Raw genomic sequence first — 224,179 nt, forward strand, 5'->3', positions numbered from 1 at the left:
TTTTCCACCACGCCAGGGTTCTTGCTGAACGCGCTGCCAGCCCACTTCTCGGCCACGCGGCGGGCCACGGTGTCGCCCGAGCTGCCAGCGGGGAAGCCGAAATACACCTTCACTTGGTCTACCTGCGCATGGGCGGCAAAGGGATGCAGGGCGCCCAGCGCGGCGCTGGCGCCAAAGGCCTGGACGAGTTGTCGGCGGGTGATGGTCATGGTGTTGTCTCCTGGTGTGACGGGGTAGAACTCAAACAAGAAAAACGGGGCTTTTTCATACCCTCTGGTTATCTAGCGTATGGCAAGCGGCGAATAGCGGATAGCGACGCATTTCCTGAGGCGCTCAAAACTGGCGCTGCGCAGGCCAGTGCCACCGTGGAACTGGCTTTGCCAGGCCACGGGTGGCGTCCCCCTCCCGCAGGAGAGGGGGAAGGCGCGAAGCGACTCAGGGGGTGCATTACCGTGGTGCCATGCGAAGGGCGCCGTCAAGGCGAATCACTTCGCCATTCAGGTGCCCGTTGGTCACGATGTGGCAGGCCAGCTCGGCAAACTCCTCGGGCTTGCCCAGGCGTGGCGGGAAGGGGATGCTGGCCGCCAGCGACTGCTGCACGGCCTCGGGCAGTTCCTTCATCAGCGGTGTGGCAAACAGGCCGGGCGCCACGGTGCACACGCGGATCGCGTGCTGCGCCAGGTCGCGCGCCATGGGCAGCGTCATTCCCGCCAGGCCCGCCTTCGATGCGCTGTAGGCCTGCTGGCCCACCTGGCCGTCAAAGGCGGCGACCGAGGCGGTGAACATCATCACGCCGCGCTCGCCGTTGTCCAGCGCGTCCAGCTTGCTGCAGGCGGCTGCAAACAGGCGGCTCACGTTGTACGTGCCGATCAGGTTGATGTTGACCACGCGCACAAAGTCTTCGAGCGGCGCGGCGCTGCCGTCGCGCTGCACCACGCGCTTGGCGCTGCCGATGCCGGCCACGTTCATCAGGATGCGCGCGGGGCCGTGGGCGGCAGCGGCCTTGTCGATGGCGGCCTGCACGCTGGCGGGGTCGGTGATGTCGCAGGGGCAGGCTACGCCGCCAATGTCTGCGGCGACTTTTTCAGCCAGCTCGGCATTGCGGTCCAGCACCGCGACCTTGGCGCCCTGGGCGGCTAGTGCGCGTGCGGTGGCTTCGCCGAGGCCCGATGCGCCGCCGGTCACGAGGGCGGCTTGTCCTTGAATCTGCATGGTGGTGTCCTTGTGTGGTCAGTTCAGATGGGTTCAGTTCAACGCTGGGGCACGAGCGTGAACGGCAGGCTGCCGTCGTGCAGCGCGTTCACCAGGTCGGCGCGGTGCTTGAGCACGGCGCGCTGGTTGATGGAGCCCTTGTCGGTGATCTCGCCCTTGTCCAGCGAAGGCGGCTCGGCCATCAGGTGCATGCGCGCCACGCGGGTGGCGCTGCCGGTGGCCTGCGCGGCCAGCTGGTTGATGACCTGTTGAAAGTGTTGCTGCACGGGGGCGCTTTCCAGCACCTGCTGCAGGCTGGCATCGCCCGGCAGGCCCGCGAGCGTGCGGATGTGGGCCGTGGGTATCAAGAGCGCGCCCACCTCTTTGAGGTTGATGCCGGTGATGACCGCATCCTGCACATAGGGTGCGCAGGCGGCGATGATCTTTGCGCGCATGGGGCCCACGCTCACAAAGGTGCCGGTGCTGAGCTTGAAGTCTTCGGCAATGCGGCCGTCGAACTTCAGGCCCTTGTTCAGGTCGGTCTCGTCGATCCACTTCACGGCGTCGCCCGAGCAGTAGAAGCCTTCGTCGTCGAAGGCCTCCTGCGTGGCTTCGGCATTGCGCCAGTAGCCAGGCGTGATGTTGGGGCCGCGATAGCGCACTTCGATCTTGCCGTCGATGGGCACGAGCTTGAGTTCCAGCCCTGGAGTGGGCACGCCGATGTCGCCCGCCTGCACGTTGGGGCTGTTCACGGCCACGCAGAAGGGGCAGCCTTCGGTCATGCCCAGGCCCGTGTTCATCACGATGCGCTCGCCCACCTCTTGCTCGGCCACCTCAAAGAGGGCATCCCAGATGGGCTGCGACAGCGCGGCGGCGGCAAAGAAGAACATCTGCACGCGGCTGAGCAGGTTCTTGCGCAGCTGCGCGTCGGTCTTCATGGTGTGCGCCAGCACCTCGAAGCCCGTGGGCACGTTGAAGTACACCGTGGGCGCGATCTCGCGCAGGTTGCGGATGGTCTCGGCCATGCCCGCAGGCGTGGGCTTGCCTTCGTCCAGGTACAGCGTGCCGCCGTTGTAGATGACGATGCCGAAGTTGTGGTTGCCGCCAAAGGTGTGGTTCCACGGCAGCCAGTCCACCAGCACCAGGTCTTGCTCGGTCAGCACGGGCATGGACTGGTTCATCTGCTGCAGGTTGGCCGCCCACATGCCGTGCGTGACGATCACGGCCTTGGGCGCCTTGGTGGAGCCCGAGGTGAACATGAACTTGGCGATGCTGTCGCCGGTGATGGCGGCGTGCGCTGCATCCACAGCGGGCGTGGCCTCGGTGCCCAGTAGCGTGCTGAACGGCGTGGTATTGCGGCCGGGCAGCGTGCCCTCGATCAGCGCCACTTCCACATCGGCGCCCACCGTGGCGTTGATGGCAGCGGCAAAGCGCTCGCCGCTGCTGGCAAACACCAGGCCAGGCGTGAGGGTGTCGATGGCGTGGCGCAGCTTGTCGTAGTCCTTGCTCACGGTGGAGTAGGCGGCCGACACGGTGCACTGCGGCACACCGGCCACCAGGCAGCCCAGGGACAGCAGGGCGTGCTCCAGGTCGTTTTCGCTCTGCATGACCACGGGGCGGTCGGCGCTCAGGCCGCGGTCCAGCAGCGCCTGCGCAATGCGGCGGGCGCCATCCCAGGCTTCGCGGTAGCTGATGTGGCGCCAGTCACCCAGGCTGCCGTCGGCGTTCTTCACGCGCTGGGCCATCCAGGTGCGGTCGGGGGTGGTCTGCGCCCAGTGGGCCAGGCGGTCGGTCAGCCGCACGGGGTGGGGCTGCAGGTCTTGCGTGGCGCGCACATAGACCACGCCGTTGTCGCCCTGGCGGGTGGTGACCTCGGTCACGCCAAAGCGCAGGGGCCGGTAGCGGGGGGAGGGGAGGTTTGCCGTCATGGAAGCGGGTCTCGGTGCGGTTGCGGGCGCCAGGCGGCGGGCGTCAGGCCTTCTTGACCTTGGCGGCCTTGCCGTCCAGGAAGGCGCGCACGCGGGCCTTGGCCTCGGGCGCGCTCTGGGCGATGGCGGCCATCATGGCCTCGGCCATCAGGCCCTGGTCGGCGGGCTGTTCGGCAATGCGGGGCAGCGCGTGCATCAGGGCGTAGTTGGTCAGCGGGGCGTTTTGCGCAATGCGCTGGGCCAGCTCGAAGGCCTTGTCAAACGCCGTGCCGGTGGGCACGAGGTATTGCGCAAAGCCCACCTTCTCGCCGTCCACCGCGTTGTAGACACGGCCGGTCATCATCATGTCGGTCATGCGGGCCGTGCCGATCAGGCGCGGGATGCGCACCGCGCCGCCGCCGCCCACAAAGATGCCGCGCGAGCCTTCGGGCAGCGCGTAGAACGTGGTCTCGTCGGCCACGCGGATGTGGCAGGCGCTGGCCAGCTCCAGCCCACCGCCCACCACGGCGCCATGCAGCGCGGCGATGACGGGCACGGGACCGAACTGCACGCGGTCCAGCGCCGCATGCCACATGCGCGAGTGCTGCAGGCCCTGGCCCGCGTCGCGCTCTTTCAGCTCCGACAGGTCCAGGCCCGAGCAGAAGTGCTCGCCCTCGCCGTCGATCACGGCAGCGCCCACGCTGGCGGGCAGGTTGTCCATCACATCGCGCAGCGCCAGGATCAGGCCGTCGTTCAGCGCGTTGCGCTTGGCGGGGCGGGTGAGCCGGATGACCGCGATTTCCTCGCGTTCGCCACGGATTTCTAGGGAGATGTCGGAGGTCTTGGTCATGGTGGTGTGGGTGAGTTGGAGAAATTATGGTTATTAAAAATAACTAAAACAAGGCCATTCAGTCGCTCTTTGGTAGGTGGTTTCCCTAGCTTTTCGGGATGTCCATTTGGTTATGATAAATAACTAAAATGCAGCGCAACGCCGCCAAGGACCTGCCATGAACGCCTTCATCCCCTACGGTATCTACTGGTCGTCGCCCTTTGCCAAGTGGCAGGGCACGCTGGCCAACCTCAATGCGCTGCCGCTGGCCGCCGCCGTGGGCAAGCAGGCGCTCACCGCGCGGGGCTACGACCTGTCAGCGGTGGACCTGGCCATCCTGGGCATCACCAACCCACAAAAGGGCAGCTTCTACGGCCTGCCCTGGGTCACCGGCATGATGGGCATCGACCGCGTGGCGGGCCCCACGGTGCAGCAGGCCTGCGCCACCAGCGTGCGCGCGCTGCAGATGGCCGCACAAGAGGTGGCCTGCGGCACAGCCACCAGCGCGCTCTTGGTGATGGCCGACCGCCAGTCCAACGGCCCGGTGGTGTACTACCCGGATTCGAGCGGCACCGGTGGCTACGGCATCACCGAACACTGGGTGCCCGACAACATGGGCCACGACCCGTACGCCAAGAACCCCATGCTGCAGACCGGCGAGAACGTGGCCGCGCGCTATGGCATCACCACCGAAGAGCAGCACGCCCTCAAGCTGCACCGCTACCACCAGTACCAGGTGGCACTGGCCAACGACCGCGCGTTCCAGAAGCGCTACATGGCCGATGTGCCGGTCACCGACTCCAAATTCCGCAAGCAGACCGGCACGCTGAGCACCGACGAAGGCATCTTCCCCACCACGGCCGAGGGCCTGGCCAAGCTCAAGCCCGTGAAGGAGGGCGGCACGGTGACGTTCGGCGGCCAGACGCACCCGGCCGACGGCAACGCGGGCGCCATCGTCACCACGCGCGAACGCGCGCGCGCCGTAGCCACCGACCCGGGTATTGAAGTCGAGATCCTGGGCTTTGGCATGGCGCGCGTGGAGGCGGGCTTCATGCCCATGGCGCCGTCACCCGCTGCGTTCAACGCCCTCAAAAATGCAGGCCTGTCCATCAGCGATGTGACGGCCATCAAGACGCACAACCCCTTTGCCGTGAACGACATCGCCCTGGCGCGCGACACCGGCTTTGCCTGGGAGCGCATGAACAACTACGGCAGCTCCATCATCTGGGGCCACCCGCAGGCGCCCACCGGCATGCGCGCCATCATCGAACTGATTGAAGAGCTGGTGCTGCGCGGCGGTGGCGTGGGCCTGTTCACCGGTTGCGCCGCGGGCGACACCGGCTATGCCACCGTGCTGCGCGTGACCGACAGCAAAACCACTTCCAAGGCCTGACCATGACGACCGCTTCGACAAGCTCTTTCTCTGCCCCCTTGAACGCCTGGCTGGTGGACGGCGTGCGCACGCCCATGGTGGACTACTGTGGCCCGCTGGGCCATGTGTCCCCTACCGATATGGGCATCAAGGTCGCGCGCGCCGTGCTGGCGCGCAGCGGCGTACCAGCGGCCGATGTGGGCTCGGTCATCACCGGATCGATGGCGCAGGCCGATTTCGACGCGTTTGTGCTGCCGCGCCACATTGGCCTGTACGCGGGCGTTCCCTTGGACGTGCCCTCTATCCTGGTTCAGCGCATCTGCGGCACCGGCTTTGAGCTGTTCCGCCAGGCCGCCGACCAGATCGCGCTGGGCTACACCGACGTGGCACTGGTGGTGGGCACCGAGTCCATGACGCGCAACCCGATTGCCGCCTACACGCACCGCACCGGCTTCAAGCTGGGCGCGCCCGTGGAGTTCAAGGACTTCCTGATGGAAGCGCTGATCGACACCGCAGGCCCCGTCACCATGATCGAGACGGCCGAGAACCTAGCCAAAAAGTACGGCATCACGCGCGAGGACGTGGACGCCTACGCCTCGCAGTCCTTCGCCCGCGCACTCAAGGCGCAGGAAAACGGCTTCCTGGCGGGCGAGATCGTGCCCGTGGTCAGCGAAAAGTTTGAACTGGAAGGCTACGCCACGCGCGGCATCACGCTGCCGCGCAAGGTGGCGCAGCTCGACCGCGACACGCACCCGCGCCCATCGCCGGTCGAAGCGCTGGCCGCGCTGCGCACCGTGTACCCCGGCGGTGTGCAGACAGCGGGCAACAGCTCGGCCCTGGTCGATGGTGCCGTGGGCGCGGTGGTGGCCAGCGATGCCTATGTGCAGCAGCGTGGCCTGAAGCCCCTGGCGCGCCTGCGCGGCGTGGCGGCGGTGGGCGTGGCGCCCGAGTACATGGGCATCGGCCCGGCCCCGGCCATCCGCGCGCTGCTGGCGCGCACCGGCCTCACGCTGGAGGACATTGGCCTGTTCGAGATCAACGAAGCCCAGGGCGCGCAGACCCTGGCCGTGGGGCGCGAACTGGGGCTCGATCTGAACAAGCTCAACGTGAACGGCGGCGCGATTGCGCTGGGCCACCCGTTGGCCGCCACGGGTGTGCGCCTGACGGTGACGCTGGCGCGCGAGCTGCGCCGCCGTGGCCTGCGCTACGGCATCTCCAGCGCCTGCGTGGGCGGTGGGCAGGGCATTGCACTGCTCATCGAAAACACTGACGCGTAACCCAGTCTTCACACCCATTTGCAAGAGCACAGCACCATGAAAATCATCACCGCAGCCCAGGCCGGGGCACTGATTCCCGATAACGCCACCATCTTCCTGGGCGGCTTGGCCGTCTCCAGTCTGCCCGAGGAAGTGCTCAAGGGCGTAGAAAAGAACTTTCTGGAAACCGGCCACCCGAAGAGCGTGACCACCTGGGCCTGCGGCGCGATTGGCAACAGCAAGGACGCGGGCATGGTCCACTTTGCCCACCCCGGCATGATCAAGCGCACGGTGGCAGGCCACTTCGGCCAGACCGGCGCCGAGATGATGAAGATGGTGTTTGACGGCGAAGTGGAGGCCTACAACTTCCCGCAGGGCAGCCTGTCGCACCTCACCCGCCACATCGCCAGCCGCAGCCCCGGGCTGCTGACCAAGGTGGGCCTGGGCACCTTTGTGGACCCGCGCATCGAAGGCGGCAAGCTCAACAGCAAGTCCACAGAAGACCTGGTCAAACTGGTGGAGTTCAACGGCGAGGAATGGCTGTTCTACCCCGCGCCCAAGATCGATGTCGCCATCATTCGCGGCACCGTGGCCGATGAAAACGGCAACCTCACGCTGGACAAGGAAGGCGTGCTGCTGGAGCAGATCAACATCGCCCACGCGGCCAAGGCCTGCGGCGGCATCGTGATTGCGCAGGTGGAGCGCATCGTGAAGGCGGGCAGCCTGCACCCCAAGTCGGTCAAGGTGCCTGGCGTGTCGGTGGACTACGTGGTGGTGAGCCAGCCCGAGAACCACATGCAGACCATCACCACGCAGTTCAACCCCGCACTGTGCGGCGACGTGCGCGTGCCGGTGAACTCGCTCGAACCCATGCCGCTCGATGAGCGCAAGGTGATCGCGCGTCGCTCGGCGCTGGAGCTGCTGCCTGGCGCTATCACCAACCTGGGCATCGGCATCCCGGCGGGTGTGCCCTCGGTGGCGGCGGAAGAGGGTGTTTCGGACCAGTTCACGTTGAGTGTGGAAAGTGGCATCACCGGCGGCATCCCCGCACAGCTGGGTGACTTTGGCACGGCCTACAACGCCGACGCGATCATCGAGCAGTCGCTGCAGTTCGACTTTTATGACGGCGGCGGGCTGGATGCCAGCTTTTTGGGCCTGGCGCAGGCCGATAACCAGGGCAACGTGAACGTGAGCAAGTTCAACGGCCGCCCCGTGGGCTGCGGCGGGTTTGTGAACATCACGCGCGCCACCAAGAACCTGGTGTTCTGCGGCACCTTCACGGCCGGGGGCCTGGAGGTGAAGGTGGGCGATGGGCAGCTCACCATCGTCAAGGAAGGCCGCTCGCGCAAGTTCATCGAGAAGGTCGAGCAGATCACCTTCAACGGCCTGGACGCAGCCCAGCGCGAGCAGAACGTGCTGTTCGTCACCGAGCGCGCCGTGTTCCACCTGACCACCGAGGGGCTGGAGCTGGTCGAGATCGCCCCCGGCATTGACCTGGAGCGCGATGTGCTGGCGCACATGGGCTTCAAGCCCATCCTGCGCGATGTGAAGACCATGGACCCGGGGCTGTTCCGCGAGACCTGGGGCGGGCTCGCTGCTGCCATGGCGGCGAAGTCAGCCAAGTCAGTACAACCCGCGTAACAGGCCGGGCGGCGCAAGCGGTTCGGCAAGACACGCCAGCGCCCGCAGCGGGGCAAAAAAAGGGGGCGCTCATGGCGCCCCTTTTTGTTTTTTCTTCTGCCTTCTGTCCGGTCTTCTCAGGCCCCGTCCTGGCTGTAAACCTTCTGCAGCAGGCGGATCAGCGTCTTGCGCTCGGCGGCCGTGAGGCCTGCGGTGGCATCCACCTCCAGCTGCGCGGCGGTCTGCTCGGCCTGGGCGGTCAGCTCCACGCCCGCGGGCGTCAGGTGCAGGCCCATGGCACGGCCATCGCTCGGGTGGGGGCGGCGCTCGATCAGGCCGCGCCGCTCCAGCGCCGCAATCAGGCCCACCAGGTTGGGCGGCAACACGCCCAGCGTCACGCACAGTTGGCGCGAGGTCACGCCCGGGTTGTGCGCCACCAGTGACAGCACCGAAAAATCCACCACCTTGAGGCGGTACACCGCCATGCGCTCCATGAACACCTCGATCACGGCCAGCGACGCGCGCCGTGCGTTGTAGCCCACCAGGGTGCGCAGAAAACCGGTGTCCACCGACTCGGGGGCGGGCGTGGCGGAGGCGGAGGCCGTGGTGGCAGGGGTCTTTTTGGAGGTGCGGGGGCTGGGCATGGAGCGATTGTGGCGGCGCGGGGTGTGGATGGGTGCAAGAGAGCCGGAAATTTGATTCAAATCAGCCGTTCCCGCCTGTCTGTATTGCCTGTTTAGCTATAAAAACAATAGTAAATGGTGCGGGGAGACCCGCACGGCAGGTCTCTGCCACGCCGTCACGCGGGGTGGCGCAGCACGCGGCGGTACTGCACGGCCTCGGCCACATGGCCCACCTCGGTGTCGGTGGCGCCTGCCAGGTCGGCAATGGTGCGGGCCACCTTGAGCGCGCGGTGGGTGCTGCGCGCCGACCAGCCCAGGCGGGCCGCAGCGGTGTTCAGGAACTTGGCGGCGGCGTCCTGCAGCTGCAGGTGGGTGTCGATCTCCTGGCCCTGCAGCGCCTGGTTGGCCTTGCCCTGGCGGGACAGCGCGCGCTGGCGGGCCTGCTCCACCCGCGTGCGGATGGCGGCGGTGGATTCGCCTGCGGGGGCCTGCACCAGCTGCTCGGCTGGCAGGGCGGGCACTTCCACATGCAGGTCGATGCGGTCCAGCAGCGGGCCGCTGAGCTTGGCCTGGTAGCGGTTCACCTGGTCGGGCGTGCAGCGGCAGGCGCGTTGTGTGGAGCCCAGAAACCCGCAGGGGCAGGGGTTCATGGCCGCAATCATCTGAAAGCGCGCTGGAAACTCCGCGCGCTGCGCCGCGCGGGCGATGGTGATGTGGCCGGTTTCCAGCGGCTCGCGCAAGGCCTCCAGCGCGGCCCTGGGGAACTCAGGAAGCTCATCCAAAAATAGAACGCCCTGGTGCGCCAGGGAGATTTCGCCCGGGCGCGGGGGCGAGCCGCCGCCCACCAGCGCCACCGCGCTGGCCGTGTGGTGCGGCTGGCCGGTTGGCCGCTGGCCCCAGGCCTCGGGGCGAAAGCGCCCGGCCAGGCTGGCGATGGCGGCGCTCTCCAGCGCCTCTTCCACCGTCATCGTGGGCAGCAGGCCCGCAAAACGCTGCGCCAGCATCGACTTGCCCGAGCCCGGTGGCCCAGCCATCAGCAGGCTGTGGCCACCTGCCGCGGCAATCTCCAGAGCACGCTTGGCGGCCGCCTGGCCTTTGACATCGGCCATGTCGGGGCCGGTGGTGCGGGTGGCCATGGGGGTGGCGGCCAGGCGGGTCCAGCCGTCGTTGGCAACGTCGGCATCGCCGCCTGCCACGCTGCCCGGGGGCAGAAAGGCGCGCACCACGTCCAGCAGGTGGCGCGCGCGCACCACCTGGGCGGCGGGCACCAGGGCGGCCTCTTCGGCGCTGCCGGGGGGCAGCACCAGCTGGGTGTCGATCTGCTGCGTCTGCAGCGCCAGGCTGGTGGCCAGGGCGCCGCGCACGGGGCGCAGCTCGCCTGACAGCGACAGCTCGCCCGCAAACTCGTAGCCCGCCAGGCGGCTGGCGTCCACCTGCCCGCTGGCGGCGAGGATGCCCAGGGCAATCGGCAAGTCGAAGCGGCCAGAATCCTTGGGCAGGTCGGCAGGCGCCAGGTTCACGGTAATGCGCTTGTTGCTGGGGAACTCCAGCCCCGCGTTCTGCAGCGCCGAGCGCACCCGCTCGCGGGCTTCCTTCACTTCCACCTCGGCCAGCCCCACCAGGGTGAAACTGGGCAGGCCGTTGGCCAGATGCACTTCCACGGTGACTGAAGGCGCCAACATCCCCAGAAGGGCGCGGCTTTGCACCAAAGCAAGACTCATGAAGCGGTTTCTCCCCAGATGGGTGCGTTTTCGGGTGTTTTGGCGCGGGGTGGTGGGTTCTTGCACCAGATGGGTGCGACGTGCCCGGCGCGATCCCCACCACTGTACTGGGGATTGTTGTAACCCAACGCAACCGCACCCGGTCCGCACGCGCAGGGCCTGCGGAGGCAATGGCACGGTCCGTGCTTAAAGCGCTTGTCCCTACTTTGTCCAACCGGAGGAAACATGACCCGCGCCATCATCAAGACCCTGAGCGTTGCCCTTGTTGCAACCCTTCCCATGCTGGCCAGCGCCCAGCTCACCGCCAACGTCAGCCTGACCACGAACTACAAGTTCCGTGGCCAGGACCAGGACACGTCCAAGGCCAAGGCCGTCAAGCCTGCCCTGCAAGGCGGTTTTGACTACACCTTCGGCGAATCCGGCTGGTACGTGGGCAACTGGAACTCCAGCGTGGACTGGCTGTCCGGCAACTCGCTCGAATCCGACCTGTACGGCGGCTACAAGTTCAAGGCCGGCGGCGTGGACCTGGACGTGGGCCTGCTGACCTACATCTACCCCGGCAACAGCGCGGGCAACACCACCGAAGTCTATGGCGCTGCCACCCTCGGCCCCGTGACGGCCAAGTACTCGCACACCCTGTCCAAGGACTACTTTGCCTACGCAGGTCCTGGCATGAAGGGCCGCAACACCGGCTACCTGAACCTGGCGTTTGCCCAGGAAGTGGCGCCCAGCACCACGCTGAAGGCATCGGTCGGTTTCACCCGCTTTGGTGGTGACATCACCGCCCCCAACTTCATGGACTACAGCCTGGGCGGCTCGTACGACTTCGGCGGCGGCGTGTCCCTCGGCGCTGCCGTGGTCGGCGCCACCAAGAAGGCCTTCTACGGCCCGGTCAACAAGTCGCGCGTGATCGTCACGCTCACCAAAACCCTGTAAGTCTCAATGGGCGCCGGTGGCGCCCATTCCGGAGGATCTGAAAATGAAAATGGTGACAGCCATCATCAAGCCCTTCAAGCTCGACGAAGTGCGCGAAGCGCTCTCCGACATCGGCGTGCAAGGCATCACGGTGACCGAAGTCAAAGGCTTTGGCCGCCAGAAGGGCCACACCGAGCTGTACCGCGGTGCAGAGTACGTGGTGGACTTTTTGCCCAAGGTCAAGATCGAAGCCGCCATCGCGGACGACCTGGTGGACCGCGTGATCGAGTCCATCGAAAGCGCCGCGCGCACCGGCAAGATCGGTGACGGCAAGATTTTTGTGACCCACCTGGAGCAGGTGGTGCGCATCCGCACCGGCGAAACCGGCAAGGAAGCCCTGTAAGGGCCCGGTCGCAACAGACACAAGAGAAGAAATGCCATGAAAAAACTGCTTGCTTCCTTCATCCTGGGGCTGGGTCTGCTGACCATGGGCAATCTGTCCCTGGCCCAGGCGCCTGCCGCCGAACCAGCGGCCGCCACCGCCGCTGCCCCGGCTGCCGATGCCGCTGCGCCTGCAGCTGCTCCGGCCGCTGCTGCTCCCGCTGCAGCCGAAGCGGCTCCAGCCGCTGCTGCAGCCCCCGTGCCCAAGATCGACTCCGGCGATACCGCCTGGATGCTGACCTCCACGTTGCTCGTGATCCTGATGACCATCCCCGGCCTGGCGCTGTTCTACGGCGGCCTGGGCCGCAGCAAGAACATGCTGTCGGTGCTGATGCAGGTCTTCGTGGTGTTCTCGCTGATCTCGCTGCTGTGGGCCATCTATGGTTACAGCCTGGCGTTCTCGGGCGAGGGCAAGTTCTTCGGCGGCTTCGACAAGATCTTCCTCAAGGGCGTGACCCAGGAGACCTTTGGTGCGCTGACCACGATTCCTGAGTACGTGTTCTTCGCGTTCCAGGGCACGTTTGCCGCCATCACCGTGGCGCTGATCGTGGGCTCGTTCGCCGAGCGCATCAAGTTCGCTGCCGTGCTGATCTTCTCGGTGCTGTGGTTCACCTTCAGCTACGTGCCCATGGCCCACATCGTGTGGGGCGGCGGCCTGCTGGGTGCTGACGGTGCTCTGGACTTTGCAGGCGGCACCGTGGTGCACATCAACGCCGGTATCGCTGGCCTGGTGGGCGCGTACATGGTGGGCAAGCGCATCGGCTTCGGCAAGGAAGCCATGACGCCCCACAGCCTGACACTGACCATGGTCGGCGCCTCGCTGCTGTGGGTGGGCTGGTTCGGCTTCAACGCTGGCTCTGCCGGTGCTGCCAACGCCAACGCTGGCCTGGCCTTCGTGAACACCGTGCTGGCCACTGCCGCCGCCACGCTGTCGTGGATTGCTGGTGAAGCACTGCACAAGGGCAAGGCCTCGATGCTGGGTGCTGCCTCCGGTGCGGTGGCTGGCCTGGTGGCCGTGACGCCTGCTGCAGGCTTCGTGGGCCCCATGGGTTCCATCGTGATGGGCCTGATCGCTGGTGTGGTCTGCCTGTGGGGTGTGGGTGGCCTCAAGCGCATGCTGAACGTGGACGACGCGTTTGACGTGTTCGGCGTGCACGGCGTGGGCGGCATCCTGGGTGCCATCCTGACCGGTGTGTTCGCTTCGCAAGGCCTGGGTGGCACGGGCGGCCTGACGCCTGACACCTTCGCCATGGGCGCTCAAGTGTGGGTGCAGGTCAAGAGCGTGCTGTTCACCATCGTCTGGTCCGGTGTCGTGGCTTTCATCGCCTACAAGATCGCCGACCTGCTCGTGGGCCTGCGTGTCTCGGAAGAAGCCGAACGCGAAGGTCTGGACATCACCTCGCACGGCGAAACGGCGTACAACCGCTGATCGCTCTGCGCCCCACGCGCTGCGGTGTCTGGTGGCACCGTGGCGTGGTAGCAAGAAAAACAAGCAAGTTACTCCTCTCGGTTCTTTGGCCCGCCGACCACCGGCGGGCCTTTTTCGCATCGGCAGGGGGCTTGCTGAAAATGGTGGGGCAGGGGCCTTGCGCCCCGCGCCCGCACCCCCACCAGGCCGCTGTCCTTCACAAGCGCTGTTCAAAAAATTCACGCACCCCGCCTGCCGTGCCGCACACCGCTGCCGCTACGATGCGCGGATGGACTTTTCCCTTGCCCCGATTGCCGAGCGCGTGCGTGCCGCTGCGGCCGACCAGACCCCGCTGCGCATCCGTGGCGGGGGCACCAAGGACTTCCACGGCCTGGCCCTGCATGGCGAGGTGCTGGACACCCGGGGCCTGCGCGGCATCGTGAACTACGAGCCCAGCGAGCTGGTCGTGACCGTGCGCGCGGGCACCCCGCTGGCCGAGCTGGAGGCCCTGCTGGCCGAGCGCGGCCAGTGCCTGCCGTTTGAACCCCCGCATTTCGCCAAGACCCCTGCAGACGGCGCCACCGTGGGTGGCATGGTGGCGGCGGGCCTGTCGGGCCCGGCCCGCGCCAGCGTGGGCGCCGTGCGCGACTACCTGCTGGGCGTGACGGTGCTCAACGGCAAGGGCGAGCTGCTGACCTTTGGCGGCCAGGTCATGAAAAACGTGGCGGGGTACGACGTGTCGCGCCTCATGGCCGGAGCCTGGGGCACGCTGGGCTTGCTCACCGAGGTGAGCCTCAAGGTGCTGCCCGTGGCGCCTGGCGAGGCCACGCTGCGGTTCGAGGGCATCAACCAGGCCGACGCCCTGCGCAAGCTGCACGCCTGGGGCGGCCAGCCGCTGCCCCTCAACGCCAGCTGCTGGGTGCAAGACGGTGGAGTGGGCACCCTGTATGTGCGCCTGCGCGGCGCCGTGGCGGCGGTGGAGGCCGCGTGCAAGACCATGGGCGGCGTGCGCATGGGCGACAACGCCGCCGTGGCCGCCGATTGGGCCGCCTGCCGTGAACAGACCCTGCCCTGGTTCGCCGATCGCGCCCAGCGCCCCGACCACGCGCTGTGGCGCCTGTCCGTGCCCGCCACGGCCCCGGCGCTGGCCCTGCCAGAGGGCGCCGAGCCGCTGGTGGAATGGCATGGCGCACTGCGCTGGGTACAGGCCCCCGAGTCGGCGGGCGAGGCCCTGCGCGCCGCCGCCCACGCGGTGGGTGGAAATGCTTCTGTTTTCGTAGCTGCAAGCACAGGTGGGACAGGCGCAAAGGGCCTTTTTGACCTCAAATCCACAGCGCTGGAACAGATCCACGCCCGCCTCAAGCACAGCTTCGACCCGGCGGGCATCTTCAACCCCGGCCGCGTGGCGCGGGCCTGGTAGGCGCTGCAGCCCGGTTGGCTCCCCGCGCACGCACCCATGCGACGCCTTCTCCATCTCACCGGACACCGGCGCACGGTGGCCAGCAACCAGGTGCTGGGCCTGCTGCTGGCCTTCAATGCCGGTGCAGTGAACGCGGGGGGCTTTCTGGTCGTGCACATCTACACCTCGCACATGACGGGCTTCCTGTCGTCGCTGGCCGACAACCTGGTGCTGGGCCAGATGAAGCTGGTGCTGGGTGCCATTGGTGCGCTGTGGGCCTTCATGTCCGGCGCGGGCACCACGGCCATCATGATCAACTGGGCGCGCCAGCGCAGGCTGCGCAGCACCTTTGCGTTGCCCCTGCTGCTGGTGGCTGTGCTCATGCTGCTGTTTGGCCTGGTGGGCGCCATCACCCTCAACTGGCCCACGCCGTTTGCGGTGCCGCTCACGGTGCTGCTGCTGTCTTTCATCATGGGCCTGCAGAACGCCACGGTGACCAAGATGTCCTCGTCCCAGATCCGCACCACCCACATGACCGGCGTGGTGACCGACCTGGGCATCGAGATGGGCAAGATGCTTTACTGGAACCGCACCGGCACCGCGCCCGAGTCGCAGGTGCGCGCCAACCAGGCCCGGGTGCGGCTGTTTGCCGGGCTGCTGGGCATGTTCCTGGTGGGCGGCATTGCGGGTGCGGCGGGCTTCAAGCATGTGGGCTTTGTGTTTGTGGTGCCGCTGGCGCTGGTGCTGCTGGCCCTGTCGCTGCCGCCGCTGTGGGCCGACCGGGCGCGGCTGCGCCAGCCGTTGCGCAAGCCCCAGGCGCTGGATGTGCCCCTGGATCCGCCCCTGGACCCACCGCCCGCGCGCTGAACCGCTACCGATTTTTTCTGTTCCTTCGCCCAGGCATGCACTATGCAAACCCAGCTCTCCCCTGAATACCGCGCCCGCGCCGATGGCCTGGAGGCCGAATCCATCCTGCGTAAGTGCGTGCACTGCGGCTTCTGCACCGCCACCTGCCCCACCTACCAGTTGCTGGGCGACGAGCTGGACGGCCCGCGCGGCCGCATCTACCTCATCAAGCAGGTGCTCGAAGGCGCCGAGCCCACGCGCAAGACCCAGATGCACCTGGACCGGTGCCTCACCTGCCGCAACTGCGAAAGCACCTGCCCGAGCGGCGTGCAGTACGGCCACCTGGTGGACATCGGCCGCAAGATCGTCGATGAAAAAGTGCCCCGCCCCGTGGGCGAAAAAGCCCTGCGCTGGGCGCTGAAGGAGGGCCTGCCATCGCCCCTGTTCGCCCCCGCCATGAAGGCCGGGCAAATGGTGCGTGACCTGCTGCCCGAGGCGCTCAAGGCCAAGGTGCCCGCACCGCAGGACGCAGGCGCCTGGCCCACGCGCGAACATGCGCGCAAGGTGCTCATGCTGGCGGGCTGCGTGCAACCGGCCATGATGCCCAACATCAACACGGCCACCGCCCGCGTGCTCGACGCCGTGGGCATCCAGACCGTGATCGCATCCAAGGCCGGCTGCTGCGGTGCCGTCAAGTTCCACCTCAACGACCAGGCCGGCGGCATGGCCGAGATGCGCGCCAACATCGACGCCTGGTGGCCGCTGGTCGAAGCGGGTGGGGTCGAGGCCATCGTCATGAACGCCTCGGGCTGCGGCGTCACCGTCAAGGAATACGGCCACATCCTGAAGGACGATGCGGCCTATGCCGCCAAGGCCGAGCGCATCAGCGCCCTCACGCGCGACCTGTCGGAGTTGCTGCCTGCCCTGCTGCCCGAGCTGGCCGCCAAGCTGCAGGGCCGTGTGAACCAGCCGGACACCCTGTACGCCTACCATCCCCCTTGCACGCTGCAGCACGGCCAGAAGCTGCGCGGCGGGGTGGAGGCGCACCTGAACCAGCTGGGCTTCCAGCTGCGCACCGCGCGCAACGACGCCCACCTTTGCTGTGGCTCGGCCGGAACGTACTCGGTGCTCAACCCCGACCTGTCGTACCAGCTGCGCGACCGCAAGCTCGGCGTGCTGGCCGAGGCCTTCGGCGAGCAGCCGCCCGACGTGATCCTCTCGGCCAACATCGGCTGCATCACCCATCTGCAAAGCGGCACGGGGACGGCGGTGCGGCACTGGGTGGAGGTGCTGGACGAGGCGCTGGCGGGTCATTGACCGCGCGGCCCAGGGGTTGATCTTGCGACCAGCCGCTACCATGGCGCCCCAACCAGCCTAGAAAGGGGAGGCCATGCGCTTCGAGGGGACGCTCACCCAGTGGAACGACGACCGGGGTTTTGGCTTCATCACGCCCACCCCGGCAGGCCAGGATGTGTTTGTGCACATCTCGGCGTTTGCGCGCGACGGCCTGCGGCCGCGACTGCATGAAGCGCTGAGTTTTGAAATCTCGCTGAACAAGGACGGGAAGAAGCAGGCGGTTCTGGTGCGTCGTGACCGGCTCGCCCCCGCCTTGTCTACTGCTGCCCCGCCCCGGGCGCGCCGCGACATCGGCCGCGAATCCTCTGAACCCCGGGGGCTGCCCACACGCATCGTTGTCTTTGTGGTGGCCTGCGCGCTGCTGGCGGCGGCCTACTGGCACTTTGATCGGCGCACGCAGCGGGCTGCTGCGGCCCGGGCCGAAGCGGCGGCGCAGACTCTGGAGGCGCCGCAGCAGCGCGCCCCCGCTGCCCCGGCGCAACCGTTGACATCCTCGTATCGCTGTGACGGCCGCCAGCACTGCTCGCAGATGACATCGTGCTCCGAAGCCAAGTTCTTCCTGCAGAACTGCCCCGGCACCAAGATGGACGGGAACGGCGACGGGGTTCCCTGCGAGCAGCAGTGGTGCACCCATCCGCTGGCAAAGTAGCGTGCCCACCAAGGCCGTTTTGGTGCTCGCAACCCCAACACTGGCATGATCGAGGGTTTTGTTGCCCTCCATTTGCCCCCGAACCGCATTGCCATGACCGACTCCGCGTCCGCACAAGAACAACCCCACGCAGCCCCTGCCAGCGCCCCGGCCGCGCCTGTGGTGGCCGAGGCTGCCGTTGCCGTGGCAACCCCTGAGTCCGTGGCAGCGCCTGCTGCCGAAGCCGGTGCGCCCCAGCCGCAGCGCAAGGGCGGGTCCCGCCGTGGCGGCCGCAACCGCCGCAAGCCCGAGGGGCGCCAGGCGCCTGAAGGGGCGGCCGAAGGTTCCTCCCAAGCCGCTGCGCCCGGCGCAGCCCCGCGCGCACCCCAGCGCGTGCACCCAGCGCTGGAGCAACTCGCAGCGCTGTACCCGCATCTGTTTGGCGCGGTGTTCCGCCCGCTCAAGCGCGGCATCTTCCAGGACATCCTGGCTTCACACCCCGACCTGTTCGAGCGCGAGGCGCTCAAGGTGGCGCTGGGCCTGCACACCCGCTCCACGCGCTATCTGCAAAGCGTGGCGGCGGGTGACAAGCGGCACGATCTGCAAGGCCAGCCAGTGGAAACCATGGCACCCGAGCATGTGCACCACGCGCTGCTGGAGGTCTACCGCCGCAAGAAGGCCCGTGCCACCGAAGACCTGCTGCCCAAGCTGCGCAACCGCATGATGGCGGCTTTCGAGGCCTCGGGCCTCACGCGCGAGGCCTACACCGAGCTGGTGCAGGGCCGCGACGAGGCGGCCAACTCCATCCTTGAAGAAGCCTTTGCCGAATGGGCTGCCCGCAACGCCAAGGACGAAGCCCTGCTGCGTGCTTTTGAAGCCAGCGGCCAGACGCTGGAGGCCTTTGCCGACATGTACGGCCTGGTGGCGCGCACCGTGGGCCAGCAGTTGGAGCGTGCACGCCGCCTGGCAGCCGCGCGGGTTCAGGCTCCCGTGGCTGCAGTGTCTGCAGCCCAAAGCGACTAAGGCTCAAGCGACCGAGGTCGGCTCAGCCTAAAATTTCCCTCGCGACCCGGTTCATGGGTTGCCGTAAGCGTTTACGTCAATCAACGTGCCTACCAACGCCGGCCCTGCCGGGGTGGTGGCCCCCAGCCCGCAGATGCTGCAGGGTGGGGGTGGCACCTTGCTTGACCGGTGTGCTTTCTGGAACTGCAATGAACCAACCTTCTTCGCTCCCCCCGTCTTCCCGCAAGACCTTTCTCGGGCTGCCCAAGCTGCCCGCACGCTCGGCGGCCTGGGTGATGCCGCTGCTGCTGTCACTGCTCATGACCTTCATCGTGTCGCTGATCAGCACGGTGCGTGTGGCCGGCTTCTCGCTAGACTTCTTGCGCCTGTGGCTGAGTGCCTGGGCGCTGTCCTGGGTCGTGGCCTTCCCCACACTGCTTCTGGTGCTGCCCGTGGTGCGCCGCGCCACAGCCGCCATCGTCGAGACGCCGAACTGACCTGTGGCGGGGCGGGTGCCTGGTGCCTGCCAGCCCTCGCCACTGCGCCCACCCTCGGATCACCAGGGGTGGGCGCAGGCTACTGACATCAGGCTGTCAGCAGCAGGCACGCACCATGCCTCTCTCGCGCTGCGCCCTCGGGCCAGCGCATTGATTCCATCCAACGACCCAGAGAGAGGACCTGCCATGACCGCCACCATCACCTTTCCCGCACCCACCAGCGTCCAGATCCCCGCGTTCAGCGTGGCGGGCATCAGCGTGCGCACGCGCAACAGCGAAGAAATGAACCCCGCCATCGCGCGCCTGGGTGGCCTGTGGAACCGCTTTTTCAGCCAGAGTTGGGGGCGCCAGCTGCCCAGCCGGGGCGACGACGGCCGCATCTTTGGCGTGTACAGCGCCTACGAGTCCAACGAACACGGCGCCTTCGACGTGACGGCCGGTGTGGCCGTGGCCGAACCGCACCTGGCACAGGCCGTGCCGGGCGCGCACCGCGTGGACATCGAAGCGGGCGACTACCTGGTGTTCACCGGCGAGGGCGACATGCCGCAGATGGTGATCGACACCTGGATGCGCATCTGGCACTACTTTGCCGACAATCCGCAGGTGCAGCGCCGCTTTGGCACCGACTTCGAGGCCTATGAAGGGCCCGACAAGGTGTCCATCCATGTGGGTGTTGTGCTATAAATAATATAGCTATTAACGCTTGATGGACAGGCGCAGAAGCCTAAAAACACTCATATTCCCAGCCCATGCGCCGCGCAGACCGCCTGTTCCAGATCGTCCAGCTCATCCGGGGGCGGCGCCTGTCCACGGCCGCTTTCCTGGCCGAGCGGCTTGAAGTCTCTCCCCGCACCATCTACCGCGACGTGGCGGACCTCCAGCACCAGGGCGTGCCCATTGAGGGCGAAGCCGGTGTGGGCTACCGCCTGGGCGCGGGCTTCGAGCTGCCGCCGTTGATGTTCAGCCAGGGCGAGGCCAATGCGCTGGTGGCTGCCGCGCGGCTGGCCCAGGCCTGGCTCGACCCCGGGCTGGCGCGCGAGGTGGAGGGCGCGCTGGGCAAGATTTTGTCGGTGCTGCCCCCGGCCGCCCGGGTGGCGGCCGAGGCGCAGGCGCTGTATGCGCCGTCTGTGGGGCTGGACCCGCGCGTGCAGGCCACGCTGCAGGCGCTGCGCGAGGCGGTGCACAGCCGGCATATGGTGCATATCGACTACGCCGACGTGCACGGCCGCCCCAGCCTGCGCCGCCTGCGGCCGCTGGGCTGCTTTTACTGGGGCAAGGTCTGGACGCTGTCGGCCTGGTGCGAGCTGCGCAATGACTTCCGGGGCTTTCGCATCGACCGCATCGTGGACCTGGTGGTGCTCGAAGAGCAGTTCCGCCAGGAGCCCGGCAAGACCCTGGCCGACATGCTGCGCAAGGTGGAGGCCGAGATGGCCGCCAGCCCGCCCGAGTGGGGGGCCGCACAAACGCCGGGGCTCAATGCGTGAGAACAGTTTCTGACAGGCTTGCCGCCCTTGGCCCTCAGCCCGCGCGGGGTGCCAACCCGTCCCGGTAGCGCCGGCTGCAGGGCACGGTGCTGCCATCCTTCATCACCAGTCGCGCGTCGCCGCTGTCCAGGGGCTCGATCACGGCGATAGCATCCAGGTTGACGGCGTAGCTGCGGTGCACGCGCACGAAACGCGTGGGGTCGAGCTGGGCCAGAAAGTCGGTGAGCGTGGAGCGCAGCAGGTAGTCATGCCCATGCACATGCAGTCCGACGTAGTTGGCCTCGGCCTGTAGCCAGGCGATGTCGCCCGCGGCGATCAGGAACTCGCGGCGCAGCTTGCGCACCAGGAAGCGTTCGGGGCGCTGTGGGGGCTGTGATGGGGGTTCGAGCGGATCGGCTGGCGCGGGTGCATCCTGGGTCGGGGCCTGCTCCTGGAGCGCAGGTGGCGCTGGCGGTTCGGGTGCATCCAGCACGCGGGCCTCGCCTTGCAGGCGCAGCAGCAAGAAGCGGTAGCTGACCAGTGCACACACCGTGAGCGTGTAACTGCGCACGTCCTTCAGGTATTCATACCCCCACTGCGCCCACCAGCCGGGCGGCTGGTAGCGTTCGCCCAGTGCCGCGTAGCCTGCATGGCGCAGCGCCCACATGCCCACCAGGTGCACGGTGCAGTACACCACGCTGGCCAGCACATGCCAGGGCAGATGGCGCCGCAGTGTGCCCCAGCGCAGCACAAAGCGCTGCTCGAAAGCCACCACGGCCGGGATCAGCGCCGCCACCACCAGCGCGCTCGTCAGCTCCCACAGCAGCGGCTCCCACGCCGCCACGGCCCGGCCAGCGCCGCGCAGGTCGATCCAGCTCACCACGGTGTTGAAGGCCGCCTGCACCAGCAGCACGGCGGCCCAGAAGCCGATTTCCGCGCGCCGCCGCAGGGCACGGTCGTGGGGATAGCGGTTGATCCAGGCGGACACGGGGGCGGTCATGGGGCCAAGTGTAGGCAGGGCGGGACCGGAGTGGCCCCGGGGCGGTTGCGTTTCGTCCCTGGTAACCACCGCTGGTCCCAAAGGCGCCCCGGCCCATCCCCCGGGCGGGCGGCACGCAGGGGCGCAGCCGCAGCATCAGGCCCTGTGTCCCCCTTGTCTTTGTTGTGCCATGTCCACGCCTTCCAGTGCTTCCACCCCCGCCCGCCGCCACGACATCGACGCCCTGCGCGCGCTGGCCTTTGCCCTCGTCATCCTGTACCACGTGGCCATGTACTACGTGGCCGACTGGCACTGGCACCTCAAAAGCCCGCACGCCGCCGAATGGCTGCAGGCCCCCATGCGCGCGCTGAACCTGTGGCGCATGGACCTGGTGTTCCTGGTCTCGGGCCTGGCCTTCGGGCTGGTGCGGCGGGGGCAGACGGTGCCCGGCCTCATTCGCCTGCGCAGCCTGCGCCTGCTGCTGCCCCTGGCCTTTGGCATGGCCGTGGTCGTGCCCTACCAGGCCTATGCCCAGGGGGTGGCCAACGGCCTGGTGGCGCCGGGGTTTGGCGCCTTTTTGCTGCGCTACCACCCCGGCAGCCACTGGCCCGCCGGGGCGTTCGACGGCTGGGAGGTGGGCATCACCTGGAACCACCTCTGGTACCTGGCCTACCTGTGGTCCTACACCCTGGTGCTGGCACTGCTGCTGCCCCTGGCCGAATCCGCCCCGGGCCGCCGCCTGCGCGCAGCCTTCACCGGCCTGCGTGGCGGGGCGCTGCTGGTGCTGCCCGTGCTGCCGTTGGCGCTGTATTCGGTGCTGCTGTGGCCTCATTTCCCGCCCACCCACAATCTGATCCACGACGGGTGGCTGCACGCTGTGTATTTCACGGTGTTTGTCTACGGCTATTGGATCGGGCTGGATGCGGGCCTGTGGGCCGAGCTGGTGCGCCTGCGCTGGCGCACGGTGGGCCTGGCGCTGGGCTTGCTGGTGCTGTACCTCACGCTGCTGGCCCTTGCGCAGCAGCACGGCATGCGATGGGCCCGCCTGCCCCTGCGGGTGCTGGCCGACGGCTATCTGTGGACGGCGCTGCTGGCCATCCTGGGCTGGGCCCACCACCGCCTCAACCGGCCCTGGCGATGGCTGCCCTGGGCGAATGCGTCGGTGTATCCCTGGTATGTGCTGCACCAGACGGTCATCATCGTGCTGGTGGTCTGGCTGGCGCCTGCCCGGCTGGGGCCAGTGGTGGAGCCGGTGGTGTTGGTGGTTGGCACGGTGGCGCTGTGCGGGGGGCTGACGGCAGGGGTGCAGCGTGTGGGGTGGCTGCGGCCGTTGTTTGGGCTGGCCCGCACAATGCGGGCATGAGCCTCTTCCCAGCCTCCTGGACACTGCGCTCCGCCACCCCGCAAGACACCCCCCACATCGCGCCGCTGTGGCGCGACGCCTGGGCCAGCGCCAACCCGGCCGTGCCCACAGTGGCGCCGCTGGCGCATTGGGCGGCGCGGGTGGATGCAGAGTTCGGCCCGCCTTGCACCACCCTGTTGGTGGAGCACGGGGACGCCATGGTGGCCTTCATGGTGCTGGAACTGGAACGCTCGGATCTGCCGAAGCTGTCCCAGGGCCATCTGCACCAGCTCTTTGTGGCCCCCGGGGCGCAGGGCCGGGGCCTGGGGGCGGCGTTGGTGCAACAGATTGGCGAGCAGTTATGCCCCCAGGGATGGACCTTGCATGTCGCTACCACCAATGTGCGGGCGCGGCGGTTCTATGTGCGCTGCGGCTTGGTCGAAGAGATGGTGGACCACCACCCCGGCACGGGCCGCGAGCGGGTGTTGTGCCGCTGGCTGCCGCCCTCAGCCTTGCGCTAGCGCCGCCTCAATATCCCCTGCCAGCTTCTTCGGCGCATCCTGCGGCGCGTAGCGGCGGATCACGCGGCCGTCCTTGCCGACCAGGAACTTGGTGAAGTTCCACTTGATGGCCTTGCTGCCCAGCAGGCCTGGGGCCTCGGCGGTGAGCCATTGGTACAGGGGCGAGGCGTTGGCTCCGTTCACGTCGATCTTGGCCATCATCGGAAAGCTCACGCCGTAGTTGAGCTGGCAGAAGCTGGCGATCTCGTCGTTGCTGCCGGGGTCCTGGCTGCCGAACTGGTTGCAGGGGAAACCCAGCACGACGAGGCCCTTGTCGGCGTATTGCTTGTGAAGCTCTTCGAGCCCGCCGAACTGGGGGGTGAAACCGCAGGCGCTGGCGGTGTTCACGATGAGCAGCACTTTGTCCTTGTACTGCGACAAGGGCACGGCCTGGCCGTTCATTTGCTGGGCTTCAAAGTCGTAGATGCTGGTGGGCATGCGGAATCTCCGGGTGGGAATGACGGGCCATCGTAGCCCCAGCCGCCCACGCCTGCGCGCGTGCGGGTCAATCCATCAATGGGTGCCCGCAGCGCCCGGCCGGCGGAACTGCAGCGCGGCCAGCAGCGATGCCAGCAGGATCAGCGCGCCGCCCAGCACGGTGCGCGTGTTCAGCGTGGATGCGCCCAGCAGCGCCGAAGACACGCTGGCAAACATCACCTCCGACAGCATCACCAGCGCCGTGGTGCCTGCCGCCAGCCGCGCAGCGCCAAACTGCAGCGCCCAGTTGCCCAGCAGCAGCACGCCCGCCAGCAGCAGCCCGGTGACGATCCAGGTGGCATTGGCGGCCGGGAAGGCATCCACCACGCCCACTTGCCGCCCGACGGTGGCCACGGCCAGCGCCATGAGCATGCAGCCGCCAAACATCGAGAACATGCGCGCGGGTCCGGGCACGGCGTGCAGGCGGCGCAGCGTGACGTTGGTCAGCGCAAACATGAAGCCGCCCAGCAGCGCCAGCCCGTCGGCCAGGCTCAGGTTCTGCAGCAGGCGCGATGCGGGCGCGCCCTCGGGCAGCAGCACCAGCACCACGCCGCAGAAAGCCAGCGCCAGGCGCAGCAGCGCCGTGCCCGTGGGGCGCTCGCCCAGCACCTTCCAGGCCAGCAGCACAGCCCAGGCGGGCATCAGATAGAACAGCAGGATCACGCGCACCACGTCGCCAATGGTCACGGCCCAGTTGAAGGCCACGTTGTTCAGTCCCGAGGCCAGCGCCAGCAGCCACAACTGCGGATGCGCGCGCACCTGCTGCAAGATGCCGGGGCGCCAGGCCAGCAGCGCCAGCAGCACCACCGCATACATGCAGGCCGTGGCCCACAGCGGGTGCAGCCCCGCCTGGTGCATGTGCTGAAACGGCCACCACGCCAGCCCCCAGACAAAGGCGTTGAACAACAGGGCGGCAAAGGGCAAAGGCGATTGCATTGAAGAAAAAATGGCCGCTACCGCGCGCTAGATAAGCGCTGGTAGCTATGAAAATAATAGTAATCTGCGTGGCGCCAGAAACTGGCACGTCGCACTCGCCAGTGCACCCGTGGAGCTGGCTTCGCCAGGCCACCGGGTGCGTCCCCCTCCGGGGGACGCGGCGCAGCCGCTCAGGGGGCTTCTCAGTGATGCGTATCGTGCCGCGCAATGTGCAGCAGATGCTCCACCTCTTCGCGGTGCGTGACGCAGTTGTTCTGGTGCCAGCGCCGGATGAGCCACATCACGCCCGCAACCACCAGCCCGAAGGCTGTGATGGCGCCAAACACCGAGAGCCCGAACTTGAGCGAAAGGCTGTAGAACGCGCCCAGCGCCAGGATGCAGGCCTGCTCGTTGAAGTTCTGCACGGCGATCGAGCGGCCCGCGCCCATGAGGTTGTGGCCCCGGTGCTGCAGCAGCGCGTTCATGGGCACGACCAGGTAGCCGCCCAGCCCGCCCAGAATGATGAGGAAGGGAATGGCCACCCAGATGTTGTTGATGAACACCATCAGGATCAGCAGCAGGCCCATGGCAATGCCCAGCGGGATGACCTTGGTGGCCATGTCCAGGCGCATGCGCATCGAGGCCACCACCGCGCCCACGGCGGTGCCGATGGCCACCACGCCCGTGAGGGCCGAGGCCTGCGTGGTGTTGTAGCCCAGCGCCACGGCGGCCCAGGCCAGCACGATGAACTTGAGGTTGCCGCCCGCGCCCCAGAACAGCGTGGTGGTGGACAGCGAGATCTGGCCCAGCTTGTCGCGCCACAGGCGGCTGTTGCAGGCCCAGAAGTCGGGCAGCAGGCTCAGCGTGTTGGCGAACACGCTGCGCGAAGGGTCGGCGCGCATCGGGCGCATTTCTACGCCCGTGTGCGGGATGCGGGTGTTGAACCAGGCGGCCACTGCATAGACCGCGATCAGTGCGGCAATGGCCGACTCAGCAGGCGTGTCCACGCCGGTGTCAATGAACGGAATGTCGATGCCCAGCAGCATGCCCGACAGGTGCTGGCCCACAAGCTGGCCGCCGAACAGCACGCCCAGAATGATCGATGCGATGGTGAGCCCCTCGATCCAGCCGTTGGCCTTGACCAGCTGCGATGCGGGCAGCAGCTCAGTAAGGATGCCGTACTTGGCGGGCGAGTAGGCCGCAGCGCCCAGGCCGACCACCGCGTAGGCAATCAGCGGGTGCGAACCGAACAGCATCATCAGACAGCCCACCACCTTGATGGCGTTGCTCACGAACATCACCTTGCCTTTGGGCAAAGCATCGGCAAAGGCGCCCACAAAGGGCGCGAGCACCACATAGAACAGCGCAAACATGGGCACCAGGGCGGCGCGCTGCCATTCCGGGGCGCCCTCTGAGCGCAGGAGTTCCACGGCGGCCACGAAAAGTGCGTTGTCGGCCAGCGAGCTGAAAAACTGCGCCGACATGATGGTGTAAAAACCGCGCTTCATCGAATGGCTGGTGGGTGCATCAGTTGGGCTGATGCACTGTTAATTGTGAGTAACCGTAGCAGGAGACAGGCGGTTATATCACGCGGATAAACGGCTGCAGTGCCAGAATCCTGCAGGTATTCCCCGGTAGATTCCCCCTCCCCACTGGTCCTTTGCCATGCCCCGTCCCATCACCGCCACCATCCACACCGCCGCTTTGCGCAACAACCTCGCGCGCGTGCGCCAGTCGGTGCCCGACGCCAAGGTCTGGGCCGTGGTCAAGGCCAATGCCTATGGGCATGGCATCGAACGCGTGTTCGAAGGCCTGCGCGGCGCCGACGGCTTTGCGCTGCTGGACCTGGCCGAGGCCGAGCGCGTGCGCCACCTGGGCTGGCGCGGGCCCATCCTGCTGCTGGAAGGCGTGTTCGAGCCGCGCGACCTGGAACTGTGCTCGCGCCTGGGGCTGTGGCACGCGGTGCACTGCGACGAGCAGATCGACATGCTGGCTGCCCACAAGACGCAGGTGCCGCACCGGGTGTTCCTCAAGATGAATTCGGGCATGAACCGCCTGGGCTTCACGCCCGAGCGCTACCGCACGGCCTGGGCGCGGCTCAACGCGCTGCCGCAGGTGGACGAGATTTCGTTCATGACCCACTTCAGCGACGCCGACGGCCCGCGCGGCATTGCGCACCAGATGGCGGCCTTCAACGCCGCCGCGCAGGACCTGCCCGGCGAGCGCAGCCTGAGCAACAGCGCCGCCACGCTGCGCCACGCGCAGGATGCGGGCGTGCGCGCCGACTGGGTGCGTGCGGGCATCGTGGTGTACGGCAGCGCCCCCGACTTCCCCGAGCACAACGCCAGCCACTGGGGGTTGCAACCCACCATGACGCTGTCCACCCGCCTCATCGCCACGCAGCAGCTGCAGGCGGGCGACACCGTGGGTTACGGATCGCGCTTCACGGCTGACGGCCCGCTCACCATCGGCATCGCCGCCTGTGGCTACGCCGACGGCTACCCGCGCCACTGCGACACCGGCACGCCGGTGCTGGTGAACGGCGTGCGCACGCGCCTGGTGGGGCGGGTGAGCATGGACATGGTGACCGTGGACCTCACGCCGCTGCAGCAAGCGGGGGTGGACGTGGGCTTTGGCAGCGAGGTCACGCTCTGGGGCCGGGCCAGCAACGGTGGGGTGTTGTCCATCGACGAAGTGGCGCAGGCCGCCGGCACGGTGGGTTACGAGCTGATGTGCGCCCTGGCGCAGCGTGTGCCGGTGGTGGTGGACGGCGCGGCCTGAACCGAAGGCCTTCCTCTCTGCTCCAGCGCTTCGCGCAGAAGTTCACGCCGCAGGGGGCAGGCTATGCGCAGGGTGGCCGCAAACTGGTGTGAAATGGCGCCGTCTGTTTGCCACCGCGCGCAGCGCGCTCCTTCCATGGCCACACCCCGCAGCAATTCCTCCGGCTCCAAGAAAAAAAGCAGCTCCACCTGGCGCTCGGTGCGCATGCCACACCACGGCGCGGTGGCGCGTACCCTGCAGCAGCGCTACAGCCTGCGCTGGCATGGGTTGCTGATCGGCAGCTTCACGCTGCTGCTGATGTGGGCCACCTCGCACCTGCAGATGGTGCTGGGCGTGGATTCACTGGCGCTCCGGTACCTGGTCACACTGTCGGTGGGTTATATCGGCTATCTGCTGGTGCTGCGCGTGTGGGCGGCCCGGCTGGTGCGGCGGGATGGGCCGTCGGGCGATGGCAGTGTGGACCTGCCCGACATCTCCTGGCCCAGTGGCAATGGCCCCTCGGGGGGTGGCCAGGTGCCCCTGCCGCGCGCGGGCGGCGGAGACTTTGGCGGCGGTGGCGCATCGGGGGACTTTGGCGGCGGGTGGACGCAAGGCCTGTCCAGCGGGGGCTCCAGCAGCGACTCCGGCGTGCTGGGCGACATTGCCGGGGGCGCGGCCGATGCACTGGGCAGCGCCGATGAGGGCGCGGTGGTGGTCGTGCCCGTGGTGGCCATCTTTCTCATCGGCGCGGCGCTGATTTTTGGCGCGGGCTCGCTCGCCATGCTGTTCTTTGGCTGGGATGTGCTGCTCACGGTGGCGGTGGAGATTGCCTTCTCGGTGGCCACGGCCCGCGCCGCTGTGGGGGTGGAGCGCGAGGGCTGGCTCAGCGCCGCCGTGCGGCTGACCTGGAAGCCCCTGCTGGGCGCGCTGGTCTGCGCCGTGCTGCTGGGCGCCACCATCGACCACTTCCTGCCCCATGTGCATTCGCTGCCCGAGGCGCTGCGCGTGATCCAGGGACGGTGATTTGCTCTTGTTTTGATAGCTAAAAGGGCATATTGAACGGGCGCCAGGGGCGAAAACTCCTCAAAGTGCCTGAAACCCCCTGCGGCGCCCCTATCGGGTGGACCGGCCCGTGCCGTGGCCGCAATCCTCGCCAGTTTCCAGGGGCGGCAGCGCATCCAGGTTGGCCCGCACCCGCGCCAGCAGGGCCAGCAGCTGCGCCTGGGTGGCGTCGTCGCAGCCCGCCAGCACCTGGGCCGACAGGGTCTGCCGCGCGGCCTGCAGCGCCTGGTACAGCGCCTGGCCCTCGGCGCTGAGCGTGAGGCACAGGCTACGCCGGTCCTCGGCGTGGGGCTGGCGCTCCAGCCAGCCCTTGTCCTGCAGCAGGCCCAGCATGCGCGCCACCTGGGCCTTGTCGGCGCCGCTGTGGCGCACCAGTTCTTTCTGCGTGGCGCCGGGGTGGCGGCCAATGAAGTTCAGCGCGCGCACTTCGTTAAAGGTCAGGTCCGGGTGCACGGAGGTCATGGCGCGCACCATGCGCGCCCGGTAGGCGTGCATCAGGTCGTGCAGTGCTTCAAACACATCGGGGCGGGCGCGTGGGGGCATGGCGTGGCTATCAGTTGACAAAGTCAACTGAATGGCGGATGATTTGGTTGATTAAATCAACATTTTACGCCATGAACGCACCTCTGCCCCTGGCCGCCACGGCCCCCTCCCTCGTCATCGAGCGCATTCGCCACCCCTTGCAGGGCCGCCACCTCCAGGTGGTGCGCCGCACCCAGGTCAGCCCCGGTTTTGTACGGCTGACCTTGGCCGGCCCCGAGCTGGTGGGGTTTGTGAGCGCCGGGTTTGACGACCACCTCAAACTCATCCTTCCTGCGCCCGGGCAAGACCGCCCCACCTTGCCCACGCTGCAGGACGGTCGCCCCGTGTTTGACGGCCCGCGCCCCACGCTGCGCGACTACACCCCCGCGCGCTTTGACGCCGCCGCGGGCGAGCTGGACATTGAAGTCGCCCTGCACGACGCCGGCCCCGCCACCGACTGGGCCGCCAGCGCATCCGTGGGCCAATGGGTGGGCATTGCCGGGCCGCGCGGCAGCATGGTGGTGCCCACGGGCTTTGACTGGCACTGGCTGCTGGGCGACGAAACCGCGCTGCCCGCCATCGCCCGCCGCGTGGCCGAGCTGCCCGCCAGCGCGGTGGCCACGGTGCGCATCCAGCTGAACAACCCGGCCGACCAGCGGGTGTTGACCAGCGCGGCGCAGGTAGATCTGCAGTGGGTGAACGCACTGCCTGCCGCCGTCGAAGCCCTGGCGCTGCCGCCCGGCGCGGGCTTTGTCTGGGCCGCTGGCGAACACAGCGACATGGCCGCCGTGCGCCGCGCCGTGCTGGCCAAGCCGGGTGTGGACCCGAAGCGCATGCGCATCTCTGCTTACTGGAAACGCGGGGCAGCGGACCACCACGAGGACCTGGCGAGCGCCTCGTAGTCGGCGCTCGCAACTTTTCTCTCAGCGCAGCAGCGTCAGCGCCGCCGCCTTCTGCACCGCCTGCGTCACGTGCTGCAGCGCCTGCACATTCAGGCGCCAGCACTGCCAGTACAGCGGCACATCCACGGGCTTGTTCGCAATCAGCTCGACCAGGGTGCCGGTCTTCAGGTCGTCCTCCACCAGCGCGTCGGGCGTCATGCCCCAGCCCAGGCTGGCGCGGGTGGCTTTGACGAACGCATGGGCCTCGGGCAGCCAGTGCACGGGCGGGGCCAGTTTGCGGCGCGTGATGCGGCCCACAAAACGCGCCTGCAGCGCATCCTTGCGGTTGAACACCAGCATGGGCGCCTGCGCCAGCGTGGTTGCGTTCACCCCCTGCGCAAAGTGGCGCTGCATGAAGGCCGGACTGGCCAGCGCGCGGTAGCGCAGGGTGCCCAGGGGCAGCACCTGGCAGCCCTGCACGGGCTGCGGGTCGGCCGTCACCGCAGCCATCACGCGGCCCTCGCGCAGCAGGTTGGCCGAATGGTCCTGGTCTTCCACATGGATGTCGAAGGTGATGGCTTGCCCCTCGGCCGCCTGCGCCATGGCGTGGGGGAACCAGGTGGCCAGCGAGTCGGCGTTCACCCCAATCGCCAGCCGCGTGCTGCTGTGCTGCCCGCCGCCGATGGTGGCCAGGGCGTCGGCCTCGCTCAGCGCCACCTCGCGCGCGTGGCGGTACAGCGCCTGCCCGGCCTCGGTGGGCGTGCAGGGCGTGGCGCGGCGCACCAGCACCTGGCCCACGCGCTCTTCCAGTAGCTTGATGCGCTGCGACACCGCCGAGCGCGTGACATGCAGCACGGCCGCCGCGCGCTCAAAGCTGCCCTCGTCGATCACCGTGGCAAAGGCATTGAGCTGGGCGGAGTCGAGTTGCATAGGTGGTTAGCCATTCTGACGGATCGTTAAAAAGTATAGCTGGCATCAACGCCTTGCCTTGGCCAGAATCCGTGCCCATGGTCTCCACTGCCTTCGTCCACGGTTTCACCTCCACCGCCATGCTCATCATGGCCATCGGCGCGCAGAACGCGTTTGTGCTGCGCCAGGGCCTGCGGCGCGAGCATGTGCTGCCCGTGGTGCTGGTGTGTGCGTTGTCGGACGCGGTGCTGCTGCAGGTGGGCGTGTGGGGCATGGGCGGCGTGCTGCTGGCGCGGCCCGAATGGGCGCAGTTCATGCGCTGGGCGGGTGCCTTGTTTTTGCTGGTCTACGCCGCACAGACCGCCGCGCGCGCCTTGCGCCCCGGCCAGTTGCTGGTGGCCACCAGCGGCCCCGGCGCCAGCCTGCGCACCACCCTGGCTACGGTGGTGGCGCTCACCTGGCTCAACCCGCATGTGTACCTGGACACCGTGGTGCTGCTGGGCACCATGGCCACGCCCTACCCGGCCTGGGGCCGAGCGCTGTTTGCCGCAGGCGGCTCGCTGGCCAGCGCGCTGTGGTTCTTGCTGATTGGCCTGGGCGCCCGCTGGCTGGCGCCGCTGTTTGCCACCCCGGCGGCGTGGCGGGTGCTGGATGGGGTGACGGCGACCACCATGCTGTTGCTGGCGGGGGTGATGGCTCTAAGCTAAGAACAATAAGTTCGTTCCCATGCAGCGTTGCTTGGGGGATAGTGCGGTCATTCAGCATTTTTTGGCGTTTTGCCTATCCTCCCGTCCATGCGCTTCAAACACCTTCTCCTGGCCGCCGCCATTGTTGCGGCCCTGCCTCTGGCCGCACAAGCCAAGACCTTTCGCTGGTCCCGCTCGGTGGACATCTCCACCTGGGACATCCACACCCAGAACGTGGGTGTGAACAACACCATGCACGGCGCGGTGTACGACACGCTGGTGGAATACAACAGCAAGACCTTCAAGCCCGAGCCGTCGCTGGCCACCGAGTGGAAGCTCATCAAGCCCACGCAGCTGCGCCTGACCTTGCGCAAGGGTGTGAAGTTCAGCGACGGCAGCGAGTTCACCGCCGACGACGCCAAGTTCTCGCTGGAGCGGGCCAAGGCCAAAAGCTCCAACTTTGCCGTCTACACGCAGGGCATCGACCGCGTGGAAAAGGTCGATGCCTACACCATCGACATCCATTCCGACCTGCCCAACCCCGTGCTGGTGAACCAGCTCACCGAGCTGCGCATCATGAGCAAGGCCTGGGCCGAAAAGAACAAGTCGGTGGAGCCCAAGGACATCAAGACCAAGGACGAAACCTATGCCCACCGCAATGCGCTGGGCACCGGCCCCTACCAGCTCAAGCAGTGGACGCCCGACCAGCGCGTGGTGCTGGAGCCCAATCCGCACTGGTGGGGCAAGGGCAAGTACCCCACCAACCTGACCGAGATCATCTACACCCCCATCAAGGCCGACGCCACGCGCACGGCGGCGCTGCTGTCGGGTGAGGTGGACTTTGTGATCGACCCCAGCCTGCAAGACCTGGCGCGCATCAAGCAGACGCCTAACCTGCAGGTGCTGGAAGGGCCGGAGTACCGCACCATCTTCCTGGGCCTGGACCAGTTCCGCGACGAGCTGCCCGGCTCGGACGTGAAGGGCAAGAACCCGCTCAAGGACCTGCGTGTGCGTAAGGCGCTGTACCAGGCCATCGACATCCAGTCCATCCAGCGCGTGGTGCTGCGCGGGCTGGCCCAGCCCACGGGCACGCTGATTGCCAACCAGGTGAATGGCTGGACCAAGAAGGCCGATGTGCGCTACCCCTATGACCCCAAGGCCGCGCAAAAGCTGCTGGCCGATGCGGGCTACCCCAACGGGTTTGAGGTGGACTTTGCCTGCAGCGCGGGCCGCTACATCAACGACGAGCAGTTGTGCCAGGCCATCACCTCGCACTGGGCCAAGGTGGGCGTGAAGGCCAAGCTGCGTTCGCTGCCGTTTGCTACCTACTTCCCGATGATCCAGCGCAACGAAGCCAGCATCTACCTGCTGGGCTGGGGCGTGCCCACGTTTGACGCGTTCTACAGCCTGCAGTCGCTGGTGCGTTCGCCCGGCGCGGGCGGGGACGGCAACTTCAATCTGGGCCGTTTTTCCGACCCGCAGATCGATGCCCTGGTCGAGCGCGTGAAGAAGGAAACGGACACTGCGACGCGCAACGGCCTGATCGAGCAGGCGCTGATCAAGGAGCACGAGCTGGTGTCGCACATCCCGCTGTACAACCAGGTGATCCCGTGGGCGGGTACCAAGAAGGTGGAGATCATTCACCGCGCCGACAACCGCATCGACTGGCGGTATCTGAAGGTGAACTGATCCCGGTTGCCAACTAAAAGCCCCGGTGCTCAGAAGGCACCGGGGCTTTTTTGCGTCCGCAGGCGGCGTATCAGGCCATTGCGCGCTGCACGGCCGGGCGCTGCAGCATGCGCTGCGTGTGCGCGAACACCTTCGGGAACTGGGTTATGTCCACGCCATCGCTGTGCAGCCAGGTGCCGATGGTGAACAGGTAGCCGTCGGCCACCGTGTACTGCTCGCCCATCACCCACGGGCCCTGGTCCGCGTTCGGCAGGTAGTGGCTTTCGATGAGGTTGAAACAGTCGGTCATGTTCTGCGGCACCTTGCGCTGCATGGCTGCCTGGGCCTCGGGCTCGTCCGCCCAGCGGCTGGCGCGGGGGCGGTGGGCATGGGCGATGTGCACGGTGGACGCGAGGTAGCTGTGGAACTCCTGCAAACGCGCAAAGCCATGCGCGTCGGCGGGCGCCAGGCGCGCCTCGGGAAAACTCTGCGCCACATAGGCCAGCAGCGCGGGCGTTTCGGTCAGGGTGCCTTGCGGTGTGGCCAGCGCGGGCACGCGGCCCTTGGGGTTGACGGCCAGGTATTCGGGCGTGCGTTGCTGGCCTGCGGCGAAGTCCACGCGCACCAGGTTGTAAGCGGCGCCCGCTTCTTCCAAAGCGATGCGTACGGCCTGCGCGCAGGTGCCGGGGGTGTAGTACAGCGTGAGTGTGGTCATGGATGATTTGCTATTAAATGTGTAGCTAATGGGGTAATAGGGGTGCGCGCAGACGGCCTTTTTGGGGCTTGAGTTTTTCAGTACAGGCCGCGCGTGCGCGCCATCAGGCGCACCAGGCCCAGCAGCGCGTCGGTGTGGGGGGTGGGCACGGCGGTGATCTGGCCCAGCTCGCGCACGGCGCCCACCAGGGCGTCGATCTCCATGGGCTTGCCCGCTTCCACGTCCTGCAGCATCGAGGTCTTGAACGCGCCCAGCTTGCGCGTGACGGCGTGGCGGTCTTCGGGCTGCTGGTCAATCGGCAGGCCCAGCTGGTCGCCGATGGCCTTGGCTTCGAGCATGACGTGCGAGACAAATCCACGCACCAGGTCGTCGTCCAGGATGCGGTCGGTGGTGGCGCCGGTCAGGGCGCTGATGGGGTTCATGGTGAGGTTGCCCCAGAGCTTGAACCAGATGTCCTTCTGGATGCAGTCGCTCACCTCGACGTCGATGCCACCACGCTGCAAGGTGTCGGCCAGGGCCTGCAGGCGCGCACTGCGCTGGCCGCCGGGTTCGCCGACGATGAGGCGGTTGCCAAAGTGTTGCTTGACGAAACCCGGTGCCTCCAGCGAGCAGCTGGTGTGCACCACGCTGCCCACCACATGGCGCGTGGGGATGGCGCTGGCGATCACGCCGCCCGCGTCCACCGACGCGAGCGCACGGCCCTGCGCGGCGCCGCCAAAACCATCCAGAAACCACCAGGGCACGCCGTTCATGGCCGTGAGCACGATGGTGTCCGGCCCGATCAGCGGGGCCATGGCGCGCGCCACATCTGGCAGGCCGGGCGCTTTCACGGCCACCACCACCAGGTCCTGCACGCCGAGGGCCGCCGGGTCGGCCGCTGCCTTCACCGCCACCTGGGCCACCGTGCCGTCGGGGCGCCGCAGGCGCAGGCCGTCGGCCTGCAAGGCTGCGAGCGTGGCGCCGCGTGCGACCAGGCTCACTGGGCTGCCCGCCTGCGCCAGGGCCATGCCGAGCCAGCCGCCAATGGCGCCTGCGCCGTAGATACATGCTTTCATGCTTGTCGATCCTTGCTTGTTCTGTGGGTTGTTCTGATGACGGGGGTCAGTAGCCAGCGGGCCGGGGTGCGGCGGCTTCCGCGCCGGTGCGAAACCGCGCCAGCAGAGTCTGTGCAGCGCTGGTCAGCAGCATGGTGTCCACCCCCACGGCCACAAACAGCGCACCGGCTGCCAGCCACTGGCGCGCCTGGGCCTCGTTGGTGGCCAGGATCCCCGGTGCCTTGCCCGCGCGCAGGATGCGCGCTATGCCGTCGTGGATGGCGGCCTGCACCTCGGGGTGCCCCGGGTTGCCCGGGTGGCCCATCGATGCCGACAGGTCGGCTGGGCCGATGAACACACCGTCCACGCCGGGCGTCGCGGCAATTGCATCGAGGTTGGCCATGGCTTCCACCGTCTCGGCCTGCACCAGCAGGCAGATTTGCTGGTTGGCCTCGTGCACATAGCGGGGGTAAGCCTGCCAGCGCGACGAGCGCGCCAGGGCGCTGCCCATGCCGCGCACGCCCTCGGGCGCGTAGCGCGTGGCGCGCACGAGTTGCTGCGCTTGCTCGGGCGTGTCCACCATGGGCACCAGCAGGGTTTGTGCGCCGATGTCCAAATACTGCTTGATGAGGGCGGTGTCGCCCACCGGCACCCGTGCGACGGCGTGGGGTGCGCGTGCGCCGGGTGGCAGCGCGCTGCTGGCGCTGGCGATGGCCTGCAGCTGGTGCAGGATGGAGCGCAGGTCGTTCGGCGCATGTTCGCCATCGACCAGCAGCCAGTCGTAGCCGGTGCCCGCAAGGATTTCTGCGGTGTAGGCATTGGCCAGGCCCAGCCACAGGCCGATTTGTGCTTCGCCCTGGGCCAGGGCCTGCTTGAAGGAGTTGGTGGGTGTGTGCATGGCGTGCATTCTTGCCGATGCCGAAGGACAGAGTGGCCAGCCCGCCATCGTAGGGGCGCGGCGCCTGGGGTCTATAGGTGCTTGGTAGGGTGGGCGCCGACTCCTGGGCCTGCGCCGCTATAGTCGGCCACCCGCGCCTGTGCCCACCGACCATCCCCTTTCCATGGCCAAAGACAAAACCATCTTCACTTGCACCGAATGCGGCGGCACCAGCCCGCGCTGGCTGGGCAAATGCCCGTCCTGCGGCGCCTGGAACACGCTGATCGAGCAGGTGGCAGAGGCCGGTCCGGGCAAGAACCGCCTGAGCGCGCCGCAAGGCTACGCCGGCCTGGCCCACGCGCAGCCCGTGATGCCGCTGGCCGCCATTGAGGCCCAGGACGTGGCGCGCACGGCGAGCGGCATCGACGAGCTGGACCGCGTGCTGGGCGGCGGCATCGTGGAAGGGGGCGTGGTGCTCATCGGTGGGGACCCGGGCATTGGCAAATCGACCCTGCTGCTGCAGGCGATGGATGCGCTGCAGCGCGCTGGCCTGCCCACGCTGTACGTGACGGGCGAGGAAAGTGGCGCGCAGGTGGCGCTGCGTTCGCGGCGCCTGGGCATCGAGGGCAGCCAGGTGCAGTTGCTGGCCGAGATCCAGCTTGAAAAGATTTTGGCGACGGTCGAGGCCACGCAGCCGGCCGTGGTCGTCATCGACTCCATCCAGACCACCTATTCCGACCAGCTCACCAGCGCACCGGGCTCGGTCGCCCAGGTGCGCGAGTGCGCGGCGCACCTCACGCGCATGGCCAAGGGCACGGGCATCGCCGTGATTCTGGTGGGCCATGTGACCAAAGAGGGCGCGCTGGCCGGGCCGCGTGTGCTGGAGCACATGGTGGACACGGTGCTGTACTTCGAAGGCGACACCCACAGCCAGTTCCGCCTGGTGCGCGCCATCAAGAACCGCTTTGGCGCCGTCAACGAGATTGGCGTGTTCGCGATGACCGAAAAAGGCCTCAAGGGCGTGAGCAACCCGAGCGCCATCTTCCTGAGCCAACACAGTGAGCCGGTGCCCGGCAGCTGCGTGATGGTCACGCTGGAAGGCACGCGCCCCATGCTGGTCGAGATCCAGGCGCTGGTGGACAGCGGCGGCCCGAGTCCACGCCGCCTGTCGGTGGGCCTGGACAAGGACCGCCTGGCCATGTTGCTGGCCGTGCTGCACCGCCATGCGGGCGTGGCCTGCATGGATCAGGACGTGTTTGTGAACGCCGTGGGCGGTGTGCGCATCAGCGAGCCTGCGGCCGATTTGGCGGTGATGCTGTCCATCACCAGCAGCCTGCGGGGCAAGGCACTGCCGCGCGGCTTCCTGGCCTTTGGCGAGGTGGGCCTGGCCGGTGAGGTGCGGCCTGCACCGCGCGGGCAGGAGCGCCTGAAAGAAGCCGCCAAGCTCGGCTTTTCTGTGGCCGTGGTGCCCAAGGCCAACGCGCCGAAGAAGCCCATCGAGGGGCTCACCATCCATGCCGTAGAGCGGGTGGAAGAGGCCATGAACGTCGTGCGCGGGCTGTAAGCAATGCCCACAGCCGCACACCATTGAGGCCGTAAGACAATCTCAGCCTATGAATTTGCGCAATATCCTGGTGCCCTTGGGGGCGGTGGCCCTGATCGGCTTTGGTTTTTATGCCTACGGCTGGGCCGGTGTGGCGGCGGTGGTGGGCGGGCTGGTCATGTGGGCCCTGCTGCACTTCACGCGGCTGGTGAATGTGATGAAAAAGGCCGCCAAGCGGCCCATCGGCTATGTCGGCAGCGCCGTGATGCTCAATGCACGGCTGGCCGAGGGGGTGAACCTGATGCACGTGGTGGCCATGACGCAGGCGCTGGGCGAGCTGCGGTCTGCCGAAGGCGCAGACCCGGAAATCTACCGCTGGACCGACGGCACCCGCTCGCACGTGACCTGTGAATTTTGCCAGGGCAAGCTGGTGAAGTGGACGCTGGAGCGGCCGGAGGCAGATGCCGATGCCCCGCCCCCGGCGGGATGACACTCCACCCCTGAACCTGCGGGTTTGCTGCACTGCACCCTCGGGTGGCGGTTCCCGGCGGGCTGGGGGCCCGTAAAATCCCGGTTTTGCGACCCACAGCAACCAAAGGATTCCCATGAGCCCCGTAGTTCCCTCGATGGCCGACCGTGACGGCAAGATCTGGATGGACGGCCAGATGGTCGATTGGCGCGACGCCAAGATCCATGTGCTGACCCACACCCTGCACTACGGCTGCGGCGCCTTCGAAGGCGTTCGCGCCTATAACACCCCCAACGGCACGGCGATCTTCCGCCTCGAAGAGCACACCGACCGCCTGTTCAACAGCGCCAAGATCCTGCGCATGAAGATCCCGTTCACCAAGGAAGAAGTGAACGAGGCCCAAAAGGCCGTGGTGCGCGAAAACAAGCTCGAATCCTGCTATCTGCGCCCATTGACCTGGATCGGCTCGCAAAAGCTGGGTGTCTCGCCCAAGGGCAACCAGATTCACCTGATGGTCGCTGCCTGGGCCTGGGGCGCCTACCTGGGCGAAGAAGGCCTCAAGCGCGGCATCCGCGTCAAGACCAGCAGCTACACCCGCCACCACGTCAACATCACCATGACGCAGGCCAAGGCGGTGAGCAACTACACCAACTCCATCCTGGCCAACATGGAAGCCACGGACGACGGCTACGACGAAGCCCTGCTGCTCGATAGCAGCGGTTTTGTGTCCGAAGGCGCTGGCGAGAACATTTTTGTGATCAAGAACGGCGTGATCTACACGCCCGACCTGTCGGCCGGTGCCCTGAATGGCATCACCCGCAACACGGTGTTCCACATCGCCAAGGACCTGGGCCTCGATATCGTGCAAAAGCGCATCACGCGCGACGAGGTCTACATCGCCGACGAGGCCTTCTTCACTGGCACGGCCGCTGAAGTCACGCCCATCCGCGAACTTGACCGCATCGAACTGGGCAGCGGATCGCGCGGCCCGATCACCGAAAAAATCCAGAGCGCCTTCTTCGACATCGTCGGCGGCCGCAATCCCCAATACGCCCACTGGCTCACCAAGGTCTGATGAACATGTCGCAAGCTTCCGTAGAACTCCTGGCCAAAGACCTGAATGCACAAGGCGGTGTCTTCTGCCCCAGCCCCAAGGCCGATATGAAGCTGTGGAACAGCCACCCCAAGGTGTACCTGGACGTGGCCCGCACCGGCGAGGCCAAGTGCCCCTATTGCGGCACCGTCTATCGCCTGAAAGCGGGCGAGCATGTCCACGCTGGCCACTGATTGATTGATGCCAGTTGCCACCGGCGGTGCATCGGCGCCGCCTACGTTGACCGTGGCGGTGCTGACCCACAACGAGGCGCACCGCATTGAGGCCTGCCTGAAGAGCGCCGCGTTCGCTGACCAGCTTCTGGTGGTGGACAGCGGCAGCACGGACAACACCGTGGCCCTTGCCCAGGGCCTGGGCGCCGAAGTCCACAGCCACCCCGACTGGCAGGGTTTTGCCGTGCAGCGCAACCGCCTGCTCGCGCATTCACGCGGCGACTATGTGTTTTTTCTGGACGCCGACGAGGTGATGACGCCTGCGTTCGCGCAGGAGCTGCAGGCCATCGTGCGTTCGGGCGAGCAGGCCGTGTGGAGCATCCGCTGGCGCATGGTGGCCTATGGGCACGAACTGAAGTATTTCCGCTCGCAGTCGCAGATCGAGCGCCTGTTTGTGCGCGCGCTGGTGAAGGAATTCACCGGCGTTGTGCACGAGCAGGCCGAACTGCAGCCCCTGCCTGGCGGCGGGGCGGTGCCGCGCCGTTTGATCCGGGCGCGGCTGCTGCATTACTCCCGCACCACGGTGCGGGGCAGCCTGGAAAAGCTCACGCAGTACGTGATGCTGGGCGCCGCCAAACGTGCCGAGAAGGGCCAGCGGGGCGGCGTGCTGCGCGGGCTGGCCTCGGGGCTCTCCATGTTCCTGCGCTTGTATGTGTTCCGCCTGGGTTTTTTGTGTGGCGGGGCCGGGTTTCTGTATTGCCTGTTTGTGGCGCTGGAGGGCTTCTTCCGGTATGCCGCCCTGCACTATGACCGTGACAGCCTGACCGACAAGGTGATTCGTTGATGAGTGCACAACGCTGGTGGGGGCGCAGCGCAAGCATCGGTGCCTTCATGGTTCCGGGTTTGGCGCTGTGTGTGCCCTCGGGGTATTCGTATGGCGCGGTCCTGCTGTTGCTGGCCGCGCTGGCCAGCGCCCCCGTGTGGTGGCGCCGCCCCGCGCCCCGCGCCGCCTGGTGGCTGACGGCTGCGTTTTCCTGCATGGCCGCGCTGTGGATGCTGGACGTGGGCGCCGCCTGGGGCTGGGGCAGCATGGACCGCCCGGTCAAGTACCTGCTGGCCCTGCCTTGCATCTTTTATCTGATGACCTTCCAGCCCCGCGCCGCCTGGCTGTGGATGGGCATTGCGGTGGGGGCTGTGGGCAGCGGGCTGGTGGGGCTCTATCAGACCTTTGTCATGGGCCTGCCGCGCGCCAACGGTTTCACCAACGCCATCCAGTATGGCAACCTGAGCATGCTGCTGGCGGTGATGAGTGGCCTGCTGCTGGTGGCGCAGTGGCGGCGCTGGGTGCTGTGGCAGCGCCTGCTGCTGGTCAGCGCCATCGCGCTGGGGGTGGTGGGCTCCGTTCTGTCGCAGTCGCGCGGTGGCTGGCTGGCCCTGGCGCTGCTGCTGCCGGTGTGTGCCTGGCTGCTGGTGCACACCACGGGGCAGCGCCGGGTGTATTGGGGCCTGTGTGCGTTGGTGGTGGCGGCTGCAGCGCTGTCGCAGGTGCCGGCCGTGGAGCTGCGGGTGGACGAAGCCCGCCAGGAAGTGCAAACCTACCAGCAGCATGGCGATGGCCGCAGCTCGGTGGGCCAGCGCCTGGCGCATTGGGGCCTGGCCTGGCAGATGGGCTGGGACCGCCCCCTCACCGGCTGGGGCCGGGCGGGGTATACCGAAGAAAAGGCCCGGCGCGTGGCGGCCGGGCAAGCGCACCCCGTGGTGCTCGAATTCGGCCACGCACACAACGAAATCCTGGACCTGTTTGCCAAACGCGGCCTGCCCGGCGTGCTGCTGCTCATGGCCTTTTATGGCATTCCGCTGGCCATGTTTTGGCCCACCGCGCAGCGCATCCGCGATGCCAAGGGCAAGATGGACCGCGAGTCGCTGTCGCTGTGCCTGGTGGGCGTGCTGCTACCGCTGTCCTACATCGGCTTTGGCCTCACGCAGGTGTTCCTGGCCCACAACAGCGGCAACATGTTCTACCTGTTCATGTGCCCGCTGGTGCTGGCCGCGCTGCACCAGCGGCGCGCGCGCCTGGGCTGCCCCCGTCCTCTGTGAAATGAAGAAAACCCCCCCTGAGTCCCTCCGGGCCTTCCCCCCGCTCTCGCATTGCTGCGCAACGCGGGCAGGGGGACGCAGCCCTCGCTGCGGGGCGGCCCTTGCTCGGCTGCCCTGGCCGGGGTCGCGCCAGTCTCATGGGCTCTGGGTCTTGTGCAGCGCCCTGGAAAATCGAGACGAGAGGCCTTTTTGATGCACATCCTGCTGGTCAACAACTCCCCCATCCCCGTCTATGGCTACGGTGGCACCGAGCGTGTGATCTGGGACCTGGGCAAGACGCTGGTGCAGCAAGGCCACCGCGTGAGCTATCTGGTGCCCGAGGGCTCGACCTGCGACTTTGGCCAGGTGCTGCCCATCCGGCCCGACGAACCCTGGGAGGGCCAGATCCCGGCCGACGTGGACATCACGCATTTCCAGTTCAACCCGCGCACCGAGCTGACCAAGCCTTACCTGGTGACCGAACACGGCAACGCGCGCAAGCCCAAGCCGCTGCCGCGCAACACGGTGTTTCTCTCGCGCGACCACGCCGCGCGCTATGGCTCCAGCGAGTTTGTCTACAACGGCCTGGACTGGAGCGGCTACGGCCCGGTGGACTTTGCGCGCCCGCGCCCGCACTACCACTTCCTGGGCAAGGCGGCCTGGGGCGTGAAGAACGTGCGCGGTGCCATCAAGGTGGCCAAGTTGGCGGGTGTGGAGCTGGACGTGCTGGGGGGCGACCGCATCAACTTCAAGCGTGGCTTTCGCTGGACGCTGTCGCGCAAGATCCATTTCCACGGCATGGTGGGTGGCACGCAGAAGACGGGGCTGCTCAATGCCTCGCGCGGGCTGATCTTTCCGGTGCGCTGGCACGAGCCCTTTGGCCTGGCCATCATCGAAAGCCTGTACTTTGGCTGCCCCGTGTTCGCCACGCCCTACGGTGCGCTGCCCGAGCTGGTGCCGGTGCACTGCGGCGTGTTGTCAGACCAGGCCTCGGTGCTTGCCGAGGCAGTGCGCGGCAACCGCTTCGACCCCCGCGCCTGCCACCAGCATGTGGTCGAGCACTTTGGCGCCGGGCGCATGGCACGCAACTACCTGCGCATGTACGAACGGGTGCTGGCGGGCGAGACCCTGAATGCGCAGGCGCCGGTCATCCAAGGTCCGGCGCGCGAGCTGCCCTGGAAGAACTGACGGGGCAGCCCCTGAGTTTTGACAAAAGTAGCCGTTTGCGCGCACTGCATAAGCGCAAATTGCTATCGAAAATATAGCAAGCATCAGTTGGTGGCTGCCTGCAGCTCCTGCGCCAGCACCGCCACCAGCGCGGCCGCAGGCATGGGCCGCACCTGGGCCACGCCCTGGCCTGCCCACAGCGACAGATGGTCGGCCCGGCCCGCCTGGGCCGCCGCGCGGCGCAGTGCGCCTGTCAGCGCGTTCTGCACGGGGTAGGGCGGCACGCTGCGCTCATCGGCCCGGAGGGCATCCATCATGGTGTTGACGATGCCCCGCGCCGGGCGGCCCGAGAAGATGCGCGTGGTGCGGGTGTCTGTGGGCCCGGCCTGCGTCAGCGCCTGGCGGTAGGCGGGGCCGATGGCCGATTCGGGGCAGGTCAGAAACGCCGTGCCCATCTGCACCGCCTGGGCGCCCAGGGCCAGTGCGCCCGCAATGCCACGCCCGTCCATGATGCCGCCCGCCGCGATCACGGGGATGGATGGCGGCAGTGCGTCCACACATTGGCGCACCAGCGTCAGCGTGCCCAGCATGCTGGCCTCGAAGTCGTCCACCGACGGCCCGCCCGCTGGCGGCGACTCGTGGCCGGGTGACAAGAACGTGCCCCGGTGCCCGCCCGATTCCATGCCCGAGGCGCAGACCGCATCCGCCCCCACGGCGGCCCAGGCGCGGGCCTCGGCCACGGTGGTGGCGGTGCCGATCACCGTGCTGCCCACGGCCTGCAGCCGCGCCACCTGCGCGGCCGAGAGGATGCCGAAGGTGAAGCTGGCCACCGCCGGGCGCGCCGCCACCAGGGCATCGAACTGCGCGCCGAAGTCCTCACACCACTGCGCAGGCCGCTCGGGCACCAAGCCAAACTCGGCATAGAACGGCGCCAGGCGCTGCAGCGCAGCCGCCACCGTGGCTTCGTCGGGTGTGGGCGTGGCCTGCACAAACAGGTTCATGCCAAAGGGCCGGTCGGTGCGGCGGCGCACCTCGGCAGCGGCTTCGGCCATGGCGGCGGGCGAGCGCATGCCGCAGCCCAGCATGCCCAGGCCCCCGGCTTGGGACACGGCGGTCGCGAGCGCAGGCGTGTCGGAGCCCGTCATGGGGCCCTGGACGATGGGCAGCGCAAGGCCCAGGCGGGCGGTGAAGGGGGAAGAAGGCATGGGCAACTCCTGTGGAGAGGGGGTCAGGCGATGGAAGGGACCGGGTGGAGCGCGCTGGCCGACAGGGCCGCCAGCAACGCTGCCAGCGCGGGCGACTGGTAGCCGCGCCGGTGCACCAGCACGGTGTCGCAGGTGGCCAGGGGCACCAGGCGCAGGGCAGGCGGCTCGCGCATCAGGTCGATCACGGCCTGGGGCACCACCCCCGCACAGCGCCCGGCCGCCACGCAGGCCAGGATGGCGTGGTACGAGGCCAGCTCCAGTACACGCGGCGGGTTGCCGTCCCTTTGTTGCAGGAAGGCCTCGCCCATGCGGCGGTAGGTGCAGCCAGTGCTGAAGGCGGCCAGGGTGTCCAGTTGCAGGTCCTGGGGGGTGTGCACGGGCGGGTGGTCGGCGGGCAGGGCCAGCAGCAGGGCTTCGGCAAACACGGCGGTGTGTTCCACCGGCGCATCGGCGTCGATGCCCGGCGGCGGCCAGGCCACCAGCGCGCAGTCGATCTGGTGGGCCAGCACCTGCTCCACCAGCTGGCGCGAGGGCGCGGTGGACAGCTCCAGCACCAGCCCCGGCCACTGCGCATGCAGCTGCGCCAGCGGCTGCGGCAGGCGCGCGGCGGCCGTGCTTTCCATCGCGCCCAGGCGCAGGCGGCCGCCGGGCTCATGGGGGTGCACCGACTGGCGGGCTTCTTCGGCCAGCGCCAGCAGGCGGTCGGCATAGCCGCGCAGCGATTCGCCTGCAGGCGTGGGCACCATGCGTTTGCCCTCGCGCAGGAACAGCGTGGCGCCCAGTTGTTCTTCGAGCTGCTGCACGCGCGTGGTCACGTTGGACTGCACCCGGCCCAGCCGCTCAGCGGCACGGGTCACGCTGCCTTCCTGCGCTACGGCGCGGAAGATCTCCAGGGCGGTGAGGTCCATGATTATTCTCTTTGTGAGATGATTTGAAGAAAATATATCTCAAAAAAGAATCATATGCCGAAGCCCGCTCCCCTGGAATCCCCCACCGCACCGCCCCTGTCCGAGCGCCCGCTGGCCGTGGCGCTGGCGGGCATGGCGGCGCTGGCCGTGGCCATGGGCATCGGGCGGTTTGCCTTCACGCCGCTGCTGCCCATGATGCTGCACGACGGTGTGGTCACGCTGGCGGGCGGCAGCTGGCTGGCCACGGCCAACTACCTGGGCTACCTGATCGGTGCGCTGGCCTGCATGGCGCTGCCCTGGGTGGCGCCGCGCGCGCGGCAGCGGTGGCATGCGGCGCGGCTGGCGCGCTGGGGGCTGGCCGCCACGGTGCTGCTCACGCTGGGCATGGCGCTGCCGTTGCCGGGCACTTGGCCAACGCTGCGGTTTGCGGCGGGCGTGGCGAGCGCGCTGGTGTTCCTCAATGTTTCGGTGTGGTGCATGGTGCGGCTGGTGGCGCTGGGTCGGGCGCCGCTGGGCGGGCTGATCTTTTGCGGGCCCGGGCTGGGCATTGTGCTCACCGGCCTGTCGGCCAGTGCCATGGTGGCCCTGGGCTGGCCCGCCGCTGCCGGGTGGGCGGTGTTCGGTGTGTTGAGTGTGGGCCTGTGCGCCGCCATCTGGCCGGTGCTGCAGGGCCTGGCCCTGCCTGCCCCGGCAGCGGCCGCGCACGCACCGGGCCTGGTCCTGCCGGGCCAGGGCCCGCTGGCGCGCACGGGGCTCACGCTGGCCTATGGGCTGGCGGGGCTGGGCTACATCGTCACTGCCACCTTCCTGCCCGTGATCGCGCGTGCCGCGCTGCCGGCAGGGTCACCCTGGCCCGACCTGTTCTGGCCGCTGTTTGGCGCGGGCGTGGCGCTGGGGGCGCTGCTGTCCACGCGCACACCTGCCGCGTGGGACCGGCGCTGGCTGCTGATGGCCGCCTACGTTGTGCAGGCCGGGGCCATTGCGCTCAGTTTGGTGTGGCCGGGGCCTCTGGGGTTTGCGCTGGGCAGCCTGTTGCTGGGCCTGCCGTTCACGGCTATCACGTTCTACGCCTTGCAGGAGGCGCGGCGCGTGTGGCCCGCAGCGGGCGACAGCTTCCCCGGCCTGCTCACCGCTGCCTACGGCATCGGCCAGATCGTGGGCCCGCCCATGGTGGCGTGGATGCTGCACCACGCATCCACGCAGGGTCAGGGGTTTGTGCAGGGGCTGGCCGTGGCGGCGGCCGCGTTGGTGCTGGGCGCGGTGGTGTATGCGGCCATGGCCTGGCGCTGGCCATTGTCCTCGGGGCGCTGAACGCGCCCCGAGGGGGCCGGGTCAGTGGGGGACGAGGTTGGTGGTGGCTTTTGTCGGCGCCAGCGGCAGGGTCAGCACAAAACAGGCGCCGTGCTCGCCATCGGGCCGGTCCTGGCAGTGCACGGTGCCCTGGTGGCGCCCGGCGATCGAGCGCACCAATGACAGCCCCAGGCCCACACCACCCGCGCGCTCGCTGGCGCCCGGCAGGCGGTAGAAGGGCTCGAAGATGCGCTCGCGTTGGCTGGGCGGCACGCCCGGCCCGTGGTCACACACATGCACCTCAGCGCGGCCCTGGCGGCGGTGCACCACCACCGTGATCTCGCCGTTGCTGTAGCGGCGTGCGTTTTCCAGCAGGTTGCGGATGGCCCGGCGCAACAGCTTGGCCACGCCGCGCACTTCCAGCGAATCGGGGCTGGCGCTCACGTCCAGGTCGGCATCCACGCGGGCACATTCTTCGGCGGCCAGGCCGATCAGGTCCACCAGCTCCACGGTGCCCACGTCCGCCTCGCGTGCGTCGAGGCGGCTGGCCAGCAGGATCTCGTCCACCAGCTGGTCCAGCTCGGCGATGTTGCGCAGGATCTCTTCGCGGAAGGCGGGCGATGGCTGCTGGCCACCCATCAGCTCCAGCCCCATGCGGATGCGGGTCAGGGGCGAGCGCAGCTCGTGCGAGGCATTGGCCAGCAGCGACTTGTGCGACTTGACCAGGGTTTCTACACGCTCTGCCGCGGCGTTGAACTGGCGCGCCAGGTCGGCCACCTCGTCCTGCCCTTGCTCGGGCACCCGCACCGACAGGTCGCCCTCGCCAAACGTCTTTACGCTGCGCTGCAGCGCTTCCAGCCGCTGCGTGAGGCGGCGGATGATGGGGTACACGCCCACCGCCACCGCCAGGCCCACAATGCCCAGCAGCCACAAAAAGCCGAAGGGCGGCCGGGTCCAGAAAGCGGCCTCGTCCTGTCCGGGGCCACCCCGGCCGCCATTGCGGCCCATGCGGGGCTGGCGCGGCGCCATCTGCAGGGTGAAGATCTGGCCGTTTTCTGCCTCGATGTGGAATTCCACTACTTCGCCCGGCTCGGACGGCTGGCGCGTGGCCATGCCGCGCAACACCAGGTTGCCCGCCGGATCGCGCACCGCCATCTCGCGCGAAGGCGGCACAAACGGCTGGTTGTTCTGGGCCTTTTGCTCTTCGGCAATGCGCCAGGCCCAGCCCACGGTGAGCGTCAGCACCGCCATGCCGCCGACCACGGCGAGCCAGATGCGCAGATAAAGACGGCGGGAGAAGGGGTTGGACAGGGACATGCGTGGGGCTACAGCGCAGGCAGCGGGGCTGTGTCAGCGATCAATCTTGCTGCTTGGCAAACACATACCCGACGCCCCGCACCGTGAGGATGCGGCGCGGGTTCTTGGCGTCCTGCTCGATGGCTGCGCGGATGCGCCCCATGTGGACGTCGATGCTGCGGTCAAACGCCTCCAGCTCGCGGCCGCGCACGGCCTCCATGATCTGGTCGCGCGTGAGCACGCGGCCCGCGCGTTCGGCCAGCGCCACGAGCAGGTCGAACTGGTACGAGGTCAGGTCGGCCAGCTCGCCCGCCACCGTGACGGTGCGCGCGTCGCGGTCGATCTCCAGCGTGCCAAAACGCAGCACCTGCGTGGCCGCTGCTGCGCTGCCGCCATCGGTGCGGCGGCGCAGGATGGCGCGGATGCGGGCAAGAAGCTCGCGCGGTTCAAAAGGTTTGGGCAGGTAGTCGTCGGCACCCAGCTCCAGGCCGATGATGCGGTCCATGGGGTCGCCCTTGGCCGTGAGCATGAGCACCGGCACCTGGGCCGCATGGCCCTGCAACGAGCGGATGCGGCGGCACACCTCCAGCCCGTCCATGTCGGGCAGCATCAGGTCGAGGATCACCAGATCGGGCAGCGGCCCGGCATCCGGCCCCTGCAGCCGCGCGAGGCCACTTTTGCCATCCGCGCAGTGCGTGACCTGCAGGCCCGACTGGCCCAGGTACTCGCCCACCATCTGTGCGAGGCGGGCATCGTCTTCGATCATCAGCAGTTGCGAACTCATGGGGGCAGTGTAGTGGGGGGCTCAGACAGGGTTCATGCTCATGTACAGGCGTCTCCCCGTGTTGAAGCCTCCGTAAAGTTGAGGTAAACCGCCCCCTGATGCAGGGTTTGTTTTGCTATAAATAATATAGCTATCACCGTATAGCCATCAGGCGGAAGGCTCGGGTTTTATCTTGGACGCCAGCCACACCAGCACCAGCACCGGCAGCCCCAGCAGCGCCGTCGATGTGAAGAAGTGGGCGTAGCCAAATGCATCCACATAGTCGCCTGAGAAGCCCGCCACAAACTTCGGCAGCAGCAGCATCATGGAGCTGAACAGCGCGTACTGCGTGGCCGAGTAGCTCACGTTGGTCAGGCTCGACAGGTAGGCGATGAAAGCCGCCGACGCGATGCCGCTGGCCAGGTTGTCGGCCGAGACCACGGCGATCAGTGCTGTTACGTCGTGCCCGTGGCCCGCGAGCCAGGCAAACAGCAGGTTGCTGGCCGCGCTCAGGATGGCGCCCAGCATCAGGATGCGCATCACGCCAAAGCGCATCGACAGCACGCCGCCCACAAACGCGCCCACCAGCGTCATGACCACGCCGTAGACCTTGGTCACGGCGGCCACCTCGTCCTTGGTGAAGCCCATGTCCACGTAGAACGGATTGGCCATGATGCCCATCACCACGTCGCTGATGCGGTAGACGGCGATGAGCGCCAAGATGAGCGCCGCATGCCAGCCGTAGCGGCGCAGAAAGTCGGCAAAGGGCTCCACCAGCGCACCCTGGATCCATTCGGCAGCGTTCTTGGCAGGGGGCAGGGCCACCGGGGCGGGCTCGCGCGAGAACAATACGGTGACCACGCCCACGGCCATCGATGCCGCCATCACCAGATAGGCGGTTTGCCAGGCGCCGTTTTGGTAGGCCGCCGCGCCTTGCAGCACGGTCTGGCCGACGGCGGGCGCGACCTCGGCGCGTGCCGCAATCCACAGCACCCCCGCACCGGCCCAGATCATCGCCAGCCGGTAGCCGGTCTGGTACGACGCTGCCAGCGCCGCCTGGTGGTTGGCGTCGGCGGATTCGATGCGGAAGGCATCGAGCGCAATGTCCTGCGTGGCTGAGCCAAAGGCCACGGCCAGCGCGCACCACACGATGGGCCCCAGCGTGTGGCGCGGGTCGGCCAGCGCCATGCCCACCAGGCCCGCCACCACCACCAGCTGCGCCAGCAGCAGCCAGCTGCGCCGCCGCCCCAGCAGCGGCGTGAGCAGCGGGATGGGCATGCGGTCCACCAGCGGCGCCCACACCCACTTGAAGCCATAGGCCAGGCCCACCCAGCTCAGGTAACCGATGGTGCTGCGGTCGATGCCCGCCTCACGCAGGCGAAAGCTCAGCGTGCCCAGCACCAGCAGCAGGGGCAGCCCGGCCGCAAAACCCAGCGTGAGCATGCGCAGGCTGGCGGGCTCCAGGTACACGCGCAGGGTTTGCAGCCAGGGGGTGCGGGCGGTTGTCTCGGGGGGGATGTGGGGAGGGGTGGAAGTGGAGGTGTCTGACATGGGCGCCCGGAGGTTTTGTCTATCATCGCCGACGAGCCTTGTCGTCCAGCCCCACGGCCTCCATCTGGGCGGCAGACGTTGCTGCAAACCACAGGGCAGGTCAACGCCGCCTATTATTCCCAGGACTTGCGCAAATCGGGATGCAAGAGCCACCTTGGCGTGGCTGAATCCGCGTGCATGAGGCCTGTTTTGCGTCCGTCGTTATTCCTTCAGGTGATCCTGGTATGTGCCTCTTTTGCCCCGCCCCTTCCGTTGCGCCTTCATCCCCCTGGTCTGCCCGCCGTGGCTTTCTGCTGGCCGCAGGCGCGGCCGTGGCCGGGCCCGTGATGGCGCAGGTGGACGTGGGCTCGTCCTCCAGCCTGCGCAAGCTGGTGCCCGCCGAAACGCTGGAGCAGTCTGCCGCCCAGCAGTACCGCCAGATGCTGGAGCAGGCCCGCGCCAAGCGCGCCCTCGCCCCCGACAACCACCCGCAGCTGCAGCGCCTGCACGCTATCGCCAAGCGGTTGATCCCGTTCACCACACCGTGGAACGACCGCGCCAAACAGTGGCGCTGGGAGGTCAACCTGATTGGCAGCCAGCAGATCAACGCGTTTTGTATGCCCGGCGGCAAGATCGCCTTCTACACCGGCATCCTCGACCAGCTCAAGCTCACCGACGACGAGGCCGCGATGATCATGGGCCACGAAATGGCCCACGCGCTGCGCGAGCATGCCCGCGAGCGCATCGCCAAGACCCAGGGCACCAACCTGGCGCTGCGCCTGGGCTCGCAGCTGCTGGGCCTGGGCGACCTGGGCCAGGCGGCGGCCGGGCTGGGCGGGCAGTTGCTCACGCTGCAGTTCAGCCGCTCGGACGAGAGCGAGGCCGACCTGGTGGGCCTGGAGCTGGCTGCACGTGGCGGCTTCCAGCCCGCCGCCGCCGTGAGCCTGTGGCAGAAGATGGGCAACGCCACCGGCAGCAAGCAGGGCGGGCTCGCGTTTTTGTCCACCCACCCCTCGGGCCCCGCGCGCATCAAGGAGCTGGAGCAGAACGTGCCCAAGGTGCAGGGGCTGTACGAGGCGGCAAAACGTGGCTGACGCGCAGCGCAGGCTTCGCTAAATTGATAGCAGAAAGCGCTTGAAGGACGCGCGGTAGGCCGCAAAAAGACCAGTATTCACGGCGTCACGGCTCAGGTGCCGCCCACGTAGGGGTTGCTCTTGCGCTCGCGGCCAAACGTGCTCTCCGGCCCGTGCCCGGGGATGAACACCGTTTGGTCTCCCATGGGCCACAGCCGCTGCGTGATGCTGTCGATCAGATCCTGGTGGTTGCCCATCGGGAAATCCGTGCGGCCGATGCTGCCCGCAAACAGCACGTCGCCCACAAAGGCCCGGTCGATCTGCGGCGCATGGAACACCACATGCCCCGGCGTGTGCCCGGGGCAGTGGCGCACGGCCAGCGTCTCGTTGCCAATCTGCACGGTGTCCCCGTCGTGCAGCCAGCGCGTGGGCGTGAAGTGCTGCGCAGGCGGAAAACCAAACATCGCGCTCTGCTGCGGCAGCCCGTCAATCCAGAACTGGTCGCCCGGGTGCGGCCCCACGATGGGCAGCCCCAGCTGCTGCGCCAGCTCGCCCGTGCCCCCCGCATGGTCGATGTGCGCATGCGTGAGCCAGATCTGCGACAGCGTGAGGCCCAGGCGTTGCACCTCGGCCAGCAGCACCTCCAAGTCGCCCCCGGGGTCGATCACAGCGGCCTGCTGCGTGGCATCGCACCAGACGAGGGAGCAGTTCTGCTGAAACGGGGTAACTGGGACGGTGAGGTAGCGGAGCATGCGGGGCGGTGGCAACGGTGTTTGACAACGGGCAGAAAAGGGCGTGGAAACCGGCAGAACGTCGCCAGCCGGATTCCGACACACTGTCTGGGAATGGACAGATTGTTCTACATAAGGTGTCGCCTTGTACGAGCGAGGTAGCGATTTCTGGTGCTCCCCGGAGCATCGCAAAACCTACAGGGGCGTCGTTGTCGCTTTCTCTGCGAAAAGCGCTGTTGGGATACCGATTCGTTGAGTTTTCACCTATGGCACAGGCTGTGTGCCGCCGTTTTTCGTCTGCTTGTAGGTCGGCTGCTATGGCCGCCGAAATCAGCCGCACTTAGCGACCAGTCGCTCAAGCATCGGTTCTACGAGATGCTTTCCTTGCAGTTGCTCTCGCCATCGCAATGGAATTGCGTCCTCACCGTAGAGCAGTCCTGCCCATCCTCCCGCGACGCAAGCGGTGGTGTCAGTGTCGTTACCAAAGCTGATCGCGCACCGTACACAATCCTCAAAATTGCGAGTGCGAAGGACGGCCGCTACTGATGACCAAAGGCAGTCGACCACATATCCACTTCCGTTTGGAGCGTCTAGCCGCCCATCCAGCAAAATCCGAAGCTCATTTCGCTCAGCTTTCACCGTCGTTTGTTCAAGGCACTCCTGTGCCTCGTCAAGTGCCCTCACGAACGTTAAACCTTGAAGGAGACGAACGGATATCAGTGTCGCCAAGGAGCACGCGAGCAAAGATCTTGTGTGCCCGTGTGTGGGGAGACTTTGTCTTCTCGCGCGCTTAATGAGAGCACTATCGTCGTCTGCCGGAAGCAGCGCCACAGGAAGCACCCGCATGAGCGACCCATTCCCGTTGTTCCGCTCTTCTTTGGGGCCGCTCTGATTTGGGGGAACACCTCGCGTGAGGCGAGCCAACGCTTCCTGCGTCTGGATTCCAATGTCGAACACTCGGCCATCCGGTGTCAATTCACCTGACGAATACCAAGACTGCAAGCCATCAGCAAACCTGGCCTCAAGGGCGGCATCCCCATCAAGAAGAACCTTTAGTAGATGAAGCGCTTGTGCGCCGTCGTCACTCCAGGTGCCCTCAGGAACTCCCAGGTGAGCGCGGCGAAATCCGACGGGAGGAGCCATCTCGATGAGGCCAATTTCTGGTAACTCTGCTGCGCTAGTAAATTCGTAGGGCACACCCAGCGCGTCACCAACAAGCAGGCCATATATTGAGCCGCGAAGTCGAGACTCCGTAGATAGGACATCAGAACGGTTTACTTGCATTTGTCGTGAATAGCAGCTTTGCGATTCGGTCGGTTTTGCTACCGAGCAGCTGCTCCTAGCCTAGAGCTGACCCCCTACGAATTGTCGCGTTGGGCAGCCCCCCAGCGCCTCCATCGCACATTCTCCCCTCTCAATCCATCTCCGCGGGCCGCCCCAGCAACCGGTTCACGGCGGTGCGCAGGCCTTCGAGCGAGGTGGTGTTGAGCACGAACACCACAAACCCCTCGATCTGGCTGCTGAGCAGCTCAAAGCGGATGTGCAGGAAGACCACCAGGTGGTTCTGGATGCGGGTGCCCAGGATGGTGCGGCTGTCGCCCACGTCGATGCTGGGCGGGCTGAGCTGGAATTCGTTGCCCAGCAGGTCGGACAGGGCGGCGATGCAGGCGTTGAGCATGACGTTGCCCACCTCGGTCATTGCGTCCTGCTCGATGGCGCTGAGGTCCTCGCCGGGCATGCTCTGGCCTGCGACGATGCGCACGATCTCCAGGCTCTTGTGGCCGGGGAAGATCAGCAGGGCATCGCCGTTGAAGGTGCCGCGAAATGGCTGGCGCACGCCATACATGGTGCTGCCTGCAGCCCCCAGCTGCTGGGCGGCCTCGCTCACGGTGAAGATGCTTACGTGGGGCACCGACAGCAGCACTTCGTCGTGCATCAGGGCGCCCATGGCGGCAGCGGCCTTACCTACACCGATATTGAAGATCTCGCTGAGTGCGTCGATTTGTTCGGCATCTAGCTGCACCGTCATGTCAGGCTCCTGCCAGTGCCGCGAGCTGAGTGGCTGCGCTGGCGGTGATGGGCTTGGCGATGAACACCATGCCAGCGTCCTCGATGCGCGCCTGCACGGCAGTCTGTACGTTGGCTGTGAGGATGGCAATCGGTACGGCGGGCAGGATCTCGCGCAGCGCCAGTGCGGCATCCAGGCCGTTCATGCCGGCCATGTTGAAGTCCATGGACACGAGGTCCACGGGGTTCCCGCGCACGAGTTGCAGGGCTTCTTCGCCGCTGCTGGCATGCACGATGGTCCATTGGGGGTGGGCCTGCAGGATCAGGCCCTGCAGGATGAGGCGCGACATGCGGCTGTCGTCAACGATCAATAGGCGCAGGCTCATGGTGTATGGGGCAGGCTTTGGGGTCAAGATTGTCCGATAGCGGCTTCGTAGGCAAGCACTTTGTTGCGGCCTGTGGCCTTGGCGCGATACAGCGCTTGGTCGGCATCTACGAGCAGGGGGTCGATGCCGCTGTGGTGTGGCGCCATTTCGGCCACGCCGATCGAGATGGTGAACGCGAGTGGCTGGCCCTGGGGCGAGGCCAGGCTCATCTGGGCCATAGCGCTGCGGATGCGTTCGGCCACCACCGTGGCGCTGTCGGCCGTGGCGTGGGGCAGCAGGGCGGCAAATTCTTCGCCCCCCAGGCGGCCCAGCAGGTCGGCATCGCGCAGGGCATGGCCAATGGCTTCGGCGCATGCGCGGATGGCCACGTCGCCCGTCTGGTGGCCGTGCCGGTCGTTGATGTGCTTGAAGTGGTCGATGTCGATCATGAGCACGGCACAGGGCTGGCCATGGCGGCGGCAGTGGTCGAACAGGGCCGTGCTGCGTTCAAGAAACGCTCTGCGGTTGAGCAGCCCGCTGAGCGCATCGCGTGTGGCCAGCTCGCGCAGCTGGGTCTCCAGGGCCTTGTGGGTGCTGATGTCGAAGCCCCACAGCAGGTGGGCCAGCTGGCCTTCCACTTCGATCAGGCGGGCCGAGAGCGAACTCCAGCTGGGGTTGTGTTCGCCAATGAGGGCTTCCATGGCATCGACCTGGCCGTAGCGGTCCATCGCCTGGGTGAAGCGCTCGCGGGTCTCGGGGTCGTGCAGCAGATCGGGCAGGAACAGGGTTTCGGGTGGCGCCTTGAGTCCCAGGCGGGCGGTCAGCGGGCGGTTGATGAAGTGCACGCGGCCGCTTTCAACCTCGGCCAGCACCACGTCGCTGGGGCTGGTGTTCAGGATGAAGCTCAGCAGTGCGCGGCCCTCTTCAATCTTGCGGGTGCGGCTGGCCACCCGCACTTCAAGCTGCCGGTTGGCCAGCACCAGCTGGCGTGATGCGGCGCGGGCCAAGCCTGCATCGCGCACCAGCTTGCCAATCAGCAGCGCCGTGCCCAGCAGCAGCCCGCCCAGCACGGTGCTGAGCACCAGAAAGCGCTCGGAAAGTTGCTGGCGGGCGTGGCTGGCCTCCTGGGCGCTGAAAAGGTGGACGGTGGCCACTACCTTGCGCAGGCGGTCCAGCAGCGCGTCCGACTGGCGCACGATGTCGGCCGATATTGCTCCGACCGCCTTGGCGTTGCCGTTGCCCTGGGCGATCAGCGAGGCCAGCTGGGTGGACCAGCGCTCGACCTGCGGGCGCAGGTTGTCCAGGTCCTGGGCGACTTCTGGGAGCGCGTTTTGCAGGCGGGTGCTGACATGGGGGCCCCGGCCGGAGGTGTCAAGGGTGCTGAACAGCACCTCCAGGCGTTCCTGCAGGTCCTGCGGGCTGGCCTCGCGCGCGCGCACCTTGCGGGCAAGCAGGCTCACCCGCGCCAGTTCGTTGTGGACGCTGGAGACGTACCACAGGTCGTTTTGCTGGTGGGGCTGCGCCAGCACATGGGTCTGGCGCAGGGTCCACCACAGGGTGGCGGCCGTGGCCAGCGCCATGGTGGCCACCATGGCCAGCAGCCAGAAGGTGGCATGTGGGTGGGGCTGGCCGGGGCTGTCCCCACTGGCCGTCAGGCGGGGCAGGGGTTTACCGGAGGGTGACTGCATGGACCTGCCAGATGGTGCGGTTGATGTAGTCCTGCCCCTGCAGCTGGGGGTGGGTGCCAAACGGGTAGATCAGGATCAGCGGCCCTTTGTCGCGGATGCCCATGCGCTCGCCATCGCGGCTGTACGCCAGGATGGGGTCGTAGCGCTCCAGGTCATGCCAGGGGATTTCTATGGCGTAGTCGTTCAGGGCCGTCAGCAGTATCTGGCTGTGTTCCCCTCCGCCCAGCCGCTCGACCAGCTGGCGCAGCGAGATGCCTCTCCAGCGGTGCTCTCCCGCCAGGCCCAGCGCTGCGGGGAGCGTGGTGGTGATTTCCCTGGCGGGCAGCTGCTCCAGGCCCTTGAGGTCGCAGGCCTGGGGGGCTCGGCCCTGGGCGGGGTGCAGCTGCAGCACGCGACGGCTTTCGGGGGCTTTGCACACCGGGCCCGCGTGCGCCCACTGCGGGCCGCAGAGGGCCATCAGGAAAATCAAGGCGGCGCCTGCATGTGGCAGGGCGGCTGGGGCTCTGAACATCATCACAACTTTCACGTCTTCCGTTTCCGCCGATGCAAGGTGCCGGGGCTGGTGCGGGTCTTTCATCGGAGCCTCGGCGGCAGGGCCGGGGCGGACACAGGGAGACTATGCAGGGGAAAGCACGAATTTCGGCAGGGCCAAAAAGGAAAATAGCCACAAATGGCGTTCCTTGACAATTGTTGACGTTGCTTGCGGTGCTTTTGGGGTGCTGATGCCCTGCGGGAGAGGGGGCGACTCCGCCGGGTAGTGGGAGAGGTTGCGGTTGCTCGCATGCTCCCACCCGGCCCCAGGGGGTGCAACCCCCGCTTACCCGTACTTCATGGGGCAGATTTGCTCTGGGGCAAGGGGGCCACCGGCGGCGCCACACCCACGGCCCAGGCCCTGTGTGCCGCTACAGGTTGGTGGCTGCCACCACCTCGGACATGTCGGTCAGTCCCTGCAGCACCTTGTCGATGCCGTCCTGGCGCAGGGTGCGCATGCCCGCCGCCAGCGCCGAATGGCGGATGTCCGAGGCCGGAGCCCGGTGGCGGATGTGCTGGCGGATGGTTTCGTCGCTCATCATCAGCTCGTGGATGCCCAGCCGCCCGTGGTAGCCGTGGTTGTCGCATTGCTTGCAGCCCACATGGCGCCACAGGCGCAGCTCGCCCTCGGGCCCGCCGTATTGCTGGCGCCAGCGTGCAATCTGCGCCTGGCGGGCTTCGGGTGTGTTGGTGGTGCCGCTGTCCAGGTACTGCGATGCCAGGCCCATCAGCGTGTCCATGTCGGCCACCTGGGGCGCACGGCAGGTCGTGCACAGGCGGCGCACCAGCCGCTGGGCCAGGATGGCGAGCAGCGAATCCGAGAAGTTGAACGGATCCAGGCCGATTTCGAGCAGGCGCGCGATGCTCTCGGGCGCTGAATTGGTGTGCAGGGTGGACAGCACCAGGTGGCCGGTGAGCGAGGCCTCGATGGCGATGCGCGCAGTCTCTTCGTCGCGCATCTCGCCGATCATGATCACGTCGGGGTCGGCGCGCAAAAAAGTGCGCATGGCGGCAGCAAAGGTCCAGCCGATGCGCGGGTTCACCTGCACCTGGCGCAGGCCCTCCTGGGTGATCTCGATGGGGTCTTCGGCCGTCCAGATCTTGCGGCCTGCGGTGTTGATGTCGCGCACCACCGAGTGCAGCGTGGTCGTCTTGCCGCAGCCCGTGGGCCCACACACCAGCACCAGGCCATAGCTTTTTTGAACTGCAGCGCGCAGCGCCAGCAGGTTGGGCGGGCTCAGTCCGATGTTTTCCAGCGGCAGTGGCTTGGCGCCTGCCAGCAGGCGCAGCACCACGTCCTCCAGCCCGCGCGAGGTGGGCACTGTGACCACACGCAGCTCCACCGGCGGGCCGCCAAAGCGGGCAAAGTCGATCTTGCCGTCCTGCGGTTTGCGGTGCTCGGAGATGTCCATGCTGGCCATGATCTTGATGCGCGCCACCATGGCAAAGCGGTACCGCGCGGGCAGCTCCAGGTAGGGCACCAGATCGCCGTCGATGCGCAGGCGCACGCGCACATTGCGCGGGGCGGGCTCGGTCTCGATGTGGATGTCCGAGGCGCGGTGGTTGATGGCTTCGTCGATCACCGAATTGATGAGCCGCACCAGGGTGTTGTCCGACTCGCTGATCACGTCGGCCTGCTCCGCATCGGTGTCGGGCGCGGCGCTGCTCAGGTTGGTCAGCAGCTCCTGCGAGGTGGCCCGCGCGCCCGCGTTGGCGTTGCCCGGCGCTGCGTATGTGGTGCGGTAGGCCTTGTGGATGGCCGGCATCAGCGTGCCCGGCGCAGCCTGCAGCGGGATCAGGCGCCGCTGGGTCAGAAAGCGCATCTCGTCCACCAGCACCCGGTCCCAGGGGTCGGCCATGAGCAGCACCAGCGCGTCCTCGCGCGCAATCAGCGGCAGCACGGACTCGCGCTCAGCCACGGCACGGGGGATCAGGGCCAGGGCCGAGGCCTCAGGGGTGATGTCGCCGGGGTGCACCGTGTATTCGCCCAGCCAGGTGGCGATGACGCTGCGCAATTGCTCTTGAGTCAGGGCTCCCCGGTCCACTAGGATCTGGCCAATGGGGCGGTGCTGGCCCTGGCTGCGCTCGGCCTGCTGCGCCTGCAGGCCCTCGGACAGCGCCGGGGTGGCCAGCAGCCCGGCATGCACCAGCGCCTCGCCCAGGTGCCGCGCCTTCCCGACCGTGGGGTGGGGGGTGGATATCTGCTTCCACAAAGCCTCTGCATTCGGTGGCCGAAAACTGTGGGCGGGTGGGGGGGCGGAGGCAGCGGCGTCGGTCATCGGGTCAGCAGGGGCAGGGCCGGGTCATAGGCGGAATTCGTAGTCCACAGTGATTGGTGCGTGGTCGGAGAACTTCTCGCCCTTGTAGATGGATTCGGTGCGCGCCAGCGCTGCCAGCGTTGGGGTGGCCAGGTGGTAGTCCAGCCGCCAACCCACGTTGTTGGCATAGGCCTGGCCGCGGTTGCTCCACCAGGTGTAGGCGATGTCGGTGGCGGTAGGTTGTAACTGACGGTAAACGTCTATGATGCCGCCGCCTTCATCAGTTGTGTGCAACAACTTTGTCATCCAGGCGCGCTCTTCGGGCAAAAAACCACTGTTTTTCTGGTTGCTGCGCCAGTTTTTGAGGTCTATTTGCTGGTGCGCAATGTTGATGTCACCGCACAGGATGAATTCGCGTTCGGCCTTCAGGCGCATGAGGTGGGGGTGGAACTCGGCCAGAAAGCGGAACTTGGCCAGCTGACGGTCTTCGCCCGAGGAGCCGCTGGGGAAATAGGCACTGATGATGGACAGCTTGCGCGCGGGCGTGTCAAAGCGCAGCTCCACATAGCGGCCTTCTGCATCAAACTCTTCAGATCCATAGCCAACCACTATGTCGGAAGGCTCGTGCCGGGTGTACACCCCTACACCGGAGTAGCCCTTCTTCTGGGCGAAGTGGAAGTGGCCCTGCAGGTCGGCCAGCCGTTCAAACCGGTTGGCCATGTCGGGCGCCTGCGCCTTGACTTCCTGCACACAAATACAATCCGGCCGCGTGGCTGCCATCCAGCTTTCCACGCCTTTGCTGGTGGCCGAGCGGATGCCATTGAGATTGAGGCTGGTTAATTTGAACAAGGATTTCCCCATGGTGGATGTTGGCGCGCAAACCTCAGAGCAGGGCCAGCTGGCGCAGGATTTTGTCCGTTTTGCCGTTGAATCGGGCGTGCTGCGGTTTGGTGAATTCAAGACCAAGGCCGGGCGCCTGAGCCCCTATTTCTTCAATGCCGGTCTGTTTGACGACGGCCGCAAGATCGGCCGTCTCGCAGAATTCTATGCAAAAGCCCTGCTGGCCAGCGGCATCGAATTCGACATGGTGTTTGGCCCTGCGTACAAGGGCATTCCTCTGGCCGCCACCGTGGCCGTGGAGCTGGCGCGCCTGGGCCGCAACGTGCCCTTTGCCTACAACCGCAAGGAGGCCAAGGACCACGGCGAAGGCGGTACCCTTGTGGGCGCGCCCCTCAAAGGTCGGGTGCTCATCGTGGACGATGTGATGTCCGCCGGCACCGCCGCCCGGGAGTCCATTGCCATCATCAAGGCGGCAGGCGCCACGCCCCATGCCGTTGCCATTGCGCTGGACCGCCAGGAAAAAGCCACCGAGAATGGCCAGGACGTAGACCACAGCGCCGTGCAGTACGTGCGCAACCAGCTGGGCATGCAGGTGTGCGCCATCGCGCGTCTGGCAGACTTATTGCTCTATCTGGAGCAAAACGGGGAAGACGCAATGCGCTCCCACCATGAAAAGGTGCTGGCCTACCGCCAGCGGTATGGTGTCAACGAGGGGTAGACAACTTTGAGCGGCAGCAAATCGGCGTGGATCATGGGCGGGGTTCTGCTGGCCACTCTGGCCGCCGATTTGGTGTGGGCGCAGACAGGAGGCATCTACACCTGTGTAGACCGCAATGGCAGACGCCTGACTGCCGACCGCCCCATCCCCGAATGCCTGGACCGTGAGCAGCGCGAACTGAGCCCCTCCGGCACTGTGCGCCGGCAGATCGGCCCCTCCCTCACCGAACAGGAGCGCAGTGCCCAGGAGGCCCAGCAGCGCAAAGAGGCCGAGGCCCGCGCCCGCGAAGTGGAGGAGCGCCGCCGCGAGCGCGTGCTCACCACACGCTACCCCGACAAGGCGGCCCACGATGTGGAGCGCGCGGCGGCCATCCAGATGGTTGATGACGTCACTGCCATCGCAGAAAAACGCATTGCCGAACTCAAGCACCAGCACAAGGCGTTTGAGGCGGAGATGGAGTTCTACAAACGCGACCCGAACAAGGCCCCCATGGCGCTGCGCCGCAAGATCGCAGAGAACGAAGACAGCATGGCCGAGCAGCAGCGCTTCATCGCCGGGCAGGACCAGGAGAAGCGGCGCGTGCACCAGCGCTTTGACACCGAACTGGCCCAGCTTCGCAAGCTGTGGGAATCCCAACGCCTGCCGGCTACGGCCTCTGGCGCTGCGGCAGACACGCCCGCTGCCACCCGATAGACACGGGCCATTGTCAGGCTTGAAAAGAACAAAGGGGCCGCGAGGCCCCTTTGTTTTGGTCGTTGCTATTTTCAGGCCATCAAGCCATCAGCCTGCGAGCTTGGCGCGCAGCAGCTCGTTCACCTGCGTGGGGTTTGCCTTGCCCTTGCTGGCCTTCATGATCTGGCCGACCAGCGCATTGAAGGCCTTGTCCTTGCCCGCACGGAACTGGGCCACGTTGTCGGCGTTGGCGGCAATCACTTCATCGATGATTTTTTCGAGCGCGCCGGAGTCGTTCATAGGCGTCAGATCTTTTGCTTTCACCAATGCGTCGATTTGTTCGACCAAGTTGTCGAAAGATTGGAACTCTGCTTCCAAAAGCGCTTTGAACAATGCTTTGGGATTGGAAACCTTTTGATTGAATACATAGTGCACGTGCATGCCCAAAAGCCCTGGGCCAATCGGCGACTGTGTGATGTCCAAACCTCGTGAGTTCAGTGTGGCGCTCAGCTCACCCATCATCCAGTTTGCGACCATTTTGGCGAGCGGTTTTTCTTGCTCCTTGGGGCCAGCCAGTTTCACCGCATCTTCAAAGTAAGACGCCATAGACTGACTCTGCGTGAGCGTGTTGGCGTCGTACTCGGGCAAGCCATAGTCCGCAACAAAACGTGCGGCCATGGCGCGAGGCAATTCGGCCATCTGCGCGCGCTGCTCCTCGATCCATCGCTCCGAAATGTGTAGCGGAGGCAGGTCCGGATCAGGGAAGTAGCGGTAGTCCGCTGCATCTTCCTTGGTGCGCATCGCACGCGTTTCGCCCGTGTCGGGGTCGAACAGCACCGTGGCCTGCTGGATCGCATGACCGTCTTCGATCTGCTCGATCTGCCAGCGGATCTCGTAGTCGATGGCCTGCTGCATGAACTTGAAGCTGTTCAGGTTCTTGATCTCGCGGCGCGTGCCCAGCGGCTGGCCAGGCTTGCGCACCGACACGTTGGCGTCGCAGCGGAAGCTGCCTTCCTGCATGTTGCCGTCGCAGATGCCGATCCAGGTGACGATCTTGTGCAGCTCCTTGGCGTAGGCCACGGCTTCTTCGGACGAGCTCATGTCGGGCTCGGTCACGATCTCCAGCAGGGGCGTGCCGGCGCGGTTCAGGTCGATGCCCGACTGGCCGATGAAGTCCTCATGCAGCGATTTGCCTGCGTCTTCTTCGAGGTGGGCGCGCACCAGGCGCACGGTCTTCTTTTCATCGCCCAGAAAGAACGACACCTCGCCGCCCTGCACCACCGGGATCTCGAACTGGCTGATCTGGTAGCCCTTGGGCAGGTCGGGGTAGAAGTAGTTCTTGCGCGCAAAAATGCTCTTCTCGGCAATGTGGGAGCCGAGGGCCAGTCCTAATTTGATAGCGCAGGCCACGGCCTCGCGGTTCATCACGGGCAGGGTGCCGGGCAAGGCCAGGTCCACGGCGCAGGCCTGGGTGTTGGGCTCGGCGCCAAACGCGGTGGCGGCGCGGCTGAAGATCTTGCTCTGGGTGGCGAGCTGGGTGTGGGTTTCGAAGCCGATGACGACTTCGTAGCCATGGATCAATTTGGCGGTCATGTCAGAAGCCCTCCGGACGGCGGAGGTGGAAGTCGGTGGCTTGCTGCAGGCGGTGCGCAGCGTTCAGAAGGCGGGCCTCCTGGAAGTAGTTGCCCAGCAGCTGCAAGCCCACGGGCATGCCGCCTTCGCCAAAACCGGCGGGCACGCTCATGCCGGGCAGGCCAGCCAGCGAGCCGGGCAGCGTGAAGATGTCGGCCAAGTAGTCGGCCAGCGGGTCGCTGCCGTGCTCGCCCAGCTTCCAGGCCACGGTGGGGGCCACGGGGCCGGCGATGACGTCGCATTCCTTGAACGCGTTCTGAAAATCGTCGGCGATCATGCGGCGGATCTTTTGCGCCTGCAGGTAATACGCATCGTAGTAGCCGTGGCTCAGCACATAGGCGCCGATCATGATGCGGCGCTTGACCTCGTCGCCAAAACCTTCGGCACGGGTCTTCTTGTACATGTCCACCAGATCGGTGTAGTCCTTGGCGCGGTGGCCGAACTTCACGCCGTCAAAGCGGGAAAGGTTGGACGACGCCTCGGCCGGAGCAATGATGTAGTAGACCGGGATGGACAGCTGCGTGCGCGGCAGGCTGATGGGCACGAGCTTGGCGCCAAGTTTTTCGTATTCTTTGAGGGCACCATTCACGGCAGCGCGCACATCGGGCGCCAGGCCTTCGCCAAAGAACTCGGCGGGGATGCCGATGCGCAGGCCGTCGATGCTGTCGTTCAGCTTGGCGCTGAAGTTCTCGGCGGGCACATCCAGGCTGGTGGAGTCGCGGTCCGGGTCCGGGCCGCACATGGCGGACAGCAGCAGTGCGCAGTCTTCGGCCGAGCGGGCCATGGGGCCGGCCTGGTCGAGGCTGGAGGCGAAAGCGATCATCCCGTAACGGCTGGCGCGGCCATAGGTCGGCTTGATGCCGGTGATGCCGCAGAACGAGGCGGGCTGGCGGATGGAGCCGCCCGTGTCGGTGCCAGTGACGGCCGGGGCCAGGCGCGCGGCCACAGCCACGGCGCTGCCGCCGGACGAGCCGCCCGGGATGCGGTCGGTGGCCCAGGGGTTGCGCACCGGGGCCGGGGCGTCAAAGCCCACGGGGGTCACGGCCGAATTCTCGTTGGCCGAGCCCATGGCGAACTCGTCGCAATTCAGCTTGCCCAGGGTCACGGCGCCCGCGTCGGCCAGCTTGGTGACCACTGTGGCGTCAAAGGGCGACTGGTAGCCCGCGAGCATCTTGGAGCCCGCAGTGCTGGGGAAGCCCTTGGTGACAAAGATGTCCTTGTGCGCAATTGGCACGCCCGCCAGGGGGCCTGCGGTGCCTGCGGCAATCGCGGCGTCCTGGGCGCGGGCCTGGGCCAGGGTGATGTCGGGGTTCACGGCCACGTAGGCGCCCAGGTTCTGGTGGGCCTGCGCGCGGGCGAGGAAATGCTGGGCGGCCTCGACGGCCGAGACGCGGCGCTCGCGCAGCTCGGTGGCCAGTTGGGCCACGCCCAGGTCATGCAATGCGGTGGAAGTCATGCGGCGAAAGTCAGTTCTTACTTACTCGATCACTTTGGGCACGAGGAACAGGCCTCGCTCGACGGCGGGAGCGCTTTGCTGGTTGGCTTCGCGCTGGTTGGGCTCGCTGGCCACGTCCTCGCGCAGGCGCAGCTGCACGTCCTGGATGGCGGCCACGGGGTGGGCCAGGGGCGTGACGCCCGAGGTATCCACAGCCCGCATCTGTTCCACGATGTCAAAGAAGCCGTTGAGCTGAGTGAGCATGCGCTCACTTTCGGAAGTTGTCAGCTCAAGCCGCGCCAAGTTGGCAATGCGGCCGATGTCCTGGGGGGTCAGTGCCATAGGGAGGAAAATCTAAAGAAACCAGACGTAAAGCTGTGATCCGGCCCGCGCCAGAGGGAGTTATTCACAGGGGATGGGGTATTATCCCGGCTTTGCCGCAAAGCTCCCGGAATGGGAGTCAATTGCGTGAAAAAAGCCAATAAACACCCCCTGAAATACCTGGCGATGGCAGGCCGACGCGCATGCCGTGCCCGAGAGGACTTTTGAATGTTCGGAGCTTTCCGTCGGTACTTCTCCACCGACCTTGCCATTGACCTTGGCACAGCCAACACCCTCATCTTCGCCCGCGACAAAGGCATCGTCCTCGACGAACCCTCTGTGGTCGCCATCCGCCACGAAGGCGGTCCCCACGGCAAGAAAGTCATCCAGGCCGTAGGCCACGAGGCCAAGGCCATGCTGGGCAAGGTGCCCGGCAATATCGAAGCCATCCGCCCGATGAAGGACGGCGTGATCGCTGACTTCGTGATCACCGAGCAGATGATCAAGCAGTTCATCAAGATGGTGCACCCGCGCACGCTGTTCACCCCCAGCCCGCGCATCATCATCTGCGTGCCCTGCGGCTCCACCCAGGTCGAGCGCCGTGCCATCAAGGACGCGGCCGAGGCTGCAGGCGCCACGGCGGTATACCTGATTGAAGAACCCATGGCGGCCGGTATCGGCGCCGGCCTGCCCGTCTCGGAAGCCAGCGGCTCCATGGTCGTGGACATCGGCGGCGGTACCACCGAAGTCGGCGTGATCTCGCTGGGCGGCATGGTCTACAAGGGCAGTGTGCGCGTGGGCGGCGACAAGTTCGACGAAGCCATCATCAGCTACATCCGCCGCAACTACGGCATGCTGATCGGTGAGCCCACCGCTGAATCCATCAAGAAGAACATCGGCTCGGCCTTCCCTGGCTCCGAAGTGCGCGAGATGGAAGTCAAGGGCCGCAACCTGTCCGAAGGCGTACCGCGCAGCTTCACCATCTCCAGCAATGAAGTGCTGGAAGCCCTGACCGACCCGCTGAACCAGATCGTCTCGGCCGTGAAGAACGCGCTGGAACAAACCCCTCCCGAGCTGGGCGCCGACATTGCCGACCGCGGCATGATGCTCACCGGTGGCGGCGCGCTGCTGCGCGACCTGGACCGCCTGCTGGCCGAAGAAACCGGCCTGCCCGTGCTGGTGGCCGAAGACCCGCTGACCTGCGTGGTGCGCGGCTGCGGCATTGCCCTGGAGCGCATGGACCGCCTGGGCAGCATCTTTACCAGCGAGTAATTCGGGGATGCCTGTCATGCCACAGGCACGCAACCACTTCACTGATCGCATGCGCCGCACATGCCACTGGGTACTTTAGAGCGCAGCGCTCCCCCTTTCTTCAAACAGGGCCCTTCGGCCCTGTCGCGTTTGGCCGTGTTCAGCGCGCTGGCGCTGTTCCTCATGGTGGCAGACGCGCGCTTTCACCTTACCGATCCGCTGCGCAAGGTGGTGGCCACCGTGCTCTACCCGGTGCAGTGGCTCATGCTCAAGCCGGTCGAGTTTGCGAGCCAGGGGGCTGGCTACTTCCAGTCGCTGCAGACCGCGCAGCAGGACCTGGACACCGCGCGCAAGAAGATGACCGAGATGGGCCAGCGTGCCAACCAGGCCGATCAGCTGGCGCTGGAAAACGGCCGCCTGCGCAAGCTGATGGAGCTGCGCGACCGGCTGCAGACCCCGGCCCAGGCGGCCGAGGTGATCTATGACACCGCCGACCCCTACACGCGCCGTGTGGTGCTGGACCGGGGGCAGGTGGGCGGCGTGGAGCTGGGCGCCCCGGTGATGGACGAGGCCGGGGTGCTGGGCCAGGTCACTCGCGTGTTCCCCCTGGTGAGCGAGGTCACCCTGCTGGTGGACCGCGACCAGGCGATCCCTGTTTTGAACATCCGCACCGGCGTGCGTGGCGTGGCCTATGGCGACCCTGTGGCAGGGCACGGCGGTGGCATGGAGCTGCGTTTCATGCCCGCCAATGCCGACATCCGCGAAGACGACCTGCTGACCACCAGCGGCGTGGACGGCCTCTACCCCCCGGGCCTGCCTGTGGCGCGGGTGGTGCGGGTGGAGCGCCGGGCTGATTCCGCGTTTGCCCGCATCTACTGCGCGCCCCTGGCCCAGGTGCAGGGCGCACGCCACGTGGTGGTGCTCAAGCCGCTGGCCGAACACGAACTACCCCGCCCCGAACCCGCGCACCCGGCTCCGGCGAACAAACGCGGAGGCCGCAAGTGAACCACCGCACCCCCAGCCCCAAGACGAAAGGACACGCGCCATGATCATGCCGCGCGGTGAGCCCCTGCTGATGCCGGTGAACCCGGTGTTCATGTGGTTCAGCCTGGTCGCGGGCCTGGCCATCAACATGCTGCCCCTGGGCCGCATTGTCTGGACGCCCGACCTGCTCATGGTGCTGCTCGTCTTCTGGGGCGTGCACCAGCCGCTGCGCATTGGCATGGGGGCGGCCTTTGTGCTGGGCCTGTGCATGGACGTGAGCCAGTCGGCGCTGCTGGGCCAGCATGCGCTGTCGTACACCGTGCTGTCCTTTGGCGCCATTGCCATCCACCGCCGCCTGCTGTGGTTCAGCGTGCCCTCGCAGGCGCTGCAGGTGTTCCCGCTGTTTGCCCTGGCCCATGCGGTCGAGCTGTTGCTGCGCATGGCCGCCGGGGGTATCTTTCCGGGGTTGTGGAGCCTGCTGGCGCCGCTGATCGAGGCGCTGCTCTGGCCCCTGGCCAGCTGGGTGCTGCTGGCGCCCCAGCGCCGCCCGCCCGACAGCGATCAGAACCGGCCGTTGTGAGCATGAAGCAACACCACCCTGAGGCCCTGCGGGCCTTCCCCCCGCTCTCGCATTGCTGCGCAATGCGGGCAGGGGGACGCAGCCAGCGCACGCGAGCGAAGCGCCGCATATGCGGCTTGGCGGCCCTTGCGCGGCTGCCCTCGCCTGCGCTGCGCCAGTTGCATGGGCTGTGGGTGGCGCGTAGCAGCGTGGACAACTGACATGACCGAACTGCGCAGCAGCGAAGCCGACGCATCGCGTTTTCGCCTGCGGGCCGTGGTGGTGGGCCTGGTGGTGTTTGCCGCGTTCTGCCTGGTGGTGGCCCGGCTGATCTTTCTGCAGGTGATCCGCCACGACGACCTTGCGGCCCAGGCCGAGAGCAACCGCACGGCAGTCGCGCCCATCGTGCCCAACCGGGGGCTCATTCTGGACCGCAATGGGGTGGTGCTGGCCACCAACTACTCGGCCTACACGCTGGAGATCACGCCCTCGCGTGCGGGTGTGCTGGATGAAACCATCGACGCGCTGTCCAAGGTGGTGGACATCCAGGCCCGGGACCGCCGGCGCTTCAAGCGGCTCATGGACGAGTCGCGCAACTTTGAATCCCTGCCCATCCGCACCCGCCTGACCGACCAGGAGGTGGCGCGTTTCACCGCCCAGCGCTACCGTTTTCCGGGCGTGGACATCAAGGCGCGGCTGTTCCGCAACTACCCGCTGGGCGACGTGGCCAGCCATGCGATTGGCTACATCGGCCGCATCAACCAGACCGAGAAGGCGCGCATCCAGGACTCGGAGGACGAGGCCAACTACCGGGGCACGGAATACATCGGCAAGCTGGGCGTGGAGCAAAGCTTCGAGGCGGCGCTGCACGGCGTGACTGGCTTCGAGCAGATGGAAACCTCGGCGGGCGGGCGGGCCGTCCGCAAGCTGTCCAGCCACGCGGCCACGCCGGGCGACAGCGTGATGTTGTCCATCGACATCAAGCTGCAAAAACTCATCGAGGAGCTGTATGGCAGCCGCCGGGGCGCACTGGTGGCCATCGATCCGCGCAACGGCGAAATCCTGGCGCTGGTGAGCAAGCCCACCTTCGATCCCAACCTGTTTGTGGAAGGCATCGACGCCGAAAACTGGGCCGCGCTCAACGAGTCCATCGACAAGCCGCTTCTCAACCGCGCCCTGCGCGGCACCTACCCGCCGGGCTCCACCTACAAGCCCTTCATGGCGCTGGCAGCGCTGCAGCTGAACAAGCGCTCGCCCAGCCTGGTGGTCAACGATCCCGGGTTCTATACCTTTGGCGGCCACACCTTCCGCAGCCATGAAGGCGGGCTGGGCGGTGTGGACATGCACCGCGCGATCCAGCAGTCGAGCAACACCTACTTCTATTCGCTGGCCGTGGACATGGGCGTGGACGCCATCCACGACTTCATGAAGCCGCTGGGTTTTGGCCAGTCCACGGGCATCGACCTGAACGGCGAAGTGCGGGGCACCCTGCCCAGCACCGAGTGGAAGCGCAACGCCTACAAACGCCCCGAGATGAAGCGCTGGTTCCCGGGCGAAACCGTGTCGCTGGGCATCGGCCAGGGCTACAACAACTTCACCATGCTGCAGTTGGCGCTGGCCCAGGCCACGATGGCCAATGGGGGCACCCGCTACCGCCCGCACCTGGCCAAAGCGGTGAAGAACTCGGTCACGGGGGCTGTCACCGAAATCATTCAGCCGCCCGGCGAGAACCTGGGCTATGCCCCCAAGAACGTGGAGATCGTGCGCAATGCCATGGTGGCCGTGAACAAGGGCGGCACCGGCACCCGCGTGTTCGCCGGAGCCCTGTACACCGCAGGCGGCAAGACCGGCACGGCACAGGCGGTGAGCCTGGGCCAGAACGTGAAGTACAACGCCAAGGCGCTGGAAGAGCACCAGCGCGACCACTCGCTGTTTGCCGCCTTCGCCCCGGCCGAGAACCCGACCATTGCCGTGGCTGCGATTGTGGAGAACGCCGGTTTTGGCGCGGCCCATGCGGCGCCCATCGTGCGGCGCGTGTTTGACTACTGGCTGCAAGGCGAATACCCCAGCGAGGAAGACATCGCCGCCGTGCAAAAGGGCCTGGCCGCAGCCCCCATCGGCAAGCCGCGCAAGGCGGCCGAGGTGGCATTGCCCCTGCCCTGATGGCCGGGCAGCACCAAGGCCTGCCCCCGTCTGCCCCCGCAGCCGATCGCACACATCTTCTAACAGGCTGCGCGCCGCATCTGCGGCAGAATCCGCCCGCCCCCGCTGGATGACCGTGAACCTGATGCTGGTTCCGCCCCGGGGCTGCGCCTGATCGCCACGCACCGGAGACAACCACCATGCAACGCCAACGCCGCCGTGCCCTGGGGGCCCTTCCTGTTCTGCTGCTCACTGCGTGTGGAGGCGGCGGTGGTGGCGAGGATGCCCCGGCCAGCCCGTCCCCCGCCCCCTCTCCGGCGCCGTCCCCTTCGCCCTCTCCTTCACCATCCCCCCTGCCGCCACCGCCCACTGGCAGCGTGGCCTATGGCAACCTGTCGCGCGCAAGCCTGGGGGCTGGGGCGGCGCTCAACGGCGCCATTCCTTTCCCGGCCGACAACCCCTGGAACACCGACATCAGCGGTGCAGAGGTGGACCCAGCCTCCGAGCGTCTGATTGCCAGCATCGGTGCCGACAAGGGCCTGTACCGCGACTTCGGCTCCGGCCTGTGGGAGGGCGCGCCCATTGGTATCCCCTACCAGGTGGTCTCGGGCCAGCAGGCCCGGGTGGCCATCGAGTACCAGGCCTACGGGGACGAAAGCGACCCCGGCCCGTTCCCCGTCCCCCTGGACGCGCCCGTGGAAGGCGCGCCGGGGCAAAGCGGCGACCGCCATGTGCTGGTGATCGACCGCGACAACCAGCGGCTGTATGAGCTGGGGCGGGCCTTTGTGCGCAGCGACCGCTGGGTGGCCGATGTGGGTGCCGTGTTCCATCTCGACAACAACGCCGTGCGGCCCACCGCCAAACCTGGCTGGACCAGCGCCGACGCCGCCGGGCTGCCCATCTTCCCTGGGCTGGTGCGGTACGACGAGGCATCGTTGGGCGCGGGCGGCATCCGCCATGCGCTGCGCTTCACGGCGGCGCGCACACGCCGCGCATTTGTGCCGCCGGCCACGCACTACGCGTCGTCCAACACCGATCCCAACCTGCCGCCCATGGGCATGCGCGTGCGCCTGAAGGCGGGTTATGCCATCCCCGCCAGCTTCAGCCCCGAAGCGCAGGCCATCCTTGCGGCGCTCAAGACCTACGGCATGTTCCTGGCCGACAACGGCTCGGACTGGTACTTGAGCGGCGCCCCCGATGCGCGCTGGAACAACGACCGCCTGCGTGCCGAGCTGGCCTTGGTCAAGGGGCGCGACCTGGAGGTGGTGAAGATGAGCGGGCTGGTCACGCAGGTCTAGCGCGACCCGTGCGTGAACGATCCTTGTCTTATTGGTTGCTACTGTTTATATAGCTATAAAGGCAATAGGGTCGCGCGCAGAGGCTGATTTTTCTTTGAATGTGGGGCTCAGGCAGGCTGCGCCCGCGCTGGCGACGGGAGCTGGCTGAACACTAGCGCCGCCACGATGAGCGCCGCACCCGCCAGGCCCGCCCAGCCCAGTTGCTCGCCCAGCAGAAACCAGGCCGTGAGCGCGGCAAACACCGGCTCCAGCCCGAACACGATGGCGCTGCGCATGGCGTCCACCCGCTGCTGGCCCCAGGCCTGCAGCGTGACCACCACCACACTGGCCAGCAAGCCCAGGTAGAGCAGGGCGACCCAGGCATCGGTGGGCAGGTGGGCGGTGGACTGCAGCCAGCCCATGCCCCCGTCGCGGCCCAGCAGCAGCAGGGTGGAGGCCACGGCCATCACCGTGGCCTGCGCGGCCGCCATGCGCGTGGCACGCAGGGGCCGTGCGGCCGTGCGGCGCGCACATTCCTCCAGCGCCAGGATGTAGAGCGCGTAGAACACGGTGCTGGCCAGCGTGAGCGTATCGCCCAGGTTCCAGGGCTCGTTCTCGTGGAACATCAGGGTCATGCCCGCCAGGGCCATGCAGCAGGCCACCCACAGCTGCCAGCCATAGCGGCGGCCCAGCGCCGCCATCGCGATCAGCGGCACCACCAGCACATTCAGGCCGGTCACAAACGCATTGCGGTTGCTGCTGGTGCGTGCCAGTCCCTCGATCTGCAGCCAAAACGCCAAGAACAGCAGTGCGCCCAAGGCGCAGCCCCATAGGCGCTCGTGGCGCAGCATGCCCCACCACAGGGGCGCCAGCACCACCAGTGCGATCACAAAACGCAGCCAGATGATCTGCAGCGCATCGAGCTGGGTGGACAGCAGCTTCATGGCGGGGAAGGTGGTGCCCCACACCACGGTCACTGCCAGCAGGGCCAGCAGGCCAAGACGTTCGGATTTCATGGAGAGGAAAAGACGCAATGCGGCAAAGAAAAAAGGCTGGCCGGTTGCCCGGCCAGCCTGCTTCGGCAAAGACGAAGGCTTAGTTGAAGAGATAGCGTGCCTGCAGGTTCAGGCGCAGCATGTCACCCTGCTGGCCGTCAAACGTGGTGCGGCGGCCGCCAATCAGCTCGCCGCCCAGTTCCACGTTCTTGATCGGCAGGTAGTACATGCCGGCATGCCATTGGTACAGCTTGTGGTTGCCTTCGGCGCCGTAGGCGTTCACGTAGGCGTCGCCCAGGTGGTTGCGCGAGCGCACCATGCCCAGCGACACCGTGCCGCGCAGCTGTTCGCTGAACACGTTGGACAGGCCCAGCACCACGCCGTGCGACTTGTCGAGGCGCACCGTGCCGCCGTCCAGCACCGGGTAGTTGGTGCCCACCAGGTAGGCGCCGTCGCCGTCGCCGTCCAGGCGCGTGTACTGCGCCATCAGCGTGGTCGTGCCGGTGATCTTGTAGCCCGCGCCCAGGCCAAAGCCGGTGCCGCGCTTGGACACACCGGAGACGCGCTGTTCGTGCGACATCAGGCGGGCGTTCACGTTGCCCCAGTCGTAGGCCTTGTCTACGCGGGCCACGAGGTTGGGGCTGCGTGCGCCGTCGGTGGGCTCTTCCACTGCGAACTGGAACTTGGCGAGGCTGGGGTTGTTGTAGGTGTAGCGGATCTGCGTGGGGCGGCGGAAGGTGGCGCCGGGCGGGCCGTTGAAGTCCACCGTCTCGGGCAGGTTGTCCGTGTCCATGAAGGTGGACCAGGTCTGGCCGATCAGCCAGCCTGCGTATTCGCCGTAGGCGTGGCGCAGGCGCAGGCGGTTGCGGTTGCACTCGGCGCCGCAGTAGGCGTAGAAGTCGGCTTCGATCTTGGTGTTGAAGGTGCCCACTGCGGTGGGTGTGGAGGTCTCGAAACCAAAACGCGAGGTCTGTGCGGTCAGGCTGGTCTTGCCGTTGCGCGTGTCGCCCAGGGGCTGTTCCATCAGGTTGGTGAAGTGGTCGCCAGGGGCCGTGCCCTTGAAGTCCTTGACCATGTTGGCTTCGGCAAAGCCATAGATGCGGATCGAGGTCTCGCTGCCGGGCAGGCGGAAGCTGCCGGGGATGTCGCCCAGGACCACGGCGTCCTTCTGCTTGAGTTCGACGGCGTCGATGCGGTCGTTCCAGGCCGACGCGGAGGCGGCGGGCGCTGCTGCCGGTGCCTGGGCCTTGAGCGCGTTCAGCTCGGCGCGCAGGGCCTTCAGCTCATTGCGCATGTCTTCGAAATCCTTGGCGGTCTGCGCAAAGGCTGCGGGTGGCAGGCTGCACAGGCCGGCGGCCATCAGGGCGAGGAACGTGTGGTTCAGTTTCATGGTCACTCCGGTAGGGGTTGTTGGCTTTTTTGTGGATGTCGCAAGGACCTGGATCTCAGGTGCTCATGCGGCCAATGAAGGTGCGGATGCGGTCACTGCCGGGGTTGTTGAAGAACTCGGCGGGTGGGGCGTCATGGGCGATGCGGCCCTGGTCAAAGAACATCACGCGGTCGGACACCTCGCGCGCAAAGCCCATTTCGTGGGTCACCACGATCATGGTCATGCCGCCACGGGCCAGTTCGCGCATCACGTCCAGCACCTCCTGCACCATCTCGGGGTCGAGGGCCGAGGTGGGTTCGTCGAACAGCATCACCTTGGGCTGCATGGCCAGCGCGCGCGCAATGGCCACGCGCTGCTGCTGGCCACCCGACAGCTGCCAGGGGTACTTGTGCGCATGGTCCTGCATGCCCACGCGGCGCAGCAGGGCCAGGGCCTGCTCGTTGGCCTGCGCGCGTGGTGTGTGGCGAATGCGGCGCGGCGCCAGCGTCACGTTGTCCAGCACGCTCATGTGGCCGAACAGGTTGAACTGCTGGAACACCATGCCGACCTCGCTGCGCTGCTTTTGCAGCAGGTGCTGGTCGTCGCCCACGGGCTCGCCGCCGATGGTGATGGTGCCGCTGTCGTGGGGCTCCAGCCGGTTGATCGCGCGCAGCAAGGTGCTCTTGCCCGAGCCCGAGGCGCCGATGATCACGGTGACCTCGCCGGTGTTGAAGGTGGTCGATACGTCCTTTAGCACCTGGTGGGCGCCAAACGACTTGCACACCCGGTCCACGACGATGAAAGGAGTGGCTTGGCCCGTCGTCATTGATTGCGGCCTTCCACGTCGAAACGGTATTCCACCGCGTTCGAGATCTGCGTGACCAGCGTGGTCAGCAGCAGGTAGGTGATAGCCACGGTGGACAGTGTGGCGATGGGCTGGAAGGTGGCCGACTGGATGCGGTTGCCCACGTTGGTCAGCTCCACCACGCCAATCGCATAGGCCAGCGACGAGTCCTTGAGCAGCGCGACAAAGTTGCTCACCAGCGGTGGCAACGAAATCTTGAACGCCTGCGGAAACACCACGTCCAGAAAGACATGCATGCGGCCCAGGCCCAAGGCCTTGGCGGCTTCGGTCTGGCCACGGGGCACGGCCAGCAGGCCGGCGCGGATGGCCTCGGCGTTGTAGGCACCCACGTTCAGGCCCAGGGCCAGCACGGCGGCAGCAAAGTCCGGCAGGTTCAGGCCCGGCACCAGCACCGGCAGCGCGAAGTACACGAACAGGATCTGTACCAGCAGTGGCGTGCCGCGGATGACCCAGATGTAGAAGCTGGCTGCCCAGCGCACAGCGGCCCAGCGTGCGGTGCGGGCCAGGGCCGCACCGGTGCCCAGCACCAGGCCGACGCTTCCGCTGATCAGCGTGAGCCACAGCGTGGTGCGCGCGCCATCAGAAAAAGCCTGGGCGTTGGAGCCAATGGGCTCGGGCAGGAAGGAGAGCAACTGGCCCAGCAGCGCCAGCGCCAGCACCATCAGGACGACGGCGGAGACGAGCGTGGCGTTGCTGCGCTGCTGGCGAGACCAGCGCTGTGGCCAAAGGGCAGTGAGCATGAAGAAAAACCCTGGGTGTGCTTACTGGCAGCGCACGTCTTCGTTGAAATACTTCTTGGACAGCGCGGCGTAGCTGCCATCGGCCATGACTTCGGCCAGGGCCTTGTTCCAGCCACCGGCCAGCGAGCTGTTGCCCTTGGCCACGGCGGCGGCGATACGCTCGATGAACAGCATGTCGCCCAGCTTGAAGCCCGCGCCGGGGTTCTTCTCGGCCACGGCCTTGGCCACGAAGCGGTCGGTCACCCAGGCGTCCACGCGGCGCGAGTTCAGGGCGCTGCGCGCGTCCACGTCGGTGGGGAAGTTCTTCATTTCCTTGATGGACGAGACCTTCTGCACGTTTTCGAGGTAGCTGGTGCCGGTCTGCACGGCCACGATCTTGCCGGCCAGGTCCTTGGCGCTCTTGATGGCGGGGTCCATGGCGATGATCATGCCGCCCGAGCAGTAGTGGGGCTCGGTGAAGGTCACGGCCTTGGCGCGCTCTTCAGTGATGCCGTGCGAGGCAATCACCAGGTCCCAGCGGTCCTGGCGCAGGCCGGTGAGCAGAGCGTCGAAGCCCAGCGTCTTCCACTGGATGGTCAGGCCCATCTTCTTGGCTACGAGTTCGGCCACTTCCACTTCAAAGCCGGTCAGCGTGGTGCCGTTGAAGAAATTGAACGGGGCGAACTGGCCTTCGGTGGCGATGAGGATCTTGCCGTCCTTCTTCACCTCGTCCAGTGTCCGGGCCTGGGCGGCAAATGCGGCGCAGAGCGCGAGGGCGGTGGCGACAGCCTTGAACAATTTCATGGGATGGGTCCTGTACGGGGTATTTCAGGTACAAAAAATCCGGCATGCGGGTAAGCAGGCCGGAGGCTCGGGGATTGCGGACGGAGTCATCGCCAATGGCGAAGCCAGCCGTCATCAAATGGACACGATTATAAAGTTGTGAATTTTTTCCTTGACACTGCGGACAACCCCCAGCGGGCGCTTGTGTGCCTATTCACAACAGGTTTAGACGGAGCTCCCGAACTTTCGGGAGCGGTTTTCGGGCCCGGCGTTAGCGCAAGAATGCGTCGTAGCCCGTCTTCAGGATCAGCGTGCTCACCACCAGGATGAAGATGCCGCGCACAAAGCCGGTGCCGTGCTTGAGCGCCATGTGGGTGCCCAGCAGGCTGCCCACCACATTGGCCACGGCCAGCATTACGGCAAAGTGCCACCACACATGGCCCTTGGCCGCAAACAGCACGATGGCGGCGATGTTGGTGGCGCAGTTGAGCAGCTTGGCCGAGGCCGAGGCGTTGAGGAAGTCGTAGCCCAGCAGCCGCACGAACAGGAACACAAAGAAGCTGCCGGTGCCCGGGCCGAAGAAACCGTCATAAAAACCGATGAGCACGCCGATCAGCCCGGCCACCAGCACCTCGGCGCGGCCCGCAAAACGCGGCGTGTGGTGCCGGCCCAGCTCCTTTTTGGCCAGGGTGTAGACCAGCACGGTCAGCAGCACCAGAGGCAGCAGCTTGCGCAGGAAGTCGGCCGAGATCACCGTGACGGCCCAGGCGCCCGCAAACGACCCGGCGAAACCGGCCGCCGCAGCAGGCAGCATGGCCTGCCAGCGGATCTGCACCCGGCGGCTGTATTGCCAGGTGGCCATGGCCGTGCCCCACACCGAGGCCGCCTTGTTGGTGCCCAGCAGCGTGGCCGGTGGCGCCCCCGGAAACGCTGCAAACAACGCGGGCACCATCACCAGCCCTCCGCCCCCCACGATCGCATCCACAAAGCCTGCGAGCAGCGAGGCCAGGGTCATCAAAATCCATTCCATGGCGCTATTTTCGCACCTGGAGTGCTATCAATTCAGGACTGAACTTGTGCGCTGGGCGCCCGGGGTCACTTTTCGAACGGGCAAGAAAAAGGCGCTGGGATCGCCAGCGCCTGGAAAGTGATGCACCTCGTTGGGTGCTTTGAATTTGGTTGTTGGTAGAAAGAGTGTCTCCTCGGGCCCCTCGCTTGGCACACCGAAGCGCGCTTTCGAGTGCCATGACTGTAACGGCTGCACCCCGCTGGTGCATTGGGGGTTTCCCGCCCCCCGTTGTTGGGCACCGGGCGGCTTGCCGCAGGGGGCTGTGCCCCGATTCGGTGGGATGGGGCTGGCATGGCTCGTGCAATGCGTTCGTAACAAATTGCGTAAGGGAGCGTGCATGCATGCAGTCAACCACCGGGTCGTTGCGGTCGTGTCGTTGTGTCTGGGGCTCTGTACCTGCGCCCTGGCGCAGGGCGTGCCGGAGGCCCCCGCTGTGACGGCGCCCCTCACCCGCCCCGCCCTGGTGGCCCAGGACACGGTGAATGCCGCCCACACCGGCTGGATGATGACCTCCACCGCCCTGGTGCTGCTCATGACGCTGCCGGGCATCGCGCTGTTCTATGCGGGCATGGTGCGCAAGAAGAATGTGCTCAACACCATGGCCAGCGTGGTGGCGATTGCGGCGCTGGTCAGCCTGCTGTGGTTTGTGGCGGGGTATTCCCTTGCCTTCACGCCCGGCAATGCCTGGCTGGGGGGCTGGGAGCGTGCGGGGTTTGCGGGGCTGGACTTTGACCTCGCAGGCGGCAAGCTCGCGGTGAGCCATGTAGCGCCCCACATCCCCGAATCGGTGTACGCCATGTTCCAGCTCACGTTTGCCATCATCACCGCCGCGCTGTTGGTGGGCGCGCTGGTGGAGCGCATGCGGTTTGCCGCCATGCTGGTGTTCGTCGGCCTGTGGACCCTGGTGGTCTATGCCCCGGTGGCGCACTGGGTGTGGGAGCCGGGTGGCTGGCTGGCGCAGATGGGGGCGCTCGACTTTGCGGGCGGCTCGGTGGTGCATGTGAATGCGGGTGTGGCCGGGCTGGTGTGCGCGTGGTTCCTGGGCCGCCGCACGGGCTATGGCCGCGAGCCCTTCGAGCCCTACAGCCTGGGGCTCACCATGGCGGGCGCGGGCCTGTTGTGGGTGGGCTGGTTTGGCTTCAACGCGGGCTCGGCCGTGGCGGCCGATGGCCGTGCCGGGCTGGCCATGGCAGTGACGCACCTGGCCGCTGCGGCCGGGGCGCTGGCGTGGATGCTGGGCGAGTGGGTGGTGCGCGGGCGCCCGTCGCTGCTGGGGCTGTGCTCCGGGCTGGTGGCGGGCCTGGTAGCCATCACTCCCGCTGCCGGTTTTGTCACGCTGCGCTCGGCCGTCGTGATTGGCCTGGTGGCCGGGCTGGCCTGCTACTGGGGCGCCACGGGGCTCAAGCGCCTGCTGCGGGTGGACGACTCGCTCGATGTGTTTGGCGTGCATGGCATTGGCGGCATCGTTGGCTCGCTGCTCACGGGCGTGCTGGCCAGCCGCACGGTGGGTGGTGTGCCAGGCAGCTTGCTCACCCAGGCCATTGGTGTGGGCGCCGTGATGGCCTACAGCCTGGTGGTGACGGCCGCGCTGCTGTGGCTCGTCAACTTTGCGATGGGCCTGCGGGTGGACGAGCAGAGCGAGCAGACCGGGCTCGACATCGCCCAGCACCGCGAGCACCTAGGGGGTTGACCCACAGCGCCCTGGATGACTGAAATGCCATAAGGAGCCGACCATGCCCGATTCCGACAAGCTTGCCATTGCCGCCCATCTGCACGTGCTGCTGCGCCGCAAGACGGGGCGCGTGACCGACACCGAATGGATGGCGGCCAATGCCGAGTACGCGCTGGAGATCGTGCGTTTTGCCCGCCTGCGTGCGCAGGAGGACAACGCGCCCGAGCTGGCCGAATGGGCCGACCGGCTGGACCACGCCGTGCACCAGGAGCCTGTGTCTGCAGCGCGCAGGCCGTTGCTGGACGTGGCCGCGCAGGTGGTGCGCCAGCGCATGGCGCCACCGGCTCCCCCGCCACCTCCACCACCCCCGCCCGAAGTGCCGCGCTACGTGGGCGGTATCCGCTGACCGGGCCTGCGCGATCCCCCGGGCGTCAGGCCCGCCGCGCGGCGATGATCCACTCGGCCGCCTTCTCCGCCATCATCAGCGTGGGCGAGTTGGTGTTGCCGCTGGTGATGGTGGGCATGGCGCCCGCATCCACCACGCGCAGGCCTGCCACCACACCGCCGCGCCCGTCACGCACGCGCAGTTGGGCGTCCAGCACGGCCATCGGGTCGCCGTCGCGGCCCATCTTGGTGGTGCCCACGGGGTGGAAGATGGTGGTGGCAATGTCGCCTGCCAGGCGTGCCAGGTCTGCGTCACTTTCAAACTGCACGCCCGGCTTCCACTCCTGCGGCTGGTACTTGGCCAGCGCGGGCTGGGCCACGATGCGGCGCGTGACGCGCAGGCTGTCGGCCGCCACCTGGCGGTCTTCGGCCGTGCTGAGGTAGTTGGGCGCGATGGCGGGGGCGGTCTTGAAATCGGCGTTCTTGATGTTCACCGTGCCCCGGCTGGTGGGGTTGAGGTTGCACACGCTGGCGGTGAACGCCGGGAAGCTGTGCAGCGGCTCGCCAAACGCATCGAGCGACAAGGGCTGCACGTGGTACTCGATGTTGGGGTAGGGCTGGTCGGGGCTGCTGCGGGTGAACGCGCCCAGCTGCGAAGGCGCCATGCTCATGGGCCCGCTGCGTTTGAGCGCGTATTCAAGCCCGATCTTGGCCTTGCCCACCAGCGAGTTGGCCATGGTGTTGAGCGTCTGCACGCCCTGCACCTTGAACACCGCGCGGATCTGCAGGTGGTCCTGCAGGTTGGCGCCCACACCGGGCAGGTCCACCGCCACATCGATGCCGTGCTGACGCAGCAGCGCGGCGGGGCCGATGCCCGACAGCTGCAGCAGCTGGGGCGAGTTGACGGCGCCCGCGCTCAGGATCACCTCGCCCGTGGTGCGGGCGGTGACCATCTCGTTGCCATCCCACACCAGCACGCCGGTGCAGCGCTGGCTGCCGTCGGGCTGGGTTTCGAGGATGAGCTTGGATGCCTGCGCGCTGGTCCACATCTCGAAGTTGGGGCGGCCATAGCAGGTGGGCCGCAAAAAGGCCTTGGCGGTGTTCCAGCGCCAGCCGCTTTTCTGGTTGACCTCGAAGTAGCCCACGCCCTCGTTGCTGCCGCTGTTGAAGTCGTCGGTGGCCGGGATGCCCGCTTGTTGTGCCGCGTGCGAAAAGGCATCCAGCACGTCCCAGCGCAGGCGCTGTTTCTCGACGCGCCACTCGCCCGTGCTGCCGGTGGCCTTGTTGCCGTGCAGGCGCTTGAAATTTTCGTTCACGGCCCCGGGCTGGTCCAGCCGCCAGTGGTCCTCGTGGCGGCGGAAGTAGGGCAGGGCGTTGTCCCAGCGCCAGCTGGCGTCGCCCGTCAGCTCGGCCCACTGGTCGTAGTCGCGCGCCTGGCCGCGCATGTAGATCATGCCGTTGATGCTGCTGCAGCCGCCCAGGGTCTTGCCGCGCGGGTAGCGCAGGGTGCGGCCGTTCAGGCCCGCGTCGGGTTCGGTGTTGTAGAGCCAGTCGGTGCGCGGGTTGCCGATGCAGTACAGGTAGCCCACGGGGATGTGGATCCAGTGGTAGTCGTCCTTGCGGCCCGCTTCGATCAGCAGCACGCGGTGGCGGCCGTCGGCGCTCAGGCGGTTGGCGAGCAAGGCACCGGCCGTGCCCCCGCCGATGATGATGGTGTCAAACGTGGTGTCGCTCATGGGTGGGATCGCGGGGCAAAGAACAAGGGTGGTAACGGTGGGCCATTGTGCGGAACGCTCGGGCCCTGTCGATAGGGTGTGTGTGGATTGCTACATATTTGGTAGCTGCTTGGGTTTGCTGGTAGCGCGCAGGAGCCTGTTTTGATAATAATTACATGCCACCAAGGGCCGCCTGTGCTTGCGATCCGGGGGCTGGTGGGGGCGGGCCGTGCACGGTCCGCTACCATGCACGCTCTTCCTTTCTGCTTCTTGACTTCCACTTCCTTCTGGTTGCCTTGGCAGCCCGACCCATGACCGACCACATCCCGTGCATTGTTCGCGCCGACACGCCCCAGGGGCCTTACGCGCAGCTGCGTGGGCGCTGGGGTGCGGCCGAGCTGGGCTCCGAGGCGCAGTGGGAGGCCGTGTCCGCACAGTTGCGCGATTGCCCCGCGGCCCCCACCCTGGGCTGGGACCTGCGCGAACTGCAGTGGCTGGACCATGTGGGCGCCCAGCTGCTCTGGAACCACTGGCAACACGCCTGGCCCGCGCAGCTGGCCTGCACCGAGGGCCAGCGCACCATGCTCTCGCGCGTGGCTGGTTTCACCACCATTGCCCCCCCGCCCGAGCCCTGGCGCCTGGGCGACCAGATCGACCACCTGGGCGTGCTGGTGCTGCATGGCGTGGACCACGCGCGCCACCTGCTGGAGATGGTGGGCCAGCTGGTGCTGGACCTGGTGCGCTTGGCGCGCGCGCCGCGCAAGGGGCCGTGGCGCGATGTGTCCGGCCACCTGTACCGCATGGGGGCCACGGCCCTGCCCATCACGGCGCTGGTGGGGTTTTTGATTGGTGTGGTGCTGGCCTATCTGATGAGCCTGCAGCTGCGGCAGTTTGGCGCCGAGTCGTTCATCGTCAACATCCTGGGCATCTCCCTCATCCGCGAGCTGGGGCCCATGCTCGCGGCCATCCTGGTGGCGGGCCGCTCGGGCTCGGCCATCACCGCGCAGATTGGCGTGATGCGCGTGACCGAGGAGCTGGACGCCATGCGCGTGATGGGCATCCCCCACGGCTTTCGGCTGGTGATGCCGCGCACCTTGGCGCTGGCGCTGGCCATGCCGCTTATCAGCGTGTGGACCACGCTGGCCGCGCTGGCCGGGGGCATGCTGGCGGCCGATATCTCGATGGGCATCTCGCCGTCCTACTTTGTGCAGGCTTTGCCCGCCGCCGTGAAGATCGGCAACCTCGGCCTGGCCATGGCCAAGTCGGTGGTGTTTGGCGCCTTCATCGCGCTCATCGGCTGCCACTGGGGCCTGCGCGTCAAGCCCAACACGCAGAGCCTGGGCGAAGGCACGACGGCGTCGGTGGTGTCGTCCATCACCATGGTGATCATCGTGGACGCGCTGTTTGCGGTGGCTTTCAAGAACATCGGCATATGACCAGGAAGCCCCCCCTGAGCCGCTTCGCGTCTTCCCCCCGATGGGGGGACGCCACCCGTGGCCTGGCAAAGCCAGCTCCACGGTGGCACTGGCATGGGGGCGCGTCAGTATCTTGCGTCACGGGTCTGTTGAAAGATGGGAAGGGCAGCCATGACTGAGCGCGTCGCCCAACCCGAACACATCGCCGTCGCGCCGGGCGAGCCGCCCATTGTGGATGTGCGCGGCCTGTGGACCACCTTTGGCAAAGGCAGCGAGGCCTTCACCGTGCACCAGGACCTGAACTTCGCTGTGCAGCGCGGCGAGATGCTGTCGCTGGTGGGGGGCTCGGGCACGGGCAAGACCGTGCTGCTGCGCCAGATCCTCGGACTGGCCCGGCCCACGCGGGGGCAGGTCACGGTGCTGGGCCGCCCGGCCTCCGAGATGGGGCGCGAGGGCGCGGCCAGCCGCGTAGGCATGCTGTTCCAGCATGGCGCACTGTTCTCGGCCTTCAACGTGCTCGACAACGTGGCCTTTGCGCTGCGCGAACAGGGCACGTTGCCCGACGACCTGGTGCGCGACGCGGCCCTGGTCAAGCTGCAGATGGTGGGCCTCAAGCCAGAACACGCCACGCGCATGCCGGCCGACCTGTCGGGTGGCATGGTCAAGCGCGTGTCGCTGGCGCGTGCGCTCATCATGGACCCGCCGCTGCTGCTGCTCGATGAGCCCACCGCCGGGCTGGACCCGAGCAGCTCCGACGACTTCTGCGCCCTGCTACGCGAGCTGCGTGCGGCGCTGGGGCTCACGGTGGTGATGGTCACGCACGACCTGGACACCCTGTTTGCTCTCAGCACCCGCGTGGCCGTGCTGGCCGACAAGAAGGTCATTGTCACCGGGCCACCCCATGAGGTGGCGCACTTCAAGCACCCGTTCATCGAACATTTCTTCCTGGGCGAACGTGGCCAGCGCGCCATGGCCCCGGTGCAACCCGTGGAGCCCGCCACTGCGCCCACGCCCGCAAAGGAACCCCGCTGATGGAAAACAAGTCCCACGCCCTCGCCGCCGGCATCTTTGTGCTGGTGGTCGCCGCCATGCTGGCGGGCCTGGCCGTCTGGCTCACGCGCGACAACGCCAGCTACGAGCAGTTCGAACTCTCCACCCGCGACGGTGTGAGCGGCCTGCAGCCGCAGGCTGCCGTGCGCTACAAAGGCGTGGCCGTGGGCAAGGTCACGCGCATCGGGTTTGACCCGCAGGTCACCGGCAACGTGCTCATCCGCATCGCCGTCAACGAACAGGCGCCCATCAGCCCCACCACCTTTGCCGTGCTGGGCTACCAGGGCGTCACCGGCCTGGCCCACATCCTGCTGGACGATGCCGAGAAGCCCTACCCCGAGCTGCCCCCCGGCCCCAGCGGCCTGCCGCGCCTGCCGCTCAAGCCCTCGCCATTTGGCAAGCTGGCCGAGCAGGCCCCGGCCATCCTCACCCAGGTGGAAGAAGCCACGCGCCGCATCAACCAGCTGCTCTCCGACAACAACCAGCAGAAGCTCACCGAGGCGTTGTCGAACATCGGCCAGGCGGCGGGCAGCGTCAACACCCTCACGCAGCGGCTCGACGCCACCGTGACCCAGCGCCTGGACCCGGCCCTGGCCGCACTGCCACCCCTGGCCAGCGACGCGCGCCAGACTCTGCAATCGCTGCAGCAGGCGGGCGCCGGTGTGTCGGCCCTGGCGGCAGACCTGGGCAAGACCACCCAGCGCCTCAACGCCGAAGGTGGCGCCATTGACCAGATCACCATCGGAACCCAGTCGCTCGCCCGCGCGGCCGACCAGTTCAGCAGCAGCACCCTGCCGCGCGTGAACCGCGCCGCCGACGACACCGGTCGCGCCGCGCGCCAGCTGGGGCGTGCAGCCGGGGGCATCACCGACAACCCGCAGCTGTTCATCTACGGCTCGGGCCGCATCCCGCCCGGGCCGGGTGAGGCCGGATTTGCGCCTTGACATGAAGTACCCCCTGAGTCGCCTTCGGCGCCTTCCACCTCCCTCGCTGCGCGGGAGGGGAACGCACCCAGTGGCCTGGCGAAGCCAGCTCCACGGGTGCACTGGGATATGCCCCGCCAGTTGCACGCAATGCCGGGCAAGGCAGAGGTGAGTCGGATCACGGAGGAATGGATGGTTACTATGAAAAACATAGCTAAAAAATCATATGCAGCAGGCGCAGGCGGCATTTTTTGCTTGATTCTGGCGGGCTGCTCGGCCTTGCCCGCCCCGCCCGCCCGACCCGCGCTGTACGACTTTGGCCCGGGCGCCGTGGCCCCGGCGCCCACCGACCGCCGTGCGCCCTTGCCGCCACTGGCCCTGGCCGACGTGGAGAGCACCGGCCTGCCCGAGGGCAGCAACGCCGTGCTCTACCGCCTAGCCTATGCCGACGGCCAGCAGCTGCGCCCCTACAGCCAGGCGCGCTGGAGCCAGCCACCCGCCCAGCTGGTGCAGCAGCGCCTGCGCGAGCAGCTGGGCCAGCGCCGCGCCATCCTGAAAGCCGACGACGGCGCCGCCCAGGCCCGCGACCCGGCCCAGGGCGGCAAGCTGCCGCTGGTGCTGCGCGTGGAGCTGGAGGAATTCAGCCACCTGTTCACCAGCCCCACCGACAGCAGCGGCGTGGTGCGCCTGCGCGCCACGGTGGTCGAACTGACACCGGCGGGCGAATCCCTGCGTGGCCAACGCGTATTCATCGCCCAGCAACCCGCCCGCTCGGCCGACGCTGCGGGTGGGGTGGCGGCACTGGCCGACGCCTCGGGCCGCGTGGCGCAGGAGCTGGCGGCGTGGGTGGAACAGGTGGGGCGGTAGGCTGGGAATTCAGCCGGGCGGCTTCGCCGAAGAGGGGGCGGGAGGCTGGTGCGGTCCGCCCTCGATCCCCGTCACCACCCGTGCATAGCGCGCAAAGCTCCAGTACGCCCAGGCCCAGTCCAGCAGCACGACCAGGCGGTTGCGGAAGCCGATCAAAAAGTACACGTGTGCAAACAGCCAGAACAGCCACGCAAAGTAGCCTGAGAACCGCACCGGCCCGGCGGGCGAGGTGAGGTCCACCACGGCCGAGTTGCGGCCGATGGTGGCTAGGTTGCCGTAGTCGCGGTAGCGGAACGGCTGGGTGGGCTGCCCGGCCAGGCGGCGCAGGATGTTGGCTGCGGTGGCACGTCCCATCTGCTTGGCGCCGGGCGATACGCCAGGCACGGCCATGGGCTCGTGGCCGTGCATGTGACTCTTGGCGGCTGCCAAGTCGCCGATCACGCTGATCTCGGGATGGCCGGGCAGGCCCAGGTCGGGCGCAACCACCACGCGGCCTGCGCGGTCGGTGGGGGCGCCAGTGGCTTCGGCCAGGTGGCGGCCCAGGGGGGAGGCAGCCACGCCCGCAGCCCAGACAATGCATTTGCTATTTATTTGATAGCTATTGGGGTTTGATGGTTGCGCGGAGGAGGCTGATTCGACCCTCAAACCTTGCGCATCGATGGCCGTGACGCGGGCGCCCAGGCGCACGTCCACGCCCAGCTTTTCGAGTTGTTCCTTGGCGCACTGGCTTAAGCGTTCGGGCATGGCCTGCAGCACGCGGGTGCCGCCTTCGAGCAGGATGATTTTGGCGCTGGCCGGGTCGATGTGGCGGAACTCGCCGGGCAGCGTGTGGCGCGCGATCTCGGCCAGGGTGCCCGCCATCTCCACGCCCGTGGGGCCAGCGCCCACGACCACAAAGTTGAGCCAGTCGGCGCGGCGCACGGGATCGGTTTCTTTCTCGGCGGCCTCGAAGGCCAGCAGCACGCGGCGGCGGATCTCGAAGGCGTCGTCCAGGGTCTTGAGGCCGGGCGCATAGGCCGCCCAGTCGTCGCGGCCAAAGTAGCTGTGGGTGGCGCCTGCGGCGACGATGAGGTGGTCGTAGGGGAGGTGGCCGCCGTCTGCCAGGTGCACGCTGCGCCGGGCCACGTCGATGCGCGTGACTTCGCCCAGCAAGGTGGTGACATTGCGCTGCTGGCGAAACAGGTGCCGGATGGGCGCTGCGATTGCCGGGGCCGACAGCCCGGCAGTGGCCACCTGGTAGAGCAGGGGCTGGAAGAGGTGGTGGTTGGTCTTGTCTACCAGGGTCACGTCCACGGCGGCACCGCGCAGCGCACGGGCCGCTTCGAGGCCACCAAAGCCGCAGCCGATGATGACAACACGGGGGCGGGGCGAGGGAGCGGAGGAGGTGGTCATGCCTCCATTATTGGGGCTTGCAGCTTCCGGGCGGCCTGTGGAATTGGCACCGCCTCGAACGAGGGCCGCCCCCTGGCGCGCGCCCTGAGCGGCGCAGCCGCTCAGGGCGTGTTTCGCATCAGGTCATGAAGCCCAGGTTGGTCGGGTAGTCGGCCCCGCCAAAGTGGCTGAGGTTGGGCAGCACGCCCGCCAGTTCGCTGTTGCTCACGCCAAACCAGCTGGCCAGCGTGGCGGCGTACTGGTCCACCGAGGTGCTGGGCAGCAGGCGGCCCTGGCCCACGTGCCACTGGTCGTTGGCATCGGTGGTGTTGGTGTTGCTCACCGGTGGCGCCTTGCCGTAGAAGGCCTTGCCTTTGACCGCGCCGCCCACCATGAGGTGGTGGCCGCCCCAGCCGTGGTCCGAGCCGTCGCCGTTGGAGCTGAGCGTGCGGCCGAAGTCCGAGGCGGTAAAGGCGGTGACCTTGTCGGCCACGCCCAACTCGACGGTGGCGTTGTAGAACGCGGTCATGGCTTCGCTCACGCGCTGCATCAGCACGGGCTGCTGGGCAATGAGGTTGTCGTGCAGATCGAAACCGCCCAGCGAGACCATGAACACCTGGCGCTTGCTGCCCAGTGCCGAGCGCGCTCCGATGAGGCGCGCCACCATCTTCATCTGGTTGGCCAGCGAGTTGTTGTTAGGGAAGGTCGTGGCCAGGGTGACGGCCGACAGGCCGCTGGTGATCTGGCTTTCGGCCGTGACCGCGCGGGTGGTGACCCGGGTGTATTCGTTTTCAAGCGTCTGCGTGCTGCCTTGCTGGATGAGCGACGTGAGGGCTGTGCGCACGGCCGAGGAGCCGTAGACGTTGTTCTTCACGCCGTTGATGGCCACGGCGCCGTTGGTGCTGACCTGGTACTGCAGGGCCGAGTCGCCCGACAGGAACACCGCATTGCCCGTGACCGAGATGCAGGTGAACAGCGAGTTGCCGTTGGACGACAGCGCCAGGTCGCCAATATTGCCGCCCCAGCCCACGGTGGAGCCCTCCGGCGAGGACGACTGCCACACCGACTGCTGGTCGTTGTGCGAGAACAGCTTGGGGGGCACGGGGTAGGTGGCGCGGTCAGCACTGTTGTACTGCGCGCGTGTCAGCGGCACCACCAATGGGCCCACGTTGAGTTGCACGGCCGCCTTGCCGCTGTTGAACAGGCCTGCGAGCCCCGTCATGGCCGGGTGCAGCGCATATTGGCGGTTGCCGGGCAGGGCGGTGGTGGGCGTCAGCAGGGTGGGGGTGAGGTCAGCCTTGGCCAGCGCAATGCCGCCCGCTGTCTGGCCGGAGCCGCCGCCCCGGATGGTGCTGTAGCGGTTGTAGCTGTCGTCGTCGTAGGTGACCACGGTGTTGGCGTAGTCGTTGCCGCCGTACAGGAAGACGCAGACCAGGGCCTTGTAGTCGGTGGCCGTGAAGGCCGCCGCCTCGCCCATGGCGGCCAGGTTCAGTGCAAAGGGCAGGGCAGTGCCCGCCAGGCCCAGCTGGGTGGAGCGGCGCAGGAACGCGCGGCGGGTGTGAAGTTCGGGTTGAAGCAGGTGCATGGCGGGGCTTACTTTTGAACGAGGTATTCGGCCGAAGCCATCACCAGGAAGACGGCGGCTGCGACGCGGTCGAGCTTGGCGTTGTCCGTGCTGGCCGCCGTGACGGGGGTGGCCTTCAGGGCGTCCGAGATCAGCTTGACCGTGGCGGCCGAGAGCTGGCCCGCACACATCAGCAAGTTGATGCGCGCCACCAGAGCATCGGCATCGGCCACGATGGCCAGTTCGTTGGCGTAAGTGGCCTTGATGTCGTAACCATTGTTGGATGTGCTGGCGTTGTTGGGCAGCTCCGGGGCGTTCACAAAAATGCCGCTGCGGATCACACCTTGCATGTAGTTGAGGTAGCCGCCCACGCTGCTTTCGTTGACCAGCTGGAACTCGGGCGCCACGGCCCCGGTGGTCGCCAGCGCTGTGGATGGGGGCACATAGCCCGGGCGGAAGAAGTTGAACACCGAGGGTGAACGCAGCGGGCTCTGCCCCAGGCGCGAACCCGGGTCGGTCAGGTCGCCTATCTTCCAGCTACCCTGGGCCGAGTTCAGCCCGAAGGTGCGGCCCCATTGCACAAGGCGCAGCATGGGTTCGCGCAGCTTGCCGAAGCCGGGTTGGGTAAGCCCGGTGGGGGAGCGCGCTTCATCGTCCAGCAAGATGGCCTGGACAACGGCCCGCATGTCGCCGCGCACGCCCGCGCCGTTGTTGTTGAAGGCCGCCGTCACGCGCGCCACGTAGGCGGGTGAAGGGTTGCTGGTCACCAGGCGCTGGATGAGCTGCTTGCCGATGAATGGGCCCACGTTGGGGTGGTTGAACAGCGTATCCAGCGCCGTCTTGAGCGCGGCAGCCCCGGGCGTATTGGCTGGCACGGTGGTGCCGAGGAAGGTGGCGGCCAGGGTGGAATGGCGCGACGCATTGAGCGCCATGGGCAGACGTGCAAAGGTGGTGTTGGACACCACCCGCGAGGTGCCTGGCACGGTGGTGGGCACGTTCTGCGTCTGGTCGTAGTCGTAGCCGGTGAACACCCGTGCGAGGTTGGTCACATCGTCCATCGTGTAGCTGTCGATGGGCTTGCCCGCGCCGTCCTTCTTGGTCGTCCCATCAGGGTTGAGCGCCACCAGCCCAATGGACATCAGCTGCATGATTTCGCGGGCGTAGTTCTCGTCCGGCTGGCGACCGGTGGCCGCGTTTTCCTTCTGGTTGCCCCGGGTGTTGAGGTAGTACCCCATGGCCGCGTTCAGTGTGACGTCTTCGAGGATGGAGCGGTAGTTGCCAAACGCGTTGTTGACCAACTGGTCCCAGTACCAGGCCATGGCATGGCAGCGCCAGGTAATGTCCACCCCCGTGAGCGACACCACGCAGATCTCGGACAGCGCCAGGGCCACCCGCTTGCGCAGGCCGTCGGGGGAGGTCATGAGCTGCTTCCAGATCATGTAATCCGCCGGGTAGGAGTTGTCGTAGTAGGCCGTATCGTCGCTGATGGCGGCATAACCGCGCTGGTTCAGCCAGTCCCAGCCGGTCTGGCTGGCGGGCGCGCTGAACTGGGTGCGTAGCCAGTCAGCGTAGGTGGTGGCGCGCAGGGCCGCAATCTCTGCGGTGGAGGCCGAGAACTGCGCCTGCAGAAGGAAGCGGGCTGCTTCTTGGTCGGTGGCGGCGGCGGGGGATGCGGAGTTGCCGGGCCCTGGTGCGGGTGTTGGGGCTGGCGCAGGGGTCGGTGCCGGGCTGGGCGCTGAGGTCCCGGGCGCAGGTGCGGGGCTGGGGGACGGAGTGCCAGGGGTGTCGCCCGTGCTATCTCCACTGCCCCCACCGCAGGCGGCCAGTGCAGCCGTGGCGGTGAACAGTGCCGTCAATACGGGCGCGTGCCCTCGGCCCGCGACGGTGGGTTGCACCTGGGGGGCTGATGCGCCTTCTGCGTCCTCTGCAACCAGGGTGGCCAGAGGTTCCTCGTATGTGTTTTTCATGGTGATCGTGGTGAAACGCGCGCTGTCCAAATGGCGCAACCTCCACTTAATCACAGGGCAGACAGCGGCCGGGAACACAAGTGTTACGAAGAGAAACGGTTCCTTGGGCGTATGCGGAAGCCCAGGGCGCGGAGTGATGGGCAATTGCAACACTTTGTGGCCTGGCGAGGCCCCGGCAGGGCGTTCGGCCCTTTGTCAGCCCTTTGCCAGCCCTTTGCCAGCCCTTGCAGCACGCGGCACTGCGCCCGGGTCGTCGGCCCTGTCCTTCAGCCCCGTAGGCCGACGCCCACGCGCACCGCTTGGCATGGACTACGGGCCTCCGACGCATTCGTTTTTACAGTGAACCCATCGCCCCACGCAATGTTTCCACGCATTCCGGGTGGATGGCCAGGGCGAAGTTTTTGAAGGATGCAACCATGAATGAAGACACCATCAAGGGCAATTGGAAGCAGTTCAAGGGCAAGATGATCGAGCAGTGGGGCAAGCTCACCAACGACGATTTGGACGTCATCGATGGCAAGCGCGAGCAGTTCCTGGGCAAGCTGCAGGAACGCCAGGGGCTGGCCCGTGAAGCGGCCGAAAAGCAGCTCAAGGAATGGCAGGAACGCCATCCGGGCTTCCACTTCAACGATTGATGGGCCGGGGCTGCACACCCCGTGCTGTGCTGCCCGCCCATCGCAGCAGCAGGCAGGCCCTGCTGCCCGCCTCCCCCCCTTTTTTTGCACCACCCTGATGCAGAGGAGAACTCCATGCAATTCCAATCCGCACGCACGCTGATTGCCGCCGTGGCCGCCGGTCTGGTGGCCACATCTGCCTTTGCCATGACCCCGGCCGAACACAAGGCCGCCAAGGACAGCATTGAAGCCGCCTACAAGGCCGACAAGCAAAAATGCGATGCCTTGAGCGCCAACGCCAAGGACATCTGCCAGAAGGAAGCCAAGGGCAAGGACAAAGTGGCCAAGGCCGAGCTGGACGCCCAGTACAAGCCCAGCCCCAGAAACACCCAGAAAGTCGCCGAAGCCCGCGCTGACGCTGCCTACGAAGTCGCCAAGGAAAAGTGCGACGACCTCAAGGGCAATGAAAAGGATGTCTGCGAAAAAGATGCCAAGGCCGCCCATGTGAAGGCCAAGGAAGACGCCAAGGTGGCCGCTGTGCAGGCCAAGCCAGCGGACAACCCGGCAGAGAAGGCCGCCGCCGTGGCTGAAGCCCGCAAGGAAGCCAACGCAGAAAAGAACGACGCCAACTACCAGGCGGCCAAGGAGCGCTGCGATGCGCTGTCTGGCAATGCCAAGTCGGCCTGTGTGGATGACATCAAGCGCATGTACGGCAAGAGCTGATCGCGGTCCCCGCACAATTTCTCGCACAAGCCCCGCCCTGGCGGGGCTTTTTAACGTGTGCAGGCGGGATTGCCTGACTTGCATCAATACAGGGTGGCAGGGCGGGTTCTAAGCTGGGCTTTCCCATTTTTACCCCCGTTGTTTTTTGCCGGATGGCAGAGGGATAGACACCCATGGCCCAACTCGAATGGTCGGACGCGCTGAACCTGGATCTGCCCTTGATGGACGACACCCACCGGGAGTTCGTCGATCTGCTGGCCGCCGTGGAGCAGGCCGAGGACGCGCAATTGCAACTGGCGTGGCAGGCGCTGGTGGAGCACACCGACCAGCACTTCGGCCAGGAAGACGCCTGGATGGCCTCCACCCGGTTTGCCTCGGGCAATTGCCACAGCATGCAGCACCGCGTGGTGTTGCAGGTGATGCGTGAGGGCGCAGCCCGTGCCGCACAGGGCGACCTGAAGGTGCTGCGCGTGATGGCCAGCGAGCTGGCCTTGTGGTTCCCCCAGCATGCGCAGAGCATGGATGCCGCTTTGGCGTTGCACCTGCGCCGCGTGGGTTTCGACCCTGCCACCGGCGTGGTGCATGCACCGCAGGCGCTGCCCGGTGAACTGATCCAGGGCTGTGGCGGTGCCACCTGCTCCGACGCGGGCGAGGCGCCCGCAGGGGGCCGCGAAGACGCCCCCAACCGGCAAACCGCTGCGGCCTGAAGACCGGGAGAGCAGGCCACAGGGCTGTAGCTACTGCCGCACCAGGAAACTCAGCCCTTACGCACCACCCCGTCGGCCCGCCCCGGCGCGGCATGCCGTGTGCGGCCGCAAGCGTGCTTCTACCCGTGCGCGGGCGTCACTTGTGTGGCATGCTGCCTTTCTTCAAGGCAAGTGTGGGCGGCATGGCCGCTTTGCTCCATGGCCGCAACCTCCTCCCCCGAAGCACCGGTCGATGACACCGAGCGCCTGCTGGCCCTGCATCGCTACGGAATTCTCGACACCCCCATGGAGCCAGCCTACGACGAGCTGGCCGACATCGCAGGCCATGTGTGTGATGCGCCCGTGGCCCTGGTGAGTTTTGTGGACCGCGACCGCCAGTGGTTCAAGTCCGCGCAGGGGCTGCCTGAGCGGGAGACTCCGCTGGACCAATCGGTGTGCCGCTACGCCATCCGGCAGCCGGGTGTGTTCATCGTGCCCGACCTGGCCCAGGATGTGCGGTTTGCGCACTACGGCATCGTCACCCAGAAACACCCGCTGCGTTTTTACGCTGGCGCCCCGCTGGTCACCCCCGACGGCTACGCCCTGGGCACCCTCTGTGTGCTGGACCACCGCCCGCGCCAGCTCTCGCAGCGTGTGCAGGACCTGCTCAGTGCCCTGGCGCGCCAGGTGGTCCGGCTGCTGGAGCTGCAACGTGCCAACGACCGCCAGGGCCAGATGCTGACCGAGCTGGACGCCGCGCGCCAGCAGATGGCGGTGTTGGCCCACACCGACGTGCTGACCGGGCTGGCCAACCGCCGGTCCTTCACCGACCGCCTGCGGCAGGAGCTGGCCCTGCTGCAGCGGGGTCGTGAGCCCACCTGCCTGCTGATGATGGACCTGGACCACTTCAAGCGCATCAATGACGTGCATGGCCACCATGTGGGGGACCAGGCGCTGCAGCTGTTTGCCTCCTTGTGCCGCGATGTGTTCCGCGCGGCCGACGTACTGGGTCGCTGGGGAGGGGAAGAGTTCATGGCCCTGCTGCCTGCCACCGGGGTGGAGCAGGCCCAGGCCGTGGCGCAGCGTGTGCACGCCGCGCTGGCCCAGCAGCCCCTGCCCGGGATCGAACCGCCGCATCGGTTGTCCGTCAGCATGGGGTTGACGCTGTTGGACCCGCTGCGCCCGCTCGACGTGACCCTGCGCCTGCTCGATTCCGCGCTGTACACCGCCAAGCGCGAAGGTCGCAGCCGCACGGTGGTGGTCTAGCAAAGTTCTGATGCTCTGCTTTTGATAGCTGGTGGTGCAATATGGGTGCGCGCAAAGGCCGTATTTCTTTGTGTTTTTGGCTTTGAAGATGTGAAAAAACCCGGCATGCCTATGCGGGCATGCCGGGTTTGGCCACCGGCTCAGTACCGGGGGCTGCGCGGCAGCAGCAGCGCCGCCATGCGCCAGGTCAGATCACGCAGCGCACGGCGCAAGGCGGGCGATGGCGCTGTTGCAACACCGGCCACGCCGGTCGCCTCGCAGGGGCTGAAGGCCGCCTCCAGCACCTGCTGCTTGGCGCTGAGCAGCGCCACCCGGTCCCGGGCGCGCAGCGCGTTCATCAACTGGTCGCGGTGGCGCTGCACACGTGCGGCTTCGGCCGCCGTCAGTGTCTGCGTGCAGGGGGCTGTGCCCCCCGGGCTGTGGACCAGATGCAAGGCCCAGGGGCCGGCAGCCGGCGGCAGACCAGGTGGGGGGCATGTGGGTCCGGGTGTCATGCAGCCTCCGTGCGCGGGGCCATAGGACGGGCCGTTGCGGTGGGCGCGGCAGGCGTGGGCGGCACCGACGGCGTGGACGGAGGCTTGGGAGGCATAGGGCGGCCCGGTGTGCCGCCGCCTTGCGACAGCCCGTACCAGTTCACCTTGCGCGTCAGCACCATCACCGCCGCCAGCACCAGGAAGAGTGCAATCGCCCCCACCACCAGCGCCGTCTGCTCCAGCTGCAGCAGCACGTACAGCAGGCCATACAGCAGCGCAATGCCCGCCCCCAGCGGTACCCCGCGCGTGAGCCCGCCCAGCATGTGGCTGGCGTAATAGGCCAGCAGCAGCACACACGCACTGGCGGCCACCGCGTACGAGATGCCAAACGGCAGGTGCTCCGACAGGCTCACCAGCAGCAAGAAGAAGCTGCACAGCGCGCTGCCCACCAGCAGGTACTGCACCGGGTGCACGCGCAGCTTCTTCATCAGCTCGAACAGGCCCACGGCCACGAAGGTGAGGGCGATGAACAGCACGCCGTACTTGGTGGCGCGGTCCGACAGGGAATAGGGGTTCACCGGGTCGATGAAGGCCACGCTGAAGCTGTCGGCGCAGTCGCCCGGCGTGGCCCCGCTGTGTGCATAGTCGCTGCCCTCATCTGCGCCCAGGCAGATGCGCTTGCCGCTGGCAATGTCGGCCTGCGCCGTGGTGGCCAGCGACGACAGGCGCCACTGGGCCGAGAAGCCGGTCTTCTTGACCTCGCGCTCCGACGGCAGAAAGCGCCCGGCAAACGACGGGTGGGGCCAGCTGCTGGTCATCAGCACCTCGGTGTTGCCGCCCAGTGGCACGATGGCTAGGCGCTCGGTGCCCACCAGTTCCAGGTCCAAGGTGGCCGTGAGGCCGTCGGCCTTGCCGCGCACGGATTCGGGCAGCATCGCATGCAGGCCCCGGCTGTAGGTGGGGTGGAAGGTGCCGGGCTTGAGGGCCAGCGCCTGGCTGCCCATCGTGAACTGCGCGGTGCGGATGCCGCGCGCATCGCCAACGGCCATCATCACGATGGGCGCGCCGCAGTGCATGCGCGAATTCTTCATGCTGCTCTGCGGCAGCAGGCTGGCCAGCGAACCCCATTGCGCCGTCACGTTGGCCTTGAGGTTGTAGGTGTTCACCTTGTGCAGGCCGCGTGCGCGTTCTTCCATCGCGGCGCCGGTGGTGAGCTTGAGCTGCTCGGGCATGGCGGTCAGGATGAACTCGCGGCGCTTTTCGACCATGCGGCGCTCGTCACCCTTGCCGACTTCTTCATCCCAGCTCTCCACGCAGGCGCTGTGGATCATGGGGCCCATCAGCGTCTGCGGTCCGGCCAGGCTCTCGGCCACGCTTTGCGCGGTGATGCTGCGGTAGCGCAGCCGGTCGCGCACCACGTCTTCGATCAGGCCCAGGCCAAAGAGCAGCAACACGGTGATGGCGGTCAGCGCCGCCAGCTTGGTGAACAAGGGGTGTTTGAACAAAAGATCCTCCACAAGTGACTGTTGTGGAGGCAGTGTTGTGGCGCGCTGTGAGGGCGCTATGAAGTTTGTGAGGCGGGTGTGAAGTGGCGCTATGCGCTGCATGACCTGCCATGTCATCGACAGCCACTTGCCTGGGGCCTACAAACGGCGCATTGCAGTGAAGGAGTTCTACATGCGCTATGGGATTCCGGTCGTGTTGGTTGTGGTGGCAGTGATCCACGCGCTACCGCTGGTGGGTGTTCTTGGTGCGGACAAACTGGTGCAGCTGTACGGCATTTCAGTGCGGGATACGGGCGTGGAACTGTTGTTGCGCCACCGTGCCGTGCTCTTCGGGTTGCTGGCCGCCTTCTTGGGATATGCCGCATTGCGCCCCGAACTGCATCGGCTGGCCCTGGTGGCGGGGTTGGTGAGTGTGGTGTCGTTCCTGCTGCTGTCGTGGGTGCAGCCGAACAGCACGCTCAGTGCTTCGTTGGTGACGGTCGTTTGGGTGGACCTGGTGGCATTGGCCTTGCTAGTCGTGGCGCTGGCATTGCACCTGTTCCCTCCACGCTAACCGGCGGGAAACTCCAGCGTCACCCGCAACCCCGGGGAGGTATTGCGTGTCGCCATGCGCCCCCCATGCAGCGCCATCACGCGCTGCACAATCGCCAGCCCCAGGCCCGATCCGCTGCGCTCGCCGCCCGGCCTGGCGGTGGTGAAAAAGCGCTCGCCCAGTCGCGGCAGCGCGTAGTCGGGCACGCCGGGGCCGCTGTCTTGCACGGCCACCGTGGCGCCGTCCAGCTCTACCCGCACCGTGCTGCCGGCGGGCGCAAAGTCGATGGCGTTGTCCAGCAGGTTGGTCAGCGCCAGCGTCACCAGTTCGGCCTCCCACGGGCCGCTGGTGCCGTGCCCTTTCAGGGCCAGGGCGATGCCGCGCTGCCCCGCGCGGGCGCGGGTCTGGGCAATGGCGGCCTCGGCGCAGTCGTGCAGCGCCACGGGCGCGCGGCCTTCGGCGTGCTGGCGCTGCTCCAGCTTGGACAGCTCCAGCAGCCGGTCGATGATGCGCTGCAGGCGCTCGCTCTGCTGCACCACCTGGGTCGCAAACTCGGCGCGGTCGGCGGCGGGCAGCTCGTCCTGCAGCAGTTCGCCCGCGCCCCGGATGGCGGCCACGGGGCTTTTGAGTTCGTGCGTGAGTGCGCGCACATAGCCCTCGATGTAATCACGCCCCTCCAGCCGCGCGCGCATGCGGTCCATGGCGCGGGCCAGGTCGCCCAGCTCGCCGGGCACCTCGGGCACGGCCAGGGCCGTGGGGGGCGGAAGGCTCGGATCGTGGCGCTCGCCATCGGCAGGGCCCTGCACGCTCAGGGCGTAGTCGCGCAGGCGGCGCACGTTCCACACCATCCACAGCGTCACCGCCACGCCCACAGCGGCCGACAGCGCCAGCAGCAACAGCCCGCCCATGAACACCTTGCGCTCGGCCCGGTCGATGAAGCGCTGCACCGTGCGCGTGGGCTTGGCCACGGTCAGCACGCCTGCGATCTGGCTGTTCACATAGATGGGCGCGGCCACATGCATCACGCCGCTGGTGTCGTCGTCCTCCACGTCGCGCGTAGAGCGCGCGCCGTACTCGCCGCGCAGCGTGCGCGCCACATCGCGCCATTGCGAATAATCGGCACCGATGGCACGGTTTTCCGAGTCGAACAGCACGCGCCCCGTGGTGTCGGTCACGTAGATGCGGTAGTCGAGCGACTGCTTGGAAAAGCCCCAGATCGCCGCATCGATGGGCCGCGTGGCGTAGCGCCGCACATGCTGGGCAAACGGGCTGGTGCTGCTGTTGTGGGCCTCCGCCGCCAGCCGCCCGGCGGCCAGGTCTTCACTGGCCAGCTCGGCCAGGATGTTGGCCGTGTCCACCATCATGTCCTCCATCACCTCCCGCACGCTGGGCTTGATCTCGGCCATGAACACGCGCAGCACAAAGAACGCAGCGATGCCGTTGATGAGGAAGAAGGCGAACAGCAGGCGGATGCCGAGGCGCATGGTGCGTTACTTCAAAAACAATAGCTGCCAGCGCTTTTCAAAGGGGCGCTGGCAGCTAATTTGGCTTCAGATGTCCAGGCAGTAACCCATGCCCCGGTGCGTGCTGATGTACTCGCGCGCTGGGTCCACTTCGCGCAGCTTGGCGCGCAGGGTCTTGATGTGGGTGTCCACCGTGCGGTCGGTGCTTTCGCTGTCGTCGCCCCAGGCGGCGGCCAGCAGGGCGTCGCGGGAGTGGATGCGGCCTGCGCCGCGCAGCAGGTGGGATAGGAGGCGGTATTCGCGCCGGGTTAGTGGCAGGGCCTGGCCCCGCAGGCTGATGCGCTGGCCCGTCTCGTCGTCGTGGAACAGCGCGGTGGCCGAGGCGGCAGGCGCCGCCGGGTGGCCGTTGCCATTGCCGTTCCCGTGGCCTGCGCGGCGCAGCAGCGCCTTCACGCGGGCGGCCAGTTCGCGGGGGCTGAAGGGTTTGGTCAGGTAGTCGTCGGCGCCCAGCTCCAGGCCCAGCACGCGGTCGATCTCTTCGCCATGGGCGCTGAGCATCAGCACAGGCAGGGCAGCGGTAGTCGGCGCATTGCGCACATCGCGCAGCAGATCCAGCCCGCTGCCATCGGGCAGGCCCACGTCCAGCACCAGCAGGTCAAAACGTGCGCGCTGCAGCTGCTGGCGCGCGTCGTGCACCAGCAGGCTGTGCGTCACTGCCAGGCCGTCGCGCTCCAGCGCATAGGCCACGGTGCGGGCGATGGCGGGGTCGTCTTCGAGCAGCAGCAGGCGGGCAGACATGGGCGGTCAGCGCGCGATCAACACTGGGAAAATCTTGCCCAGCCCGTCCGCCATCACCTCTACCGCCAGCGCAGCCAGGATCAGGCCCATGAGCCGGGTCATCACGTTGATGCCTGTCTTGCCCAGCACGCGCGCAATCGGGTCGGCCAGCGAAAAACAAACTGCCGTGGCCAGCGCGATGACCACGCCGTAGCCCACCAGCGTGGCGGTCTGCCACACGCCCTGGGCTCGGTCGGCATAGATCACCACGGTGGACATGCTGGCCGGGCCGGTGAGCAGCGGGATGGTGAGCGGCACCACGGCAATGCTGCTGCCTGCGGCGGCTTTCTCTGCCCCTTCTTCGTACTCGTTGGTGCTGGGCTTGGCCTCGGCGGGCTGGGCGTTGAGCATGTTCATCGCGCTGATGAGCAGCAGCATGCCGCCACCCACCTGAAAGCTCTGCAGCGAGATGTTGAAGAAGTCCAGGATCTGCAGGCCCAGCAGCGCACAGGCCGCAATCACGCAAAAAACGCTGAAGCTGGCCACCTGGATGGTCCGCCGCCGCTGCGCGTACGAAAAGCCCTGGGTGTAGTGGATGAAGAACGGGACGATGGCCAGCGGGTTCACGATGGCCAGCAAAGTAATGAGGGGTTTCAAGTCCATATCAGTTCTCCATTCTGCTGCGTGCTCATAGCCGTTGAAACTGTCACGGCAAAGGCCAGTGCCCCCGCGCAAGGGCCGCCCCGCCGCGCCGGGGGGCGTTCCCCTCCCGCATCGCGCAGCGAAGCGAGAGAGGGGGAAGGCGCGAAGCGACTCAGGGGGTGCTTCACTACCTGCCTCCGGATACGTCGAGTAGGGACATGGTGGTGTACGGCGAAGCATCCGACATCAGCCACACGATGGCCTCGGCCACCTCTTCGGCCGTGCCGCCGCGTTGCATGGGCACCTGGTGGGACAGGTCGCGCACGCGGTCGGGCAGGCCGCCGCTGGCGTGGATGTCGGTTTCGATGAGGCCGGGGCGCACGGCGTTCACGCGGATGCCTTCGGCCGCCACCTCGCGCGCCAGGCCGATGGTGAAGGTGTCGATGGCGCCCTTGGCCGCTGCGTAGTCCACATACTGGTGGGCCGAGCCCAGCCGGGATGCGGCGCTGGAGACGTTGACGATGCTGCCACCCGCGCCGCCGTGTTTCGTGCTCATGCGGCGCACGGCCTCGCGGGCGCAGACAAAGCTGCCGATCACGTTGACGTCGAACATGCGGCGCAGGCGCGCCACGCTCATTTCGTCCACCCGCTGGGTGGTGTCCACCACGCCCGCGTTGTTCACCAGCGCGGTGATGCGGCCCAGTTGTGCGTCGATGGTGGTGAACATGGCCAGCACCTGGGCCTCGTCGGCCACATCGGCCTGCACGGCCAGGGCGGTGCCGCCTGCGGCGCGGATCTGCTGCACCACCGCATCGGCGGCGGCCTGGTTGCCCTGGTAGTTCACCGCCACCGCCCAGCCCTGGCGCGCGGCCCGCAGCGCGGTGGCAGCGCCAATGCCTCGGCTGGCGCCGGTGATTAAGGCGATCTTGTCCATGAAATCGGGGTCTCCTGCAAGAATGGCGCATTGGAACAGGTTCTCGGGGGATCGGGCAGAGCCCGATGTGCCGGGGGCGCAACGTGTGGACCCCTTTTTTCTTCAAGGAGATAGCAGCATGGGACAGTTTGTGGATATGACTTCCAGCGATGGCCTGGTGTTTCCGGCCTGGGTGGCCCAGCCTGACGCGGCCCCGCGCGGCGCCGTGGTGGTGCTGCAGGAGATTTTTGGCGTCAACTCCCACATCCGCGCCGTGGCCGACCGCTTTGCAGCGCGCGGCTACCTGGCGGTGGCGCCTTCGACCTTCCACCGCGTGCAGCAGAACGTGGAGCTGGGCTACACCGGCGACGACATGCAGGCCGGCATGGGCCTCAAAGCCGCGGTGGAGGCCCTGCCAGCCCCCGGCGTGATGCCCGACATCCAGGCCGCCATCGACTACGCCGCCGCGCAAAGCGGGCGCAAGGTGGGCATCGTGGGCTTTTGCTGGGGTGGGCTGCTCACCTGGCGCGCGGCCTGCACGCTCACCGGCCTGTCGGCCGCCGTGCCTTACTACGGCGGTGGCATGACCAGCCCCGACGAAGCCGCGCGCCAACCCCGCGTGCCCGTGCTGGCCCACTTTGGCGAGCGCGACCACTGGATTCCTGTAGACAGCGTGCAGGCCTTTGCCCGCGCCCAGCCGGGTGCCGAGGTGCACATCTACGCGGCTGACCATGGCTTCAACTGCGACCAGCGCGGCAGCTACGACGAGCCCGCCGCCATGACCGCGCGCGATCGCACCCTGGCGTTCTTCGACAAACACCTGGCCTGAGAAAACCCACAACGCACAAACGGGGGGCTGCCATGGAAAATTTGAAGCTTTTTAGGCCCCTTGCGCCTGTCCACCAAGCACTGATAGCTATGCTTTTGATAGCTATTGGCGCTGCAGCCCACGCCGCCGACTACACCGGCCCCCTGCTCGACGCCCACCTGCACTACAACGAGGAAGCCTGGGACGGCAAAACGGGCCCCCACCCGCCCGCCGATGTGCTGGCGCGCATGAAGGCCAGCGGCGTGCGCGCCATCGTGGCCAATTCGCGGCCCAACACCGGCTCTCTCACCCTGGCGGGCCTGCCGCAGACCCGCGAGGCGGGCGTGACCGTGGTGCCCTTTGTGCGGCTGTACCGCAACCGCGCCGACTACACCGGCTGGTTTGCCGACGAGAGCATCTACACGATGGTGCAGACCGAGCTGGCGCGCGGCACGGCGGCGGGGCCGTACCGGGGCATTGGCGAGTTCCACCTGTACGACAGCGCCAATGCCAACGGCCCCGTGGCCAAAAAGCTCATGGCCCTGGCCGAGCAGCGAGACCTGGTGGTGCTGGCCCATGTGGACGATGTGGCCATCGACCTGCTGATGGCCAATACCCCGTCCAAAGGCCAGAAGGCGCGCCTGATCTGGGCCCACACCGGCATTGGCGGTGCGCCGGTGGAGCGGGTGGATGCGCTCATGGCCCGCTACCCGGGCCTGGTGGGCGAACTCTCGTACCGCCCCGGCCTGGTGTGTGACGACAATCAGCTGTGCCCCGCCTGGCGCGCGCTGCTGCTCAAGTACCCTACGCGTTTCGTGATCGGCTCGGACACCTGGGTCAACCAGCGCTGGCAGCACTACGAAAGCCTGATGCAGGGCTACCGCCAGTGGCTGGGCGGCCTGCCCGCCGATGTGGCGCGCAAGGTGGCGTGGGACAACGCGGCGGGGCTGTTTGGGGTGGCCCGGCCATAGGGCGCTGGAAGGGATGACCCTTCCTTCCTGTTTTTGGGTGACGCCCGTCGATACGGGCGCTGACCCCAGCCAGGGATGCCGAGCAAGGGCCGCCCCGCAGCGAGGGCATCGTCCCCCTTCCCGAAGCGCGCAGCGATTCGAGAGAAGGGGGAAGCGGCGCAGCCGCTCAGGGGGAAGTCACCGAGTTCTGGCCAGATACCGTTTGCGCCAGAACAGCAGCACCAGCGACAGCGCGATGAGCACCATCGACCCCAGCGCCCACCAGAACCCATCGGCCTTGTGGATCAGTGGCAGGAACTCGAAGTTCATGCCAAAAATACCCGCGATCAGGTTCAGCGGCAGGAACACGGCGGTGAGCGCCGTGAGCGTGCGCATGATGTCGTTGGTGCGGTTGCTCTGCACGCTGAAGTGCATCTGTACGGCGGTTTCGGTGCTTTGCTCCAGGCGCCGCACGTGGTGCACCACGCGCTCGATGTGCTCCAGCACATCGCGGCTGCGCACTTTGAGCAGGTCCAGTTCGCGCAGGCCGGCGGGCGTGTCGGGCAGGGCCCAGGTTTCCAGGGCGTCGATCCAGTCCTGCACAGCGGTGCGCTGGTCTTCGCAGATTTCGTCCAGCCCGTGCAGGGCCAGGCGGGCTTCGAGCAGCGAGCCCCAGTTCACGTAGCGCGCGCGGGGCTTGAGCAGCTCGGTCTGCCAGTGGTCGAGCTGGCGCGTGAGTTCGCGGCGCAGGTCCAGGTAGCCGTCCACCATCTGGTTGACCACGCGCAGCATCAAATCGGCCGGGCTGGTGGGCACGCGGGCGCCGGGCACGGGGCTGCTGCGGCCTTCGCTTGGGCTGGCGGGCAGGGCGGCCAGCAGGCGGGCGGCATAGGCGTCGCGCACCGCGCAGTCGGTGGGGTGCACGGTCAGCAACAACTGGTCGAACACGGCAAAACCCACCGGGCTGGTGTCGATGCGGCGCAGCACGGGCGGGCCGCTGCGCTTGAGCGGCGCACTGGCCGGGCCGTCACCCCCGGGGGCCGGGTCGGCGGCTTCGCCCTGCGCAGTGGCCAGGCGGCGGAACACCAGCAGGTCGTACTGCGAGGTGTAGTCGTAGTGCGAGGGCAGCTGGGCGTTGAGCAGGTCGGACACATGCAGGTCCACCAGCTGCAGCCCCACCAGGGCCTGCAGGCTGGCCTGGACCTCGGCCAGCTGCGCCTGGAAGGCCGGGCGTGCGCAGGCAATCCAGACAAAACCCTGGGCGGGCATCTGCGTGGGCAGCGCGGCCAGCTCCTGCACGCCGCCGCTGTGGATGTGAAAGATTCGCATGAACAACCGGGCCCCGGGTTTGTGCTCAAAAATGGCGTCTGCGCGCGCTGGGTAAGCGCTGGCAGCTATTATTTTTGAAGTTTCCGGGCGACGTCGCGGGCAAAGTAGGTCAGCACGCCATCGGCGCCTGCGCGCTTGAAGGCCAGCAGGCTTTCCATCATCACGGCATCGTGGTCCAGCCAGCCGTTGGCCGCAGCGGCCTTGATCATGGCGTACTCGCCACTCACCTGGTAGGCGAAGGTGGGCACCTTGAACTCGTCTTTGACGCGGCGCACGATGTCCAGGTAGGGCATGCCGGGCTTCACCATCACCATGTCGGCGCCTTCGGCGATGTCGATGGCCACTTCGCGCAGGGCCTCGTCGCTGTTGCCGGGATCCATCTGGTAGACGTTCTTGTCGGCCTTGCCTAAAGCGCCGCGCGTGCCCACCGCGTCGCGGAAGGGTCCGTAGAAGGCGCTGGCGTATTTGGCGCTGTAGGCCATGATGCGGGTGTGGATGTGGCCCTGTACCTCCAGCGCCTCGCGGATGGCGCCGATGCGACCGTCCATCATGTCGCTGGGTGCGACGATGTCCACGCCCGCCTCGGCATGCGTGAGCGCCTGGCCGGTGAGGATCTCCACCGTCTCGTCATTGATGATGTAGCCGGTCTCGTCCAGCACGCCGTCCTGGCCGTGGCTGGTGTAGGGGTCCAGCGCCACGTCGGTCATCACGCCCAGGTCGGGAAATTCCTTCTTCAGTGCCCGCACCACGCGCGGGATCAGGCCGTCGGGGTTCAGGGCTTCCTTGCCGTCCGGCGTCTTGAGCGACGGGTCAATCGCCGGGAACAGCGCCAGCACAGGGATGCCCAGCTTCACACAGTCTTCGGCCACGGGCAGCAGCAAGTCCAGGCTCAGGCGGTCCACGCCGGGCATGGAGGTCACGGCCTCGCTGCGGTTCGTGCCCTCGTGCACGAACACGGGGTAGATCAGGTCGTCGGCGGTGACCACGTTCTCGCGCACCAGGCGGCGGGTGAAGGCATCGCGGCGCAGGCGGCGGGGGCGGTTCTGGGGGAAGGGGGCGGGGCTTTGGAGGTGCATCACTGGATTATGAAGCCCCCCTGTGGCGCCTGTCGGCGCCTTCCCCCGAGGGGGACGCACCCCCTGGACCGGCACAGCCGGATCCACGGGTGCGCTGGCAGCGCTGTGCCAAATGCGTGCCAGTTGCACTGCTTCATGCGGCCGCGCCAGCGTCGGGATATGCCGCTTGTAACAGCCTGTGCCCGGTGCTAAATTGGCGCCGGGCGGCTTGCTGCCCCCCGCTTTCCTCCCTGAGCGGGGCCTCGGATTGCAGCAATGCAAAACAGGCTTTCCTGGCCCGGCGGACAGCCGGGCTTTTTTTCGCCCGCACTGAACGCAGGTCCTGAGCGGGTGCCCGCCCACGTAAACTGCGCCCATGCTCTGGGTCAAAGCCTTTCACATCGTTTTCGTGGCCAGCTGGTTTGCAGGCCTTTTCTATTTGCCACGCATCTTCGTGAACCTGCAGATGGTGGCCCCGGGCTCGGTGGCTGAGCGCGAACGGCTGCTTCTGATGGCGCGCAAGCTGCTGCGCTTCACCACCTTGCTGGCGGTGCCTGCGCTGGCCCTGGGGGTGTGGCTCTGGATGGGCTACGGCATCGGCCGGGGCCCTGGCAATGGCTGGATGCACGCCAAGCTGGCCGTGGTGCTGCTGGTGATCGGCTACCACCACGCCTGCGCCGTGCTGCTGCGCAAGCTGGCCGATGGCACCTGCCGAAGGAGCCATGTGTGGTTCCGCTGGTTCAACGAGGCGCCCGTCCTGCTGCTGCTGGTGGCGGTGATCCTGGTGGTGGTCAAGCCGTTTTGATGGTGCAGGGCGGACGCTGGTGCACAAGACTTCTGCCTGGCCCCTGGCGCTGATCTACACGGCGCTCATTGTTTTTGCGAGCCTGTTCCCGTTTGACGGCTGGCGCGCGCAGGGCATCGACCCGCTGGTGTTCCTGCTGGCCCGCCTGCCCCCGCCGTACTGGACGGGGTTTGATGTGGTCACCAACGCCGCGGGTTATGCGCCGCTGGGCTTTTTGCTGGTGCTGGGCCTGCTGCGCTCGGGCTGGCGGCGTGTGCTGGCGGCCGTGGCGCTGGCCACGGTGGCGGGCACGCTGCTGTCGCTGTCGCTGGAGTTTCTGCAGATCTACCTGCCCCGGCGGGTGCCGTCGAACCTGGACCTGCTGCTCAACATGGGCGGCACCCTGGCGGGCGCCCTGAGCGCCGCCCTGCTGGAGCGCCTGGGCGCGCTCGACCGCTGGAGCGACTTTCGCTCGCGCTGGTTTGTCTCGGACGCTTCGGGCGGCATGGTGCTGCTGGCGCTGTGGCCGATGGCGCTGCTGTTCCCGGCGGCTGTGCCCTTTGGCCTGGGCCAGGTGCTGGAGCGGCTGGAGGCGGCGCTCATCGAGCTGCTGGCCGACACGCCATTTCTGGACTGGCTGCCCCTGCGCGAGGCGGCGCTCGACCCGCTCTCGCCCAGTGGCGAGCTGCTGTGCGTGACGCTGGGCCTGCTCATCCCCTGCCTGCTGGGCTACTGCGTGATCCGCCAGATGGGGCGGCGCGCATTGTTTGCGCTGGGGGTGGTGGCGGTGGGGGTGGTCCTCACGGCGCTGTCGGCCGCGTTGAGCTGGGGCCCGGTGCACGCCTGGGAATGGATGAGCCTGCCCGTGCGCGTGGGGGTGTGGGGTGCGCTGGCACTGGCCCTGCTGATGCTGGCCCTGCCGCGCCGGGCCTGCGCCGCCATGCTGCTGCTGGCGCTGGCCTGGCACCTGGCGCTGCTCAACCAGGCGCCCACCAGTGCGTATTTCGCCCAGACGCTGCAGATCTGGGAGCAGGGGCGCTTCATCCGCTTTTATGGCCTGGGACAGTGGCTGGGCTGGCTGTGGCCTTATGCCACGCTGCTGTATGTGCTGCTGCGCGTGTCCCGGCGGGATGCGCAAACCTAAAATGCCGGGATGAGCGAACCATCCACCGCACCGGCCGCAGCGCCCGGCTACTACCAGCGCCACATCTTCTTTTGCCTGAACGACCGCACCAACGGCGAAGACAGCTGTGCCCACCACAACGCCCAGGCGGGGTTTGACCGCTGCAAGGCCCAGGTCAAGGCGGCCGGGCTGTCGGGCGCCGGCAAGGTGCGCGTGAACAAGGCAGGCTGCCTGGACCGCTGCGCGGGCGGCCCCGTGGCCGTGGTCTACCCCGAGGGCACCTGGTACACCTATGTGGACGCAGCCGACATCGACGAAATCGTCGAATCGCACCTCAAGAACGGCCAGGTGGTGGAACGCCTGGTCACGCCAGCGGAACTTGGTCGCTGATACGGGCTCCATCCCGCTTCGGGTTTTGAATGATTTTGGCTGCTTCCGCCTGATGGATAAGCGTTTGCAGCTATCAATAGAGTAGCGATTCCGTGAATGCCCATACCGAACGCCTGACCCTGACCGGCCCTGCAGGCGCCATCGAGGCCGTGCGCGACAGCGCCGCGCTGGCCGAGGGTGCCAGCCCCCGAGGCGTGGCCATCATTGCCCACCCGCACCCGCTGTTTGGCGGCACCATGGACAACAAGGTGGTGCAGACCCTGGCGCGCGCCTTGGTGCAATGCGGCTGGACGGCCGTGCGCTTCAATTTCCGGGGGGTGGGCGGCACAGCGGGTGTGCATGACGACGGCCGGGGCGAGTTGCAAGACCTGCTCGCCGTGGTGGAGCAGGTGGCGCCTGCGGCCGAGGGCCAGCGCATTGCGCTGGCGGGTTTTTCGTTTGGCGCCTTTGTCACCAGCCACGCGCTGGCGGCGCTCTGGCCGACGGGCCGCGTGGACAAAACCGTGCTGGTCGGCACCGCAGCCAGCCGATTCACCGTGGCCCCGGTGCCACCTGACGCCCACCTGAGCACTCTGGTCGTGCACGGCGAGGCGGACGACACCGTGCCACTGGCGTCCGTCATGGACTGGGCACGGCCCCAGATACTGCCTGTCACAGTGATCCCGGCGGGGGGGCATTTCTTTCACGGACAATTGCCGCTCTTGAAGAATCTGGTGGTGCGCCACCTGCAATCGGGCGCCTGAGGGGGCGGCCCGGGCTCTCCGGGCCTTCATCCCCTCTCTGCGCATTTTTCTTTTCCTCTTTTTCTGAGCCTCTCCAGCCCCCTATTGCCCCATGAAACGAATCCTGTCTGCGTTGCGATCCCTGGCCGTCTTTGCTGCGGTGGCCCCTGCTGCCTTTGGCGCCTTGGCCCAGGCACCCCAGCCCCCCGAAATCGCCGCGCGCACCTACATGCTGGTGGATGTCACCGCCAACCAGGTGCTGGCCGCCAAGGACATCGACGCACCGGTGGAGCAGGCCTCGCTCACCAAGCTCATGACGGGCTACCTGGTGTTTGACGCGCTGCGCGCCAAGAAGATCGCGCTGGACCAGAAGCTGCCCGTGAGCGTGCGCGCCTGGAAGATGCCCGGCTCGCGCATGTTCATCGACCCCAAGATGCAGGTGCCGGTCGAAGACCTCATCAAGGGCATGATCGTGCAGTCCGGCAACGACGCCACCATGGCCCTGGCCGAAGGCGTGGGCGGCACGGCCGAGAACTTCGTCAAGCTCATGAACGATCAGGCCATGGCCCTGGGCATGAACGGCACGAGCTACAAAAACCCCGAAGGCCTGACCGAGCCCGGCCACACCACCACGGCGCGCGACCTCTCCGTGCTGGCCATGCGCCTGATGAAGGACTTCCCGGAGTACATGCACTATTACTCCACCAAGCAGTACAGCTACCCGGGCACCCCGGCATCAAACGGCAGCAACCGCAATTCGCTGCTGTTCCGCGACCCGACCGTGGACGGCCTCAAGACCGGCCACACCGCCGCCGCGGGCTACTGCCTGGTGGCCACGTCCAAGCGTGAATTCCCCGGCGTGGGCCAGCGCCGCCTGCTGTCCATCGTGCTCGGTGCCGCAAGCGAAAACGCGCGCGCGAACGAAAGCCAGAAGCTGCTGAACTGGGGCTACACCGCGTTCGAGGCGGTCAAGCTGTTCGACGCAGGCAAGCCCGTGGCCACGCCCGCCGTCTGGAAGGGCAAGGACAGCGTGTTGAAAATCGGCCGCGAAGAAGCCATCGTTGTGGCCGTGCCTGCGGGCAGCGCCGGCAAGGTCACGACCCAGATTGCCCGCCCCGATCCGCTGGTGGCGCCTTACACCAAGGGCCAGCCTATCGGCACCCTGAAGGTGATGCTGGGCGAGCAGTCCGTCGGCGAGGTGCCTTTGGTGGCGCTGGAGGCGGTGGAGCAGGCGGGTATTCTGGGTCGCGCCTGGGATGCGATCCGTCTTTGGATTAAGTAGAGGGCAACCCCCTGAGGCGCTGTCGCGCCTTCACCCCTTCTCTCGAATCGCTGCGCGATTCGGGAAGGGGGGCGCAGCCGGTGCTGCGGGGCGGCCCTTGCACGGCTGCCGCCCGTGGGTAGCGCGCTTTCGACGGTTGTGGGTGGCGATGCTTTGCGCCGCAGTCCGGCTGGGCAGAAAGAGAACGCTTGCTGCGTCCATGGGGAGAAGCCTCGTACCGCTTGCCCGTTCTGGGGCTTGCTGCTACATTAGAAGGCTTTTCGGAATTTCCGAAGGGTTTCACGTTTTCGTTTTTTACGTTTAGGGACGTATTTCATGCCAACCATCAATCAACTGGTCCGTCAGGGGCGCGAGGTCGAAAAGACCAAGTCCAAGAGCCCTGCGATGGAAAACTCTCCACAGCGCCGCGGCGTGTGCACCCGTGTGTACACCACGACGCCTAAGAAGCCTAACTCCGCTCTGCGTAAGGTTGCCAAGGTGCGCCTGACCAACGGTTTTGAGGTGATCTCCTATATCGGCGGTGAAGGCCACAACCTGCAGGAACACAGCGTGGTGCTGGTTCGCGGCGGTCGTGTGAAGGACTTGCCCGGTGTGCGTTACCACATCGTGCGTGGTTCGCTCGACTTGCAAGGCGTGAAAGACCGCAAGCAAGCGCGCTCCAAGTACGGCGCCAAGAAGCCCAAGGCCAAGTAAGCCCTGCGCTTTTTTGCAAAGAATTTTCGGTGCTGTTTCCCGCGTGGCGCGGTGATCCAGCGTAGTGACCCCAAACGCAGATAGTCTGCGCGGGTCGAGTAAGTGGGAGTCCTGAATTGGCTCTCGCGGTGCCGGAAACGGTGCCAACTGAAGCAAAGATAGAGGTAAAAAATGCCACGTCGTCGCGAAGTCCCCAAACGTGAAATCCTGCCGGATCCCAAGTTCGGCAATGTAGAGCTGTCCAAATTCATGAATGTGATCATGGAAGGCGGCAAGAAGGCAGTTGCAGAGCGCATCATTTACGGCGCCCTGGAACTGATCGAGAAGAAGCACCCCGATAAGGACCCTCTGGAAGCCTTCACCGTTGCCATCAACAACGTGAAGCCCATGGTGGAAGTGAAGTCCCGCCGCGTGGGCGGTGCCAACTACCAGGTGCCAGTGGAAGTGCGCCCTGTCCGTCGCCTGGCTCTGTCCATGCGCTGGATCAAGGAAGCCGCCCGCAAGCGCGGTGAAAAGTCGATGGCCCAACGTCTGGCCAACGAACTGCTGGAAGCCACCGAAGGCCGTGGCGGCGCCATGAAGAAGCGTGACGAAGTTCACCGCATGGCCGAAGCCAACAAGGCATTCAGCCACTTCCGCTTCTAAAACGCGGATTTGTCCTGATATAGGCCAAGGCTGCAGGTGTTTTGCCTGCAGCCTTGTGTCGATTCAGGCAGTCACAAAATTGACGGGCATGCTTGCCAGTATGGCTGCCCGACACCCTCCCCAATACGACCCATCAAGGATCCACCATGGCTCGCAAGACTCCCATCGAGCGCTACCGCAATATCGGTATCTCGGCCCACATTGACGCTGGCAAGACCACGACCACCGAACGCATTCTGTTCTACACGGGCGTGAGCCACAAGATTGGTGAAGTGCACGACGGCGCTGCCACCATGGACTGGATGGAACAAGAGCAAGAGCGCGGCATCACGATCACCTCGGCTGCCACGACCTGCTTCTGGAAGGGCATGGACAACTCGTACGACGAGCACCGCTTCAACATCATCGACACCCCCGGCCACGTGGACTTCACGATCGAAGTGGAGCGTTCCATGCGCGTGCTGGACGGCGCCTGCATGGTGTACTGTGCCGTGGGCGGCGTGCAGCCTCAGTCGGAAACCGTGTGGCGCCAAGCCAACAAGTACAAGGTGCCTCGTCTGGCCTTTGTGAACAAGATGGACCGCACCGGTGCCAACTTCTTCAAGGTCTACGACCAGATGAAGCTGCGCCTGAAGGCCAACCCCGTGCCCGTCGTGATCCCGATCGGTGCCGAAGACAAGTTCACCGGCGTGGTGGACCTGCTCAAGATGAAGGCCATCATCTGGGACGAAGCCTCGCAAGGCATGAAGTTCAGCTACGAAGACATCCCGGCCGACCTGGTGGAGTCCGCCAAGGAATGGCGCGAGAAGATGGTGGAAGCCGCTGCCGAAGCGTCTGAAGACCTGATGAACAAGTACCTCGAAGAAGGTGACTTGAGCGAAGCCGAGATCAAGCTGGGCCTGCGTACACGAACCATCGCCACGGAAATCCACCCGATGCTGTGCGGTACCGCGTTCAAGAACAAGGGTGTGCAGCGCATGCTGGACGCCGTGATCGACTACCTGCCTGCACCAACGGACATTCCTGATGTGACCGGCACGGACGACGACGAGCAGCCTGTTTCCCGCAAGGCCGACGACGCAGAGAAGTTCTCTGCGCTGGCGTTCAAGCTGATGACGGACCCGTTCGTGGGCCAGCTGACCTTCGTGCGCGTGTACTCCGGCGTGCTGACCAAGGGCGACACGGTCTACAACCCCATCAAGGGCAAGAAAGAGCGTATCGGCCGTATCGTGCAGATGCATGCCAACGAGCGCCAGGAAGTCGAAGAAATTCGCGCCGGTGACATCGCTGCTTGCGTGGGCCTGAAGGAAGTGACCACGGGCGAAACCCTGTGCGACGTGAACTCGCAGATCATTCTCGAGCGCATGATTTTCCCTGAGCCCGTGATCTCGCAGGCTGTGGAACCCAAGACCAAGGCCGACCAGGAAAAGATGGGCATCGCGCTGCAGCGTCTGGCTGCTGAAGATCCATCCTTCCGCGTGAAGACCGACGAAGAATCCGGCCAGACCATCATCTCCGGCATGGGCGAGCTCCACCTGGAAATCATCGTGGACCGCATGAAGCGTGAATTCGGTGTGGAAGCCAACGTGGGCAAGCCCCAAGTGGCCTACCGCGAAACCATCCGCAAGACGGTGGAAGAAGCCGAAGGCAAGTTTGTGCGCCAGTCCGGTGGTAAGGGCCAGTACGGCCACGTCGTGCTCAAGATCGAGCCGAATGAAGCCGGCAAGGGCATCGAATTCGTCGACGCGATCAAGGGCGGTGTGGTTCCTCGCGAATTCATCCCAGCCGTGGAAAAGGGTATCAACGAAGCCGTCACGCAAGGCGTGCTGGCCGGCTACCCCGTGGTGGACGTCAAGGTCACGCTGCACTTCGGTTCGTACCACGATGTGGACTCGAACGAACTGGCGTTCAAGATGGCTGCCATCTTCGGCTTCAAGGAAGGTTGCAAGAAGGCCGGTCCGGTCATCCTGGAACCCATGATGGCCGTGGAAGTGGAAACGCCTGAAGACTACGCCGGCAACGTGATGGGCGACCTGTCCAGCCGTCGCGGCATGGTGCAGGGCATGGATGACATCCCAGGCGGTGGCAAGGCCATCCGCGCTGAAGTGCCGCTGTCGGAAATGTTCGGCTACTCCACGACCCTGCGTTCCGCAACGCAAGGCCGCGCTACGTACTCGATGGAATTCAAGCACTACAGCGAAGCACCTCGCAACGTGTCTGAAGCCATCATGGCCGCTCGCGCAAAATAATGCTCTAAATAGCTGCTAACGCCTGTCCAATAAGCGCTAGCAGCTATTAATTGAATAGCAAATTTTTTGCAATCTGCGACCCGGTGCCGTCCCGTTGCTCTGTGCAGGACGAACCAGCAATCGGGTGCAGACGTTAAACCCCAACACAGGCATCGCTCTTTGGAGAATTGAAAATGGCAAAAGGTAAATTCGAACGGACCAAGCCCCACGTCAACGTGGGCACGATCGGCCACGTGGACCACGGCAAGACGACCCTGACGGCAGCCATCGCTACCGTGCTGTCTGCCAAGTTCGGCGGCGAAGCCAAGGCTTACGACCAGATCGACGCAGCGCCCGAAGAAAAGGCCCGCGGTATCACCATCAACACCGCCCACGTGGAATACGAAACGGCCAACCGCCACTACGCCCACGTGGACTGCCCCGGCCACGCCGACTATGTGAAGAACATGATCACCGGCGCTGCCCAGATGGACGGCGCTATTCTGGTGTGCTCCGCCGCTGACGGCCCCATGCCCCAGACGCGTGAGCACATCCTGCTGGCCCGCCAAGTGGGCGTGCCTTACATCATCGTGTTCCTGAACAAGTGCGACATGGTGGACGACGAAGAACTGCTCGAACTCGTCGAAATGGAAGTGCGCGAACTCCTGGACAAGTACGACTTCCCAGGCGACGACACCCCCATCATCCGTGGCTCCGCCAAGCTCGCCCTGGAAGGCGACAAGGGCAAGCTGGGTGAAGAAGCCATCATGAAGCTGGCCGAAGCCCTGGACACCTACATCCCCACTCCTGAGCGCGCTGTGGACGGTGCCTTCCTGATGCCCGTGGAAGACGTGTTCTCCATCTCCGGCCGTGGCACCGTGGTGACCGGTCGCGTGGAACGCGGCATCATCAAGGTCGGCGAAGAAATCGAAATCGTCGGTATCCGCGACACGCAAAAGACCATCTGCACCGGCGTGGAAATGTTCCGCAAGCTGCTGGACCAAGGCCAAGCTGGCGACAACGTCGGCCTGCTGCTGCGCGGTACCAAGCGCGAAGACGTGGAACGCGGCCAAGTGCTGTGCAAGCCCGGCTCGATCAAGCCCCACACCCACTTCACGGCTGAGGTGTACGTTCTGAGCAAGGACGAAGGTGGCCGTCATACGCCTTTCTTCAACAACTACCGTCCTCAGTTCTACTTCCGCACGACCGACGTGACTGGCGCCATCGAGCTGCCAGCCGACAAGGAAATGGTCATGCCTGGTGACAACGTGTCGATCACTGTGAAGCTGATCAACCCCATCGCCATGGAAGAAGGTCTGCGTTTCGCTATTCGCGAAGGTGGCCGTACGGTCGGCGCTGGCGTCGTGGCCAAGATCATTGCTTAATTCATAAGCAGAACAAGGAACTTGCCATGTCCAAGCAAAAAATCCGCATCCGCCTGAAGGCGTTTGACTACAAGCTGATCGACCAGTCCGCTGCCGAGATCGTTGACACCGCCAAGCGCACCGGCGCCATCGTCAAGGGCCCCGTGCCCCTGCCCACGCGCATGAAGCGTTTCGACATCCTGCGTTCGCCCCACGTCAACAAGACGTCGCGCGACCAGCTGGAAATCCGTACGCACCAGCGTCTGATGGACATCGTGGACCCCACCGACAAGACGGTGGACGCCCTGATGAAGCTCGACCTGCCCGCTGGCGTGGACGTCGAAATCAAGCTGCAGTAATCCCGGAAGGCTGGCCCGCAAGGGCCGGTCCGATGGTTTGTAACGCGGACTTGCTTGAAAAAGCAGTCCGCGTTATACTTTAGGGCTTCGCCTTTCTCGCGCCTGCAAAGTCGCGGGGTCTGGGTGGAGTTTTATTAACCTTCTTTCGCACGCTGGCGCGCAAGTGCTGAGCAAAAACGCTGAGGCCAATTGAAGTCGCAGCGGTGAAAGTTTTGGAGAAAACCAATGAGTCTGAGCAACTCCCTCGGGTTGCTGGGTCGCAAAGTGGGCATGATGCGTCTGTTCACCGATGATGGGGACGCAGTGCCTGTCACGGTGGTGGATGTGTCCAACAACCGCGTTACCCAGATCAAAACCCAAGAGAACGATGGCTACGTGGCCCTGCAGGTCACGTTCGGTTCGCGCAAAGCATCGCGCGTGACCAAGCCAGAAGCCGGCCACCTTGCCAAGGCAGGTGTGGAAGCCGGTGAAATCATCCAGGAATTCCGCGTGACCGCAGAAACCGCCGGCAAGTACGCCGCTGGTGCTGCAGTGCCTGTGGCTGATGTTTTTGCTGTCGGCCAGAAGGTGGACGTGCAAGGCACCTCCATCGGTAAGGGCTACGCCGGTACCATCAAGCGCCACAACATGGCCTCGCAGCGCGCGTCGCACGGTAACAGCCGTTCGCACAACGTGCCAGGCTCTATCGGTATGGCACAAGACCCCGGTCGCGTGTTCCCCGGCAAGCGCATGACGGGCCACCTCGGCGACGTCACCAAGACCACGCAAAACCTCGATGTCATCCGCATCGACGAAGCGCGTCAACTGCTCTTGATCAAGGGCGCTATTCCGGGCTCCAAGGGTGGGTTCGTGACGGTGCGTCCCGCCATCAAGGCCAAAGCCTCCAAAGGAGCGAACTAATGCAGCTCGAACTCCTGAACGACCAAGGCCAGAGCGCATCCAAGCTGGACGTGCCTGAGACCGTGTTCGGTCGTGAATACAACGAAGATCTGGTGCACCAGATCGTGGTGGCCTACCAGGCCAACGCCCGCCAAGGCACTCGCGCCCAGAAGGACCGCGAACAAGTCCGTCACTCGACCAAGAAGCCTTTCAAGCAAAAGGGTACGGGTAACGCACGTGCTGGTATGACTTCCTCGCCCCTGTGGCGCGGGGGCGGTCGCATCTTCCCGAATCTGCCTGATGAAAACTTCAGCCAGAAGATCAACAAGAAGATGTACCGCGCTGGCATGTCTGCCATCTTGTCGCAGCTGGCCCGTGAAGGCCGCCTGGCTGTGGTGGATTCGCTCAAGCTCGAATCGCCCAAGACCAAGGTTCTGGCTGACAAGTTCAAGGCCATGAATCTGCAATCGGTGATGGTGATTGCCGATGAAGTGGACGAAAACCTGTACCTGGCTTCGCGCAATCTGGTGAACGTGCTCGTCGTCGAGCCCCGTTATGCCGATCCCGTGTCGCTGGTCCGTTTCAAGAAAGTGCTCGTCACCAAGGGTGCAATCGACAAACTCAAGGAGATGTTCGCATGAGCAAGCTCAAGTTTGACGAAGGTCGTCTGATGCAAGTGCTGGTCGCTCCCATCGTGTCCGAAAAGGCCACCATGGTTGCTGAAAAGTCCAATGCTGTGACGTTCAAGGTGCTGCAGAACGCTACCAAGCCAGAAATCAAGGCCGCTGTGGAATTGATGTTCAAGGTTGAGGTCAAGGGCGTTTCCGTGGTGAACACCAAAGGCAAGACCAAGCGCTTCGGCAAGACCGTGGGCCGCCGCGACAACGTTCGCAAGGCATACGTCACGCTGCAGCCAGGTCAAGAGCTGAACCTGTCCGGGGAGGCTGCTTAATCATGGCCGTTATCAAGATGAAACCCACTTCGCCCGGCCAACGTGCCGTGGTGAAGGTCACGCGTGACCACCTGTACAAGGGTGAAGCGTTTGCACCCCTGCTGGAGCCTCAGTTCCAGAAGGCTGGCCGCAACAACAACGGTCACATCACCACCCGCCACAAGGGCGGTGGCCACAAGCACCACTACCGTGTGGTGGACTTCAAGCGCAACAAGGACGGCATTCCCGCCAAGGTTGAGCGCATTGAGTACGACCCGAACCGTACGGCCCACATCGCTCTGGTGTGCTATGCCGACGGCGAGCGCCGTTACATCATCGCTCCCCGCAACCTGGAAGTGGGCGCAACCCTGCTGTCCGGTTCGGAAGCCCCGATCCGCGCTGGCAACACGCTGCCTATCCGCAACATCCCCGTGGGTTCGACCATCCACTGCATCGAGCTGAAGCCCGGTGCTGGTGCACAGATCGCCCGCTCGGCTGGTGCTTCGGCAACGCTGCTGGCCCGTGAAGGCACCTACGCCCAAGTGCGTATGCGCTCGGGCGAAGTGCGCAAGATCCACATCGAATGCCGCGCCACCATTGGCGAAGTGGCCAACGAAGAACACAGCCTGCGCCAACTGGGCAAGGCCGGTGTGAAGCGCTGGATGGGTATTCGTCCTACGGTTCGCGGCGTGGCCATGAACCCGGTGGATCACCCTCACGGTGGTGGCGAAGGCCGCACCGGCGAAGGCCGCCATGCAGTCGATCCTTGGGGCAATCTGACCAAGGGTTATCGCACCCGTAACAACAAGCGCACACAGATCATGATCGTGTCGCGTCGCAAGAAGTAAGGGGTAACAGATGACTCGCTCTCTCAAAAAGGGTCCATTTGTTGACCATCACTTGCTGGCCAAGGTCGAAAAGGCCGTTGCCACCAAGGACAAGAAACCAGTCAAGACCTGGTCGCGTCGCTCCATGGTTCTGCCCGAGTTCATCGGTCTGACCATCGCCGTGCACAACGGCAAGCAACACGTGCCGGTCTATGTCACCGACCAGATGGTGGGCCACAAGCTGGGCGAATTCGCCCTGACGCGCACCTTCAAGGGTCACCCCGCTGACAAAAAAGCGAAGAAGTAAGGAACGACCATGTCTGAAACACGTGCAGTCCTCCGGGGCGTCCGTCTGTCGGTCGATAAGGGCCGTCTGGTCGCCGATCTGATCCGCGGTAAGAAGGTCGATCAGGCTCTGAACATCCTGACGTTCACGCAGAAAAAAGCTGCTGGCATCGTCAAGAAGGTTCTGGAGTCGGCCATCGCCAACGCCGAACACAACGATGGCGCTGACATCGACGAACTGAAGGTCAAGACCATCTACGTCGAACAAGGCACCACGCTCAAGCGCTTCACCGCGCGCGCCAAAGGCCGCGGCAACCGCATCAGCAAGCCCACGTGCCATGTGTACGTGACGGTTGGCAACTAAAGGCTCGGGAAGACTATGGGACAGAAAATCCATCCTACCGGCTTCCGCCTTGCGGTCAGCCGCAACTGGTCCAGCCGTTGGTACGCCAGCAACCGCGATTTCGCGGGCATGCTGGCCGAAGACATCAAGGTGCGTGAGTACCTGAAGGCCAAGCTCAAGAACGCGGCCGTGTCGCGCATCCTGATCGAGCGCCCCGCCAAGAACGCCCGTATCACCATTTACTCGGCCCGTCCTGGTGTGGTGATCGGCAAGAAGGGCGAAGACATCGAGAACCTGAAGAAGGAACTCGCGTCGCGCCTGGGCGTGCCTGTCGCAGTGAATATCGAAGAAGTGCGCAAGCCCGAAATCGATGCCAAGCTGATCGCCGACAGCATCACGCAGCAGCTCGAAAAGCGCATCATGTTCCGTCGCGCCATGAAGCGCGCCATGCAGAACGCCATGCGTCTGGGTGCCCAGGGCATCAAGATCATGTCGTCTGGCCGTCTGAACGGTATCGAAATCGCTCGCTGCGAGTGGTACCGTGAAGGCCGCGTGCCACTTCACACGCTGCGTGCTGACATCGACTACGGCACCTCTGAAGCCAAGACCACCTACGGTGTGATCGGCGTCAAGGTCTGGGTCTACAAGGGTGACACGCTGGGCCGCAATGACCTGCCCGCCGTGGAAACTCCTCGTCCAGACGAAGAGCGCCGCCCACGTGGCCCACGCCGTGATGGCCGCCCAGGTGGCGATCGTCCAGGCGCAGGCCGTGGCCCACGCCGCCCAGTGGGTGCGAACTCCGCACCTGCCGATGGCAGCGATAAGCCCGCCGAAGCCGGTGGCGCTGACAACACCGCCGTTAAGCGCGTACGCAAAGTCGCCGCGCCCGCTACAGCAGCGGACGGTAAAGGAGAATAACTATGCTGCAACCTGCTCGCCGTAAGTACCGCAAAGAGCAAAAAGGCCGTAACACCGGCGTCGCAACGCGGGGTGCCTCCGTTGCGTTCGGTGACTTCGGTCTGAAGTGCACGGACCGTGGCCGTCTGACTGCCCGTCAGATCGAAGCCGCACGCCGTGCGATCTCGCGCCACGTGAAGCGTGGCGGCCGTATCTGGATCCGCGTGTTCCCGGACAAGCCAATCTCTACCAAGCCCGCAGAAGTGCGTATGGGTAACGGTAAGGGCAACCCCGAGTACTACGTGGCCGAAATCCAGCCCGGCAAGATCGTGTTCGAAATCGTCGGCGTGCCCGAAGAACTGGCCCGTGAAGCGTTCCGCCTGGCTGCTGCCAAGCTGCCGCTGCGCACCACGTTCGTCAGCCGCCACCTTGGCGCTTAATTCAGGAGACCATGAAAATGACCAAAGCTACTGAATTGCGCCAAAAAGACGTCGCCGGCATCGAAACCGAAATCAAGGCGCTGCAAAAGGCCCACTTCGGCCTGCGCATGCAAAAGGCTACGCAGCAACTGGGTAACACCAACACGCTGCGCACCACCCGCCGCGATATCGCACGTGCCAAGACCATCCTTGCTGAAAAGCAAGCCGCCAAGTAAGGAGCCCCTATGACGGAAGCTAAAAAATCCCTCAAGCGCACCTTGGTTGGCAAGGTGGTCAGCGACAAGCGTAACAAGACCGTGACCGTGCTGATTGAGCGCCGTGTGAAGCACGAGCTCTACGGCAAGATCGTTGGCAAGTCGAGCAAGTACCACGCGCACGACGAAAACAACGAGTACAAGCTGGGTGACACAATCGAAATCACCGAAAGCCGTCCGCTGTCCAAGACCAAGAACTGGGTCGCGACCCGCTTGGTGCAAAAGGCTGGCCTGCTGTAATAGGCAGCGCTGCATTGGAGACCGGGCAACCCCCGGTCTGCAAGGCCCTTCAAAACGACCCACAATGTGGGTCGTTTTGCTTTGTGGGCGTCCTTTTTTGTCGCCCCTGCAGATTCCCGGGTTCATGCTCTGTCGTGGACCTCTCAACCCTCCCTCCCACCACCTATCCCCAAGGAGATAACAATGATCAAAGTCGGTGACACCCTGCCAGCCAGCACGCTGATGGAATACTCGGAAGTCGAAGGCGAGGGCTGCAGCATTGGCCCGAACCCCGTGCCGGTGGACAAGGCCACGGCGGGCAAGACGATTGCCCTGTTTGCGCTGCCTGGCGCCTTCACCCCCACCTGCTCGGCCAAGCATGTGCCAGGCTATGTCGAAAAGGCTGCCGAGTTCAAGGCAGCCGGTGTGGACGAGATCTGGTGTGTGAGCGTGAACGACGCCTTCGTGATGGGCGCCTGGGCGCGGGACCAGAAGACCGACGGCAAGGTGCGCATGCTGGGCGACGGTGACGCCACCTTCGCCAAGGCCACCGGCCTCACGCTGGACCTGAACGGCAAGGGCCTGGGCCTGCGCAGCAACCGCTACTCGATGCTGGTGCGCGATGGCAAAGTGCTCACGCTCAACGTGGAAGCCCCTGGCAAGTTCGAAGTCAGCGACGCGGGCACGCTGCTCGAGCAAGCCCAGAAGGCCTGAGCTACCTCTCGCTCTCAGCCACGTCCGTGAACCGGATGGCACCGAACAGCCGCTGGAGTTTGTCCTTGCGGGTCGGTGCCAACCACTGGCAAGCCCAGTGGATCTCGCCCTCCAGCCGGGCGCGTTCGCCCACATCCACCCCCGGCAACTGCGCCAGCCGGTGCAGCCGAGCCTTCAGGATGTCGTACTGCTCCCGGCTGTAGTTCGGGCGCTGGTTGACCACCAGGCCCGTGACGGACTGGCGCCGATGGGCAGGCATCAGCCGGGTTTTGTCACTGCGCAGTGCAAAACCCTCGTCCTGCGCAATGGCGCCGACCCAGGCGCGCAGCGCACCAAACTGGCCCTGCAGGTTCTGCGGGCCCGAAAACACCAGGTCATCGGCATAGCGCGTGTAGCGTGCGCCAAAGCGCTGCGCCAGCGCATGCAGCCGCACATCCAACCCCAAAGCGCACAGATTCGCCAGGGCGGGTGAGGTGGGCGCCCCCTGGGGCAGATGGAGCTGCGCCAGGCGGGCCGTGTTGGCCCGGCGCTGCGCAATTCCCAGTGCCGAGGGCAGTGCGCTGTTTTCCCACAGGCGCTCGCGGACGGCGGCAGGCGTGCGGGTGGTGGTCAGGCGCGTGAGCAGCTCGGCTGCCGAGCGGCCATGCCCCAGCGCACGCCAGAGGGCGCGCACGCGTGTGGCGCTGATGTGGGTGAAAAAATCGGCCAGATCAAAACGGATCACCACGGCCTGCCGGGTGTGCACCTGCGCGTGGCTGCCCACGCTGCGGCCGCGTACAAAGCCGTGCGCGGCCTCGTGGGTGGGGATGTGCGCCAGCAGCTTGTCGAGAATGTTGCGCTGCGCGGCTGCCAGGCGCGTTCGTGGTGCTTCTAGCAGGCGCAAGCCGCCGCTGGCTTTGGGCAGCAGGCGATAGCGGTAGTGTGAAACGGGCAAGGCGTGGCCGCCGCCTTGGGGTTCGCGCCAACGGCTGTGCTCGGGCGCCAGCCAGAGCAGATCTTCCAAAGAGATGCCCAGGGCCTGTGCCAGGTCCTGGGCGTTGCCCAGCAAGGGGCACAGGGGTTCTCGGCCCATCCAGGCGGGCGCCATGCCCGCTGTGCCAGGGCGCAGCAGCCAGTGCAAAGGCCTGCCGGTGCGGCGGCTGGCCGCCCAGGTGCGGAAGCTTTGGGCCAGTTGGGCGTCGGTCCATTGGTGCCAGGGGGCTGTAGAGGCACCGGGGTCGTCATCTTCACCATCACCGTCGATGTCCTGGTCCCACAGGCCGATGTCGTCGTCTTCAGCGGCCGGGTCGCCGTCCTCTTGCGACTGCCAGGGCGCGGTGGCATTGCGCACCCCGGCCTTGCGCCACCAGAAACCCCGGCACAGCCAGGTGGCGAGGTCTTCGGGCTCCAGCCGGGCCCATTCGGCTGCGGACACCGTGGACAGGCGGCGCAGTTGCTCAAACAGCGCCTCGGGCAGGGGGTGCGGGTCGGGCGCGGGCGGGGACTGGCCCAGGCAGTGCCCAGCACGGGCCGCCAGCGCGTGCAGGGTGCGGCGATCGGGGCTGTCCGCATCGGCCAGCAGGGCCAATGCCAAGGCCCTGGCCAGGGCGCGGATGGGGGCCGACAGCTTCACGGTGCGGCGCTCAGAAAAAGGTTGGCCTGGCACCAACCAGCGGGTTGGGCGCGAACATGTTGCCACTGCTGGCGGGAGGTTCGCGCGCCGCAATGTGCGCTTTGGAGAACACCGTGGGGCTGCCCCACGGCCCGAACCTGTGCAGGCTCGACATGCTTGGCACCAGGCCGCCTTGATTCTATGTGAACTATCAAAATGATAGCTGTCAGCGCTTATGGGATGCACGCAGGGGCCCCAAAAAGCTCAAGAAATATCGACCTTGAGGTAGTGTGCCCCGGCAATGGGGTTGTGGTAGTAGGGCGGGATCTCTTCAAAGCCCAGGTCGGTGTACAGCGCGCGGGCGGACTCCATGTCGTCCAGGGTGTCGAGCAGCACGCAGGCATAGCCTGCCTGCCGGGCGCGGTCCAGCATGGCCTCGGCGAGTTCGCGCCCCAGGCCAAAACCGCGAAACGCCTTGCGCACAAACAGGCGCTTCATCTCGCTGGCGTTGGGGTAGTCGGCGGCGTCCAGCGGGCGCAGGGCGCAGCAGCCGGCCACGGCACCTTCGACCACGGCCACCAGCAGGGCGCCGCGTGGCTCCGCGTAGTCGCCGGGCAGCTGGGCGAGTTCGGCGTCAAAGCCCTGGAAACACAGGTCTACGCCCAGGGTGCTGGCGTATTCCCGGAAGATGTCGCGCACGGCGTCCAGCTCGGCCGGGGTGCTGGGGGTTCGCAGGGTGATGGAAGGCTTGTCCAAAACGCTAGGGGGCAAAACGATGGAAGCCGCAGTGTAGCGAGGTCGTTCCTGGACCAGGCCGTCAGAACCCTGCCGCCATGGCCAGCGACGAGACCCACCAGGCCAGCCCGGCGCTTCCGGCCAGCACCAACAGCGCCAGGGTGCGGCTCAGGGCGTCATCGCGCGACGGTGCGGCGGGCACGGGCAAGGCCTTGTCGCCGCCCAGCATGGGGCGCACCAGGGTGTGCTTGCGCACCAGCACATAGAACAGCACGGCCAGCACATGCAGGGCGATCAGACCCAGCACGAGGTACTGGCCAATCTCCTTGTGGTAGCCCGTGGCCTGGCCCACCACAGCGCTGGAGACAAAACGCGTGAGCGGGCCCGCGAAGGCGATTTCGTCGTCGCTCAGCAGGCCTGTGCCCACCTGCGCGCCCAGTACGGCCAGCAGCGCAAACACCGACAGCGCACCCAGCGGGCTGTGCCCGGCGCTGTCCTCGGGGTGGGCGTTGCCACGCAGGTAGCGTACCAGCCGGGCGGGCGAATACAGAAAAGCCGAGAAGCGCGACCAGCGCCCGCCGATCAGCCCCCAGACCACCCGGAACACCAGCAGCGCCAGCACGGCGTAGCCCAGGCGAAAGTGCCATTCCATGGCGTTGCCGCCCACCTTGGCGGTGATGACCAACCCCACCACGCAGACGGCCAGGGCCCAGTGGAAGAGGCGGGTGGGAAGGTCCCAGATGCGTACGGTGTGTTGCGTCATGGTGGCGAAGGCAGGGGAGGAGAGGAGGGGATGGGCGCATTGTGAGGGACGCTGCGCCCGGCTGGAAGGGCCCCGGCCATGCGAAAACGCGCCCGAAGCGGCATACTGCCAGCGGGCCCCAAGGTGGGAGCCCACCCCACGACAAAGGAAATCTCCCATGAAAGCACTTGCCGCATTTGCCCTTGCCGCCGCCACGCTGACCCTGTCGGCCCCCGCCTCGGCCCAGTTTGCCAAGGCCGAGGACGCCATCAAATACCGCCAGAGCGCACTCTTCGTGATGGGCCAGCATTTTGGCCGCCTGGGCGCCATGGCCAATGGCCGCGTGCCGTTTGATGCCAAGGTCGCGCAAGAAAATGCCGACGTAGTGGCCGAAATGGCCAAGCTGCCCTGGGCCGGTTTTGGCGCGGGCACGGACAAGGGTGCGCCCACCAAGGCGCTGCCGGAGATCTGGACGGAGCAGGCCAAGTTCAAGGAACACTCCGACAAGCTGCAGGCCGAGACCGTCAAGCTGGCCGCCGCTGCCAAGACGGGCAACCTCGACAACCTCAAGACCGCGTTCGGCGCAGCGGCAGGTACCTGCAAGGCCTGCCATGACAACTACCGTGCGAAGTGATGTCTGCTATCAAATAGGTAGCTATTAGGGCAAGCCTATAAGGCGCAAGGGGCTGATTTCTTGAGAAATCAGCCCCTTTGTTCGTCGGAGCAGCACCGCCGTCCGGCTCACACTTTGTCAGGTCTCGGCCAGCAGCTTCTCGATGAGCAGGTGCAGCTCGGGGAAGTTGGGCGCGCCCACATAGGTTTTCACGATCTCGCCGCGCTTGTTGACGATGAAGGTCGAAGGCGTCAGGCGCACATCGCCCCAGGCCTTGGCCACGTTGCCGGTGTTGTCGATCGCCACCTTGAAGGGCAGCTTGCGCGTTTCGGCAAAGTTCACCACGTAGCTGGGCGGGTCGTAGCTCATGGCCACGGCCAGGGTCTCGAACCCCTTGGTGTTGTACTTGTTGTAGGTGGCGACGATCTCGGGCATCTCGGCCACGCAGGTGGTGCAGCTCGTGGCCCAGAAGTTGACCAGGGTGACCTTGCCTTTCAGGTCGGTGGTGGATTTGCTGGAGCCGTCCAGCAGCACAAAGGTCGATGCGGGCGCTTCGGCGCGGCCCGTGTCCAGGTACACGTACGCGCCCACGGCCGCAAACGCTGCCACTGCCACACCTGCTGCCCAATGCTTGATCGCCATGACTTCACCATCCATCCAGAAAAATCGAGGGGCTGAGGCCCACACGGCATTGTGCCGGATGGGCGCCCCTGGGGGTCGATTCGATCCCCAGGCAAAAGTTCGGGCCACTCTGCAGATAATGGGCCGATGCATAGGACATTGACCGGGGCGCTGGCCCTGCTGCTGCTGGCGGGCTGCAGCCCCGCGCTGAACTGGCGCACCGTGCCGCTGCCCGAGGCGGGCCTCACCATCACGCTGCCCTGCAAGCCCGACCAGGCCACCCGCACCGTGGAGCTGGCCGGGGCGCCGGTGGCGCTGGCCATGGTGGGCTGCGATGCCGATGGCGCGACCTTTGCCGTGTCCCACGCGGCGCTGGCCGACCCGGCCCAGGTGGGCACGGCGCTCACCCACTGGCGGGCGGCTGTGCTGGCGCGCTTGGGGCCACAGGCAACCACCTCGGCGGCCGACACCCCCTACACACCGCGCGGCGCCTTGCCGCTGCCACAGTCGCTGCGCACGGTGGCCCAGGGCCAGCGTGCCGATGGCTCGGTGGTCACGGCGCAGGCCGTGTGGTTTGCGCGCGCTGCAGGCCCCGAGGTGCGGCTGTTCCACGCGGTGGTCTACAGCCAGAAACCCCGGCCCGAGGTGGCCGAGCAGTTTTTTGCCGGCCTGGCGTTGCCATGAGCGGCGTGTTGTCGCGGCGCTCTGCCGTCATTGTTTTCCTGGCGTTTGCGTTTGCCTATTTTTTGTCGGCGCTGGTGCGCGCCGTCACGGCCACGCTGGCGCCCACGCTGGCGGCAGAGTTTGCGCTGCAGGCACGTGACCTGGGGCTGCTGGCCGGGGGCTACTTTCTGGGCTTTTCGGCCACGCAGTTGCCGCTGGGCACCTGGCTGGACCGCCACGGGCCCAAGAAGGTGGCACTGGGGTTTCTGGGCGTGGCCGTGGTGGGCAGCCTGGTGTTTTCGGCTGCCACCGGGTTTTCGGGCCTGCTGGCCGGGCGTGTGTTGTGCGGCGCGGGCGTGAGCGCCTGCCTGATGGCCCCGCTCACGGGCTACCGGCGTTGGCTGGACCCCGTGGCCCAGATGCGGGCGAACTCGTGGATGCTGATGACCGGCTCGCTGGGCATGGTGGCATCCACGCTCCCCGTGCAGTGGGCCTTGCCGCTGGTGGGCTGGCGCCCGCTGTTCTGGGGTCTGGCGGTGTTGATTGCGTTGTCGATGGTGGTGATCGCCCTGTGGGTGCCGGGCTGGGGTCCGGCGGCGCAGCCGAAGGCAGATTCCAGCGACGCAGAGGCCGTGCCCCAGGGCTATGGCGTGGTGTGGCGCCACCCTTACTTCCAGCGCCTCGCGCCGCTGGGGTTCTTCTGCTACGGCGGCATGGTGGCCATGCAGACCCTGTGGGCCGGGCCGTGGATGCAGCGGGTGGCGGGCTACACCGCGCTGGAGGCCGCCACTGGCCTGTTCTGGATCAATGTGTCCATGCTCTGCACCTTCTGGACCTGGGGCATGCTCAACCCCTGGCTGCTGCGCAAAGGGTTTGGGGCCGACCGGCTCATGGCCTGGGGCCTGCCGCTGTGCTCGGTGGTGCTGCTGGGCATCATCCTGGCCGGGCCGCAGGCCGGGGGCGGGGCCTGGGCGCTGTTTTGCGTGTCGTGCACCTTTGTGTCGCTGTCGCAGCCCGCTGTGGCCATGGCGTTCCCGCAGGCGCTGGCGGGGCGGGCGCTGTCGGCCTACAACCTGGTGATCTTTGTGGGCGTGTTTGTGGTGCAGTGGGGCATTGGCCTGGCGGTGGATGCGTTTGCGGGCGCGGGCCTGGCCACGGTGCCTGCGTTCCAGGCGGCCATGGCGGTGTACCTGGTGTGCAACGCGGGCGCCTATGCGTGGTTCCTGCTGCGGGGGCGGCGCCATAATGTGCTGCCAACCCCTGCACCATGAAGACCGACGCCCACCCAGCCGCCTCCACGCACCGCACCGGGCCCCTGCGCCCTGCGGTCCGTTGACACCTGTTGCGCGCAGGTCATGACCATGAGCCCCACCAGCATCCTCATCATTGCCCACGCCCCGCTGGCCCATGCGCTGCGCGAATGTGCCCTGCACGTGTTTGCCGATTGCGGCGACAGCGTGGCCGCGCTGGATGTGCAGCCCAACCAGCCGCCCGAAGAGTCGCTGGCCCAGGCGCGCATCCTGCTGGAGCAGCTGGGCACCGATTCCACCCTGGTGCTGACCGATGTGTTCGGCGCCACGCCGTGCAACGTGGCGCAGCGCCTGGTCGATGGCGTGCGCTCGCGCCTGGTGACGGGCGCCAACCTGCCCATGCTGCTGCGCGCCGTGAGCTACCGGGCCGAACCCCTCGACTCCGTGGTCAGCCGCGCGGTGGTGGGGGGCACGCAAGGGGTGATGCAGGTGGCCATTTCCGCGCCACAGAACCAGAACCGCCGTCACCGACATGATCAAGACCCGTACGACCATCAGCAATAAACTGGGCCTGCACGCCCGCGCATCGGCCAAGCTCACCAAGCTGGCCGGCAGCTTTCCCTGCGACGTTTTCATGAGCAAGGGCGACCGCCGCATCAACGCCAAGAGCATCATGGGCGTGATGATGCTGGCCGCCGGGCTCGGCTCCGAGGTGGAGCTGGAAACCAGCGGCGACCGCGAGCAAGAGGCCATGGACGCCCTGCTGGCGCTCATTGCCGACAAGTTTGGCGAGGGCGAGTGAGCCTCCCCACCGAGCCCATGTCCTGATCCCGTCGAACCTTTGATAGCACCACCATGACCTTCTCCGTCCACGGCCTCGCAGTTGCACGCGGCATTGCCATTGGCCGGGCCGTGCTGGTGGCATCGAGCCGCGTGGATGTGGCGCACTATTTTGTGGAGCCCTCCCAGGTCGAGGGCGAGATCGAGCGCGTGCGCCAGGGCCGCAATGCCGTGGTCGAAGAGTTGCAGCGCCTGCAGACCGACATGCCCGCCGACGCGCCGCACGAGCTGACCGCGCTGCTGGACGTGCACCTGATGCTGCTCCAGGACGAGGCCCTCACGGGCGGCGTCAAGCACTGGATCACTGAGCGCCTGTACAACGCCGAGTGGGCGCTTACCACGCAGCTCGAAGTGATTGCGCGCCAGTTCGACGAGATGGAGGACGAGTACCTGCGCGAGCGCAAGGCCGACCTGGAGCAGGTGGTCGAGCGCATCCTGCGCCACATGAAAGGCGTGGCCAGCCCCGTCGCGCCGCCCGCCAGCAGCCCGCGCCGCAAGACGCAGCAAGACCTGCTGCTGGACGACACGGTGGACGTGCCCCTGGTGCTGGTGGCGCACGACCTCTCACCCGCCGACATGCTGCAGTTCAAGCAAAGCGTGTTCGCGGGCTTTGTCACTGACGTGGGCGGCAAGACCAGCCACACCGCCATCGTCGCGCGCAGCATGGACATCCCCGCCGTGGTGGGCGCACGCGCCGCCAGCCAGCTGGTGCGGCAGGACGACTGGGTCATCATCGACGGCGATGCGGGCGTGGTCATCGTCGATCCCTCGCCCATCATCCTGGCCGAATACGGTTTTCGCCAGCGCCAGGTCGAGCTGGAGCGCGAGCGCCTGGCGCGCCTGCGGCACACACCCGCCATCACCATCGACGGCCACAAGATCGAGCTGCTGGCCAACATCGAGCAGCCCGGCGACGCCGCCGCCGCCGTGCGCGCGGGCGCTGTGGGCGTGGGCCTGTTCCGCAGCGAATTTCTGTTCATGGGCAAAAGCGGCAACCTGCCCGGCGAGGACGAGCAATACCGCGCCTACTGCGAGGCCATCGACGGCATGCAGGGACTGCCGGTCACCATCCGCACCATCGATGTGGGCGCCGACAAACCCCTGGACAACAAGGCCCACAAGGACAACTACCTGAACCCCGCGCTGGGCCTGCGCGCCATCCGCTGGAGCCTGGCCGACCCGGCCATGTTCCGCACCCAGCTGCGCGCCGTGCTGCGTGCGGCCGCGCATGGCAAGGTCAACCTGCTGTTCCCGATGCTGGCGCACACGCACGAGATCCAGCAGACGCTGGCGCAGGTGGACCTGGCCCGCGCCGAGCTGGATGCGCGCGGCGAGCCCTACGGCCCGGTGCAGCTGGGCGCCATGATCGAAGTGCCCGCCGCCGCGCTCATGGTGCGCACCTTCCTCAAGTACTTCGACTTTCTCTCGATCGGCACCAACGACCTGATCCAGTACACCCTGGCCATCGACCGTGCCGATGAGGCCGTGGCGCACCTGTACGACCCGCTGCACCCCGCCGTGCTGCGCCTGGTGGGCGACGTGATCGCCGAGGGCGAGCGCCAGGGCAAGAGCGTGTGTGTGTGTGGTGAAACGGCGGGCGACGTGACCATGACGCGCCTGCTGCTGGGCTTGGGCCTGCGCAGCTTCTCCATGCACCCGGCGCAGATCCTGGCGATCAAGCAGGAGGTGCTGCGCGCCGACACCCGCAAGCTCGCGCCCTGGGCGCAGCAGGTGATTGGCGGCGAGGAGCCCGCCGCGCTACTGGCTTCTTAAGGTGTATCAAAATTGATAGCAACCCAGGCATGCTGATCAGGCGCAAAGGCCCGATTTGACTCACATTTCTGCGCCCGCTGCAGACGCCTCCCTCATCGATTCGCGCCAGGCCCTGCACCGCCTGCTGGCCACGCTGGGCCTGGTGGTGCTGGGCAACAGCAGCATGTACGTGGTGTCGGTGGTGCTCCCGGCCGTGCAGGCCGAATTTGGCGTCGGCCGAGCCAGCGCCTCGTTGCCCTACACGCTGATGATGGTCTGCCTGGGGCTGGGCGGCTTGCTCACGGGTCGGCTGGCAGACCGCCACGGCCTCACGCCCGTGCTCTGGCTCGGCGCGCTGGCCGTGCTGGGCGGTTTTGTGGGCGCGGCGTTCTCCGGCAGCATCTGGGCGTTTGGCATCGCGCATGCGGTGATGGGTTTCATCGGCAGCTCGGCCACGTTTGCGCCGCTGCTGGCCGACACCGCGCTGTGGTGGAACCGTCGGCGCGGCATCGCGGTGGCGGTGTGCGCCAGCGGCAACTACGTGGCGGGCGCCATCTGGCCGCCCATCGTGCAGTACGGCATCGACACCGTTGGCTGGCGGCCCACCTACATGGCGCTGGGCGTGGTCTGCGGCCTGGGCATGCTCGCGCTGTCGCTGCGCATGCGCCAGCGCCCGCCCGCCATCCAGGCTGCAGCGGCAGGCGCCAGCACCATGCCGGTGGACCGTTCCCGCCCTTTTGGCCTGGCGCCGGGCGCGGCGATGGCGCTGCTGTGTGTGGCGGGCGTGGCCTGCTGCGTGGCCATGGCCATGCCTCAGGTGCACATCGTCGCCTACTGCACCGACCTCGGGTTTGGCGCCGCCCAGGGCGCGCAGATGCTGTCGCTCATGCTGGCCTGCGGCATCGTGAGCCGCCTGGTCTTCGGACTCATCTGCGACCGCATCGGCGGCATCCGCACGCTGCTGCTGGGCTCGGCGCTGCAGGGCGTGGCGTTGCTGCTGTTCCTGCCCTACGACGGGCTGGTGCCGCTGTACGTTATCTCGGCGCTGTTCGGCCTGTTCCAGGGCGGCATCGTGCCGACCTACGCCATCATCGTGCGCGAGCACTTTGCGCCCGCCCAGGCCAGCGTGCGCGTGGGCGCCGTGATCATGGCCACGCTGGTGGGCATGGCGCTGGGCGGCTGGCTGTCGGGCTGGATCTTCGACATCACCGGCAGCTACCACGCGGCCTTTGTGAACGGCATCGGCTGGAACCTGCTGAACCTCTCCGTCACCGGCTGGCTGTTCCTGCGGGTACGCAGGAAAGTACAAATTTGATAGCTATAAATGCTTGATGGACGCGCGGTAGCCGCCAATTTTGTCTGTATTTCTAGCGTGCCCGCATGCCCATGATGGCCGCACCGATGATCATCACCGTCGCCAGCGCAATGCTGGCGCTGAACGAGCGCCCGCTCACCACGATCAGCAGGGCGGTCGAGGCCAGCGGCGTGATGTAGCTCAGGATGCCGATGTGCCGCGCGTCGCCCAGCTTGAGCGCCTTGTCCCACATGAAGAACGACGCCCCCAGCGGCCCCAGGCCCAGCACGGCCAGCAGCGCCCAGTCGCGCGGCTGCAGGCTGACGGCGGGCTCCAGCGCCACATGGCACAGCAGCGACAGCACCCCCGACACCAGCCCGAACAGGCCGATGGCCGTGGTCGGGAAGGCGGCCACGCGTTTGGTCAGCAGCGAGTAGGTGGCCCAGATGAAGGCGGCAGCCAGCGCGGGCAGGTAGCCCCAGGCCAGGGTGCCGCTCAACTCGCGCCCACCTGCAATGGCGATGGCCGCGCCCCCAAACCCCAGCAGTGCTGCCAGCACATGTGGAAGGCGCAGCGCCACGCCGGGCAGCACCACGGGCGAAAGCACCACGATGAACAGCGGCCAGAGGTAGTTGACCAGGTTGGCTTCGACCGGCGGCGCATGGCGCAGCGCGATGAACAGCAGGAAGTGGTAAGCGAACAGCCCGTACACCCCCAGCGCCAGCGTGCGCAGCGGAATGCGCCACTGCGACGGGTCGCGCAGCACGAACGGCCAGGCGGGCACGCTGCCGATGATGAGCGCAACGCCCGTGAGCAGGAACGGCGGAATGTGGGTGAGCGACACGCCCAGCGAGGCGAGCGAGGCCCAGAGGGCAATGGCGCCCAGGGCATAGAGGTTGGCTTGCATGGGGGCCGAGCTTACGCGCACCCATCGTCGCGCAACGGCGGTCTGTCGTCGCGTGCGGGGGGTTGCCCCGCGTCCGGGGTCAAGGATGCTGGGTGCGGCGCAGGGCGGCCGTGAGGGCCGAGGGCGAGCGGTAACCGGTGCGCCGCGCCACCTCGGCCACCGCCATGCCAGTGCTGCGCAGCAGCCGGGCCTGCGCCAGCCGCTGGCTGCGCAGCCAGGCCATGGCGCCCATGCCCTGGTCGCCCTGGCAGCGGGCTGCAAACTGGCTGGGGCTCAGGTGCACCTGCGCGGCCAGGTCGGCCACGGTCAGTTCGGTGTGCCACCGCCGTGCGGCCCATTGCTGCAGCGCAGGCCAGTCGATGGGGCGGCGGCGCGTGGGGCCCGGGGCTGCGTACGCCTGTGCGGCAGGCCCCCACCCATCGGCCAGCCAGGTCTCGCGCAGCAAGGCGGGGCCATGGGCCAGCGCCAGCGGGCGGCCCTGCTGCAGCGCACTGGCCAGGTAGTGCGCCAGGGGCAGCGCCTGGGCGGGCGGGGTCATCGCCCCGGGCAGGCGCGCGAGTGCCGCCCAGGCCGGGTGGGCGCTGTCGAGCACCAGGCACAGGCTGCCCCCTGCGGACTCGAAATCGTGCCGGTCTCCCGGAGCGATGACACAGCCCCCGCCGGTGGCCACCCGCACGCCGCGCCCTTCCACCTCCAGCTCCAGCGCACCCGACAGCCCCAGCAGGATCTGGAAGTGGTCGTGGCTGTGGCTGCCGGGGGAGGCGCCGTAGCGGCGCAGGGAGAGCAGGTCTGGGGTGTCCATAGGGGGCGTCCGACCCCGGATTTTGCTGCAACCGCTGGCTTGGCTCCAGAGGAGCAAGGGCGGGGCCGTTGCTGCCAAGGCTGCCATTTAATGCTTCGCGGTTTGAATTTATGTTGCTAGAGTGATTTTGAACATTCAGCAACAAGGAACTCATATGGTTTCAAATGCAGGTGTGGCACCGCCTGCAGAGCTTGCAGGGGGCAGTCCCGACGAGTTGTTGTCGTGCCTGCTCATCGTGGCCAAGGCGCATGGCCTGCCGTCCACCGCAGAGGCGGTGATGGCGGGCCTGCCCGCTGACCAGCACCGGCTCACGCCCGGGCTGTTTGGGCGTGCTGCGCGCCGCGCCCACATGAGCAGTCGCCTGGTGCGCGAGCCATTGGCCCGTGTCAAGGACGTGTTGCTGCCCGCCGTGTTGTTGTTGCAGGGCGAGCGCGCCTGCGTGCTGTTGGGCTGGAGCGAGGGGCGCAGCGAGGCGCTGGTGGTGCTGCCCGAGCTGGGCGATGCGCCCATCCAGGTATCGCGCGCCGCGCTGGAGGCGGACTACCTCGGGACCACGGTGTATGTGCGGCCATCCCAGCGCTTCGATGCGCGGGCGCCGCAGGTGAAAGCCGGTCGGCATGGGCACTGGTTCTGGTCCGTGCTGGCAGAAAACCATGGCCTGTACCGCGATGTGCTGCTGGCCGCGCTGCTGGCGAACCTGTTCGCGCTGGGCATGCCCATCTTCACCATGAATGTGTACGACCGCGTGGTGCCCAACAACGCGGTGGACACCCTGTGGGTGCTGGCGCTCGGGCTGTCCATCATGCTCGTGGGGGACCTGGTGCTGCGCACACTGCGGGGCCGGTTTGTGGACCTGGCCAGCAGCCGCGCGGATGTGAAGCTGTCGGCCCACATCATGGAGAAGGTGCTGGGCACACGCATGGAGCAGCGGCCTGCATCGGCGGGGTCGTTCGCGTCGAACCTGCGGTCTTTCGAGTCGGTGCGGGATTTCATCAGTTCGGCCTCGGTGGTGGCGTTCATCGATTTGCCCTTTGCGCTGATTTTTGTTGTGGTGATCGGCTGGATTTCCTGGCCCATGCTGATTCCGCTGGTCATTGGTGCGCTGGTGATGCTGCTCTATGCGCTGGCGGTGCAGGGGCGCATGCACGAGCTGTCCGAGACCACCTACCGCGCGGGCGCACAGCGCAATGCCACCCTGGTCGAGGCGCTGGTGGGCTTCGAGACCGTGAAGGCGCTGGGCGCCGAGGCGCCGCTGCAGCGCAAGTGGGAACGCAGCACGGCGTTGCTGGCGCGGGTGGGCGTGCAGCTGCGGCTGCTCTCGGCCACGGCGAGCAACAGCTCGGCCTTCCTGCAGCAGCTCATCAACCTGGTCATCGTGATCCTGGGCGTGTACATGATTGGCGAGCGCCAGCTCACCATGGGCGGCCTGATCGCCTGCACCATGCTGGCATCGCGCGCCATGGCGCCGGTGGGGCAGGTGGCGGGGCTTCTGGTGCAGTACCACACGGCATCCACGGCGCTGACCTCGCTGAACGAAATGATGAAGCGCGAGGTGGACCGGCCCGAAGGAGCCAGCTTCATCAGCCGGGGGCGGCTCCATGGGGGCATCGAGTTCCGCGATGTGAGTTTTACCTACCCGGGCCAGCAGGCAGCATCGCTGCGCAATGTGACGCTGAACATCAAGCCTGGGGAGCGCGTGGCCATCCTGGGCCGCATCGGCTCGGGCAAGACCACGCTGCAGAAGCTGATCCTGGGGCTGTACCGGCCCACCTCGGGGGCGGTGCTCATCGACGGGATCGACCTGCGGCAGCTGGACCCCGCCGAGCAGCGGCGGCAGATGGGCTATGTGCAGCAGGATGTGATGCTGTTCTACGGATCGCTGCGCGACAACATCACGCTGGGGGCGCCGCTGGCAGACGATGAGTCGGTGGTGCGCGCGGCCGAGATCGGGGGCATTCTGCCCCTCATCAATGCCCATCCCCAGGGGTTCGACATGCTGGTGGGGGAGCGTGGGGAGTCGCTGTCCGGGGGGCAGCGCCAGGGGGTGTCGATTGCCCGGGCAGTGATCAACGACCCGGCCGTGTTGCTGCTCGACGAGCCCACCTCGTCCATGGACCATTCGAGCGAAGAAGACATCAAGCGCCGCCTGGCGGACTTTTCCAAGGGCCGCACCTTGGTGCTCATCAGCCACAGGACGTCGCTGCTGGAGCTGGTGGACCGCATCATCGTGATGGATGCCGGCCGCGTGGTGGCCGACGGACCCAAGGAGCAGGTGGTGCAGGCGCTGCGGCAGGGGCGCATCGGGAAGGCGGTGTGACATGGCCGAACTCAACGAGAAAGCCTTCCAGCAGATCGGGCGCGTCGTCAAGACGGGTGGGGCGGCCAGCGACTCCATCTTTGGCCGCATGGTCAAGCGGCTCACGCCGGCAGGGGCTGCCGAATCGCTGGACTGGGCGGACGATGCCGACTGGGCGCGCCTGCAGCAGGAGCCTCTGCGCGCCCGCGCACTGTTGCGCCTGGCGGTTCTCTTTTTGCTGCTGCTGGTGCTCTGGGCCGCGTATGCCGAACTGGACGAAGTGACACGCGGCGATGGCAAGGTGGTGCCCACTAGCCAGGTGCAGGTGATCCAGAGCGTGGACGGCGGCATTGTGGAAGAGCTGCCCGTGCGCGAAGGGCAACTGGTGGAGGCGGGCCAGTTGCTGCTGCGTGTGGACTCCACCCGGTTTCTGTCCACCATGCTCGAAAGCCGGGCCAGCCTGCTGGCACTGCAGGCCAAGGCCTTGCGCCTGCAGGCCCTGACCCAGGGGGGCAGTTTCATTCCGCCACCCGAGCTGCTGCGGGATGCCCCGGACATCGTGGCGCAGGAGATGCGCTTGTACCGATCGCGGCGCGAGGAGATCAGCGCGCAGGTGTCCATATCGCAAAACCAGCTGCTGCAGCGGCAGCAGGAACTCAACGAAGTGCGCGCGCGCAAGGAGCAGGCCGAGCGGGGGCTGGAGCTGATGCTGAAGGAGCTGAATGCCACCAAGCCCATGGTGGCCACGGGCGCCGTCTCCGAGGTCGAGGTGCTGCGGCTCGACCGCGAGGTGGCGCGGCTGCGGGGTGACCGAGAGCAAGCGGATGCGCAGATTTCGCGGGTCCAGGCCGCCATCCAGGAGGCGTCCCGGCGCATCGAGGAGGTGCAGCTCACGGCGCGCAACCAGATGAGCGCAGAGCTGTCGGAGACCATGAGCAAACTCTCCAGCATGTCGGAAGGCGGCCGCGCGCTGGCCGACAAGGTCAAGCACGCCGACATTCGCTCGCCCGTGCGTGGCACGGTCAAGCGCCTTCTGGTCAATACCGTGGGGGGGGTGGTGCAGCCTGGCAAGGAGGTCGTGGAAATCGTGCCTTCGGATGACGCCCTGATCCTGGAGGCGCAGGTGAGTCCGCGCGACATCGCCTTTTTGCATCCAGGCCAGGAGGCCATGGTCAAGTTCACGGCCTACGATTTTTCCATCTATGGAGGACTGGTGGCCGAAGTGGTCAATATCAGCGCGGATTCGGTGGTGGATGAAAAGGGCAACGCCAACTACCTGGTGCGTGTGCGCACGCGCAAGGCCAGCCTGGGGCCCAACCTGCCCATCATTCCGGGCATGGTGGCGCAGGTGGACATCCTCACAGGCAAGAAGACTGTGCTGGCCTACCTTCTCAAACCTGTGTTGCGCGCCAAGGCCAACGCCTTGTCGGAGAGGTGAGATCCATGCGTCATTTTTTGGCCAGTGACTCTGTGCAGCCGTCGCACCGCTGGTGGATGGCCTTTCCAGAGGGGGTCTGTTTTGGCAAGGCCGACAGGCCCGCCCTGGTGGAGGCCTTGCAAAAGGCCGGTGAAACGCCAGCGGCCGCGTGGCTGAGCACGGAGTATTCCGATTGGCCGGAGCTGCTGCGCGCGGTGCTGGCGCAGGCCCCCGCAGCCCGTGTGGTGGTGGTGTCCGGCGTGCCCGATGACCGCGAGGGGCTGCGTGCCATCAATGAGGGCGCGCGGGCGTACTGCCATCTTTTTGCCGTCCCCGAAATGCTGCAGGAGGTGGCCGTGGTGGTGCAGCACGGGGGCCTGTGGGTGGGGCCCGCGCTGGTGGCCCGGCTGGTGGCTGCTACCTGGAGTCTGACGGCTTCGCAGACCGCGCCGCAGGACCAGGAGGAATTGCAACGGCTGCTGTCCTCGCGTGAGCTGGAGGTGGCCCAGGCGGTGGCGCGGGGGCTCTCCAACAAGGAAATCGCCGAGAAGCTGTTTATTTCGGAGCGGACGGTGAAGGCCCATCTCGGGTCCACCTTCGAGAAGCTCCATGTGCGTGACCGCGTGCAGCTGGTGCTGCGCCTCAACCAAGGGGCCAACGGCCATGCCTGACAAAGACACCCATCCATTGAGCTCTTCGGACGCGGGGTTGGCCCGGGTCACGGAGGACCTGATCGAGTTGCTGATCGCGCGGGGCGTCATCCGCTTCACCGATCTGCCATTGGCCGCGCAGAACAAATTGCTGGAACGCAAGGAGACGCGGGCGCGCCTGAGTAATAGCCTGGATCTATTGGGAGACGATTCGGGCAACGAAACGATTTGAGTGCCAGGGGGCGTCAGACCCCAAAAGTGGACCTAAGTCCAATGGTGAGCCAGAGGCCCCGCCGGTAGCCTTCACAGCTATCAGTCACATGCCGTTCTTCTGGGCAAAAGGCGCAGAAGTTTCTGGTTTACCGGAGCATTCTCATGTCTCAAATCGCCACTGTCGTAGCCGTGACCGGCACAGCATTTGCGGTCGATGCCAATGGCAATCGCCGCGCCCTCAAAGCGGGGGACACTCTGCAAAAAGGAGAGGTCGTCCAGACCCCGGCGGGTTCCAGGGTGGAGCTGCTGATGGACGACGGCAAGGTGCTGGCCGTGGCGCCTGAGCAGAACATCAAGCTCGACGAGAGTGTCACCCAGACGGCGGAGCGCCCCACGGCGCAGGATGCCAGCGTGGCCCAGGGCACCATTGACACCGTGATCCAGGCGCTGGAGCGTGGTGGTGACCTGAATGCGCAGTTGGATGCGACAGCGGCCGGCCTCGGTGGTGGCGGCGGCGGTGAAGGTGAGGGCAGCAGCTTTGTGCAGTTGCTGCGTATCTTTGAAGGGGTGGACCCCCTGGCCTACCTCTACAGCTTCACGCCCCAGTCTGCGCCCCAGATCGATGTGAATCCGCTGGCCGTGCTGGCACTCGACACGCCCGCACCGGCGCCAGCGCCTGCTCCGGCTCCCACACCCGTGCCTCCCGCACCGCCACCAGCGCCCAATCCTCAGGTGCCTGCGCCTCCCCCACCTCCGGCGCCTCCTCCACCCGGCCCACCCCCTGTCTCGCCACCGCCCCCATCGCCCGAACCGGTGCGGGTGAACCTGAGCATTACGCTGGAGGAGGAGTCTGTCTCTTCCGGCCGTGGCAATCGCAGTGTGAATGGTGTGATTGGCAACGATGAGGACGAGGGCCTGTACAGCTACCAGCAAGGCACGTTCGACCTGGGGGGCGGCAGCATTTCCTCCATCAGCGTGCCGGGTTTTGCACCTGTACCTGTCACGGCAGAGGGCGTGACCGTTTACTTCAATGCGCAGGGCCAGCCCATACCGCAGGGCGACCCTACGCCCCCTGCGGTGTTGCTGGTCATCAACTCCCTTGGGGAATACACCATCACGGTAGTCGGCCCGCTGCAACATGCGCCAGGCGATGGTGAAAACTTCCTGGCCTTGCCCATGGTGACCATCAATGGCTTCACGGGTGAAGGAGGGGAGTTCACCGCCGAGGTGGGTATGTCGGTGCAGGATGACATCCCTGTGATCGAGTCCAGCACCGAAGGTATCCCGACGCTCATGACCTCGGACCGTGGCGTGAACCAGGCCACCAACACCGGGTCCGAAGGAACCGAAAACAACCCGCAAGGGCCCGACGCGGACACCGACAGCAATACCTTCAACGGCACGGCGTTTGTGGTGTCCTTTGGCGCCGATGGTCCGAAGCTGCGTCCTGGCGGAGGCAGTGAGGGCGAGGGAGAGGGCGAGAAGACGCCTGATGGCTACGCTTTTGCCTTCCAGATCGGCAACGGCGGCGCTACAGGGCTCTATGCCACCGGTACCAACACCGAAATCATGCTGAGTGCCACCGGCAACCCCGGCGAGGTGGTCGGTCGCGATGGCAGCGGCAACGTGATCCTCACGCTGCAGATGGATCCGCACACCGGCGCCGTGGTCATGACCCAGACGGGCGCCATCCGCCACGCCGCGCCAGACGGCTCGGAAGGTGGCCTGGACGAGTTGCAGTCCTTGGGCAAGGGCGTTCTTTCCGTGGTGCTGGCCGCCACGGACAACGACGACGACACGGTGATGGCCGAACTGGACCTGGGCGGGCGGCTGCTGTTTGGCGACGATGTACCGGTCTATCGCTACGGCGACGATGGAGAGGAATGGCCCGACGAAGGCGACGGAACCCAGTACCTGCGCGCAGGGCTGGAGCCCAGCCTGTCGCTGGAGGCCGAGGAAGAGTCCGTGCGCGTGGATGGCACCAAGATCGGCAACGACGAGAACGACCTGCCGCTGACTTCCACCGCCAATGGCGGACTCACCCAGATCAATGGCGCCATCAACTGGGGGGCGGACGGTTTTGGTCAGCTCACCGGTGTGCGCGTGGGCAGTGGCGAAGCTGCCAGTGTGGTGCCCATTGGGCAGACCGTCTGGTTTGGTGCTGATGGTTCCGTGATTCCTGCGGGGCCTGGTGGAACGCAACCTGATGGTGCCGCTGCCAGCCTGCTGGTCGAAGCCTCGGGCAGCTACACCCTGACCGTGCTGGCCACCATGAACCATGCAGCTGGTGGCACTGTGGTGCAAGGTGAGGATTGGCTCAATCTGGAAACCGTGCGCCTGATGGGCGAAGACGGTGACGGCGACCCCATCTCCGTAGCGCTGGAAACCCGGGTGCAGGACGACGTGCCAGTGCACGTGAAGGTACTGGGCGTTCCTGTGCCATTGCTTGCGCTGCTGGAGGAGGAGTCTGCATCGAACGGCGATGGCGGCGTGATTGGCAACAATGAAACCGGGTTCCTTGATCCGCTGAGCGCCTCCACCGGCGACCAGTCCATGACGGGTGTCGTGCGCTGGGGGGCTGACCAGTTTGGTGGTGTGGTGGCCGTGCGGATTGCGGGTCAGGAATATGCCGTGGGCAACGCAGGCGCCACGGTGTACCTGGACCGCGACGGCCAGCCCATTGCTGAAGGTGATACGAGCACCCCCCGCTCGGTGATGCTGGAAATCAACGGCGATAGCGGCGGGTACCGCCTCACCGTCATCGGTCCGCTGGACCATGAAGCAGGTGGTGGCGAAAACCTGATGCTGCTGCCCAAGGTCACCTTCGTGGGGGTGGATGGGGACGGTGACCAAATTGGCGTGGACCTCATCGCCAAGATCCAGGACGACGTGCCAGAGGCGGTCCGGGTGGATGGGCGGGCCGTCAAGCTCAGCGTGTTGGTCGAGGAAGAGTCCGTGCCTGTGTCGGGTGGCGGTACGTTGGGCAACAACGAAACCGAGAACCCTGACCTCAGCTATGTGAAGTCGGATGCCACCGGCTTCCAGGGCGCGGTGAAGTGGGGCGCGGACCAGTTCGGCGGCCTCACGGGCATCAAGGTGCAGACGGGGTTCTTCACCGAAAACAGCTACAGCCCGGTGGGCGGCGTGGTGACGGTGTACTTCGACCAGAACGGCAAGGCGCTGGCGGCGGGCGCCACCAGTGGCGCAGCGGTGCTGACGGTGAATGCAGAAACAGGGGCCTACCAGTTCGAGGTGCTGTCGGCGCTCAAGCACTCCTCGCAGGGCGAGGATCTGCTGAACCTGCCCAAAATCACCTTCATGGGCCAGGACGGCGATGGCGACACCATCGGCGTGGAACTCAATGCATCGATCAAGGACGACGTACCCATCGTGACGGTGTCCGAAGCCGTGCCTGTGGCGGCACATGGTTTCACGGTTGAGTACAAAGGCGGCGAGGCGGGCTACAACAACAGCTTCGGCTACTACTTCAAGAATCCCGACGGCACGATCGACACCTCCAAAGGCGGCATGGTGCTCTGGGACAACGTCAAGACCGAGGGCAATGCGGTGGTGTCGCTGCCCACAGGGGTCACGGCGGACCAGATCGGCTTCTTCATCATCCCCAACGGTGACGGTCGCAACGGCGCACTGGGAGATGCGCAGGCCGTGTCCTTCCAGCAGGTCAACGGAACTTGGACGGCCTTTGTTGGGGGCGTTGCCTTGTCGGGTGATGGCGCGCCTGTCTACTTCTCCGACCAGCGGCTCAATAGCGATGGCCAGTCGCATGTGCAGCAGACACCTTCCGGGACATCGGCCGGCCAGAGCAGCCGGGGCAATTTCAACTGGGAAGACCTGAAGATCACCTCCACCAGCTCGGACAAGGACTATGACGACGTCAACCTGAACCTGAACTGGAACGTGCCACTGCTGGTGAAAGATGCCGAGGCCGATGCAGGCACCAGCTCCGACACGGATGGCAAGGCGCTCTCAGGCAGCTTCCAGTTCAATTTTGGAGCAGACGGCGCTGCCGCCACGGGCAGCAAGACGTTTGGCCTGAGTGTCGCGGCCCAGGGGCAGGCCTCTGCCCTGAAAGACACCGCGACGGGTTCGACCGTGCTGGTGAAGATGGAGGGCGGCGCAGCCGTGGGTTACATCCTCATCGGCGGTGTCCAGACCAACGTGTTCAAGGTGACGGTGGCGGGCGATGCCGCCAACAACGGCCAGGTGACGGTGGAGCAGTTCCGTGCGGTGGTGCATCCCACCAACGACCCGCACGAGATCGTCAACATCGGCAGCGGCGTGATCCAGTTGACGGCGCAGGCCAAGGATGGCGACGGCGACAAGTCCAACGTGGCCACCTACGACATCGGCCGGCAGATCAACTTCCAGGACACCGGGCCGGTGGCTGCGGACGATGCCCGCAACCTGGTGGCCACGGAGGGGGCCACAGGCACCACGAACCACGCCATCGGCAATGTGCTTACCAACGATGCCTATGAAGCCAAGGCCGACGGTGGTGCCGCCAGCGTGGTGTTCACCCGCTCGGGCGGTGACCGGTCGTACGACACGACCGACCTCACAGGTCCGTCGCTGGACGCAACGGGAACCATGGGGGCGCTCAAGATCGCCACCGACGGTACGGCGTCCTACACGCTGGACAACCTCAAGGCCATGGCCCTGGGTGCCGGGGCCACTTTGACCGACCAGTTCAACTACCAGATGAAGGATGCGGACGGCGACACCGACGTGGCCAACGTGCGGGTGACGGTACAAGGCGTCAACGATGCGCCCGAGTTCGTGACCGGCAACGACCAGACGACCCAGATATGGATCGACAAGGACGGTGATGGCAACAAGGATGACGGAGAAGTGTCGCGCTACTCCGGGCCGAATGCAGACCAGATCGCCGTCACCGTGCACGAAGACGCCTTGTCGCAGGGCAACCGCGAAAACCCAGGCCAGAGCACCAACGGTGCTGCCGGCTTTGGTGTGGCGGACCCGGACATCGGAGACACGGTGGCCATCCGGTTCGACACCGCCCCGGGTTCGCTGCCGGTGTTGACTTCGGGCGGTGTCCCGGTCAACTGGGTGGCCAATCCGTCTGGCACCGAGCTGGTGGGCTGGGTGGGCGGCACCCAGGTCATCAAGGTGACGCTGGGTGGCACCTACGACAGTGGCTACACCAGCACGGTGGAGCTGCTGGGCCCGGTGGACCATGCGCGGCCAGCACCGGGCACGAGCACCGACAGCGATGTGAAGGACCTCGATTTCACCGTCATCGCCAACGACCGGCCTGCCAACCCTGCCACAGGCCTGACCGACAGCATGGCACTCAAGGTCACGCTGGAAGACGATGCGCCCAAGGCCACGCTGGTGGATGGTGCCCCGCTGGTGCTGAGCGCACTGCTGGAGGAAGAATCGGCCCTGCGCGGAGGTTCCAAGATCGGCAACGACGAGCGTGATGCTACGGACCTGGTCAACGGCTCACAGCTGGAGGCTTCCACGGGCGTCAAGGTGATGACGGGCGCCGTGCAATGGGGTGCTGACGGCTTTGGCAAGGTCACGGCGGTGCAGTTTGGCGGCACCACCGTGCTGGTCGATCCGTCTACGGGCGGCACGGTCTACTTCAATGCTGCAGGGGTGCCCCAGGGCACTGCCAGCGGTGCAGCCGCAGTGCTGGAGGTCAAGGCCAACGGCGAGTACACGCTCACGGTAACCGGTGCCCTGACACACTCCGCCCAGGGCGAGGACACGCTGAACCTGGGCGTGGTGAACATCGTCGGTGAGGACCGCGATGGTGACTCCATCGGCGTGGGGCTGGCGGCCAGCGTCAAGGATGACATCCCTGTCATCGCCACAGTGGAGCCCGAACCCGTGCCGGGCATCACCGTGCAGCTGGTGGGCAGCGACGCCGGGTATAACAACACCTGGGGCTACTACATCAAGAATGGCAGTGGCGAGCCCACCACCGGCATGGTGGTCTGGGACAACGTGAAGAACCAGCCGGTGACCAGCGTCACCCTGCCGCCCGGCGTGTTGCCCGGCCAGGTGGGTTTCTTCATGATCCCGAATGGCGACAGCCTCAATGGATCGCTGGGCAACAGCACCCCAGTGAGTTTCTCCAAGGACGGCAGCGGGCAGTGGGTAGCCAGTGCGGGCGGGACGCCGCTGGCGGGGCAAGGGGCAGCGGCGCTGTTCGACAACAGCGCGCTGAACCTGGACGGACTCTCCCATGTCAACACGGTGGCCGTGGGACCGGTTTCGGGCAACCAGAACTGGGAGGACATCTATGGTGGGGGCGACCGGGACTACAACGACGTGCTGCTCAACGTCACCATGCCTCTGCTGGTGGATGACACTTTCCTCGATGTCGATGCAGAGTCCGACCTGGGCTCCACACGCTTCACGGTGAGTTATGGGGCAGATGGAGCCGCAGCGCTGAACGGGAAGGTCTATGGCCTGGTGCTCACCGGCGGAGAAGGCGCGTCCTCGGGTTTCCATGACACGGCACTGTCTTCCAATGGCCAGCCTTCGGATGTGCTGCTCAAGAGTGGCCCCGGTGGTGTGGTGATTGGTTATGTCATGGTGGACGGGATGGAGAAGACGGTGTTCAAGCTGTCGATCGATGCCGCCACGGGCGAGGTGACCTTCGACCAGCAGCGCACCGTCGTGCACTCCACTCCGGGCGATTCGAACGAGGTGCAGTCCGCGCTGGCGGGCAAGATCGGTCTGCAGCTCACGGCAACCGATGGCGATGGCGACCATGTGCAGGCCAGCATCGACGTAGGCCGCATGCTGTTCATTGCCGATGACGGCCCCATCGCACGGGACGACACCGATGGCACGCAGTGGGTGGTGGACCACCGGGTTGCGACCGGCAACGTACTCACTGGCGCAGGCACCACCTCGGGGGTGGCGGGCCAGGACCAGCACGAAGGCATGCAGGACGGAGCCAAGGCCGAGGTGGTCCAGGTGCGCGCCGGTGCTGAAGGTGCGGTGTGGACCCCCGGCACGGCTGTCGCCAGCGGCGGCAGCGCCACGGTGGCGGGCCAGTACGGCTCGCTCACCATCGAATCCGATGGCGACTACACCTACACAGGCCACCAGACGACCATCCAGCTGGGTGGTGGTGCCGGTGTGCCCGCAGGCACCGATGCGTTCGACTACGGCAAGCCTTACACCACGAACCTGGGCGAGCAGCTCATCACCAATCCGAGCGTGGCACAAACCGGCGGTGCAGTGGTCACGGACCAGCCCAACGGCGCCGGCGTAGACGATCCGACCGAACCTGTGCCCGGTGACGTGGGTGCGAGCACCCCCGAGCAGGTGGGCTATTCGCCGAGCCAGGGCACGGAAGCCCTGTCGGTGGACCTGGGCAAGATGGCCGTGCGGGCGGTGGTGGATATCTCCAACCTGTACCAGAACGAATCCGGCCAGGCGGGCAACAACGGCGAAACCGGCCGTTGGGAGGCGTTCGATGCCGCTGGCAACAAGGTGGGCGAGGGGATGATTGGCGGCGCGCTGTTTGCCAACACCAACGTGCACCAGGGCCAGGTCGAGATCGAAGTGCTGGGCGCCGATGGCAACCCCATTGCCTTCCAGAACGTGGTGTTCACCGGCGTGGACTACCTGGCGGGCGACAAGGGCAGCGACAGCTCGGACTATTTCGTCAAGGCCGTCAGCTTTGAAGAGTATGTGCAGACGGGCACCAAGGACCAATTCAGCTACCAGATGAAGGACGGCGACGGCGATACCGACAGCGCCACGCTGACCATCGACACGGGCCACCAGCTGAGCACGCAGGGCCTGGGAATGGTCTATGAAGATGGCCTGGCCACGGGCAATGTGGACAGCAGCCCGCACACCACGGACACCACGGGTACGCTGGGCATGGGCGGCGCCAGCTACACGCTGGGGGTGCCGGTACAAAAGATCACCTCGGCAGGCGACGAAGTGCGCTGGACGGTGTCGGGCGATGGCAAGACGCTGACCGGTGTCGCAGGTGCGGGCGAAGACCTGCGCACGGTGGCCGTGGCCACCATTGACGACAGTGGCCAGTACAAGCTGGAGCTGAAGGGCCAGGTGGACCACGCCTACACCCAAAGTGGCGAAGAAAACCTGTACCTGCAGCTGGTGGCCAACAAGACCGAGGGCGGTGAGACCGAGGTGCAGGGCTTCAACGTCAAGATCCAGGACGATGCGCCCGTCTATGTGGGGGGCACGCAGGACACACTGGTCGCCAACAGCGGCGTGGGCGAGGTCGTCGCCGACCTGGGTGCCCGTGTGGGGGCCGATGTGGTGGGGGCCGATGTGAACATGGCGGCTACCACGGCGGCGTCTGTGGGCGGCTCGTCGCTGCGCTATGTGTCCCTGTCGTACATGCAAGGGGGCTCGGTGCAGTCCACGGTGATGACGGTGGATGGCAACAAGGTGTACTACCAGGCCACCACCGACGGCACCATCAAGGCGGTGTACGAAGACTGCGGCGAGATCAAGACCGCCTTCACGGTGGAGGGTGTGGTCAATGCGGATGGCACCACAAGCTATGTGACCAACATGCTGGCGGTGGCAGATAGGGTGCAGGTGGGTACTGAAGTAGTCTCGCCGGGCAGCACCACGACCGTGGAAAAGACGGTGGTCTTCGGCGACAGCAAGAACGACGATGTGTTCAAACCATCCGGCCAGTCCTCGTCCGGTGGCACGGAGATGATGGCAAAGTATGTGGATTCCGCCACAGGCGTCTACATGGTGGTCACGGCCGATAAGGACGAGACGGTGGTCAACGGTGTGGTGAAGGATGGCTCCAAGTGGGAAGTCACCCAGGACGATGTGATCTTCCAGACCGACGCGAACCAGGCGAATGACCCCAAGGTCAACTGGTCTTCCACAGGCAATGGCAACGGGGGCGGCGGCTTTGGGGTGAGCGACAACTTCATCGACAACGCTTCTTCCGAAGGTGTGCGTGATTCTGACAAGAGCGATGCTGTCGGTGCTGGTGACGGTGCTGGCGAAAGGCTGGTGGTCGAGTTCTTCAAGGCCGATGGCACGCGCCTGAACGTGATCACCGCAGACTTCAAGCTCGACCATCTGGGCAAGGAAGAGACCGCCATCATCAACGCTGGGAACACGACCACCAGTGGAGGGGTGTCCACCACCACTGCAGTCGGCAGCACCCTCTACAAGGATGGCACGACCTCCGGCGGCAATACCAGTGGCGGCACGGCCAGCGTCGAGACCTCCGTCAAAGTGGACCCTGCGGGCAGCACCACGTTCAACACCGTGCAGTTCGCTGCCGAAGACTGCACCGATTACCGCGTGACTGACGCCGCCACGTTGACCTACACCGAGACCGTGACGACTCCACCAGTGACCAAGCCGGTCTACGCTGACCAGATGTGGATCAACTTCCAGGCGGTGGTGGTGGATGGCGACGGCGACCAGCTGGCCAAACCGATCGACGTCAAGGTGGTCATCGACACCGACAACACGCTCGACGGTGACAAGGTGAGCCTGTCAGACCCCGCACATGGCGGTTTGGCCATCAAGGGTGGCGATGCATCGGAAACCATTGTCGGCAGCAAGGGCGACGACACCGTGCTGGCGGGCAAAGGCAATGATGTGGTCAATGGCGGCGACGGTGACGACAAGCTCGACGGTCAGAGCGGAAACGACACGCTGGACGGCGGCAAGGGAAGCGATACCCTGGTGGGCGGCAAAGGCAGCGACGCCCTCACCGGCGGGGATGGCGACGACACGATCAAGATCAACCTGGCGGACAGCACCACGGGCGGCACCCCTGACAAGGATGTCGTCAAAGACCTGGCCGAGGGCGACAAGATCGAAGTGGCCGACCTGCTGGCGGACGATGGTGGCGACCTGCTGGCCAGCCTGCCCCCCGCGGCCGTCGCCGGCGACACCACCATCACGCTCGACAGCAACGGGCCTGCGGCTGGCGGCGCATCGCAGACGGTGGTGGTGGAGGACACCACGCCTGCAGCCCTGGCGGTGGATCTTGCCCTGGGGGCGCCCAGCGTGGTGACGATTGAGGTCAAGCCGAACGACGACTGACCCAGATGCTGGCCTGGGACTGTGTTCCAGGCGCCTTTGGCCGCTGTGGCTCTTGCCTCAAGGCCCTTGCGCTTCGCAGCGTGAGGGCCTTTTCTATTGAGTTCTTAATAAAAAATGGCCGTCTCCGCGCATGGGAGTAAGAGAGTTTGCTATCAATTTTAAATGGTTAATCAGTGTTGGCTATGTGTCTAGCGGGCGCAGGAATGCATCCGCTGTGAATGGGCCAATACCCCGGCCAGTGTCCGGCCGCTTTAACGGATGCCCGGCCCGGTGGCGCCATCAAAGCCGAGTGAGGCCAGCAGCGGCAGGTCGTCCCGCGACTCCACCCCCAGGGCGATGACCTGGATACCAATCGCGTGGGCGATGTTGCACAGGCCCCGCAAGAACTCCTGGTTGCCCAGGTTGTCGCCAATGCCGCGCACGTAGCTGGGGTGGACCTTGATGTAGTCCAGCCCCAGGTCGGCGAGCTTGTTGCCCTCGGTGAAGCGCTGACCGAAGTACTCGATGCCCACGCGGCAACCCAGTTGCTGCAGGGTGTGGGCCAGTTCCTTGAAGGCATCGAACGCGCGGAACACGCCGTATTCGGGCACCTCGAACAACAAGCGCGCGCACATGTCGGGGTAGGCGTGCAGCAGCTGGGTGAGTTCGTTGCGGAAGCGGAAGTCCGCGATGGTCTCTGCCGAGAGGTTGACCGCAATGTCTCCGGCCGAGCTGCGCAGGTGCTCGATGGCCAGGCGCACCACGCGCAGGTCGATGGGGGCGGTGAGGTTGAGGTGAGCCGCCATGGGCATGAAGTCGCCCGCCGACAGCAGCGCACCGGAGGCATCGGCCACCAGGCGGATCACGCCTTCCTGGTGGATGGCACCATCCCCGCTGCCGTCCACCACGGGGTAAAAGGCCAGCTGGAGCCTGCCGCCGCTGACTGCCTCGGTCAGCAGGGTGCGCCACTGTTCGGCAGGCCGTGCGTCGGCCGGGTGCGTGCCCTCATCCACATACATGCTGTTGGGCCCGAGGGACGCTGCGCGGGCCAGTGCTTCGTCTGCGCGGCTGAAGAGTTCGCCCAGGGGCTCCTGCCTGCGGTATCCCACGGCGCCGATGTGGAACAGGTCCGGGACGAACGCTGACCAGTGGGGAAGCCACTGTGAGGACAGGGCGGCGAAGATGTCCTGTGCTGCTTCTTGAGGCGATGGCGTGGAGGGGCACAGCACGCCGAATTCGCCCCCTTTGAGCCGACCCGCCCGCTGGCCGGGCTTGCCTTCGCCGCTTTTGTACAGCACGGTGCCCAGGTGCTTGAGCAGTGCATCGGCCTTCTGGTGTCCCAGCTGGTTGTTCAGCCCTTCGAGATCGGTCAGCCGCAGGATCACCAGACTGCCTGCAGAGAGAAACTGCTCCCCTTCCAGCGCCTCCTGAAGGTGCGACAGAAAGTAGTCCCGGCTGGAAAGCCCGGTCACCGCGTCGCGATTGACCTTCTTGCGCAGGCCGTCCAGGCGCGCGGCCTCCTCGCCGAACATCGACCGCAGGCGCGTGACCATGTCATTCATGCCACGCGCTACGCTGCGCAGCTCTGGCGTGCTCGGCTCGGCAATCTTGATGAAGCGCCGGTCTGCGATGGCCTCGGCCTGTGCCACCACGTCGCGCAACGGTTTGGTGATGCGCTTGACCGCCAGGGTGCCGATGCCACCCGCAACGATGCTGCCCAGGACAAACCAGGCCAGCAGTTCCAGAGTGCCCGTCCACAGGCTTTGGTAGGCGTACTGGTCGTGGCTGGCGAGGGTGAGGGTGCCGTATTGCTTCCAGCCATCCTGGATCTGGGCCCGGCCGGGCTCGGCGTTCATGGAGATCAGCCGCGCGAACCAGGCTGGTGCGCCCTGCAAGGAGCCAGAGAAGCTGCGTTCGACCAGCGTCTGGCCGGTGGGCGACACAATCCGGATGAAGCGGTAGTGCCCCGCGTCGAACTGTGCTGCCACCTGCAGTTCGACCGTTACGGGGTCCTTGTCCAGTTGCGACAGGGCCAGCGCCAGCGAGGTCGCGTTGTCGATGTTCTTGACCTGCAGCTGCTGCTGCAGGTAGTGCCTGGCAGACAGCACACTGACCAGCATGCTGCCTCCAAACGCAATCGCCATGACCAGGCCGATGGCAAGCCAGAGTTGTTTGGTGAGTGACATGGTGCTGTATCTCCGAGAAAGGGCGCAGCGTTCAGAAGCCTTCTTGCCGCATGCGCTCCAGGACATCGCGCCAGCGCGACAAGCGGGCCGTCGGGTCTGCCGAAGAGGTGGTGGCGCCGGAGACCCAGAGGCCTTCGTTGTTGAAGCTGAAGACGGGTGAAAGATCGGCCCGGGACGAGGCGGGGCGGATGGTGGTGATCAGGTTGTCCAGCACCATCGGTTCGTCTGCGGGGTTGGCGTAGTAGCCCAGCACCATGTGTGCTTCGCTTTTCGTGCTGCCAGCGCCCCCGATCCGGGCCCGCACATAGATCATGCGCAGCTTGGCGTTGGGCACCCCCATGTGCAGCAGCGTGATGTATTTGGCAATGGAGAAGTCCTCGCAGTCGCCTGCGGTTTTTCCCATGAATTCCAGGGGAGTGGCCCAGTAATCGTCCTGCTGCCAGACGGCGATGTCGTTCTCGAACAGCATCCGCCGGTTGAAGAAATTATTGACATGGGCAAGCTTCTCGGGCTCGCTCAGGTGGCTTCCTTCGGTCATCATGGCCCTCCAGGCAATGACGAGATCAGCGCCTTTGGCGCCATAGCGCTGCAGCGCCACCGCCTGGATCTTGTCCAGATCCGGGGCACTGAAAACCGCCCCCAGCACCAGTGCAATGGTGCACGCCACCAGCACCCTAAGTAGCGCAATGACTCGGGGGACGCGCTTGAAAAGTGGCGGTAGGGAGGGCATGGAACGCGGAAAACGCGGTGACCTTGCTGAAAAGTACCCTGTCAGGGGGCAGAGTTTTCTTTGTAAAAAAAAACTGTGCGAGTTTCAAGGTAAATGTTACGTTTCGATTCTGCATCACAAACGATTCGGAGTCGCCATGAAACTGCCTCTTACCCTGATCGCCGCCGCTGTTGTCGCCAGTACGGGCGCTGTTGCGCAAACCCTCCCCGAAGGACTGGTTGAGGCGGCGCGAAAGGCCGTGACAAACAATCCGGATGTGCAAGCGCGTTGGTTCGGATTTCGGGCCGCCGACTCCGAGCGCGGAGTCGCGCGGGCAGGCTTCTTGCCGCAGCTCGATGCAGTGGCCAGCACCGGGCGGGAGAACCGCGTGCGCCCCTCTGGCAGCACGGGCTCATACCACCACACGGGGGCGGCGCTGACGCTGAACCAGATGTTGTTCGACGGGTTTTTCACCAGCAACGAAGTCAAGCGCTTGGGGCATGCCAAGCTGACTCGCTATTACGAGCTGGTGGAAGCGTCGGAGACCGCTGCGCTGGAGGCCGTGCGCGCATATGCCGACGTGGCGCGCTACCGGGAACTGGTTGAGCAGGCAAAACAAAATTACGTCGAACACAAGCTGACCACGAACCAGATCGACGAGCGCACCTCTGCAGGTGTAGGCCGTCGGGTGGATCTGGAGCAGGCGACGGGCCGCCTGGCTTTGGCGGAGTCCAATCTGCTGACGGAAATGTCCAACCTGCACGATGTCAGCGCCCGGTACCAGCGGTTGATCGGGGAGCTGCCCCCCGGGGCTCTGGCGCCCTTGCCGGAAGGATTCAAGCTCAGCACCTTGCCCCCGAAAGCCGAGGATGTGGTGACATTCGCACTGAACAACAGTCCAACGATCAACGCCGCGATCGAGAACATGCTGGCCAGTGAGGCGGGCATTGCATCGCAGAAGGCGGGTTTTGTGCCCCGGGTCGATTTCCGGGCCCGCCAGTCCTGGGACCGCAATCTGATCGGAGAGCAAGGGCGGTCGCGTGACAGCACTGTCGAGCTGGTGCTGACCTACAACTTCTACCGGGGCGGCGCCGACAAGGCCCGTGAGCAGCAAGCGGTGGAAAACAAGTTTCAGGCGCGTGAGTTGAAAGAGAAGGCCTGCAGGGATGTGCGCCAGAACACGGTGATCGCGTTCAACGACGTGCGGCGATTGATTGAACAGATGACATATCTGGACCAGCACCGGCTTTCCACCGAAAAGGCGCGGGAGGCTTATCGCCAGCAGTTTGATCTGGGGCAGCGTACGCTGCTTGATTTGCTCGATACCCAGAACGAGGCATTCCAGGCCAGCCGGTCCTACATCAACGCACGCTATGACCAAGTGGTGGCCCAGGCGCGCACCCTGAGCGCCATGGGGCAATTGCTCCCTGCACTCAACGTGACCCGTGCCGATATGCCTTCGCCTGCAGATGCTGGACAGCAGCGCAGTGGCATTGATCCTGCGGAGCTATGCCCTGCAGAGGCCCCAGTTGCTATCGTGGTTGACAAGGCCAAAGCCGTGGCGGATACGCCGGTTCGGCCGCGCGCAGTCCTGCCACCGCCAGCCGCAGCCACACCAGGTGCTCCTGCGGGTGCTGCCAAGCCTGCTGCAAATCGGTAGCAGTGAGTAGATCAGCGGCCCATCCTTCGGGGGCCGCTAGGGCGAGGCCCTCCTCCTATTAAGTGGATGGGCCTGGCCTGAAGGGTCAGACCCCGGCTGCGTGCGCCTGCTGGTCTGCGTGGTAGCTGCTGCGCACCATGGCGCCCACGGCGGCGTGGCTGAAGCCCATCTTGTAGGCCTCTTCCTCGAACATCTTGAAGGTGTCGGGGTGCACGTAACGGCGTACGGGCAGGTGGCTGTTGCTGGGCGACAGGTACTGGCCGATGGTCAGCATGTCGATGTTGTGTTCGCGCATGTCGCGCATCACCTGCAGGATCTCTTCGTCCGTCTCGCCCAGGCCGACCATGATGCCGCTTTTGGTGGGCACGCTGGGGTGCAGGGCCTTGAACTTTTTCAGCAGGTTCAGGCTGAACTGGTAGTCCGAACCGGGGCGCGCTTCCTTGTACAGGCGGGGCGCGGTTTCCAGGTTGTGGTTCATGACATCAGGGGGCGCAGCCTTCAGGATTTCGAGCGCGCGGTCGTCGCGGCCGCGGAAATCGGGCACCAGGATCTCGATCTGCGTAGAGGGCGACAGTTCGCGGATGTTCTGGATGCACTCCACAAAATGGCCGCTGCCGCCGTCGCGCAGATCGTCGCGGTCCACGCTGGTGATCACCACGTACTTGAGCTTGAGTGCCGCGATGGTCTTGGCCAGGTTCAGCGGTTCGTCCTTGTCGAGCGGGTCGGGGCGGCCGTGGCCCACGTCGCAGAACGGGCAGCGGCGCGTGCACTTGTCGCCCATGATCATGAAGGTGGCCGTGCCCTTGCCGAAGCATTCGCCGATGTTCGGGCAGGACGCTTCCTCGCACACGGTGTGCAGCTTGTGCTCGCGCAGGATTTCCTTGATCTCGTAGAAGCGCGTGGTGGGGCTGCCCGCTTTCACGCGGATCCACTCGGGCTTCTTCAGCACCTCGCCTTGTTCCACCTTGATCGGAATGCGCGACAGCTTGGCGGCGGCCTTTTGCTTGGCCAGCGGGTTGTAGGCTTCGGTGGATTGCGCTTCGCGGACGACTTCAGGGGTGCTCATGGCTGTGGGCGGCGTGTGAACGACGGGGTGGAGGTCAAGGCGCGAGCCGGATGCTGAGCTGCTGGCCCAGCACCTGCGCGGCTTCTTCCCAGGTGGTGTGGACCCCGATTGTAGAAAGGTCCACCGTTTGCAATCCTGCGTAACCGCAAGGGTTGATGCGCGAGTAGGGTTCCAGGTCCATGGCCACGTTGAGTGCGACGCCGTGGTAGGTGCAGTGTCGGCTGACCTTGATGCCCAGGGCCGCGATCTTGCCCAGGCCGTCGAAATCGGGGGCTGGAGAGGGGTCGGTGCCGGTGCGCTTTTGCGGGCGCTGGGGCAGCATGGCGTGGCTGTGGGGATCGTCCAGGCGCACGTAGATGCCCGGTGCGCCGCCCACGCGGTGGCCCGTGACGCCAAAATGCGCTAGCGTGCGGATCACGGCCTCTTCGACGCGGTAGACATACTCTTTGACGAAGTAACCAGCACGCTGCAGGTCGATCAGTGGATAGGCGACCACTTGGCCGGGGCCATGGAAGGTGACCTGCCCGCCACGGTTGGTGGCCACCACGGGAATGTTGCCAGGGGCCAGGACGTGGTCGCTTTTGCCCGCCAGCCCTTGCGTATAGAGCGGCGCGTGCTCGCACAGCCACAGGGCGTCGGGGGTGTCGGGTGTGCGCGTGGCTGTGTAGTCCTGCATGGCCTGCACGGTGGTGCTGTAGTCCACCCGGCCGAGGATCTGGGGGCTGGCAGGCACGGGTTTACAGAACGACCTTGACCAGGGGGTGCGAAGACAGGGCGCGGTACAGGTCGTCGAGCTGTTCGCGGCTGGTCGCGGTGATGGTGATGGTTACTCCGAGGTAATTGCCTGCGCGGCTGTCGCGCAGTTCAATCGTGCTGGCGTCAAAGGTGGGGTCGAACTGGCGTGCCAACTCGGTGATCGCGTGCACAAAACCATCCACCTTGGCACCCATGACCTTGATGGGGAACTTGGAGGGGTACTCGATGAGCGAGTCTTTGCGTGGGTCGGTGGCCTGCCCGGCCAGACCGTTGGGGGGCGGAGGGGTTGTGGATGTCATGGTGAAAAGCCCTTGGGTCTTTGCTTCGGTTTCAATAGCTGGCGGCGCTGTGCCATTGTGCGCTAGAGGCCTGCTGGTGAGGCTCTGCTGGTCCATTCGGCGTGCGCCAAGTCGGTGCGTCGCGGGGCGGTTTTTACCGATGAGGCCGTTGGCGTGTCACCACAACGGAGCATGCCTTCACACCGGCCACACACCCGGTTTGCGGGTTTTTGCCGACCGCCATGGGTTTTTACTTATAATTAGAGGCTTTGTGAAAGTTGCAGTCTGTAACGCGGGCGTCATTCAACAATGAAAACAATCGCTCCCGAGACTGAAGCTGAGGCTGAAGAATCTGACTTCAAGCCCCTGACGGCCCAAGAGGCTGAGCAGTGGCGCAGTCGCCATCCTCCCATCTCGGTGTGGAAGGTGGTGGCAGGTCAGGCGCTGGTTGGAATGCTGGTGGCCCTGGTGGCTTGGGTTCTGACGGGTCGTGCAACGGTGGGCTGGTCTGCAGCCTACGGGGCGCTGGCAGTGGTGGTTCCGGCAGGCTTGTTCGCCAGGGGGGTGTTTCGCCACAAGGCGTCATCCGATCCGCGTGCGGCCATGCTGGGGTTCTTTGGTTGGGAAATCGCCAAGATCGTGTTGACGGTGGCGCTGCTGGCAGCGGCACCCCGGCTGGTGCCGGACTTGAGCTGGATGGCCTTGCTGATTGGCATGGTGATCACAATGAAAACGTACTGGGCGGCACTGTTGGTGCGGTCTGGTGTCCGAAAAACCGATTGATATAGAGAAGAGTTGTCCGATGGCCGCAGAAGCGCACGCTCCGACTGCAAGTGAATACATCGTTCACCACCTGCAGCATCTTCAAAACGTCAACCAGACCAAGATTGTTGATTTCACGGTCATCAACTATGACTCGATCATCGTGGGTTTGGTTCTGGGTGCCCTCACCCTCTTGATCCTTTGGTCAGCTGCCCGTAAGGCGACCTCCGGCGTGCCCGGCCGCTTCCAGGCCGCCGTGGAGATGCTGGTCGAGATGGTGGACAACCAGGCCAAGGCCAACATCCACAACGCCGAAAGCCGCAAGTTCATTGCTCCTCTGGGTCTCACAGTGTTCGTCTGGATCTTCCTGATGAACTTCATGGACATGCTGCCTGTGGACCTGCTGCCCGCCATCTGGGCCCAGATCTACGGTGCTGCCGGTCACGACCCTCATCATGCTTACCTGCGTGTCGTGCCCACGGCCGATCTGTCCACGACGCTGGGCCTGGCATTCGCCATTCTGATCCTGCGCTTCTGGTACAGCGTGAAGATCAAGGGCGCTGGCGGTTGGGCTCATGAACTCGTTTCTGCTCCATTCGGCACCAGCAAGAATCCCATCTTCGCCCTGATTCTGGGCGTGGTAAATCTGCTCATGCAGATCATTGAATATGTCGCCAACACCGTGTCGCATGGCATGCGGTTGTTCGGCAACATGTACGCCGGTGAACTGGTGTTCATGCTGATCGCCCTGATGGGTGGTGCAGCTGCACTGTCGCTGTCGGGTGTGCTGCTGCCTGTGGGCCACGTCATCGCTGGCACCATTTGGACGCTGTTCCACATTCTGGTGATCTCGCTGCAAGCGTTCATTTTCATGATGCTTGCGCTGATCTACCTCGGTCAGGCGCACAACGCGCACTAAGTTTCCCTTTCGTTTTTTCTTTCCCTTAACTTTTCTTTCTTAACTCAGGAGTCATCATGGAAAACATTCTCGGTCTCGTCGCTCTGGCTTGTGGTCTGATCGTTGGTCTGGGCGCTATCGGCGCTTCCATCGGTATCGCACTGATGGGTGGCAAGTTCCTCGAATCGTCGGCACGCCAGCCTGAACTGATCAACGAACTGCAAACCAAGATGTTCATCTTGGCCGGTCTGATCGACGCTGCGTTCCTGATCGGTGTGGCTATTGCTCTGCTGTTCGCTTTCGCCAACCCCTTCGCTTCGACGTTCTTGGCCAACCTGCCCAAGTAATTCCCTCCCAACGCCACTCTAGAAAGGTGTTGCCGTGAGTATCAACGCGACCCTGTTCATTCAGGCCATCGTCTTCCTGATCCTGGTGTGGTTCACGATGAAATTCGTGTGGCCCCCGATCGCGAAGGCGTTGGATGAACGAGCCCAGAAAATCGCCGAAGGCCTCGCTGCTGCCGATCGTGCCAAGTCCGAATTGACCGCTGCCAACCAGCGCGTCGAGAAGGAATTGTCGCAGGCGCGCAACGAAACGGCCTCGCGTCTTGCGGACGCCGACCGACGTGCCCAGGCCATCATCGAAGAAGCCAAGGCACGCGCCACGGAAGAGGGCAACAAGATTGTTGCTTCCGCCCGTGCCGAAGCCGAACAGCAAACGGTGCAAGCCCGCGAAGCCCTGCGTGAGCAAGTGGCAGCGCTGGCCGTCAAGGGTGCAGAGCAGATTCTCCGCAAGGAAGTCAATGCCGGCGTTCACGCCGACCTGCTCAACCGCCTGAAGACCGAGCTGTAAGGGGACACACATGGCTGAACTCGCCACCATTGCCCGCCCTTACGCCGAAGCCCTGTTCAAGGCCGCTACCGCGGGTGCGGGCATGGACCTGGCCAGCACCGCTGACTGGGTCGATGAACTGGCGGCCATTGCTGCCAACCCCCAGTTGCGCCAACTGGCGGACAACCCCAAGGTGACGGCAGACCAAGTGTTCGCCGTCTTCACAGGTGTTGCGCGTTCGGCACTGCCCGATACGGCCAAGAACTTCCTGCGCACGGTCATCGACAACGGACGCCTTGCTGCGCTCCCGGAAGTCGCTGCACAGTTTCGTGCCCTCGTGAATGGCCGCAGCGGCTCCTCGGATGCTGTGGTGCACAGCGCTTTTCCGATGGATGCTGCCGCGCTGGCTGAGGTCGGCTCGGCGCTCGAAAAGCGTTTTGGCCGCAAGCTCAATCTCACCGCTCAGCTGGACCCGTCCCTGATCGGTGGCATTCGCGTAGTTGTGGGTGACGAGGTGCTGGACACTTCGGTCAAGGCCCGTCTTGAACAAATGAAAGCGGCCCTCACCGCGTAACGCGCGGCGAGGACAGCGAACCAAAGAAAGAAGGAAAGAGTCATGCAACTCAATCCCGCAGAAATTTCTGAACTCATCAAGAGCCGCATCGAAGGTCTGGCCGCCAGCAGCGATATCCGCAACCAGGGTACCGTGGTGTCCGTGTCTGACGGTATCGTGCGCGTGCACGGCCTGTCGGACGTGATGGCTGGCGAAATGCTTGAGTTCCCCGCCACCAAGGACGGTCAGCCCTCCTTCGGTCTGGCCCTGAACCTTGAGCGCGACTCCGTCGGCGCCGTGATTCTGGGTGAGTACGAACACATCTCCGAAGGCGACACCGTCAAGTGCACGGGCCGCATTCTGGAAGTGCCGGTCGGCCCCGAGCTGGTCGGCCGCGTGGTGAACGCCCTGGGCCAGCCGATCGACGGCAAGGGTCCCATCAACGCCAAGCTCACCGACGTGATCGAAAAGGTCGCACCGGGCGTGATCGCCCGTAAATCGGTGGACCAACCCCTGCAGACCGGCCTGAAGTCGATCGACTCCATGGTGCCCGTGGGCCGTGGCCAGCGCGAGCTGATCATCGGTGACCGCCAGACCGGCAAGACCGCCGTGGCCATCGACGCCATCATTGCCCAGAAGGGCCAGGGCGTGACCTGTATCTACGTCGCCATCGGTCAGAAGGCTTCGTCGATCAAGAACGTGGTGCGCGCACTGGAACAAGCCGGTGCCATGGAATACACGATCGTGGTGGCCGCATCGGCATCCGAATCGGCAGCCATGCAGTACGTGTCGGCCTACTCGGGTTGCACGATGGGCGAATACTTCCGCGACCGCGGCGAAGACGCCCTGATCGTGTATGACGACCTGTCCAAGCAAGCTGTGGCTTACCGTCAAGTGTCGCTGCTGCTGCGCCGCCCACCAGGCCGCGAAGCCTACCCTGGCGACGTGTTCTATCTCCACAGCCGCCTGCTCGAACGCGCAGCCCGCGTGAATGCCGACTACGTCGAAGCCTTCACCAAGGGTGAAGTCAAGGGCAAGACCGGCTCGCTGACCGCACTGCCGATCATCGAAACGCAAGCTGGCGACGTGTCCGCCTTCGTGCCTACCAACGTGATCTCGATCACGGACGGTCAGATCTTCCTGGAAACCAGCCTGTTCAACGCCGGTATCCGCCCCGCCATCAACGCCGGTATCTCGGTGTCGCGCGTCGGTGGTGCTGCCCAGACCAAGCTGGTGAAGAACCTGTCCGGTGGTATCCGTACCGACCTGGCCCAGTACCGTGAACTGGCTGCGTTTGCGCAGTTTGCTTCCGACCTGGACGAAGCCACCCGCAAGCAACTGGACCGCGGTGCCCGCGTAACCGAACTGCTCAAGCAGGCACAGTACAGCCCTCTGTCCATCTCTCTGATGGGCGCCACGCTGTTTGCTGTGAACAAGGGCTTCATGGACGACATCGACGTCAAGAAGGTTCTCGACTTCGAACACGGCCTGCACCAGTTCCTGAAGACCAGCCACGCCGCACTGCTGGCCAAGCTGGAACAGGCCAAGGCCATGGACAAGGACGCAGAAGCCGAATTGACCGCTGCCATCGGCGCGTTCAAGAAGTCGTTCGCTTAAACCGGACGAGGAGCCATCATGGCAGCAGGCAAGGAAATACGCGGCAAGATCAAATCGGTGGAAAACACCAAGAAGATCACCAAGGCCATGGAGATGGTGGCCGCATCCAAAATGCGCAAGGCGCAGGACCGGATGCGGGCTGCCCGCCCTTACAGCGAGAAGATCCGCAACATTGCAGCCAACCTCGGCCAAGCCAACCCTGAATACGTGCATGCGTTCATGAAAGTGAACGATGCCAAGACGGCTGGCGTGATCGTGGTAACCACCGACAAGGGCCTGTGCGGCGGCATGAACACCAACGTGTTGCGCGCCGTGACGACCAAGCTGCGTGAGTTGCAAGGCGCTGGTGTTTCGACGGAGGCCGTGGCCATTGGCAACAAGGGCCTGGGTTTCCTGAACCGCGTCGGTGCCAAGGTGGTTTCGCATGTGACGGGCCTGGGCGATACGCCCCACCTGGACAAGCTGATCGGCCCCGTGAAGGTGCTGCTCGACGCTTACGCAGAAGGCAAGATCAACGCGGTGTACCTGAGCTACACCAAGTTCATCAACACCATGCGCCAGGAATCGGTCGTGGAGCAACTGCTCCCGCTGTCGTCCGAGCAAATGCAGGCCGAGAAGACCGAACATGGCTGGGACTACATCTACGAACCCGATGCCCAGACCGTGATCGACGATCTGCTGGTCCGCTACGTCGAATCCCTGATCTACCAGGCCGTTGCGGAAAACATGGCGTCCGAGCAGTCGGCGCGCATGGTGGCCATGAAGGCCGCCACCGACAACGCCGGCAGCGTCATTGGCGAGTTGAAGCTGGTCTACAACAAGACGCGCCAGGCAGCGATCACGAAAGAACTTTCGGAAATCGTGGCTGGCGCCGCTGCTGTGTAAGCAGCTCAACCAACATCTAAATTGGAGCGAAAAATGGCTCAAGTGCAAGGCAAGATTGTTCAATGTATCGGCGCTGTGGTGGACGTTGAGTTCCCGCGCGACCAGATGCCCAAGGTGTATGACGCGCTCAAGCTGGAGGGTTCTGCCCTGACGCTGGAAGTGCAGCAGCAGCTGGGCGACGGCGTGGTGCGTACCATTGCCCTCGGCTCATCTGACGGCCTGCGTCGTGGCCTGATGGTCACCAACACCGCCAACGCCATCACCGTCCCTGTGGGCAAGGCCACGCTGGGCCGCATCATGGACGTGCTGGGCAACCCCATCGATGAACGCGGTCCTGTGAGCCAGGAACTGACGGCATCCATCCACCGCAAGGCCCCTGCGTACGACGAACTGTCGCCTTCGCAAGAGCTGCTGGAAACCGGTATCAAGGTGATCGACCTTGTGTGCCCGTTCGCCAAGGGCGGCAAGGTGGGCCTGTTCGGTGGTGCCGGTGTGGGCAAGACCGTGAACATGATGGAACTCATCAACAACATCGCCAAGGCCCACTCGGGTCTGTCGGTGTTCGCTGGTGTGGGCGAGCGTACCCGCGAAGGGAACGACTTCTATCACGAAATGGCCGATTCCGGCGTGGTGAATCTCGAGAAGCTCGAAGACTCCAAGGTTGCCATGGTGTACGGTCAGATGAACGAGCCACCAGGCAACCGTCTGCGTGTGGCGCTGACCGGCCTGACCATCGCCGAGTCCTTCCGTGACGAAGGCCGTGACGTGCTGTTCTTCGTGGACAACATCTACCGCTACACGCTGGCCGGTACCGAAGTGTCCGCTCTGCTGGGCCGTATGCCTTCCGCCGTGGGCTACCAGCCTACGCTGGCCGAAGAAATGGGCCGTCTGCAAGAGCGTATCACTTCGACCAAGGTCGGCTCGATCACCTCCATCCAGGCCGTGTACGTGCCAGCGGATGACTTGACCGACCCATCGCCTGCCACGACCTTTGCTCACTTGGACTCCACTGTGGTGCTGTCGCGTGACATCGCTTCGCTGGGTATCTACCCTGCCGTGGATCCTCTGGACTCCACCAGCCGCCAGCTGGACCCGAACGTCGTGGGCGAAGACCACTACGCCACGGCCCGCGCCGTGCAAGGTACGCTGCAGCGCTACAAGGAACTGCGCGACATCATCGCCATTCTGGGCATGGACGAACTGGCTCCTGAAGACAAGCTGGCCGTGGCCCGCGCGCGCAAGATCCAGCGTTTCCTGTCGCAGCCATTCCACGTGGCCGAAGTGTTCACGGGCTCGCCAGGCAAGTACGTTCCTCTGTCTGAAACCATCCGTGGTTTCAAGATGATCGTGAACGGCGAGTGCGACCACCTGCCAGAACAAGCGTTCTACATGGTCGGTACCATCGACGAAGCCTTCGAAAAGGCCAAGAAGGTGGCCTGATTGCCCGGTGGCTGAGCGGCCCACGGTAGCTCAGCCTTCTGCAATCAAGCAACCCACCTTTTCCTAGGAGCAATGATGAACACCATCCACGTTGATGTGGTCAGTGCCGAAGAGTCCATCTTCTCCGGTGAAGCACGTTTCGTCGCGCTGCCTGGCGAGGCTGGTGAGCTGGGCATCTATCCCCGCCACACCCCGCTGATCACGCGCATCAAGCCCGGCTCGGTGCGCATCGAGATGGCCAACGGTGACGAAGAGTTTGTTTTCGTGGCCGGTGGCATTCTGGAAGTGCAGCCCAACTGCGTGACTGTGCTGTCTGACACCGCCATCCGCGGCAAGGACCTGGACGATGAGAAGGCCAATGCGGCCAAGGCATCGGCCGAAGAAGCGCTCAAGAACGCCAAGAGCGAGCTGGACCTGGCCAAGGCCCAGTCCGAACTCGCCGTGATGGCTGCCCAGATTGCGGCGCTGCGCAAGTTTCGCCAGAAGAAATAAGCCCGGAATCCTTCCCGGACTGACCAAAACCCGGCCTGGCCGGGTTTTTTTATGCCCGAGTGAAAGGCTGTGTAGAGAGGGAGCGACCAGATAGAGGTGAGGATTGCCCCTGGGGGCGCCGTCGGCGCATCGCCCTTGTGGTGACTTGTGCCTCTGTTCTCCTTAAACAGGCTTGGGCAAGGTACACGAGCGAAGAAAAACAAAAGGCCGGAGCCCCGCAAGGGACTCCGGCCTTTTGTATGGCATTTGCACTTCACGACCGGCCTGCACAGGCCGGTTGGAATTACATGGCGCTGAATTCGCCTGAAGGGATCTGGCCCGTGCGCAGGGCTTCAGCAGCCTGGGCACGTACCGCAGCGCGGTCGGCCGTGGACTTGTAGGTCACCACACGCGAACCTGCGGGTTCGATAGAGCGGGTCTGGGCCACAGTGGCGGCTTCAGCAGCCACTTCAGCACGGGTGCGGTTGGTGTCGAACTTCAGAGCGAACTGCGAGCCATCGGCTTCGTCAGCGTGGGCGCCGAAAGCAGAGAAAGCAGCCACAGCAGCGATGGAGATGATGCGAGCGGTCTTGTTCATGGTGAAACTCCGATGAAATTCAAAAAAGAGGGATGTACTAGGCAATACGAAACAGGAAGAGCGGTGGATTCAGCGAATCAAGCGCTGATCAATCAACCACGCTCGCCGTAAGAGATCTGGCCAGTGCGCACAGCTTCAGCAGCCTGGGCACGCACAGCAGCGCGATCAGCGGTGCTCTTGTAGGTCACGACGCGGGAACCAGCAGGCTCAATGCTGCGGGTCTGGGCCACAGTGGCGGCTTCGGCAGCCACTTCAGCGCGGGTGCGGTTCGTTTCGAACTTGGTGGCGAATTGCGAAGCATCGGCTTCGTCAGCGTGGGCGCCGAAAGAGGCGAAAGCAGCGACAGCGGCAATGGAGAGGAAACGTGCGGTGTTGTTCATGATGAAAATCCTTGAAGTTAAAAAGCGTCTCAAAAAAGCCGGGCCAAAAAACCATTCCTGAACCGGGTTCGGTGAGTCGCCTTGCGGGTTCGGCTCATCGATGGGATGAACTGTACGCCGATGGTGTTCAGGGAAAAACCACCGGGTCGCGAACTGACTGTTCCAGTATTGGAAACAATATGGAGTGTGGTGCTGCGGGTCAGGGTGGATTCATCGCCCACTACGGGGTCAGCGGCGCAAGCCTAGAGAGAAACCCGGGCACATTTTCAGAACGGCGCTTAGCGCAGGGACTGCAAGAGGCTGCGGTTTATGGGGCCGCTGCATCCCCACTGCGGTCTGTGTTCGCTGCACAAGAGTCACACCAGCCGGGGATGCGGACGGGGCGGAACGGCCAGGTGAGACACCACAAGCATATTGGCGCGGGACGCTGGCTGGTGAGGCAATAGGTTCTGGCGCCGAGGACTGTACGAGGCCCGGGCCCCGGCCTCCCAGGCTTTCAGCGCCGGGATGGCCCCACGGGTGCATCCGGAAGCTCGTTGGCCTGCGGGGCGCTGCCTGTGCGCGGGAAATGCTGGGCCAACTGCAGCGAGACGGCATCAATGGCCTCGATCAGACCTTCTTCGTAGTGCAAATCCCGGAAACGGCTGGACATCTGTTGCACCAGTGCCTGCCACTCCTGGGGCGGGACCTGCCGTGCCAAGCCCCGATCGGCCACGATCTCGATCGCATGTTCGGGCATCAGCAGGTAAATCAGCACGCCGTTGTTGTGTTCGGTGTCCCACACGCGGTACTTGCTGAAGAGCATGATGGCGCGCTCGCGGGGGCTGGCCTGGCGGCGCAGGTAGCTCCAGGGCAGGCTGGCCTCGGCCACGATGCGGATCTGCCCTGTGTGGTGCTGCTCGCTGGCATGGACCTGCGCCTCCACGCGCTGCAAGACGGGGGCCGAGAGGGCGCGGCGGGAGGCGGCTTCTGTCCAGCGGTGCCGCAGCAGGCGTCGCAGGGCCTGCAGCGGGTGAAAAGTCGTTGCGCCTTTGCTGCCCATCACCAGTCTCCCGAGGCGCCACCGCCGCCAAAATCGCCGCCACTACCGGAGCTGAATCCCCCGCTGTCGCTGCTACTGCTGTAGCCGCCGCTGCTACCACTGCTGCCCGATCCCCAGCTTCCAGAATGGCTGCTGCCGGGGCCCAGCGCGATGGGGGCGCTGCGGCCCCCGAAGATCCAGGTGTAGAGCAGCGCAATCACCCCCGCGCCCACGGACAGCAGCAGGCTGGCGGTGAACACAAACGCCAGCACGCCCACCCCACCGCCCACCAGCAACCCGCCCAGCGCGCTGCCAAAGATGCTGCGGGCCAGGGGCCCGGCCACCATCACGCCGAAGAACAGGAAGATGGCGAAATCGGTCCAGTCGAACAGGCCGTGGTGCTGAATGTCTTGGGTGGAAACAGGCTCTGCCTCGGGCTGTGGCAGGCCTTCGGCGGCGATGCGCGCGGCGATCTGGGTGGCGGCGGCGGACAGGCCACCTGCATAGTCGTTCTGCTGAAAGCGGGGCTTCATCGCGCTGTCGATGATGCGGGCGGCCGCGATGTCGGGGATGGCCCCTTCCAGCGCCTTGGCCACCTCGATGCGCATCTTGCGGTCGTTTTTGGCCACCAGCACCAGCACGCCGTCGCCTATGCCCCGGCGGCCGATTTTCCAGTGATTGCCCACGCGGTTGGCATAGGCGGCAATGTCTTCGGGCGCCGTGCTGGCCACCATCAGCACCACCACCTGTGCGCCCCGGGTCTGTTCCAGCGTGGCCAGCTGGGATTCCAGCGCCTGGGTGTCGGCCGCGCTCAGGCTGCCCGTCTGGTCGATGACATGGCCGGTGAGCGGCGGAATGGCTTGCAGCGCACCCTGGGCCCACGCGCTCAAAGGTGTAATTGCTATAAATAATATAGCTATCAACGCCCGTCCAATGCGCGCAAGAAGCATATTTTCTTCAGATTTCTGCAGAGAACAGGGGCGCGGCCGGGTGCGTCAGGGCTTGGCTTTGGAGGCGCCAAAATCCACGGTGGGGGGCGTGCTGATCTGCGCCTCGTTGGCCACGGTGAAGCTGGGCTTGGGGGCGTAGCTGAACGCCATGGCCGTGAGGTTGGTGGGAAAGCTGCGCGCGAGCACGTTGTAGTCCTGCACGGTCTGGATGTAGCGGTTGCGGGCCACGGTGATGCGGTTTTCCGTGCCCTCCAGCGTCACGCGCAGGTCGCGAAAGCCCTGGTTGGCCTGCAGGGTGGGGTAGCGCTCGGACACCGCCATGAGGCGCGACAGCGCACCCGAAAGCTCGCCCTGCGCCTGCTGGAACTTGTTGAAGGCCTCGGGGTTGTTCAGGGTCTCGGGCGTGACCTGGACCGCCGTGGCCTTGGCCCGGGCCTCGACCACGCGGGTCAGGGTTTCCTGCTCGAAATCTGCCTCGCCCTTCACGGTGGCGACGATGTTGGGCACCAGGTCCGCGCGCCGTTGGTACTGGTTGAGCACCTCGCTCCATGCGGCCTTGGTCTGTTCGTCCAGGCGCTGGAAGTCGTTGTAGCCGCAGCCGCCCAGGGCCAGGGTGATCAGCAGCAGGGTGCCAAGGGCCAGGAAACGTCGCATCTTCATCATCATGGGGGCCTAGCAAAAAAGGAGAATGGGGCGAATGTGCCAGAAACCCGGCGGCACGGGGAGTCTGGCGCCGCAACGCAGCAGACTTGCCCGGCAAGGCCACCGAGCGGCCCCGGGAGATCGTGAACCGATTCCAAGACCGAGGCCCACCAAAGCCCTCGGTCATCGCCGCATGCGCGGCCAGCCGGTGGCGGGCTGAACGCACAATAGCTGCCTTGCCAGTTGTGCCGCTGTGGCGCCGCCTGCCGATTCATCCCCACCACCACCCTGAACGACCATGCCCCGCGCCCGCTCCAAAGCTGCCACCCTCGGTGGCTCGTCGGATGAAACCGAATCAGCGTTCTACGAAGCCCTGCAGCGCGGTGACATCGACCTGCTGATGTCGTGCTGGGCAGACGAGGATGACATCGTCTGCGTGCACCCCGGCGGGCCGCGCCTGCTGGGGGCGGGAGCCATCCGTGCGGCCTTCGAGTCCATGTTTGCGAACGGCACGGTGCGCGCGCGGCCGGTGCAGGTGCACCGGGTGGTGGCGCTGTCGAGTGCGGTGCACAGCGTGGCCGAACAGGTGGAGGTGATGCTGCCCGATGGCCTGCACCAGGCCGTGGTGCTGGCCACCAATGTCTATCACAAGACCCCCGAAGGCTGGCGCATGGTGGCCCACCATGCGAGCCCGGGCACGGCGCCCGATGCGCAGGTGGTGGCGGCCCAGCGGCCGGTGCTGCACTGACACCTGCATGGCCGCAAGAATATGAGCTTTTTAGCGCCTTTGCGCGCGATGGTATTGCCTTAATAGCTATGAAATATGTAGCACCTCGATGGCTGCCCGGTGGGCAGCTCCAGACGATCTGGCCCGCGTTGTATTCCCGCCGGGCGCTGGGCCCCCGCCCCGAGTACCGCCGTGAGCGCTGGGACACGCCAGACGGTGATTTTGTGGACGTGGATTTTCTGCACGACGGCATCGCCACCACCGTGCAGCGGCCCCTGCTGGTGGTGTTCCACGGCCTGGAGGGCTCCTCGCGCAGCCACTACAGCGAGGCCTTTGCCGACCTGGCGCGCCAGCGGGGCTGGGCCTGCGCGCTGCCGCACTTCCGGGGCTGCAGCGGTGAGATCAACCGCGCGCCGCGCGCCTACCACTCGGGCGACCATGCCGAGATCGGCTGGATGCTGCAGCGGCTGCGCGCCACCCACACCGGGCCGCTGATGGCGGCCGGGGTGTCGCTGGGCGGCAATGCGCTGCTGCGCTGGGCTGCCGAAGTGGGCACTGACGCCGCGCGCAGCGCCGACGCCGTGGCTGCTGTGTGCTCGCCCATCGACCTGGCTGCGGGTGGGCTCGCGATTGGGCGCGGCTTCAACCGGCAGGTCTACACCCGCATGTTCATGCGCACCCTGGTGCCCAAGGCGCTGCAGAAGCTGGCGCAGCACCCGGGGCTGTTCGACCGCCAGACGCTGCTGGCCGCGCGGGACCTGTACGCCTTCGACAACGTGTTCACCGCCCCGGTGCACGGCTACCGCAACACCGAGGACTACTGGCTGCGCGCCTCGGCCAAGCCCTTGCTGCACCAGATCCGCATCCCGGCGCTGGTGGTCAATGCCCGCAACGACCCGTTTGTGCCCGCCGCGAGCTTGCCCGGGGCGCACGAGGTGGGCCCGTGTGTCACGCTCTGGCAGCCGCCGCACGGCGGGCATGTGGGCTTCCCCCGGGGGCGCCCGCCCGGCCATGTGCGCGCCATGCCCGAAGCCGTGGGCGGCTGGCTCGCAGAGCAGGCCGGGGCAGGGGGCACTCAGGGAGGACAATCGGCCCATGGATGACATCGTCAAACAGGCCCTGGCCAAATGGCCCAACGTGCCGGACTGCTACGGCTGGCTGGGGCTGGACGCGCGGGGCCGCTGGTACTTGCGCGACGATGCCACGCAGGCGGCGGGGCCCTTTGCGCAGAGCAAGGGGCAGTTGCTGGAGCACGACAAGCTCATCGCCTTCATCGCCCGCAACTACGAGGCTGATGCCCAGGGGCAATGGTTCTTTCAGAACGGCCCCCAGCGGGTGTATGTGGAGCTGGAGGCCACGCCCTGGATCTGGCGCATCCAGCCTGACCTGTCGCTGCAGGCCCACACAGGCCAGGTGGCGGAGGTGCGGGAAGCTCTGGTAGACGAGCAGGGGCGGCTGTACCTGGCCACCGACATCGGCGTGGGCCTGGTCCACACCATGGATGTGCCCCTGGCGGCCGAGGCCGTGGAGTCTGGCCGCTGGCCGCTGCAGGAGGTGCTGGCCAGCGACCTGCCGACCCGGTTTGGCTACATGGCCAGTCCGCAGGCGGGGTGGGTGGCGCGGTCGTGCGAGGGCGGGGCCCGGTAGGAGCGTAGTTGAGCAGGGCCGTGTGTTGCGGCCATAAAAAAACCGACGCATGCGTCGGTTTTTTTATGGGGGTGGGGGCCAGCCCCGGCACGGTTAGTTTTCCTGCCAATTGCTTGGCCACCCCATGGGCTGCAGGTGGCTGGGTGGACACAGAAGCGCCACCCAGCGCCGGGACCCGCGCCGCCAGATGGCGGGGCAGGGTCAGGACTGCTGCTTAGCGCGAAGCGGCGGGGGCTGCTGCCGCAGCGGCGGCTTCGCCACCTGCCGCTGCAGCGGGGGCTGCGGGCTCGTCGAACTTGCCGCCGCTGGCGTTGGCCATGTAGGCCACAGCGCGGGCGATTTCGGTATCGTTGAAGTCGCCACCACCTTGGGGAGCCATCGCGCCCTTGCCCTTCAGAGCGGACTGCACCAGGGCTTCGAAGCCGGTCTTGATGCGGGCCGACCAGGCTGCGGCATCACCCATCTTGGGGGCACCTGCGGCACCCGAGGTGTGGCAGGCCGTGCATTGCGCCTTGAACACGTCTTCACCGCTCTTGAGGGGGCGGTTGGCGTCACGCACTTCGACCATGCCCACCTTCTGGATGCGCTCGGCGATGGCCTTCTCGGGGTTGACGGCGCCAGCGGCAGGCTTGTCGGCGGACGTCACGTAAATGACCAAGCCGATGATGGCAAAGATCGGGATCACGAACGAGAAAAAACTCGCCAGCAGCAACTGCTTGGGAGTCTTGATGGGGCCGGTGTGCGCTTCTTCGTGGTGGTTGTCGCTCATGACGTCCTCTGGTTATCGGGGGGCTTTGATGAAATCAACCTTAAATTATATCTACGCCCCCGGGGAACTTCGGCTCCCGCCCCGGCCCGGGTGGGCCGGTGTCGTCCGCACACAACCCGTAACACACGGCACGGGCAGTCTGCGGGCGTGGGGTTGCGCATCAGGAGCTGCTGGCCTGCGCGGGTGCCGGGGCGCCGCCGCCCAGGGCCTTGTAGAGCGCCACCTGGTTCTGCAGCTGCGCCAGCCGCACCTGCACCACGGCCTGCTGGGCCGTGAACAGGGAGCGCTGGGCGTCCAGCAGGTCCAGGTAGCTGGCCACGCCGTTGCGATAGCGCAGGTCGGCCAGTTGCAGGCGCGCACTCTCGGCTTCGGCCTGCCGCTGCTGGGCCAGTGACTGTTCGCCCAGCGTCGCCTGCCCCGCGAGGGCGTCCGAGACCTCTCGGAATGCGGTCTGGATGGCTTTTTCATACTGCGCGATAGCAATGCTGCGGCTGGCCTGTGCGCTCTCCAGGTTGGCCTGGTTGCGGCCCGCATCAAAGATGGGCAGCAGCAGCGACGGCGCAATGGTGAAGCCCCAGGAGCCGTTCTTGAACAGCCCCGACAGCTCGCCGCTGGCCGTGCCCGCCTGCGCTGTCAGCGAGATGCGCGGGAAAAACGCGGCGCGCGCGGCACCAATGTTGGCGTTGGCGCCGATCAGCTGCTGTTCGGCCTGGCGGATGTCGGGCCTGCGGATGAGCAGCTCCGATGGCAAGCCTGCGGGCAGCGGGGCCATGGCGGGTGCATTGACCAGCCGGCTGCCGGCCAGGCTGGCGCTGACCTCGCCGGGCAGGGCCTGGCCCAGCAGCAAGGCCAGGGCGTTTTCGTCGAGTGCGCGTTGGCGCTGCTGCTGCGCCAGCGTGGCGCGGGCTGCCTGAGTGAGGGACTCGGCCTGGCGGAAGTCCAATTCCGAGGCCACACCGGCATCCAGCCGCATCTTGGTCAGCCGCACCGATTCCTCGCGCGAGGCGAGTGTCTGGCGGGACAGGTCCAGCAGTTCTTCGTCGGCCAGCAGCGCCAGCCAGCCGTTGGCCACCGCCGCCACCAGGCTCACCTGGGCGGCGTTGCGGCCTTCCTCGGTGGCAAGGTACTGGGCCAGGGCCTGTTCCTTGAGGCTTGCGAGGCGGCCGAAGAAGTCGATCTCCCAGGCCGACACTGCCAGCCCGACGCTGAACGAGTTGGTGAGGTTGCCACTGCCCGAGGCGGGCGCGCGGCTGGCGTTGGCGGCCAGGCCCACACCCGGGTACTGGTCGGCGCGGCGCACCTGGTAGGTGGCACGCGCCTGTTCGACGTTGAGCATGGCCACGCGCAGGTCGCGGTTGTTGGCCAGCGCGGTCTCGATCAATTGCCGCAGTCGGGGATCGGCAAAGTAGTCTTGCCAGGGGGCTGTGTCGGCCGTGGCCTGGGCCGTGCCCGTCGCAGAGGATGCGGCTGCATAGGTCGCTGGCACGGGGGCTGCCGGGCGTTCATAGGTGGGGATGAACGAGCAGCCCGCGAGCAGCAGCGCAGCCGCTGCCGCCGTCAGTGCGAGGGGGGTGCTGCGGGGATCAATCATGGGTTCCAACTCCTGCTTCTTCTGCATGGCGGCGATTCATTTCTGCCTGGCGTGCGCTGCCCTTGAACAGGCTGCGCACCACCACAAAGAACACGGGTACAAAAAACACAGCCAGTGCGGTGCCGGTGACCATGCCACCCAGCACGCCGGTGCCGATGGCGCGCTGGCTGGCCGAGCCAGCGCCCGAGGCGATGGCCAGCGGCAGCACGCCCAGCCCGAAGGCCATGGACGTCATGACGATGGGGCGGAACCGCAGGTGGGCGGCCGCCAGTGCCGACTCGATCACGCCCTTGCCCTGGGCTTGCAGGTCCTTGGCAAATTCGATGATCAGGATGGCGTTCTTCGCTGACAGGCCAATGATGGTGATCAGGCCCACCTGGAAGTACACGTCGTTGGCATAGCCCCGCATCAGCGTGGCCAGCAGCACACCCAGCACGCCGAGGGGCACGACCAGGATCACCGCCAGCGGGATGGACCAGCTCTCGTACAGCGCTGCCAGGCACAGGAACACGGCCAGGATGGCGAAGCTGTAGAGAATCAGCGACTGGGCGCCAGCGAGCTTTTCTTCCCGCGATTGGCCGGTCCATTCAAAGCCGAAGCCTGCGGGCAGCTGCTTGGCGAGTTTTTCCATCTCGGCCATGGCGGCACCGGTGCTGAAACCGGGTGCGGGGGCGCCCGAGATGCGCATGGCCGGATAGCCGTTGTAGCGCACCGTCTGCTGCGCGCCGTTCACCCAGCGGGTGGTGGCAAATGCCGACAGTGGCACGGGCTTGCCCTGGCTGTTGGCGGCATTGATCTTGAGCAGATCGTCCGGCTGCATGCGTGCCGGCGCATCGGCCTGCACCACCACGCGCTGCAGGCGGCCCTGGTTTGGGAAGTCGTTCACGTAGCTGGAGCCCAGCGCAGTGGACAGCGCCGAATTGATCGCGTCAAACGGCACGCCCAGGGCGTTGGCCTTGTCGCGGTCGATGTCGATCTGCAGCTGGGGCGCGTCTTCCAGGCCGTCCGGGCGCACCTGCGTGAGCACCTTGCTTTGCGAGGCCATGCCCAGAAGCTGGTTGCGGGCCTGCACCAGGGCAGCGTGCCCGGCGCCGCCCCGGTCCTGCAGGCGGAAAGTGAAGCCGCTGGCGTTGCCCAGCTCTGGGATGGGGGGCGGGCTCAGCGGGAAGATGAACGCATCGCGGATGCCCATCAGCCCGCCAAAGGCGCGGTTGGCCACGTCCTGCGCCGATTGGCCGGGGCCATGGCGCTCGCTCCAGTCCTTGAGGGTCACGAACGCCAGCGCGGCATTTTGGCCCTGGCCCGAGAAGCTGAAGCCCAGCACGCCCACCATGCTTTGCACTTCGGGCTGCTTGAGGATGAAGCCTTCGACCTGCTCCATCACGGCCAGCGTGCGCTCTTGCGTGGCACCGGGAGGCAGCTGCACGTTGACGATGATGTTGCCCTGGTCTTCGCTCGGCAGGAACGAGGTGGGCAGGCGCATGTAGACCACGGCCACGGCGCCCACGATGGCGGCATAGATGACCAGGTAGCGCGCGGCGCGCTTGAGCATGCGGGCCACAAAACCTTCGTAGCCCTTGGCGGTGCGCGAAAAGCCCCGGTTGAACCAGCCGAAGAAGCCTGTTTTTTCGTGGTGGTGACCCGCCTCTACCGGCTTGAGCAGCGTGGCACACAGCGCGGGTGTGAGCGACAGCGCCATGAAGGCCGAGAAGCCGATGGAGGCGACCATCACTGCCGAGAACTGGCGGTAGATGTTGCCGGTGGAGCCCGCAAAAAACGCCAGAGGCACAAACACCGAGATCAGCACCACGGTCACGCCAATGATGGCGCCCGAGATCTGGCGCATGGCCTTGCGCGTAGCCTCCAGCGGAGACAGGCCTTCCTCGCTCATGATGCGCTCGACGTTTTCCACCACCACGATGGCGTCGTCCACCACGATGCCGATCACCAGCACCATGCCGAACATGGTCAGCACGTTGATCGAGAACCCCAGCGCCAGCAGCGTGGCGAACGTGCCCAGCAGGGCAATGGGCACCACGATGGTGGGGATGATGGTGTAGCGCCAGTTCTGCAGGAACAGGAACATCACCAGAAACACCAGGGCCACAGCCTCGAACAGGGTCTGAGCGACCTGCTTGATGGAGATGTCCACAAAGCGCGAGCTGTCGTAGGGAATGCTCCAGCCCATGCCTTCGGGGAAGTAGCGCGAGAGTTCATCCATCTTGGCGCGCACGGCCTTGGCGGCTTCCAGGGCATTGCCGCTGGGCGACAGCTGGACACCAATGCCCACGGCGGGCTTGCCGTTCAGGCGTGCGGCGGTGGCATAGGCCTGGCCGCCCAGTTCGACGCGTGCCACATCCTTGATGCGCACGGTGGAGCCATCGGTATTGGCGCGCAGCACGATGTTGCCGAACTGCTCCACGCTGCTGAGCTGGCCGTTGACCACCACGGTGGCGGCAATCCCCTGGCCCGCGACGTTGGGCAGGTCGCCAATCGTGCCGCTGGCCACCTGTGCGTTCTGGGCGCGGATGGCGGCGGTGATCTCGGCGGCCGAGAGGTTGAAGCTCATCATCTTGGCCGGGTCGATCCAGATGCGCATGGCGCGTTCGGTACCAAACAGCTGTGCCTGGCCAATGCCCTGCAGCCGCTGCAGCTCGGGCACGATGTTGCGCGATGCGTAGTCGCCCAGGGCCACCGTGTCAGTCGCCGGGTTGGACGACGACAGCATGGTGAACAGCAGGAAGTTGGAGCGCGACTTGTCCACGCGCACGCCTTGCTGGGTCACCGCCGAAGGCAGGCGAGGGCTGGCACGCGACAGGCGGTTTTGCACATCCACCTGCGCCAGGTCGGCGTTGGTGCCGGGCTGGAAGCTCAGGGTGATGCTGCCCGACCCATCGGCTTGCGCGACCGACTCCATGTAGATCAGGCCGGGCGAGCCGTTCATTTCGCGCTCGATGACGGACAGCACGCTGTCCTCCAGCGTCTGCGCCGAGGCACCGGGGTAGGCGGCGTTGATGACGATGGCGGGTGGGGCCACCGGGGGGTACTGGGCGATGGGCAGCTGCGTGATCGCCACACCGCCCATCACCATGATGAACAGTGCGATCACCCATGCAAAGATGGGGCGGTCGATAAAAAACTTGGCCATGCTGGGGTGCCCCTTATGGCTTGGCGGCGGAGGCCGGCGCAGAGGTGGGGGCTGGTGCGGGAGCTGCACCAGGCGCCTGCCATGGTACGGGCTTGACGGGGGTGCCCGGCGGCAGCATCTGCAGCTTCTGGAACCCGTCAACCATCACTTTTTCCCCGGCCTTGAGTCCGTCGAGCACAACCCAGCGGTTGTTTTGCGCGGCGCTGATCTTGACCGTGCGCGGCGACACCTTGCCGTCTTCACCCACCACACTGACCGTGTCGCCTTGCTGGGTGCGGGTGACTGCTTGCTGGGGCAGGGTGATAGCGTTGCTGGCCTGGGCTTGCTCGATGCGTACGCGCAGGTACAGGCCGGGCAGCAGTTCGCCCTTGGGGTTGGGCACCTCGGCGCGCAGCGTGACCTGGCCGGTGGTGGAGTCCACCGAAAGGTCGGTGAACAGCAGCTTGCCAGCCTGGGGGTACTCCGATCCATCTCCCAGGACCAGCTTGACGCTGGCGGTTTCCGCACTGCCTGCGCGTTTGAACTGACCGCTTTCCATGGCGCGGCGCAGCTGGAAGACGTCGCTGGCTGATTGGGTGAAGTTCACGTAGACCGGGTCGATCTGCTGCACCACAGCCAGCGCGGTGGCTTCGCCTTGCCCGACCAGGGCACCCTCCGTCACCAGGGCCCGCCCGATGCGGCCCGCAATGGGCGAGGTCACGCTGGCATAGCCCAGGTTGATGTCGGCCGTGCGCACCACGGCTTTGGCAGCCGCCACATCGGCCTGCGCCTGCTTTTCTGCAGCCTCGGCATTCACAAAATCCTGTTTGCTGATCGCGTTGGCCGTGACCAGTGGGCGATAGCGTTCAACCAGGGCGCTGGCCTGGGCGAGGTTGGCCTGGGTCTTGGCGAGGCTGGCGCGGGCGCTCTCTGCCGCAGCCGCATAAGGGGCAGGGTCAATGCGGAACAAAGGCTGGCCGGCCTTCACGTCGCTGCCTTCCTTGAACAGGCGCTGTTGCAGGATGCCTGCAGCACGCGCACGGACCTGTGCCACACGCGAGGCCTCGACGCGGCCGGGCAGCTCGGTCAAAAGCCCGATGTCTCCGGGGGTTGCCGTGACCACGCCTACTTCGACGGGAGGCATCTGGGGCCCGCCTGCGGCGGCCTTGCCATCGGTTTTGCCACATGCGACCAGCAGTGCGGCAGCGGCAACGGCCGCCACGAGAGTGAGCGTTTTGCGGCTGGATGCATTGCGAAAGAGGGGGATGACGGATGGGTCACGCAGTTTGGGCATGAGAGTCCTTCTGATTGGCGTCAAGAAATGGGGTTGTAGGGGATGGGGTGCCCGCCAAAGGCGACCCAAAGCAAGAGTCCGACAAAACAAGTGCGCAATTATACATACAAGCATGAATGTATAATTGTGATGAGCGGATATCGAGGTGGTGCCGCTGGTGGGTGGGAGCCCGAACGAGGAGGCATACAAATATGGCGCGTCGGACCAAGGAAGATGCGATTGCTACGCGCAGCAGCCTGATTGATGCGGCCGAGCAGGTTTTTTTCGACAAGGGGGTGGCCCGGGCGTCGTTGAGTGACATAGCTCAGGCGGCGGGTGCCACCAGGGGGGCGATCTATTGGCACTTCAAAGACAAACTGGATCTCTTCAGTGCCATGATGGACCGGGTGACGCTGCCGCTCGAGCAGGGTTTCGGTGCGTTGGAGGGGAGCACTTGTCCTGATCCGGTGGAGCGGTTGCGCGCGGTGTTGGCGCTGGTGCTACATGGCGTGGCCTCGGATGCGCGGACCCGTCGGGTGTTCGAGATTGCGCTCTACAAAGTGGAATATGTGGGAGAGCTTGTCGGTGTCCGTGACCGGCACATTGCGGCCTCGGAGGGCTTTACCAGCCAATTGGCGAGTGACTTTGAGCTGGCCGCCCAGGCGCAGGGAATTGCCTTGCCCATGACCTCTGTGGAGGCTGCGGTGGGTTTGCATGCCTTGTTTGACGGATTGATTCGCAACTGGATCCTTGGTGGGGGTGCGTTTGACCTTGAGAAGGTCGGGCGGGTAGGGACCGATGCATTCTTGTTGGGTTTGGGGCTGGCTTTGCCGCGGGCTGCAGGGGGTGCTGCGTGAGGTTGGCGCGCGAGTAGGGTTGAAGGTGGTGGTGGCTTCTGTGGTGTTGCATCTCTGGGGATTGCTTTCGCGAGGTGCGGTCGCGTGCGATAATCCAAGGCTGTACCAGTTCAGTTCAGCGGCTGTAGCTCAGTGGATAGAGTATTGGCCTCCGAAGCCAAGGGTCGTGGGTTCGATCCCCGCCAGCCGCACCAGTGACGTTTGCAGTCCTGCCTCCTGTTGTTTGTGGGGTTGATCTGCAAATTGATGGAATTTGCCCGGACTGCAAAAAATTGGTGCTATAATTCGAAATTCTCCGGAGGGGTGCCCGAGTGGCTAAAGGGGGCAGACTGTAAATCTGTTGGCTTACGCCTACACTGGTTCGAATCCAGTCCCCTCCACCAGTGAGTGAGTAGTGTTGAGAGTAATGCTTGGTTCTGCTGCAAAGTGGGGTTGGGCGCGCAAAGGTTGATGCCGATGCGGGAGTAGTTCAATGGTAGAACCCTAGCCTTCCAAGCTAATGACGCGGGTTCGATTCCCGTCTCCCGCTCCACTGCTTGTTTGGTCTGGTTTGTCGAGATGAAAATTTTGAGGTCGCGCAAGCGGCATCAAGTTGCCCATGTGGCTCAGTGGTAGAGCACTCCCTTGGTAAGGGAGAGGTCGCGGGTCCGATTCCCGCCATGGGCACCACTTTCAGGTGCGTCCGGATCTGGTTGCGCCGAGATCCTGTTGTGTTGATATAGATTTTTTTCGGAGTCGGAAAAATGGCAAAAGGAAAATTCGAGCGTACCAAGCCCCACGTCAACGTGGGCACGATCGGCCACGTGGACCACGGCAAGACGACCCTGACGGCAGCCATCGCTACCGTGCTGTCGGCCAAGTTCGGCGGTGAAGCCAAGGCTTACGACCAGATCGACGCAGCGCCCGAAGAAAAGGCCCGCGGTATCACCATCAACACCGCCCACGTGGAATACGAAACGGCCAACCGCCACTACGCCCACGTGGACTGCCCCGGCCACGCCGACTATGTGAAGAACATGATCACCGGCGCTGCCCAGATGGACGGCGCTATCCTGGTGTGCTCGGCCGCTGACGGCCCCATGCCCCAGACCCGTGAGCACATCCTGTTGGCCCGCCAAGTGGGCGTGCCTTACATCATCGTGTTCCTGAACAAGTGCGACATGGTGGACGACGAAGAACTGCTGGAACTCGTCGAAATGGAAGTGCGCGAACTCCTGGACAAGTACGACTTCCCAGGCGACGACACCCCCATCATCCGTGGCTCCGCCAAGCTCGCCCTGGAAGGCGACAAGGGCAAGCTGGGTGAAGAAGCCATCATGAAGCTGGCCGAAGCTCTGGACACCTACATCCCCACGCCTGAGCGCGCTGTGGACGGTGCCTTCCTGATGCCCGTGGAAGACGTGTTCTCCATCTCCGGCCGTGGCACCGTGGTGACCGGTCGCGTGGAACGCGGCATCATCAAGGTCGGCGAAGAAATCGAAATCGTCGGTATCCGCGACACGCAAAAGACCATCTGCACCGGCGTGGAAATGTTCCGCAAGCTGCTGGACCAAGGCCAAGCTGGCGACAACGTCGGCCTGCTGCTGCGCGGTACCAAGCGCGAAGACGTGGAACGCGGCCAAGTGCTGTGCAAGCCCGGCTCGATCAAGCCCCACACCCACTTCACGGCTGAGGTGTACGTTCTGAGCAAGGACGAAGGTGGCCGTCATACGCCTTTCTTCAACAACTACCGTCCTCAGTTCTACTTCCGCACGACCGACGTGACTGGCGCCATCGAGCTGCCAGCCGACAAGGAAATGGTCATGCCTGGTGACAACGTGTCGATCACTGTGAAGCTGATCAACCCCATCGCCATGGAAGAAGGTCTGCGTTTCGCTATCCGCGAAGGTGGCCGTACGGTCGGCGCTGGCGTCGTGGCCAAGATCATTGCTTAATTAGCAGATATACAGGGGTATAGCTCAATTGGCAGAGCGTCGGTCTCCAAAACCGAAGGTTGTAGGTTCGATTCCTACTGCCCCTGCCACTTGAAAGTGGCCCAAAACAAGCCCGCCAGACCCTGGCGGGCTTCGGTGTCTTAAGTGATGCCGTGAATCGGAAGCAGGAAACACTCAAAGATGGCCACATCACAGGTTGAAACTGTCAATACAGGCGCAGACAAGGCCAAGCTCGCAGCGGTGGTGGCTCTGGTCATTGCATCGGTGGCGGGCTTTTATTTGCTGGGCAAACAAGGTGCGGTGGTGCAATGGGCCGCGCTGATTGTGGGTTTGGTCGCGGCTGCTGGCGTGTTTCTGGTGTCGGAATCGGGTCGCCAGTTCGTTGCATTTGCGAAAGACGCATGGCGCGAGGTGAAAAAGGTCGTTTGGCCGACGCGCAAGGAAACTCTGCAGATGACGGCGTATGTGTTTGCCTTTGTGGTGATCATGGCCCTGTTCCTGTGGTTCACTGACAAAACTCTGGAATGGGTTTTGTACGACTTGATTTTGGGTTGGAGAAAATCATGACGACCGCTGCGGAAATCACGGGAGCAGAGGCTCCTGCAGGCGCTTCTGCTTCGGCAAATCCCGATCTGCGCTGGTACATCGTTCATGCCTATTCGGGCATGGAGAAGGCGGTGGAGCGCAACATCCAAGAGCGGATCAGTCGCTCGGGCATGTCAGATAAATTTGGTCGCATTCTTGTGCCGACTGAAGAAGTTGTTGAAATGAAGAACGGCCAGCGCAAGACGACGGAGCGTCGTTTGTTTCCTGGCTATGTGTTCGTTGAGATGATCATGGACGACGACACTTGGCACTTGGTGAAGCACACCAATAAGGTGACCGGGTTTGTGGGTGGTGCAAAGAACCGTCCCGCCCCCATCTCGGAAGACGAGGTGCAGAAGATCGTCAGCCAGATGCAGGAAGGTACCGACAAGCCCCGCCACAAGATCGAATTCATGGTGGGCGAGCTGGTTCGCGTCAAGGAAGGTCCTTTCACGGACTTCAATGGTTCGGTCGAAGAGGTCAATTACGAAAAGAGTCGTGTACGCGTCTCTGTGATGATCTTTGGTCGATCCACGCCGGTTGAGTTGGAATTCGGCCAAGTCGAAAAAACCTAAATGTCGGCAAGACGAGGTCTTGTTCTTCACGACTTCTAACGTTCGAAAAAAATTGGATGCCGCACTTTTCGACTCGGTGCGGACATCGTGAAAGTGAGTCGTTAACCCCGGGGAGCCTGTTGTTGCATGGTGCGACGCAGGCGTTATGACCCGCAAGGAGTAAAACATGGCGAAGAAAATCGTCGGTTTTATCAAGCTGCAAGTTCCAGCTGGTAAGGCCAATCCATCCCCACCCATCGGTCCCGCACTGGGCCAGCGTGGCCTCAACATCATGGAGTTCTGCAAGGCATTCAATGCCCAGACCCAAGGCGTTGAGCCAGGCCTGCCACTGCCCGTGGTCATCACGGCTTTTGCAGACAAGAGCTTCACCTTCATCATCAAGACGCCGCCAGCGACGACTCTGATCAAGAAGGCTATCAAGCTCGAAAAGGGTTCTTCGAACGCACTGAAGATCAAGGTCGGCAAGATCACGCGCGAACAGCTCGAAGAGATCGCCAAGACCAAGATGAAGGACATGAACGCTGCCAATGTGGACGCCGCTGTGCGCACGCTGGCCGGCTCTGCACGCTCCATGGGCGTGACGGTGGAGGGTTTGTAAGATGGCCAAGCTGACCAAGAAGCAAAAAGCCCTGCAAGGCAAGGTTGACAGCACCAAGCTGTACGCATTCGCCGACGCAGTCGTGATCGTGAAGGAAGCCGCTACGGCCAAGTTTGACGAATCCATCGACGTGGCCGTTCAGCTTGGCATTGATGCCAAGAAGTCTGACCAGGTGGTTCGCGGCGCCGTGGTGCTGCCCAATGGCACCGGCAAGACGACCCGCGTGGCGGTGTTCGCCCAGGGGGCCAAGGCTGATGAAGCCAAAGCTGCTGGCGCCGATGTCGTGGGCATGGATGACCTGGCCGCCATGGTCAAGGCTGGTGACATGCCTTTCGATGTGGTCATCGCTGCTCCTGACGCCATGCGCGTCGTGGGTACGCTGGGTCAGATCCTGGGTCCACGTGGCCTGATGCCTAACCCCAAGGTGGGTACCGTGACCCCTGACGTCGCTACGGCCGTGAAGAACGCCAAAGCAGGTCAAGTGCAGTTCCGCGTGGACAAGGCCGGTATTGTGCACAGCACGATCGGTCGCCGCTCGTTTGACAACGACAAGCTGCAAGGCAACCTGGCTGCACTGATCGAAGCCCTGAACAAGGCCAAGCCAGCAACCAGCAAGGGTCTGTACCTGCGCAAGGTCGCTGTGTCCTCCACGATGGGCGTTGGCGTCCGGGTGGATACGCAATCCATCGCAGCGTAATTGCGATAAGAAATCTTCGGGCCTGTTAAGGGCCTGATGTGGTGGGCTGGGGGTGCTGTAACAGGCATTTCCAGGCCATCCAAGACCGTTGGTGCGCAACTTGTTTGCACTTAATCCCTTCGGGGCCAACGCAGATGGCGATCCCGCTGCAGATGGAATCCGTTCCGAAACAGTTGGTCGCTGCAACAAGAGCGCGCATGAGGGTGAAAACCCGAGTGTGCAATTTAAGGAGTAGACCTTGAGTCTTAATCGCAGTGAGAAAGAAGCGGTCATCAGTGAAGTGACCAGCCTCGCCGCTAAAGCTCAAACGCTTGTGATCGCGGAATACCGTGGCATCACGGTCGCCGACATGACCAAACTGCGCGTTGAAGCTCGCAGCAAGGGTGTGAGCCTGAGTGTTCTGAAGAACACCCTGGCCCGCCGTGCTGTGGCTGGCAGCCAGTTTGACGTGGTGGCAGACCAGATGACCGGTCCTCTGATCTATGGCTTCTCCGAAGACGCTGTGGCTGCCGCGAAGGTGGTGGCCGATTTCTCGAAGACCAACGACAAGCTGGTGATTCGTGGTGGCGCTTTCGGTGGTAAAGCCCTGGATGTCAACGGCGTTAAGCAACTGGCCAACATTCCTTCCAAGGAAGTTCTGCTGGCACAGATTTGTGGCTTGCTTATGTCCCCCATGTCGCGTACGGCCGTTGTGCTGGGCGCACTGGCGGCGAAAAAAGGCGAAGGCGCTGCCGCACCGGCCGCCGAACCTGTCGCAGCTTGAACGCTCGGCAGTTAACCAACAAAATTGTTAGGAAATCAAAATGGCATTCGATAAAGACGCATTTCTGACCGCGCTGGACAGCATGACGGTTCTGGAACTCAATGACCTGGTGAAGGCTATTGAAGAGAAGTTTGGCGTGAGCGCTGCAGCCATGGCTGCTCCTGCTGCTGCCGGTGGTGGCGCTGGTGCTGCTGCTGCTGAAGAAAAGACGGAATTCAACGTTGTGCTGACCGAAGCCGGCGCCAACAAGGTGTCCGTCATCAAGGCAGTGCGCGAAATCACCGGTCTGGGCCTCAAGGAAGCCAAGGACCTGGTGGACGGCGCTCCCAAGAACGTCAAGGAAGGCATTGCCAAGGCTGACGCTGAAGCTGCCGTCAAGAAGCTGGTGGAAGCTGGCGCCAAGGCCGAACTCAAGTAATTCGGTCTCGCTCAAGGGCTGGAGTGCTCCTCAAAGGGCCTCCAGCCTTTGGTGCTTTCAGAGAGCACTCGAAAGCCCCGTGTCCCACGGGGCTTTCGAGTGTCTTCTGTCAACCCCGACAGCAGAAGACGCCTTGGTCCGGGTGATGTGCAACGCATCACCGTCCGCCATGGTTGGTAGTGGCCAACCGCCAAGCCCGCAAGGACAACGCTTCTTGTGGGTCAGTCGTCGAAGACCCAGGACTCATGTCTTTGCCCGGAGATCTCATGGCCTATTCCTACACCGAACGCAAGCGAATTCGCAAAAGTTTCGGCACCCGCGATAGCGTGCTCGAAGTTCCTTATCTGCTGCAGATGCAGAAGGACGCATACACCGCTTTCCTGCAGGCTGATAAAGCACCCCAGAAAAGAACCATCGAAGGCCTTCAGGCTGCATTCGACGCTGCCTTCCCCATCGTCTCCCACAACGGTTTTGTGGAGATGAAGTTCATTGAGTACAACCTGGCCAAGCCAGCCTTCGACGTGCGCGAGTGCCAGACCCGTGGTCTGACTTTCGCCTCGGCCGTGCGCGCCAAGGTTCAGCTCATCATTTATGACCGCGAGTCCTCGACCAGCCAATCCAAGGTGGTCAAGGAAGTGAAGGAGCAAGAGGTCTACATGGGCGAAGTGCCTTTGATGACCGACAAGGGCTCGTTCATCATCAACGGTACCGAGCGCGTGATCGTGTCTCAGCTGCACCGCTCGCCAGGCGTGTTCTTCGAACACGACAAGGGCAAGACGCACAGCTCGGGCAAGCTGCTGTTCTCGGCGCGCATCATTCCCTACCGCGGCTCTTGGCTGGACTTCGAATTCGACCCTAAGGACATCCTGTACTTCCGCGTGGACCGCCGCCGCAAGATGCCGGTCACGATTCTGCTCAAGGCCATCGGCCTGAACCCCGAATCGATCCTGGCGAACTTCTTCGTCAACGACAACTTCCGCCTGATGGACAGCGGCGCGCAGATGGAGTTCGTCTCCGAGCGCCTGCGTGGCGAAGTGGCCCGTTTCGACATTACGGACAAGTCCGGCAAGGTTGTCGTGGCCAAGGACAAGCGCGTCACCGCGCGCCACACCCGTGAACTGGAACAGTCTGGCACGACCCACATCAGCGTGCCCGAAGACTTCCTGATCGGCCGTGTGGTGGCCCGCAACATTGTGGACGCCGATACCGGTGAAATCATCGCCAAGGCCAACGACGAGCTGACCGAAGCGTTGCTCAAGAAGCTGCGCAGCGCCGGCGTGCAGGATGTGCAGTGCATCTACACCAATGAACTCGATCAGGGTGCGTACATGTCGCAGACCCTGCGCATTGACGAAACGGTGGACGAGTTCGCAGCACGCGTGGCCATCTACCGCATGATGCGCCCCGGCGAGCCGCCAACGGAAGACGCTGTGCAGGCTCTGTTCCAGCGCCTGTTCTACAACCCCGATACGTACGACCTGTCGCGCGTGGGTCGCATGAAGTTCAACGCCAAGATCGGCCGCGACGAATCCACCGGCCCCATGGTGCTGTCCAACGAAGACATTCTGGCCGTGGTCAAGATCCTGGTGGACCTGCGCAACGGCAATGGCGAAGTCGATGATATCGATCACCTGGGCAACCGCCGCGTGCGTTGCGTGGGCGAACTGGCCGAAAACCAGTACCGCACCGGCCTGGCACGTATCGAAAAGGCCGTGAAGGAGCGTCTGGGCCAGGCCGAGCAAGAGCCGCTGATGCCTCATGACCTGATCAACAGCAAGCCGATCTCGGCAGCCCTGAAGGAATTCTTCGGCGCATCCCAGCTGTCGCAGTTCATGGACCAGACCAACCCGCTGGCCGAAATCACGCACAAGCGCCGTGTGTCCGCACTGGGCCCGGGCGGTCTGACCCGCGAACGCGCAGGCTTCGAAGTGCGCGACGTGCACGTGACCCACTATGGCCGCGTCTGCCCTATCGAAACGCCTGAAGGTCCGAACATCGGCCTGATCAACTCGCTGGCTCTGTACGCTCGCCTGAACGAGTACGGCTTCATTGAAACCCCCTACCGCCGTGTGGTGGATGGCAAGGTCACCAATGAGATCGATTACCTGTCGGCCATCGAAGAAGGCAAGTACGTGATCGCGCAGGCCAATGCCACCCTGGACAAGGATGGCCGCCTGACGGGTGAGCTGGTGTCTGCCCGTGAAAAGGGTGAATCCATCCTGTGTGGCGCTGACCGTGTGCAGTACATGGACGTGTCGCCCGCGCAGATCGTGTCGGTGGCTGCGTCCCTGGTTCCGTTCCTGGAGCATGACGATGCGAACCGCGCGTTGATGGGCGCCAACATGTCGCGCCAGGCCGTGCCTGTGCTGCGTCCTGAAAAGCCCCTGGTGGGCACGGGCATCGAGCGCGTGGCTGCGGTGGACTCGGGCACTGTGGTGACCGCTACCCGCGGCGGCGTGGTGGACTACGTGGACGCCACCCGCATTGTGGTGCGCGTGAACGACGCCGAAGCTGTGGCCGGTGAAGTGGGTGTGGACATCTACAACCTCATCAAGTACCAGCGTTCCAACCAGAACACCAACATCCACCAGCGCCCCATCGTCCAGAAGGGTGACATGCTGGTCAAGGGTGACGTGATCGCCGACGGCGCATCGACGGACTTTGGCGAAATCGCCATCGGCCAGAACATGCTGATCGCCTTCATGCCCTGGAACGGCTACAACTTCGAAGACTCGATCCTGATCTCCGAACGCGTGGTGGCGGAAGACCGCTACACCTCGATCCACATCGAAGAGCTGGTCGTGATGGCCCGCGACACGAAGCTGGGCGCGGAAGAAATCACGCGCGACATTCCGAACCTGTCGGAGCAGCAACTGAACCGCCTGGACGAGTCCGGCATCATCTACGTGGGTGCCGAAGTGCAGCCCGGCGATACGCTGGTTGGCAAGGTCACGCCCAAGGGCGAGACCACACTCACCCCTGAAGAGAAGCTCTTGCGCGCCATCTTCGGCGAGAAGGCTTCCGACGTGAAGGACACCTCGCTGCGCGTGGACCAGGGCTCGTCGGGCACCGTGATCGACGTGCAGGTGTTCACCCGCGAAGGCATCCAGCGCGACAAGCGCGCCCAGCAGATCATCGACGATGAACTCAAGCGCTTCCGCCTGGACCTGAACGACCAGCTGCGCATCGTGGAGGCCGATGCCTTCGACCGTATCGAGAAGCTGCTGACCGGCCGCGTGGCCAACGGCGGCCCGCAAAAGCTGGCCAAGGGCACGAAGCTCGACAAGGCTTACCTGGCCTCCGTCGAGAAATTCCACTGGTTCGACATCCGCCCTGCGGAAGACGAAGTGGCAACCCAGCTCGAATCCATCAAGAACGCGCTGGAGCAAACCCGCCACAGCTTCGACCTGGCTTTCGAAGAAAAGCGCAAGAAGCTCACGCAAGGCGACGAGTTGCCCGCTGGCGTGCTCAAGATGGTCAAGGTCTACCTGGCCGTCAAGCGCCGTCTGCAGCCTGGTGACAAGATGGCCGGCCGCCACGGCAACAAGGGTGTGGTGTCCAAGATCGTTCCGGTCGAAGACATGCCCTACATGGCCGACGGTACGCCTGCCGACATTGTTCTGAACCCGCTGGGCGTGCCTTCGCGGATGAACATCGGCCAGGTGCTGGAAGTCCACCTGGGTTGGGCTGGCAAGGGCATTGGCCAACGCATTGGCGACATGCTGCGCGAGCAGGCCAAGGCGGCCGAGCTGCGCAAGTTCATGGAAGAGGTCTACAACTCCCGTGGTCGTACCGAGGACCTGTCGCAACTCAGCGATGACGACCTCATGGCCATGGCAGCCAACCTCACGAACGGCGTGCCTTATGCGACCCCCGTGTTCGATGGTGCTTCGGAAGAAGAAATCAAGGACATGCTCAAGATCGCCTATCCGGACGACATCGCCGAGCGCAAGGGGCTCACGTCTACGCGCACTCAGGCATACCTGTTCGACGGCCGCACCGGCGAGCGCTTTGAGCGCCCCACGACCATTGGCTACATGCACTACCTGAAGCTGCACCACTTGGTGGACGACAAGATGCATGCCCGTTCCACGGGTCCGTACTCGCTCGTCACGCAGCAGCCTCTGGGCGGCAAGGCTCAGTTCGGTGGCCAGCGTTTCGGGGAAATGGAAGTGTGGGCGCTGGAAGCTTACGGCGCCGCCTACGTGCTGCAGGAAATGCTGACCGTGAAGTCCGACGACGTGGTGGGCCGTACCAAGGTGTACGAATCCATCGTCAAGGGCGAACACGCCATCGAAGCCGGCATGCCGGAATCGTTCAACGTGCTGGTCAAGGAAATCCGTTCGCTGGGCCTGGACATCGAGCTGGAACGCTCCTAAGCAGAAAAGGAAAGAGTCACTATGAAATCGCTACTCGACCTGTTCAAGCAATTCACGCCGGACGAGCATTTCGATGCCATCCGCATCGGCATGGCTTCGCCCGAGAAGATCCGTTCGTGGTCTTTCGGCGAAGTGAAGAAGCCCGAGACCATCAACTACCGCACGTTCAAGCCTGAGCGTGATGGCCTGTTCTGCGCGAAGATTTTTGGTCCCATCAAGGACTACGAATGCCTGTGCGGCAAGTACAAGCGCCTGAAGCACCGCGGCGTGATCTGCGAGAAGTGCGGCGTTGAAGTCACGCAGACCAAGGTGCGCCGCGAGCGCATGGGCCACATCGACCTGGCCGCCCCCTGCGCCCACATCTGGTTCCTGAAGTCCCTGCCATCGCGTCTGGGCCTGGTGCTCGACATGACGCTGCGCGACATCGAACGCGTGCTGTACTTCGAAGCCTACGTGGTGACCGACCCCGGCATGACCCCGCTGAAGAAGTTCAGCATCATGTCCGAGGACGACTACGACGCCAAGCGCAAGGAATACGGCGACGAATTCATCGCCAAGATGGGCGCGGAAGGCATCAAGGACCTGCTGGAATCCATCGACATCGACCTGTCGATCGAACGCCTGCGTGGCGACCTGACCGGCTCCGAAGTCAAGGTCAAGAAGAACGCCAAGCGCCTGAAGGTGCTGGAAGCGTTCAAGAAGTCGGGCATCAAGCCCGAGTGGATGGTGCTGGAAGTGCTGCCCGTGCTGCCACCGGACCTGCGTCCGCTGGTGCCGCTGGACGGCGGCCGCTTCGCGACTTCCGACCTGAACGACCTGTACCGCCGCGTCATCAACCGCAACTCGCGTCTGCGCCGCCTGCTGGAGCTGAAGGCCCCTGAAATCATCGCCCGCAACGAAAAGCGGATGCTGCAAGAGGCTGTGGATTCGCTGCTGGACAACGGCCGCCGTGGCAAGGCCATGACGGGCGCCAACAAGCGTGCCCTGAAGTCGCTGGCCGACATGATCAAGGGCAAGTCCGGCCGTTTCCGCCAGAACTTGCTGGGCAAGCGGGTGGACTACTCGGGCCGTTCCGTGATCACCGTGGGCCCTACGCTCAAGCTGCACCAGTGCGGTCTGCCCAAGCTGATGGCGCTGGAGCTGTTCAAGCCTTTCATCTTCTCGCGCCTCGAAGCCATGGGCATCGCGACGACGATCAAGGCTGCCAAGAAGGAAGTCGAATCCGGCACCCCCGTGGTGTGGGACATCCTGGAAGAGGTCATCAAGGAACACCCCGTGATGCTGAACCGTGCACCTACGCTGCACCGTTTGGGCATCCAGGCCTTTGAGCCCATCCTGATCGAAGGCAAGGCCATCCAGCTGCACCCCCTCGTCTGCGCGGCCTTCAACGCCGACTTCGACGGTGACCAGATGGCTGTCCACGTCCCGCTGTCGGTGGAAGCACAGATGGAAGCTCGCACGCTGATGCTGGCCTCCAACAACGTGCTGTTCCCCGCGTCGGGCGAACCCTCCATCGTGCCTTCGCAGGACGTGGTGCTGGGTCTGTACTACGCCACCCGCGATCGCATCAACGGCAAGGGCGAAGGCCTGGTGTTCGCTGACACCGGTGAAGTGCAGCGTGCTCTGGACGCAGGCCAGGTCGAACTGGCTGCCAAGATCACGGTGCGCATGACCGAGTGGAGCAAGAACAAGGAAACCGGTGAGTTCGAGCCTTCGACCTCGCTGGTGGAAACCACCGTGGGCCGCGCGCTGCTGTCCGAGATCCTGCCCAAGGGCCTGCCGTTCTCCAACATGAACAAGGCGCTCAAGAAGAAGGAAATCTCGCGCCTGATCAACGTGTCCTTCCGCAAGTGCGGTTTGAAGGAAACGGTGGTTTTCGCCGACAAGCTGCTGCAAAACGGCTTCCGTCTGGCCACGCGCGCTGGTATCTCGATTGCCATCGACGACATGCTGGTGCCGCCCCAAAAGGCCGGCATCATCGAGCGCTCCGAGAAGGAAGTCAAAGAGATCGAACAGCAGTACGTCTCCGGTCTGGTGACCTCTGGCGAGCGCTACAACAAGGTGGTGGACATCTGGGGCAAGGCCGGCGACGAAGTGTCCAAGGTGATGATGGCCCAGCTGTCCAAGCAGAAGGTCATTGACCGCCACGGCAAGGAAGTGGACCAGGAGTCTTTCAACTCCATCTACATGATGGCCGACTCCGGTGCCCGCGGCTCTGCCGCCCAGATCCGCCAGGTGGCCGGTATGCGGGGCCTGATGGCCAAGCCAGACGGCTCGATCATCGAAACGCCTATTACCGCGAACTTCCGCGAAGGCCTGAACGTGCTGGAGTACTTCATCTCCACCCACGGTGCCCGTAAGGGTCTGGCCGACACGGCGCTGAAGACCGCCAACTCCGGCTACCTGACGCGCCGTCTGGTGGACGTGACGCAGGATCTGGTCGTGACCGAAGAGGATTGCGGCACTTCCAATGGTTCGCTGATGCGCGCCATTGTTGAAGGCGGTGAAGTGATCGAATCGCTGCGCGACCGTATCCTGGGCCGCACCGCTGCCGAAGACGTGCTGCACCCCGAAACCCGTGCCGTGCTGGTGCCTGCTGGCGTGATGCTGGAAGAAGACATCATCGAAGAGCTGGAAGCCGCTGGCGTGGACGAAGTGAAGGTGCGCACCGCACTGACCTGCGAAACCCGCTACGGCCTGTGCGCCAAGTGCTATGGCCGCGACTTGGGCCGTGGCGGCCTGATCAACCTCGGCGAAGCCGTGGGCGTGATCGCTGCCCAGTCCATCGGCGAGCCCGGCACGCAGCTGACCATGCGTACCTTCCACATCGGTGGTGCCGCTTCGCGTGCCGCCATCGCGTCGAGCGTGGAAGCCAAGTCCAACGGTGTGATCGGCTTCAACGCCACGATGCGCTATGTGAGCAACACCAAGGGCGAGCTGGTGGTGATTGCACGTTCGGGTGAAATCATCATCCAGGACGAGCATGGCCGCGAGCGCGAGCGCCACAAGGTGCCTTACGGCGCGACGCTGACGGTGAAGGCTGACCAGACCATCAAGGCTGGCACCATCCTCGCCAACTGGGATCCGCTGACGCGCCCCATCATCACCGAGTTCGCCGGTCAGACCAAGTTCGAAAACGTCGAAGAAGGCCTGACGGTGGCCAAGCAGGTCGATGAAGTGACCGGCCTGTCCACGCTGGTGGTGATCGACCCCAAGCGTCGCGGCGCTGCCAAGGTCGTTCGTCCTCAGGTGAAGCTGATCGACGCGCAAGGCAACGAAGTGAAGATCCCTGGCACCGACCACTCGGTGACCATTGGCTTCCAGGTGGGCGCGCTGATCCAGGTGCGTGACGGCCAGGACGTGGGCCCCGGCGAAGTGCTGGCGCGTATTCCGGTCGAAGGCCAGAAGACCCGCGACATTACCGGCGGTCTGCCCCGCGTGGCCGAGCTGTTCGAAGCCCGTACGCCGAAGGACAAGGGCACGCTGGCCGAGATGACCGGTACCGTGTCGTTCGGCAAGGAAACCAAGGGCAAGGTCCGCTTGCAGATCACCGATCCCGAAGGCCGCGTGTTCGAAGAGCTCGTGCCCAAGGAAAAGAACATCCTGGTGCACGAAGGCCAGGTGGTGAACAAGGGCGAATCGATTGTGGACGGCCCGGCCGACCCACAAGACATCCTGCGTTTGCTGGGTATCGAAGAGCTGTCGCGCTACATCGTCGATGAAGTGCAGGACGTGTACCGCTTGCAAGGCGTGAAGATCAATGACAAGCACATCGAGGTGATCGTTCGCCAGATGCTGCGCCGTGTCGTGGTCGAGAACGTTGGCGAGTCGAACTACATCGCCGGCGAACAGGTCGAGCGCTCCGAGATCCTCAACACCAACGAGGCACTGCAGTCCGAAGGCAAGATTCCTGCGACCTACAGCAACCTGCTGCTGGGTATCACGAAGGCATCGCTGTCCACCGACTCGTTCATCTCGGCCGCTTCCTTCCAGGAAACGACCCGCGTGCTCACCGAGGCTGCCATCATGGGCAAGCGCGACGAGCTGCGTGGCCTGAAGGAAAACGTGATCGTGGGCCGTTTGATCCCCGCAGGTACGGGTCTGGCCTACCACCAGGCACGCAAGGCCAAGGACGCCATGGACGACGCCGAGCGCCGCGCCATTGCCGAAGCCGAAGCGGCTGAAATGGCAGCCCAGTCCGACGCCTCCGAGGCAGACGGCAGCAGCGTCACCGCAACCGACGCAGCAGCCGACTAAGCCTTTCTGCTGTCGCTCTGAAACGCTCCCGCCCTGTCCCCTGGCAGGCCGGGGGCGTTTTTCATGGAACGCCCTGGTTTTCTCTTTTTTTCCCTTTTCTCGGGCTGGAGCGCACAAGACATGCGCCGCCAGCAACTGTGCATGTTGTGGTCATCGCCCCTCTTCTGGATCGTTTTTGCCGTCCTCCTGTTCTGGGCCCTCGGGGCCTACAACCGCCTGATGCGGCTGCGCTCGGCGGTGGTGCAGTCGTTTGGCAGCTTCGACGCCCACATGGTGCGCCTGGTGGCGCTGCTGGGTGAATGGGATGCGGCCGTCGCCGTGCAGCCAGGGCGCCTGCTGGCAGGCACCAGGGAGCAGGAACTGGCGGCGCTGCAAGGCGCCACCATCCAGCTGAGTGCTTCGCTGGCGGTGGCGCGCGCCCGCCCGCTGCAGCCAGACGCCGTAGCGGCCCTGGCCGCCGCACGCGATGTGCTGCAGGCAAGCTGGCAGGCGGCCCTGGCGCAGCCCGCCCCCCAGGCACCCGAGGGCGGTGGCCTGGCTCCGGACGCGCCGCCGGAGCCCGCAGTCACGGCCCTGTCGATCTGGCAGATCCGCTGGGACGAACACCAGTTCCAGAACACACAGGCCATCCAGGTGTTCAATGACGCGGTGCAGCACTACAACGCTGCCATCGCGCAATTCCCGGCCAGCCTCCTGGCCTGGGTGTTTGGCTTCAAGGCGGCGCGCGCGCTGTAGCGCGGCCGACGAAGCCGTTTTCAGGACCACGATGAATCCTCCTCCCTCCCACCGCACGGGCCGCCCCGGCGGCAGCAACCCCTCCCGTCCTCCGCGTCCCCGCACCGGTGGGGCGGGCTCGCAGCCGGGTGCACCGGCGGGTGCCGCTACTGGGTCCGTCGCGCTGTGGCAGCAGTTGGCTGCTGTTGCAGGGGCGTTGCAGTCCATTCGCGCTGGCCAATCGGGCACAGCGGCTCTGGCCGCCGTGGATGCGGGCCTGCGCCCCGGGGTGCAGGCCCTGCTGTTCCAGGTGCTGCGGCAGCTGGGCCGGGCCGAGGCCCTGCGCCGCCAACTGGCCGCCCGCACCCCGCCGCCCGCCGCCGATGCCTTGCTGTGCACGGCCCTGGCGCTGGGCTGGAACCCGAACGAGGCGTCCTACGAAGCCTTCACCCTGGTCAACCAGGTGGTAGAAGCGGCCAAGCACCACCCGGCCACCCGGGCCCAGGCCTCGTTCATCAATGGCTGCCTGCGCCGCTTTCTGCGTGAGCGGGACGCGCTGGTGGCTGCGACCGACAGCGACCCAGTCGCGCGCTGGAACCACCCCGCCTGGTGGATTCAGCGGCTGCGCAAAGACCATCCCCAGCATTGGGAGCAGATCCTGCGGGCCAACAACGCCCATGCGCCCATGACGCTGCGAATTAATCAGCAAAAATGCACGCTGCCGCTCTATCAGCAAGCACTTGAAGCTATTAATTTAATAGCAATTCCTGCCGGCGAAACGGGCCTGGCCCTGCAGCACCCTGTGCCCGTGCCCGCGTTGCCCGGCTTTGCTGAAGGCTGGGCGTCGGTGCAGGACGCTGCCGCCCAGATGGCGGCGCCGCTGCTGCTGCAAGGGCTGAACTTGGCGGAGCCCCTGCGGGTGCTGGATGCCTGCGCCGCGCCGGGTGGCAAAACCGCCCACCTGCTGGAAATGGCCCCTGCCGGTGCCCCCTTGCAAGTGACGGCGCTGGAGATCGACGCCACCCGCAGCGCCCGCATTGGCGACACCCTGCAGCGCCTGGGGCTCAATGCGCAGGTCCTGGTTGCCGACGCCGCCCGCCCGCAGGATTGGTGGCAGGCGCATTGTGGCGGAGCACTGTTCGACGCCATCCTGCTGGATGCGCCCTGTACCGCATCGGGCATCGTGCGCCGCCATCCCGACGTGCGCTGGCTGCGCCGGGAGAGCGACATCGCCCAGCTCGCCGCTCTGCAGGCGCAGTTGCTGAAGGCACTGTGGCCCCTGCTGCGCCCCGGGGGGCGTCTGCTGTACTGCACCTGTTCAGTGTTCCGTGCCGAAGGGGATGCCCAGGTGCAAACGTTTCTTGCACACAACACCGATGCGCAATTGCTGCCGTCGCCAGGCCATTTAATTCCCGGCAACGCGGACAAGGGCGGGGCTGTCCCGGACAATCTGAGCGGTGACCACGACGGATTTTTTTACGCACTGTTGCAAAAATCGCCGTAATGGGCCCGCTGGGGTCCATTGGCTGCTGATTTGCGGGATTTTTTGGTTGTTGTGTCTGGGGGGCGGGCTTGTGGCTTCCCACGCTGTTGCCGCCCAGGCGGCCCATGCCGCCAATGCAGAAGTGGGCGAACTGCGCCTGGAGCGGGCCGAGGATGGGCTCTACCTGGGGGCCAATTTGCAGTTCGACCTGCCTGAGCTGGCCGAGGATGCGCTCTACAAAGGCATCCCGATGTTCTTTGTGGCCGATGCCCAGGTGCTGCGCGACCGCTGGTACTGGTCCGACCGCCTGGTGGCCGAAACCACACGCTACTTTCGCTTGAGCTACCAGCCGTTGACCCGCCGCTGGCGCCTCAATATCTCCGCCGTGCCTTTCACCAACAGTGGCCTGGGCGTGGTCCTGGGCCAGAACTTCGACAGCTACGACGACGCAATGGCTTCCATTCAGCGATTTTCCCGCTGGAAGATTGCAGAACGCGATGTGATTGAGGCGGATGCCGTGCACACGGTCAACTTTCGGTTCCGTCTTGACATGTCGCAGCTGCCCCGTCCCTTCCAGATCGGCGCCGTGGGGCGCTCGGGCTGGAACCTGCTGGTGTCCCGCAGCCAGCGCCTGGCTGCAGAGCAGGCCAAGTGAGTACCAACAACGCTCCGGTAGGCGCTCCGCCTTCCACCCACGCCAGTGCACGCCAGTCGCGTGCCGTGCGCTGGGCTGTGGGGGTAGGGGCCGCCATCATGTCGGCCATCGGCATGGTGCTGATGTTCCTGCTGACCCTGGCCACCAACAACCGGGTCCTGTACGAGCGCAACTACGCCTGGCTGTTTGGCGTGAACGTGTTTGTGGCCCTGCTGCTGCTGGGCGTGCTGGTCTGGGTGGCCGTGCGGCTGGGCATGCGCCTGCGCAAGGGGCGCTTTGGCAGCCGGCTGCTGGTCAAGCTGGCGGCGATCTTTGCGGTGGTGGGGTTGATGCCGGGCCTGCTGATCTATGTGGTGTCCTACCAGTTTGTCACGCGGTCGATCGAAAGCTGGTTTGATGTGAAGGTGGAAGGAGCGCTCTCGGCCGGGGTCAGCCTGGCTCGGGTGTCGCTGGACTCGCTCGCCGCCGACATGGCGGCCAAGACCCGCAACGCCAGCACCCAGGTGGCCCAGGTGCCCGATGCCACTGCGGGCCTCGTGCTGGAGCGCATCCGTGACCAGTTGGGCGCCACCGACGTGGTGCTCTGGAACGCAGCAGGCCAGGCCGTGGCCAGCGCCGGGCAGTCGCGTTTCAGCCTCAACCCCGAGCGGCCGGGCGCACCGCTGCTGCGCACCGTGCGCCAGCAGCGGGCCACCGCCCAGATCGAAGGGCTGGACGACATTGCCGACCCGGCCGCCGCACAGAACGCGCGTGTGAAAGTGCTGGCACTGGTGGCCAGCCCCAGCGTGGGGCTGCTGGTGGAGCCGCGCTACCTGCAGGCCACGCTGCCCCTGCCGCCCGCGCTGGTGGCCAACGCGATTGCGGTGCAGGAGGCCAACCGCGAGTACCAGGAGCGCGCTCTGGCGCGCGGCGGCTTGCGACGCATGTATGTGGGCACGCTTACGCTGAGCCTGTTCCTGGCGGTGTTTGGCGCTGTGTTGCTGGCCGTGCTGCTGGGCAACCAGCTGGTGCGGCCCCTGCTGGTGCTGGCCGAAGGGGTGCGCGAGGTGGCCGCTGGCAACCTCAGCCCCAAGGCCGCCCTGCAGAGCAAGGACGAGCTGGGGGGGCTCACGCGCTCGTTTGCGCTCATGACCCAGCAGCTGGCAGATGCGCGCCAGGCGGTGGAGCTGAGCATGGGCGAGGTGGATGCCGCCCGCGCCAACCTGCAGACCATTCTGGACAACCTCACGGCCGGGGTCATCGTGCTCGATGCCCAGGGGCTGATCCACTCCTCCAACCCGGGGGCCACCCGCATCCTGCGTGCGCCCATGGCGGCCTTCGAGGGGCGCCCGCTGTCGGAGGTGCCGGGCCTCGCTGAATTCGCGGCCTCGGTTCAGCGGCATTTCGACGCTTTTCTGGGCGACCACGAGCGCCATGGCCTGGACCATTGGCAGCAGCCATTCGAGCTGCACGCCTCGGCGGGTGGGGCCGGGCAACACGCCACCAGCCTCGTGGCCCGGGGCGCGGAGCTGCCCGATTCGGCCCGACTGTTGGTTTTTGACGACATTTCGGAAATCGTTTCTGCGCAGCGTGCGCAGGCCTGGGGCGAGGTTGCACGGCGCCTGGCGCACGAAATCAAGAATCCGCTCACCCCCATTCAGCTGTCGGCCGAGCGGCTCGAAATGAAGCTGACGGGCAAGCTGCCTGGCCCCGAGCAGGCCATCCTCGCCAAGTCCGTCAAGACCATCGTGGACCAGGTCGATGCGATGAAACGGCTGGTCAATGAGTTCCGCGACTACGCCCGCCTGCCCGCCGCAGAACTGCACCCGCTGGACCTCAATGCCCTGCTGGCCGACGTGCTCCATCTGTATGGCGAAGAAAACGCCACCGTCCCTGTAGAAGCCGAGCTGGACCCGCGCTGCCCCTGGATTGCGGGTGACGCGCAGCAGCTGCGCCAAGTGGTGCACAACCTGCTGCAAAACGCGCAGGACGCGACCGAACAAGCACGTACAGAAGCCACCGAACCTGCGCTGCCACCCGTGCGCATCAGCACCCGCTGGAGCGAGTCTTCGCGGCGCGTGCGGCTCACGGTGTCGGACAGCGGCGGGGGCTTTCCGACCCACATCTTGCAGCGCGCCTTCGAGCCCTATGTCACCACCAAGCCCCGGGGCACCGGCCTTGGTCTGGCGGTGGTCAAAAAGATCGCTGATGAACATGGCGCTCGCATCGACCTGTCCAACCGCACCGAAGACAGCGTGGTGCGCGGGGCCCAAGTGTCGTTATCATTCGCCCCTGTACCGGCGGTGGCGTGATAACAACACCGCTTTGCAGTCCCTCCCCAAGGCGTTTCAACACACATGGCAAACATTCTGGTGGTCGACGATGAGCTCGGCATTCGTGATCTGTTGTCGGAAATCCTGAACGACGAAGGTCACAGCGTAGACCTCGCAGAAAATGCGACCCAGGCCAGAACCGCCCGGGCAGGCAACAGCTACGACCTGGTGCTGTTGGACATCTGGATGCCCGACACGGACGGTGTCTCGCTGCTCAAGGAATGGGCGACCGCAGGCGTGCTCACCATGCCCGTGATCATGATGAGTGGCCATGCCACCATCGACACCGCCGTAGAGGCCACCCGCATCGGCGCGTTCTCGTTCCTCGAAAAACCCATCACCCTGCAAAAACTGCTGAAAGCGGTGGAGCAGGGCCTGGCCCGCAACACCGCCCACCAGGCCGCACCAGTGGCTGCCGCGCAGGCGCCCGCAGCCGCGCCAGCCGACCCCACCTTTGCACAGCTGCCCGTCGTTGCAACTGCCATGGCCGGTGTGGACGCTGGCCCCCATGCCCACCAGGGCTTCGACCTGGACCGCCCGCTGCGCGAAGCGCGCGATGGTTTCGAGAAGGCGTACTTCGAATTCCACCTGGCCCGCGAAGGCGGCTCCATGACCCGAGTGGCCGAGAAGACCGGCCTGGAGCGCACCCACCTCTACCGCAAGCTGCGCCAGCTGGGCGTGGACCTGGGTCGGGGCAAACGCAATTAATTTCTTCAAATTACCGGAAGCCGCCATTTTTCTGGCTATAATTTGAGGCTCAGGCCCGGTAGCTCAGTCGGTAGAGCAGAGGATTGAAAATCCTTGTGTCGGTGGTTCGATTCCGCCCCAGGCCACCATATAAAAGCCCTTGATTTGAAAGAATCAAGGGCTTTTTCCATTCTGCGCATTGCCGCATCCAGCGGTGCTGGCGATGGCTCCATGTCTCTGGCCTCTTCTGTTTCGAGGCTGGTATCGCCTGCGTAGCGGATGCGGCATGGGCTACATGTTCCGCAGCACCCTGTTCTCTTTCCTGTCTCTCCCCCACGTTTCCCATGCCCCTTCTGCACGACACCACCCTCGGTATCGACTTTGGTACTTCCAACTCGGCCATGGCTGTGCGCCAGGGCGCGGGGCATGCGCGGATGATTGCGCTGGAAGGGGCTGCGCACACTTTGCCGACGGCGCTCTTCTTCAATGGCGAGGACCACCGCACGCATTTCGGGCGCGATGCCGTGGGGCAGTACCTGGCGGGCACCGAGGGGCGCCTGATGCGTTCGCTCAAGAGCCTGCTGGGTAGCGCGCTGCTGCAGGACAAGACGGCCGTGCACAACCAGCTGGTGAGCTACCAGGACATCATCAGCCTCTTTTTGCGCATGCTGGCGGCCAAGGCCCGCGACGAGCTGGGCGGCTTGCCTGCGCGCGTGGTGATGGGGCGGCCCGTGCATTTTGTGGATGGTGACGCCGCGCGCGACCAGCAGGCCGAAGACGCGTTGCGTCAGGCCGCGCTGGGCGCGGGTTTCGAGAACGTGTCGTTCCAGTTCGAGCCCATCGCGGCGGCGCTGGACTACGAGCAGCGCATCGCCCACGAGTCGCTGGTGCTGGTGGTGGACATTGGCGGGGGCACGTCGGACTTCACCGTGGTGCGCCTGGGGCCCGAGCGCATGGCCCGCGCAGACCGCAGCGCGGACGTGCTGGCCACCACGGGCGTGCACATCGGCGGTACGGACTTTGACCGCCGCCTGAGCCTGGACCTGCTCATGCCTTTGCTGGGCTTTCGGCACACCGGGCCCACGGGGCGCGAGGTGCCGAGCCGGGTGTTTTTTGACCTGTCTACCTGGCACCTGATCCAGTGGCTGTATGCACCCCGGGCCTTGCGCGACGCACAGAACCTGCGCACCGACTATGCCGACGCGCGCCTGCATGGGCGGCTGATGCGGGTGCTGAACGAGCGCCTGGGGCACCGCCTGGCCAACACGGTGGAGCAGGCCAAGATCGCGGCCTCGCAGTCGGACGCCGACGCGCCCATGCCGCTGGACTGGATCGAGGCGGACCTGGCGGCGGCGGTCACTTCGCAGGGGCTGGCGCAGTTCCTGGAGCAGCCGCTGGCGCAGGTGGTGGCCTGCGCGCAGGACTGTGTGCGCAGTGCAGGGCTGGCGGGGCAGGGGCTGGAGGCGATCTACCTCACCGGGGGCTCGTCGGCACTGCGGCCGCTGCGGCAGGCGCTGAAGGCGGCCTTCCCGGACACGCCGCAGGTCGAGGGCGATTTGTTTGGTGGCGTGGCGGCGGGATTGGCCGTGTCGGGCTGACGCTCTTGCGGCTGGGCGTCAGCAGCGAGGTAGCTTGCGGTTTGATTGCTATTAAATAAATAGCTATTGAGGCATGATGGTCGCGCGGAGGCGGCCATTTTGACTAAGGTTTTTTGACGCTGTCACCGCCGAAGTCGGTGGTGGGGTCAGTCGGCCGCGTCGGAGTCGGTGCCTTGCGATCCGTCGCGTTTCCAGGCCAGGGCGGTGTCGTACAGCACATTGCGCGACGCGCCGGTGATATCGGCCGCCAGGCGCACAGCGCTTTTGAGCGGCAGCTCGGCCAGCAGCAGGCGCAGCACCCGGAGGCTTTCACCATCGTTGCCCGCCAAGGGCACGGGGTGCAGCAGCACCACAAATTCGCCGCGCGAGCGCTGGGGTGAGCCATCCAGCCAGGCGGTCAGGGCCTGGGCGGGCTGGGTGGTGATTTCTTCAAACTGCTTGGTCAGCTCGCGCGCCAGCGTCACGGGGCGCGTGCCCAGCACGGCCAGGGCCTGGGCCAGTTCGCCGATGCGGTGGGGCGCTTCGAGCAGCACCACGCAGCGCGGCTCGCTGGCCAGTTGCTGCTGGATCACTGTGGCACGTTCGGCGTTCTTCACGGGCAGAAAACCGGCGAACACAAACCCGCCATGTTCGGCGCTGTGGGCCACGGCACCGGCCGCACTGAGGGCCGTGGTGATGCTGCTGGCGCCGGGCAGGGGCAGGGCGCGCAGGCCGGCGGCCTGTACAGCAGCCACCAGGCGGGCGCCGGGGTCGCTCACGCCGGGGGTGCCCGCGTCGCTCACATAGGCCACGCGTTGGCCTTGTTGCAGCCGCTGCACCACGGCCTGTGCGGCTTCGGCCTCGTTGTGTTGGTGTACGGCCAGCAGCTGGGCTGCGCCCTTGTCGATGCCATAGGCGCGCAGCAGGGTCTGGGTGTGGCGCGTGTCCTCGCAGGCCACGGTGTCGGCCAGCTGCAGCACATGCAGGGCGCGCAGTGTGATATCGGCCAGGTTGCCGATGGGCGTGGCCACGACATACAGGGCACCCTCTGGATAATGCTGCGCAGCCGCTGCATCGCGTGCGGCGCCCAGGGCTGAAGCGAAAGAGGCGCTCAATGAAATTCCTTGAAAAAAGACAAGCTGCCAGCGCACCAGGCCGGGTCGCCCAAGCCGCTGCGACCACCCCGGCCGCCACGACGCGGGATCGCGGCAATGCCGCCGAAGACCAGGCCCTGGCCCATCTGCAGGCGGCGGGCCTGCAACTCGTGGTGCGCAATTATCGGACGCCCGGGCGCGGTGGGGGCGAGATTGACCTGGTGATGCGGGCGCGCGATGGCACGCTGGTGTTTGTGGAGGTGCGCAGCCGCAGCAGCCAGGCCTTTGGCGGGGCGGGCGCCAGCATCAGCGCCACCAAGCAGCAGCGCATCGTGTTTGCGGCCCGGCAGTACCTGATGCGCCTGCCATCGCCGCCGCCTTGCCGGTTTGACGTGGTGCTGGTTGAAGGCGTTTCGGTGTCGTGGCTCCAGGCCGCGTTTGATGCGCAGTAGTGGGGCTCCCAGCCCGGCGGCTGCACAAGGTTTTGTGCGCCAAAGCCAAGCAGGGAGCTACGGTTTGCTACAAAAGCTGTAACACGCGGCGGGTATCATCGGGCCCTCATGCTTGAGCAACGCATCCAACAGCATTTCATCGACAGCGCCGACCTGAAGTACCAGGCCGCGCAAGCCCTCAGCCACCCCATCGCCGCTGCCGTGCAGGCCGTACTGGCCTGCGTGACCAGTGGCGGCAAGGTGCTGGCCTGTGGCAACGGCCCCTCGGCCGCAGAGGCGCAGCAGTTTGCCGCCTTCTGCGTGGCCGGTTTTGAACGCGAACGGCCCGAGCTGGCCGCGCTGGCGCTGACGGCCGACAGCACCTTGTTGACCACGGCCGCTGCAGGCGGCGGCAACGACGCCACCGCGCAGCAGTTTGCCCGCCAGGTGCGGGCGCTGGGCCAGGCGGGCGATGTGCTGCTGGCCCTGTCGGTCACGGGCAACGACGCCAACCTGCTGGCCGCCACCGAAGCCGCCCACGAGCGCGACATGACTGTGGTGGTGCTGACCGGCCGCACCGGCGGCAAGCTGGCACCGTTGCTGCGCGAGACCGACGTGCTGATCAGCGTGCCCCACGACCGCGCGGCGCGCGTGCGTGAAGTCCATGCCCTGGCGCTGCACTGCCTGTGCGACGGCGTCGATGCCCAGTTACTTGGTGAACAGGAGATTCCGTGATGAACAACCCAACCCTGACCCGTACCCGCCGCACCGTCTGCACGGTGCTGGCTGCCGCCGCGCTGGCTGCAGGCCTGTCGGCCTGTGCACCCTTGATCGTGGGTGGCGCCGTGGTCGGCGGCGTGATGGCCGTGGACCGCCGCACCACCGGCACCCAGATCGAAGACGAGGGCATCGAGCTGCGTGCGGCCAACCGCATCCGCGAGACCCTGGGCGACCGTGTCCATGTCAACGTGACCAGCTACAACCGCCAGGCGCTGCTGACCGGCGAGGTGCCCAACGCCCAGGACCGCCAGGCCGTGGAGCAGATCGTCTCGCAGGTGGAGAACACCCGCTCGGTGGTCAACGACCTGGCCGTGATGCCGAACACCACGCTGGGCCAGCGCTCCAGCGACACCTTCATCACCGGCAAGGTGCGCGCCAGCCTGGTGGACGCGCAGGACATTTCGGCCAACTCCTTCAAGGTGGTGACCGAGCGCAACATCGTGTACCTGATGGGCCGGGTGTCGCTGCGCGAAGCCAACCGCGCCACCGAGATCGCGCGCGGCGTGAGCGATGTGCGCAAGGTGGTGCGCGTGTTCGAGATCGTGTCGGAAGAAGAGCTGCGCCGCATCGCGCCGCCGCCCGCACCGGTGACGACGGACAGCCAGCCCGCTGGAGGCTGAGAGCGACTGCATCTGACATCTGATGTCGGGTCAAAGTCCCGGGCTGCGTTGCGTCGCCGGGACTTTTTTCTTGAGGCTTAGCATTACGCGCTGCATCATGAAACTGGCGCGGCCAGTGCCGGTGCTCCCGCGCAAGGGCCGCCCCGCCGCGCTGGGGGCGTCCCCCTCCCGCATCGCCCAGCGAGGCGAGAGAGGGGGAAGGCGCAAAGCGCCTCAGGGGGTGCGTTATTTCAACCGCTTGATCAGGCTCGACGTGTCCCAGCGGTTGCCACCCATCTGCTGCACATCGGCATAGAACTGGTCCACCAGCGCGGTCACCGGCACACGCGAGCCGTTGCGCTTGGCTTCATCGAGCACGAGGCCCAGGTCCTTGCGCATCCAGTCCACGGCAAAACCGAAGTCGAACTTGCCGTCCACCATGGTCTTGCCCCGGTTGTCCATCTGCCAGCTCTGGGCTGCGCCCTTGCCGATCACCTCCAGCACCTGCTTCATGTCCAGGCCTGCGTTCTGGCCAAAAGCCACGGCCTCGGACAGGCCCTGCACCAGCCCCGCGATGCAAATCTGGTTGACCATCTTGGCCAGTTGGCCCGAGCCGCTCGCGCCCAGCAGCGTGAAGGCGCGCGAGAACGCCATGGCCACGGGCTGGGCCGCATCGAAGGCGGCGGCATCGCCGCCACACATCACCGTGAGCTGCCCGTTCTGCGCGCCCGCCTGACCGCCTGACACGGGGGCATCCACAAACTGCAATCCCAGCGCCTGGGCGGCGGCATACAGCTCGCGCGCCACCTCGGCCGAGGCCGTGGTGTGGTCCACAAAAATGGCGCCGGGCTGCATGCCCGCAAAGGCGCCATCGGCCCCCAGCGTGACCGAGCGCAGGTCATCGTCATTGCCCACGCAGCAGAACACGATGTCGGCGCCAGCCGCTGCCTCGCGCGGTGTTGCAGCATGTTTTGGAGCCTTTGCGCCTGCGTATTCAGCACACCATGCTATTGATTTAGTAGCGGTGCGGTTGTAGACGGTGACCTCATGCCCCGCCAGCGCGAGGTGGCTTGCCATGGGGTAGCCCATCACACCCAAGCCCAGGAAGGCGACCTTGCGGGAAGGGGTGACGTCGTAGTTGCGGGGGTTGGTGCTTGGCATGGCGTGGATGTGTGAATGGATGCGTGGAAATGAAAACCCGCCCAAGAGGGCGGGCGAAGCAGGAGCGATCAATGGCCTGAACCCGGAACGGCCCCGGTCAAACAATCGCAAAGTGCTCGGTGCCCTGGGCCAGGTCGGGGGACTTGGCGCGCTGGCTGTTGAGCTTGATCTGCAGGCGCAGGTCGTTGAGCGAGTCAGCGTTGCGCAGCGCGTCTTCGTAGCTGATCACATTGGCCTCGTACAGGTCGAACAGCGCCTGGTCGAAGGTCTGCATGCCCAGGTTGCGGCTCTTCTTCATGATCTCCTTGATCTCGTGGACATCGCCCTTGAAGACCAGGTCCGAGATCAGGGGGGTGTTGAGCATGATCTCCACCGCAGCCGCGCGGCCCTTGCCATCCTGCTTGGGGATCAGGCGCTGAGACACCATGGCGCGCAGGTTGAGCGACAGGTCCATCAGCAATTGCGGGCGGCGCTCTTCAGGGAAGAAGTTGATGATCCGGTCGAGCGCCTGGTTGGCACTGTTGGCGTGCAGCGTGGCCAGGCACAGGTGGCCGGTTTCGGCAAACGCCACAGCGTGTTCCATGGTCTCGCGGTCGCGGATTTCGCCCATCAGGATCACGTCGGGCGCCTGGCGCAGGGTGTTCTTGAGGGCCGCTTCCCAGCTGTCGGTATCGAGGCCCACTTCGCGCTGCGTCACCACGCAATTCTTGTGGGGGTGCACGAATTCGACGGGGTCTTCCACCGTGATGATGTGGCCAAACGAATTTTCGTTGCGCCAGTCCACCATGGCGGCCAAAGTGGTCGATTTGCCCGAGCCCGTGGCACCCACCAGGATGCACAGGCCGCGCTTGGTCATCGTCACTTCCTTGAGCACCTGGGGCACGCCCAGGCCGTCAATGGTGGGCAGCGTGAGCGGAATCGTCCGCAGCACCATGCCGACCTTGCCCTGCTGGATGAAGGCGTTGACACGGAAGCGCCCGATGCCGGCGGGCGAGATGGCGAAGTTGCACTCCTTCGTGCGTTCGAAGTCCGCCACCTGCTTGTCGCTCATGATGGCGCGCGCCAGCGTGAGCGTGTGGGTGGGTGTGAGCGGCTGGGGCGACACCTTGGTCACCTTGCCATCGACCTTGATGGCCGGGGGAAACTCTGCCGTGATGAACAAGTCGCTGCCATTGCGACTCACCATCAGCTTGAGCAGGTCGTTGATGAATTTACTGGCCTGATCGCGTTCCATCAGAATTTCTCCCGGGGGTGGTCGTCGTCTGTCGGACGGTCATGGGTCTGGGTCTTGGGTTGCTGCATCACCTGCATCACTTCTGGTTGTCGCTCAGGCGCGCGCTCACCACCCGCAGGCGCAGCGACAGCTTGCGGGCCAGCAGCGCAATCAGGCTGGCCGCAAGCTGCGGGTCCTTGCTCATCATGTCGTCCATGGCCTCGGCCGAGAGCACGGCGATCTCGCAATCGGTGAGTGTGGTGCAGGCCGAAAAGCGGATGCCGCTGTCGAGCAGCGACATCTCGCCCAGGATGTCCCCGGGCCGGGTCTCGGCCAGGCGCAGCTGTTCGCCCCAGGGCTGCACGCGGTCCACCGCGATGGTGCCGGTGAGCAGCACCACCATGAAGTTGCCGTACTCGTCCTGGCGGATCACATCGCGGTTGGAGGGGATGGCGGCAAACTCGAAAAAGCGCTCCATGCGCTCCACGGCGTCCTTGTCCAGGTGCGCCATGTATTTGTCCTTGGCCCACAGGCCTTGCAGCAGCTTGCCGCCCCGGCTGGTGGGCAGGCGCTTGGCGCCCACCTCGACGGCCCGGGCCTCCCAAGGCACCAGCATCGAGTCGTCCACGCCCTGGCCCGCGAATGCGGTGGAGAACAGCACGGAATCCGTGTGGTCCTCGCCCGTCTTGCCACTGCGGGTTTTCATTTTCAGAAGGCTCAGAATGCCTTTCATACAGTGCTCCGGTATGCGGCCATTGGTGGGGCCGCAAGGTACATGGATGGTGGTCGTCGATCAGCCAGGGAAGTTTTCGGGGATCTTGGCCTTGGCGCGGGCTTCGGCGGGGCTGATGACGTTGCGCCGCACCAGGTCTGTGAGGTTCTGGTCCAGCGTCTGCATGCCCACGCTGTTGCTGGTCTGGATGGTGGAATACATCTGTGCCACCTTCGCTTCGCGGATCAGGTTGCGGATGGCGCTGGTGCCCAGCATGATCTCGTGCGCTGCCACGCGGCCCGAGCCGTCCTTGGTCTTGCACAGCGTCTGCGAGATCACGGCCTGCAGCGATTCGGACAACATCGCGCGGACCATTTCCTTTTCTTCGGCCGGGAACACGTCGATGATCCGGTCGATGGTCTTGGCCGCGCTCGACGTGTGCAGCGTGCCGAACACCAAGTGGCCCGTTTCGGCCGCCGTCATGGCCAGGCGGATGGTTTCCAGGTCGCGCATTTCACCCACCAGGATCGCGTCCGGGTCTTCACGCAGTGCGGACTTGAGCGCTGCCGCGAACGACAGCGTCATCGGGCCGACTTCGCGCTGGTTGATCAGGCACTTCTTGGACTCGTGCACGAATTCGATCGGGTCTTCCACCGTGAGGATGTGGCCGTACTCGGATTCGTTGAGGTAATTGACCATGGCAGCCAGCGTGGTGGACTTGCCCGAACCTGTGGGACCGGTCACCAGCACCAGGCCCCGTGGCTTGAGCGCCAGGTCGCCAAAGATCTTGGGGGCGTTGAGCTGCTCCAGCGTCAGGATCTTGCTCGGAATCGTCCGGAACACGGCGGCCGCGCCCCGGTTCTGGTTGAAGGCGTTGACGCGGAAACGGGCCAGGCCTTCGATCTCGAAAGAAAAGTCCACCTCCAGAAACTCTTCATAGGTCTTGCGCTGCGAGTCGCTCATGATGTCGTACACCATGGCGTGGACTGTCTTGTGGTCCAGCGCATCCACGTTGATGCGCCGCACGTCGCCGTGGACCCGGATCATGGGCGGCAGACCCGCGGAGAGGTGCAGGTCGGAGGCCTTGTTCTTGACGCTGAACGCGAGCAGTTGGGTAATGTCCACGGGGTCCCTCTATCGTTTGGTACGCTTGCCAAACATTATGACCACGATTGCTAACAACCTCCAACAGGTTCTGGGCAGGATGGCGCAGGCGTGCCAGGCCGCCCGGCGCGATCCGTCCAGCGTCGGCCTGCTGGCCGTTTCCAAGACCTTTGGCGCCGATGCCGTGCTGGAGGCGGTGGCCGCTGGCCATCGTGCCTTCGGCGAAAACTACATCCAGGAAGGCGTGGACAAGATCGCCGCCCTGCGGGCGGCCTTGCCCGATACAGCGCTGCAGTGGCACTGCATCGGTCCCATCCAGAGCAACAAGACGCGCCCCGTGGCCGAGCACTTCGACTGGGTGCATACGGTGGACCGCCTCAAGATTGCCGAGCGCCTCTCGGCCCAGCGCCCGGACCACCAGCCGCCGCTACATATATGTGTCCAGGTCAACATCGACGGCGGCCCCACCAAGTCGGGCGTGGCGCCCGCCGATGCGCTGGAGCTGGTGCGGGCTGTCGCAAAACTGCCACGCCTGGTAGTGCGGGGGCTCATGAGCATTCCAGACCATGCTCCTGAATTTGAAGCGCAACTGGCAATCCACGCGCGCGCAAAGGCACTTTTTGACCAGATTGTTTCGCTCCGGGAACCAGGCCTTGCGCAGTTCAACACCCTGTCCCTGGGCATGACGGCCGACCTGGAAGCTGCGATCCAGGCGGGCAGCACCCTGGTGCGTGTGGGCACTGGCGTGTTTGGTGGACGGACCTACCCCGCCGCTTGAGCGGGTTCAGCCCGGCAGTTGGAAGCGCGCCACGCAGTCCAGCGCTGCCGTCACATCCGCCTCGCTCACATCCAGGTGCGTCACCCAGCGCAGCCGGGTGGCGCCGCCATACAGGCTACTGGTCACGCGCACGCCGTTCTGCGCCAGCCAGGTGGTGAATGCGGGTGCCACCTCTGCATGCAGGTCGGTGAAGAGGATGTTGGTCTGCCAAGGCAGCACGGTGATCTTGCCCTGCAGCACGGGGTGGCTGCGGTTGGCTTCGGCGAGGCCTTGGGCCAGCCGGTCCAGGCGGGCGTGGTCTTCGGCCAGACGCCTCACATGGTGCTGCAGCGCATAGTGGCCGGCGGCCGCCAGCACACCCGCCTGCCGCATGCCACCGCCCAAAATCTTGCGGGTGCGACGGGCCTGTCGGATGAAGTCGCGCGAGCCCAGCACCAGCGAACCCACGGGCGCGCCCAGGCCCTTGCTCAGGCACAGCGATGCCGAGTCGAAATGGCTGCACAGGCTGCGCGCCTCGTCATACACGTCCGTACCATGGCGGGCCGCATTGGCCGTGGCGGCATTGAACAGCCGCGCGCCGTCCAGGTGCATCGTCAGCCCCCGGCTGCGCGCCAGTTGGGCCACCTCGGCGATGTAGGCAGGCGGCAGCACCTGGCCACCGGTCGTGTTCTCCAGCACCACCAGGCGGGTGCGGGCAAAGTGCGGGTCGTCGGGCTTGATGGCGGCGGCGATGTCGGCCAGGCGCAGGGTGCCGTCGGGCTGGGTCTCGACCGGCTGGGGCTGAATGGAGCCCAGCACAGCCATACCGCCCGCCTCCCAGCGGTAGGTGTGCCAGCTCTGGCCCACGATGGCTTCGTCGCCGCGCTGGCAGTGGCCCCACAGCGCGATCAGGTTGGTCTGCGTGCCCGAGGGGGCGAACAACGCCGCCTCAAAACCCAACAGCTCGGCCGCATGGTCCTGCAGTGCATTCACCGAAGGGTCGTCGGCAAACACATCGTCGCCCAGCGGGGCCTTGAACATGGCCTCGCGCATGGCGGGCGTGGGCTGGGTGACGGTGTCGCTGCGAAAGTCGGGCATGGGCGCGGTCCTTGTGGGTCGGGTCAATGAATGCAATGACCGGCCATGGTAGCGGCGGCCCGCAGTGGTCGCTGCCGTGGGGGTTACGGCGCGCTGGGGCGGAGTTGCATCAAGGCCGGGCCATCTTGCAGTCGGTGCCTTGCGCCAGTTCGTTGCCGGTGTAGGCCGCATCGGTGCGGAAGCCGTAGTTCGTACCTTCCCAGCCCACCTTCACCACCTTGCCGTCCACCGGTGCAATGGTGTTGACCACCTGCGGCAGCAGCAGCTGGTGGTCTTCGCCGCGCATGCGCACGGGGCCCACCACCGATTCCAGCGTCAGGTCTTCCAGCGCGCGTGCCACCTTCACCGGGTCGGTGGACTGGGCCTTGTTGACGGCCGCAGCCAGGAAGCGCGGCGTCATCTCGATGCGTGGCGCGAGGAAGTCCTTGCCCGTCTTGGCCTTGTAGGCCTTGGCCAGCGCATCCACCTTGGGGGTGTCGGCCTGGCCGGGGTGCCATTCGGCCACCCAGGTCAGCTGGCCTTGTTTGGCCTGCGACACCGCCAGCACCGTGCCCGGGATGGAGCCCGCGCTGTGGTTGAAGTAGCGCAGGTTGTAGCCCGCATCGCCCGCCGCCTTCAGCAGCAGCGTCATGTCCTGCCCCCAGTTGCCGCTGATGACCGAGTCGGCCTCGCTGCTCTTGACCTTGGCGAGGTAGGGCGCAAAGTCCTTCACGCGGCCGATGGGGTGCAGCGCCTCGCCCACAAACTGGATGTCGGGCCGCGCCAGGCCCACCATCTCGCGGCCATAGTGCGCCCATTGTTTGCCGTGGGCGTAGTCCTGGTTCAGCAGGTACACCTTCCTGATGTCTGGCTGCTTCTTGATGTAGTTGGCAATGGCCTTCATCTTCATGGCCGTGTTGGCCTCGAACTGGAAGTGCCAGAAGTTGCAGGCCTTGCCCGTCAGCTCGGGGTCGATGGAGGAGTGGTTCAGCACCAGGATCTCCTTGCCTGGGTTGCGCTGGTTGTGGCGCGCGGCCGCCTGTACCAGCGCCGTGACCACCGACGATCCCGATCCCCCGGTGATGATGGCCTTGGCCCCCTGGTCGATGGCCGCCTGCAGCGCGCTCTGGCTCTCTTGCGCCGAGAGCTTGCTGTCGAACTGCAGCAGCTGCAGCTTGGTGCCCTTGAGCACGCCGCCCTTGGCGTTGAGGTCCTCGATCGCGTACTGCGTATGCGTGAGCATCAACTCGCCCACGTTGGCAAACGGGCCGGACAGCGGGTCGATGTAGGCGACCTTGAAGGTCTCCTGCGCGCTGGCTGTGCTGGCGGCGCACAGGGCGGCGGCAGCGGTGAGGGTGCGGAAGGTGGGGCTCATGCTCGGATCTCCTCGATGGGTGGGATGGTGCAAAAAAGGGGGCAGGGCGCCGTCTCGCGGCGTAGGGTTAACCGCTGGCGGCAGGCTTGCGGCGCGCGCTGGCACGGCCTGCCGCCTTGGGCGCGGCGGGCCCGTCTGCTGCCTCACTCGGGGCACGCAGGCCCAGCACGCGCCAGGCCAGTTGAGACAGTTCGCGCACCACCTCGGCAGGTGACAGGCGCCCGTCGGGCCGGTACCAGTGGTAGAGAAAACCCGGCAGGCTGCAGGCGGCCAGGGCCGTGAGGCGGGTCTCCTTGAAGTCCAGCGTGCCCTCGCTGCGGGCCTCTTCCATCAGCGCGCACATGCGGTCGTAGAAGTGGCTGGCCAGCTTCTTCTGCATGGCCAGGTATTCGGGGCGGAAGACCTGCGGTTCGCGGTACGGAAAAAAGGCGGCCGGGTGGTGCTCGATGGTGGCGCGGATCAGCCGCTCCATGCCCTCGGCGACCTTGGTGTGCGCGGGGCGCAGGTCGTCCTCGGGGAAATCCATGGCCGTGAAGCAGGCCACAGACGGGCGCCAGCACAGCGTCTCGAAGATTTCCTGCTTGTTGTGGAAGTAGTAGTAGACGTAGGGCTTGGTCACACCCAACTGCTGGACGATCTGCTCCATGGTCGTGTTGGCGTAGCCCTGCCGGTCGAACAGTGCCTCGGCCGCCTGGAGGATGCGCTCGCGTTTCTCGTCCGTGCTGAGCGTGCTGGCCTTCTGGCGGCCGCGCGCCGTCACGGGCAGCGCGCCCTGTGTGGTGGGTGGGGTGTTTGATGTCGCTTTGGTTATACCCATGGGTAGCATTGTTCTACTGGTCGGTATATATTGGCAAGACGCTGGCAGGTGAGGGCGCCTATCGCAAACCCTTAGAACAGGTTCTGACGCCCCCGGGAACCAGCAATTCCAGACACCTTGGAGACAACAACACCATGCCTGCCACCGCAACGCCCCTGCCGCTGCACGAACACCTGCGCCGCCACGCGCGCGAAACGCCCGACCGCGTCGCCTACCTCTGGTACGGCCAGCCCCTCACCTGGGCGCAGCTCGACGCAGCCAGCGATGCCTTCGCCGCGCGCCTGCAGGCTCTGGGTGTGGCCAAGGGCGAGCCCGTGGCACTGTTCATGAATAACTGCCCGCAGTACGTGATGGCGCACTACGGCATCCAGAAGATCGGCGCCATCGTCTGCCCCTGCGGTCCGCTGAACAAGGAGCACGAGCTGGAATACCAGCTCACCGACCTGCAGGCGCGCGTGATCGTCGCGGCCGACGTGCTGCTGCCCGTGGTGGACAAGGTGCGCGCCAAGACAGCGCTGCAGCATGTGTTTGTGGTGCGCTATGCGGAGCTGCTGCCCGAGGGGGCGCCCAGTATCGACGTGCCCGCCGAGCTGCTGAACATGCGTACCGCCATGGGCCCGGTGCCTGCGGGCTGCGAAGACTTCCTGGCTGCCACCCGCACCGGCGCGCGGCCTGCGCCCGTGGCGCTGGCGATGGACGACGTCTCGCTGATGACCTACACCTCGGGCACCACCGGCCTGCCCAAGGGCGCGATGCTGAGCTACGGCAACGCCACCTTCAAGACCGCCGCGTCTGCCGACTGCAACGGCATGACGCCGCACGAAACGCTGCTGGCCGTGGCGCCGCTGTACCACATCGCCGGCATGGTGATGGGTGTGAACCTGCCCGTGTACACCGGCGCCACGGCCGTGCTGCTGTACCGATTTGACCCGCTGGGCGTGGCCCAGGCGCTGGAGCGCCACCGCGTGACCTGGTGGTACAGCATCGCGCCCATGAACGGCGCCTTGATGCAGGTGCCCGGCGTACGCGACATGGACTGGAGCGCGCTGCGCCGCAACCCGGTCACCAGCTTCGGCATCACCTTCACCGAGGCGCTGGCCCTGCAATGGCAGCAGTTCGCGCCCAATTGCATCTCGCACGAGGCGGCCTATGGCCTGTCCGAAACCCACACCGTGGACACCGCCATGCCAGTGGACGCCATCCGCTGGGGCACCCAGGGCAAGCCCGTGCCGGGCAACACGATCCGCATCGTGGACCCCGACACCGGCTCGCCGCTGGCCGCTGGCGAGGTGGGCGAGATCACCATCCACGGCCCCGGTAACTTCAAGGGCTACTGGAACAAGCCCGAGGCCACGGCCAAGACGCTGAAGGACGGCTGGGTCTACACCGGCGACATGGGCCAAATCGATGCGGACGGCTACCTCACCTTCATCGGCCGTTTCAAGGAAATGATCAAGGTCTCGGGCTACAGCGTATTCCCCGAAGAGGTCGAGACCCTGCTCATCAAACACCCCGCCGTGGCCCAGGCCGCCGTGATCGGCGTGCCCGATGCGGAAAAGGGCGAGGTGGTGCGCGCCTTCATCGTCAAGAAGCCGGGCCAGGAAGTGGACACCGCTGCGCTCGTGGCTTGGTGCCGGGACAACATGGCGCCCTACAAGGCCCCGCGCGAGGTGCGCTTTATCGATGCACTGCCCGCCACGGGCGCGGGCAAGGTGCTGCGCCGCCTGCTGCGTGATATTGCTTGATTGAATGAAAAATTGGCCGCTGGCGCTGGATGAATATGCGCTGGTGGCTATAAAAAATAGAGCGACTGCCCCATGCCATCTTCTGTTCTGTTCACCAAAGTGCTGGTTGCCAACCGGGGCGAAATCGCACTGCGCACCGTACGCGCCCTGCACGACCTGGGCATTGCCAGCGTGGCCGTGTATGCCGGCGACGACGCCACCAGCCCCCATGTGCGCGCTGCTGACAGTGCCGTGGCGCTGGGCGCCACCGGCCCGGCCGCCTACCTGGATGGTGCGCGCATCATCGCCATCGCGCAGGCCGAGGGGTGCGACGCCGTGCACCCCGGCTACGGCTTCCTGAGCGAGCGGGCCGACTTTGCCGAGGCCTGCGCACAAGCCAGCCTGTGCTTCATCGGCCCCACGCCGGACCAGCTGGCGCTGTTTGGCGACAAGGCCCGCGCCCGCGCGCTGGCGCTGCAGCAGGGTGTGCCCCTCATGCCCGGCACCCAGGCGGCCGTGTCGCTGGAAGAAGCGCAGGCCTTCTTTGCGCAGCAAGGCAGCGCAGGCATCGTGATCAAGGCCATTGGTGGTGGCGGCGGGCGTGGCATGCGTGCCGTGTTGTCGGCCGATGAACTGCCTGCTGCCTACGCCCGCTGCCGCAGCGAGGCGCAGGCCGCGTTTGGGGTGGACGGCGTGTACGTGGAGCGCCTGATGGGCAATGCACGCCACATCGAAGTGCAGGTGCTGGGCGACGGGCGCGAGGTGATTGCTCTGGGCGAGCGCGAATGCACGCTGCAGCGGCGCTTTCAGAAAGTGGTGGAGATCGCGCCCAGCCCCTCGCTGTCGGGCGCATTGCGCGAGCGCATCACCACTGCCGCGCTGTCCATGGCGCGTGCCGTGGACTACCAGGGCTTGGGCACCTTCGAGTTTTTGGTGGACCTGGCCAGCGCCGACCTGCCTTTTGTGTTCATCGAATGCAACCCGCGCCTACAGGTCGAGCACACCATCACCGAAGAGGTCACCGGTGTGGACCTGGTGCAGACGCAGATCGCGCTGGCGGCGGGCCGCAGGCTGCAGGACATCGGCCTCGACCCTGCCGCACCGCCCTCCGTGTTGGGCTATGCGATTCAGTGGCGCATCAACGCCGAAACGCTCGATGCGCAGGGCAACGCCACCCCCGGCAGCGGCACGCTCAGCCGCTTCGACCTGCCCACAGGCCCGGGCGTGCGTGTGGACACACACGGCGTGGCAGGTGCCGCGCCCTCGCCACACTACGACACGCTGCTGGCCAAGCTCATCGTGCATACGCGCAGCCCGCGTTTTGCCGACGCACTGCGCCGCTCGCAGCGCGCCCTGGCCGAGTGCCGCATCGACGGTGTGGCCACCAACCTCGCACTGCTGCAGGCGCTGGCCGCGCGGCCCGAGATGGACAACCAGCAGGTGCACACACGCTGGCTGGAGTCGGTGTTGCCTCAATTGCTGAATGCTATAAAAAATGTAGCTATTGAGGCATATACAGAGCGCGGAGAAGGCCAGAAAACCTTGGAATCTGCAACCCCACCACCCGCAGGCGCCGTGCTGGCACCCATGCCCGCGCGCCTGGTGCAGCTCAGCGTGGCCGAGGGCGATGTGGTGGCTGTGGGCGCCGAGCTGGCTGTGCTCGAAGCCATGAAGATGGAACACGTGCTGCTGGCCCCGCACGCGGGCCGCGTGGGTGCGCTGCTGGCCGTGGCCGGTGGCTACGTGGTGCAGGGCCAGCCACTGATGGTGCTGGAGGCAGTGGACGACGCGACCGATCTAGGCTTGCAGGACCACACGGCACATGACCCCGACCACATCCGCCCCGACCTGCAGCGCGTGATCGACCGCCACGCCTTCACGCTCGACGCCGCACGGCCCGAGGCCATCGCCAAGCGCCACGCGCAAGGCGGCCGCACGGCGCGCGAGAACATTGCCGACCTGTGCGACGACGGCAGCTTCATCGAATACGGCGCCCTGGCCATCGCCGCGCAGGCGCGCCGCCGCAGCAAGGAAGACCTGATCGCCAACACGCCCGCTGACGGCATGGTCACGGGCATTGGTGGCATCAACGGCGCGCTGTTTGGCGACGAGAAATCCCGCGCCGTGGTCATGTCCTACGACGCCACCGTGCTCGCAGGCACCCAGGGCGCTCGCAACCACGCCAAGACCGACCGCATGCTCGGCATTGCCCTGGCGCAGAAGTTGCCCGTGGTGCTGTTTGCCGAAGGCGGCGGTGGCCGCCCGGGCGACACCGACATGCCCATCGTGGCGGGGCTGCATGTGCACACCTTTGCCAGCTACGCCGCGCTGTCGGGCCAGGTGCCGGTCATCGGCATCGCTGCGGGGCGCTGCTTTGCGGGCAACGCGGCGCTGCTGGGCTGCAGCGACGTGATCATTGCCACACGCGCCAGCAACATCGGCATGGGCGGCCCGGCCATGATCGAAGGCGGTGGCCTGGGCGTGTTCAAGCCCGAACAGATCGGCCCGAGCCGCGTGCAGCATGCCAACGGCGTGATCGACGTGCTGGTCGATGACGAGGCTGGGGCGGTGCAGGCCGCGCGCCACTACCTGTCGTTCTTCCAGGGCCGCACATCGCAGTGGTCCGCGCCCGACCAGCGCCTACTGCGCGCCGTGGTCCCCGAGAACCGGCTGCGCGTGTACGACACCCGGACGGCGATGGCCGGCTTGGTGGACGAGGGCAGCTTGCTGCTGCTGCGCACCGGCTTTGGTGCGGGCATCCATACCGCACTGGCGCGCATCGAGGGCCGCCCCGTGGGCCTGCTGGCCAACAACCCGCAACACCTGGGCGGTGCCATCGACGCCGATGCGGCCGACAAGGGGGCGCGCTTCATGCAGCTGTGCAACGCGCACGGCCTGCCCATCGTGAGCCTGGTGGACACCCCCGGCTTCATGGTCGGCCCCGAGGTGGAGGCCACAGCCCAGGTGCGCCACGTGAGCCGCCTGTTCGTCACCGCCGCCAGCCTGCGCGTGCCCACCTTCAGCGTGGTGCTGCGCAAGGGCTACGGCTTGGGCGCCATGGGCATGACAGCCGGGGGCTTCCACGCACCCGTGTTCACCGTGGCGTGGCCTACGGGCGAGTTCGGCGCCATGGGGCTCGAAGGCGCCGTGCGCCTGGGCTTTCGCAAGGAGCTGGAGGCGCTGCCAGAAGGCGCGGAGCGCGATGCGCTGTTTGCCAAGCTGCTCGCCAAGTCGTACGCCAACGGGGAGGCAATGCACATGGCGGCCACGCTGGAGATCGACGCGGTGATCGACCCGGCCGACACGCGTGCCTGGCTGGCGCGGGGGCTGGCATCGGCCCAGGTGGCGCCGCTGGGGCACCGGTTTGTGGATACTTGGTAGGCAACGCCGCCGAGCACTCGCTCTGCTGCGCATCCACCAACGATCCTCTGCCTATCTCTTGACGCGCAAGAGTGAGGTGGCCGCCAACGCCATGGTGGATCCGACGCCCACATCAAAGGCCAGGCCGGAGGCCAGGGCCGCAGCGGCGAACGCCAGACCCAGGATGCGGGTCACGCCGTGGTGAGCCTTGCTGATCCGCAGAGCTGCCAAGGACACGGCAGCACACAGGATGATCAGCACGCCGATCATGGGGCTGTCTTGCAGCCTGTGAAATGTTGTTTTGGGCTTGAACGGGTTTGGCTCTCCAGCAATGGAAAGCGCCAGGGGCACGCAGCAGACCGCACAGATGATCAGCAGCGTGCCCGTGGGTGTGTTGATCCATGTCCAAACGGCTTTGAGTGCAACAAAAGACGCGTGGAAGCCCTCGCTGAGCGCTCTGGAGATTGGACGTCCGTTAGCCATCGGCGGAGTGTATTTCAGAAGGTTCCTCTGCGGTATGGATGGGCAAGGCGCCGCATGCCCAGTGCTCGGAGCGCTTCGATAAGCTTCATCCCAGTATGCTTGCGCTGCTGAACGAAATTAAGGAGAACACTTCATGCCCGGACTGCTGCCCGATATCGATCCCGATGGCCTGCTCGAATTTTCGGTGGTCTACACCGACCGCGCGCTCAACCACATGTCCAAGCGCTTTACCGGCGTGATGCAGGACATTCTGGGCACGCTCAAAGAGGTCTACCACGCCCACACCGCCGTGCTGGTGCCTGGCAGCGGCACCTTCGGCATGGAAGCCGTGGCGCGCCAGTTTGCCAACAAGGAAAAGGTGCTCATCGTGCGCAACGGCTGGTTCAGCTACCGCTGGAGCCAGATCTTCGATGCCGACACCGGCCTGGGCGGCGGCGCGGTGGTGTGCAAGGCGCGCCGCCAGGGCGATGGACCGCAGGCGCCCTGGGCCCCTTGCCCGGCCGACGAGGTGGCGGCCACCATCCGCGCCGAAAAACCTAAGGTGGTGTTCGCCCCGCATGTGGAGACGGCCAGCGGCATCATCCTCTCGGACGACTACATCCGCACGCTGACAGCGGCCGCCCATGAGGTGGGTGCGCTGTTCGTGCTCGACTGCATTGCCTCGGGCGCCATGTGGGTGGACATGCAGGCCACTGGCGTGGACGTGCTCATCAGTGCGCCGCAAAAGGGCTGGAGCGGCTCGCCCTGCTGCGCCATGGTGATGTTGAGCGAACGTGCGCGCCAGGCCATCGAGGGCACGACGAGCAGCAGCTTCTCGTGCGACCTCAAGAAGTGGATGCAGATTGCAGAGGGCTACGAAAAGGGCCAGCACGCCTACCACACCACCATGCCCACCGACGCACTGGTGCGCCTGTCCGAGGTGATGGCAGAGACGCGCGAATATGGCTTTGCCAAGGTGCGCGAGGAGCAGATCGAACTGGGCGCCAAGGTGCGCGCGCTGCTCGAATCGCGCGGCTTCCCCAGCGTGGCGGCCGAGGGCTGGAAGGCGCCTGGCGTGGTGGTGAGCTACACCACCGACCCGGGCATCCAGAATGGCAAGAAGTTCCTCGAAGTGGGCCTGCAGACCGCTGCGGGCGTGCCGCTGCAATGCGACGAAGGCCCGGACTTCAAGACCTTTCGCATCGGCCTGTTCGGCCTGGAGAAATGGCACAACGTGGACCGCAGCGTGGGCCATTTGTCGAAGGCGCTGGACCAGATTGCGGCGGCTGCCTGACGGGTTCCCGTCGCAGTCGGCGGGCCAACCCGGATGAACGCCGAAGCAGATAGTGCGACCCTCGCCCTGCGGCGCGCCAAGCGGCAGGCGCTGGGGTTGTTGTTGCTGGTGACGGCCGTGTTCATTAGCACCAGCGTGGTCGAGCGCGGCCTGTGGCTCAACAGCGTGAAAGCCATGGCCGAGGCCGCCATGGTGGGCGCGCTTGCCGACTGGTTTGCAGTAGTGGCGCTGTTCCGCCGCCCGCTGGGCCTACCCATTCCGCACACGGCGGTCATCGCGCGCAACCAGGCGCGCATCGGCCGCAACCTCGCCACCTTTGTGCGCGACAAATTTCTGGACGTGCCCTCGCTGGTGTCGCTGATCCGCAGGCACGACCCGGCCGAGCGACTGGCGCAGTGGCTCACTTCGCCAGGCAACGCCGCGCTGCTTGGGCACCAGGCCACGCGCCTGGCATCGGCTGCGCTGGAGACGGTGCAGGACGCGCAGGTGGAGCGTTTCATCCAGAAGGCCGCGCGTGCCTTGATCGGGCAGGTGGACATGTCGCGCGCCCTGGCGGCCGTCCTCGATACCCTCACTCACGACGGCCGCCACCAGGCGCTGCTCGACGATGTGCTGGCCAAGCTCATCGAGCTGCTGCAAAACGAGCAGACCCGCACCTGGGTCGCGCAGTCCATCGTGGCCTGGCTCAAGAAGGACCATCCGCGCACCGAGAAGTTGCTGCCCAGCGACTGGCTGGGCGACAAGGGCTCGGCCCTGCTGGCCCGCGCGCTGGAGAGCCTGATGGCCGATGTGGCCGCCAACCCGCAGCACGCCTTGCGGGCGCAGTTCGACGGGGCCGTGCAGCGCTTTATCGAGCGCCTGCGCCGCGACCCTGAATGGACGCGCAAGGGTGAGGAGATTCGCACCTGGCTGCAGACCGATGCCACCGTGGGCGGCTATGTGCAGACCTTGTGGCTGGACCTGCGTGGGGCGTTGCAACGCGATCTGGCTGACGCCGATTCGGTGCTGGCGCGGCAGGTGGGCAAACTGGGGTTGTGGCTGGGCGAGTCTTTGGCGGGGGATGCGGCGCTCAGGCAGTCATTCAATGACCGGCTGGAGCGGTGGGTGGAGGGGCTGGCGCCGGATGTGTCGGCGTTCATTGCGCAGCACATTGAGGATACGGTGCGGCGGTGGGATGCCGAGGAGATGACGCAGCTGATTGAGCTGAACATCGGCAAGGACCTGCAGTACATCCGCATCAATGGCACCGTGGTGGGCGGGCTCATCGGGCTGCTGCTGTTCGGCGTGTCGCACGTGGGAGCCATGGGGCGGGCTTTGTGGGGCGGGTGAGGGCCACTGAACGCTGCGTAGCGCGGGACGGGAGGCGATGCCCCCGCCACACCCCTTACAACAACCGGAACACGAGCGGCATCAGCACCGCGGCCAACACCACCTGCAGCCCCAGCGCCAGCCCTGCATACGCCCCGGCCTCTGCATGCACCTGCAGCGCATGTGCCGCCCCAATGCCGTGCGACGCCGTGCCCAGCGCAAAGCCTCGCAGCGCCATGCCTTGTGCGTCGGTGGGCAGGCGCATCAACCCAAACAACCAGCGTGCAGACAGCGCTCCCACCATGCCCGTCAGTGCCGCGAACACGGCGGCCAGGGCGGGCACGCCGCCAATCTGCGCGGCAATGCCCATCGCGACCGGGGCGGTGACGGATTTGGGGGCCAGCGACATCAGGACATCACCGGGCAGGCCCAGTGCGCAGCCCAGGCCGACGGCGCTGGCAGCCGCCGCGCTGCCACCCGCCAGCGAGGCCAGCACCAGCCGGCCCCACCGCGAGCGCAGGGCCGCACGGCGCTGCCACAGGGGCCAACCCAGCGCCACCACCGCAGGACCGAGCAAGAAGTGGATGAACTGCGCGCCTGCAAAGTACGTGGGGTAGGCCGTGCCCGTGGCCAGCATCACACTGGCCAGAATGGCCACCGACACCATCACCGGATTGGCCCAGGGTGCGTGGCCGGAGCGCACCGACAGTGCCTGTGCCAGCACATACACCGCCAGCGTGGCCGTCAGCCCGAACAGTGGGGCCGAGGCCAGGTACACCCACAGCTCAACGAAGTTCGCCATGGTCCTCCTTGGGCTGTAGAAGACCCAACACCTGCGCCGTCACCGCCATGCCAATCCAGGTGGACAGTACGATCACCGCCACCAGCTGCAGGCCATAGGTACTCAGCAACGCCAAGTGGGTCATCACCCCCACGCCCACCGGCACAAACAGCAGCGACAGGTGCTGGAGCAAGAAGCCCGCCGCTGGGGCCACGGCATCCTGCACCGGCGGCCAGCGCAGCGCGAGCAAGAGCAGCACCATGCCGACGACCGGCCCCGGGACCGGGAGCTTTAAAAAGTGAGACAGTGCCTCGCCCCCCGACTGCATGAGCAGAAGAAAGGCCAGCCCTTGCAACGCCTTCATGGCGGTCAGAAACGCGGCAGGTCGGGGTGCTTGATCTGCCCCCCCCGCACCAGCATCTTCCCGTATTCCGCACACCGGTTCAGCGTCGGAATCACCTTGCCCGGGTTCAACAACCCCGCCGGGTCAAACGCGTGCTTGAGCCCGAACATCTGTGCGTTCTCTGCCGCAGAGAATTGCACGCACATGCTGTTGAGCTTCTCCACGCCCACGCCATGTTCGCCCGTCACGGTGCCGCCCATGGCCACGCTGGTCTCCAGGATGTCGGCGCCAAATAGCTCGCAGCGGTGCAGCTGGTCGGCGTCGTTCGCATCGAACAGGATCAGCGGGTGCAGGTTGCCGTCGCCCGCGTGGAACACGTTGGCGCAGCGCAGCTGGTATTTCTTTTCCATCTCCTGGATGGCGAGCAGGATGTCGGCCAGGCGCTTGCGCGGGATGGTGGAGTCCATGCACATGTAGTCGGGGCTGATGCGGCCGCTGGCGGGGAAGGCGTTCTTGCGGCCGCTCCAGAAGCGCAGGCGCTCGGCCTCGTCGCGGCTCACGCTGATGGCGGTGGCGCCTGCGGCGCGCAGCACCTCGCTCATGCGGCCGATTTCTTCTTCCACCTCTTCGGGGGTGCCGTCGCTTTCGCACAGCAGGATGGCTTCGGCCGTGAGGTCGTAACCTGCGTGCACAAAGTCTTCCACGGCGGCGGTCATGGGCTTGTCCATCATCTCCAGCCCGGCGGGGATGATGCCTGCCGCGATGACGGCGGCCACTGCGTCGCCCGCTTTGCGCACGTCGTCAAAGCTGGCCATGATGCAGCGCGCTAGCTGGGGCTTGGGGATGAGCTTGACCGTCACTTCGGTGGTCACGGCCAGCATGCCCTCGCTGCCGATCACAGCGGCCAGCAGGTCGTAGCCGGGGGCGTCCAGCGCCTCGCTGCCGAATTCGACGGGCTCGCCTTCCACTGTGAAGCCCTTCACCTTGAGCACGTTGTGCACGGTGAGGCCGTATTTCAGGCAGTGCACGCCGCCGGAGTTCTCGGCCACGTTGCCGCCGATGGTGCAGGCGATCTGGCTGCTGGGGTCGGGGGCGTAGTAGAGGTTGTAGGGTGCCGCCGCCTCGCTGATGGCGAGGTTGCGCACGCCGCACTGCACGACGGCCGTGCGGCTTTCGGGGTTGATGTCGAGGATGCGGTTGAACTTGGCCAGTGAGAGCGTCACGCCCAGGGCGTGGGGCATGGCGCCGCCCGACAGGCCTGTGCCCGCACCGCGCGCCACCACGGGCACCTGCAGCTGGTGGCACACGCGCAGCACGGCCTGCACTTCTTCATACGTCTCGGGCAGGCACACCACCAGCGGGCGCTGGCGGTAGGCGGTGAGCCCGTCACATTCATACGGCGTAGTGTCTTCGCTGTGCCAGAGCAGGGCGTGTGCAGGCACGGCGCGGCTCAGGGCCTGGACCACTTCGGCCTGGCGTGCGGCTCGTTCGGACAGGGCGGCGGTGGGGGCGGCGGCAGTGTTCATGGCTGCCACTGTAGGGGATGGCTGGGGGCCTGAGCTTGAGCTTTTCTGCAGGGGATTGTGAAAAACACCTGGATGCTCATCAATTGATAGCTGCTGGCGCTTGTGGGACAGGCGCTGGAGGCGAATTTTGCCTGCACCTGGTGGAGGAGGGCGCGGCTTGGGCGAGGGCCGCCGAGCAAGGGCCGCCCCGCAGCGAGGGCTGCGTCCCCCTTCCCGGCGCAGCCGAGAGAAGGGGGAAGGCGCCAAAGGCGGCTCAGGGGGATGCCTCTGCTACGCCATGGTCTTGCGCAGCCACTCGGCAAACGCGGCGCATTCCCACCGGTCCATGGTGCCGGTGCGCCAGCACAGGTAGTGGGCGTGGGGGCTGGGGGCGTCGTGGGCAAACAGGCGCACCAGGGTGCCGTTCTCCAGCCAGGGGGCGCCGAGCTTCAGGCGCACCAGGGCCACGCCCATGCCAGCGGCGGCGGCATCGCACATCAGGCCGATGTCGTTGAACTGCGAGCCCTCGCTGGGTTCGGCCCAGTCCAGGCCGGTGGGGGCAAACCAGGTGCGCCAGGGCTCCAGCGGGCTGCGCAAGAGCTGCACCCCTTCCAGGTCCTCGGGGCGGTCAAACGGGCCGTGCTCGCGCACGAAGGCGGGTGAGGCCAGCGGCGTGACCACGTCGCGCGCCAGCTCCACATGCTCCACATCGGCATAGTGGCCGGGGCCAAAGCGCACCATCAGATCGGCGTCTTCGGCCACCACATCCAGCAGAGGGATGGACACCTGCAGCGCCAGGTCGATCTCGGGATACGCCTCGGTGAACTGGCGCAGGCGCGGGATGAGGATGGTGCGCGCAAACGTGGGCGTCACGGCCAGCTTGAGCCGCCGCCGCCCGGGCGCGACGGCCTGGCCCGGAAAGCGCTGCAGCGCGGTGAGCCCCTCGCGCACCTGGGCCAGGTAGGCGCTGCCCTCGGTGGTGAGCGAAAAATCCGCCCGGCCAAACAGCTGTGCGCCCAGGATCTGCTCCAGCTGCTTGACCCGGTGGCTCACGGCGCTGGGCGTCACACACAGCTCGTCGGCTGTCTGCGTCACGCTGCGCAGTCGGGCCAGGGCCTCAAACGTCAGCAGGCACTGGATGGGCGGAATGCGCCGGGCGGCGCTGCTGAGGAAGGAGGACGGGGCTGCCGTGGCCATGGGAAAGCTTGGCTAGCGGAAGATGACCGTCTTGTGTCCGTTCAGGATCACGCGATGCTCGCTGTGCCACTTCACGGCGCGGGCCAGCACCTGGCTTTCGGTGTCACGGCCTCGGGCGGTGAGGTCTTCCACCGTGTCGGTGTGGTCCGCGCGGGCCACGTCCTGCTCGATGATGGGGCCTTCGTCCAGATCGGCCGTCACATAGTGGGCGGTGGCGCCGATCAGCTTCACGCCCCGGTCATGGGCCTGGTAGTAGGGCTTGGCGCCCTTGAAGCTTGGCAGGAAGCTGTGGTGGATGTTGATCGCCCGTCCGGCCAACTTTTGACATAGGTCAAGAGAAAGTATCTGCATGTAACGCGCCAGCACCACCAGTTCGGCCCCTTCGGCCTCGATAATCTCGAACTGCTTGGCCTCGGCCTGGGCCTTGGTCGTGCCGGTGAGCGGGATGTGGTGGAACGGCACGTTGTAGCTGGCCGCGAGCTGGTAGAAGTCGCGGTGGTTGCTGATGATGGCGCGGATGTCGATGGGCAGCAGGCCACTTTTCCAGCGGAACAGCAGGTCGTTGAGGCAATGGCCCTCTTTGCTGACCATGAGTACGGTTTTCATGGGCGCGGCCGTGGCGTGCAGCGTCCAGCGCATCTGGTGGGGCTCGGCAAAGGCCGTCAGGCGCGCCTTGAGGGTGGCGTGGTCATGCTGGTCGCAGGCAAACTGCACCCGCATGAAGAACAGGCCGGTGGCGTGGTCGTTGTACTGCGCGGCTTCTTCGATGTTGCCGCCGTGTTCCAGCAGAAAGCCGGACACAGCGTGCACCAGCCCCAGGCGGTCGGGGCAGGACAGGGTAAGGATGTAGGCGTTGGTCGTCATAGCTGTGTGATTGTCGCAGCAAGGGCCCGGCGCCGTGGAACCGTGTGACACGAGGAGTTCAATGGGCGAAGAGGGGCATGCCCCACCACTGGTCCCCTGGCGGGGCATGCTGCTGTACCTGGTGCTGGGTGTGGCCTGGGTGTTCGTGGGCGATGCGCTGCTGGCCCATTGGGTCACCGACCCCGACCTGCTGACCCGTTTCCAGACCTGGAAGGGCTGGGGCTATGTGGCGCTGACCAGTGGCCTCACCTGGTGGCTGCTGCGGCGCATGCGCCGTGCCGAAAAAGTGCGCATGGCCATGGCGCGCGAGCTGACACAGATCGTGCGCCACGCCCCCGCCGGCATTGCGCGTGTGGCGCCGGACGGGCAGTTTCTGTGGGCCAACCACCGCCTGAGCGACATGCTGGGGGGCACGCTGGCGCAGGTGCTCACCCTCAACTTCCGCGACGTGATGATTGCCCAGGACCGCGACTGGGCCGTGCGCCAGCTGGAGCGCCTGATGGCGGGCGAGATCGACCACTACGTGGGCGAACGCCAGTGCCAGCGCCTGGACGATGGCCGCACCGTGCCCGTGTTGTGCACCGTGACCCTGGTGCCGGTGGAAAGCGACGAGCCCGCCCACCTGGTGTGTGTGGTGCAGGACCTGGACGAGATCAAGGCCGCGCGCGCCGCGCTGCAGCGCAGCGAGGCCCGCCAGCGGCTGGCCGCCACCGTGGTGGACAACACCATGGAGGGCGTGGTGGTGACCGATGCCCACAGCCGCATCCTGTCGGTCAATGCTGCCTTCACGCGGCTGCTGGGCTACACCGAGGACGAGCTGCTGGGCAAGACCCCGCGCGTCTTCAAGTCGGGCCGCCACGACCAGGCTTTTTACGAGGCCATGTGGGCGGCGCTGCTCGACACCGGCCACTGGCAGGGCGAGATCTGGAACCGCCGCAAGAACGGCGAGATATTCCCCGAACACATGTCCCTGTCGGCCGTGCGCGACCCGGCGGGCGAGATCACGCACTACGTGTGCATGTTCACCGACATCTCCGAAGAAAAAGCCCAGCAGCGGCGCCTGGAGTTCCTGGCCCACAACGACGCGCTCACCGGCCTGTCCAACCGCACCTGGTTCGGGCACCAGCTGGAGCTGGCCGTGCAGGAGGCGCGCGCCAGCGGCGAGAACATCGCCGTGCTGCTGCTCAACCTGGACCGCTTCAAGGACGTGAACGACAGCTATGGCCACACCATCGGCGACGAAGTGCTCAAGCACATTGCGCGGCAGGTGCAGTCGGCCCTGCGCCCGGGCGATGTGCTGGGCCGCATGGCGGGCGATGAGCTGGCCGTGGTGGCGCGCAACCTGCGCCATGCCGACGGCGCGGCCGCCATGGCCCGCCACCTGATCCGGGCCGTGGCCGAGCCCTGGCGCTCGCCCGACGGGCTGGAGGTGGTGGCCGGGGTGAGCGTGGGCATCTGCATGTTCCCCGACCATGCCCACACCACCGAGCTGCTGCTGCAGGGCGCCCACGCGGCCGTGTACGGCGCCAAGGCGCGGGGGCGGGGCGCTTGGTGCTTCTTCCACGAGGCCATGACCCAGGCCGCGCGCGAGCGGCTAGAGCTGGAGTCGCGCCTGCGGCTGGCGCTGATGCAGGGCCATCTGCAGATGTACTACCAGCCGCAGGTGGACATTGCCACTGGCCGCATCCTGGGCGCCGAGGCGCTGGTGCGCTGGAACGACCCGCAAGAGGGGCTGATCTCGCCCGCGCGTTTCATCCCCGTGGCCGAGACTTCGGGCGTGATCGGCCCGCTGGGCGAGTGGGTGCTGCGCGAGGTCTGCCGCCAGGGCCAGGAGTGGCGCGATGCGGGCCTGCCCGAACTGATGCTGGCCGTGAACGTGTCGCCGCGCCAGTTCCACCTCACCGACCTGGCGGGCTGCACGTCGGGGGCGCTGGCGGACTCGGGCTTTCCGGCCCGGCTGCTGGAGCTGGAGATCACCGAAAGTGCGCTGGCCGAGCGCACCGAGGAGGCCCGCCAGGTGCTGGTGCGCCTGCGCGAGCTGGGGGTGCGCATCGCAGTGGATGATTTCGGCACGGGCTACTCGTCGCTGGCGCAGCTCAAGCGCTTTCCCATAGACGTGCTGAAGATCGACCAGGGCTTCATCCGCGACATCCCCCAAAGCGAGGACGATATGGCCATCAGCGCCGCCATCATCGCCATGGGGCACAGCATGGGCCTGTCGGTGCTGGCCGAGGGGGTGGAGACCCCGGGCCAGCTGGCCTTCTTGCGCGAGCGCGGTTGCGACACCTACCAGGGCTACCTGTGCAGCCGCCCGCTGCCCGCCGAAGGTTTTGCCGCGCTGCTGCGGGCGCAGCCGCCGCTGCCCACGCCACCCGCGCTGCCAACGCCTGCGCCTGCCGTGCCGTAGGCTTTGAACAGACGCTCAGCGCTGGCCGCGTGGCGCCGCGCGCCACTGCTCGCGCAGCTCGGCGCAGGCATCGCGGGGCGGCAGGGCCGGGGTGTCAATCACCGCGTCGGCATCGGCCGGGGCGATGGCGCCCGTGCCTGCGGCTTGTGGCGCTTCTGTTTTGATAGCTAATTGGGCTTTCTGGACGCGCGCAAGAGCCACTTTTGACTTCAAATTTTCAGGCCAGTGCGTGGGCACGCCCAGGCTGCGCAGCACATGGCCGCCCCCGGCCACCAGCAGCACGGTCTGGCCGGGGCGCAGCGCCTGCTGGGCGGTGCGGGCCATGCTCGCATCGCGGGCGATCTGGATGCGTGCCATCGGCGCGAGCTGTGATTCGGGCAGCAGGCCGCAGTGGCCGTCACGCAGGGCGGTGATCTGGCGCGCCAATGCGGCGGGGGGCAGGTGCCGGTCCCAGGCGGGCTCCTGCATGGCGGCGCGCATCTGGGCGCGGGGCAGGTTGCCGCCCAGCACGGGCACCCCCGCCGCCACCGCGGCCATCACCACCGGGCCATAGGCCTTCCAGGGCCAAGCGGCGTCGTTCCACTGCAGGGCGGCTTGGGCCTGGGCTTCGGTCGCGCCCTGCGGCAGAGACTGGGTGCTGTGCCCGCTCTCGGCCATCTCCAGCACCAGGGCTGCCAGCTGGCCGCGTGCCGCCAGCCACATCACGGCCTCGCGCTGCAGGCGCTGGTGGTCGGGAGCGTCGTGCTGCTCGCCCAGCAGCAGCACATCGGCGGGCAGCAGGCTGTGCAGGCGTTCGGGCCAGGGGGCCGCCTGCCCGGCGCTGGGTGGGGCGACTGGTGACAGGGGGCCTGCGCAGCCCGCCAGCACCAGCAGGGCGCAGCCCAGGGCCATGGGCAGGGTCCGGGCGCGCATAAAGCAATGGATGGGTCTTTGCATCCCGCGATGCTACGCGGCGCGGACTTGACGCAAGTCAAGAAATTCCGCACCCTCCCTGCCTACACTGCGCCCCATGCGGTCCAAGCCCACGCTCACCACCAAGCTCCTGGCCCTGGGCGCGGGCTTTTTGCTGGTGGCGCTGGCGTCTATCAGCCTCACGCTGTGGGTGACCTGGAAGCTCGAGGGCGGCGCCGCCGCCGTCAACGAGGCGGGCCGCCTGCGCATGAACATGCTGCGCATGGTGCTGGTGCTGCAGACCGAGCCCGCCGAGGCGGTGCTGGAACGCGCCCGCCTGTTCGACGCCAGCCTGGAGCTGCTGCGCACGGGCGACCCCTCGCGCCCGCTCTTCGTGCCCTGGAGCGAAGAGACCCGCACCCGCTTTGAATCCATCCGCACCCAGTGGGCGCAAGCGCGCAGTGGCTGGGTGGCTCCGCAAACGCCCGACCGTGCGCAAACGCTGGCCGAGGCCGATGCCTTTGTGCAGCAGGTGGATGGTTTCGTGGACGCCATCGAGATCCAGATCGCCGGCTGGACCGCCGCGCTGCACCTGTTCCAGCTGTTCATGATGGCGCTGGCCATCGTGGCGGCCGTGACCTTCATGGCCGTGAGTTACCTGCTCGTCATCAACCCCGTGGCACGCCTGCAGCAGGCCCAGGCCCGGCTGCGCCAGGGCGAGCTGGGCACGCGCCTGCCGGTGGATACCGACGACGAGTTTGGCCAGCTCTCAGCGGGCTTCAACCTGATGGCGCACGCGCTGCAGACCTCGCACGACGAGCTGGAGCACAAGGTGCGCGAGAAGACAACCAGCATTGCGGTGCAGAACCAGCGCCTGGCCGCGTTGTACGAGGTGAGCGCTCTGGCCAGCACGGCGGGCAGCCTGGAGCTGCTGGCCCAGGGTTTTGTGCAGCAGATCCGCCGCGTGGCAGGGGCCGACGCCGCCGCCGTGCGCTGGTCCAACGAGGCCAACGAGCGTTATGTGCTGCTGGCGGGTGACGGGCTGCCCGAGGCCATGGCCGAGGGCGAACATTGCCTGCACACCGGCAGCTGCCTGTGTGGCCAGCCACAGGCGCAGGCGCGCACCCGGGTCATCCCCATCACGCCGTCCACCGCCGTGGCTTTGCCACATTGCCGCGACGCGGGGTTCGAGACCATGGTCACCATCCCCGTGCAGATGCAGCAGCGCCTGCTGGGCGAGGTGAACCTGTTCTTCCGCACGCCGGTCGAGATGACCGACGAGGTGCGCGAGCTGCTCGAAGCCCTGACGCGCCACCTGGCCAGCGCCATGGAGGGCCTACGCGCCACCGCGCTGGAGCGCGAGGCCGCCGTGGCCGAAGAGCGCAGCCTGCTCGCGCGCGAGCTGCACGATTCCATTGCCCAGTCGCTGGCCTTCCTCAAGATCCAGACCCAGCTGCTGCGCGACGCGGTGGCGCGCGGCGACGAGACCAAGCGCGACCGCAGCATCAGCGAGCTGGATGTGGGGGTGCGCGAGTGTTATGCCGACGTGCGCGAGCTGCTGGTGCATTTCCGCACCCGCACCAGCGAGGAAGACATCGAATCCGCCTTGCGCGCCACGCTGTCCAAGTTCGAGCACCAGACCGGCATCGTCACCACGCTGGGCATGGTGGGCCATGGCCTGCCACTGGCGCAGGACGTGCAGATCCAGGTGCTGCACATGGTGCAGGAAGCGCTGTCGAATGTGCGCAAGCACGCCGCCGCAACGCGCGTGGGCCTGCTCGTGCACCGCCATCCCCGCTGGCGCTTCGAGGTGCAGGACAACGGCCAGGGCTTTGACATCGCGGCCGTGCCGCCCGACTCGCTGCATGTGGGCCTGGGCATCATGCGCGAGCGCGCCCACCGCGTGGGCGCCGTGCTGCAGGTCGATTCCACCCCGGGCCAGGGCACACGCGTGTGCATCGAGCTGCCCACCGGCGCTGCAGCCCCTGCGGCCGAGCCGCCACCGATGCCACCTGCCGCCTGGATGCCACAGGCCTCGGCCCCGCAGGCCTCTCCCCCGCCGCTGGTAGCCGCTGAGGTGGCTACGCCCGCCGCCTGAAACTTTCTCCCTTCCGCCCATGACCTTTTCTACCGCCCCCGCGCCCCTGGCCGCGCCCCCGCAGGCCATGGCGCCGCAGCCCCCGGTGACGCTGCTGGTGGTGGACGACCACACCCTGTTCCGCCGGGGCCTGATCGCCCTGCTGGGGCAGGACCCGGGCCTGCTGGTGGTGGGCGAGGCGGGCGATGCCGCCGAGGCCCTGCGCCTGGCGCCGCAGCTTGCGCCCCAGGTGATCCTGCTCGACAACCACCTGCCCGGCGTGATGGGCGTGGACGCCATCCGGGGCCTGCGCGAGGTGGCGCCCGCCTCGCGCGTGCTCATGCTCACCGTGAGCGAAGACGGGCAGGATCTGGCCGCCGCGCTGCGCAACGGCGCGCAGGGCTACCTGCTCAAGACCATCGAAGGCGACCTGCTGGCCGAGGCCATCCGCCGCGCCGCCCGGGGCGAGCCCGTGGTCAGCCCGGAGCTGATGGGCAAGCTGGTGGCCGCCTTCCAGTCGCAGGGCGCGCCCGAGCCGCAGCCTGCTGCGGCCATGTCTGCGCCGCTCCCAGTGGCGCAGACGCCGCCCTTACCCGACGCATCAGTCGCCGTGGCGCAGCTGTCCCCGCGTGAGGAAGACGTGCTGCGCGAGATTGCACGCGGCGCCAGCAACAAGGAAATCGCCCGCACGCTGGACATCGCCGAGACCACGGTGAAGATCCATGTGCAGCACATCCTGCGCAAGCTCGGTCTCAGCTCGCGCGTACAGGCGGCGGTCTACGCCTCCGACCGCCAGCGCGCGGAGTAGGGCGTGCGGCGCTGCATGCCAGCGCGCGTCCTGCATCGTCTATTTGCTATTAAATCAATAGCTATTGAGGTCCGTCCATAGCGCGGAAGGGCCGATTTTTTCACTCAATCCACGCCGCTTGCCAGTGCGCAGGCCTGCGTCCGCGCCTGCGCCCCTCGCCTTGCGCGCTGCCTTGCTTCCTGTGCGGGCAGGGCATCCCTAGTTCTTTCGAACGATGCCCCCGCCCCTTGCCGCGTCGGGGGACTACTCCTTCTGCCGTGGCCGGGCTGTGCTTGTGAAGGATGTTCAGCGCGGGGCTGAAAACCGACCATAGCGCCATACCCAAGAGAAGAAGAGGAACCGCGCAATGGCACACACCACATTGCCCCCGGGCGACAGCCCACAGCGCACCCGCCAGGCCTGGTCGGTGCTCATCGTCAGCACCTTCGCCTTCACCGTCTGCTTCATGGTCTGGATGATGTTCGGCGTCATCGGCATCCCCATCAAGAAGATGCTCAACCTGAACTCCACGCAGTTCGGGCTGCTCATGTCCATGCCTGTGCTCACCGGCTCGCTGGTGCGGGTGCCGCTGGGCAT

At 65.8% G+C, this 224,179-nt stretch carries 208 protein-coding genes and 6 tRNA genes (2 of these 214 running past the window's edge); 130 read left to right on the plus strand and 84 right to left on the minus strand.

All coding sequences use genetic code 11. The features are described 5' to 3' along the window. The 4 genes from ACSQ3O_RS01285 to ACSQ3O_RS01300 all read right to left on the minus strand — a co-directional run. On the minus strand, positions 1–209 hold the beginning of the coding sequence (locus ACSQ3O_RS01285; protein WP_137747228.1) for a Bug family tripartite tricarboxylate transporter substrate binding protein. It extends 781 nt beyond the left edge of the window; only the first 209 of its 990 coding nucleotides appear in the window; it begins with the start codon at positions 207–209; its stop codon lies beyond the left edge, outside the window. 238 nt (positions 210–447) lie between these two features. After that, on the minus strand, positions 448–1,212 hold the full coding sequence (locus ACSQ3O_RS01290) for an SDR family NAD(P)-dependent oxidoreductase (RefSeq protein ID WP_137747226.1): 765 nt from the start codon (positions 1,210–1,212) through the stop codon (positions 448–450). Between the two features lie 38 nt (positions 1,213–1,250). Beyond that, the gene (locus ACSQ3O_RS01295) at positions 1,251–3,119 is read right to left on the minus strand and encodes a feruloyl-CoA synthase (protein ID WP_436137592.1); all 1,869 of its coding nucleotides are present in this window, start codon (positions 3,117–3,119) and stop codon (positions 1,251–1,253) included. 43 nt (positions 3,120–3,162) lie between these two features. Next, on the minus strand, positions 3,163–3,948 hold the full coding sequence (locus ACSQ3O_RS01300; RefSeq protein ID WP_436137593.1) for a crotonase/enoyl-CoA hydratase family protein: 786 nt from the start codon (positions 3,946–3,948) through the stop codon (positions 3,163–3,165). Positions 3,949–4,105: 157 nt separating this feature from the next. Between ACSQ3O_RS01300 and ACSQ3O_RS01305 the strand changes: the two genes are divergently transcribed. The 3 genes from ACSQ3O_RS01305 to ACSQ3O_RS01315 are packed head-to-tail and all read left to right on the plus strand — an operon-like array spanning position 4,106 to position 8,196. Next, the gene (locus ACSQ3O_RS01305; protein WP_436137594.1) at positions 4,106–5,320 is read left to right on the plus strand and encodes a thiolase family protein; all 1,215 of its coding nucleotides are present in this window, start codon (positions 4,106–4,108) and stop codon (positions 5,318–5,320) included. 2 nt (positions 5,321–5,322) lie between these two features. After that, a complete protein-coding gene (locus ACSQ3O_RS01310) occupies positions 5,323–6,576 on the plus strand; it encodes a thiolase family protein (protein ID WP_298451761.1) in 1,254 nt (417 codons plus the stop codon). Positions 6,577–6,612: 36 nt separating this feature from the next. After that, on the plus strand, positions 6,613–8,196 hold the full coding sequence (locus tag ACSQ3O_RS01315; protein ID WP_436137595.1) for an acyl CoA:acetate/3-ketoacid CoA transferase: 1,584 nt from the start codon (positions 6,613–6,615) through the stop codon (positions 8,194–8,196). Between the two features lie 116 nt (positions 8,197–8,312). Here ACSQ3O_RS01315 and ACSQ3O_RS01320 read toward each other — a convergent pair whose 3' ends face one another. Both ACSQ3O_RS01320 and ACSQ3O_RS01325 read right to left on the minus strand, forming a co-directional pair. Continuing rightward, a complete protein-coding gene (locus ACSQ3O_RS01320) occupies positions 8,313–8,819 on the minus strand; it encodes a MarR family winged helix-turn-helix transcriptional regulator (RefSeq protein ID WP_298451768.1) in 507 nt (168 codons plus the stop codon). Positions 8,820–8,974: 155 nt separating this feature from the next. Beyond that, on the minus strand, positions 8,975–10,519 hold the full coding sequence (locus ACSQ3O_RS01325; protein ID WP_436137596.1) for a YifB family Mg chelatase-like AAA ATPase: 1,545 nt from the start codon (positions 10,517–10,519) through the stop codon (positions 8,975–8,977). 225 nt (positions 10,520–10,744) lie between these two features. Here ACSQ3O_RS01325 and ACSQ3O_RS01330 point away from each other — a divergent pair, with 225 nt between their 5' ends. The 11 genes from ACSQ3O_RS01330 to ACSQ3O_RS01380 all read left to right on the plus strand — a co-directional run bounded on the left by ACSQ3O_RS01330 (position 10,745) and on the right by ACSQ3O_RS01380 (position 20,495). Then, positions 10,745–11,455, plus strand: coding sequence for a TorF family putative porin (locus ACSQ3O_RS01330; RefSeq protein ID WP_436137597.1), 711 nt, complete (start codon positions 10,745–10,747; stop codon positions 11,453–11,455). A gap of 43 nt (positions 11,456–11,498) precedes the next feature. Next, positions 11,499–11,837 carry a P-II family nitrogen regulator gene (gene glnK, locus ACSQ3O_RS01335; protein ID WP_108615702.1) on the plus strand — a complete coding sequence of 113 codons (339 nt, stop codon included), beginning with the start codon at positions 11,499–11,501 and terminating at the stop codon, positions 11,835–11,837. Between the two features lie 36 nt (positions 11,838–11,873). Then, positions 11,874–13,304: an ammonium transporter gene (locus ACSQ3O_RS01340; RefSeq protein WP_137747217.1), complete on the plus strand. Its 1,431-nt coding sequence runs from the start codon at positions 11,874–11,876 to the stop codon at positions 13,302–13,304. A 268-nt stretch (positions 13,305–13,572) separates the two neighbouring features. After that, complete coding sequence (gene glcE / locus ACSQ3O_RS01345; RefSeq protein WP_436137598.1) at positions 13,573–14,703, plus strand: glycolate oxidase subunit GlcE; 1,131 nt, start codon at positions 13,573–13,575, stop codon at positions 14,701–14,703. A 36-nt stretch (positions 14,704–14,739) separates the two neighbouring features. Next, positions 14,740–15,549: a YoaK family protein gene (locus tag ACSQ3O_RS01350; RefSeq protein WP_436137599.1), complete on the plus strand. Its 810-nt coding sequence runs from the start codon at positions 14,740–14,742 to the stop codon at positions 15,547–15,549. A 42-nt stretch (positions 15,550–15,591) separates the two neighbouring features. Continuing rightward, positions 15,592–16,845 (plus strand): glycolate oxidase subunit GlcF, encoded by a 1,254-nt coding sequence (glcF, locus tag ACSQ3O_RS01355; protein ID WP_436137600.1) that lies wholly within the window; start codon positions 15,592–15,594, stop codon positions 16,843–16,845. Between the two features lie 73 nt (positions 16,846–16,918). Continuing rightward, complete coding sequence (locus ACSQ3O_RS01360) at positions 16,919–17,533, plus strand: cold shock domain-containing protein (protein ID WP_298451787.1); 615 nt, start codon at positions 16,919–16,921, stop codon at positions 17,531–17,533. Positions 17,534–17,626: 93 nt separating this feature from the next. Beyond that, on the plus strand, positions 17,627–18,535 hold the full coding sequence (locus tag ACSQ3O_RS01365) for a ProQ/FINO family protein (protein WP_436137601.1): 909 nt from the start codon (positions 17,627–17,629) through the stop codon (positions 18,533–18,535). Between the two features lie 188 nt (positions 18,536–18,723). Next, a complete protein-coding gene (locus ACSQ3O_RS01370; RefSeq protein WP_137747211.1) occupies positions 18,724–19,011 on the plus strand; it encodes a DUF2798 domain-containing protein in 288 nt (95 codons plus the stop codon). Positions 19,012–19,197: 186 nt separating this feature from the next. Continuing rightward, entirely contained in the window at positions 19,198–19,695 is a 498-nt protein-coding gene (locus ACSQ3O_RS01375) for a GyrI-like domain-containing protein (RefSeq protein ID WP_137747210.1), read from the plus strand. Between the two features lie 65 nt (positions 19,696–19,760). Then, positions 19,761–20,495: a helix-turn-helix transcriptional regulator gene (locus ACSQ3O_RS01380; protein ID WP_137747209.1), complete on the plus strand. Its 735-nt coding sequence runs from the start codon at positions 19,761–19,763 to the stop codon at positions 20,493–20,495. 34 nt (positions 20,496–20,529) lie between these two features. On the opposite strand, the gene ACSQ3O_RS01385 is transcribed toward ACSQ3O_RS01380, so the two are convergent. Next, a complete protein-coding gene (locus tag ACSQ3O_RS01385) occupies positions 20,530–21,474 on the minus strand; it encodes a LytTR family DNA-binding domain-containing protein (protein WP_436137602.1) in 945 nt (314 codons plus the stop codon). A gap of 169 nt (positions 21,475–21,643) precedes the next feature. Here ACSQ3O_RS01385 and ACSQ3O_RS01390 point away from each other — a divergent pair, with 169 nt between their 5' ends. Together ACSQ3O_RS01390 and ACSQ3O_RS01395 are read left to right on the plus strand one after the other, a co-directional pair. Further along, on the plus strand, positions 21,644–22,816 hold the full coding sequence (locus ACSQ3O_RS01390) for an acyltransferase family protein (RefSeq protein WP_436137603.1): 1,173 nt from the start codon (positions 21,644–21,646) through the stop codon (positions 22,814–22,816). Then, on the plus strand, positions 22,813–23,316 hold the full coding sequence (locus ACSQ3O_RS01395) for an N-acetyltransferase family protein (RefSeq protein WP_436137604.1): 504 nt from the start codon (positions 22,813–22,815) through the stop codon (positions 23,314–23,316). Before ACSQ3O_RS01390 ends, ACSQ3O_RS01395 begins: the two co-directional genes overlap by 4 nt. Here ACSQ3O_RS01395 and ACSQ3O_RS01400 read toward each other — a convergent pair. From ACSQ3O_RS01400 to lplT, 3 genes are all read right to left on the minus strand, one after another. Then, a complete protein-coding gene (locus tag ACSQ3O_RS01400) occupies positions 23,302–23,793 on the minus strand; it encodes a glutathione peroxidase (RefSeq protein ID WP_137747205.1) in 492 nt (163 codons plus the stop codon). The genes ACSQ3O_RS01395 and ACSQ3O_RS01400 overlap by 15 nt on opposite strands. Positions 23,794–23,868: 75 nt before the next feature. Continuing rightward, positions 23,869–24,768, minus strand: a complete 900-nt coding sequence (locus ACSQ3O_RS01405) for a DMT family transporter (protein WP_436137605.1) — start codon at positions 24,766–24,768, stop codon at positions 23,869–23,871. Positions 24,769–24,950: 182 nt separating this feature from the next. Next, positions 24,951–26,255, minus strand: coding sequence for a lysophospholipid transporter LplT (gene lplT / locus ACSQ3O_RS01410; RefSeq protein WP_436137606.1), 1,305 nt, complete (start codon positions 26,253–26,255; stop codon positions 24,951–24,953). 157 nt (positions 26,256–26,412) lie between these two features. Between lplT and alr the strand changes: the two genes are divergently transcribed. Both alr and ACSQ3O_RS01420 read left to right on the plus strand, forming a co-directional pair. Beyond that, positions 26,413–27,528, plus strand: coding sequence for an alanine racemase (gene alr / locus ACSQ3O_RS01415; RefSeq protein WP_436137607.1), 1,116 nt, complete (start codon positions 26,413–26,415; stop codon positions 27,526–27,528). A gap of 135 nt (positions 27,529–27,663) precedes the next feature. Further along, complete coding sequence (locus ACSQ3O_RS01420) at positions 27,664–28,530, plus strand: hypothetical protein (RefSeq protein WP_436137608.1); 867 nt, start codon at positions 27,664–27,666, stop codon at positions 28,528–28,530. 90 nt (positions 28,531–28,620) lie between these two features. On the opposite strand, the gene ACSQ3O_RS01425 is transcribed toward ACSQ3O_RS01420, so the two are convergent. Further along, positions 28,621–29,112 (minus strand): MarR family winged helix-turn-helix transcriptional regulator, encoded by a 492-nt coding sequence (locus ACSQ3O_RS01425; protein WP_436137609.1) that lies wholly within the window; start codon positions 29,110–29,112, stop codon positions 28,621–28,623. A 71-nt stretch (positions 29,113–29,183) separates the two neighbouring features. Here ACSQ3O_RS01425 and ACSQ3O_RS01430 point away from each other — a divergent pair, with 71 nt between their 5' ends. Further along, positions 29,184–29,993, plus strand: a complete 810-nt coding sequence (locus ACSQ3O_RS01430) for a siderophore-interacting protein (RefSeq protein WP_436137610.1) — start codon at positions 29,184–29,186, stop codon at positions 29,991–29,993. A 21-nt stretch (positions 29,994–30,014) separates the two neighbouring features. Here the strand turns inward: ACSQ3O_RS01430 and ACSQ3O_RS01435 are convergent, their stop codons facing one another. Further along, on the minus strand, positions 30,015–30,902 hold the full coding sequence (locus ACSQ3O_RS01435) for a LysR family transcriptional regulator ArgP (protein ID WP_436137611.1): 888 nt from the start codon (positions 30,900–30,902) through the stop codon (positions 30,015–30,017). Between the two features lie 77 nt (positions 30,903–30,979). Here ACSQ3O_RS01435 and ACSQ3O_RS01440 point away from each other — a divergent pair, with 77 nt between their 5' ends. Further along, entirely contained in the window at positions 30,980–31,588 is a 609-nt protein-coding gene (locus ACSQ3O_RS01440) for a LysE/ArgO family amino acid transporter (RefSeq protein WP_436137612.1), read from the plus strand. Positions 31,589–31,675: 87 nt separating this feature from the next. Beyond that, positions 31,676–33,256: an ABC transporter substrate-binding protein gene (locus ACSQ3O_RS01445; RefSeq protein ID WP_436137613.1), complete on the plus strand. Its 1,581-nt coding sequence runs from the start codon at positions 31,676–31,678 to the stop codon at positions 33,254–33,256. A 70-nt stretch (positions 33,257–33,326) separates the two neighbouring features. On the opposite strand, the gene ACSQ3O_RS01450 is transcribed toward ACSQ3O_RS01445, so the two are convergent. The 3 genes from ACSQ3O_RS01450 to hpaI form a co-directional block, all read right to left on the minus strand. Next, entirely contained in the window at positions 33,327–33,950 is a 624-nt protein-coding gene (locus ACSQ3O_RS01450; RefSeq protein WP_436137614.1) for a glutathione S-transferase family protein, read from the minus strand. A gap of 77 nt (positions 33,951–34,027) precedes the next feature. Then, positions 34,028–35,005, minus strand: a complete 978-nt coding sequence (locus ACSQ3O_RS01455; RefSeq protein ID WP_436137615.1) for a 2-dehydropantoate 2-reductase — start codon at positions 35,003–35,005, stop codon at positions 34,028–34,030. Between the two features lie 46 nt (positions 35,006–35,051). Next, entirely contained in the window at positions 35,052–35,882 is an 831-nt protein-coding gene (gene hpaI, locus ACSQ3O_RS01460; RefSeq protein ID WP_436137616.1) for a 4-hydroxy-2-oxoheptanedioate aldolase, read from the minus strand. Between the two features lie 163 nt (positions 35,883–36,045). On the opposite strand from hpaI, the gene radA reads away from it, so the two are divergent. The 7 genes from radA (at position 36,046) to ACSQ3O_RS01495 (ending at position 42,403) form a co-directional block, all read left to right on the plus strand. Further along, positions 36,046–37,425 (plus strand): DNA repair protein RadA, encoded by a 1,380-nt coding sequence (gene radA, locus ACSQ3O_RS01465; RefSeq protein WP_298451846.1) that lies wholly within the window; start codon positions 36,046–36,048, stop codon positions 37,423–37,425. 49 nt (positions 37,426–37,474) lie between these two features. Beyond that, positions 37,475–37,894 carry a glycerate kinase gene (locus tag ACSQ3O_RS01470; protein ID WP_436137617.1) on the plus strand — a complete coding sequence of 140 codons (420 nt, stop codon included), beginning with the start codon at positions 37,475–37,477 and terminating at the stop codon, positions 37,892–37,894. 115 nt (positions 37,895–38,009) lie between these two features. Beyond that, on the plus strand, positions 38,010–38,948 hold the full coding sequence (locus tag ACSQ3O_RS01475) for a branched-chain amino acid transaminase (protein WP_436137618.1): 939 nt from the start codon (positions 38,010–38,012) through the stop codon (positions 38,946–38,948). A 5-nt stretch (positions 38,949–38,953) separates the two neighbouring features. After that, positions 38,954–39,160 (plus strand): zinc-finger domain-containing protein, encoded by a 207-nt coding sequence (locus ACSQ3O_RS01480; protein ID WP_124514066.1) that lies wholly within the window; start codon positions 38,954–38,956, stop codon positions 39,158–39,160. A 7-nt stretch (positions 39,161–39,167) separates the two neighbouring features. Further along, entirely contained in the window at positions 39,168–39,983 is an 816-nt protein-coding gene (locus tag ACSQ3O_RS01485; RefSeq protein ID WP_436137619.1) for a glycosyltransferase family 2 protein, read from the plus strand. Then, positions 39,983–41,236, plus strand: coding sequence for an O-antigen ligase family protein (locus tag ACSQ3O_RS01490; RefSeq protein ID WP_436137620.1), 1,254 nt, complete (start codon positions 39,983–39,985; stop codon positions 41,234–41,236). Before ACSQ3O_RS01485 ends, ACSQ3O_RS01490 begins: the two co-directional genes overlap by 1 nt. A 192-nt stretch (positions 41,237–41,428) precedes the next feature. After that, entirely contained in the window at positions 41,429–42,403 is a 975-nt protein-coding gene (locus ACSQ3O_RS01495; RefSeq protein ID WP_436137621.1) for a glycosyltransferase, read from the plus strand. Positions 42,404–42,486: 83 nt separating this feature from the next. Here ACSQ3O_RS01495 and ACSQ3O_RS01500 read toward each other — a convergent pair whose 3' ends face one another. Next, positions 42,487–43,587 carry an NAD(P)H-dependent flavin oxidoreductase gene (locus ACSQ3O_RS01500; protein ID WP_436137622.1) on the minus strand — a complete coding sequence of 367 codons (1,101 nt, stop codon included), beginning with the start codon at positions 43,585–43,587 and terminating at the stop codon, positions 42,487–42,489. Positions 43,588–43,610: 23 nt separating this feature from the next. Then, the gene (locus tag ACSQ3O_RS01505; protein WP_436137623.1) at positions 43,611–44,495 is read right to left on the minus strand and encodes a LysR substrate-binding domain-containing protein; all 885 of its coding nucleotides are present in this window, start codon (positions 44,493–44,495) and stop codon (positions 43,611–43,613) included. 54 nt (positions 44,496–44,549) lie between these two features. Here ACSQ3O_RS01505 and ACSQ3O_RS01510 point away from each other — a divergent pair, with 54 nt between their 5' ends. Next, complete coding sequence (locus tag ACSQ3O_RS01510) at positions 44,550–45,806, plus strand: YbfB/YjiJ family MFS transporter (RefSeq protein WP_436137624.1); 1,257 nt, start codon at positions 44,550–44,552, stop codon at positions 45,804–45,806. A 21-nt stretch (positions 45,807–45,827) separates the two neighbouring features. Here the strand turns inward: ACSQ3O_RS01510 and ACSQ3O_RS01515 are convergent, their stop codons facing one another. From ACSQ3O_RS01515 to ACSQ3O_RS01525, 3 genes are all read right to left on the minus strand, one after another. Beyond that, the gene (locus ACSQ3O_RS01515) at positions 45,828–47,102 is read right to left on the minus strand and encodes a HAMP domain-containing sensor histidine kinase (protein WP_436137625.1); all 1,275 of its coding nucleotides are present in this window, start codon (positions 47,100–47,102) and stop codon (positions 45,828–45,830) included. A 40-nt stretch (positions 47,103–47,142) separates the two neighbouring features. Continuing rightward, positions 47,143–47,865: a response regulator transcription factor gene (locus ACSQ3O_RS01520; RefSeq protein WP_137747182.1), complete on the minus strand. Its 723-nt coding sequence runs from the start codon at positions 47,863–47,865 to the stop codon at positions 47,143–47,145. A gap of 147 nt (positions 47,866–48,012) precedes the next feature. Further along, entirely contained in the window at positions 48,013–49,395 is a 1,383-nt protein-coding gene (locus tag ACSQ3O_RS01525) for an AmpG family muropeptide MFS transporter (RefSeq protein WP_436137626.1), read from the minus strand. Between the two features lie 224 nt (positions 49,396–49,619). Between ACSQ3O_RS01525 and ACSQ3O_RS01530 the strand changes: the two genes are divergently transcribed. Beyond that, entirely contained in the window at positions 49,620–50,468 is an 849-nt protein-coding gene (locus tag ACSQ3O_RS01530) for a M48 family metallopeptidase (protein ID WP_436137627.1), read from the plus strand. A gap of 92 nt (positions 50,469–50,560) precedes the next feature. On the opposite strand, the gene ACSQ3O_RS01535 is transcribed toward ACSQ3O_RS01530, so the two are convergent. From ACSQ3O_RS01535 to ACSQ3O_RS01570, 8 genes are all read right to left on the minus strand, one after another. Next, positions 50,561–51,199: an MBL fold metallo-hydrolase gene (locus tag ACSQ3O_RS01535; RefSeq protein ID WP_298451900.1), complete on the minus strand. Its 639-nt coding sequence runs from the start codon at positions 51,197–51,199 to the stop codon at positions 50,561–50,563. A 309-nt stretch (positions 51,200–51,508) separates the two neighbouring features. Continuing rightward, a complete protein-coding gene (locus ACSQ3O_RS01540) occupies positions 51,509–52,462 on the minus strand; it encodes an ADP-ribosylglycohydrolase family protein (protein WP_436137628.1) in 954 nt (317 codons plus the stop codon). Positions 52,463–52,592: 130 nt separating this feature from the next. Continuing rightward, entirely contained in the window at positions 52,593–53,207 is a 615-nt protein-coding gene (locus ACSQ3O_RS01545) for a chemotaxis protein CheC (RefSeq protein WP_436137629.1), read from the minus strand. A 1-nt stretch (position 53,208) separates the two neighbouring features. Beyond that, positions 53,209–53,571, minus strand: a complete 363-nt coding sequence (locus tag ACSQ3O_RS01550; RefSeq protein WP_436137630.1) for a response regulator — start codon at positions 53,569–53,571, stop codon at positions 53,209–53,211. 23 nt (positions 53,572–53,594) lie between these two features. Beyond that, complete coding sequence (locus tag ACSQ3O_RS01555; RefSeq protein WP_436137631.1) at positions 53,595–55,238, minus strand: GGDEF domain-containing protein; 1,644 nt, start codon at positions 55,236–55,238, stop codon at positions 53,595–53,597. Further along, on the minus strand, positions 55,219–55,749 hold the full coding sequence (locus ACSQ3O_RS01560; protein ID WP_436137632.1) for a molybdopterin-dependent oxidoreductase: 531 nt from the start codon (positions 55,747–55,749) through the stop codon (positions 55,219–55,221). Before ACSQ3O_RS01560 ends, ACSQ3O_RS01555 begins: the two co-directional genes overlap by 20 nt. A gap of 391 nt (positions 55,750–56,140) precedes the next feature. Continuing rightward, the gene (locus ACSQ3O_RS01565) at positions 56,141–58,048 is read right to left on the minus strand and encodes a GspE/PulE family protein (RefSeq protein ID WP_436137633.1); all 1,908 of its coding nucleotides are present in this window, start codon (positions 58,046–58,048) and stop codon (positions 56,141–56,143) included. A 24-nt stretch (positions 58,049–58,072) separates the two neighbouring features. Then, a complete protein-coding gene (locus ACSQ3O_RS01570; RefSeq protein WP_436137634.1) occupies positions 58,073–58,876 on the minus strand; it encodes an exodeoxyribonuclease III in 804 nt (267 codons plus the stop codon). A 10-nt stretch (positions 58,877–58,886) separates the two neighbouring features. Here ACSQ3O_RS01570 and pyrE point away from each other — a divergent pair, with 10 nt between their 5' ends. Next, the gene (gene pyrE / locus ACSQ3O_RS01575) at positions 58,887–59,585 is read left to right on the plus strand and encodes an orotate phosphoribosyltransferase (RefSeq protein WP_436137635.1); all 699 of its coding nucleotides are present in this window, start codon (positions 58,887–58,889) and stop codon (positions 59,583–59,585) included. Between the two features lie 33 nt (positions 59,586–59,618). Next, complete coding sequence (locus tag ACSQ3O_RS01580; RefSeq protein ID WP_436141056.1) at positions 59,619–60,278, plus strand: DUF4124 domain-containing protein; 660 nt, start codon at positions 59,619–59,621, stop codon at positions 60,276–60,278. 87 nt (positions 60,279–60,365) lie between these two features. Here the strand turns inward: ACSQ3O_RS01580 and gatB are convergent, their stop codons facing one another. From gatB to gatC, 3 genes are read right to left on the minus strand one after another with little or no spacing between them, the layout of a single operon-like run. Next, positions 60,366–61,850, minus strand: coding sequence for an Asp-tRNA(Asn)/Glu-tRNA(Gln) amidotransferase subunit GatB (gene gatB, locus ACSQ3O_RS01585; protein ID WP_436137636.1), 1,485 nt, complete (start codon positions 61,848–61,850; stop codon positions 60,366–60,368). Position 61,851: 1 nt separating this feature from the next. Then, positions 61,852–63,345 carry an Asp-tRNA(Asn)/Glu-tRNA(Gln) amidotransferase subunit GatA gene (gene gatA, locus ACSQ3O_RS01590; protein WP_436137637.1) on the minus strand — a complete coding sequence of 498 codons (1,494 nt, stop codon included), beginning with the start codon at positions 63,343–63,345 and terminating at the stop codon, positions 61,852–61,854. A gap of 21 nt (positions 63,346–63,366) precedes the next feature. Further along, positions 63,367–63,666, minus strand: a complete 300-nt coding sequence (gatC, locus tag ACSQ3O_RS01595) for an Asp-tRNA(Asn)/Glu-tRNA(Gln) amidotransferase subunit GatC (RefSeq protein WP_436137638.1) — start codon at positions 63,664–63,666, stop codon at positions 63,367–63,369. A gap of 207 nt (positions 63,667–63,873) precedes the next feature. On the opposite strand from gatC, the gene ACSQ3O_RS01600 reads away from it, so the two are divergent. The 5 genes from ACSQ3O_RS01600 to ACSQ3O_RS01620 all read left to right on the plus strand — a co-directional run bounded on the left by ACSQ3O_RS01600 (position 63,874) and on the right by ACSQ3O_RS01620 (position 69,879). Further along, the gene (locus ACSQ3O_RS01600) at positions 63,874–64,917 is read left to right on the plus strand and encodes a rod shape-determining protein (RefSeq protein ID WP_063460976.1); all 1,044 of its coding nucleotides are present in this window, start codon (positions 63,874–63,876) and stop codon (positions 64,915–64,917) included. 60 nt (positions 64,918–64,977) lie between these two features. Next, the gene (mreC, locus tag ACSQ3O_RS01605) at positions 64,978–65,901 is read left to right on the plus strand and encodes a rod shape-determining protein MreC (protein ID WP_436137639.1); all 924 of its coding nucleotides are present in this window, start codon (positions 64,978–64,980) and stop codon (positions 65,899–65,901) included. 40 nt (positions 65,902–65,941) lie between these two features. Continuing rightward, positions 65,942–66,460 carry a rod shape-determining protein MreD gene (gene mreD, locus ACSQ3O_RS01610; protein WP_063460974.1) on the plus strand — a complete coding sequence of 173 codons (519 nt, stop codon included), beginning with the start codon at positions 65,942–65,944 and terminating at the stop codon, positions 66,458–66,460. A gap of 297 nt (positions 66,461–66,757) precedes the next feature. Further along, positions 66,758–68,602 (plus strand): penicillin-binding protein 2, encoded by a 1,845-nt coding sequence (mrdA, locus tag ACSQ3O_RS01615; protein WP_436141057.1) that lies wholly within the window; start codon positions 66,758–66,760, stop codon positions 68,600–68,602. Positions 68,603–68,781: 179 nt separating this feature from the next. Then, the gene (locus tag ACSQ3O_RS01620) at positions 68,782–69,879 is read left to right on the plus strand and encodes a hypothetical protein (RefSeq protein WP_436137640.1); all 1,098 of its coding nucleotides are present in this window, start codon (positions 68,782–68,784) and stop codon (positions 69,877–69,879) included. Between the two features lie 107 nt (positions 69,880–69,986). Here the strand turns inward: ACSQ3O_RS01620 and ACSQ3O_RS01625 are convergent, their stop codons facing one another. The 6 genes from ACSQ3O_RS01625 to ACSQ3O_RS01650 all read right to left on the minus strand — a co-directional run bounded on the left by ACSQ3O_RS01625 (position 69,987) and on the right by ACSQ3O_RS01650 (position 75,619). Continuing rightward, complete coding sequence (locus tag ACSQ3O_RS01625; RefSeq protein WP_436137641.1) at positions 69,987–70,874, minus strand: DMT family transporter; 888 nt, start codon at positions 70,872–70,874, stop codon at positions 69,987–69,989. Positions 70,875–70,953: 79 nt separating this feature from the next. Further along, positions 70,954–72,243 (minus strand): DcaP family trimeric outer membrane transporter, encoded by a 1,290-nt coding sequence (locus ACSQ3O_RS01630; RefSeq protein WP_436137642.1) that lies wholly within the window; start codon positions 72,241–72,243, stop codon positions 70,954–70,956. 55 nt (positions 72,244–72,298) lie between these two features. After that, the gene (locus ACSQ3O_RS01635; RefSeq protein WP_436137643.1) at positions 72,299–73,048 is read right to left on the minus strand and encodes an amino acid ABC transporter ATP-binding protein; all 750 of its coding nucleotides are present in this window, start codon (positions 73,046–73,048) and stop codon (positions 72,299–72,301) included. Next, positions 73,045–73,827 carry an amino acid ABC transporter permease gene (locus tag ACSQ3O_RS01640; RefSeq protein WP_298451950.1) on the minus strand — a complete coding sequence of 261 codons (783 nt, stop codon included), beginning with the start codon at positions 73,825–73,827 and terminating at the stop codon, positions 73,045–73,047. Before ACSQ3O_RS01640 ends, ACSQ3O_RS01635 begins: the two co-directional genes overlap by 4 nt. Before the next feature lie 21 nt (positions 73,828–73,848). Then, positions 73,849–74,610: an ABC transporter substrate-binding protein gene (locus ACSQ3O_RS01645; protein WP_063460967.1), complete on the minus strand. Its 762-nt coding sequence runs from the start codon at positions 74,608–74,610 to the stop codon at positions 73,849–73,851. A gap of 250 nt (positions 74,611–74,860) precedes the next feature. Next, the gene (locus ACSQ3O_RS01650) at positions 74,861–75,619 is read right to left on the minus strand and encodes a sulfite exporter TauE/SafE family protein (RefSeq protein ID WP_436137644.1); all 759 of its coding nucleotides are present in this window, start codon (positions 75,617–75,619) and stop codon (positions 74,861–74,863) included. 376 nt (positions 75,620–75,995) lie between these two features. Between ACSQ3O_RS01650 and ACSQ3O_RS01655 the strand changes: the two genes are divergently transcribed. Together ACSQ3O_RS01655 and ACSQ3O_RS01660 are read left to right on the plus strand one after the other, a co-directional pair. Then, positions 75,996–77,348, plus strand: a complete 1,353-nt coding sequence (locus ACSQ3O_RS01655; RefSeq protein ID WP_436137645.1) for an ammonium transporter — start codon at positions 75,996–75,998, stop codon at positions 77,346–77,348. Between the two features lie 43 nt (positions 77,349–77,391). Then, a complete protein-coding gene (locus ACSQ3O_RS01660) occupies positions 77,392–77,736 on the plus strand; it encodes a hypothetical protein (protein WP_436137646.1) in 345 nt (114 codons plus the stop codon). Between the two features lie 25 nt (positions 77,737–77,761). On the opposite strand, the gene ACSQ3O_RS01665 is transcribed toward ACSQ3O_RS01660, so the two are convergent. Continuing rightward, entirely contained in the window at positions 77,762–79,450 is a 1,689-nt protein-coding gene (locus ACSQ3O_RS01665; RefSeq protein ID WP_436137647.1) for a GMC family oxidoreductase, read from the minus strand. A 290-nt stretch (positions 79,451–79,740) separates the two neighbouring features. On the opposite strand from ACSQ3O_RS01665, the gene ACSQ3O_RS01670 reads away from it, so the two are divergent. The 4 genes from ACSQ3O_RS01670 (at position 79,741) to ACSQ3O_RS01685 (ending at position 83,684) form a co-directional block, all read left to right on the plus strand. Continuing rightward, on the plus strand, positions 79,741–80,865 hold the full coding sequence (locus ACSQ3O_RS01670; RefSeq protein ID WP_436137648.1) for an MlaE family ABC transporter permease: 1,125 nt from the start codon (positions 79,741–79,743) through the stop codon (positions 80,863–80,865). A 150-nt stretch (positions 80,866–81,015) separates the two neighbouring features. Further along, entirely contained in the window at positions 81,016–81,876 is an 861-nt protein-coding gene (locus ACSQ3O_RS01675; protein WP_436137649.1) for an ABC transporter ATP-binding protein, read from the plus strand. Next, positions 81,876–82,838, plus strand: a complete 963-nt coding sequence (locus ACSQ3O_RS01680) for an MlaD family protein (RefSeq protein WP_436137650.1) — start codon at positions 81,876–81,878, stop codon at positions 82,836–82,838. Before ACSQ3O_RS01675 ends, ACSQ3O_RS01680 begins: the two co-directional genes overlap by 1 nt. 171 nt (positions 82,839–83,009) lie before the next feature. Next, positions 83,010–83,684 carry an ABC-type transport auxiliary lipoprotein family protein gene (locus ACSQ3O_RS01685; protein ID WP_436137651.1) on the plus strand — a complete coding sequence of 225 codons (675 nt, stop codon included), beginning with the start codon at positions 83,010–83,012 and terminating at the stop codon, positions 83,682–83,684. A 9-nt stretch (positions 83,685–83,693) separates the two neighbouring features. Here ACSQ3O_RS01685 and ACSQ3O_RS01690 read toward each other — a convergent pair whose 3' ends face one another. From ACSQ3O_RS01690 to ACSQ3O_RS01700, 3 genes are all read right to left on the minus strand, one after another. Next, complete coding sequence (locus tag ACSQ3O_RS01690) at positions 83,694–85,076, minus strand: NAD(P)/FAD-dependent oxidoreductase (RefSeq protein WP_436137652.1); 1,383 nt, start codon at positions 85,074–85,076, stop codon at positions 83,694–83,696. A gap of 118 nt (positions 85,077–85,194) precedes the next feature. Continuing rightward, the gene (locus ACSQ3O_RS01695; RefSeq protein ID WP_436137653.1) at positions 85,195–86,640 is read right to left on the minus strand and encodes a DUF1501 domain-containing protein; all 1,446 of its coding nucleotides are present in this window, start codon (positions 86,638–86,640) and stop codon (positions 85,195–85,197) included. 8 nt (positions 86,641–86,648) lie between these two features. After that, on the minus strand, positions 86,649–88,586 hold the full coding sequence (locus tag ACSQ3O_RS01700) for a DUF1800 domain-containing protein (RefSeq protein WP_436137654.1): 1,938 nt from the start codon (positions 88,584–88,586) through the stop codon (positions 86,649–86,651). Between the two features lie 416 nt (positions 88,587–89,002). Here ACSQ3O_RS01700 and ACSQ3O_RS01705 point away from each other — a divergent pair, with 416 nt between their 5' ends. From ACSQ3O_RS01705 to ACSQ3O_RS01720, 4 genes are all read left to right on the plus strand, one after another. Beyond that, positions 89,003–89,221 carry a CsbD family protein gene (locus ACSQ3O_RS01705; protein ID WP_137749057.1) on the plus strand — a complete coding sequence of 73 codons (219 nt, stop codon included), beginning with the start codon at positions 89,003–89,005 and terminating at the stop codon, positions 89,219–89,221. A gap of 114 nt (positions 89,222–89,335) precedes the next feature. Next, positions 89,336–89,923, plus strand: coding sequence for a hypothetical protein (locus tag ACSQ3O_RS01710; protein ID WP_137749056.1), 588 nt, complete (start codon positions 89,336–89,338; stop codon positions 89,921–89,923). Positions 89,924–90,096: 173 nt separating this feature from the next. Beyond that, a complete protein-coding gene (locus ACSQ3O_RS01715; RefSeq protein ID WP_436137655.1) occupies positions 90,097–90,630 on the plus strand; it encodes a hemerythrin domain-containing protein in 534 nt (177 codons plus the stop codon). 198 nt (positions 90,631–90,828) lie between these two features. Next, a complete protein-coding gene (locus tag ACSQ3O_RS01720; protein WP_436137656.1) occupies positions 90,829–91,875 on the plus strand; it encodes a sensor domain-containing diguanylate cyclase in 1,047 nt (348 codons plus the stop codon). Between the two features lie 140 nt (positions 91,876–92,015). On the opposite strand, the gene ACSQ3O_RS01725 is transcribed toward ACSQ3O_RS01720, so the two are convergent. Further along, complete coding sequence (locus ACSQ3O_RS01725) at positions 92,016–92,309, minus strand: hypothetical protein (protein WP_436137657.1); 294 nt, start codon at positions 92,307–92,309, stop codon at positions 92,016–92,018. 56 nt (positions 92,310–92,365) lie between these two features. Further along, the gene (gene creD, locus ACSQ3O_RS01730) at positions 92,366–93,853 is read right to left on the minus strand and encodes a cell envelope integrity protein CreD (protein ID WP_436137658.1); all 1,488 of its coding nucleotides are present in this window, start codon (positions 93,851–93,853) and stop codon (positions 92,366–92,368) included. Between the two features lie 100 nt (positions 93,854–93,953). On the opposite strand from creD, the gene ACSQ3O_RS01735 reads away from it, so the two are divergent. Further along, the gene (locus ACSQ3O_RS01735) at positions 93,954–94,406 is read left to right on the plus strand and encodes a phosphopantetheine adenylyltransferase (protein WP_436137659.1); all 453 of its coding nucleotides are present in this window, start codon (positions 93,954–93,956) and stop codon (positions 94,404–94,406) included. On the opposite strand, the gene creC is transcribed toward ACSQ3O_RS01735, so the two are convergent. The 4 genes from creC to ACSQ3O_RS01755 form a co-directional block, all read right to left on the minus strand. Continuing rightward, a complete protein-coding gene (creC, locus tag ACSQ3O_RS01740; protein ID WP_436137660.1) occupies positions 94,403–95,869 on the minus strand; it encodes a two-component system sensor histidine kinase CreC in 1,467 nt (488 codons plus the stop codon). The two genes, ACSQ3O_RS01735 and creC, sit on opposite strands and share 4 nt — an antisense overlap. 66 nt (positions 95,870–95,935) lie before the next feature. Continuing rightward, entirely contained in the window at positions 95,936–96,646 is a 711-nt protein-coding gene (locus tag ACSQ3O_RS01745; protein ID WP_436137661.1) for a winged helix-turn-helix domain-containing protein, read from the minus strand. Between the two features lie 6 nt (positions 96,647–96,652). Next, positions 96,653–97,288, minus strand: a complete 636-nt coding sequence (locus ACSQ3O_RS01750; protein WP_094290177.1) for a MarC family protein — start codon at positions 97,286–97,288, stop codon at positions 96,653–96,655. Positions 97,289–97,454: 166 nt separating this feature from the next. Further along, entirely contained in the window at positions 97,455–98,201 is a 747-nt protein-coding gene (locus tag ACSQ3O_RS01755) for an SDR family oxidoreductase (RefSeq protein WP_436137662.1), read from the minus strand. 118 nt (positions 98,202–98,319) lie between these two features. Between ACSQ3O_RS01755 and ACSQ3O_RS01760 the strand changes: the two genes are divergently transcribed. Together ACSQ3O_RS01760 and ACSQ3O_RS01765 are read left to right on the plus strand one after the other, a co-directional pair. Continuing rightward, a complete protein-coding gene (locus tag ACSQ3O_RS01760) occupies positions 98,320–99,009 on the plus strand; it encodes a dienelactone hydrolase family protein (protein WP_436137663.1) in 690 nt (229 codons plus the stop codon). Positions 99,010–99,098: 89 nt separating this feature from the next. Further along, positions 99,099–99,959 carry an amidohydrolase family protein gene (locus tag ACSQ3O_RS01765; protein ID WP_436137664.1) on the plus strand — a complete coding sequence of 287 codons (861 nt, stop codon included), beginning with the start codon at positions 99,099–99,101 and terminating at the stop codon, positions 99,957–99,959. Positions 99,960–100,136: 177 nt separating this feature from the next. On the opposite strand, the gene ACSQ3O_RS01770 is transcribed toward ACSQ3O_RS01765, so the two are convergent. Together ACSQ3O_RS01770 and hemB are read right to left on the minus strand one after the other, a co-directional pair. After that, entirely contained in the window at positions 100,137–101,267 is a 1,131-nt protein-coding gene (locus ACSQ3O_RS01770) for a magnesium transporter CorA family protein (protein ID WP_436137665.1), read from the minus strand. 68 nt (positions 101,268–101,335) lie between these two features. Next, a complete protein-coding gene (gene hemB / locus ACSQ3O_RS01775) occupies positions 101,336–102,343 on the minus strand; it encodes a porphobilinogen synthase (protein WP_436137666.1) in 1,008 nt (335 codons plus the stop codon). Positions 102,344–102,698: 355 nt separating this feature from the next. On the opposite strand from hemB, the gene ACSQ3O_RS01780 reads away from it, so the two are divergent. From ACSQ3O_RS01780 to ACSQ3O_RS01880, 21 genes are all read left to right on the plus strand, one after another. Further along, a complete protein-coding gene (locus tag ACSQ3O_RS01780; protein WP_298452036.1) occupies positions 102,699–103,127 on the plus strand; it encodes a CopD family protein in 429 nt (142 codons plus the stop codon). Positions 103,128–103,146: 19 nt separating this feature from the next. Continuing rightward, the gene (locus ACSQ3O_RS01785) at positions 103,147–104,250 is read left to right on the plus strand and encodes a VanZ family protein (RefSeq protein ID WP_436137667.1); all 1,104 of its coding nucleotides are present in this window, start codon (positions 103,147–103,149) and stop codon (positions 104,248–104,250) included. A 9-nt stretch (positions 104,251–104,259) separates the two neighbouring features. Then, positions 104,260–104,619 carry a (2Fe-2S) ferredoxin domain-containing protein gene (locus ACSQ3O_RS01790; protein WP_436137668.1) on the plus strand — a complete coding sequence of 120 codons (360 nt, stop codon included), beginning with the start codon at positions 104,260–104,262 and terminating at the stop codon, positions 104,617–104,619. Between the two features lie 92 nt (positions 104,620–104,711). Beyond that, positions 104,712–105,362, plus strand: coding sequence for an alpha/beta hydrolase (locus tag ACSQ3O_RS01795; protein ID WP_436137669.1), 651 nt, complete (start codon positions 104,712–104,714; stop codon positions 105,360–105,362). 91 nt (positions 105,363–105,453) lie between these two features. Beyond that, a complete protein-coding gene (locus ACSQ3O_RS01800) occupies positions 105,454–106,623 on the plus strand; it encodes a D-alanyl-D-alanine carboxypeptidase family protein (protein ID WP_436137670.1) in 1,170 nt (389 codons plus the stop codon). A gap of 315 nt (positions 106,624–106,938) precedes the next feature. Continuing rightward, a complete protein-coding gene (rpsL, locus tag ACSQ3O_RS01805; RefSeq protein WP_015012185.1) occupies positions 106,939–107,316 on the plus strand; it encodes a 30S ribosomal protein S12 in 378 nt (125 codons plus the stop codon). A gap of 171 nt (positions 107,317–107,487) precedes the next feature. Beyond that, positions 107,488–107,961, plus strand: coding sequence for a 30S ribosomal protein S7 (rpsG, locus tag ACSQ3O_RS01810; protein ID WP_005798541.1), 474 nt, complete (start codon positions 107,488–107,490; stop codon positions 107,959–107,961). Between the two features lie 146 nt (positions 107,962–108,107). Beyond that, on the plus strand, positions 108,108–110,210 hold the full coding sequence (gene fusA / locus ACSQ3O_RS01815; RefSeq protein WP_137749039.1) for an elongation factor G: 2,103 nt from the start codon (positions 108,108–108,110) through the stop codon (positions 110,208–110,210). Positions 110,211–110,383: 173 nt separating this feature from the next. Further along, positions 110,384–111,574: an elongation factor Tu gene (tuf, locus tag ACSQ3O_RS01820; protein WP_056642984.1), complete on the plus strand. Its 1,191-nt coding sequence runs from the start codon at positions 110,384–110,386 to the stop codon at positions 111,572–111,574. 26 nt (positions 111,575–111,600) lie between these two features. Continuing rightward, a complete protein-coding gene (gene rpsJ / locus ACSQ3O_RS01825) occupies positions 111,601–111,912 on the plus strand; it encodes a 30S ribosomal protein S10 (RefSeq protein ID WP_005796953.1) in 312 nt (103 codons plus the stop codon). A 225-nt stretch (positions 111,913–112,137) separates the two neighbouring features. Further along, a complete protein-coding gene (gene rplC / locus ACSQ3O_RS01830; RefSeq protein ID WP_063460174.1) occupies positions 112,138–112,812 on the plus strand; it encodes a 50S ribosomal protein L3 in 675 nt (224 codons plus the stop codon). Further along, positions 112,812–113,432 carry a 50S ribosomal protein L4 gene (gene rplD / locus ACSQ3O_RS01835; RefSeq protein ID WP_298457096.1) on the plus strand — a complete coding sequence of 207 codons (621 nt, stop codon included), beginning with the start codon at positions 112,812–112,814 and terminating at the stop codon, positions 113,430–113,432. The genes rplC and rplD overlap by 1 nt, the downstream gene beginning before the upstream one ends. Next, positions 113,429–113,743, plus strand: a complete 315-nt coding sequence (gene rplW, locus ACSQ3O_RS01840) for a 50S ribosomal protein L23 (protein WP_436137671.1) — start codon at positions 113,429–113,431, stop codon at positions 113,741–113,743. The genes rplD and rplW overlap by 4 nt, the downstream gene beginning before the upstream one ends. Before the next feature lie 2 nt (positions 113,744–113,745). Continuing rightward, entirely contained in the window at positions 113,746–114,570 is an 825-nt protein-coding gene (gene rplB / locus ACSQ3O_RS01845) for a 50S ribosomal protein L2 (protein ID WP_063460173.1), read from the plus strand. Between the two features lie 10 nt (positions 114,571–114,580). Next, positions 114,581–114,856 carry a 30S ribosomal protein S19 gene (gene rpsS / locus ACSQ3O_RS01850; protein WP_010467177.1) on the plus strand — a complete coding sequence of 92 codons (276 nt, stop codon included), beginning with the start codon at positions 114,581–114,583 and terminating at the stop codon, positions 114,854–114,856. A 9-nt stretch (positions 114,857–114,865) separates the two neighbouring features. Continuing rightward, the gene (gene rplV / locus ACSQ3O_RS01855) at positions 114,866–115,198 is read left to right on the plus strand and encodes a 50S ribosomal protein L22 (RefSeq protein WP_005796970.1); all 333 of its coding nucleotides are present in this window, start codon (positions 114,866–114,868) and stop codon (positions 115,196–115,198) included. Between the two features lie 15 nt (positions 115,199–115,213). Continuing rightward, positions 115,214–116,095, plus strand: a complete 882-nt coding sequence (rpsC, locus tag ACSQ3O_RS01860) for a 30S ribosomal protein S3 (protein WP_137749702.1) — start codon at positions 115,214–115,216, stop codon at positions 116,093–116,095. Between the two features lie 2 nt (positions 116,096–116,097). After that, the gene (gene rplP / locus ACSQ3O_RS01865) at positions 116,098–116,514 is read left to right on the plus strand and encodes a 50S ribosomal protein L16 (RefSeq protein WP_015012190.1); all 417 of its coding nucleotides are present in this window, start codon (positions 116,098–116,100) and stop codon (positions 116,512–116,514) included. Positions 116,515–116,531: 17 nt separating this feature from the next. Next, complete coding sequence (gene rpmC / locus ACSQ3O_RS01870) at positions 116,532–116,729, plus strand: 50S ribosomal protein L29 (RefSeq protein ID WP_137749701.1); 198 nt, start codon at positions 116,532–116,534, stop codon at positions 116,727–116,729. A gap of 9 nt (positions 116,730–116,738) precedes the next feature. Further along, on the plus strand, positions 116,739–117,008 hold the full coding sequence (rpsQ, locus tag ACSQ3O_RS01875) for a 30S ribosomal protein S17 (RefSeq protein ID WP_063460171.1): 270 nt from the start codon (positions 116,739–116,741) through the stop codon (positions 117,006–117,008). Between the two features lie 183 nt (positions 117,009–117,191). Next, positions 117,192–117,701: a peroxiredoxin gene (locus ACSQ3O_RS01880; RefSeq protein WP_137749700.1), complete on the plus strand. Its 510-nt coding sequence runs from the start codon at positions 117,192–117,194 to the stop codon at positions 117,699–117,701. Between the two features lies 1 nt (position 117,702). Here ACSQ3O_RS01880 and ACSQ3O_RS01885 read toward each other — a convergent pair whose 3' ends face one another. The 3 genes from ACSQ3O_RS01885 to ACSQ3O_RS01895 form a co-directional block, all read right to left on the minus strand. Then, the gene (locus ACSQ3O_RS01885) at positions 117,703–119,313 is read right to left on the minus strand and encodes a reverse transcriptase family protein (protein ID WP_436137672.1); all 1,611 of its coding nucleotides are present in this window, start codon (positions 119,311–119,313) and stop codon (positions 117,703–117,705) included. Between the two features lie 243 nt (positions 119,314–119,556). Beyond that, positions 119,557–120,048 (minus strand): GNAT family N-acetyltransferase, encoded by a 492-nt coding sequence (locus ACSQ3O_RS01890; RefSeq protein ID WP_137749698.1) that lies wholly within the window; start codon positions 120,046–120,048, stop codon positions 119,557–119,559. 61 nt (positions 120,049–120,109) lie between these two features. Further along, positions 120,110–120,790 carry a cytochrome b/b6 domain-containing protein gene (locus ACSQ3O_RS01895; protein ID WP_137749697.1) on the minus strand — a complete coding sequence of 227 codons (681 nt, stop codon included), beginning with the start codon at positions 120,788–120,790 and terminating at the stop codon, positions 120,110–120,112. 157 nt (positions 120,791–120,947) lie between these two features. Between ACSQ3O_RS01895 and ACSQ3O_RS01900 the strand changes: the two genes are divergently transcribed. Continuing rightward, positions 120,948–121,403, plus strand: coding sequence for a c-type cytochrome (locus tag ACSQ3O_RS01900; RefSeq protein ID WP_298457111.1), 456 nt, complete (start codon positions 120,948–120,950; stop codon positions 121,401–121,403). A gap of 117 nt (positions 121,404–121,520) precedes the next feature. Here ACSQ3O_RS01900 and ACSQ3O_RS01905 read toward each other — a convergent pair whose 3' ends face one another. Further along, positions 121,521–122,024 carry a TlpA disulfide reductase family protein gene (locus ACSQ3O_RS01905; RefSeq protein ID WP_298457112.1) on the minus strand — a complete coding sequence of 168 codons (504 nt, stop codon included), beginning with the start codon at positions 122,022–122,024 and terminating at the stop codon, positions 121,521–121,523. Positions 122,025–122,150: 126 nt separating this feature from the next. Here ACSQ3O_RS01905 and ACSQ3O_RS01910 point away from each other — a divergent pair, with 126 nt between their 5' ends. The 6 genes from ACSQ3O_RS01910 (at position 122,151) to ACSQ3O_RS01935 (ending at position 127,823) form a co-directional block, all read left to right on the plus strand. Beyond that, complete coding sequence (locus ACSQ3O_RS01910; RefSeq protein ID WP_137749694.1) at positions 122,151–122,687, plus strand: hypothetical protein; 537 nt, start codon at positions 122,151–122,153, stop codon at positions 122,685–122,687. Next, entirely contained in the window at positions 122,684–123,937 is a 1,254-nt protein-coding gene (locus ACSQ3O_RS01915) for an MFS transporter (RefSeq protein ID WP_436137673.1), read from the plus strand. The genes ACSQ3O_RS01910 and ACSQ3O_RS01915 overlap by 4 nt, the downstream gene beginning before the upstream one ends. Positions 123,938–124,027: 90 nt before the next feature. Beyond that, entirely contained in the window at positions 124,028–124,480 is a 453-nt protein-coding gene (locus ACSQ3O_RS01920) for a PTS sugar transporter subunit IIA (RefSeq protein WP_298457115.1), read from the plus strand. Then, positions 124,449–124,718: an HPr family phosphocarrier protein gene (locus ACSQ3O_RS01925; protein ID WP_436137674.1), complete on the plus strand. Its 270-nt coding sequence runs from the start codon at positions 124,449–124,451 to the stop codon at positions 124,716–124,718. The genes ACSQ3O_RS01920 and ACSQ3O_RS01925 overlap by 32 nt, the downstream gene beginning before the upstream one ends. Positions 124,719–124,771: 53 nt before the next feature. Further along, positions 124,772–126,529, plus strand: a complete 1,758-nt coding sequence (gene ptsP / locus ACSQ3O_RS01930) for a phosphoenolpyruvate--protein phosphotransferase (protein ID WP_436137675.1) — start codon at positions 124,772–124,774, stop codon at positions 126,527–126,529. Positions 126,530–126,584: 55 nt separating this feature from the next. Continuing rightward, the gene (locus ACSQ3O_RS01935) at positions 126,585–127,823 is read left to right on the plus strand and encodes an MFS transporter (RefSeq protein ID WP_436137676.1); all 1,239 of its coding nucleotides are present in this window, start codon (positions 126,585–126,587) and stop codon (positions 127,821–127,823) included. A gap of 52 nt (positions 127,824–127,875) precedes the next feature. On the opposite strand, the gene ACSQ3O_RS01940 is transcribed toward ACSQ3O_RS01935, so the two are convergent. Next, complete coding sequence (locus ACSQ3O_RS01940; RefSeq protein WP_137749689.1) at positions 127,876–128,709, minus strand: DMT family transporter; 834 nt, start codon at positions 128,707–128,709, stop codon at positions 127,876–127,878. 79 nt (positions 128,710–128,788) lie between these two features. Then, positions 128,789–129,511 carry a helix-turn-helix domain-containing protein gene (locus ACSQ3O_RS01945; protein ID WP_436137677.1) on the minus strand — a complete coding sequence of 241 codons (723 nt, stop codon included), beginning with the start codon at positions 129,509–129,511 and terminating at the stop codon, positions 128,789–128,791. A gap of 154 nt (positions 129,512–129,665) precedes the next feature. Here ACSQ3O_RS01945 and ACSQ3O_RS01950 point away from each other — a divergent pair, with 154 nt between their 5' ends. The 5 genes from ACSQ3O_RS01950 (at position 129,666) to ACSQ3O_RS01970 (ending at position 144,155) form a co-directional block, all read left to right on the plus strand. Then, a complete protein-coding gene (locus tag ACSQ3O_RS01950) occupies positions 129,666–131,828 on the plus strand; it encodes a type I secretion system permease/ATPase (protein WP_137749687.1) in 2,163 nt (720 codons plus the stop codon). 1 nt (position 131,829) lies between these two features. Continuing rightward, positions 131,830–133,245 carry an HlyD family type I secretion periplasmic adaptor subunit gene (locus ACSQ3O_RS01955; RefSeq protein ID WP_298457119.1) on the plus strand — a complete coding sequence of 472 codons (1,416 nt, stop codon included), beginning with the start codon at positions 131,830–131,832 and terminating at the stop codon, positions 133,243–133,245. A 5-nt stretch (positions 133,246–133,250) separates the two neighbouring features. Further along, positions 133,251–133,895, plus strand: a complete 645-nt coding sequence (locus ACSQ3O_RS01960; RefSeq protein WP_436137678.1) for a LuxR C-terminal-related transcriptional regulator — start codon at positions 133,251–133,253, stop codon at positions 133,893–133,895. Next, entirely contained in the window at positions 133,888–134,106 is a 219-nt protein-coding gene (locus tag ACSQ3O_RS01965; protein ID WP_137749684.1) for a hypothetical protein, read from the plus strand. The genes ACSQ3O_RS01960 and ACSQ3O_RS01965 overlap by 8 nt, the downstream gene beginning before the upstream one ends. Before the next feature lie 143 nt (positions 134,107–134,249). After that, positions 134,250–144,155 (plus strand): retention module-containing protein, encoded by a 9,906-nt coding sequence (locus tag ACSQ3O_RS01970; protein ID WP_436137679.1) that lies wholly within the window; start codon positions 134,250–134,252, stop codon positions 144,153–144,155. Positions 144,156–144,406: 251 nt separating this feature from the next. On the opposite strand, the gene ACSQ3O_RS01975 is transcribed toward ACSQ3O_RS01970, so the two are convergent. Beyond that, entirely contained in the window at positions 144,407–146,320 is a 1,914-nt protein-coding gene (locus ACSQ3O_RS01975) for an EAL domain-containing protein (protein WP_137749682.1), read from the minus strand. A 31-nt stretch (positions 146,321–146,351) separates the two neighbouring features. After that, on the minus strand, positions 146,352–147,050 hold the full coding sequence (locus ACSQ3O_RS01980; RefSeq protein ID WP_137749681.1) for a transglutaminase-like cysteine peptidase: 699 nt from the start codon (positions 147,048–147,050) through the stop codon (positions 146,352–146,354). A gap of 136 nt (positions 147,051–147,186) precedes the next feature. Here ACSQ3O_RS01980 and ACSQ3O_RS01985 point away from each other — a divergent pair, with 136 nt between their 5' ends. Further along, positions 147,187–148,689, plus strand: coding sequence for a TolC family outer membrane protein (locus ACSQ3O_RS01985; protein ID WP_436137680.1), 1,503 nt, complete (start codon positions 147,187–147,189; stop codon positions 148,687–148,689). Positions 148,690–148,774: 85 nt separating this feature from the next. Here ACSQ3O_RS01985 and lipA read toward each other — a convergent pair whose 3' ends face one another. From lipA to ACSQ3O_RS02000, 3 genes are all read right to left on the minus strand, one after another. After that, positions 148,775–149,755, minus strand: a complete 981-nt coding sequence (gene lipA / locus ACSQ3O_RS01990; RefSeq protein ID WP_436137681.1) for a lipoyl synthase — start codon at positions 149,753–149,755, stop codon at positions 148,775–148,777. 34 nt (positions 149,756–149,789) lie between these two features. After that, the gene (gene lipB / locus ACSQ3O_RS01995; protein WP_249368403.1) at positions 149,790–150,431 is read right to left on the minus strand and encodes a lipoyl(octanoyl) transferase LipB; all 642 of its coding nucleotides are present in this window, start codon (positions 150,429–150,431) and stop codon (positions 149,790–149,792) included. Between the two features lie 61 nt (positions 150,432–150,492). Then, positions 150,493–150,810, minus strand: a complete 318-nt coding sequence (locus ACSQ3O_RS02000) for a YbeD family protein (protein ID WP_137749678.1) — start codon at positions 150,808–150,810, stop codon at positions 150,493–150,495. 288 nt (positions 150,811–151,098) lie between these two features. Here ACSQ3O_RS02000 and ACSQ3O_RS02005 point away from each other — a divergent pair, with 288 nt between their 5' ends. The 9 genes from ACSQ3O_RS02005 to ACSQ3O_RS02045 all read left to right on the plus strand — a co-directional run bounded on the left by ACSQ3O_RS02005 (position 151,099) and on the right by ACSQ3O_RS02045 (position 158,267). Beyond that, positions 151,099–151,572 carry an ATP synthase subunit I gene (locus ACSQ3O_RS02005; RefSeq protein ID WP_137749677.1) on the plus strand — a complete coding sequence of 158 codons (474 nt, stop codon included), beginning with the start codon at positions 151,099–151,101 and terminating at the stop codon, positions 151,570–151,572. Between the two features lie 19 nt (positions 151,573–151,591). Next, positions 151,592–152,470 (plus strand): F0F1 ATP synthase subunit A, encoded by an 879-nt coding sequence (gene atpB, locus ACSQ3O_RS02010; RefSeq protein WP_010467223.1) that lies wholly within the window; start codon positions 151,592–151,594, stop codon positions 152,468–152,470. A 56-nt stretch (positions 152,471–152,526) separates the two neighbouring features. Then, positions 152,527–152,796 (plus strand): F0F1 ATP synthase subunit C, encoded by a 270-nt coding sequence (atpE, locus tag ACSQ3O_RS02015; RefSeq protein ID WP_007847749.1) that lies wholly within the window; start codon positions 152,527–152,529, stop codon positions 152,794–152,796. A 34-nt stretch (positions 152,797–152,830) separates the two neighbouring features. After that, positions 152,831–153,301: a F0F1 ATP synthase subunit B gene (locus ACSQ3O_RS02020; protein WP_007847746.1), complete on the plus strand. Its 471-nt coding sequence runs from the start codon at positions 152,831–152,833 to the stop codon at positions 153,299–153,301. Between the two features lie 10 nt (positions 153,302–153,311). Continuing rightward, the gene (locus tag ACSQ3O_RS02025) at positions 153,312–153,854 is read left to right on the plus strand and encodes a F0F1 ATP synthase subunit delta (RefSeq protein ID WP_137749676.1); all 543 of its coding nucleotides are present in this window, start codon (positions 153,312–153,314) and stop codon (positions 153,852–153,854) included. Between the two features lie 42 nt (positions 153,855–153,896). Further along, complete coding sequence (gene atpA / locus ACSQ3O_RS02030) at positions 153,897–155,450, plus strand: F0F1 ATP synthase subunit alpha (protein WP_137749675.1); 1,554 nt, start codon at positions 153,897–153,899, stop codon at positions 155,448–155,450. A gap of 18 nt (positions 155,451–155,468) precedes the next feature. Then, positions 155,469–156,335, plus strand: coding sequence for a F0F1 ATP synthase subunit gamma (gene atpG, locus ACSQ3O_RS02035; RefSeq protein ID WP_137749674.1), 867 nt, complete (start codon positions 155,469–155,471; stop codon positions 156,333–156,335). A gap of 33 nt (positions 156,336–156,368) precedes the next feature. After that, positions 156,369–157,775, plus strand: a complete 1,407-nt coding sequence (gene atpD / locus ACSQ3O_RS02040) for a F0F1 ATP synthase subunit beta (protein WP_137749673.1) — start codon at positions 156,369–156,371, stop codon at positions 157,773–157,775. Positions 157,776–157,850: 75 nt separating this feature from the next. After that, positions 157,851–158,267, plus strand: a complete 417-nt coding sequence (locus tag ACSQ3O_RS02045; protein WP_063460851.1) for a F0F1 ATP synthase subunit epsilon — start codon at positions 157,851–157,853, stop codon at positions 158,265–158,267. 283 nt (positions 158,268–158,550) lie between these two features. Here the strand turns inward: ACSQ3O_RS02045 and ACSQ3O_RS02050 are convergent, their stop codons facing one another. From ACSQ3O_RS02050 to ACSQ3O_RS02070, 5 genes are all read right to left on the minus strand, one after another. Continuing rightward, entirely contained in the window at positions 158,551–158,844 is a 294-nt protein-coding gene (locus tag ACSQ3O_RS02050) for a DUF4148 domain-containing protein (RefSeq protein ID WP_137745186.1), read from the minus strand. Positions 158,845–158,936: 92 nt separating this feature from the next. Continuing rightward, positions 158,937–159,224 carry a DUF4148 domain-containing protein gene (locus ACSQ3O_RS02055; RefSeq protein ID WP_298450385.1) on the minus strand — a complete coding sequence of 96 codons (288 nt, stop codon included), beginning with the start codon at positions 159,222–159,224 and terminating at the stop codon, positions 158,937–158,939. 496 nt (positions 159,225–159,720) lie between these two features. After that, positions 159,721–160,266 (minus strand): TPM domain-containing protein, encoded by a 546-nt coding sequence (locus ACSQ3O_RS02060; protein ID WP_436137682.1) that lies wholly within the window; start codon positions 160,264–160,266, stop codon positions 159,721–159,723. Further along, the gene (locus ACSQ3O_RS02065) at positions 160,266–161,195 is read right to left on the minus strand and encodes a TPM domain-containing protein (protein ID WP_436137683.1); all 930 of its coding nucleotides are present in this window, start codon (positions 161,193–161,195) and stop codon (positions 160,266–160,268) included. Before ACSQ3O_RS02065 ends, ACSQ3O_RS02060 begins: the two co-directional genes overlap by 1 nt. Before the next feature lie 45 nt (positions 161,196–161,240). Further along, positions 161,241–161,855 carry a LemA family protein gene (locus ACSQ3O_RS02070; protein ID WP_436137684.1) on the minus strand — a complete coding sequence of 205 codons (615 nt, stop codon included), beginning with the start codon at positions 161,853–161,855 and terminating at the stop codon, positions 161,241–161,243. Between the two features lie 280 nt (positions 161,856–162,135). Here ACSQ3O_RS02070 and ACSQ3O_RS02075 point away from each other — a divergent pair, with 280 nt between their 5' ends. The 3 genes from ACSQ3O_RS02075 to ACSQ3O_RS02085 all read left to right on the plus strand — a co-directional run bounded on the left by ACSQ3O_RS02075 (position 162,136) and on the right by ACSQ3O_RS02085 (position 164,211). Next, positions 162,136–162,585, plus strand: a complete 450-nt coding sequence (locus ACSQ3O_RS02075) for a YybH family protein (protein ID WP_137747111.1) — start codon at positions 162,136–162,138, stop codon at positions 162,583–162,585. A gap of 68 nt (positions 162,586–162,653) precedes the next feature. Continuing rightward, positions 162,654–163,667, plus strand: coding sequence for a YheT family hydrolase (locus ACSQ3O_RS02080; RefSeq protein ID WP_436137685.1), 1,014 nt, complete (start codon positions 162,654–162,656; stop codon positions 163,665–163,667). Next, positions 163,660–164,211, plus strand: a complete 552-nt coding sequence (locus ACSQ3O_RS02085) for a DUF2946 family protein (protein WP_436137686.1) — start codon at positions 163,660–163,662, stop codon at positions 164,209–164,211. The genes ACSQ3O_RS02080 and ACSQ3O_RS02085 overlap by 8 nt, the downstream gene beginning before the upstream one ends. A gap of 214 nt (positions 164,212–164,425) precedes the next feature. Here ACSQ3O_RS02085 and ACSQ3O_RS02090 read toward each other — a convergent pair whose 3' ends face one another. From ACSQ3O_RS02090 to ACSQ3O_RS02105, 4 genes are all read right to left on the minus strand, one after another. After that, a complete protein-coding gene (locus ACSQ3O_RS02090) occupies positions 164,426–164,980 on the minus strand; it encodes a c-type cytochrome (protein ID WP_137747108.1) in 555 nt (184 codons plus the stop codon). 160 nt (positions 164,981–165,140) lie between these two features. Continuing rightward, a complete protein-coding gene (locus tag ACSQ3O_RS02095; RefSeq protein WP_436137687.1) occupies positions 165,141–166,571 on the minus strand; it encodes an efflux transporter outer membrane subunit in 1,431 nt (476 codons plus the stop codon). Further along, positions 166,564–169,719: an efflux RND transporter permease subunit gene (locus ACSQ3O_RS02100; protein WP_436137688.1), complete on the minus strand. Its 3,156-nt coding sequence runs from the start codon at positions 169,717–169,719 to the stop codon at positions 166,564–166,566. Before ACSQ3O_RS02100 ends, ACSQ3O_RS02095 begins: the two co-directional genes overlap by 8 nt. Before the next feature lie 13 nt (positions 169,720–169,732). Next, positions 169,733–170,992, minus strand: a complete 1,260-nt coding sequence (locus tag ACSQ3O_RS02105; RefSeq protein WP_436137689.1) for an efflux RND transporter periplasmic adaptor subunit — start codon at positions 170,990–170,992, stop codon at positions 169,733–169,735. A 191-nt stretch (positions 170,993–171,183) separates the two neighbouring features. Here ACSQ3O_RS02105 and ACSQ3O_RS02110 point away from each other — a divergent pair, with 191 nt between their 5' ends. The 22 genes from ACSQ3O_RS02110 (at position 171,184) to ACSQ3O_RS02215 (ending at position 193,483) form a co-directional block, all read left to right on the plus strand. Then, positions 171,184–171,828, plus strand: coding sequence for a TetR family transcriptional regulator (locus ACSQ3O_RS02110; protein ID WP_137747104.1), 645 nt, complete (start codon positions 171,184–171,186; stop codon positions 171,826–171,828). Positions 171,829–171,946: 118 nt separating this feature from the next. Further along, positions 171,947–172,022, plus strand: a tRNA-Arg gene (locus tag ACSQ3O_RS02115). A 103-nt stretch (positions 172,023–172,125) separates the two neighbouring features. Beyond that, positions 172,126–172,211: transfer RNA gene (locus tag ACSQ3O_RS02120), tRNA-Tyr, on the plus strand. Positions 172,212–172,286: 75 nt separating this feature from the next. After that, positions 172,287–172,360, plus strand: a tRNA-Gly gene (locus tag ACSQ3O_RS02125). A 62-nt stretch (positions 172,361–172,422) separates the two neighbouring features. Next, positions 172,423–172,497: transfer RNA gene (locus tag ACSQ3O_RS02130), tRNA-Thr, on the plus strand. Between the two features lie 74 nt (positions 172,498–172,571). Further along, the gene (tuf, locus tag ACSQ3O_RS02135) at positions 172,572–173,762 is read left to right on the plus strand and encodes an elongation factor Tu (protein ID WP_056642984.1); all 1,191 of its coding nucleotides are present in this window, start codon (positions 172,572–172,574) and stop codon (positions 173,760–173,762) included. Between the two features lie 13 nt (positions 173,763–173,775). Beyond that, positions 173,776–173,851: transfer RNA gene (locus ACSQ3O_RS02140), tRNA-Trp, on the plus strand. A 91-nt stretch (positions 173,852–173,942) separates the two neighbouring features. After that, positions 173,943–174,329 (plus strand): preprotein translocase subunit SecE, encoded by a 387-nt coding sequence (gene secE / locus ACSQ3O_RS02145; RefSeq protein WP_137748877.1) that lies wholly within the window; start codon positions 173,943–173,945, stop codon positions 174,327–174,329. After that, positions 174,326–174,922 (plus strand): transcription termination/antitermination protein NusG, encoded by a 597-nt coding sequence (nusG, locus tag ACSQ3O_RS02150; protein WP_137748876.1) that lies wholly within the window; start codon positions 174,326–174,328, stop codon positions 174,920–174,922. Before secE ends, nusG begins: the two co-directional genes overlap by 4 nt. 166 nt (positions 174,923–175,088) lie before the next feature. After that, a complete protein-coding gene (rplK, locus tag ACSQ3O_RS02155; protein ID WP_056641824.1) occupies positions 175,089–175,520 on the plus strand; it encodes a 50S ribosomal protein L11 in 432 nt (143 codons plus the stop codon). A gap of 1 nt (position 175,521) precedes the next feature. After that, positions 175,522–176,217, plus strand: coding sequence for a 50S ribosomal protein L1 (gene rplA, locus ACSQ3O_RS02160; RefSeq protein ID WP_137748875.1), 696 nt, complete (start codon positions 175,522–175,524; stop codon positions 176,215–176,217). 238 nt (positions 176,218–176,455) lie between these two features. Next, a complete protein-coding gene (gene rplJ, locus ACSQ3O_RS02165) occupies positions 176,456–176,980 on the plus strand; it encodes a 50S ribosomal protein L10 (RefSeq protein ID WP_063459214.1) in 525 nt (174 codons plus the stop codon). A 40-nt stretch (positions 176,981–177,020) separates the two neighbouring features. Then, positions 177,021–177,398, plus strand: coding sequence for a 50S ribosomal protein L7/L12 (rplL, locus tag ACSQ3O_RS02170; protein WP_008907085.1), 378 nt, complete (start codon positions 177,021–177,023; stop codon positions 177,396–177,398). Positions 177,399–177,664: 266 nt separating this feature from the next. Beyond that, on the plus strand, positions 177,665–181,777 hold the full coding sequence (gene rpoB / locus ACSQ3O_RS02175; protein WP_137748874.1) for a DNA-directed RNA polymerase subunit beta: 4,113 nt from the start codon (positions 177,665–177,667) through the stop codon (positions 181,775–181,777). Between the two features lie 21 nt (positions 181,778–181,798). Continuing rightward, a complete protein-coding gene (gene rpoC, locus ACSQ3O_RS02180) occupies positions 181,799–186,034 on the plus strand; it encodes a DNA-directed RNA polymerase subunit beta' (RefSeq protein ID WP_137748873.1) in 4,236 nt (1,411 codons plus the stop codon). A 120-nt stretch (positions 186,035–186,154) separates the two neighbouring features. Continuing rightward, complete coding sequence (locus tag ACSQ3O_RS02185; protein WP_436137690.1) at positions 186,155–186,769, plus strand: LemA family protein; 615 nt, start codon at positions 186,155–186,157, stop codon at positions 186,767–186,769. 31 nt (positions 186,770–186,800) lie between these two features. Further along, positions 186,801–188,252: a 16S rRNA (cytosine(967)-C(5))-methyltransferase RsmB gene (gene rsmB / locus ACSQ3O_RS02190; protein ID WP_436137691.1), complete on the plus strand. Its 1,452-nt coding sequence runs from the start codon at positions 186,801–186,803 to the stop codon at positions 188,250–188,252. 70 nt (positions 188,253–188,322) lie between these two features. Further along, positions 188,323–188,886 carry a DUF4390 domain-containing protein gene (locus tag ACSQ3O_RS02195; RefSeq protein ID WP_436137692.1) on the plus strand — a complete coding sequence of 188 codons (564 nt, stop codon included), beginning with the start codon at positions 188,323–188,325 and terminating at the stop codon, positions 188,884–188,886. Then, the gene (locus ACSQ3O_RS02200; RefSeq protein WP_436137693.1) at positions 188,883–191,177 is read left to right on the plus strand and encodes an ATP-binding protein; all 2,295 of its coding nucleotides are present in this window, start codon (positions 188,883–188,885) and stop codon (positions 191,175–191,177) included. The genes ACSQ3O_RS02195 and ACSQ3O_RS02200 overlap by 4 nt, the downstream gene beginning before the upstream one ends. 45 nt (positions 191,178–191,222) lie before the next feature. Beyond that, entirely contained in the window at positions 191,223–191,906 is a 684-nt protein-coding gene (locus ACSQ3O_RS02205; RefSeq protein ID WP_137748869.1) for a response regulator, read from the plus strand. A gap of 52 nt (positions 191,907–191,958) precedes the next feature. After that, positions 191,959–192,034, plus strand: a tRNA-Phe gene (locus tag ACSQ3O_RS02210). A 195-nt stretch (positions 192,035–192,229) separates the two neighbouring features. Continuing rightward, positions 192,230–193,483, plus strand: a complete 1,254-nt coding sequence (locus ACSQ3O_RS02215; protein ID WP_436137694.1) for an Hsp70 family protein — start codon at positions 192,230–192,232, stop codon at positions 193,481–193,483. A gap of 146 nt (positions 193,484–193,629) precedes the next feature. On the opposite strand, the gene rsmI is transcribed toward ACSQ3O_RS02215, so the two are convergent. Next, positions 193,630–194,577 (minus strand): 16S rRNA (cytidine(1402)-2'-O)-methyltransferase, encoded by a 948-nt coding sequence (gene rsmI / locus ACSQ3O_RS02220; protein ID WP_137748867.1) that lies wholly within the window; start codon positions 194,575–194,577, stop codon positions 193,630–193,632. On the opposite strand from rsmI, the gene ACSQ3O_RS02225 reads away from it, so the two are divergent. The 3 genes from ACSQ3O_RS02225 to ACSQ3O_RS02235 all read left to right on the plus strand — a co-directional run bounded on the left by ACSQ3O_RS02225 (position 194,577) and on the right by ACSQ3O_RS02235 (position 196,387). After that, complete coding sequence (locus tag ACSQ3O_RS02225) at positions 194,577–195,008, plus strand: YraN family protein (protein ID WP_436137695.1); 432 nt, start codon at positions 194,577–194,579, stop codon at positions 195,006–195,008. The genes rsmI and ACSQ3O_RS02225 overlap by 1 nt on opposite strands. A 108-nt stretch (positions 195,009–195,116) precedes the next feature. Next, positions 195,117–195,722, plus strand: coding sequence for an SIS domain-containing protein (locus ACSQ3O_RS02230; RefSeq protein WP_436137696.1), 606 nt, complete (start codon positions 195,117–195,119; stop codon positions 195,720–195,722). Continuing rightward, positions 195,722–196,387 (plus strand): BON domain-containing protein, encoded by a 666-nt coding sequence (locus tag ACSQ3O_RS02235; RefSeq protein WP_436137697.1) that lies wholly within the window; start codon positions 195,722–195,724, stop codon positions 196,385–196,387. Before ACSQ3O_RS02230 ends, ACSQ3O_RS02235 begins: the two co-directional genes overlap by 1 nt. Before the next feature lie 225 nt (positions 196,388–196,612). Here ACSQ3O_RS02235 and ACSQ3O_RS02240 read toward each other — a convergent pair whose 3' ends face one another. The 4 genes from ACSQ3O_RS02240 to ACSQ3O_RS02255 form a co-directional block, all read right to left on the minus strand. Next, the gene (locus ACSQ3O_RS02240; protein WP_436137698.1) at positions 196,613–197,527 is read right to left on the minus strand and encodes an NAD(P)-dependent oxidoreductase; all 915 of its coding nucleotides are present in this window, start codon (positions 197,525–197,527) and stop codon (positions 196,613–196,615) included. Positions 197,528–197,624: 97 nt separating this feature from the next. Then, on the minus strand, positions 197,625–198,761 hold the full coding sequence (locus tag ACSQ3O_RS02245) for a PilT/PilU family type 4a pilus ATPase (RefSeq protein ID WP_137748862.1): 1,137 nt from the start codon (positions 198,759–198,761) through the stop codon (positions 197,625–197,627). A 76-nt stretch (positions 198,762–198,837) separates the two neighbouring features. Beyond that, a complete protein-coding gene (locus ACSQ3O_RS02250) occupies positions 198,838–199,473 on the minus strand; it encodes a cyclic nucleotide-binding domain-containing protein (protein ID WP_137748861.1) in 636 nt (211 codons plus the stop codon). A 60-nt stretch (positions 199,474–199,533) separates the two neighbouring features. Next, complete coding sequence (locus tag ACSQ3O_RS02255) at positions 199,534–200,577, minus strand: type IV pilus twitching motility protein PilT (protein WP_137748860.1); 1,044 nt, start codon at positions 200,575–200,577, stop codon at positions 199,534–199,536. 37 nt (positions 200,578–200,614) lie between these two features. On the opposite strand from ACSQ3O_RS02255, the gene ACSQ3O_RS02260 reads away from it, so the two are divergent. Further along, complete coding sequence (locus ACSQ3O_RS02260) at positions 200,615–201,334, plus strand: YggS family pyridoxal phosphate-dependent enzyme (protein WP_436137699.1); 720 nt, start codon at positions 200,615–200,617, stop codon at positions 201,332–201,334. Positions 201,335–201,340: 6 nt separating this feature from the next. On the opposite strand, the gene ltaE is transcribed toward ACSQ3O_RS02260, so the two are convergent. From ltaE to ACSQ3O_RS02275, 3 genes are all read right to left on the minus strand, one after another. Next, positions 201,341–202,411, minus strand: a complete 1,071-nt coding sequence (ltaE, locus tag ACSQ3O_RS02265) for a low-specificity L-threonine aldolase (protein ID WP_436137700.1) — start codon at positions 202,409–202,411, stop codon at positions 201,341–201,343. A 109-nt stretch (positions 202,412–202,520) separates the two neighbouring features. Further along, entirely contained in the window at positions 202,521–203,765 is a 1,245-nt protein-coding gene (locus tag ACSQ3O_RS02270) for a branched-chain amino acid ABC transporter substrate-binding protein (protein WP_436137701.1), read from the minus strand. Positions 203,766–203,832: 67 nt separating this feature from the next. Beyond that, complete coding sequence (locus ACSQ3O_RS02275) at positions 203,833–204,582, minus strand: TetR/AcrR family transcriptional regulator (protein WP_137748856.1); 750 nt, start codon at positions 204,580–204,582, stop codon at positions 203,833–203,835. Between the two features lie 134 nt (positions 204,583–204,716). On the opposite strand from ACSQ3O_RS02275, the gene ACSQ3O_RS02280 reads away from it, so the two are divergent. Both ACSQ3O_RS02280 and ACSQ3O_RS02285 read left to right on the plus strand, forming a co-directional pair. Then, the gene (locus tag ACSQ3O_RS02280) at positions 204,717–206,327 is read left to right on the plus strand and encodes an AMP-binding protein (protein ID WP_436137702.1); all 1,611 of its coding nucleotides are present in this window, start codon (positions 204,717–204,719) and stop codon (positions 206,325–206,327) included. Positions 206,328–206,414: 87 nt separating this feature from the next. After that, positions 206,415–209,687, plus strand: coding sequence for a carboxyl transferase domain-containing protein (locus tag ACSQ3O_RS02285; RefSeq protein ID WP_436141058.1), 3,273 nt, complete (start codon positions 206,415–206,417; stop codon positions 209,685–209,687). Between the two features lie 51 nt (positions 209,688–209,738). Here ACSQ3O_RS02285 and ACSQ3O_RS02290 read toward each other — a convergent pair whose 3' ends face one another. Then, complete coding sequence (locus ACSQ3O_RS02290; protein ID WP_436137703.1) at positions 209,739–210,149, minus strand: hypothetical protein; 411 nt, start codon at positions 210,147–210,149, stop codon at positions 209,739–209,741. A 133-nt stretch (positions 210,150–210,282) separates the two neighbouring features. Between ACSQ3O_RS02290 and ACSQ3O_RS02295 the strand changes: the two genes are divergently transcribed. Beyond that, positions 210,283–211,422 (plus strand): aminotransferase class V-fold PLP-dependent enzyme, encoded by a 1,140-nt coding sequence (locus tag ACSQ3O_RS02295; protein WP_298457885.1) that lies wholly within the window; start codon positions 210,283–210,285, stop codon positions 211,420–211,422. A 33-nt stretch (positions 211,423–211,455) separates the two neighbouring features. After that, positions 211,456–212,751 carry a DUF445 domain-containing protein gene (locus ACSQ3O_RS02300; RefSeq protein ID WP_436137704.1) on the plus strand — a complete coding sequence of 432 codons (1,296 nt, stop codon included), beginning with the start codon at positions 211,456–211,458 and terminating at the stop codon, positions 212,749–212,751. A 55-nt stretch (positions 212,752–212,806) separates the two neighbouring features. On the opposite strand, the gene ACSQ3O_RS02305 is transcribed toward ACSQ3O_RS02300, so the two are convergent. The 5 genes from ACSQ3O_RS02305 to purU form a co-directional block, all read right to left on the minus strand. Further along, the gene (locus tag ACSQ3O_RS02305; protein WP_137748852.1) at positions 212,807–213,532 is read right to left on the minus strand and encodes an LrgB family protein; all 726 of its coding nucleotides are present in this window, start codon (positions 213,530–213,532) and stop codon (positions 212,807–212,809) included. Beyond that, entirely contained in the window at positions 213,516–213,875 is a 360-nt protein-coding gene (locus tag ACSQ3O_RS02310) for a CidA/LrgA family protein (protein WP_436137705.1), read from the minus strand. Before ACSQ3O_RS02310 ends, ACSQ3O_RS02305 begins: the two co-directional genes overlap by 17 nt. Before the next feature lie 5 nt (positions 213,876–213,880). Further along, complete coding sequence (locus tag ACSQ3O_RS02315; protein WP_436137706.1) at positions 213,881–215,380, minus strand: FAD-linked oxidase C-terminal domain-containing protein; 1,500 nt, start codon at positions 215,378–215,380, stop codon at positions 213,881–213,883. Between the two features lie 270 nt (positions 215,381–215,650). After that, positions 215,651–216,556 carry a LysR substrate-binding domain-containing protein gene (locus ACSQ3O_RS02320; protein ID WP_436137707.1) on the minus strand — a complete coding sequence of 302 codons (906 nt, stop codon included), beginning with the start codon at positions 216,554–216,556 and terminating at the stop codon, positions 215,651–215,653. A gap of 12 nt (positions 216,557–216,568) precedes the next feature. Further along, a complete protein-coding gene (purU, locus tag ACSQ3O_RS02325; protein ID WP_137748848.1) occupies positions 216,569–217,420 on the minus strand; it encodes a formyltetrahydrofolate deformylase in 852 nt (283 codons plus the stop codon). Positions 217,421–217,481: 61 nt separating this feature from the next. Here purU and ACSQ3O_RS02330 point away from each other — a divergent pair, with 61 nt between their 5' ends. Next, positions 217,482–219,827: a putative bifunctional diguanylate cyclase/phosphodiesterase gene (locus ACSQ3O_RS02330; protein ID WP_298453004.1), complete on the plus strand. Its 2,346-nt coding sequence runs from the start codon at positions 217,482–217,484 to the stop codon at positions 219,825–219,827. 15 nt (positions 219,828–219,842) lie between these two features. Here the strand turns inward: ACSQ3O_RS02330 and ACSQ3O_RS02335 are convergent, their stop codons facing one another. After that, the gene (locus tag ACSQ3O_RS02335) at positions 219,843–220,739 is read right to left on the minus strand and encodes a ChaN family lipoprotein (protein WP_436137708.1); all 897 of its coding nucleotides are present in this window, start codon (positions 220,737–220,739) and stop codon (positions 219,843–219,845) included. 97 nt (positions 220,740–220,836) lie between these two features. Between ACSQ3O_RS02335 and ACSQ3O_RS02340 the strand changes: the two genes are divergently transcribed. The 3 genes from ACSQ3O_RS02340 to ACSQ3O_RS02350 all read left to right on the plus strand — a co-directional run. Further along, positions 220,837–222,816, plus strand: coding sequence for a type IV pili methyl-accepting chemotaxis transducer N-terminal domain-containing protein (locus ACSQ3O_RS02340; RefSeq protein WP_436137709.1), 1,980 nt, complete (start codon positions 220,837–220,839; stop codon positions 222,814–222,816). A 67-nt stretch (positions 222,817–222,883) separates the two neighbouring features. Beyond that, a complete protein-coding gene (locus ACSQ3O_RS02345; RefSeq protein ID WP_436141059.1) occupies positions 222,884–223,603 on the plus strand; it encodes a response regulator in 720 nt (239 codons plus the stop codon). 346 nt (positions 223,604–223,949) lie between these two features. Continuing rightward, positions 223,950–224,179: the 5' portion of an MFS transporter gene (locus ACSQ3O_RS02350; RefSeq protein WP_137748845.1), read on the plus strand. The gene runs 1,063 nt beyond the window's last position; the window shows 230 of its 1,293 coding nt (coding positions 1–230); the start codon lies at positions 223,950–223,952; the stop codon falls past the right edge of the window.

Origin of the sequence: Acidovorax sp. LjRoot74, from assembly GCF_964254355.1 — a bacterium.
In the GTDB taxonomy this organism is placed as follows: Bacteria; Pseudomonadota; Gammaproteobacteria; order Burkholderiales; family Burkholderiaceae_C; genus Acidovorax.

Coding starts and splice junctions, on each gene's coding strand:
- ACSQ3O_RS02345 (WP_436141059.1), top strand. CDS start 222,884: ATGGCGCCGCAGCCCCCGGTGACGCTGCTGGTGGTGGACGACCACACC.
- ACSQ3O_RS01405 (WP_436137605.1), bottom strand. CDS start 24,768: ATGCAATCGCCTTTGCCCTTTGCCGCCCTGTTGTTCAACGCCTTTGTC.
- lplT (WP_436137606.1), bottom strand. CDS start 26,255: ATGAAGCGCGGTTTTTACACCATCATGTCGGCGCAGTTTTTCAGCTCG.
- ACSQ3O_RS01745 (WP_436137661.1), bottom strand. CDS start 96,646: ATGTCTGCCCGCCTGCTGCTGCTCGAAGACGACCCCGCCATCGCCCGC.
- ACSQ3O_RS02050 (WP_137745186.1), bottom strand. CDS start 158,844: ATGAACAAGACCGCTCGCATCATCTCCATCGCTGCTGTGGCTGCTTTC.
- ACSQ3O_RS01980 (WP_137749681.1), bottom strand. CDS start 147,050: ATGCCCTCCCTACCGCCACTTTTCAAGCGCGTCCCCCGAGTCATTGCG.
- pyrE (WP_436137635.1), top strand. CDS start 58,887: ATGGTGGATGTTGGCGCGCAAACCTCAGAGCAGGGCCAGCTGGCGCAG.
- ACSQ3O_RS01970 (WP_436137679.1), top strand. CDS start 134,250: ATGTCTCAAATCGCCACTGTCGTAGCCGTGACCGGCACAGCATTTGCG.
- atpD (WP_137749673.1), top strand. CDS start 156,369: ATGGCTCAAGTGCAAGGCAAGATTGTTCAATGTATCGGCGCTGTGGTG.
- ACSQ3O_RS02110 (WP_137747104.1), top strand. CDS start 171,184: ATGGCGCGTCGGACCAAGGAAGATGCGATTGCTACGCGCAGCAGCCTG.
- ACSQ3O_RS02080 (WP_436137685.1), top strand. CDS start 162,654: ATGAAATATGTAGCACCTCGATGGCTGCCCGGTGGGCAGCTCCAGACG.
- ACSQ3O_RS01685 (WP_436137651.1), top strand. CDS start 83,010: ATGGTTACTATGAAAAACATAGCTAAAAAATCATATGCAGCAGGCGCA.
- ACSQ3O_RS01755 (WP_436137662.1), bottom strand. CDS start 98,201: ATGGACAAGATCGCCTTAATCACCGGCGCCAGCCGAGGCATTGGCGCT.
- ACSQ3O_RS01325 (WP_436137596.1), bottom strand. CDS start 10,519: ATGAGTCTTGCTTTGGTGCAAAGCCGCGCCCTTCTGGGGATGTTGGCG.
- rplL (WP_008907085.1), top strand. CDS start 177,021: ATGGCATTCGATAAAGACGCATTTCTGACCGCGCTGGACAGCATGACG.
- ACSQ3O_RS01780 (WP_298452036.1), top strand. CDS start 102,699: ATGCTCTGGGTCAAAGCCTTTCACATCGTTTTCGTGGCCAGCTGGTTT.
- ACSQ3O_RS01360 (WP_298451787.1), top strand. CDS start 16,919: ATGCGCTTCGAGGGGACGCTCACCCAGTGGAACGACGACCGGGGTTTT.
- ACSQ3O_RS01915 (WP_436137673.1), top strand. CDS start 122,684: ATGAGCGGCGTGTTGTCGCGGCGCTCTGCCGTCATTGTTTTCCTGGCG.
- ACSQ3O_RS01340 (WP_137747217.1), top strand. CDS start 11,874: ATGAAAAAACTGCTTGCTTCCTTCATCCTGGGGCTGGGTCTGCTGACC.
- ACSQ3O_RS02260 (WP_436137699.1), top strand. CDS start 200,615: ATGACCACGATTGCTAACAACCTCCAACAGGTTCTGGGCAGGATGGCG.
- mreC (WP_436137639.1), top strand. CDS start 64,978: ATGCCACTGGGTACTTTAGAGCGCAGCGCTCCCCCTTTCTTCAAACAG.
- atpG (WP_137749674.1), top strand. CDS start 155,469: ATGGCAGCAGGCAAGGAAATACGCGGCAAGATCAAATCGGTGGAAAAC.
- ACSQ3O_RS02335 (WP_436137708.1), bottom strand. CDS start 220,739: ATGCGCGCCCGGACCCTGCCCATGGCCCTGGGCTGCGCCCTGCTGGTG.
- ACSQ3O_RS01430 (WP_436137610.1), top strand. CDS start 29,184: ATGAACGCACCTCTGCCCCTGGCCGCCACGGCCCCCTCCCTCGTCATC.
- ACSQ3O_RS01565 (WP_436137633.1), bottom strand. CDS start 58,048: ATGACCGACGCCGCTGCCTCCGCCCCCCCACCCGCCCACAGTTTTCGG.
- glcE (WP_436137598.1), top strand. CDS start 13,573: ATGGACTTTTCCCTTGCCCCGATTGCCGAGCGCGTGCGTGCCGCTGCG.
- hemB (WP_436137666.1), bottom strand. CDS start 102,343: ATGCACCTCCAAAGCCCCGCCCCCTTCCCCCAGAACCGCCCCCGCCGC.
- ACSQ3O_RS01385 (WP_436137602.1), bottom strand. CDS start 21,474: ATGACCGCCCCCGTGTCCGCCTGGATCAACCGCTATCCCCACGACCGT.
- ACSQ3O_RS01320 (WP_298451768.1), bottom strand. CDS start 8,819: ATGCCCAGCCCCCGCACCTCCAAAAAGACCCCTGCCACCACGGCCTCC.
- ACSQ3O_RS02185 (WP_436137690.1), top strand. CDS start 186,155: ATGCGCCGCCAGCAACTGTGCATGTTGTGGTCATCGCCCCTCTTCTGG.
- ACSQ3O_RS02235 (WP_436137697.1), top strand. CDS start 195,722: ATGAACAACCCAACCCTGACCCGTACCCGCCGCACCGTCTGCACGGTG.
- ACSQ3O_RS01305 (WP_436137594.1), top strand. CDS start 4,106: ATGAACGCCTTCATCCCCTACGGTATCTACTGGTCGTCGCCCTTTGCC.
- ACSQ3O_RS01660 (WP_436137646.1), top strand. CDS start 77,392: ATGCCCGATTCCGACAAGCTTGCCATTGCCGCCCATCTGCACGTGCTG.
- mreD (WP_063460974.1), top strand. CDS start 65,942: ATGATCATGCCGCGCGGTGAGCCCCTGCTGATGCCGGTGAACCCGGTG.
- nusG (WP_137748876.1), top strand. CDS start 174,326: ATGACGACCGCTGCGGAAATCACGGGAGCAGAGGCTCCTGCAGGCGCT.
- ACSQ3O_RS01975 (WP_137749682.1), bottom strand. CDS start 146,320: ATGTCACTCACCAAACAACTCTGGCTTGCCATCGGCCTGGTCATGGCG.
- ACSQ3O_RS01400 (WP_137747205.1), bottom strand. CDS start 23,793: ATGCCCACCAGCATCTACGACTTTGAAGCCCAGCAAATGAACGGCCAG.
- ACSQ3O_RS01530 (WP_436137627.1), top strand. CDS start 49,620: ATGTGCCTCTTTTGCCCCGCCCCTTCCGTTGCGCCTTCATCCCCCTGG.
- ACSQ3O_RS01655 (WP_436137645.1), top strand. CDS start 75,996: ATGCATGCAGTCAACCACCGGGTCGTTGCGGTCGTGTCGTTGTGTCTG.
- ACSQ3O_RS02330 (WP_298453004.1), top strand. CDS start 217,482: ATGGGCGAAGAGGGGCATGCCCCACCACTGGTCCCCTGGCGGGGCATG.
- ACSQ3O_RS02290 (WP_436137703.1), bottom strand. CDS start 210,149: ATGGCTAACGGACGTCCAATCTCCAGAGCGCTCAGCGAGGGCTTCCAC.
- ACSQ3O_RS01955 (WP_298457119.1), top strand. CDS start 131,830: ATGGCCGAACTCAACGAGAAAGCCTTCCAGCAGATCGGGCGCGTCGTC.
- ACSQ3O_RS01700 (WP_436137654.1), bottom strand. CDS start 88,586: ATGAAAAACACATACGAGGAACCTCTGGCCACCCTGGTTGCAGAGGAC.
- ACSQ3O_RS01895 (WP_137749697.1), bottom strand. CDS start 120,790: ATGACGCAACACACCGTACGCATCTGGGACCTTCCCACCCGCCTCTTC.
- purU (WP_137748848.1), bottom strand. CDS start 217,420: ATGACGACCAACGCCTACATCCTTACCCTGTCCTGCCCCGACCGCCTG.
- glnK (WP_108615702.1), top strand. CDS start 11,499: ATGAAAATGGTGACAGCCATCATCAAGCCCTTCAAGCTCGACGAAGTG.
- rpsS (WP_010467177.1), top strand. CDS start 114,581: ATGACTCGCTCTCTCAAAAAGGGTCCATTTGTTGACCATCACTTGCTG.
- ACSQ3O_RS01900 (WP_298457111.1), top strand. CDS start 120,948: ATGAAAGCACTTGCCGCATTTGCCCTTGCCGCCGCCACGCTGACCCTG.
- ACSQ3O_RS01720 (WP_436137656.1), top strand. CDS start 90,829: ATGGCCGCAACCTCCTCCCCCGAAGCACCGGTCGATGACACCGAGCGC.
- ACSQ3O_RS01515 (WP_436137625.1), bottom strand. CDS start 47,102: ATGTCCCTGTCCAACCCCTTCTCCCGCCGTCTTTATCTGCGCATCTGG.
- ACSQ3O_RS01495 (WP_436137621.1), top strand. CDS start 41,429: ATGCACATCCTGCTGGTCAACAACTCCCCCATCCCCGTCTATGGCTAC.
- ACSQ3O_RS01665 (WP_436137647.1), bottom strand. CDS start 79,450: ATGAGCGACACCACGTTTGACACCATCATCATCGGCGGGGGCACGGCC.
- tuf (WP_056642984.1), top strand. CDS start 110,384: ATGGCAAAAGGTAAATTCGAACGGACCAAGCCCCACGTCAACGTGGGC.
- ACSQ3O_RS02100 (WP_436137688.1), bottom strand. CDS start 169,719: ATGGCCAAGTTTTTTATCGACCGCCCCATCTTTGCATGGGTGATCGCA.
- rpsG (WP_005798541.1), top strand. CDS start 107,488: ATGCCACGTCGTCGCGAAGTCCCCAAACGTGAAATCCTGCCGGATCCC.
- ACSQ3O_RS01525 (WP_436137626.1), bottom strand. CDS start 49,395: ATGTCAGACACCTCCACTTCCACCCCTCCCCACATCCCCCCCGAGACA.
- ACSQ3O_RS01310 (WP_298451761.1), top strand. CDS start 5,323: ATGACGACCGCTTCGACAAGCTCTTTCTCTGCCCCCTTGAACGCCTGG.
- atpB (WP_010467223.1), top strand. CDS start 151,592: ATGGCCGCAGAAGCGCACGCTCCGACTGCAAGTGAATACATCGTTCAC.
- ACSQ3O_RS01290 (WP_137747226.1), bottom strand. CDS start 1,212: ATGCAGATTCAAGGACAAGCCGCCCTCGTGACCGGCGGCGCATCGGGC.
- ACSQ3O_RS02275 (WP_137748856.1), bottom strand. CDS start 204,582: ATGGGTATAACCAAAGCGACATCAAACACCCCACCCACCACACAGGGC.
- ACSQ3O_RS02000 (WP_137749678.1), bottom strand. CDS start 150,810: ATGACATCCACAACCCCTCCGCCCCCCAACGGTCTGGCCGGGCAGGCC.
- rplB (WP_063460173.1), top strand. CDS start 113,746: ATGGCCGTTATCAAGATGAAACCCACTTCGCCCGGCCAACGTGCCGTG.
- ACSQ3O_RS02310 (WP_436137705.1), bottom strand. CDS start 213,875: ATGAAGGCGTTGCAAGGGCTGGCCTTTCTTCTGCTCATGCAGTCGGGG.
- rplD (WP_298457096.1), top strand. CDS start 112,812: ATGCAGCTCGAACTCCTGAACGACCAAGGCCAGAGCGCATCCAAGCTG.
- ACSQ3O_RS01880 (WP_137749700.1), top strand. CDS start 117,192: ATGATCAAAGTCGGTGACACCCTGCCAGCCAGCACGCTGATGGAATAC.
- atpA (WP_137749675.1), top strand. CDS start 153,897: ATGCAACTCAATCCCGCAGAAATTTCTGAACTCATCAAGAGCCGCATC.
- ACSQ3O_RS01645 (WP_063460967.1), bottom strand. CDS start 74,610: ATGAAATTGTTCAAGGCTGTCGCCACCGCCCTCGCGCTCTGCGCCGCA.
- ACSQ3O_RS02340 (WP_436137709.1), top strand. CDS start 220,837: ATGCGGTCCAAGCCCACGCTCACCACCAAGCTCCTGGCCCTGGGCGCG.
- lipA (WP_436137681.1), bottom strand. CDS start 149,755: ATGAGCACCCCTGAAGTCGTCCGCGAAGCGCAATCCACCGAAGCCTAC.
- ACSQ3O_RS02250 (WP_137748861.1), bottom strand. CDS start 199,473: ATGAAAGGCATTCTGAGCCTTCTGAAAATGAAAACCCGCAGTGGCAAG.
- ACSQ3O_RS01440 (WP_436137612.1), top strand. CDS start 30,980: ATGGTCTCCACTGCCTTCGTCCACGGTTTCACCTCCACCGCCATGCTC.
- fusA (WP_137749039.1), top strand. CDS start 108,108: ATGGCTCGCAAGACTCCCATCGAGCGCTACCGCAATATCGGTATCTCG.
- ACSQ3O_RS01670 (WP_436137648.1), top strand. CDS start 79,741: ATGACCGACCACATCCCGTGCATTGTTCGCGCCGACACGCCCCAGGGG.
- ACSQ3O_RS01315 (WP_436137595.1), top strand. CDS start 6,613: ATGAAAATCATCACCGCAGCCCAGGCCGGGGCACTGATTCCCGATAAC.
- rplC (WP_063460174.1), top strand. CDS start 112,138: ATGAGTCTGAGCAACTCCCTCGGGTTGCTGGGTCGCAAAGTGGGCATG.
- ACSQ3O_RS01985 (WP_436137680.1), top strand. CDS start 147,187: ATGAAACTGCCTCTTACCCTGATCGCCGCCGCTGTTGTCGCCAGTACG.
- ACSQ3O_RS01380 (WP_137747209.1), top strand. CDS start 19,761: ATGCGCCGCGCAGACCGCCTGTTCCAGATCGTCCAGCTCATCCGGGGG.
- ACSQ3O_RS01925 (WP_436137674.1), top strand. CDS start 124,449: ATGATCAAGACCCGTACGACCATCAGCAATAAACTGGGCCTGCACGCC.
- gatC (WP_436137638.1), bottom strand. CDS start 63,666: ATGGCACTGACCCCCCAGGACATCGGCCGCATTGCCAACTTGGCGCGG.
- alr (WP_436137607.1), top strand. CDS start 26,413: ATGCCCCGTCCCATCACCGCCACCATCCACACCGCCGCTTTGCGCAAC.
- ACSQ3O_RS01475 (WP_436137618.1), top strand. CDS start 38,010: ATGAGCCCCGTAGTTCCCTCGATGGCCGACCGTGACGGCAAGATCTGG.
- ACSQ3O_RS02090 (WP_137747108.1), bottom strand. CDS start 164,980: ATGAGCGACAACCACCACGAAGAAGCGCACACCGGCCCCATCAAGACT.
- ACSQ3O_RS01695 (WP_436137653.1), bottom strand. CDS start 86,640: ATGCACCTGCTTCAACCCGAACTTCACACCCGCCGCGCGTTCCTGCGC.
- ACSQ3O_RS01350 (WP_436137599.1), top strand. CDS start 14,740: ATGCGACGCCTTCTCCATCTCACCGGACACCGGCGCACGGTGGCCAGC.
- lipB (WP_249368403.1), bottom strand. CDS start 150,431: ATGCAGGACTACACAGCCACGCGCACACCCGACACCCCCGACGCCCTG.
- ACSQ3O_RS01510 (WP_436137624.1), top strand. CDS start 44,550: ATGCCGAAGCCCGCTCCCCTGGAATCCCCCACCGCACCGCCCCTGTCC.
- rpsL (WP_015012185.1), top strand. CDS start 106,939: ATGCCAACCATCAATCAACTGGTCCGTCAGGGGCGCGAGGTCGAAAAG.
- ACSQ3O_RS01940 (WP_137749689.1), bottom strand. CDS start 128,709: ATGCAAGCCAACCTCTATGCCCTGGGCGCCATTGCCCTCTGGGCCTCG.
- gatB (WP_436137636.1), bottom strand. CDS start 61,850: ATGACCGCCAAATTGATCCATGGCTACGAAGTCGTCATCGGCTTCGAA.
- ACSQ3O_RS01620 (WP_436137640.1), top strand. CDS start 68,782: ATGCAACGCCAACGCCGCCGTGCCCTGGGGGCCCTTCCTGTTCTGCTG.
- ACSQ3O_RS01910 (WP_137749694.1), top strand. CDS start 122,151: ATGCATAGGACATTGACCGGGGCGCTGGCCCTGCTGCTGCTGGCGGGC.
- ACSQ3O_RS01800 (WP_436137670.1), top strand. CDS start 105,454: ATGAAACGAATCCTGTCTGCGTTGCGATCCCTGGCCGTCTTTGCTGCG.
- ACSQ3O_RS02085 (WP_436137686.1), top strand. CDS start 163,660: ATGGATGACATCGTCAAACAGGCCCTGGCCAAATGGCCCAACGTGCCG.
- ACSQ3O_RS01450 (WP_436137614.1), bottom strand. CDS start 33,950: ATGACCACACTCACGCTGTACTACACCCCCGGCACCTGCGCGCAGGCC.
- rpoB (WP_137748874.1), top strand. CDS start 177,665: ATGGCCTATTCCTACACCGAACGCAAGCGAATTCGCAAAAGTTTCGGC.
- rpsQ (WP_063460171.1), top strand. CDS start 116,739: ATGACGGAAGCTAAAAAATCCCTCAAGCGCACCTTGGTTGGCAAGGTG.
- ACSQ3O_RS01600 (WP_063460976.1), top strand. CDS start 63,874: ATGTTCGGAGCTTTCCGTCGGTACTTCTCCACCGACCTTGCCATTGAC.
- ACSQ3O_RS02300 (WP_436137704.1), top strand. CDS start 211,456: ATGAACGCCGAAGCAGATAGTGCGACCCTCGCCCTGCGGCGCGCCAAG.
- ACSQ3O_RS01705 (WP_137749057.1), top strand. CDS start 89,003: ATGAATGAAGACACCATCAAGGGCAATTGGAAGCAGTTCAAGGGCAAG.
- ACSQ3O_RS01640 (WP_298451950.1), bottom strand. CDS start 73,827: ATGCTCACTGCCCTTTGGCCACAGCGCTGGTCTCGCCAGCAGCGCAGC.
- ACSQ3O_RS01750 (WP_094290177.1), bottom strand. CDS start 97,288: ATGGACTTGAAACCCCTCATTACTTTGCTGGCCATCGTGAACCCGCTG.
- ACSQ3O_RS01420 (WP_436137608.1), top strand. CDS start 27,664: ATGGCCACACCCCGCAGCAATTCCTCCGGCTCCAAGAAAAAAAGCAGC.
- atpE (WP_007847749.1), top strand. CDS start 152,527: ATGGAAAACATTCTCGGTCTCGTCGCTCTGGCTTGTGGTCTGATCGTT.
- rsmB (WP_436137691.1), top strand. CDS start 186,801: ATGAATCCTCCTCCCTCCCACCGCACGGGCCGCCCCGGCGGCAGCAAC.
- ACSQ3O_RS01765 (WP_436137664.1), top strand. CDS start 99,099: ATGCTTTTGATAGCTATTGGCGCTGCAGCCCACGCCGCCGACTACACC.
- ACSQ3O_RS01630 (WP_436137642.1), bottom strand. CDS start 72,243: ATGAAACTGAACCACACGTTCCTCGCCCTGATGGCCGCCGGCCTGTGC.
- radA (WP_298451846.1), top strand. CDS start 36,046: ATGGCCAAAGACAAAACCATCTTCACTTGCACCGAATGCGGCGGCACC.
- ACSQ3O_RS02075 (WP_137747111.1), top strand. CDS start 162,136: ATGCCCCGCGCCCGCTCCAAAGCTGCCACCCTCGGTGGCTCGTCGGAT.
- rpoC (WP_137748873.1), top strand. CDS start 181,799: ATGAAATCGCTACTCGACCTGTTCAAGCAATTCACGCCGGACGAGCAT.
- ACSQ3O_RS01435 (WP_436137611.1), bottom strand. CDS start 30,902: ATGCAACTCGACTCCGCCCAGCTCAATGCCTTTGCCACGGTGATCGAC.
- ACSQ3O_RS02230 (WP_436137696.1), top strand. CDS start 195,117: ATGCTTGAGCAACGCATCCAACAGCATTTCATCGACAGCGCCGACCTG.
- ptsP (WP_436137675.1), top strand. CDS start 124,772: ATGACCTTCTCCGTCCACGGCCTCGCAGTTGCACGCGGCATTGCCATT.
- ACSQ3O_RS01710 (WP_137749056.1), top strand. CDS start 89,336: ATGCAATTCCAATCCGCACGCACGCTGATTGCCGCCGTGGCCGCCGGT.
- ACSQ3O_RS01505 (WP_436137623.1), bottom strand. CDS start 44,495: ATGGACCTCACCGCCCTGGAGATCTTCCGCGCCGTAGCGCAGGAAGGC.
- ACSQ3O_RS01560 (WP_436137632.1), bottom strand. CDS start 55,749: ATGTTCAGAGCCCCAGCCGCCCTGCCACATGCAGGCGCCGCCTTGATT.
- gatA (WP_436137637.1), bottom strand. CDS start 63,345: ATGACTTCCACCGCATTGCATGACCTGGGCGTGGCCCAACTGGCCACC.
- ACSQ3O_RS01535 (WP_298451900.1), bottom strand. CDS start 51,199: ATGCTCCGCTACCTCACCGTCCCAGTTACCCCGTTTCAGCAGAACTGC.
- ACSQ3O_RS01545 (WP_436137629.1), bottom strand. CDS start 53,207: ATGACGGTGCAGCTAGATGCCGAACAAATCGACGCACTCAGCGAGATC.
- ACSQ3O_RS02320 (WP_436137707.1), bottom strand. CDS start 216,556: ATGGCCACGGCAGCCCCGTCCTCCTTCCTCAGCAGCGCCGCCCGGCGC.
- ACSQ3O_RS02095 (WP_436137687.1), bottom strand. CDS start 166,571: ATGATTGATCCCCGCAGCACCCCCCTCGCACTGACGGCGGCAGCGGCT.
- ACSQ3O_RS02205 (WP_137748869.1), top strand. CDS start 191,223: ATGGCAAACATTCTGGTGGTCGACGATGAGCTCGGCATTCGTGATCTG.
- glcF (WP_436137600.1), top strand. CDS start 15,592: ATGCAAACCCAGCTCTCCCCTGAATACCGCGCCCGCGCCGATGGCCTG.
- creC (WP_436137660.1), bottom strand. CDS start 95,869: ATGCGCCTCGGCATCCGCCTGCTGTTCGCCTTCTTCCTCATCAACGGC.
- ACSQ3O_RS02240 (WP_436137698.1), bottom strand. CDS start 197,527: ATGCCAAGCACCAACCCCCGCAACTACGACGTCACCCCTTCCCGCAAG.
- rpsJ (WP_005796953.1), top strand. CDS start 111,601: ATGTCCAAGCAAAAAATCCGCATCCGCCTGAAGGCGTTTGACTACAAG.
- ACSQ3O_RS01500 (WP_436137622.1), bottom strand. CDS start 43,587: ATGCCTTCTTCCCCCTTCACCGCCCGCCTGGGCCTTGCGCTGCCCATC.
- ACSQ3O_RS02280 (WP_436137702.1), top strand. CDS start 204,717: ATGCCTGCCACCGCAACGCCCCTGCCGCTGCACGAACACCTGCGCCGC.
- ACSQ3O_RS01300 (WP_436137593.1), bottom strand. CDS start 3,948: ATGACCAAGACCTCCGACATCTCCCTAGAAATCCGTGGCGAACGCGAG.
- ACSQ3O_RS01470 (WP_436137617.1), top strand. CDS start 37,475: ATGAATTTGCGCAATATCCTGGTGCCCTTGGGGGCGGTGGCCCTGATC.
- ACSQ3O_RS01650 (WP_436137644.1), bottom strand. CDS start 75,619: ATGGAATGGATTTTGATGACCCTGGCCTCGCTGCTCGCAGGCTTTGTG.
- ACSQ3O_RS01635 (WP_436137643.1), bottom strand. CDS start 73,048: ATGACGACGGGCCAAGCCACTCCTTTCATCGTCGTGGACCGGGTGTGC.
- ACSQ3O_RS01445 (WP_436137613.1), top strand. CDS start 31,676: ATGCGCTTCAAACACCTTCTCCTGGCCGCCGCCATTGTTGCGGCCCTG.
- ACSQ3O_RS01455 (WP_436137615.1), bottom strand. CDS start 35,005: ATGAAAGCATGTATCTACGGCGCAGGCGCCATTGGCGGCTGGCTCGGC.
- rplV (WP_005796970.1), top strand. CDS start 114,866: ATGTCTGAAACACGTGCAGTCCTCCGGGGCGTCCGTCTGTCGGTCGAT.
- rplP (WP_015012190.1), top strand. CDS start 116,098: ATGCTGCAACCTGCTCGCCGTAAGTACCGCAAAGAGCAAAAAGGCCGT.
- ACSQ3O_RS02245 (WP_137748862.1), bottom strand. CDS start 198,761: ATGGAACGCGATCAGGCCAGTAAATTCATCAACGACCTGCTCAAGCTG.
- ACSQ3O_RS01365 (WP_436137601.1), top strand. CDS start 17,627: ATGACCGACTCCGCGTCCGCACAAGAACAACCCCACGCAGCCCCTGCC.
- ACSQ3O_RS02005 (WP_137749677.1), top strand. CDS start 151,099: ATGAAAACAATCGCTCCCGAGACTGAAGCTGAGGCTGAAGAATCTGAC.
- ACSQ3O_RS01790 (WP_436137668.1), top strand. CDS start 104,260: ATGAGCGAACCATCCACCGCACCGGCCGCAGCGCCCGGCTACTACCAG.
- ACSQ3O_RS01540 (WP_436137628.1), bottom strand. CDS start 52,462: ATGCAAGTAAACCGTTCTGATGTCCTATCTACGGAGTCTCGACTTCGC.
- ACSQ3O_RS01580 (WP_436141056.1), top strand. CDS start 59,619: ATGGGCGGGGTTCTGCTGGCCACTCTGGCCGCCGATTTGGTGTGGGCG.
- ACSQ3O_RS02215 (WP_436137694.1), top strand. CDS start 192,230: ATGCCCCTTCTGCACGACACCACCCTCGGTATCGACTTTGGTACTTCC.
- ACSQ3O_RS01520 (WP_137747182.1), bottom strand. CDS start 47,865: ATGAGTTCGCAACTGCTGATGATCGAAGACGATGCCCGCCTCGCACAG.
- rplW (WP_436137671.1), top strand. CDS start 113,429: ATGAGCAAGCTCAAGTTTGACGAAGGTCGTCTGATGCAAGTGCTGGTC.
- ACSQ3O_RS01920 (WP_298457115.1), top strand. CDS start 124,028: ATGAGCCCCACCAGCATCCTCATCATTGCCCACGCCCCGCTGGCCCAT.
- ACSQ3O_RS01735 (WP_436137659.1), top strand. CDS start 93,954: ATGACCTGCCATGTCATCGACAGCCACTTGCCTGGGGCCTACAAACGG.
- ACSQ3O_RS01680 (WP_436137650.1), top strand. CDS start 81,876: ATGGAAAACAAGTCCCACGCCCTCGCCGCCGGCATCTTTGTGCTGGTG.
- ACSQ3O_RS01370 (WP_137747211.1), top strand. CDS start 18,724: ATGAACCAACCTTCTTCGCTCCCCCCGTCTTCCCGCAAGACCTTTCTC.
- ACSQ3O_RS02305 (WP_137748852.1), bottom strand. CDS start 213,532: ATGGCGAACTTCGTTGAGCTGTGGGTGTACCTGGCCTCGGCCCCACTG.
- ACSQ3O_RS02025 (WP_137749676.1), top strand. CDS start 153,312: ATGGCTGAACTCGCCACCATTGCCCGCCCTTACGCCGAAGCCCTGTTC.
- rpsC (WP_137749702.1), top strand. CDS start 115,214: ATGGGACAGAAAATCCATCCTACCGGCTTCCGCCTTGCGGTCAGCCGC.
- ACSQ3O_RS01550 (WP_436137630.1), bottom strand. CDS start 53,571: ATGAGCCTGCGCCTATTGATCGTTGACGACAGCCGCATGTCGCGCCTC.
- ACSQ3O_RS01295 (WP_436137592.1), bottom strand. CDS start 3,119: ATGACGGCAAACCTCCCCTCCCCCCGCTACCGGCCCCTGCGCTTTGGC.
- ACSQ3O_RS01760 (WP_436137663.1), top strand. CDS start 98,320: ATGGGACAGTTTGTGGATATGACTTCCAGCGATGGCCTGGTGTTTCCG.
- rplK (WP_056641824.1), top strand. CDS start 175,089: ATGGCGAAGAAAATCGTCGGTTTTATCAAGCTGCAAGTTCCAGCTGGT.
- ACSQ3O_RS01960 (WP_436137678.1), top strand. CDS start 133,251: ATGCGTCATTTTTTGGCCAGTGACTCTGTGCAGCCGTCGCACCGCTGG.
- ACSQ3O_RS02045 (WP_063460851.1), top strand. CDS start 157,851: ATGAACACCATCCACGTTGATGTGGTCAGTGCCGAAGAGTCCATCTTC.
- ACSQ3O_RS01690 (WP_436137652.1), bottom strand. CDS start 85,076: ATGACCACCTCCTCCGCTCCCTCGCCCCGCCCCCGTGTTGTCATCATC.
- ACSQ3O_RS01905 (WP_298457112.1), bottom strand. CDS start 122,024: ATGGCGATCAAGCATTGGGCAGCAGGTGTGGCAGTGGCAGCGTTTGCG.
- ACSQ3O_RS01965 (WP_137749684.1), top strand. CDS start 133,888: ATGCCTGACAAAGACACCCATCCATTGAGCTCTTCGGACGCGGGGTTG.
- ACSQ3O_RS01950 (WP_137749687.1), top strand. CDS start 129,666: ATGGTTTCAAATGCAGGTGTGGCACCGCCTGCAGAGCTTGCAGGGGGC.
- ACSQ3O_RS02315 (WP_436137706.1), bottom strand. CDS start 215,380: ATGAACACTGCCGCCGCCCCCACCGCCGCCCTGTCCGAACGAGCCGCA.
- ACSQ3O_RS01330 (WP_436137597.1), top strand. CDS start 10,745: ATGACCCGCGCCATCATCAAGACCCTGAGCGTTGCCCTTGTTGCAACC.
- ACSQ3O_RS01390 (WP_436137603.1), top strand. CDS start 21,644: ATGTCCACGCCTTCCAGTGCTTCCACCCCCGCCCGCCGCCACGACATC.
- ACSQ3O_RS01395 (WP_436137604.1), top strand. CDS start 22,813: ATGAGCCTCTTCCCAGCCTCCTGGACACTGCGCTCCGCCACCCCGCAA.
- tuf (WP_056642984.1), top strand. CDS start 172,572: ATGGCAAAAGGAAAATTCGAGCGTACCAAGCCCCACGTCAACGTGGGC.
- ACSQ3O_RS02225 (WP_436137695.1), top strand. CDS start 194,577: ATGAAATTCCTTGAAAAAAGACAAGCTGCCAGCGCACCAGGCCGGGTC.
- ACSQ3O_RS01485 (WP_436137619.1), top strand. CDS start 39,168: ATGCCAGTTGCCACCGGCGGTGCATCGGCGCCGCCTACGTTGACCGTG.
- ACSQ3O_RS01770 (WP_436137665.1), bottom strand. CDS start 101,267: ATGCGAATCTTTCACATCCACAGCGGCGGCGTGCAGGAGCTGGCCGCG.
- ACSQ3O_RS01375 (WP_137747210.1), top strand. CDS start 19,198: ATGACCGCCACCATCACCTTTCCCGCACCCACCAGCGTCCAGATCCCC.
- secE (WP_137748877.1), top strand. CDS start 173,943: ATGGCCACATCACAGGTTGAAACTGTCAATACAGGCGCAGACAAGGCC.
- ACSQ3O_RS02060 (WP_436137682.1), bottom strand. CDS start 160,266: ATGGGCAGCAAAGGCGCAACGACTTTTCACCCGCTGCAGGCCCTGCGA.
- hpaI (WP_436137616.1), bottom strand. CDS start 35,882: ATGCACACACCCACCAACTCCTTCAAGCAGGCCCTGGCCCAGGGCGAA.
- ltaE (WP_436137700.1), bottom strand. CDS start 202,411: ATGCCCGACTTTCGCAGCGACACCGTCACCCAGCCCACGCCCGCCATG.
- ACSQ3O_RS01490 (WP_436137620.1), top strand. CDS start 39,983: ATGAGTGCACAACGCTGGTGGGGGCGCAGCGCAAGCATCGGTGCCTTC.
- ACSQ3O_RS02295 (WP_298457885.1), top strand. CDS start 210,283: ATGCCCGGACTGCTGCCCGATATCGATCCCGATGGCCTGCTCGAATTT.
- ACSQ3O_RS02065 (WP_436137683.1), bottom strand. CDS start 161,195: ATGCTTCTTGCGCGCATTGGACGGGCGTTGATAGCTATATTATTTATA.
- ACSQ3O_RS01675 (WP_436137649.1), top strand. CDS start 81,016: ATGACTGAGCGCGTCGCCCAACCCGAACACATCGCCGTCGCGCCGGGC.
- ACSQ3O_RS01555 (WP_436137631.1), bottom strand. CDS start 55,238: ATGCAGTCACCCTCCGGTAAACCCCTGCCCCGCCTGACGGCCAGTGGG.
- ACSQ3O_RS01945 (WP_436137677.1), bottom strand. CDS start 129,511: ATGGACACCCCAGACCTGCTCTCCCTGCGCCGCTACGGCGCCTCCCCC.
- ACSQ3O_RS01425 (WP_436137609.1), bottom strand. CDS start 29,112: ATGCCCCCACGCGCCCGCCCCGATGTGTTTGAAGCACTGCACGACCTG.
- ACSQ3O_RS01625 (WP_436137641.1), bottom strand. CDS start 70,874: ATGAAATCCGAACGTCTTGGCCTGCTGGCCCTGCTGGCAGTGACCGTG.
- ACSQ3O_RS02270 (WP_436137701.1), bottom strand. CDS start 203,765: ATGAGCCCCACCTTCCGCACCCTCACCGCTGCCGCCGCCCTGTGCGCC.
- rpmC (WP_137749701.1), top strand. CDS start 116,532: ATGACCAAAGCTACTGAATTGCGCCAAAAAGACGTCGCCGGCATCGAA.
- ACSQ3O_RS01480 (WP_124514066.1), top strand. CDS start 38,954: ATGTCGCAAGCTTCCGTAGAACTCCTGGCCAAAGACCTGAATGCACAA.
- ACSQ3O_RS02070 (WP_436137684.1), bottom strand. CDS start 161,855: ATGAAGATGCGACGTTTCCTGGCCCTTGGCACCCTGCTGCTGATCACC.
- rplA (WP_137748875.1), top strand. CDS start 175,522: ATGGCCAAGCTGACCAAGAAGCAAAAAGCCCTGCAAGGCAAGGTTGAC.
- ACSQ3O_RS02105 (WP_436137689.1), bottom strand. CDS start 170,992: ATGCCCAAACTGCGTGACCCATCCGTCATCCCCCTCTTTCGCAATGCA.
- ACSQ3O_RS02055 (WP_298450385.1), bottom strand. CDS start 159,224: ATGAACAACACCGCACGTTTCCTCTCCATTGCCGCTGTCGCTGCTTTC.
- ACSQ3O_RS01715 (WP_436137655.1), top strand. CDS start 90,097: ATGGCCCAACTCGAATGGTCGGACGCGCTGAACCTGGATCTGCCCTTG.